Raw genomic sequence first — 230,686 nt, forward strand, 5'->3', positions numbered from 1 at the left:
GAAAGTGATTCCGATGCGTGGCGGCACAGATGGCGCGGCGCTGTCGGCGAAAGGATTGTTGACGCCAAACTTCTTTACTGGCGCGCATAACTTCCATTCGCGCTTTGAGTTCTTACCGGTGCCTTCATTTATGAAGTCATATCAGGTTGCCGAAGCGTTGTGTTATTTGGCGGCAAAGTGAGATAAAAAAAGGCCGTCATGAATGACGACCTTACACAATCCAACGTTGGGTCGCCATTGATGGCGACCTTTTGGTTTTATTTATTCGCGGTTACGTCGATGCCTGGGAAGAACTTGGCGGCCAGCTTGGTCACCGTGCCATCGTTTTGCACTTTGGTGATTGCCGCGTCCAACTCGCCTTTCAGCTTGTCATCACCTTTACGCAGACCAAAGCCGATGCCGGTACCCAGAATGGTATCGTCTTCAACGGGCTTGCCGACAAAAGTGAAACCTTTACCTTGTGGCTTCTCAAGGAAACCAGATTGGCCAGCCGCTGACATCACCAAGGTGCCGTCCAGACGACCGGCCACCATGTCGTTATAAACCTGGTTTTGATCCTGGTAAGAGGTCACGGTAACGCCCTGCGCTTCCCAATGTTTCTTAGCGTAGGTTTCCTGAATCGAACCCTGCAACACACCGATGTTTTTGCCTTTCAGCGATTCAGCGGTCGGCAGCAGCTTCTCACCTTCTTTGACGATCAGCATGGTCGGAATACGGTAAATCGGTTTGGTGAAGTCGATGCTTTTAGCACGCGCTTCGGTGATGTTCATCGCCGAGTTGATGGCATCAAATTTTTTCGCCTGCAGTGCCGGGATCAGCGCATCAAAACTGCTTTCCACCCACTTACAATCAAACTTGCCCACCTGGCAAATTGCTTTACCCAGTTCGATATCAAAACCTTCCAGTTCGCCCTGCGCGTTGCGGCTTTCAAACGGCGGATACTGCGATTCCAGACCATAACGTAAGGTTTCCTGCGCCAGCGCGTGCGCCGAGGTCAGCATGCCGAGAGCCACAAACAGTGCGTTCAACTTTTTCATTATATTTACCCCTAAGTTACCCTTTGACCCGGCAGAGCGCTTCTGCACCGGCCTGAAGTGTTGCGTCGTCTTTTGCGAATGACAGGCGAATCAATTTATTGTCAGTGCCGTCCATATAAAACGCCGACAACGGAATGGTAGCCACACCGTGATCGACGATGAGACGTTTTACCATTTCGCTATCACTTTCGTCACTGAAATGTCCGTAGCTGGCCAACATAAAGAAGGAACCGGCACTCGGCAGCAGCTTAAACGGCGAATCTTGCATCAACGCCAGCAGCCGATCGCGCTTTTCCTGATAGAACGGCGACAGTTGCAGATAGTTTTGCGGGTTTTGCAGGTATTGGGCGAATCCGACCTGCATTGGCGTATCGGCGGCGTACATCATGAATTGATGCACTTTGACGATCTCATCCATCAATGCGGCCGGCGCCAGCGCATAACCGACGCGCCAGCCGGTAACGTGAAAGGTTTTACCGAACGAGGAAACCACCACGCTGCGTTGCGCCAGTTCCGGATGTGTCGCCATGCCGCAATGTTTGCGACCATCAAACAGAATGTGTTCGTACACTTCATCCGACAGCACTACGATATCGGTATTGCGTGTCAGCGCGGCTAACTGCTCGAGATCGGCAGCAGAAAGCACCTGAGCGCTGGGGTTATGCGGCGTGTTGATGATGATCATGCGGGTGCGCGGCGTAATGGTCGCGCGCAGTTCATCCCAATCGATGGCAAAATCCGGCACCTGTAATTTCAAACCGATTGGCGTCGCGCCCTGCAAACGCACCACCGGCGCGTAGCTGTCAAAAGCCGGTTCGAAGAAAATCACTTCGTCGCCCGGATGCACCAGCGCGGAAATGGTCATGTAAATGCCCTGGCTGGCGCTGCCGGTAATCAGCACTTCGCTGCCCGCGTCATATTGCTGTCCATACAAGCTATAGACTTTTTCCGCCAGCGCTTCGCGCAACGCCGGTAAGCCGGTCATCGAGGCGTATTGGTTATGACCTTCACGCATCGCTTTGCTGACCAGTTCAACCAGATGCGGATCGCACGGGAAGTTGGGCGCACCCTGCGACAAGTTGATGGCTTTATGTTGCGCCGACAGTTGGCCGATGACGCTAAAGATCGTCGTGCCGACATCGGGCTGTTTTGAAGAGATGTTAACACTGCTATTCAAGGTCATCGTTGCCTCGTGCGGTTGCATAACCACGTAATGAAATTAGATTTCTATTCAACGGTGTGTTGCTTGAGTCGACAAGCGAATTGTTGTCATAATAGCCATGATATAAAATCATAGCTTGAGGTTGTTATGTCCCGCTCTGCTCTGCCGCTGAATGCCATCCACGCGTTTCTGGTCACTGCGCGTCATCTCAATCTCACGCGCGCCGCCAGCGAGTTGTGCATCACGCAAGGCGCGGTGAGCCGTAAAATTGCCACGCTGGAAAGCTGGCTGGGATTCGCGCTGTTTGTCCGCCATGCGCGCGGTCTGCATCTCACGGAACAAGGCGCCGCGCTGTTGCCGGAGTTACAACAGGGTTTTAATTTGCTGGTCAACGCCACCGAGAAAGCCAGTCGCAGTAACGCTTCGATTCGTTTGAAAGCGCCAACCTGCGCGATGCGCTGGCTGGTACCGCGTTTGGTCGCATTGGAACAACAGCGGCCAGAGATTCACGTGGCGCTGACCACCACGCTGGATCATGGCTCGCAGCTGGAGAATTTCGATGCGGCGATTGTGTTTGGTGCGTCACCTGCGGGTTCGCTCTGCCTGTTCGAGGAGCGCTTAACGCCGGTAATGGCCAGCAGCGTCGTGCCGCCAAGCCATATCGACGAATTAGCAAAATTCACCTTCCTGCATCCGACACCAGACACACGTGATTGGCAGTTATGGTTAGCGCAGCAAGCCGCTACGCTGCCAATGGCGCGCAATCAACATTTTGCCACCATGGATCTCGCCATTAGCGCGGCAATTCAGGGATTTGGCGTGACGGTGGCGGATGTCACCCTGGTGCAAAATGATTTGGCAAACGGTCGCTTGATTGCGCCGTTTAACGCGGATGTGGCAACCGGCGCAACCTACAGCTTGTTACGCCGCGATGAGAAGGATGCGCCACCGTTCCTGCCAGAGCTGGTGGCGTGGTTATCACAAGCTTAGAAAGAAACCCAATCGTCAGCGCTGGCGGCTTTCGGCTGACTCACGGCGGCAACGCTCGACAGTTGCGGACGGCGCAACACCGCAGTTGGCGCAGCGACTTTGCTCACTGGGGCACTATCCGATAAGCGGAATTTAGCCACCGACGCTTGCAGCTCTTGCGTTTGACGCTCCAGCGCGCTGGCCGCCGCAGACACTTCCTCAACCAGCGAGGCGTTTTGCTGCGTCACGCTGTCCATTTCAGTGACCGCGGTGCCAACCTGCGAAATGCCTTTGCTCTGTTCTTCCGAAGCGGCTGCGATGTGCTTCATAATTTCATTCACATCCTGCACCGACTTCAGAATATCGTGCATGGTGCTGCCTGCGCTGCTGACCAGTTCCGAGCCTTTTTCCACACGCTGCACCGAGTCTTCGATCAAGCCCGCGATCTCTTTCGCCGCGCCGGCGCTGCGCTGTGCCAGATTGCGCACTTCACTGGCTACCACCGCAAATCCGCGCCCCTGTTCACCGGCGCGCGCGGCTTCAACCGCGGCATTCAGCGCCAGAATATTGGTCTGGAAGGCGATGCTGTTGATCACGCTGGTGATCTCGGCGATCTTTTTCGAACTACCGGAGATCCCTTGCATGGTGGTCACCACTTCACCAACTAAACGCCCGCCTTGCTGCGCGGTGCCGGTCGCCGTTTCGGCGAGTGTGCTGGCCTGACGCGCGTTATCCGCATTGAACTTCACCGTGGCAGTTAACTGCTCCATGCTGGCGGCAGTTTGTTCCAGCGCGGCGGCCTGCTCTTCGGTGCGCGATGAGAGATCGTTATTGCCAGAGGAAATTTCCGCTGCACCGCGATAGATGTTTTCAGTGCCGCTGCGAATCGCGCTGACCGCTTCACGCAGGCTGTCCTGCATGGCGCGTAACAGCGGCACTAATTTACCGACGCAGTTGCGACCAAACTCTTCCACCGGTTGACTAAGATCACCCTGCGCAATGACAGAGAAATGATTGCGAATGCGTTCCAGCGGCTTCACCAGCAATGCCACCAGATAACGATCGGTAAACAGCAGAATGAACAGCCCGGTTATTACCGCCGCGATGATAATGATCTTGGTGATGCGGGTGAGCTTATCGACGGTGACGCGGGTTTCATCAAGCTTGTCACCGGCGGCTTTATTAAAGGCTTCCGCGCTGGCACCAAAGGCACGACTGAGTGCTGGCGTCACGTTATTGGCCTGCGCGCGAAACGCATCAACCGTGCCTTGTTGCGCCAGCGCCACTTGCGGCGCGATGCCTTCATCCAACAATTTTTGCCAGTTGGCAATCACGCTATTTACGGTGGCCTCGTCCATCGGACCTGGCGCCATCGCTTTAAATTGTTCCAGCTGTTGTTTCATGCTGTCCAGCGCTTGCTGCGCCGGCGTAAACGCATCGGCGCTCACCGCAGCCCCGGCCGCACGCCCTTCCATTACCCGTGACAGGCGCGTTACCACACGAAAATATTGATCGTTCCCTTTGCTTAATACGGTCATCTGATTGACCAATTGACGGTCAATCTCGTTGCCCTCGCCGAGGGCGTTCAGTGAATGGACGCTAAACAAGCCAACGGCACACCACAGCAGGCAAAACAGCCCAAGAATGGTGAGCATAACGGCGCGGATGGTGAAATTTTTTAAGATACCCATACATAATCCCTTGGTGGAAACGCTAAGGAGGCCCGATAAAATCGGGCATATTGCGTTTATCGGCATCGCAAAGGGAAAATGTAACGCTTTAGTAAGCTAAAAAATTGCTCGCTGCGGGTAATGTCACAAAAATGCTATGAAAGGAAATCAGTAAGATAGGCGCAAATTTGGCTTAAAAAATCATTTGCGCAGTTACACCATTAGCAGGCTCATTAAAGTTTGACGTGGCTGCGCATCATTAAACGGAACAAACGTAACCGGCCACGCATAAAACGCGCCTTGACCACCGCATGCGGCTTGCCTTGATCTCCCAGTGCCAAAGTTACATCTTCACCGGGCCGCCAAACTGGCCAATCAACCTCGCCGGGCAAATGGGCGCTAAATTCGCTGGCTTCCCGCGCGAACGTCACCCAATAAGCGCTGACTTGCGAGGCAAACGCCTGATCTTTTTCACTGTAGACGCGACCGGAAGGCATCAATACATCGAGTGTATTGAACACATACGGGATTTCATTGCCATGCCAGGTGCCGTGCGGATAGAGATCGCGCGCATTTTCCGAGACGTAATCAAACCAGTAGCGCCAGGTCGACATGCCGATATTGTGCTGCGCTTGCGCAATCATTAGCGGTAACACGGTAAAGGCCATATCGCGAGCCACTGCGCGCCCCAACAAGGCGTCATCGTGCAGATCGTAAAGCCATTTCATTAAGCGATAACTGAAGCGATTTTTGCTGCGCATCTGCTTTAATACCGCGGTGGCATCCACGCCAAAGAAATCCAGCACGCTGGCTTCGTCGCTGTTGCTACCGATCAACAAGGGAACGCGATGCTGTTTACCGCTGAGAAAGGTATTTAGCATCGGTTTGGGCAGCACGGCATCGCCGCTGATTGGCACCGGCCCGAGAAATAGTGAGCGATCCAATGACCAAAACTGATCGGCGGGCAGTTCACGCAGTTGCTCGGCGCTGGCCTCTGGCGGCAGATCAAAATGTGCCGCAACCTGCAAACCAATTTGCTGCGCCTTTTTCTGTGGCACATCCGGCAGGCTGTAAGCACTTTGCACAATGCCTTTGTGGAACAGCCCTTCAGCCAGCGGGGAACAGCATAGCGATAACACGCTACGCGCGCCGGAAGATTCGCCAAACAAGGTGACGTTATGACGATCGCCGCCAAACGCTGGAATGTTGCGTTGTATCCACTGCAACGCGGCAATTTGATCGAGAAGCGCAAAGTTATTGATCACGCCGCCAGCAGGATATTGCGCATCCAGTGTGGGATGAGCGAAGAAACCGAAATGACCCAAACGATAATTGATGCTGACCACTACCACACCTTGTGCCGCCAGCGCTTTGCCGCGATAAGGATCAAGATGGCTGGCGCCGATGGTAAAACCGCCGCCATGAATCCACACCATTACCGGTAAAGGGCGCGAAGGTTCAACATCGGGTGTCCAGATATTGAGATACAGACAATCTTCGCTGAAATTGCCAGGATCGCCACCGCCCGCAGCCACGCAATACTCGCGGTTCTGCCAGCTTGCTGCGCCCCATTCTGTGGCGTCGCGCACCGTTTGCCACGGTTCTACCGGCTGCGGCGGTCGCCAGCGCAACGCGCCAACGGGTGCGGCGGCGAAAGGTATTCCCTTGAAGACAAAAAGATCTTCATCCATCAGGCCTCTGAGTTCACCCTCTGCGGTCATGATCCTCAGACGTCGTTCGTTTTTCATCTCGGGTTCCCTGATAATGCATCGTTCCATTATTTGCAGGCCTTGCGTGAATGTCCATGTTCCGAAAGCATTTGCAGATTAAGCCGAAAGGTGACGCGATTCTTTGAACAACTCAATCAAATATTTTGGTTAACCCTAACAAAGCCATTTGTTTTAAGGTTACACGTTAACCTGGCGCGACGGAGAAACGCGATGTTTGGTGGAATAAACCAGATGTTCAACCGCATGTGTGACCATCCTGACTTCGGCAAACTGCTGTTACGTCTCACGTTTGGCGGATTACTGCTGTTTCACGGTGAGTTCAAAGTCATTCACGGCGTCGGCTGGATTGCACAAATGCTGACCGTCAAAGGCATGCCAGGTTTCATCGCTTACGGTGCTTACATCGGGGAAATAGTGGCACCCATAATGGTGATTATCGGATTAATGACCCGCCCTGCGGCGTTTATTATTGCGGTGAACATGGTTGTCGCGACACTGCTGGTAAAAATGGGCGCTGTATGGCATCGCACTGATGTCGGTGCCTGGTCGCTGGAAACAGAGGCACTTTACCTGCTTGGCGCGCTCGTCATTATGTTTTTAGGTGCCGGGAAGTACACGCTGGTGCGTGATTCGCGCTTGCAATAATAACAAGTAAAACGGGCGGCCAACCGGCCGCCCTTACGCTTGCACTCCACAACGCTGCAAACTGCGCTGCTGCATCTGCTGATACAACGCCATTTCATCCTGCACTTTGGTTCCTAACGCCTGCTCAAAGTCACTGCGGCTGGCATTACCGGCACTGCGCGCTTGCGCCACATCGCCTAAATTCGACTGGAAAATCCCCGCCGCGCTGACCGGCAAGAAATCCTCATAAACAATCGGTTCTGCGGCTAAACGCCCTTCTGCCAGCAACTGCGCCACAGTTTCACCGGCGCGTGGCGGCGAGTGGATGCCCTGCTCGGTTAAACGATAGCGGAACCACGCCAATTGCTGCTCGCGTAATGTCTCTTCATCATCAGGAAAGTCACGAAACACCGCGCTGAGATGCTGCTGATGATGTTGGTTATCGCTGCCGGTGCCAGCTTCTGCCAGCAGACGATCGTAGAGTTGCCGCCCTTTTGGCGTCAGTGCCGCGCCGCGCTGTTCGATTTCACCAAAGCGCGCAGTATGCGTTCCCGGCGCGCCATCATTGAAATGCACCGCTTCTTCCAGCGCTTTGAAACTGGTTTGACGTAACAGAATCGGCACCTGACGCTGTGGCGGACCTTCAATTAAGGTTTTAGGATCGATGCCACGCGACGGCATTAGCGCTTGCACGCGATCAATATCCAGCGTGCGCGGCGTTAAATGGTTGATGTGACAGCCACGGAAACACACTACGTCAGCAATCAGTCGATGTTGCTGGCTCAACGCACGATAAGTGGCGCTGTCGACCGTGGTATGCGCATGCCAGCGGAACGTTTCCAGCGCTTCCTGGACAAAACGCGCGGCATCTGCGGCGTTCAATCCGCCTTGCTGCTGATGTTGGGCAATCAACGTGCGGCAGCCCGGCGTGAAAATATCGCGCGCCGCAAGAATAGCCGCTGCTTTAGCGCGCAATGCCTCATCCTCGATCAATTCCAGGCGCAGTAAGGAAGTGAATACGCGGAAAGGATTGTGGCGCAGCGCGCGGTCGCTGATCGGGCGAAACGCCGTGGAATGCACCGGCACGCCAGCTTGCGACAAATCGTAATAGCCAACCGCCTCCATGCCCATCACCGCGAACATCTGGCGCAAGGTGCTGAGTTCTTCTGCGGTTCCCACGCGAATGGCACCGTGACGCTCAACGCTAAGGCGACTCAGTTCATCGGCGGCGGAAAGGCGATTTTTTAACGCCGGATTGGCTTCCAACGTGCGATCATTAACGGCGGTGACCAACTGCGTCAGCGTGCCGTATTGCGGCACTTCTTGCTGATACATTGCTGACATGGCTTGAGAAAACAGCGTGCGAATGGCATCGCTGCTGAGGAAGTTTGGCATCATCATCACCTTGAGCTAAAGGGTTGTTGCTAATGTAGATCAACCCTTTAACCTTAGGTGAGAATTTCATGGAACTGTGATCGTCTTGTCACTCAGCGCGGTTTGTCTGGTCACCAAAGCGGCATTTTAGTACCAGCATCAGGGTGGTGAGCACCGCCGGGATCGCCAATAACAAGAAGATTTGGCTAAAGGACCAACCCAGCGTTAATAGTTCAGCGCCAACAAATGCGCTGAGAATCGCCCCGACGCGACCCACACCATGCATCCAGCTCGATCCTGTGGCACGCGCATGGGTGGGATAATAGCTGGCGGAAAGTGCATTCATGCCGGTATTGGCACCGTTAAAGCAGAAGCCGCTGAAGAAGGCGATGGCACTCATTAATCCGACCTGCGCCGGTGAAAAGCCCAACGCCACAATGGCAATGCCGCCGCAGAAATAGATCACCGCCAGCGCCAGATTGGCATTGATGCGGTCCATCAACCAACCAGCAAACAGTGAACCGATGGTGCCGCCCGCCTGATACATGGCGGTGACAATCGCCGCTTCCGTCACTGACATGCCCAACGTGCTGATCAACGATGGCATCCAGCTGCCAATCAAATAGACCAGGAACAGCCCCATAAAGTAGCCGCCCCACAACATCAAACTGCCGAACAAGTAGCGACGCGACACCACCGTGGCCACCGAGCCTTTGCGTGCCGTGGGCAACTCAGTGCTTTGATAGTGGCTGTCGGGCTGAACTGCGCCAGGCAGCATACGTTCGAGGATGGCGTGGATACGGGCAGCTGGCGCCCGACGGCTAATCAGAAATCGGACCGATTCCGGTAAACCACGCACCAGAAATGGCAGCACGATCAGTGGCAATACGCCGCCCATCAGCATAACTGAATGCCAGTCATAGCGCGGCAGCAGCCAGGATGCGGCAAATCCGCCGGATGCGGCACCAAAGGTGAATCCGCAAAACACCACGGTGATAATGAATGAGCGGCGACGCTCGGGTGCATATTCCGCCACCAACGTACCGACATTGGGCATCGCTGCGCCGAGCCCCAAACCGGTGAGGAAACGGAACAGCATCATCTGCTCAATGTTTTGCGCCATCGCCGTCGCTAAGGTCCAAAGGCCAAAGAACAGCACGCTGGTGAGGATCATCACGCGGCGGCCGTAACGATCGGCCAGCGGTCCGGCAACCATCGCGCCTAACGCTAAGCCAATCAACGCCGCGCTGATCACCATGCCAAGTTGATGATTGGTGACGCCCCAACTGGCTTTAAGCGTTGGCGCGATAAAGCCCATTAGCGCGATGTCCATGCCGTCCAGCGCGACCACCACGAAGCACAGCGCAATTAAGCGCTTTTGCCAGCCACTTAGCGCGCTCTTATTGATGAGCTGGCGAACATCTACTGCTTCAACGCTGGTCACGTAACGACTCCTGCACTTTTATCCGTTTAGGGCATCAGTTTTAGTAAAAAAAACGGCGCTTATCATAGCCCATCATTAACAATAACTGGCAGAATTTTTGAGTGTAATTGAGAATTATTCAACTTTTTTCGCCGTTAAGCGTTTGATTATGCGAGGCATGGCGGGAGCGAAGAATGTGACATATTTTTTAAGATCAGAAAATACAACAGGTTAATCTTGCTCCACGCATTGCAGCGATTTTGTTAATATAATTTTGCAGGCAAGTTAACATAATTTCAGTTTACCCATTGCCGCCTTGTAACAGAACTCTTTATGTTGAGCGTATGGACAAAAATATCCTTTTCAATCAGCGCATTCGCTTGCGCCATTTACACACCTTTGTTGCGGTTGCGCAGCAAGGCACGCTGGGCCGCGCGGCAGAAACGTTGAATCTGAGCCAACCCGCCCTGTCAAAAACGCTCAACGAACTGGAAGAATTAGCCGGCGCACGACTGTTTGAACGCGGCCGCTTGGGTGCGCAACTCACGACGCTGGGTGAACAGTTTCTGATTCATGCGGTGAAAGTGCTGGATGCACTCAATCATGCGGGACAGAGTTTCAATTCGCCGCAGCCGGGACGTCCGGTGGTAATTCGCCTCGGTGCACTCACCACCGCCGCGATGGGCATGTTGCCACAAATTCTTGATCGTTTTCATGAGCAGCAACCGAATACCACGGTTCAGGTCGCCACTTTACACAACAACGTGCTGTTAGCGGGCTTGCGCGCCGGCGAGTTTGATGTCGGGATTGGGCGCATGGCTGACAGTGAAATGATGGCCGGATTGACCTATGAATTGCTGTTCCTCGAGTCTTTGAAACTGGTGGTGCGCCCCGATCATCCGCTGTTAAGTGACAACGTCATGCTTTCACGCGCAATGCAGTGGCCGGTGGTGATTTCACCGGAAGGCACTGCCCCGCGCCGCATTGCTCAACATATGCTGAATGAGCAAGGTTGTACTTTGCCAGCGAACTGCGTCGAAACCTCGTCGACTTCGCTGGCGCGTCAGTTAGCGCTGCGTTATGACTACGTTTGGTTTGTTCCTTCTGGCGCAATAAAGGAAGATTTAAATCACGATGCGTTATGCGCCTTGCCGATCACCTCGCCGGGACCGGGCGAACCCGTCGGCATTATTACTCGCAGCGGCAGTCCACTTAGCCTAAGCGCCGAAGTGTTGATTGCCACCATTCGCAAGTTCCACAGTTAACGACTGCGTTTTGCGTGACGCTCGCGATTATCCAGGCGGGCTTTATCCGTTTTGCGCAATCCCACATACAATGCGCCCGCTCCGCCATGTTGCGGCTGCGCGCTGCAATAGGTTTGTACGTCGTCAAATTCCTTTAACCAACGCGCGACGTAACTGCGCACGATGTTGGCATGCGACTCATCATCACGGCCTTTACCGTGAATAATTAGTAGATTTCTCAGACCTTGCTTACGCGCTTGTAGCATAAAACTGAACAAGGATTGGCGGCAGGTTTCCACCGGTTGGCGCAGCAAATTGAGGCTGGCATCCAGCGGATATTTGCCGTGGCGCAGCTTATCCAGCACGCCTTGCTGTATCCCTTCCACTTTATATTCCAGCGGCGTGTTCAGTGGAATGATGTCGAGATAACCGCGCGTGAGGAAATTTTCCTGCTCCTCGCTTTCTTGCTCTATGCGCGGCGCTTTAGGTGAAGGAGCGCGCAACCATTGGGTGTTGGCGCAATTTTTTAACGGTGTCACATCACCCATGGCGTCGCGGAAAAGGTCTTCATCATCAAGGTTCATGGTGTTTCCTCTCGCCTGGTGTTTTGCAATGCGTCCATTTCGACGCCAAAGCAAAAGAGTAGCAAAGGATTTTATGCAAAACATCTGTCACTTTTTGCGCTGCAACAAGCTGACTTTAACTGTAAAGCTGGCAACAAAACGTTCCAGATCAATTATTGCCTAGCCTAAAGCTCAAGACAAAGCCTGAAATACCTGACATTAATGGGGGATTAAAGACTTTTACTGCTCGGATGAGTTCCCTTCGCCGGGAAAAATGTTAAAATTGACCGCAGTCAATAATCATCGAGCGAAACTATATGATCCCGGAAAAACGCAGCATACGACGTATTCAGTCTGGCGGTTGTGCCATCCATTGCCAGGATTGCAGCATCAGCCAATTGTGTATTCCTTTCACGCTGAACGAGCACGAACTGGATCAGCTGGATAATATTATCGAACGCAAAAAGCCGATTCAAAAAGGCCAAACGCTGTTCAAAGCCGGTGATGAACTGAAATCCCTCTACGCTATCCGCTCCGGCACCATCAAAAGCTACACCATCACCGAACAAGGCGACGAGCAAATTACTGGCTTCCATTTGGCCGGTGATTTGGTCGGTTTTGACGCCATTGTTGGCGCTAAGCATCCGAGTTTTGCACAAGCGTTAGAAACCGCCATGGTATGCGAAATTCCTTTCGAAACTCTCGACGATCTTTCCGGCAAAATGCCTGCGCTGCGTCAGCAGATGATGCGTTTGATGAGCGGTGAAATCAAAGGCGATCAGGATATGATCCTGTTGCTGTCGAAGAAGAATGCCGAAGAGCGTCTGGCGGCGTTTGTCTGGAACCTGTCGCGCCGTTTCGGTCAGCGTGGTTTCTCACAGCGCGAATTCCGTCTGACCATGACGCGTGGTGACATTGGTAACTATCTGGGACTAACCGTAGAAACTATCAGTCGCCTGCTCGGTCGCTTCCAGAAAAGTGGCATGCTGGCGGTGAAAGGCAAATATATCACCATCGAGAACCACGCGCTGCTGGCAGAATTAGCCGGTCAGACTGAACAAGCCGCGTGATTCCGGGCCGGGTCAGTAAAAGTTATTTTATTGATCCGGCAACAACTTTTCCGCTTCTGCCCCACGCAAACTTAGGCTATCTTTAATCCAACTTGCTTTGGTTTTAGGAGATCGGCTTATGTCCCGCTACCAAAATATTCTGGTCGCTATTGATGCTCAACAAGATGACCAGCCCGCGTTACGTCGTGCGGTTTATCTCAACCAACGTATCGGCGGAAAAATCAAAGCTTTCCTGCCTATCTACGATTTCTCTTACGAAATGACCACCTTGCTGTCGCCAGATGAGCGTTCCAACATGCGCAAGGGCGTAATAAGCCAGCGCACTGAATGGATCCGCCAGCAGGCCCATGCATATCTTGAGGCTGGCGTTGAAATTGAGATCAAGGTGGTTTGGCATAATCGCCCTTACGAAGCCATCATCCAGGAAATTCAAACGCATCAGCATGATTTAGTGCTGAAAATGGCGCATCAACACGATCGTCTGGAAGCGGTTATTTTTACCCCAACCGATTGGCATCTGCTGCGTAAATGCCCTTGCCCGGTGTGGATGGTGAAAGATCAAGCATGGCCGGAAGGTGGCAAAGCGGTGGTTGCAGTAAACTTGGCAAGTGAAGAGCCGCACCATGATGAGCTGAATCAGAAACTGATTCGTGAAACTACGCTGCTGGCCGAAATGGTCAATCATACCGAAGTGCATTTAGTCGGCGCGTATCCGATCACACCCATCAATATCGCCATCGAATTACCGGACTTTGATCCCAGCGTTTATAACGACGCCATTCGCGGCCAGCATTTGGTGGCGATGAAAGCGCTGCGTCAGAAATTCTCAATTAGCGAAGAATTCACCCATGTGGCGAAAGGATTGCCTGAAGAAGTGATTCCCGATATCGCCTCACATCTGGACGCCGGGATTGTGGTGTTGGGCACCATCGGACGCACCGGATTGTCCGCCGCCTTCCTCGGCAATACCGCTGAGCAAGTCATCGATCATTTACGTTGCGATTTACTGGCGATTAAGCCGGATGATTTCAAATCGCCGATTGATTATGACGACGAAGAAGATGAAGACGATTAATTAAAAAAGGCGGCCCACCTTGGCCGCCTTGATTTTATAAGGGCGGTGAATAACTTCACCGCCCTGCTTCTTTTATTACAGCGCGCGCAGAATACCTTCCACACTCGCCTTCGCATCACCAAACAGCATTTGTGTGTTGTCTTTAAAGAACAGCGGATTTTGCACGCCAGCATAGCCGGTGCTCATCGAGCGTTTAAACACAATCACGTTCTGCGCTTTCCACACTTCCAATACCGGCATGCCGGCGATTGGACTGCGTGGATCTTCCAGCGCCGCTGGGTTAACGGTGTCGTTGGCGCCGATAACCAAAACGGTATCGGTATCGCTGAAGTCATCGTTGATTTCGTCCATCTCCAGCACCACGTCGTACGGCACTTTGGCTTCCGCCAGCAGTACGTTCATGTGGCCCGGCAAACGACCCGCGACGGGGTGAATACCAAAGCGTACTTTGATACCGCGCGCACGCAATTTCTCGGTGATTTCCGCCACCGGATACTGCGCTTGTGCCACCGCCATGCCGTATCCCGGCGTGATCACCACTGACGAAGACGCTTTCAGCATTTCTGCAGTCTCTTCTGCGGTGATTTCACGGTGTTCGCCGACTTCTTCGCTTTCGCCACCGACACTTACGTCGGTACCGAAACCACCGGCAATCACGCTGATGAATGAGCGGTTCATCGCTTTACACATGATGTACGACAGAATCGCACCAGATGAACCCACCAACGCACCGGTCACGATCAGCAAGTCGTTGCTCAGCATGAAACCCGCCGCCGCCGCTGCCCAACCGGAGTAGGAGTTCAGCATCGAGACCACAACCGGCATATCCGCACCACCGATCGATGCCACCAGATGCCAGCCAAACACCAAGGCGATGATGGTCATTAACAGCAGTGCGAACACCTGCGCGCCGGTGCTGTCGGTCTGCACAAACCACAACATCAGCAGGAACGAAACCACTAACGCAGCCAGATTCATCTTGTGACGATGCGGCAACATCAGCGCAGAGGAAGAGATTTTCCCGCGCAGTTTGCCAAACGCCACCAATGAACCGGTGAAGGTAACCGCACCGATAAAGATGCCGAGGAACACTTCGGTCAGATGGATGTTTTCCATTACCGGAGCGAGGCCCGGCGCGTGATCGATGTAGCTGTTAAAGCCCACCAGCACCGCCGCCAAACCAACAAAGCTATGCAAAATGGCCACCAGCTCCGGCATTTCAGTCATTTCGACTTTCTTCGCCAGACGCAGGCCAATCGCGCCACCAATCACCATCGCCACGATAATCCAGGCAACATTGCCGGTATTCGGGCCAAAAATGGTGGCGAGCAGCGCGATTGCCATGCCGCTCATACCAAAAATATTACCTTGCTTAGAGGTCTCGTGTTTCGAGAGACCGGCAAGGCTGCAAATAAACAGAATCGCGGCAACAATATATGCTGCAGTAACTAATCCGCCAGACATGTTGCTACCCCTTAATTCTTACGAAACATTTTCAGCATGCGCTGGGTGACGGTGAAACCACCGAAAATATTGATGCTGGCGATCAGTACGGCAATAAATGACAGGATGGTTACCCAACCGCCGTGACCCATTTGCAACACTGCACCCACCACGATAATGCCGGAAATGGCGTTGGTTACCGCCATCAAAGGCGTATGCAACGCGTGACTGACGTTCCACACCACGTAATAACCAACCACGCAAGAAAGTGCGAAGACGGTGAAGTGAGAGAGGAAATCAGGCGGCGCGACGTTCGCCAGGCAAGCAAACAGCACCACCGCCAGCGCCAACAACAGATATTTGCGCCACGGTGAAACCGGTTTAGCTTCAGCTTTCGGCAGCGGTTGTGCCGCCGGTTGGGCTTTTGGTGCAGCGGAAACCTGAATTGGTGGTGCTGGCCAGGTGACTTCGCCGTCACGAATCACGGTCACGCCACGAACCACCACGTCTTCGAAATCAACGGTGATTTCGCCGTTTTTCTCTTTGCACAGCAGTTTCAGCAGGTTAACCAGGTTGGTGCCGTAAAGCTGTGATGATTGGGTTGGCAAGCGGCTTGGTAGATCGGTGTAACCAATGATCTTCACGCCATTGCTGGTCAACGTGACCTGATCGGCAACGGTTAATTCACAGTTACCGCCGGTTTGCGCTGCCAAATCGACAATCACGCTACCCGGTTTCATGCTGGCAACCATTTCCGCGGTGATCAATTTCGGCGCAGGACGGCCCGGAATCAGCGCGGTGGTAACAATGATATCGACTTCTTTGGCTTGCGCGGCAAACAGCTCCATCTCCGCCTTAATAAAGGCTTCAGACATCACTTTGGCGTAGCCATCGCCGCTGCCCGCTTCTTCTTCGAAGTCCAGTTCAAGGAACTCGGCGCCCATGCTTTGCACTTGTTCTTTCACTTCTGGACGCGTATCGAATGCACGCACGATGGCACCGAGGCTACCTGCGGCACCAATCGCCGCCAGACCAGCCACGCCCGCACCAATAATCATCACTTTGGCCGGTGGAACCTTACCCGCCGCGGTGATTTGGCCGGTGAAGAAGCGGCCAAATTCATGGGCTGCTTCAACGATGGCGCGATAACCGGCGATATTCGCCATCGAGCTCAACGCATCCAGCGCCTGCGCACGAGAAATACGCGGCACCGAATCCATCGCCATCACCGTCACGTTACGTGCAGCGAGCTTTTCCAACAGCGCCGGATTCTGTGCTGGCCAGATGAAGCTCACTAGCGTGCTACCGGCGCGCGTCAGTTCGATCTCTTGATCGTCTGGCGCATTCACTTTTAATACGATGTCGGACTGCCACACATCGGCGGCATTGGTGATAGTGGCACCGGCGGCGATAAAGCTTTCATCGTCAAAACTGGCGCGCAGCCCTGCGCTCTGTTCAACGGTTACGCTGAATCCCAGCTTGATCAGTTGCTCAACGGTCTTCGGCGTGGCGGCCACGCGCGACTCATTGGCTAACCATTCTTTGGGTATCCCAATTAACATACTGTTTCCTTTCAACAATTAAAGGATGAGGTTCTGTGAATGGCAAAAGCTCAAAAGCCGAAACAGTGTTTCAGCTTTTTATGAGCAAAATGCGCAATGTAACAAAGTCTTTATAACCTACTGAAAATATGAATGGTGATCCACAGCGATAACGCGTACTTATGACATTCACACAAATATTCAGACGCAAAGATTGAATGCCGCCGTTTGCCACTGCATTTGGCACATATTGAAATATATTCTGCTGCGCAAAATCGTGTCATGTCGAATTAAGTGTTTTTAAAAACCTTTATTTAACAATGCATTAACTGTTATGGCACTAAGTGTTACCAGAATTAGTGGTTAGTTGTGCAAAAAAAAGCCATAGCAGAAGCGAATGACAGGCCGATGAATATCAGGATGAGATTGTCAATCTCATACGCTTAAATTGGCTGAGACAGGCCGATTATTACATGCAATAATCAGCGGCTAATCTGTTATACATCAAGAGTCCAGCACGTTTTCGTACTCATTTTGCGTAAGGCGAAGGATCATTTTTATGAAGCTGAAGAACACTATTCTGGCGTCCACCTTGTTATCACTGCTGGCAGCAAATGCGTTCGCTGCTAAAGAGTTAACGCCAGATCAAGCGGCCGCGTTGAAACCATTCGAACGTATTAATATCAGCGGTCGTTTCAATGCCATTGGCGATGCTACTGACGCCATCTCTAAAGAAGCCGATGCCAAAGGCGCTGACTCTTTCTATGTTCAGGGCATTAACGACACTAACGGTAATGGCGGCAACTGGCGCGTAACGGCCGATCTGTACAAAGCCGACGCCCCAAAAGCCGATGACTCCACCAAATATCGTACCTTCTCTGGCGTGAAAGAGCTGCCAAAAGCGGAAGCTTATCGCCTGGAGCCATTTGATACCGTTTCTGTCAGCGGTTTCTTCTCAAGCCAACCTGATGTCAATGACGCGATTGCTAAAGCCGCCAAAGGCAAAGGCGCAGCGTCCTTCTTTATTGTGCGCCAGGTAGATGCTAACAACGGCGGCAACCAGTACGTTACCGCTTACGTTTACAAGGCAGATGCGCCAGAGCGTAAAGTGCAGAACACCTCTGACTCGATCCCAGCAGATTCAGAAGCCGGTAAAGCTGCGCTGGCTGCTGGTGGCGCTGCCGCGGCGAAAGTGGCAATTCCAGGCGTGGCTTCTTCAGATACGCCAAGCCGTAGCGTGGGTCGTTTCTTTGAAACGCAGAGCTCAACCGGTCAGCGTTATACTGTGACGACTTCTGACGGTCGTAGCGTGCAGGAAGTGAATGCGATCACTGCTGCACAGATGCAGCCGTTCGATACCATCACCTTCTCCGATCACTTCGGCACACCAACTGAAGTATCTGAAGCGGTAGGTAAACGTGCCGTTGAGAAAGGTGCGAAGTACTATCACATCACGCGTCAATGGCAGAACCAGAGCGGCGGCAACCTGACCGTTACTGCGGACCTGTTTAAGTAATCCAGTCATGGGCGGCATTCGCCGCCTTCTCATTTGCATAATATCTACTCATATCTGCATTTTCTTGCATTGCCTTCCCGTATTACACTCCGTAAAATCTGCCGCCTGTTTTTAGGGGATTCCGTTTCCGGGCGCGCGCTTTTTCGAGTAACCCGCCAGCGGAATCGCCACCAACCAGCATACTCTGCTGCTTAGGATGGGCGTTTTGGATAAAAAATTAGGTCTTAGTGCGCTCACCGCGTTAGTGCTCAGCTCAATGCTGGGCGCAGGCGTGTTTAGCTTGCCGCAAAACATGGCGGCAGTAGCAGGTCCAGCGGCCTTATTGATTGGCTGGCTGATCACCGGTGTGGGCATCATTTTCCTCTCATTGGCAATGTTATTACTCACGCGACTCAAACCCGAATTGGATGGTGGCATCTTCACCTATGCACGCGCCGGATTTGGTGAATTGATGGGCTTCTGCTCCGCGTGGGGATATTGGTTGTGCGCGGTGATCGCCAACGTTTCCTATTTGGTGATTGTGTTCTCAGCGCTCAGTTTCTTTACTGATACGCCCGATCGCGTGGTGTTTGGTGCTGGTAATACCTGGCAAGCGATGCTTGGTGCGTCGGTGCTGTTGTGGCTGGTGCACTGTTTAGTGCTGCGTGGCGTGCAAACTGCCGCCAGCATCAATTTACTCGCCACCTTGGGTAAGCTGGTGCCGCTGCTGTTATTTGTGGTGTTGGCACTGCTGGCATTCAATTACGATCGTTTCCATTTTGATTTCAGTGGCATTGCCCTCGGCAAACCGCTGTGGGAACAAGTTAAGCAGACCATGTTGATTACCTTATGGGTGTTTATTGGCGTGGAAGGTGCGGTGGTGGTTTCTGCCCGTGCGCGCAATAAAAAAGATGTTGGACGCGCCACCTTAATGGCGGTGCTGGCGGCATTGCTGGTCTATTTGCTGGTTACGCTCTTGTCGTTGGGTGTGATCCCGCGGGCGGAACTGGCGCAGATGCGCAATCCTTCAATGGCTGGTTTGATGAAGCATCTGCTGGGACATTGGGGCGATGCGGTGATCGCAGTGGGATTAGTGATTTCAGTGTGCGGCGCATACCTCAGCTGGACAATTATGGCCGCTGAAGTGCCGTTTCTGGCGGCGCAGCAAGGTGCGTTCCCGCGCAGTATTGCACGTCAAAATCGCCATAATTCTCCAGCGGCTTCGCTGTGGCTGACCAACGGTAGCGTGCAGGTTTGTTTGATCTTGATTGCTGTTACCGGCGCGGATTACAACACGCTGTTGACCATCGCCTCAGAAATGATTTTAGTGCCCTATCTGCTGGTGGGCTTGTACCTGATTAAAGTGGTGCGCGGGCAAAACAATCCATTGGCAATGTTTATTGGTCTCGGTGCCAGCGCTTACGGCATTTGGTTGCTGTACGCTTCAGGTCCGTTGCATTTGCTGCTTTCAGTGGTGTTGTACGCGCCGGGATTGCTGCTATTTCTGTATGCGCGACGCGGCGGCCGTGGAGACAAGATATTGTCACAGCTGGAACGCATCGCGATTGTACTGTTGATTACCGCGTCACTGCCCGCGCTGTGGCAGCTGACGAATTAATGCGGTTGGATAGGAATGGATACGCACAGCAGGTCGTCCTGCTGTGTCAGATTCAGCGGCTTGCGGTATTCATGGTGAATAGCGTCAAGCTGCTCGGCTGACAATGGATATGGCAGTTGAATATCAAAGCGGCTGATGTGCTGCTGTTCGGCAAGCGTGATCAAGCGCGCAATGTTAATTTCGTCGCTGACCTGAGTAGAAATGATTTGTAATGCTAAATCTTTAAGGTGATCGTCGCTGGCTTGCAGATTATGCGCGGATTTACGCGTTACCATGCCGAAAATGGGCATCACGCCGTAAATGGCATCGACAAAACTCCAGCGTTTTTTGCAGGAAGCGGAGAGAAAATCACTGTAATTGAAGCAGATGCGATCACTGTATCCGGCTGAAGCCAGCTCTTTATCAGACACCCTCGCACTCCTCCTGTTTTTCGTTATGGTTCCGAACCTTGCGCTACAACGCGCCGGTAATAATGGCACATTTCACCGTAAACATACTAGCAACGCAGGGATATTTCGTGCGGTAGCGTAGAGCTCAGGACCAGGAAAAGCTATGCTGCTGTGATTCTCAACCGTCATAGCGAATTATGAACAAAATCGTTTATGTGGAAGATGAGCCAGAAGTTGGCGAATTGATCGCCGCTTATCTGGGTCGCCACGATATTGAAGTCATTGTAGAAACGCGCGGTGACCGCGCCGAAGCCACCATTGCTGCCCACGATCCCGATTTGGTGATGCTGGATATCATGTTGCCCGGCAAAGATGGCATGACATTGTGCCGCGATCTGCGGGCCAGTTGGCAAGGTCCGATTGTGCTGTTGACCTCGCTCGACAGCGACATGAACCATATCTTGTCGCTGGAAATGGGCGCTAGCGATTACATCCTCAAAACCACGCCACCGGCCGTATTGCTGGCGCGTCTGCGTCTGCATCTGCGCCAGGCGCATGTGGGTCAGCCGGAAGTGGCACCCGCGATTCAGAGTTCACAGCGCGTGCTGCGTTTTGGTTCGTTGACCATCGACTCACTCAATCGTCAGGTGACGCTGTTTGAGGAGAACATTGTGCTGTCGACCGCGGATTTCGATCTGCTGTGGGAGTTGGCAAACCATGCCGGACAGATCCTCAATCGCGATGCGCTGCTGAAAACGCTGCGCGGCGTGAGTTACGACGGCATGGATCGCAGCATCGATGTGGCCATTTCTCGCCTACGTAAGAAGTTGTACGACAGCGCCACCGAGCCGTTCCGCATCAAAACCATTCGTAACAAAGGCTATCTGTTCGCACCGCAGGCTTGGGATACCCGCTCCGCATGAGAAAGCTCTTTATTCAGTTCTATTTGCTGCTGTTCGTCTGTTTTCTGGTGATGACGCTGCTGGTTGGCCTGGTGTATAAATTCACCGCTGAACGCGCCGGTCGCCAATCGATGAACGATTTGATGGCCAGCTCGCTGTTTTTAATGCGCAGCGAACTGCGTGAGATCCCGCCGCGCGACTGGAGCAAAACCATTCGCAGCCTCGACCTCGATTTGTCCTTTGATCTGAATATTGAACCAATGAGCAAATTCCAGTTGGGCGATGCAGATATGAAGCGCCTGCGTGCCGGCGAAATCGTGGCGATTGACGATCAATACACCTTTTTACAGCACATCCCGCGCAGCCACTATGTGCTCTCCGTTGGCCCGATTCCCTACCTTTTCTACCTGCATCAGATGCGCATTCTGGATATCGCACTGTTAGCGTTTATTGGCATGTCGCTGGCGTTGCCGGTGTTTATCTGGCTGCGGCCACACTGGCAAGAGATGCAACGGCTGGAAAAAGCCGCACAGCGTTTTGGCCGTGGTGAACTGGATGTGCGCACCCATTTTGAAAGCACCTCCAGCTTGCACAGCTTAGGCGTGGCGTTTAACCAAATGGCCGATAACATCAATACGCTGGTTGAGAGCAAGAAGCAGTTGATTGATGGCATCGCCCATGAACTGCGCACACCGTTGGTGCGGCTACGTTATCGATTAGAAATGAGCGATAACCTTACCGAAGCCGAATCGGCAGCGCTAAATCGCGACGTGGGCCAATTAGAGAGTTTGATTGAGGAGCTGCTGACTTACGCGCGCCTTGATCGCCCGCGCGTCGATCTCAATCTGCAATCGTTCGATCTCGCCCAATGGCTGCGTGTGCACATTGAAGACGTGCAAACCATGAATCCTCAAACGCACATCGCGCTGGATATTCCGCAGTTGGAGAATGTTGGCAGCGCAGATACCCGTTTGATGGAGCGCGTGCTGGATAATTTGGTCAACAACGCGTTGCGCTATGCCGATCAGCGGTTACGCGTCAGTTTGTGGTTTGACGGCCCGCTCGGCTGCTTGCAGGTGGAAGACGACGGCCCAGGCATTCCGCTGGAAGAACGCGCGCGCGTCTTCGAACCTTTTGTCCGCCTTGATCCAAGCCGCGACCGTGCCACCGGCGGCTGCGGTTTAGGCCTGGCGATAGTGCACTCAATTGCGTTGGCGATGCAGGGAAATGTCTCGATTGAGAGCAGCCCGTTAGGCGGCGCCAGCGTTCGCTTTTGCTGGCCGGTTGATCTACCCTTGCGGGACACTGCGCCACGCTTACTGTCATAAGGAGCTTTTTACGTGACTTCAGCTTATCAAGAACTTAGCCGCACTTTTCAGCGCCTCTCCCGCTTTGGTCATTTAGGCGCGATTGCCGGTGTGGATATGCAAACCACCATGCCACCTGGCGGCAGCCAGGCACGCGGCGAAGCGATGGCCGAACTGAGCGTGTTCATGCACGAATTGTTGACCGATAAACGCCTCGGCGGATTGTTCGACGCAGCGCAGCAGGAATCGCTGAATGATGTTGAACAGGTCAATCTCAGCGAGATGCAGCGCGCCTGGCAGCAAGCCACGCTGCTACCTGCTTCGCTGGTGGAAGCAAAATCGCTGGCCGGCTCTCGCTGCGAACACGCCTGGCGCCAACAGCGTCCGGCAAATGACTGGGCTGGCTTCTCAGCCAATCTGAAAGAAGTGGTCAAGCTGAGCCGGGAAGAAGCGCAACTGCGTGCCGATGCGTTGGGCGTTTCTCGTTACGATGCACTGTTGGATGTGTTCGAGCCGGGTATGACCAGCGCCCAATTGGATCAAACCTTTGGTGATTTGAAAAGCTGGTTGCCTGATCTGTTACAAAAAGCGGTTAAGAAGCAGCAGCAAGCGCCGATCGCCGCGCCGGTAGGTCCGTTTGCCATCGAATCCCAGCGTCAGTTGGGCCTCAGCGTAATGAAAACGCTCGGCTTCGATTTTAATCATGGCCGATTGGATGTGAGTGCACATCCCTTCTGCGGCGGCGTGCCAGAAGATGTGCGCATCACCACGCGTTACAACGAAAATGACTTTCTTAGCGCCATGATGGGCGTGATTCATGAAACCGGTCATGCGCGTTACGAGCAAAATCTGCCAAAACAGTGGCGTGGACAACCGGTAGCACTGGCGCGTTCCACCGCTATCCATGAATCGCAAAGCCTGTTTATGGAGATGCAGTTAGGCCGCAGCAACGCTTTCCTTCAGCATATCCATCCACAAGTGGTGGCGTTGATGGGCGATCAACCGGCGTTGGAATTGAATAATTTTATCCGCCAGACGCAGCGCGTGAAACCCGGCTTTATTCGGGTGGATGCCGATGAGTTGAGTTATCCAGCGCACGTGATTTTACGTTACGAGATTGAGCGCGCGTTGATTGAAGGAGAGATTGAAGTCGATGACATCCCGGCGTTATGGGATGAGAAGATGCAACAATCGCTGGGCATTGATACGCGCGGTAATTATCGCGACGGTTGTATGCAGGATATTCACTGGACCGACGGCGCATTTGGCTATTTCCCAACCTACACACTGGGCGCAATGTACGCGGCACAGCTGTTCCAGGCGGTGAAGCGCGCCATTCCGCAAGTAGATAGCCTGATTCAAAACGGTGAATTGCAGCCGGTGTTTGATTGGTTACAGCAGAACATTTGGCAGCATGGCAGCCGTTTCCCAACACAGCAACTGTTGATCAATGCCACTGGCGAAGCGCTGAATCCAGGCTATTTCCGCCAACACCTTGAACAACGCTATCTGTCTGAGTAAACTGCGCGGCGGTCAAGTTGGCCGCCCTTTTCACTTCCTTAACTCCCCTTTGTACAATCCGTTACACGCCGATACCAATGCCTCACGGAAAGCCTCAATTGTTTTTCATATAGTGTTTTCACCGGCCCCGCAGTGGGCTACACATGAAAAAATAGTTCGAGGATTTTGCAATGAAAAAATTATTTGCACTGGTGATCGCCGCTGCTATGGGTATGTCTTCTGTTGCTTTCGCTGCTGAAACGACTGCTGCTCCAGCTGCTGCTGCAACCACAACTGCTGCGCCAGTTAAACACAAAATGGCTCATCATAAGAAACCTGCTGCTCAAAAAGCGCAGGCTGCTAAGAAACACAAAAAAGTAGAGAAGAAAGCGCCAGCTGCACAGAAAGCTCAGGCAGCTAAAAAGCACCACAAAAAAGCAACCAAGCCAGCTGCACAGAAAGCCCAGGCGGCTAAAAAGCACCACAAAAAAGCAACCAAGCCAGCTGCACAGAAAGCTCAGGCTGCTAAAAAGCACCACAAAAAAGTAACCAAGCCAGCTGCACAGAAAGCTCAGGCTGCTAAAAAGCACCACAAAAAAGTAACCAAACCAGCTGCACAGAAAGCTCAGGCTGCTAAAAAGCATCACAAAGTGAAAAAAGCAGCTAAATAAGTCTGACCTGCTGAGTCAACACCGCATTAATGATTGAAAACACCCGGTTATGCCGGGTGTTTATTTACTGGAGTAGCGAAAAATGGTGCGTCGCTATCGCTTCGAAATTATTCTGATTGTGATGATCATCTGTGGCATTGTTGCAGCCAGCTTCTTTATTTAATCGTTGTAGCGTGCTGATTACTCCAATATTTCTCCCTTTTTAACCGCTCTCCGACTATAGTTATCGCTCAAGCGTGATGACAACAACTTCTACTTATTCTCGCCATTGAGAGATCTATGCGCCTGGCTACCCTGTTACTTGTTGGTCTTTTCAGTTTTAACCACATAGCACATGCCGATGATGAAGATGGGCCAAGCCCGGAAGACATCAAAACGCTGTTTTTTGGCAAGGATCATCGTCAAGCGATTAGCGACGTTAGCGCTGCGCCCTGGGATGCGATTGGTCAGCTTGAGACCGAAAGCGGTAATCTGTGCACTGCCACCCTGATTTCTGCTCATCTGGCGCTCACCGCTGGTCATTGCCTGTTGGCTCCACCCGGCAAATTCGATAAGCCGGTGGCGCTGCGTTTTATGGCGGGCAAGAAAGGCTGGCGTTACGAAATTCATGATATCGATGCGCGCGTTGAGCCGTCGTTAGCTCGCCGTTTGCAGGCGGATGGCGAAGGATGGATCGTGCCACCGGGTGCGGCTCCGTACGATTATGGTTTGGTGATTTTGCACAACCCGCCGTCTGGCATTGTGCCGATCCCGTTGTTTGAGGGATCGCGTGGCGATTTGACCGCGGCGTTAAAAACTACCCAACGTAAAGTGACGCAAGCCGGTTATCCTGCCGATCATCTGGATACGTTGTATTCGCACAGCGATTGTTTAGTTACCGGTTGGGCGCAGCGTGCAGTGTTATCGCATCAATGCGATACCTTGCCGGGCGACAGCGGTTCGCCGCTGCTATTGAAGAATGGCGATGATTGGCAGTTGATTGCGGTGCAGAGTTCAGCGCCCGCACCTGCCGATCGTTATCGCGCAGACAATCGCGCCATTGCGGTGCCGTCGTTTAAAGATAAGCTGGAAGAGTTGGCACAGTAATGTGCGGTTGTATTTACGTGCGTTTCAGTCGAAAAAGGCGGGCGTTACGTAAAGACGGCGTGAATACATCCCTGTAGCCTCGACCGCCGCATCCCTGCGGCGGACGCTTTACTCCACTGCCCGCCTTTTCTCCTTAATGTCAGCTTGTGCGGTTTGCGGTTAACCAATCTGCTCCATCGCCTGCAAAATACGTTTATCCGAGATCGGATATGGCGTGCCGAGTTGCTGTGCGAAATAACTGATGCGCAGCTCCTCAAGCATCCAGCGAATCGCCTGCACTTCGGCATCATCCTGACGCTGCGGCGGCAATTTATTGCGCCATGCTTGCCAGGCTTGCTCAACAGCCTGCACTTTCAGCATCCGCGCACGATCGCTGTGCGGATCAACCGGCAACTTCTCTAAACGACGTTCAATGCCCTGCAAATAACGCAAGGTATCGCCCAAGCGTGACCAACCATTGCCGGTGACAAAACCACGGTACACCAAACCGTTCATCTGCGCTTTGATATCACCCAATGCCAGCGCCAGTGACATATCAACGCGTCCCTTGAGGAACTTGTTGATATTGAACACGCAAGTCAGAATCTGCTCGACCTGCTTGGCGATGGTCACCACCGTTTCGTTGAGATCGGCACGCACTTTGTCGCGCAACTGTTCGAAGTTCTCTTGCTGCCACGCCGGACCGCCCGCATCCGCCATCAGCTTATCCACACCGCAGGCGATGCAGTCATCAATCAGTTCCAGCACTTTGCCGTATGGATTGAAGTACAAACCGAGTTTGGCCTTGTTCGGCAGCTTTTCATGCAGATACTTGGTCGGCGACGGAATGTTCAGCAACAGCAAGCGACGCTGACCGCGCCACATCATTTTCTGCTGCTCGACTTCACTATCGAACAAACGGATTGCCACGCTGTCTTTTTCATCGACCAACGCAGGCCAGGCTTTTACCTGATAGCTGCCGCGCTTCTGCTCGTAGCTTTGCGGCAAATCGCCAAAGCTCCAAATGTGCAAGCCGCTCTGCTCTATGCCATCGTCCGCGACTTTCGACAGCGTTTCCTGAACTTTTCCTTTCAGCGCTAGCTTGAGTTGATGCAGGTTTTTGCCTTCCTGTAATTTACGATTGTGCTCATCCACAATGCGGAAAGTCATTTTCAGATGATCGGGCACCTGATCCCACTGCCATGCTTCGCGGTCAATGGTGACGCCGGTCATGCGGCGAAACTCGCGCTCCAGCGCATCCAGCAACGGTTGCTCCATTGCCGTCACACGTCCGAGAAACGCTTCGGCATAGTTCGGTGCAGGCACTAAATTGCGGCGCACCGGTTTCGGCAAAGATTTGATTAAGGCGATAACCAATTCGCGACGCACGCCAGGAATCTGCCATTCAAAACCGGTGTCATCGATTTGATTCAGCAGCGGCAGCGGAATGTGCACCGTTACGCCATCAGCATCCGCACCCGGTTCAAACTGATAACTCAATTTGAGCTTGAGATTGCCCTGATGCCAGAAATTCGGGTAATCCAGTTGGCTGACTTTGTCCGCGCCATCCTTAATCAGCATCTGCTTATCAAAACTCAGCAGATCAGGATTCTCTTTGCTGGCCTGTTTCCACCACGTATCAAAATGGCGCGCAGAAACCACTTCGCTACCAATGCGGCGATCGTAAAAGGCAAACAGCGTTTCGTCATCAACCAAAATGTCGCGACGACGCGATTTGTGTTCCAGATCTTCGATTTCGTTACGCAATTTCAGGTTGTTGTGGAAAAATGCGTGACGCGTCTGCCAATCACCTTCCACTAAAGCATGGCGGATAAACAACTCGCGGCTCAGTTGTGGGTCGATGCGGCTGTAATTGACCTTACGCGCCTGCACAATCGGCAAGCCATACAGTGTGACTTTTTCCATTGCCATCACCGCGCCCTGGCCTTTTTCCCAGTGCGGTTCACTGTAGCTGCGCTTAATCAGATGCTGTGCCAACGGCTCAATCCATTCGGGATCGATACGCGCCGCCACACGGCCCCACAAACGGCTGGTTTCGACTAATTCTGCCACCATGGTCCACTTCGGCGGCTTTTTGAACAAACCCGAACCTGGGAAGATCGAGAAACGGGCGTTACGCGCGCCGGTGAACTCCTGCTTCTCGGTATCTTTTTGTCCGATGTGCGATAACAAACCGGTGAGCAAGGCGCAATGAACTTCGCGGTACGGTGCGGGTTCGCTGTTGACTGCCATGCCTTGTTCGCGCACCACTTGTCGCAATTGGGTGTAAATATCCTGCCATTCACGCACACGCAAATAGTTAAGAAAATCGGTTTTACACTGGCGACGGAAGTGATTGCTGGATAACGCTTTTTGCTGCTCTTGCAGATAGTTCCACAAATTCACAAAGGCGTTGAAATCCGACTCTTTATCCTCAAAACGGCGATGTTTTTCATCGGACGCCTGCTTTTTATCAGATGGACGTTCGCGCGGGTCCTGAATCGACAGCGCGGCGGTGATGATCATCGCTTCACGCACGCAGCCAAATTTTTGCGCTTCCAGCACCATGCGTGCCAGGCGTGGATCAACCGGCAACTGCGCCAGTTGTCGCCCCGCTGGCGTCAGTTTGTATTTCTCGTCGTCACTCAGCGTGATCGCGCCCAACTCTTCCAGCAGGCGCACACCATCCTGAATGTTGCGTTTATCTGGCGCTTCAACGAACGGGAACGCCGCGATATCGCCCAATCCCAGCGCCGTCATTTGCAAAATAACTGAGGCCAGATTGGTACGCAGAATTTCGGGGTCGGTGAACTCTGGGCGGCTGAGGAAATCCTCTTCCGCATACAAACGAATACAGATACCTTCCGATACACGTCCGCAACGGCCTTTACGCTGATTCGCCGACGCTTGCGAAATCGGCTCAATCGGCAAGCGCTGCACTTTGGTGCGGAAGCTGTAGCGGCTAATACGCGCGGTGCCGGGATCGATCACATATTTGATGCCGGGCACGGTTAACGAGGTTTCTGCCACGTTGGTTGCCAGCACGATGCGGCGGCCGCTGTGCGACTGAAACACGCGGTTTTGCTCGGCATTCGACAAACGCGCGTACAGCGGCAAGATCTCGGTATGCGGCAAATCGCGCTTAGTCAGTGCATCAGCGGTATCGCGAATTTCACGCTCGCCGCTCATGAAGATCAGAATGTCGCCGCGACTTTCCTGGCCCAGTTCATCCACTGCATCAAAAATCGCCTGTAACTGGTCGCGATCGGTATCATCGGCATCTTCCACCATTGGGCGATAACGCACTTCAACCGGATAGGTGCGGCCAGAAACTTCAATCACCGGCGCATTGTGGAAATGGCGTGAGAAGCGCTGCGGATCGATGGTCGCCGAGGTGATGATCACTTTCAAATCGGGACGACGCGGCAACAGCTCGCGCAGATAACCGAGCAGGAAATCGATGTTTAAGCTGCGTTCGTGCGCTTCATCAATAATGATGGTGTCGTATTGCAGCAACTGACGATCTTGCTGGATTTCCGCCAGCAAAATCCCGTCGGTCATCAACTTAACTTGCGTAGTTTCACTGACCTGATCGTTAAAGCGCACCTTGTAACCAATGGTGCCGCCCAGCGAGGTTTCCAGCTCATCGGCAATGCGGTTCGCCACGGTACGCGCCGCCAGACGACGCGGCTGAGTGTGACCAATCAGCCCTTTTACTCCACGGCCCAACGCAAGGCAGATTTTCGGCAATTGGGTGGTTTTACCGGAGCCGGTTTCACCCGCCACAATCACCACCTGATGCTTACTGATCGCGTCGGCGATGTCCTGCTGCTTTTGGCTAACCGGCAAGTTATCCGGGAAAGTGATGCGCGGTGTCGCCGCCGTACGCTGGGCAATGCGTTGCTCGGCAGCAACGAAATCCTTTTCCAGTTCAGCCGCAATGCCCTGCTGCGCCGCAGGATTTTTCACCTTCGCCGCACCGTGCAAGCGACGTTGCAGGCGTTGACGATCGCGCAGCATCAGCGTATCGAGCCGCGTCCAAAGGGAGGCTAAAGGAGAAGTGTCGGATGATGACATAGCGATGAGTTACCTGTTGTAGCAGCGACCGATGATTTCCCGGCGGATTCAAGCAATTAATGGTCGGCATCATAGCACATTTTGGAACACCTGCCTGAGCGGGACGTGCGAGCTTATTCAATTATTTCGAACATAGATCTCGAAATATTGCGCTTTTACCTCGCGGGCTAACTCCGTACAGTGTAAAGCATTGAGCGGTAAGCCAACCGCGTAACGCACAGGAAAATACCATGAGCAAAGTTTTAGTTCTGAAATCAAGCATCCTCGCTGGTTACTCTCAGTCAAACCAACTGGCTGACTTTTACGCTGATGAAGCTCGCGCCAAAGGTAACAGCGTTACCGTGCGTGATTTAGCGGCACAGCCAATCCCAGTATTGGATGGTGAGTTGGTTGGCGCACTGCGTCCTTCTGACGCGCCACTGTCTCCACGTCAGCAAGAAGCGTTGGCGCTGTCTGACGAGCTGATTGCTGAACTGCAAGCACATGACACCGTTGTTATCGCTGCCCCGATGTACAACTTCAACATCCCAACCCAGTTGAAAAACTACTTCGACCTGATTGCGCGTGCTGGCGTGACCTTCCGTTACACCGAAGCAGGCCCAGAAGGTCTGGTAACCGGTAAACGCGCAGTGATCCTGTCAAGCCGCGGCGGCATCCATAAAGACACCGCCAGCGATCTGCTGACCCCTTACGTGAAACTGTTCCTCGGCTTTATCGGGATCACTGACGTGAACTTCGTCTTCGCGGAAGGTATTGCTTATGGTCCAGAAGTTGCGACTAAAGCGGCTAACGATGCAAAAGACGCGATCAAACAGATCGTTGCTGCTTAAGTTTAAGAACGTGATAAATGCCCGATAATAAAGGGCATGATGCCAACATTGCCGAGCCTGAGTGCTCGGCTTTTTTGTGCATAAAAACAACCTAGTCACCATAAATGGCGCCCCTACAATTACTTTTGCAACCATTGCCCGTTTATGCCGCGCACGTATTCGCCGCTTCCCGCGCGATTAACCAGTTTTTCTCCGGCGATACGCGCTACCTCGCTGGCACTGAGATTGTTTTGCTGCGCCACGCGTTGATATTGCTGCATGCGGCCTTCGTTGATGCGCTTAACCAGCGCTAACGTTTCTTCGTCCTGCTGGCGTGCCGCGACATAACCACTCAACGTTTCGCCCACGCGGCCTTGTTGGCGCGCTTCATCCAATGTTAGCGCCCATGCTGAAGGCACCAGCAGTAGCGCCAAAATCAAGGCGATCCCTTTGCGTTTCATCATGCTTCTCCTCAAAACAGACCGCTTTGGTTTTTCAGCAATGCTTCAACATCTTTGTCCACCTTGATGTGAATCTCATGCTCGATTTTCACATTCATATTGATGGTAATCGGCTCTTTCGGTGCCGCAACTTCAATGCGCGGCACGCAGCCAATCAATGGCAGTCCGGCTGCCAGCACCAGTAATGCCCTGAGGCTCATGGTTGAGGATCCTTTTTCGAAGGTAAGGTGGCATTTTGCTCCACCCAGGATTGCAAATTATCGCCAAAGCGCAAGCTGCGCCAAAGCTGGAACAGGTTTTCTTGATGACGGTAATTGAGATTGACCGATTGGCGGCGATTGCTGAATTGGCTGGTGCCTTTAACTTCCGATTGCATGGTCAGATTGCCGAAGTTATCCAGATCGATAGTCGCCCATGAACGCGAAATCTCCATGTAGCGCAGCCAATCCATCGCGGCGCCAGCCGCAAAGTTATTACTGACAATTGCATCCGCCATGTCTTTATCCATGCGGAAAGTCAGCGGCCCGCTGTTGGCGATCCAGCCCTTTTCAATTAGCCATTGTGGGTTATTCACCCACAATGGCAACTCGCCGTTCACTTTGCCCGACATAGCAAACTGCTTGGGTTTGATCGCGGTAACCAATTTGCTGAGATTGATCTCCTTCAGCGAGACGCGCGCCGGTTGATGCTGCGGCATGCGCAATTCCGGCATGCTGACGTGGCCGCCAAGCAAATCGAGATTGACGTTGCTGAGCGTCAACGGTTGGTGCTCTTGCCACGGATAATGCCCCTGCAAATCGGCGGTGATGTTTTGCAGCGAGAACTGGTTTTTCACTTCGGCAATGCGCAGTGAAACCGGCCCGCGTCGTCCTAATTGCCATTGTTGATTTTTCAAGCGGAACGGCAATGAGAAGTCGATACCGTTGATTTCGCTGTCAGGCATCCACACGCTGCCATTTTTAACTGTCCAGTGCCCGCCAGCTTCAAACCCTTGATCGCTGGCCGCCGAGAACGCCACCTGCGCACGCAATTCGCCAGACTGAATGCGCATTTTCAAATCGCTGCTGAGTAGCGGCTGGAACACCGTTAAGGATTGCGCAGGCCACCAGGCTTCGCCGCGCAGACGTTCGCCATCCCAGCGTCCATGGACGCGCACCGGGCCGATATCTTCCGCGATTAACTGTCCGCGCCAGATGAAGCGGCTGGGATCGCTGCCTTTGGCTTCAAAACTCAGTTCAGACGGCGGCAACCATCCGCCATAACTGAATTGGGTCTGTCCCGATTTGAGCGTGAAACCACCGTTAAACGCTGGATGCAGCGGATCGCGCTGCCAACGCACCGGCGCGGTGAGCGTCAAACGCGGTTTATCGACTTGCACCATGCCGTACGCCAGCTGATCGAAGCCGGTATTCAGTGTGTCGAGGCTTATCAGCGTGTCTTGCCAACTGCCATTGCCCTTCACGTCCCATTTCGCGGTCAGCGGCGCTATCGCGCCGTCGCCCCAATACCGCCAGTTCCAGCGTCCGCTATCTGGCCAGAAATCCGTCGCACGTCCATCAAGATGCAACGTGAAATGGCCAAAGCTGGGATCGTGCGCTTTCAGTATCGCCTGCAAGCGTCCGTTAATGCCGCGTGATGCCAACGTCACGCCCGCCAGCGGCCAACGCGCTTCATCCACTTCCAGCGTGGAGAGTAAACGTCCACGCAACCGCAGTAGCGCGCCTTGTTTGAGGGTTAATTGGGGATCGGTCAATACGCCATGCAGCAAACCCGGCATGCTGCCGTAAAGTTGCAGATCGGCGAATTTGCTTTCGCCGGTCAACTGGATCGGCAACGCACTATCCACCATGCTGAGTTTGCCGGGTCCGACACTTAACACCAAATTGCCTTTGCCGCCGCGCCCTTGCGTCAGCAAATTAAATCGTCCGCTGACTTCGGTGTTTTCCAATCCTTGCTGCCAGTTATTGAGCGTTAATGCTAAACCACCAGAAAGTGGCTGATCGGCTTGTGGCCAGCGCCATTGGCCTTGCGTGATGCGAATTTGCTGCTCGTCCACTTGCCACGGTAACTGCAATAACGGCCGATCGTCACCCTGTTGATTGATAACCAACGTGCCTTGTTGCTGCTGCCAGTTCAGCGTCAAGGCCAGCGGCTGTGGCCATTGCAGCACATTAACATCCGCGTTGAGTTCACCCGCCACCGGTAAACCATTGGCAAAGGTTGGCAAGGTGACATCGCCATGCAGATTAAGCGGTTTTGGCAATAAAGGATGATTGAGTTGCAGTTGCGCGATATGCAGTTGTTGTCCCTGCAAACGGGCATCAACATTGAGGTTATCGCCTTGATAATGCAGTTGCTGGGCATCTTTATCTAAGCTGAGATCAAAACGTCCTGCATATTGCTGCCACGGCAGAATCGTGATTTTTTGCAGATGGATATCGGCGCCTGGCAGCATCTGTTGCCACTCCGCCAGACTGCGTGGCGCATCGTTAGATGTGGATTGCGGCAGTGATTGCAGGCAGTCGCTATTGAGTTGCACTTCATTTGCACTCAGTTGCCAGCGTTTTTGCTGCCATCCCAAAGACGCATCCCTGACCTTCGCTAACTCACAATCGCCAGCCAGATAACGCACTTCAGGAAAATGCAGCGCGCCCTGCTGCCAGCGCGGCGCGCCATTCAGTTCAATGCGGGTATTTTCCGGCAGCCAAATGCCAGCCAGACGCGGTAACCATTGCGTTAGCGTCAGCAGCAATCCCAGCAACAGTAATATCAGCGCCAAAAGCGCAGCAAGTGTTCGACGAAGTCCACGCGTCATGGCAATTAACGTTCCTGTTCTTTACACAATCCTGACGAGGCCGCAAATGATGGCATGTTACGCCCAGTAAATGAAGGTGTTAGCTTCTTAGTCTGGCTGAAGAACAGCAAATTGCTGCGGAAAACGTTATCCTGTGATGATACCGACGTTGCATTTTTCAGGAGCGAAACAATGAAAGTTGCGGTTTATAGCACCAAGCATTACGACCAGAAATACCTCGAACACGTCAATAACAGCTACGGATTTGAGCTGCAATTCTTTGACTTCCTGTTAAGCCCCGCCACGGCAAAAAATGCCGCGGATTGTGATGCAGTGTGCATCTTCGTCAATGATGATGGCAGCAAAGAGGTGCTGGAAGAGTTGGCCGCATTGGGTGTAAAACACATCGCTTTGCGCTGTGCGGGTTTCAATAACGTCGACCTCAAAGCCGCAGCGGATTTAGGTTTAGATGTGGTGCGCGTACCGGCGTACTCACCTGAAGCGGTGGCAGAGCATGCGGTTGGCTTGATGATGACTCTCAACCGTCGTATTCATCGCGCGTATCAGCGCACGCGTGACGCCAATTTCTCGCTGGATGGTTTAACTGGCTTCAACATGCATAACAAAACCGCGGGCGTGGTCGGCACCGGCAAAATCGGCGTGGCGGCGATGCGTATCCTGAAAGGTTTTGGCATGCGCTTGTTGGCCTTCGATCCTTACCCCAGCGCTGCGGCGCTGGAATTAGGCGCGGAGTACGTCGATCTCAAAACGCTGTTCGCCGAATCGGATGTGATTACGCTGCACTGCCCGCTGACGCCGGAAAATCATCACCTATTGAATGCACAGGCATTTAGCCAAATGAAAGATGGCGTGATGATCATCAACACCAGCCGCGGTGGATTGATTGACTCGCAGGCGGCGATTGATGCGCTCAAGCAGCAGAAAATCGGTTCATTAGGCATGGATGTGTATGAGAATGAACGCGATTTATTCTTTGAAGATAAATCAAATGATGTGATTCAGGATGATGTGTTCCGCCGTTTGTCGGCCTGCCACAACGTACTTTTCACCGGTCATCAGGCATTTTTGACGGCCGAAGCGTTAACCGCAATATCCGAAACCACGTTGAGCAATTTGCAACTGCTGGAGCGCGGTGAGAGCTGCCCGAATCAGGTTACGGCCTAAGTGCCTTGCGCCTGCATTAGCGGGCGCAATTGCCACCCATCAACGCTTGCTCATCACAACGACGACCGTTCGCCAACTGACACATGCCAATGCGTGAGCCGTCTAACTGACGCGAAAACGCCAGCGATCCCCCGGCATTACTACAATTAACTTCAGCCATTGATGACATCACCACGCGCGGTTGCACGTGTGCAGCAGTCGCTTGTTGTGGCGGTTCATTATCACTATTGCTGCTACAGGCAGAAAGTAACAGTGTGGCGCCGGCTAGCAGGAAAAATGCAGCTTTCATCGGTTAGGCTCCGGGGAGTGAGCGAAAAAGTCGCACCAGAATATGTCAGGTGCGGCGAGGGATCGATAGGCGACACAGCTTTTTACAAAATTTAATTTCAATGTTTGCAAGCAGATTTATCCTGATTGAGACATTTCCGCCCTTCTCTGCAAGCGGCGAGTTGATTTATCAATGACTAAGGAGGGAAACATGTTGACGGATATGCTAATTCGTATCGCGCTGGCTGGTATTCTTGGCGGACTGATTGGCCTTGAGCGGCAAATGCGCGCCAAAGAGGCGGGATTGCGCACGCACATCTTGGTCGGTATCGGCAGCGCGATGTTTATGTTGGTGTCGAAATACGGTTTTGCCGACATGTTGGTGAGCGATCATGTGGCGCTCGATCCCAGCCGTATCGCCGCGCAAGTGGTCAGCGGCATGGGCTTTCTCGGCGCGGGTACCATCATTATCCAGAAACAAGTGGTGAAAGGTCTCACCACCGCCGCCGGTTTATGGGTGACGGCGGCGATTGGTTTGGTGATTGGTAGCGGCATGTATGAAATTGGCATTTACGGCACGATTTTGGCGTTAGTGGTGCTGGAAACTTTCCGCCGCATCAGCCATTGGCTGATTGGCCGCCATCACACGCTATTGGTGCACCTCAAACCGAAAAGCGTGCCGCTGGTGCTATTAGTGTTGCAACAAGAGAATCTGCGCTATGGTCATATCTCCGTGGTTAACCGTGATGAAGAGAATGGTATGTGTGAACTGAGCGTTGAGGTGACATTGTCACGACGTCAACCGATGCATACTATCTACGATAAAGTGATGGAAATCAAAGGCGTTCAATCGTTAGAGATGATGTAAAAAGCGGCAATGTTAGATGTCTGTGCGCTGGCTCCCCGCGAGCACACAGATGAAAAAGTCGTTGGCGGGCGCTTTGCTAGACTGAATTGATTACCCCCGTAAATTTACGGGTTTCTCAGCGTAGCAAAGGACGACTTATGATTACCGTCGACGGTAACGGTGCTGTGGCTTCAGTCGCGTTCCGCACCAGTGAAGTGATTGCCATTTACCCCATCACGCCCAGTTCCACCATGGCCGAGCTAGCCGATAGCTGGTCTGGCGAAGGCCGCCGCAACATCTGGGGCGATGTGCCGCGCGTGGTGGAAATGCAATCCGAGGGCGGTGCGATTGCCACCGTACACGGTGCACTGCAAACCGGATCGCTCTCCACCACCTTTACCTCTTCGCAGGGATTGCTGTTGATGATCCCAACGTTGTACAAACTGGCCGGTCAACTGACGCCATTTGTGCTGCATGTTGCCGCGCGCACCGTTGCCACCCACGCGCTGTCGATTTTTGGCGATCATTCCGATGTCATGGCAGTACGGCAAACCGGCTGCGCTCAGTTGTGTGCCTCCAGCGTGCAAGAGGCGCAGGATTTTGCCCTGATTTCTCAAATCGCCTCGCTCAACAGCCGCGTGCCGTTTATCCACTTCTTCGATGGTTTCCGCACCTCGCATGAAATTAACAAAATTGTGCCGATCAGCGATGAAACCCTACAGGCGCTGATGCCCGCCGACGCGATTGCTGCGCACCGTTCCCGCGCGTTAACGCCAGATCGCCCCACGATTCGTGGCACATCCGCCAATCCCGATACCTATTTCCAGTCACGTGAAGCCACCAATCGCTGGTATGACGCCTGTACTCAGCACGTTGAAGATGCGATGGCGGCATTTGCGGAAAACACCGGTCGCCAGTATCAGCCGTTTGATTACTACGGCCATCCGCAAGCCGATCGCGTGATCATCATGATGGGTTCGGGCTGCGGCACCGCCGAAGAAGCGATTGATGAAATGCTGCAACGCGGAGAGAAAGTTGGCTTGGTAAAAGTGCGCTTGTACCGACCGTTTTCAGCGGCGCATTTGCTGAAGATGATTCCGACAAGCGTGCAACGCGTCGCGGTATTGGATCGCACCAAAGAACCGGGCGCGCTAGGCGAACCGCTGTTCCTGGATGTCATGACCGCGCTGGCGGAAGCGTACAGCCGTGGCGAACGTGCCACGCTGCCAAAGGTGATTGGTGGCCGTTACGGTTTATCATCGAAAGAGTTTGCGCCAGATGCGGTGCTGGCGGTATTTCGTGCCTTGCAACGCGATCAGCCACCGGCGCGTTTTACCGTGGGGATTTACGACGATGTCACCCATCTTTCGCTGCCGATGGAAGCCAACATCGTGCCGAACCGCGCACGACTGGAAGCGCTGTTTTACGGTTTAGGCAGCGATGGCAGCGTAAGCGCCACTAAAAACAATATCAAAATCATCGGTAACGCCACGCCGTGGCAGGTGCAGGGCTATTTTGTTTACGACTCGAAAAAGGCCGGCGGTTTAACCGTTTCCCATCTGCGCGTCAGCGAGCATCCAATCCAATCGGCTTATTTGATTCAACAGGCCGATTTTATTGGCTGCCATCAACTGCAATTCATCGACAAATATTCGATGCTTGACCAGCTCAAACCAGGCGGAATTTTTCTCCTCAATACGCCTTACAATGCTGATGAAGTTTGGCCGCGTTTGCCGCAGGAAGTGCAGAGCCAACTCAATGACAAACAAGCCAACTTTTATGTGATCAACGCGGCGCGCATTGCACGTGAATGCCAGTTGGGCGCGCGCATCAATACCGTAATGCAGATGGCGTTTTTCCAATTAACGCAGATTTTGCCGGGCGACAGTGCGTTGAGTGAACTGCAAAATGCCATTGCGCGCAGCTACAGCAGCAAAGGTGAAGAGTTGGTGCAGCGCAACTGGCAAGCGCTGGCGATGGCGCAACAAGCTTTACAAGCGGTGCCGCTGCAAGCCGTTAATAGCAATAGTCCGCATCGTCCGCCGGTGGTATCCGATAGCGCGCCGGATTTTGTCAAAACTGTTACCGCCGCGATGTTGGCAGGATTGGGCGATAAACTGCCGGTTTCAGCGTTGCCGCCGGATGGCACCTGGCCGGTCGGCACCACGCAGTGGGAAAAACGCAACATCGCGGAAGCGGTGCCAATCTGGCAACCTGATTTGTGTACCCAGTGCAACCATTGCGTTGCTGCCTGCCCGCATTCGGCGATTCGCGCCAAAGTTGTGGCACCTGAAGCACTTGCTGATGCGCCATCCACATTGGCGTCGCTGGATGTGAAATCACGCGATATGCGCGGACAAAAATACGTGTTGCAGGTCGCGCCGGAAGATTGCACCGGCTGTAACTTGTGTGTCGAAGTGTGCCCGGCCAGCGATCGTCAGCATCCGGAAATCAAAGCGATCAACATGAAATCGCGGCTGGAACATGTCGAAACCGAAAAGGCCAATTACGATGCCTTCCTTGCGCTGCCAGAAATCAGCGCCGAGCAACTGGAGCGCATTGATATCCGCACCTCGCAGCTCATCACGCCACTGTTTGAATACTCTGGCGCTTGTTCGGGTTGCGGTGAAACGCCTTACATTAAATTGTTAACGCAGTTGTACGGCGATCGCTTGTTAATCGCCAACGCCACTGGCTGTTCGTCGATTTATGGCGGCAACTTGCCTTCTACGCCGTACACCACCAACGCCGACGGGCACGGTCCAGCGTGGGCCAATTCGCTGTTTGAGGATAATGCCGAATTCGGCTTAGGCTTCCGCTTGAGCGTGGATCAGCAGAAACAGCATGCGCTGCGACTGTTGGAGCAGTGTGCGCCGCTGTTGCCAATCGAGTTGGTGGATGCTCTCAAAAGTGACAATGTCACCATATCGCAACGCCGTGAACAAATCGAACAGCTACGCGCCCTGCTTGCTGGCTTATCGCAGCCTGAAGCGACGGCGTTAAACAGCGCGGCGGATGCGCTGGTGGAGAAATCCGTGTGGTTAATTGGCGGCGATGGCTGGGCCTACGATATTGGCTACGGCGGCCTCGACCATGTGATGAGTTTGAGCGAAAACGTCAACGTGCTGGTGCTTGATACGCAATGCTATTCGAATACCGGTGGTCAGGCATCGAAAGCTACGCCGCTTGGTGCGGTGACCAAGTTTGGTGAGCAAGGCAAACGGAAGGCGCGTAAGGATCTCGGCATGTCGACCATGCTGTACGGCCACGTCTATGTGGCGCAGATATCGCTTGGCGCGCAACTCAATCAAACCGTCAAAGCTATTCAGGAAGCCGAAGCCTGGCCGGGCCCGTCGCTAATCATCGCGTACAGCCCGTGCGAAGAACATGGTTACGATTTGGCGTACAGCCATGAGCAGATGCGCTTGCTGACCACCAGCGGATTCTGGCCTTTGTATCGCTTTGATCCGCAGCGCGCAGAGCAAGGCAAAGCCGCGCTGGCGCTGGATTCGCGCCCGCCAACTTCTGAATTGGAACAAGCTTTGATGAATGAGCAACGTTTCCGCCAATTGCAAACACAGCGACCAGAGGAAGCATCACAGTTATGGCGCGATGCTACAGAAGCCGCCAATGAGCGCTATCAGCGACTGGCGGAAATGGCAGGTAAAGCCGAGAAAAGTGAGTAGATGAAAAAACCCGGCGCAATTGGCCGGGTTTTTTGTGATTTAGCAGGGTTTGAGTTGCACAATCGCCATTTCAACTGCGCGATTTGGCGCTCCGGTTAACTCCCGATAGCGCAGCTGCAAATTTCGCAGCTCGCTGGCCACCACTTCTTTTTCTGTTGCCGCGCCACGTTGCGCCAGCTCCAGATAACATTGCCCAACTAGCCGGCACGCCTCTTCAAAAACCATGTCGTATGTTTGCATTTGCCACTCCTCACCTTAAGAAAGTAAAAAAAGCACTTCCGCCATCCTGTCAGGGCCGTGTGAGGAAAATATTTGCGCAGATCAATAAATGTTCGAATTGTTCTGGCAAAGCGTGCGCTTTTGTATCAGGCACATTGAAATATCATCAGAAAAGAGAGCACTTCAGGCTAGCATTCGTGCCCGCAATCCGTACCATACGCAGTCATGTTAAAAAGGTTTATTGCCGCTGAACCTCGCTTCAGCCGCTAACGACCTTTGTCTTCACTCTCAAGTGTGAAAATAATGTCAGAAAATCAAGAAGTAACCAAAAAAGAGCAGTACAACCTTAACAAACTTCAGAAGCGTTTGCGCCGTAACGTGGGTGAAGCCATTGCTGACTTCAACATGATTGAAGAAGGCGATCGCATCATGGTGTGTTTGTCGGGCGGTAAAGACAGCTACACCATGCTGGAAATCTTGCGTAATTTGCAGCAGAGCGCGCCGGTGAATTTCTCGCTGGTGGCGGTGAATCTCGACCAGAAACAGCCCGGCTTCCCTGAACATATTTTGCCCGCTTATCTGGACGAATTAGGCGTCGAATACAAAATCGTTAACGAAGACACCTATTCCATCGTTAAAGATAAAATCCCGGAAGGCAAAACCACTTGCTCGCTGTGCTCACGTCTGCGTCGCGGCATTCTGTATCGCACGGCGACCGAATTGGGCTGTACCAAAATCGCGTTAGGTCACCATCGTGACGACATTTTGCAGACGATGTTCCTGAACATGTTCTACGGCGGCAAGATGAAAGGCATGCCACCAAAACTGATGAGTGACGATGGCAAACATATCGTGATTCGTCCGCTGGCCTATTGCCGCGAAAAAGACATTATCCGTTTCTCGGAAGCGCGCCAATTCCCGATCATCCCATGTAACCTGTGCGGTTCGCAGCCTAACCTTCAGCGTCAGGTCGTAGCCGATATGCTGCGCGATTGGGATAAACGTTATCCAGGCCGTATCGAAACCATGTTTACTGCGATGCAAAACGTGGTGCCATCACACATGGCCGACATCAATTTGTTTGATTTCAAAGGCATTAAACACGGCGATGACGTGGTTGATGGCGGTGATTTGGCATTTGATCGTGAAAGCTTGCCGGTAAAACCAGCGAGTTGGCAGCCAGAAGACGAAGATGCGCCGGATCTCAGCGTGCGTCTGGATGTGCTTGAAATTAAATAACTCGATTCAATAGTAAAAAGGCGCGTCGCTTCGGCTACGCGCCTTTTTTATTAACGGTGTGGCGGCGGATCGATAATCGGCGGAAATTCGGGATCATACGGCGGATCAGGATCGGGAATCGGTTGAGGATGTGGAATCGGTTCGGGAATTGGCGGTGGATCGGTAGGAATCGGTTCGCTGGCAATTGTGTCTCGCATGCCCTTTCTCCTTTCGCTGAATGTCCTTTAAGCATAGGAAAGGTTAAGCGACCAAGCCAAGCGGGCAAAAAAAAGCCGGCGGATAGGCCGGCGTCGTACGAATCAAATGTGCTATGCAGTAATTCTAAAAAAGGAAGTAAGACAATATGGAGCGCAACGCCCATCGCTTGACGTTGCATTCACCTGCGGGAAAGAGTTTGCCCCTATTGCCCAATGTGGTTATTGATATCGATCAGGTTTACTCCGCTTTTCTGCCTTACAACCATTTCCGACGTTTCAGCCACACCGCGACGCCGCCCACCATCAATACTAACAGCACGCAAAATGCAGTGAAGCCCAACGGCCAACTGCCGCCGGGAATTCCACCAAGGTTAACGCCGAACAAGCCGGTTAGAAATGTCGCAGGCAAGAAAATCATCGCCATCAATGACATGGTATACGTGCGGCGGTTCATTGATTCAGCAAGAATGGATGCCACTTCATCCGCCAGAATCGAGGTACGTGCCACGCCAGCGTTAAGATCATCCAGCCCGCGCCCCAGTCGATCGGCCACTTCCTGCATGCGACGGCGATCGTCATCATCCATCCACGCCATTTTCTCGATTGCCAGGCGCGCGTACACATCGCGCTGCGGCGCCATGTAGCGGCGCATCACAATCAGCTGTTTACGCAGCAGCGCCAAATCACCGCGCGCTGGCACTTCCTGGTTCATCAAGGCATCTTCCAGCTCAATAATTTTATCGTGCATCTCTTCGATAAATTCACTGGCGTGATCGGTCAACGCATCGCACACATCCACCAGCCAACTGCCGCCATCCACCGGCCCATTACCGTTTTGCAAATCGGTGAGCACTTCATCTACCGCGTACACTTTGCGGCGGCGCGTGGTGACAATCAGCTTATCGTTAATGAACACGCGCATCGCCACCAATTGATCCGGGCGCGAATCGGCATTGTGGTTCACGCTGCGCAGCACAATCATGAAGCCGTCACCGAGTTTGGTGACGCGCGGACGCATGCTGTCGCCTGCTAATGCATCACGTACCGAATCGGGGATCAGCGGCGTTTTTTGCAACCAATCGGCACTTTGTCGTTGGGTGTAATTGAGATGCAGCCAGCAAGGACGCTCGCAGTTGATCACATCTTTATCTTCGATGGGGATCATGCCACCTGCGCCATCTAGCTGACAGGAAACAATGGCATCGGATACTTGTAGCGCTTTTCCTTCAATGACGTTCACGTACTCGCCTCGCTATTAAAATCAATACGATACAGTTTAGCGTGGCGTCGACCAGTTGCAATCTTCGGGCTGTGAGCAAAAGTGACAGGCGATCGTTATGATCGCCTGATTTTGATGGTGGGATTAGTGCTTCTCAATCCACAGTTCGCGGCTGTACGCCACATCTTCGGGATTGGTGATTGGATAGCCTTTCACCCACGGCTTAATCAAACGTCCGTTGGTATATTGGTAGATTGGCGCGATTGGTGCCTGGTCGGCAATGATCTGCTCGGCCTTGTTGTAATCGGCATTGCGTGCCGCCGCGTCAGTTTCCGTGCTGGCTTTCACTAACGCCGCATCATAATCGGCATTTTTGAAGCGCGCGATGTTGGCGGAGTGACTGGATGTCAGCAAGCTGAGGAAGGTGGAAGGTTCGTTATAATCGCCCACCCATGAAGCGCGGATCACATCGAAATTGCCGCTGTTACGGCTGTCGATATAGGTTTTCCACTCCTGGTTTTGCAGCGTCACATCCACACCCAAATTCTTTTTCCACATCGATGCCACGGCAATGGCGATCTTCTGGTGACTTTCTGACGTGTTGTACAGCAACGTCAGATGCAACGGTTTTTCCGGGCCGTAACCCGCTGCAGCCAGCAAGGCTTTCGCCTGCGCATTCAACTCTTGTTGGCTCTGCTGCTGCAAATAACTTTGATGCGGTGTAAAACCGGCGGTGACATCGGGCGTAAAGTGCCAGGCTGGCTTCTCGCCGGTGCCTAATACTTTCTCCGCGATAATGCGGCGGTCAATGCTCCACGACAGCGCTTTGCGCACCCGCGCATCTGCGGTTGGCCCTTTGACAGTATTAAACGCGTAATAATAAGTGCCCAGTTGATCCGGCGTGTAAACCTGGCCCGGCAACTCTTTCTTCAGCAACGTGTACATGTTCTTCGGGAAAGATTCGGTGATATCAATATCATTGGCGCGATAACGTTTGGTTGCACTCGACTCTTCGTTGATCGGGATAAAGGTCACTTTGGTCAGCACCGAATCTTTGTCGTCCCAATAATGCTTATTACGCACCAGCACGATTTTCTCGTTAACCACACGATCTTGCAGTTGATAAGCGCCGTTTCCCACTAGCTTGCCCGGCGATGTCCAACTATCGCCCTCTTTTTCAATCACTTTTTGTGAAACTGGGTACATTGCGGCATTCGCGACCATGCTGGGGAACCACGGCACCGGACGTGACAATGTCACCTTAAGTTGAGTGTCATTTACTGCGGTAACACCTAACTTATCGGCGCTCATTTGCCCTTTGGTGATCGCGTCGGCATTTTCGATACCGCTCAGTGCCGCAAACCAGGCAAACGGCGAGCTGTTTTTCGGTTCAACCAAACGCTGCCAGCTGTAGACAAAATCCTGCGCCGTCACCGGCTCGCCATTCGACCAGCGCGCATCTTTGCGTAGGTTAAAAATCCACGTTTTATTGTCGTTACTGCTCCAGTTTTGCGCCACGCCCGGCACGATTTTACCGTGCGTATCCTGATTGGTCAGGCCTTCAAACAGATCGCGCATCACCTGAATTTCCGGCAGGCCAACCGCCTTCATCGGATCAAGCGAGGCCGGCTCATCTTTAATATGGCGAACGATTTCCTGGGTGCTGGCCAACTGCGCGCCTGCGGGCACATTGGCGGCGAATGCGGGTGAGACAGCGCTGGTTACGATTAAGGCGGCCAGCGTCATTCGGAACGTTATTTTCATCACCACTCCTTTACGCGAAAAAATGGCGACAACCAAAGGTTTGTGTCGCCAGCAACTTTTGGCACTTTATCGCAAATTGCTGATTGGTATATAGCTATTTCCCCGTACGCTGTTTACCGTTATGTTGAGGCTGGATTCCCGGTCACATTTTTAAATTTGCGCGCCAGCGGTTTTGGCGCTGTTGGAAGCATGTCAATGAGGAACGTTATGTCGTCATACCATCCGCGTCCGCTGCGCGGCAAGCTGGACGCTGTCTGGCAACAGTACGGACAATCGGTGTTGGGCGCACCGCTGCTGTGGTTTCCTGCGCCAGCCGCAGATGCCGAAAGTGGATTGATTATTGCCGGTACGCACGGCGACGAAAATGCCGCGATTGCCACGTTATCTGGCGCGATGCGCACCTTGCCGGAAGCGTTGCGTCGTCATCACGTGATTCTGGCGGTGAATCCCGATGGCTGTCAGTTGGGATTGCGCGCCAATGCTAACGGCGTTGATCTTAACCGCAACTTCCCGGCTGCCAACTGGCAAAGCGGTGACACGGTTTATCGCTGGAACAGTGAAGCCGATGAACGTGATGTGGTGCTTTCCACCGGCACTGCACCGTCGTCCGAGCCAGAAACGTCCGCACTTTGCCATCTGATTCATCAGATTAAACCGCACTGGGTGGTTTCGTGGCATGAACCACTGGCCTGCATTGACGATCCCCACCATAGCGATTTAGCTCAATGGCTGGCGCAGCAAACCGCGCTGCCGATAGTAAGCAGCGTCGGTTATGCCACGCCGGGATCGTTTGGCAGTTGGTGCGACGATCTCGGCCTGTTATGCATTACTGCCGAGATGCCGCCAATTTCGGTGGACGAAGCCACCGAAGTCTATCTGGAGGCGATGATTAACCTGCTGCGTTGGCAGCCAGCGGCTTAAGTACGCCGTGAGAAAAATGCAGCGACGGTTCAACATCGGCAGCCAGCCAGGTTGGACCGTCGAGATCGGCGAATGTCGCCAGCGGCGTGAGCGGCAAGGCGGCGCGAATCGCCCTTGAAGTGCACAGCATGCAGCCGAGCATAATCGCGAAACCTTGCTGCTGCGCCGCCTGCGCTAGCGCCAGCGCTTCAGTTAGTCCACCGGTTTTATCCAGCTTGATATTCACCATTTCATAGCGCCCTTTGAGCTGCGCCAGATTCTCACGCGTGTGGCAACTTTCATCCGCGCAAATCGGCAGTGGATGGATGAAGTTACCCAACGCTTCATCGTGCGCGGCCGGCAACGGCTGTTCGAGCATGGCAACGTTTAAATCCGCCAGCAACTGGCAGCGCGCCGCCAAACCTTCGGCATGCCAGGATTCGTTGGCATCGACAATCAAAGTGGCATCCGGCACGGCGCTGCGAATGGCCACCAAACGTTCGCTGATCAGATGATCGTCCATTTTGATTTTCAACAACCGCGCACCATGTTGCCACAAGGCTTGTGCACTGCTGGCCATCGCTTCTGGCGTATCAATGCTCACGGTATGCGCGGTGATGATTTCGTCAGCCAGCGATACGTCACACAGTTGCGCCAGGCTGTGGTTTTGCTGCTGGCGTTCCAGATCCCATAATGCGCAATCGAGCGCGTTGCGTGCTGCGCCAGCAGGCAGCGCTTGCTGCAAGGCTTCACGCGACATTCCGGCTTGCAGCGCACTAAGCTGCGAGCCAATTTGCTTCAATACCGAGGCTTCACTTTCACCGTAACGTGCGTAAGGCGTCCCTTCACCAACCCCTTTAAAGCCGTCTTGCTCAATTTCGACCACCACAACGTGCGCTTCGGTGCGACTGCCACGTGAAATGACGAATGGCGAATGCAGCGGCCAGGCTTCCGGATAACTCTTCACTGTTCTCATTATTTCTCCTTAAATCCGCAGCTTAATTGCGAGCCGGCTCGATTAACGCCAGGAATTGCGCTCGTAAACCCTTAAAAATTATGTCATAAACAAACGCTATATCTTTCATAGTCAGATATTCATCGTTAAAAAAGGAAATCGCATGTCTCAGAATGTTCACTTTCAAGGCAATCCGGTGCCAGTTGCAGGCCAGTTCCCACAAGTTGGCGCGCAGGCAAAGCCATTCAACCTGGTTGCTAAAGACCTCAGTGACGTATCCCTTTCCAAGTATGCAGGCAAACGCAAAGTTCTGAACATTTTCCCAAGCATTGATACCGGCGTTTGTGCCGCTTCAGTACGCAAATTTAACGAACGTTCAGGTGAAGCGGACAACACCGTAGTGCTGTGCATTTCTGCTGACCTGCCGTTTGCTCAGTCTCGCTTCTGCGGTGCCGAGAACGTCAGCAACGTTGTTACGCTGTCTGCATTACGTGGTGCTGAGTTCAAAGAAGATTACGGTGTGGCGATTGCCGATGGCCCACTGAAAGGCCTGACCGCGCGTGCCGTGGTGGTGCTGGATGAAAACGATAAAGTGATTTACAGCGAATTGGTGAACGAAATCACCGAAGAGCCAAACTACGATGCGGCGCTGGCTGCACTGAAATAAGTTTGCACCAATAAAAACGCCGCCTGAATGGGCGGCGTTTTTATTGTCGGATAACTGCTAACAGCAGGTTATTCGCTCTCTCCGCGCTTCTGCCCCAAGCCATACTCGCGCAACTTATTGGCAATCGCGGTATGCGATACACCAAGACGTTTCGCCAGCTTGCGCGTGCTGGGATAAGAAAGGTACAAACGCGTCAACACCGAACGTTCAAAGCGGCTGGTGATGTCATCCAGCGAACCTTCCATCGCCTCTTCGCCTAATGACACGTCCAGCGCCTGTTCTGGCAACACGATATCCTGCGGCCCCAGTTCATAACCTTCCAACTGCGTTAGCGCGCGATACAAAGCATTCTTCAGCTGACGCACATTGCCCGGCCAATTGTAGCGCGTCAGGAACGGCGTTAACTGTGGCGACAAACGTGGGCGCGGCAAACCTTGTTCATCAGCGAAACGTGCCACAAACATTTCAGTCAGCGGCAGGATATCCAGCGGACGTTCGCGCAGCGGCGGAAGATTCAACGTCAAAACGTTCAGGCGATAAAACAGGTCTTCACGGAATTCGCCGCGCTGCACCAGCTCAATCAGGTTCTTCTGCGTGGCACAAATCACGCGAACATCAACGTGCACTTCATGCTCTTCGCCAACGCGGCGGAAAGTGCCGTCATTGAGGAAGCGCAGCAGCTTGGTTTGCATGCGTGGCGACATCTCACCAATTTCATCCAGCAGCACCGAACCGCCGTTGGCCTGCTCGAAGAAGCCTTTTTTGCCTTCCAGCGCGTTGGGATAAGCGCCCGCCGCGTGCCCAAACAGTTCGCTTTCGGCCACATCGTCCGGCAACGAGGCGCAGTTTAAGGCGAGGAACGGTTTCTTGCCGCGCGCGCTACGCAGATGGCAGGCACGTGCCAGCATATCTTTGCCAGTGCCGGTATCGCCGACAATTAACAGCGGCGCATCATGCATCGCCAATTTGCGTGCCTGATCAATCACCTGGCGCATTTTTGGTGTCACCGCAACGATATGATCAAACTCAGATTCATCGGTAACAGTCAAATTTTGCAGCTGGCGGCCCATGCGTGCGGTGGATTTCAGGGTAATCATCGCGCCCACCGGCAGATCGCTCTGGCCTTCTTCTGACAGATAAATCGGTCGCGCTTCCATCAGGAAATCACGTCCCTGAATCACCACGTGTTGCGCCTGCGCATCAACGCGTTCGTTCTCCAGCCAACGCTGGAAATTGAAGCCGGTGATTAAGGTGCCGACGTTTTGATTGCGCAGCTTTTGTTCATCGAGCGTAAACAGGTTTTGTGCTGCCGGATTCGACAACTCCACTTTACCTTTCAAATCGATGGACAATACCGGTTCCGGCATCGCCACCAGCAACGCACTTAATGCACGATGTTCGCGTTCAGAAGGCATAAAAGAAACGGTGCGCACATCCGTCACGCCCGGTGTACGGCGGATTTCAGCCATCAGATTGCTGAATGGCTCAAATTCCAACGCAGTAAAATTGAGGTAAATGCGGCCAAGCGGCGCAATTTCGATGCCGCGCAAGTCGATGCTGCGGGCAACCAGCAGGTCGAGCAACTCGCGCGCCAGACCGATTCGGTCCTGGCAGAAAACTTCCAAACGCATTGCGATGAGCCTTAGTCAGGTTTTGATTTTAGTGATAATACGCTAACTTGCAGCGCCTCAGAAGAGGCGTGTCATGAAAAGTTGACAGCCCGAGGCAGGTGACGTGAAGAAGTGTAACGGAGAGAAGGATAAAAATCTCGTCGAATATCAGAAGTAAAAAAGATAATTTCACCTTTCACGCCATAAGCAGCGTGAAAGGCAATCAAACATTGATTATTTAGCAGCCTGCCCTGCTTTATCCCCATTTTTTGTCAGGGATTCTTTAAGCTGGCCAATTAACTCGCGGCGGAAGTCACCCAAACGCGGTTTATCGTCTTCCAGCCATGGCAGCGGGCGGCAAAGTTCCATCGCTTTGATGCCGAGACGCGCGGTGAGTAAACCGGCACCAATCCCTTGCGCCGCACGGGTTGAGAGACGCGCAGCGAGATCCTGTGACATCCAATCCATGCCCACTTCGCGCACCAATTCCGACGCGCCGGCAAACGCCATATTCAACAGCACCAAGCGGAATAAACGGATGCGGCTGAAATAGCCCAATTCAATACCGTAAATCGCCGCAATACGATTCACTAAACGTAGGTTGCGCCAGGCGATAAATGCCATATCCACCAATGCCAACGGGCTAACGGCAATCATCAAGGTGGATTCAGCCGCGTGACGACTAATTTCACGGCGCGCCTGACGATCCAGCACCGGCTGCACCAATTGCGCATACAGCGTGACGATCTCGCGGTCGTTGTGGGTTTCGTGCAGCGCAGCGTGCCAGCGTTGCAGCGCCGGATGCGCTTGATCCAATTGCGCCTGCTGCGCCAGTTTTTCGCAAAACGCCCGACCTTTACTCACGCCGTGGCTGTGCAGCAATTCGCGGCCGATATCACGCTCCTCAGCGCGCTGACGCAGACGATACAAACGACGCCATTCGCCGATTAACGCGCCAGCGCCAGCCGCTACAATTAAGGTGCCTGCCGCGCCGGTGCCAAGCGTAAACCAATCGCGCACCAGCCACGCGTCATGCAGCGTTTGTACGCCCTGCGCCACCACGCTGATGCCGAAAATACCCAGACCTACGCCGACCATTTTACGCCACAGGCTGCGTTTGGGACGCAGCGCGGCTTCAACCACCTTCTCGCCTTCACCTTCTTCTAGCGGCTCCACTTCTGCGGTTGCCAGAAATGCCTGTTGCGATTCCGCGCTAAAAGTTTGCGCTGCACGCAGCGGTTTTTCCGTGTCCACCGTCAGCGGACGGGCGAAATCAATGCGTCCTTTTAAAGGTGTTTCGTCGCTCATCGCAATTTATCTCCCAAAAGAAACTCCAGCGCAGCATCCATGCGAATGTGCGGCAGCGGGCGATCCACATCCAACTGCTGCGGCCGGAACTGTTCAAACTGAAATCCCTGCTGCTGCCAGAAAGTGTGACCTGGCAAGCGTGGCGGTACTTCGCCGGGATAAAATGTCAGCGGTTCGTCATCGGCCAAACGGTGCCCACGCAACGCGGGCAACTTCTCGCCACGATGATCGACCAGGCCACTTTCAGTCGCCTGCACTGACGCCAAACCCAGACAATCCATATTAATGCCTTCGAACGCCGCGTTTTGCCACGCGTCCTGCACTAATTGCTGCAACAGCGACACCATGTTGGCGTGCTGATCGGATGTCACGTGATCGGCTTTGGTGGCGGCAAACAGCAGCTTATCGATGACCGGTGAAAACAAGCGGCGAAACAGCGTCCGTTGGCCGTAATGGAAACTCTGCATCAATTGTGTCAACGCCAGACGCATATCGTTGAAGGCTTGCGGCCCGCTATTCAACGGTTGCAGGCAATCAACCAGCACAATTTGCCGATCAAAGCGCAGGAAGTGATTTTTATAGAAACCTTTCACCACATGCTGGCAGTAATAGTTGAAGCGTTGTTGCAACATGGCGAAGTTGCTGCCCGAAGGCGCTTGCGCCAGTTTGCTGACCTGCATTTCATCGACTTGCGGCCACGGGAAGAATTGCAGCGCCGGCGCGCCGGCCATGTCGCCGGGTAACACAAAGCGGCCCGGCTGGATGAAGTGCAGGCCTTCGGCTTTACATTGATGCAGATATTCGGTCCAGGCCGCAGCAATCGCGGCTAACCGGTTCTCATCAGCAGGGGCAAAAGGATCGAGGTCGGTGCACAGGCTGCGCCATTTTTCTGACCAGGCGGCGCGATCGCCTTGCAGCAAACCGACCATTTGCCGCGACCAGCTCAGGTAATCCTGCGCCAGCATCGGTAAATCCAGTAACCATTCGCCAGGATAATCGACGATTTCGAGGTACAGCGTGGCGGTATCTTTGAAGTGACGTAGCAAGGATTCATCGGGACGATAGCGCAGCGCGAGGCGCATTTCGCTCACGCCACGGGTTGGCGTCGGCCACATCGGTGGCGTGCCGTATAATTGCGCTAAACCTTCATCATAGGTAAAGCGCGGCGTACCAAGTTCGCGTTGCGGCACACGTTTGACGCCCAACAGACGTTCTTCGCGCACCACGGAAAACAGCGGCAAACGGGCGCCGCTGTGAACATTCATAAGCTGGTTAACCAGCGAGGTGATAAATGCGGTTTTTCCGCTGCGGCTTAAGCCGGTCACCGCCAGGCGCAGATGGCGGTCAACACCGCGGTTCATCAGCGCCATCAATTCATTTTGCAGTCTTTTCATCGTTCTCCCTGATGAAGCGTGCCGATAAGCGTTTGAACGCTTTGCTCAACAACGGTTCCAGGGCGGCCGCCAGCAACAGGCGCAACGGACGGCGCGCCACTGATTTCACGGCCCAACCAGCAATACCGCCGGGCCCGTAAGTTACTGCACTTATGATGATAAATTTCCCTGCCGACATCAACGCAGGTGTCGCGCGACGGCGCAGAGCAGTAAAACGTTGAGTTTGCATGGAACCTCTCACCTTAATGTTATGAGAACCGGGCCTAAAGACCCGGATTGGAATTTATATCTGGCGGAAGCGGCTACGCACGCTGAAGGTTTCTGAGGTAACGTAACGTTCAACCTCACGCACCTTGCGTTCATCGCTGTGCAACGTGCTTTCCAGTTCATCCAGCAGTTCACGGGCGCTCGGCGTGCGTTCAGTTGACGCATCGGCAGGTTTCTCATCCAGCACAAAGCCTAAAATGAAATAGGCCACGATGGTGAACATGAACAAGCCCATGAACAGCGATAACACCACAATCACGCGCAGTAAACGTACCGGAATGTCGAGATATTCCGCCAATCCAGCGCAAACACCGCGCACTTTGCCCTGCTCGGGAATGCGCCACAATTTACGTCCGTTCATCATGGCTGCCTCCAGTTTGGATGTTCCGCATCCAAAATCGCTTCTAACGCTTCAACGCGTTCACGCATGCGACGCGCATCCTGGGTGATTTGCTGCAAACGCTGCAAATCGCTGGAAGATAAATCGGTGCCATTACGTTTGTTACTGTAATGCAGCCATAACCAGATCGGCGCGACAAATAGCACGAAGATCGTCAGCGGAATGGCCAGAAATAGTGCGCTCATTGACTCTCCTTAATCATTTACACCAATTTCAGTTTTATTGATCACTCAGGGCGATTCATTTTGGCTTTCAGCGCTGCCAACTGCTGGCTGATTTCATCATCGGCTTTCAGTTCAGCGAATTCCTGATCCAGACCTTTTGGCTTGCCAAAACGCTGGCTTTCCGCTTCTGCTTCCATGTGATCAATGCGACGTTCGAATGATTCGAAACGCGCCATGGCGTCTTCGATTTTGCCGCTGTCGAGCTGACGACGTACATCACGTGAAGAGGATGCCGCCTGATGACGCAGCGTTAACGCCTGCTGACGCGCACGGGTTTCAGTGAGTTTTTTCTCCAGCTCACCAATCTCGCCTTTCATGCGTTCCAGCGTTTCTTCAACTTGTGCCGATTCCTGTTGCAGTGCCGCGATTAAATCGGTCAGCTTCTGCTTTTCGATCAATGCCGCACGCGCTAAATCTTCTTTGCCTTTATTAATGGCAAGTTCGGCTTTTTCCTGCCACTCGGCCTGCTGAATTTCAGCCTGCTCGGTACGACGCAGCAACTGTTTCTTTTCCGCCAGCGCACGGGCAGAAGTTGAACGCACTTCGACTAAGGTGTCTTCCATTTCCTGAATCATCAGGCGTACCAGTTTCTGCGGATCTTCGGCGCGCTCCAGCAGAGAGTTGATGTTAGCGTTCACGATATCGGCGAAACGAGAAAAAATACCCATAATGATGTTCCTCATAATTGTCATGTTGATGCGCCAGGCGCCCTTCACTAATACAATTCGCGTGCCAACTTTTAATTGATTGATTTTAATGAGTTTGTTTATTTTACATCCGTTGAGACATCACTTAAGGTAGTGAAATTGATTAATCAGTGGCGAATTTCATCATGGCAAATGGTAATGACAACCTATTGGGCGAATCGAACAACTTCCTCGAGGTGCTGGAGCAAGTTTCCCGTTTAGCGCCGCTGGAAAAGCCGGTGTTAGTGATTGGTGAACGCGGCACCGGTAAAGAGTTGATCGCCAGCCGCCTGCATTACCTATCCAACCGTTGGGAAGGCCCGTTCGTTTCGCTTAACTGCGCAGCGTTAAATGAGAACCTGCTGGATTCCGAGTTGTTCGGTCACGAAGCCGGCGCCTTTACCGGCGCGCAAAAACGCCATTTAGGACGCTTTGAGCGTGCTGATGCGGGCACGCTATTTCTCGATGAACTCGCCACTGCGCCAATGCTGGTGCAGGAAAAGCTGTTACGCGTGATTGAATATGGTCAGTTGGAGCGCGTTGGCGGCAATCAATCGTTGCAGGTCAATGTGCGCCTGGTGTGCGCCACCAATGAAGATTTACCCGCGCTGGCCGCCGCCGGAAAATTCCGCGCCGACCTGCTGGATCGCCTTGCTTTCGATGTGGTGCAACTGCCGCCGCTGCGCGAACGTCGCAGTGATATTTTGGTGATGGCTAACCACTTTGCCATTCAAATGTGCCGTGAACTTGGTTTGCCGCTGTTCACCGGCTTTAGCGAACGGGCGCGGTTGACGTTACTGAATCACAGCTGGCCCGGCAATGTGCGTGAATTAAAAAATGTGGTTGAGCGTTCGGTGTATCGCCATCACAGCGTTGAAGATGAGTTGGATAACATCATCATCAACCCGTTTGCCCCGCGCACGCCGCCTGCCGCTACTCTCATCGAATCGCATGACAGTTCGTTGCCTTCCCTGCCGCTGGATCTCCGCCAATGGCAAAACCAGCAGGAACGCGAGTTAGTTGAAGCGAGTTTGCAGCAAGCCAAATACAACCAGCGCCGCGCCGCCGATTTACTGCGCGTAACCTATCATCAGTTGCGCGCCATGATGAAGAAGCACGGCATCCAGGCACGCGACGAGATTTAACCAGGTCACCATAAATGGCGAACTTACGATTCCAAACGCAGTAGCAGTGCAAACCAAGACGAAAAAAAGCCCGCAATATAATTGCGGGCAACTAATACTGGAAGCAATGTGAGCAATGTCGTGCTCTTCTTCGGTAGAGCCACCGTCGAAGCGCAGAATAATAATAATCATTCTTATTATCATCTGTAAAGACCTAATTGAGAATTTTTCTCATTTCCACACAGACATTGTGATTACCTCATCGCCAGTTTGATGAAAAACCCAGCAGAACTGTCGCGAATTTGGGGAGTCGGTGACGTTTGCGATACACTCTCGCTATTGCCTCAGAATCGTTGAGTTCTATGCCAAAATTATTCCCTTCTCTACTGCTGGGTCTCAGCATGATGAGTGCGTCAGCGTGGGCCGCGCCAACGGATAACATCCGTAACAGCGGCTTCGTCTATTGTGTCAACGGCACCGTGAATACCTTCAACCCGCAAATGGTCAGCAGCGGCCTGGTGGTCGATACGCTGGCGGCGCAGCTTTACGATCGCTTGCTGGACGTTGATCCTTACACCTATCGCCTAATTCCCGACCTCGCCCAGAGTTGGGAAGTGCGTGATAACGGCGCCACCTACCGTTTTCACCTGCGTAAAGACGTCTCGTTCCAGCACACCAACTGGTTTAAACCGACGCGCAAGATGAATGCCGATGATGTGGTGTTCAGCTTTGAACGCATGTTCGATCGCAAGCATCCGTGGCACAACGTTAACGGTGGCAGCTACCCTTATTTCGACAGCCTGCAATTTGCCGATTCGGTGCAGAGTGTGAAAAAGCTCGATAACGATACGGTCGAAATCCGCCTGAATAGCCCGGATGCCTCATTCCTCTGGCACATTGCCACCCATTACGCGCCCATCTTGTCGCAAGAATATGCCAACAATCTCAGTGCCAAAGGCCAACAGGAACAATTGGATCGCGATCCGGTAGGAACCGGCCCGTTCCAGCTCAGCGAATACCGCACCGGACAATATTTGCGGCTGGCGCGCAATCCACAATATTGGAAAGGCGTGCCGCGTTTGCAGCAAGTGGTGATCGATCTTGGCGTCGGCGGCACCGGACGTTTATCCAAGCTACTAACCGGTGAATGCGATGTGCTGGCGTATCCTGCCGCCAGTCAGCTCAGCATTTTACGCGACGATCCGCGCCTGCGCATGACGTTGCGCCCCGGCATGAACATCGCCTATCTGGCGTTCAATACGCGCAAGCCGCCGCTCGATCGTCCCGAAGTGCGCCACGCGCTGGCGCTGGCGATCAATAACGAACGTTTAATGGAATCGATCTATTACGGCACCGCAGAAACCGCCGCGTCGATTCTGCCGCGCGCTTCCTGGGCTTATGACAATGACGCGCGCGTCACCGAATACAATCCGGCCAAAGCACGTGAAGAGTTAAAGGCGCTGGGATTGGAAAACCTGCATCTGCGTTTGGTGGTGCCCTCTTCATCGCAGTCATGGAATCCTAGCCCGCTGAAAACTGCGGAACTGCTGCAAGCCGATTTAGCGCAGATTGGCGTGCGTGTGACCATTGCACCGGTTGAAGGCCGCTTTCAGGAAGCCCAATTGATGGAGATGACTCACGATCTCACCTTGACCGGTTGGGCGACCGACAGTAACGATCCCGACAGCTTCTTCCGTCCGCTGCTGAGTTGCGCGGCAATTCGTTCACAGACCAACTATGCGCACTGGTGTTCACCGGCGTTTGATGAAGCCTTGCAGCACGCGCTGTTGTCGCAGCAGCTGTCGGCGCGCATTGATAGCTACGATCAAGCGCAGCAGATTTTATCGCAGGAGTTGCCGGTGCTACCGCTGGCGTCGTCGCTGCGTCTGCAAGCCTATCGCCATGACATCAAAGGCTTAGTGCTCAGTCCATTTGGTAACGCCTCGTTTGCTGGCGTTTACCGTGATGAGAGCAGTGAGGAGTAAGCATGATTATCTATATTTTGCGTCGTCTGGTGCTGCTGCTAATCACCCTGTTTTTTCTCTCGCTGGTGAGTTTCAGCCTGAGCTACTTCACACCGAACGCGCCGCTCGAAGGTGCGTCGCTGTTCGATGCGTGGTGGTTCTGGTTTAAAGGATTGTTGCAATTTGATTTCGGCGTTTCCAGCACCAACGGACAGTCGATCAACCTTCAGCTGCGTGAGGTGTTCCCCGCCACACTGGAACTGTGCGTGATGGCGTTTATTCTGGCACTGTTGGTTGGCATTCCGCTGGGCATTTGTGCCGGCGTGATGCGCAAAAAATGGCAGGATAAAGCCATCAGCGCCTTGGCGTTGCTGGGTTTCTCCATGCCGGTATTCTGGCTGGCGCTGCTGTTCACCCTATTCTTCTCGTTAACGTTAGGTTGGTTGCCGGTTTCCGGGCGCTTCGACCTGCTTTATCCGGTGCAGAATGTCACGGGTTTTGCGTTGATCGATGCATGGCTCAGCCATTCGCCGTGGCGCCATGAAATGATGATCAGCGCGTTGACGCACATGATTCTGCCGGTTGTGGTGCTGGCAGTGGCGCCAACCACGGAAATGATCCGCTTGCTACGCAGCAGCACCAGCGAAGTGATGGACAAGAACTACGTTAAAGCCGCCGCCACGCGCGGATTGTCGCGTTTTACCGTGATTCGCCGCCATGTGCTGCACAACGCGCTGCCGCCGGTGATTCCACGTCTGGGACTGCAATTCTCCACCATGTTGACCTTAGCGATGATCACCGAAGTGGTGTTTAACTGGCCGGGCCTGGGACGCTGGCTGATTAACGCCATTCGTCAACAGGATTACGCGGCGATTTCTGCCGGTGTCATGGTGGTTGGCGGCTTGGTGATTTTGGTGAGCGTATTATCCGACATTCTGGGTGCCGCACTTAATCCATTGAAACATAAGGAATGGTATGCCCTACGATAATGTCTATGACGAGAAGCGGCTGCCGAGCACGCTGCGTCGTAGCTGGCAGCGCTTATATCGCGACACCAGCGGCATGGTCGGCCTGTATGGCTTTGGCATCTTGCTATTCCTGTGCCTGTTCGGCGGTTTATTGTCGCCGTACGGCATCGATCAGCAATTCCTCGGTTATCAACTGCTGCCGCCGTCGTGGTCGCGCTACGGCGATGTTTCCTTCTTCCTTGGCACCGACGATCTTGGCCGCGATGTCCTGAGCCGCTTGCTGAGCGGCGTGGCGCCGACGGTTGGTTCGGCGATTCTGGTGACGGTGCTGGCGTCTATTTGCGCGTTGGTGTTAGGTATCTTCGCGGGCATTACGCACGGCGTACGTTCGGCGGTGATGAATCACATCCTGGACACGCTGTTATCGATTCCGTCGCTGTTGCTGGCGATTATCGTGGTGGCGTTTCTAGGCCCGCGCCTCGAACACGCCATGCTGGCGGTGTTTCTTGCCTTGATTCCGCGCCTGGTGCGCGAGATCTATACTGCTGTACATGATGAGATGGAAAAAGAGTATGTGGTGGCGCTGCGTCTTGATGGCGCGCGTAACCTGAATATTCTGTGGAACGCGGTGCTACCGAATGTGCTGCCGCTGCTGGTGAGCGAATTTACCCGTTCGTTGTCGATGGCGATTCTGGATATCGCCGCGCTCGGTTTTCTCGATCTTGGCGCGCAGCTGCCCTCGCCTGAATGGGGTGCGATGCTTGGCGACGCGCTGGAGCTGATTTACGTTGCACCGTGGACGGTAATGCTGCCCGGCGTGGCGCTGATGGTCAGCGTATTGATCGTTAACCTGCTGGGCGACGGTATCCGTCGCGCGGTAGAAGCGGGAGTTGAATAATGCCGCTCTTAGATATCCGTAATCTGACCATCGAATTTATGACGTCTGAAGGTCCGGTCAAAGCGGTCGATCGTATCAACCTGACGCTCACCGAAGGCGAAGTGCGCGGCTTGGTTGGTGAATCTGGTTCGGGTAAAAGTTTGATTGCCAAAGCGATTTGCGGCGTGACCAAAGATAACTGGCGCGTTACCGCCGATCGCATGGTGTTCGATGATATTGATCTGCTGCGCTTATCACCGCGCGAACGGCGGCGCATCGTCGGCCACAACGTGTCGATGATTTTCCAGGAACCGCAATCCTGCCTTGATCCGTCTGAAAGTATTGGTCGCCAATTGATGCAGGCGATTCCTCGCTGGACTAACAAAGGACGTTGGTATCGGCGTTTGTGGTTCTGGCGTAAACAACGGGCGATTGAATTGCTGCACCGCGTTGGTATCAAAGATCACAAAGACATTATGCGCAGCTTCCCCTATGAGCTAACCGACGGCGAATGCCAGAAAGTGATGATCGCCATTGCGCTGGCAAATCAACCGCGTTTGCTGATTGCCGATGAGCCGACCAACGCCATGGAGCCGACCACCCAAGCGCAGATTTTCCGCTTGCTGAGCCGCCTGAATCAGAACAACAACACCACCATTTTGCTGATTAGCCACGATCTGCGCACCATGAGCCAGTGGGCCGATCGCATCAACGTGATGTATTGCGGACAAACGGTGGAAAGCGCGCAGAGCGAAGATTTGATGGACACGCCGCATCATCCTTATACCCAAGCGCTGATCCGTGCGATGCCTGATTTCGGTAGCGCGTTGCCGCACAAAAGCCGCCTGAATACGCTGTCGGGCGCGATTCCATCGCTGGAACATCTGCCGATTGGCTGCCGCCTTGGCCCACGTTGCCCGTATGCGCAGCGCAAATGTATTGAAACGCCGCGTTTGACGGGCAACAAAGCACATCTGTTTGCCTGCCACTTCCCGCTAAACATGGAGAGCCAATAACCATGGAAACACTGTTGGAAGTGCGCAACCTGAGCAAAACCTATCGCTATCGCACTGGCCTGTTCCGTCGTCAGCACGTCGAAGCGGTAAAAGGTGTCAGCTTTACCCTGCGTGAGAAGCAAACGCTGGCGGTAATTGGCGAAAACGGGTCAGGCAAATCAACGCTAGCGAAGATGCTCAGCGGCATGATTGCACCCAGCGCAGGTGAAATGTTGATTGACGATCATCCGCTGGAATATGGCGATTACGGTTATCGCAGCCAGCGCATTCGCATGATTTTTCAGGATCCATCGACCTCACTCAATCCGCGTCAGCGCATTAGCCAGATTCTCGATTTCCCGCTGCGCCTGAATACTGAACTCGACGATGAAGCACGCGAAAAGCGCATTATCGCCACGCTGCGCCAGGTGGGATTGCTGCGCGATCACGCGGGTTACTATCCGCACATGCTGGCACCGGGTCAGAAACAGCGTTTGGCGCTGGCGCGTGCGTTGATCCTGCAACCAAAAGTGATTGTCGCCGATGAAGCCCTCGCCTCGCTGGATATGACCATGCGTTCGCAGTTGGTGAACCTAATGCTGGAACTGCAAGAGAAGCACGGTATCGCCTATATTTATGTCACGCAGCATCTCGGCATGATGAAGCACATCAGCGATCAGGTGCTGGTGATGCATCAAGGTGAAGTGGTTGAGCGCGGCGGCACCGCCGATGTACTGGCCTCGCCGCTGCACGACCTGACCAAACGCCTGATTAGCAGCCACTTTGGCGAAGCCTTGACCGCCGAAGCCTGGCGACGTGAGCGTTAAAGGCGCACAGATTTACCGCATTTATAGAGACGTGCTAGACTTCGCACGTTAAATAACGTCGGTCGCCTACTTTTTAATCTTCGCGGCCGCCAACAACAATGACCAAAAGGATTACAGCTATGGGTTTTCTTTCCGGTAAGCGCATTCTGATTACTGGCGTTGCCAGTAAACTCTCAATCGCCTACGGTATTGCGCAGGCGATGCACAAACAGGGCGCAGAACTGGCTTTCACCTACCAGAACGACAAACTGAAAAGTCGTGTGGAAGAGTTTGCTAAAGATCTGGGTTCAGACATTGTTCTGCCTTGCGATGTGGCTGAAGACGAGAGCATCACTGCGCTGTTCACCGAACTGGCAAAAACCTGGCCGAAATTTGACGGTTTCGTTCACTCAATCGGTTTCGCGCCTGGCGATCAGCTGGATGGCGACTACGTGAACGCCGTTACCCGCGAAGGCTTCAAAATCGCTCACGACATCAGCGCTTACAGCTTTGTGGCGATGGCGAAAGAGTGCCGTGCGATGCTGAACCCGAACTCCGCCCTGCTGACTCTGTCTTACCTGGGTGCAGAGCGCGCGATCCCGAACTACAACGTGATGGGTCTGGCTAAAGCGTCTCTGGAAGCAAACGTACGCTACATGGCGAACGCGATGGGTCCAGAAGGTACGCGTGTTAACGCCGTGTCTGCGGGTCCAATCCGTACGCTGGCGGCTTCAGGTATCAAAGATTTCCGTAAGATGCTGGCACACTGCGAAGCGGTTACCCCGATTCGTCGTACCGTGACCATCGAAGACGTGGGCAACTCAGCTGCGTTCCTGTGTTCTGACCTCGCAGGTGGTATCACCGGTGAAGTGGTTCACGTTGATGGCGGCTTCAGCATTGCCGCAATGAACGAGCTGGAACTGAAATAAGTTTTATAGGGTCGCCATTTATGGTGGCCCGCTTTTAAAAACCCCCGCCTTATACTCGTAAGCTATTAATTATTCCCCATCATTCTTTTGCCGTGGACCGCCGTTCAGCGACGATAAGCTAGCCCTTTGTTGTCTGCCTGCTTTTCAGATTCGCACGCTGTACAGCAAGTCCGTTTTTAGCGAAAGGAATGACCATGGAACAACGCCGTTCTCCCGGCCATGACCACTGGTTTTATGAAAGCCAGACTCGCCCGAATAACACCGCCACCGCGCCATTAGTCCCGGAAGCCGCCCATATCGAAGATCGTTTTTTGCTGGGTTTACAGCAAGAAGCCAGCGCGCTCCAGCCGCTGCTATCGCGTTTTCAGCCGGCTTTGTTGGCCGCGCGCGATCTCAGCCAGATTCTGTTCCCGGATGCGCTGACCACCAGCTTGACGCACACCTTAACGCTTTACGATCGTCTCAGCACCGCGCTGACAGTGGCGCAAGTCGCGGGCGTTCAACGCTTGTGTAATCACTACTCAGCACGACTCAATCCGCTGCCCGGCCCCGACTCTTCGCGTGAAAGCAATAATCGCCTGACGCAAATCACCCAATATGCGCGGCAATTAGCCATGCAGCCGGAATTGATTACGGCGCACAGCATCAGCGCGTTGGATGCGGTGGGATTGACTGAACCGGATATCGTCACACTTAACCAATTGATTGGCTTTGTCAGTTATCAATCGCGCGTGGTGGCGTCATTGCAAGCGATGATGGGCGTGCCGGTGCGTTGGATCCCCGGCGTTACCCCGCCGCCCGATGCCAGCGCCGCACTGTTCGCCAACAACGACGCATGGCAACCCGCGTTGAAGCCGGTGGAACTTCGCTATGCCAGCGCCGAACAGCTAGCAGCGGTAACGTTTTGCCAGGGCATCGACGGTTTGGATGAGGCGATTTGGTTGCTGGTGCACGACGCACCGGCGCTGTATGGCTTCACCACCTTGAAGCAACGCTTGAACGAGCATTTTGCCGAAGATGAGGTCTTGGCCCAGGCTGCCAGCGCACGCGCATTGGGTTGTCGCCGCCAATTTGCACAACTTGCAGGACCATGGCGCGAAGCGTTATTACAGAACGTAAACAGCGCGAGCGAAACGTCCTCGGTGATTGCATTGAGCTTGCAGTTAACCCGCCAACCCGATCGCTTCAGCGCCGCCCATTTACAGCCGCTGTTGAATGCCGGTTGGGGCAGCGAACGTCTGTTTACGCTGCTGCAAGCGGTGGCGTTCGCCAACTGGCAAGATCGCCTGCTAATGGCATTGGGCGAAACGCGTTAATCGGGCAGATGCCGACGCGCTTCATCAAAGAAATGCTGAGCCAGCGGCGATGCTCTGCCCGGCTCGGCAATCACTAACGCGGCTTGTCGCCCCATCGGCGCAATATCAATCGGTCGCTGCGCCAGATTCTGCAACAACTCCGGCAACAAATGCCCGCGCGGCGACACCATAACACCCAATCCGACCTGCGCACTTTGCAGCAGCTGCATAATCGAGGCGCTTTCGACGATCACGCGCGGCACCACGCCGGTTTCACGCAGTTGACCATCCAGATAGCGGCGGAAATAGCGTGTGGGCTCAGCCAGGCACAGCGGTTGTGCGGCAAGCGTATTGAGAGAAAGCGTTTCCTGATCCAGCAAAGCCGGGAAATGTGCTGGATTAAAGATCGCCTCGACGCCGGGATCTTTAAGCAACGCAGTTTGGAAATGGAGTTCGCGTAATGACGTCAACTCAAAGAAACCAATGCCGCCATCAACGGTATGACTGTTCAGCGCTTCCAACAGTTGATCGGCGCTCATCGCCGAAACGCGATAGTCAAGCTGCGGATAACGCGCTTGCACCGCTTTCAATAGCGCCGGCAGCGCTACGCTGCATTGCGGCATCACGCCAAGTCGCAAGGTGCCATTGACGCCATGCTTGAGTGATTCCACTTCCAGCTTCAATCCCTGATACACCGAGACAATCTCACGCGCCCACGTCAATACACGCTCGCCTTCTGGCGTGAAACCGTCAAAGTTGTTGCTGCGATTAATCAGCGACAGCCCCAATTCACGCTCAAGATTTTTCAGGCGCATTGACAGCGTCGGCTGGCTGACAAAACTGGCCTCGGCGGCGCGGCCAAAATGGCTTTCGCGTTCAAGATTGACCAGATAAATTAACTGTTTGATGTCCATGGAAATCAGAATTGGCTGGAAAAACGCAGTGTAGCATGTCGCGCCGCGGCACGGTGTTACGCCATGCCTAACGCGCTCTTCACTTGATGAGAAATTTTCTCGACCTGCGGGCCGTAAATCACCTGCACATCGTGCTCACTGACCCGATTAATGCCGTTTGCGCCAGTGGTTAACAAGGTTTGATCGACCACTTCATTCATCGCTTTGACGCGCACGCGTAGTCGCGTGAAGCAGCAATCGACATCTTCGATATTGGCTTCACCGCCAAGGCCGCTGATGATCACTTTGGTGCGCTCATCCGCCGTCACTTGCTCAGGTTTATGTTCGTCATCGGATTCGCGGCCCGGTGTTTCTACCCGCATGCGTGTAATCACCCAACGGAAGCCGTAGTAATAAACCGGCACATAAATCACGCCCAGCGCAATCGTCCACCACCAATGGGTTTTGCTGCCGCCAAGAATACCGAACACCACCAAATCGATTGCGCCGCCCTGCACGTTACCGATCATCAGATGCAGCATCGACATCAACATAAATAACAAGCCGGTCAATAGCGCATGCAGGATGTACAACACCGGCGAAACGAAGATGAAGCAGAACTCCAACGGTTCGGTGATGCCGGTGGTGAACGAGGTCAACGCGCCCGCCAGCACCAGCGCTTTTACCCGCTGTTTATGCTCGGGTCGCGCGGTGTGATAGATCGCCAGCGCCGCCGCCGGTAAACCAAACATCATCACCGGGATTTTACCTTGCGCCAGGAACTGCGTGGCACCGCGTACTGTGTCATCGGGGATAGCGCCAGGATGCGTCAGCGATGTGTTGAAGATATTCAGCGCACCGACAATGCTTTGCCCGTCGACCGTTGCCATGCCGCCAATCGGCGTGAAGCGCACCGTTTCGTTGAGGATGTGGTGCAAACCGGTGGGAATCAGCAGGCGTTCACTGGTGCCGAGCAAAAACGCGCCGTATTGGCCACTTTTGCCAATCATTAAACCGACCCACGCAATCCCTTCCCCAATGGTTGGCCAAATCAAGGCCAGCAACACGCCGACCAACGGCAGCAGCACCACGGTGACAATCGGCACAAAACGCCGTCCGCCAAAGAAGCTGATCGCCGTGGGCAACTGTTGGGTATAAAAACGATTATGCAGTAGCACGGTGACAAGCCCAGCAATCACCCCGCCGAGCACGCTCATGTTGTAGGTAAAGATGCCCAGCATGTCGATGTATTCCGCCGAGGTCATCATCGCCGCAGTTTGGTCCATGCCGGCTTTCTGCAACGCTTCCGGCGTGGTGGTAGCAGCGGTTAAGCCTTTCGATGCCAACGTGGTGCTGATCCCGACGTTCATCGCGATATAGCCAATCACCGCAGCAAACGCGGCGGTAGGTTTCTCGGCTTTCGCCAGGCCAATGGCGCTGGCAACGGCAAAGAACAGCGGCAGATTGGCAAACAGCGCACCAGCGACTTTACGAATAAACCCAATGATCAGTTGCGGTACTTGCATGTTGGCGAAGGCATCGCCGGTAATCGCGGGATTTTGCATTGCCGCGGCTAGCCCAAGAAAGATGCCTGCCGCAGCGATAACCGAAATCGGCATCATCAAAGCTTTGCCGAATGCGTGAATTTGGCTTGCCAGATTCTTCATGCTGCGTGCCCTTTTCATGATGGAAAGAGCAATTATTAGCCAGTTATCCATTTGGCACGTAATCACTACGCCAGCGCAGCCGGGAAAGTTTGACTTAGGTCACGAATTTACGCCTTTACGCGATAAACGCCGCCTATCGCACCATTAAACCAATCAATTAGACAACTTTTAAGCTGAGTCGCACACTTCCCGCTAACAGAAGACATATTTTGATAACAATTCATAAACAAATAAGCCTGCGACCATGAAATTTAAACGTAAGATTCAACCCTATCGCGCTGCTGCGGGCGGCTGGGGTTCTTTGGAAGCCACCACCCGTTTCGTCCTTGATAGCAAAGCCGCACTGAAAAATATGCGCAACTTAATGCGCATGAACAAAGCGCGCGGCTTTGACTGCCCAGGTTGCGCCTGGGGCGATGACAATAAAAGCACCTTCAGCTTCTGTGAAAACGGCGCTAAAGCGGTGACGTGGGAAGCCACGCGTCGTGTGGTTGAGCCCGCATTTTTTGCCCAGCACAGCGTGAGCACTCTTTACCAGCAAAGTGACTACTTCCTCGAGTACCAGGGCCGCTTAACCCATCCGATGCGCTATAACAGCGCTACCGATCACTACGAACCGATTAGTTGGGACGACGCCTTTGCGCTGATCGCCCGCCATTTACAGGCGATGGATCATCCTAATCAAATGGAGTTGTATACCTCCGGTCGCGCCAGCAACGAAGCTTCGTGGTTGTATCAACTGTTTGGTCGCGTGATGGGCACCAACAACTTCCCGGATTGCTCCAACATGTGTCATGAAGCCAGCGGCACCGGCCTGAAGCGCAGCATTGGCGTGGGTAAAGGCACTATCCGTTTGGACGATTTCGACCACGCTGATGCGATTTTCGTCTTCGGTCAGAATCCGGGTACCAACCATCCACGCATGCTTCACAGCCTGCGTCACGCCGCCGATCACGGTGCGAAGATCGTCACCTTCAATACCTTGCGTGAACGTGGGCTTGAGCGTTTTGCCGATCCGCAGAAGCCGCTGGAAGTGGTGACCTCAATGGCAGGCACCATTAGCTCGGCCTATTACCAGCCGAATCTCGGCGGCGACATGGCGGCGATTCGCGGCATGGTGAAAACCCTGTTGGAAGTGCAGCGTGAACGTTTGGCTGCCGGTGAAAAAGGCATCTTCGATCAGGCATTTATTGATGCCAATACCCACGGATTAGCAGCCTATCTCGACGCGGTAGATAACACGCGCTGGGACGATATCGTACGTCAATCGGGGCTGAGTGAAGCGCAAATCCGTGAAGCGGCGGTGATTTATCAAAGCGCTGAGCGCGTGATCATCACCTGGGCAATGGGCATTACTCAGCACAAGCATTCGGTTGATACCGTGCGCGAAATTACCAATCTGCAATTGCTGTTTGGTCAGCTCGGCAAGAAAGGTGCCGGTTTGTGTCCTGTGCGCGGCCACAGCAACGTGCAGGGCAACCGCACTATGGGCATTGATGAGAAGCCGAATAAGCCGTTCCTCGATGCACTTGGCGCTCATTTCGATTTTGAGCCACCACGCGAACACGGTCATAACACCGTTGAAGCGCTGAATGCGATGCTGCGTGATGAAGTTAAAGTGCTGATCGCGCTCGGCGGCAATCTGGCTGCGGCGGCGCCAGATTCACCGGTGACTGAAGAAGCGTTGCAGCATTGCGGTTTGACCGTGCACATCAGCACCAAGCTCAATCGCAGCCACTTGGTGCCGGGCCACGAAGGTTTGATTCTGCCAACCTTGGGCCGCACCGAACGCGATCGCCAGGCGAGTGGAAATCAGTTCATCACGGTTGAAGACTCATTCAGCATGGTGCACGCCTCAGAAGGCGTGGGCATTCCGTTGGCCGAAACGCAGCGTTCAGAAACCGCGATTGTCGCCGGAATTGCACACGCGACACTGGGCAGCGATAAAATCGACTGGCTGGCGATGGCAGGCAATTACGATCTGATTCGCGATCACATCGCCGCCACCATTCCCGGCTTTGCTGATTTCAATAACAAATGCGATCTGCCGGGCGGCTTCTACCTTGGCAGCGCGGCCGCGGAATTGCGCTTCAATACGCCAAGCAAGTTAGCCGAGTTCAGTGCAGCAGCCTTGCCGACTTCGCTGTTCCCACAGTTAGGCGACGTCGCGGTGCCGTTTACCCTGCAAACATTGCGTTCGCACGATCAATACAACACCACGATTTACGGTCTCGATGACCGTTATCGCGGCGTGTATGGTCAGCGCGAAGTGGTGTTTATTCATCCGGACGATATGGCATCACTCGGCTTCAGCGAAGGGCAATTGGTGGATATCGAAACATTGTGGAATGACGGCTTAATCCGTCGCGTCAGTGGTTTTAAACTGGTGCCGTACAACATTCCGCGTGGCAACCTCGCCGCCTATTATCCGGAAACCAACCCGCTGGTGCCGCTTTCCAGCTTTGGCGACGGCAGCGGCACGCCAACCTCGAAATCGGTGCCGGTGAAGTTGGCATTGACGGCCGCCGTTCCGTCTCAACGCATCGCCTAATCGACGCGTTATCAGAAGGTAAAAAGCCGCGTAAAGCGGCTTTTTCGCCTGTTTTGGCCTTGCCGCGCGCACCCGATTCGCGTAAAACTGTCAGCCGCTCTTAGGCCACGAAACTATATAAATTATGTTCCAGGATAATCCGCTGCTCGCGCAGCTTAAAGAGAAGCTTCACGCCCAGACCCCGCGCGTTGAAGGTGTTGTTAAAGGCACGGAAAAAGGCTTTGGCTTCCTTGAAGTTGATGCTCAAAAAAGCTACTTCATTCCGCCACCACAAATGAAGAAAGTGATGCACGGCGACCGCATTTCTGCCGTGATCCACACCGATAAAGACCGCGAGAGTGCCGAGCCGGAAACCCTTATTGAGCCGTTCCTCAGCCGCTTTGTTGGCCGCGTGCAGAAGAAAGACGATCGTCTGTCAATTGTGCCCGATCATCCGTTGCTGAAAGACGCGATTCAATGCCGTGCAGAACGCGGCGTAACCCACGATTTCCAAACCGGCGATTGGGCCGTAGCAGAAATGCGCCGCCATCCGTTGAAAGGCGATCGCGGTTTTTATGCTGAACTTACCGAATTTATTGTCACGGCGGACGATCACCTCGCGCCGTGGTGGGTCACGTTGTCACGCCACAACCTGGAACGTCAGGCGCCGGATGTCGGCTTTGGTGAGATGCTGGACGAAAATCTGACGCGTGAAGATCTGACCGCGTTGAATTTCGTCACCATCGACAGCGCCAGCACCCAGGATATGGATGATGCGTTGTATGTGGAAGAGACCGCCGACGGCAATCTGTCACTGATCATCGCCATCGCCGATCCTACCGCTTACGTGGCAGAAGGCAGCGAACTCGACACCCTGGCGTCCAAACGTGCTTTCACCAACTATCTGCCAGGCTTCAACATTCCAATGTTGCCGCGCGAGCTTTCCGACAATGTGTGTTCACTGCGTCCGAACGAACGCCGCCCTGCGCTGGCGTGCCGCGTGACCGTGTTGAAAGATGGCAGCCTCGAAAATGCGCAGTTCTTTGCCGCGTGGATCGAGTCGAAAGCCAAGCTGGTATATGACGAAGTGTCAGATTGGCTGGAAAACACCGGCAGCTGGCAGCCTGAAAACGACGAAATCGCCCAGCAAATACGTCTGCTGAATCAGTTGTGCCTGGCGCGCAGCGAATGGCGTCAAACCCATGCGCTGGTATTTAAAGATCGTCCGGATTACCGCTTTGTGTTGGGCGAGAAAGGCGAAGTGCTGGATATCATTTCCGAGCCGCGCCGCATCGCCAATCGTATCGTGGAAGAAGCGATGATTCTGGCTAACGTCTGCGCTGCCAACGTGCTGCAAGAGAAGCTGGGCTTTGGTATCTACAACCTGCACACCGGTTTTGATCTGGCGAATGCTGAGCAAGCGGCTGGCGTGCTGGCCGGTCACGGCATTACCGTTGATCCGCAGGCGATTACTACGCTGGAAGGTTTCCGTCAGTTGCGTCGTGAACTCGATGCGCAACCAACGCAATATCTCGACAGCCGCATTCGTCGCTTCCAGTCATTTGCCGAAGTGGGCACAGAACCAGGTCCGCACTTTGGTCTCGGCCTCGAAGCGTACGCCACCTGGACTTCGCCAATTCGTAAGTTCGGCGACATGATCAACCATCGTCTGCTGAAAGCGATTGTGCGTGGCGACAGCATTGCGCGTCCGCAGGACGAGTTGACGACCATCATGAGTGAACGTCGTCGCCTCAACCGCATGGCGGAACGTGATGTTGGTGATTGGCTGTACGCGCGCTTCCTCGCGCCATCTGCGGGTACCGATCGCAAGTTTAGCGCGGAGATTATTGATGTTTCGCGTGGCGGTATGCGCGTGCGCTTGCAGGAAAATGGCGCCGTTGCCTTTATCCCTGCCCCGTTCATTCACGCTGTACGTGATGAGCTGGTGTGCTCGCAAGAGAGCGGCACCGTGCAGATTAAAGGTGAAGTGGCTTACCGCGTGACCGACATTATTGATGTGACCATCGCCGAAGTGCGCATGGAAACACGCAGCGTGGTAGCGCGTCCCGCCGCCTGAGCATGAAATCCTGCGGGATAACAGCCGTTATCCCGCATTTCTCCCCCGCCGTTTTAGCAAATGTTAAATTTGCCTTCTGCTTCACACTTCTAACTCGATCACCTTCCGTTAACAATTCATTACATTACTTTTAACTTGTTGTATCCGATCGCTTGTTTTCCCGGTCCCTACAAGGAGTTAACTCATGAACAACGTCAGAACCGGCGCCATCTGGTTAGCAGTGGCGTTAATTGGCGCGGGCGCATTTGCCATGTTGGCGCTCAGTCGTGGCGAACACGTCAACGCCGTCTGGCTGGTGATTGCCTCTGTGGCTTGCTACAGCATCGCTTATCGTTTCTACAGCCTGTTTATTTCTAAACGCATTTTCGAATTAGACGATCGTCGCCGCACGCCAGCCGAACGCTTAAGTGACGGGCTGGATTATGTGCCCACCAATAAATGGGTGCTATTTGGTCACCACTTTGCCGCGATTGCCGGTGCGGGTCCGCTGGTTGGCCCGATCCTTGCGGCGCAGATGGGCTTTTTGCCCGGCACCATTTGGATTCTGGTCGGCGTGATGTTTGCTGGCGCGGTGCAAGATTTCCTGATCCTGTTTATTTCTACCCGCCGCGATGGTCGTTCGCTGGGTGAAATGGCGCGTCAGGAGCTGGGATCGTTCGCCGGCGTGGTTACCATGCTGGGCGCGCTTGGCGTGATGATTATCATCCTCTCAGCGCTGGCGTTGGTGGTGGTTAAAGCGCTCGCCAACAGTCCGTGGGGCTTGTTCACTATCGCTGCCACCATTCCCATTGCGCTGTTTATGGGCGTGTATATGCGCTTCCTGCGTCCGGGAAAAATCGCTGAAGTGTCGATTATTGGCTTTGTGCTGATGATGGCCGCGATCATCTACGGCGGCGACGTGGCAGCCGATCCCTATTGGGGCCCGCTGTTCACCCTAAAAGGCACCGAGCTGACATGGGTATTAGTGATTTATGGCTTTGTCGCCTCTTCACTGCCGGTGTGGCTGCTGCTGGCGCCACGTGATTATCTTTCCACCTTCCTGAAAATCGGCGTCATCATTGGTTTGGCGATCGGCATTCTGTTTGCCATGCCTGAACTGAAGATGCCTGCGGTGACAAAGTTCATCGACGGAACCGGCCCAGTATTCTCTGGCGCACTGTTCCCGTTCCTGTTTATCACCATTGCCTGCGGGGCGATTTCAGGCTTCCACGCGCTGGTTTCCAGCGGCACCACGCCGAAACTGGTGGAGCGTGAGAGCCATATTCGCTTTATCGGCTATGGCGCAATGTTGATGGAATCTTTCGTCGCCATCATGGCGTTGATTTGCGCCTCGGTACTCGATCCAGGCGTTTACTTTGCGATGAATTCACCAGCCGCGCTGATCGGTACCACGGTGGAAAGCGCCTCACAAGTGATCAACGGTTGGGGCTTTGTGGTGACGCCTGAGATGCTGAGTGGCATTGCGCGTGATGTCGGCGAGAGCACCATTCTGTCGCGGGCCGGTGGCGCACCAACCTTCGCCGTTGGCATGGCGCACATCATCACCGAAGTGTTTAATAGCCGGGTGATGATGGCGTTCTGGTATCACTTCGCCATTCTGTTCGAAGCGCTGTTTATTCTTACCGCCGTGGATGCCGGTACCCGCGCCTGTCGTTTTATGGTGCAGGATCTGGTCGGCACCGTGGTGCCTTCAATGGCGAATAACCGCTCATGGTTGGGCAATATGGCGGGGACCACGGTCGCCGTCGCCGGTTGGGGATTCTTCGTCTATCAAGGCGTGGTTGATCCGCTGGGCGGTATTAACACGCTGTGGCCGCTGTTTGGTATCGGCAACCAGATGTTGGCGTCAATGGCATTGATTCTGGGTACCGTGGTGCTGTTCAAGATGAAAAAACAGCGTTACGCATGGGTGACGATTTTACCAACGGCCTGGTTGTTCATTACCTCGATGACCGCCGGTTGGCAGAAGATTTTCCATGAGAAGCCGTCGATTGGCTTCCTCGCCCAAGCCAATAAGTTCCGCAAAGGCATTGATGACGGCATGATCATCGCACCGGCGAAAACCGTGGCGGATATGCAAACCATCGTGTTTAGCAATCAAATTAACGCGGCCCTGTGCGCCTTCTTTATGCTGGTGGCCGTAACCATGCTGGTTGCCGCCTTCTTTGTGATTCGTCGTGCGCTCAACAGCCATGTCCCCACCACACACGAATCCGAGATATCACTGCGTAAAGAGGTGCGAAATGTCTAAGTCCATTTTCCACTGGAGAAAACCGGCTGGCGCGTGGCAGATTCAGCTCTGCTTACCGATTGCACCCGCAACGGCTGGGCAAAGTCTTAATCGTTGGCAACGATTGTGGCGCGGTTTACAGCAAAGTTTTCGCTTAATGGTTGGCGTGCACGACTATCAAACTTATCTGAAGCATATGCGTGATCACCATCCAAACATCGTGCCAATGGATGAGCGCGCTTTTCATCGACATTGCCTCGATGCGCGTTTTCCCAGCCAGCCAGGCAAACTTGGAAAGTGCCCCTGCTAAAATTCTCCCGCCCCGTTTATCGGGGCTTTTTCGTGCCATTCTTTAATAAAAACAAAAATATATTTGGTTTGCATCTTGTGCTGGCTCAAGAGGTTGAATACTGTTGCTAAAATAATGAGATACCGCCCGCTGAGCATTCCCCCGGAGGAAGTTTCCATGACCGATGAACAAGGGCAAACACTGTTGTACACGTTGTTTGGCACAACTAGCCCTCATTGGCGTTTAACTTCAGATAGTGATGCTCTGCATTTTGCCGAAGACGAAAACGCGAACACCAATATGGCGATCCCGTTGACGCCCGCGCAGGCCAGTTTATTGCGCGCCATGACGGTTATCACTTCGAGCATCAACCTCACGCTGTCACTGCATGGCGAGCCAGTACCGATGCATTTTGTCGGTCGTAAAGTCAATCAATCCACCTGGGCAGGCACGTCCTCGGCCTGGGGCGATACTTCGGCTGTCGCGCGCGATTTAACGCTGGGTTTATCTTTCGCTGAACAAGTGGTTTCTGAAGCCAATTCAGTGATCGTCATCCTTGATCAACGCGGTAATATCCAACGATTCAATCGCTTAAGCGAAGAGTATACCGGTCTGAAAGAGCAGGAAGTGATTGGCCGGAACGTGTTTCAGCTTTTTATGACCAAGCAGGAAGCGCAAGCCTCACGCCGCAACATCTCAGGATTTTTCCGCGAAGGCAGTTCTTATGAAGTTGAGCGCTGGGTTAAAACCCGCAAAGGTCAGCGACTGTTTCTGTTTCGTAATAAGTTTGTGCACAGCGGTAGCGGGAAAAATGAAATTTTCCTCATCTGTTCTGGAACGGACATCACAGAAGAGCGTCGGGCTCAGGAACGTCTCCGCGTCTTAGCCAATACCGATACCGTGACCGGTTTACCCAATCGCAATGCCATTCATCAGCAGATTAGTCTGGCACTGGAGTTGGCGAATGGCAGTCAAACCGGCGTGGTTTATCTCGATTTAGACAATTTTAAGAAGGTCAACGACGCTTACGGCCACATGTTCGGCGATCAGCTGCTGCAAGCGGTGTCGCTGGCGATCCTGAGCTGTCTTGGCAAAGACCAAACGCTGGCGCGACTTGGCGGCGATGAATTTGTGGTGCTGGCGGAACACACCAGCCAGGCCGCGCTGGAAGCCATGGCGTCACGTATTCTCGAGCGTCTGCGTCAGCCGTTCCGCATTGGTTTGATTGAGGTCTACAGCGGCTGCTCGATTGGTATCGCCCTCGCCCCGCTGCACGGTGAAGATCGCGAAAGCCTGATCCGTAATGCCGATACCGCGATGTATCACGCCAAAGAGAATGGTCGCGGCAAATTCTGCGTGTTCGCTAACGAGATGAATCAGCGCGTGTTTGAGTATTTATGGCTCGACACCAACCTGCGTAAAGCGCTCGAACTCGAACATCTGGTGGTGCATTATCAGCCCAAACTCAATGCCGAAGGTGAAGTGCTGAGTGCCGAAGCGTTGGTGCGCTGGAACTCACCGGAGCGTGGCTTGGTGCCGCCGGGTGATTTTATTTCTTATGCTGAAGAGTCGGGGTTGATCGTGCCGCTGGGTCGTTGGGTGATGCTCAATGTGCTGCAACAAATTATTAAATGGCGGCGCGAAGGCATTTACCTGCGCGTGGCAGTGAATGTCTCAGCGAAACAACTGATCGACCAAAGTATTTATACCGATTTAAAACATGCGTTAAGTGAAGCGGGCCTCACTGATTGTCCGATTGATATCGAACTGACGGAAAGTTGCCTGATCGAGAATGAAGCGGGTGCATTAAGGCTGATGAAGCAGTTTCAAGAGTTGGGCGCGCAAGTGCATCTCGATGATTTTGGTACCGGCTACTCTTCGCTTTCCCAGTTGGCGCGCGTCCCTATCGACGCCATTAAACTGGATCAGAGTTTTGTGCGTAATATCAATAAGCAACCTGTTGCGCAGTCGCTGGTCCGTGCGATTGTCGCGGTTGCCAAAGCCCTTAAGTTGCAGGTGATCGCCGAGGGCATTGAAACCAAAGCTGAAGAGAAGTTTGTTATGGCCAACGGTGTCGATGGGCGTCAAGGTTATCTTTATGCAAAACCAATGCCCGCAGAAGAGCTCGGGCATTGGCTGGCTAAGCATCCTGCCCGCGTCTAACGCTGGTTACAACTACCCGGCTTTGCGCAAGGAGGCGCTATGACGGTTTTGCAGTTGCACCAGACGTTCCATGTAAGCAATGTCTTTCGGTTCCAGCGTGAAGGCGTAATCCACCCAATCTTCCGTGATGTCCATCAACTCAGCACGCGACAGTTGCAGCACGCGTTGGCGCGCTTTCAGCATGGCGCGCACGCCGTTTAACTTCGGACGTAAGGTATCGATAAAGGTACGCGTGGTGCGATATCCATCACCTGGCTGGAACACTTTGTCGACCAAACCACGCGTTTCATACCACTCCGCACTGTGTGATTCGCCTTCAATAATCAGCTCTTCGGCCAGCTTCATGCCGGACCGACGCGCCACCAATGAATAACCGCCCATGCCGGGGAACAAGTTAAAGGCAATTTCGGGGAATCCCATGCGTGCGCTGTTCTGTGCGAGAATGAAGTGATGCGCCAGCGCCGCTTCAAAGCCGCCGCCCAACGCACTGCCCTCAATCATCGCTAACGTCACCGCGCCAGTATCAAACCCGCGCGCCGCAGAGTGGATGCAATCGACACAAGCACGCGCATAAGCGCGCAACGCCTCACGACGGTTGTTACGAATGCATTCGACAAAGAAACGCAAATCGCCGCCTGCGTTGAACATCTGCGGCACTAACGATCCCGTCACCCAGAAATCAATTTGCAGACCGGAACGCTGCGCTGAATAGCTCAGATTCATGATCTCCTCAATTAATTCGTGGTTGAAACTCGGGCGCGGTTGCGCACGCAGCATCATCCACATGGTGTGGCGGCCCTCTTCGTAATAAGCGGCGAGCTGGGTGGTTTGTCCAACTTCGGTGAACAGTCTGCATGTTGGTTGGTTAATTACTGTCATTGTCTCATCCTCTGTTTATGTTTATGTCGTGCGTTGAACGCAACATCAGCGTAATCCAGAGTGAGGCCAGACCAAATGAGAGATTGATTTATAAAGCAAAATCCAGAGATATCCCCGACACAAGGCCGGGGAAGCATTAGCAGGTTTACTTAATAGCGGCGCGTTGACCTACAGCAACATGAGATCGCTTAACACGTTTTGAATACATGGTGGTGATGTTACTTTTGCCCGTACCAGGCATTTTTTCCGTGCTTGCGCAGATAGTGTAGATCCAACAGCGTTTGCGAAATTGGCGGCAATTCCTGGCGCAGTTGTTCGCTGTGCAGCGCCATGTACGCCACTTCCTCTAATACCACAGCGCTATGAACGGCGGCCTCGGCATCTTTTCCCCACGCAAATGGACCGTGCGAGTTGACCAATGCCGCCGGGATCGCCATCGGTGAAATACTGCGTTGCGCAAAGGTTTCGATAATCACTTGCCCGGTGTTCCACTCGTAATCCTGCTCGATCTCTTCCCGCTGCATGGCCCGTGTGCACGGAATGGTGCCGTAAAAATCATCTGCGTGCGTGGTGCCTAAAGCCTGGATTTCGCGCCCCGCTTGCGCCCAAATGGTGGCATGGCGTGAATGGGTATGCACGATGCCGCCAACCTGAGGCCAAGCCTGATAGAGCGCGCGATGCGTGGCCGTATCCGATGACGGACGCATCTGACCTTCGATGACTTCACCGCTTTCCAAAGCCACCACCACCATATCGTCACGTTGCATATGCTGGTACTTCACGCCCGATGGCTTAATAACCACCAAACCTTGTTCACGATCGATAGCACTGACATTGCCCCAGGTAAAGGTAACCAGGTTATAACGCGGCAGATCGAGATTGGCTTCTAATACCTGCTGCTTTAACGCTTCCAGCATGATTTTTCTCCAGCAAACTGTGATAGCTGAATTGTGCGGAGCAGGCGCTAAAAGCGTTATGGAGTGATTGGCTGTAAAGGCTGCGGAAAGTGGCTAAGGCTGAGAATTTGTGGGTTTTGTACGGCTGGAGCAAAGAAACAAGATGTGGATTGCAGACTCGCAGTTTAGGACCGTTTTACCCTGACGAGGTGAGCGTAACATCTATACTTATAAGGTTACCTCTGTGTTAACAATCAAGGAGAAGTCAATGACGACAACAATGAAACGTATAACGGCTGCACTCTTGGCTACCACTTTAGTTGTGGCTTTGAGTGGCTGCTCGAATTGGTCGAAACGCGACCGCAATACGGCAATTGGTGCCGGTGCCGGTGCTATCGGTGGTTCAATTCTGACAAACGGTAGCGGATTAGGTACGGTAGGCGGCGCAGCCGTCGGCGGCATTATCGGCCATCAGGTCAGCAAATAAAAAAAATAATACAGGCTACGCAGCGCATCTACATAACATCGGGCCACGTCATGTGGCCCGAATTTTTAGCCGCCAGCCAGCTTAACCTTCATGCCTTTGACTTCGAGCAGCGTTTTGATCAGATCGCGCTTGTCGCCCTGAATCTCAATCACGCCCTCTTTCACTGAACCGCCACAACCGCATTTTTTCTTCAATTCTGCGGCCAGTTTATCCAGTTCATTATCATCAAGGTCGATACCCGTAATCAGGCAGACGCCTTTGCCTTTGCGGCCGCTGGTCTGGCGCTGAATGCGCACAATGCCATCGCCTTTTGGTCGTGGCGCTTTCTCTTCTTCTGTAATGATGCGACCCGTTTCGGTCGAATACACCAGACGGTTGTCCTGAGCCATTAAGCCTCCTGTAAACTTTGCAGGATTTGTTGCAACGTCGCTGCGGGATCGGCGGATTGCGTGATCGGACGCCCGATCACCATATAATCAACGCCTGCAAGTTTTGCTTGCTGCGGTGTCATGATGCGGCGCTGATCGCCGGCATCGCTGCCTGCCGGACGGATACCCGGCGTAACCAGAGCGAAGTCCTGACCAATCACTTGCTTGAAGTGCGTTGCTTCTTGTGCCGAACAGACCACACCATTCAGACCACATTCATAGGTTAAGCGCGCAAGACGTTCTGCCTGCTGAGCCGGGGACAGCGTAATGCCTAAACCTTTGAGATCGTCTTCGTCCATGCTGGTCAGCACGGTCACCGCAATCAGCAACGGTGCATCTTTACCGAACGGCACTAACGCTTCTCGCGCTGCGTTCATCATGCGCGCCCCGCCGCTGGCATGCACGTTTACCATCCATATACCCAGATCAGCCGCTGCTGCCACGGCATGTGCAGTGGTATTGGGAATGTCGTGGAATTTGAGGTCGAGGAACACGTCGAAACCGCGATCCTGCAATGTCTTCACCACACTTGGGCCAAACAGCGTGAACATCTCTTTGCCCACTTTCAGGCGGCACTGGCTGGGATCAATGCGATCAACGAATTGCAGCGCGCTATTGAGATCATGATAGTCGAGTGCCACCAGAATAGGTGAAGTGGTTACAGGCATAACGTTTCCTCTGTGACTGGCACCCGCAGGCGCGATGGACAAACGGCAAGCATTCTACCTGCGCCGGCCAGCAACGACAATCGAAGTCCGGCCCTCAATTGCCTGTTTGACTGCTGGCTGCACGATGCTGAGGTTTTGATGACGTATAAACTTAATAGTATGTTGTAACTAATTAGTGCTATAAAGCAAAAATAAATCGGCCGTTGGTTATTGGCCGTCGAGTCCACGAATCGGTTTGACTGAAGACCAGGCTCGGCAAGATGGGCAATGCCAGTAAAGCGCATGTGCAGTGAAGCCACATTTCTGGCAGCGATAACGCGGTTTGGTACGAATCTGCTCGCCAACCATGTCACGCAACACCATCAAACTCTCTTTCGCGCGACCATCTTCCGCTTCGTGTAAGTGGAAATCCATCAAACGATGGAACACACGCATGGTGGGATGGCGTTGCAGTTGGCGATTGATGTACAGCTGCGCCGCTTCTGGCCCCTGCTGCTGTTCGAGGATATCGGAAAGATACAGTTCGGCCGCAGCACCGGTATTTTCATCAACGCAGCGCTGTAAGAATTGCGCCCAATTTTCAGGTTGGTTCAACCGTTGATAACAGGTTTCCAGCATCGGCAAGGTTTCACTTACCAGCTCCTTATCCTGCTCAAGCACGCGTTGTAGCCGGTTAGCCGCTTTGGCGTACTCGCCCTGCTCCATAAAAATGCGGCCCATCATGATCGAAACGCGTGCACTCTGCTGATCGGCAGATTCGCCTTTCTTCAATAGATTCATCGCGCGATCAAGATCGTCGCTGCTTAAGGCTTGTAACGCTAACTCGCAGTAGAAATGGGCAATTTCTCCCTTCTGCTTGTCTTTGCCGAGCTTAACCAACTTTTCAGCCACTTCGATGGCTTTTTGCCAATCGCTGGTCGCCTGATGAATCAGCAACAGTTGTTGCAGCGCACTGATGCGGAAATCTGTTTCATCGACCAGCTGACCGAACATGTCTTCTGCGCGATCGTATAAACCGGCAGCCATGTAATCACGGCCCAATTGCTGCACCGCCAGCAAACGCTGCTCGTAACTGAGCGAGGCGCTTTCCATCAAAGATTGGTGAATGCGAATAGCACGATCAACCTCGCCACGCGAACGGAACAGGTTGCCAAGCGTGAGGTGTGCTTCAACCGTGCCGCTGTCCTCTTTCAACATGTCGAGAAAGAGTTCAACCGCTTTGTCTTGCTGGTTTGATAGCAAGAAGTTAACGCCGGTTACATACTCGCGCGACAGGCGATTCGCTTCTTGTTGTTTGTCCTGATGGGCGCTACGACGGCCCATGTACCAGCCATACGCCGCAGCGACAGGAAGAAGCAGAAACAGCAGTTCAAGCATCGAAAGTTAATCCCGACGACTAACAGTAGTTGAAGTCGTTACCGCAGTTGATTGCTCATTTTGCGCCTGCATACGTTTAAGTTTTCGCTGCGCATTGGCTAGCGAAACACGTAAGCGCAACCAGAACAGGCCGCAAATCGCCCATCCCAGCAAGAATCCAGCACCAAACAGGCTTGCCAGCAATGTTGAAATCCGGAATTCGCCCTGCGCGAGCAGATAGTTAAAAGTGATCATTTGGTCATTATGCGCTCCGAGCGTGACGGAGATGATAAAAATGACCAAAACCACGAGAAAAATAAGCAAATATTTCACAATGCGTCCTGTCGAAAGGTTATCCAATAGAAGTATGCCAAAAAAGCGCCGTCGATGCTGCTTACCGCCGCATCAGTTAGCGCATTTTTCTGTATGTGCAATCAATCATATGGGGACAAATAGCCGAATTACAATCCATCATCACGTTGCGCAATCTCTTGATGCTCTTCCGGCGGAACCGTTAATGGACCGCAAAACCGCTGTGCCAGCAAGGTTGCAACGGTCACCAGCAGCCAGGAAATCAACGTTGCCACCACCAGATCGCGCGGCCAGTGCATGCCCAAAACAAGACGACTGCCCATAACTGCCGTCGCCCAAACGAATAATATTACTACTGTGGCGATATGACGTCGCGGCCAGAGCAATCCCATCGCCAATAGCGCCCAACTGGCGGCGAACATGGTGTGTCCAGAGGGAAAGGCGAATCCGGTTTCGAAAGCCCAATGTTTTTTTAACCACATCGGCAATTGAGTATCGTTCGCCAGCAAAGTTGAAACCATTTCGCTGCGCTGTTGGCGATGCAATTGATAAAACTCATCACCGTTAATGCCATGACTTTTTTCCAGCCAAATGACATAAGGTCGCGGTTCCTGCACATATTCTTTGATTGAGGTTTTGGTGTACTGACCAGCGAGGATTGCGCCGTTCATTATCAGCAGCAGCAAAATGGCAGGTTTAAGCCGAAAGCGTAAACACCACAACACCCAAACGCTAAGAATGATACTGGTGAGAATACCCCACGGGCTGGTGACGGTTTCCGTCATCCAAAACAGTACCCGCAGCACAGTTCCACTTTCGCCTGGCTGCCATTGCCAACCCGATAGCCAAACGCCCACCGGCATTAACAACAATAAAAACGCGCCAAAGGTGGTGCGTTGAATGATTTTTAGCATGCGCTTCCTTTTAGATCCGCCTTTACGCGCGGCTCTTGCATAACTTTAGCTGAAAAAAGAATAACATACCCATTGCGGCTTGGATAATTGTGCTTTATCACTACAATCACTCTGACCGATTAACGGCGCGAGTTCGGGTTGTGGCACAATAGCGTAAGTTTCATCGGGCCACGTGGGCCCGTGCGTTATCATGATGATAGCGCATCCTCTGAAGGTTCTGGAGAGTCACATGCAGCTTAAACGGGTAGCAGAAGCCAAACTGCCCACGCCATGGGGAGATTTCCTGATGGTTGGTTTTGAAGAACTGGCAACCGGCCACGACCATGTCGCGCTGGTTTATGGTGATATTAGCGATCACAATCCGGTGCTGGCGCGCGTCCATTCCGAATGTCTAACGGGCGATGCCCTGTTCAGCTTGCGCTGCGACTGTGGTTTTCAATTGGAAGCAGCGTTAACCGCCATCGCTGAAGAAGGACGCGGCATCCTGATGTACCATCGTCAGGAAGGTCGCAACATTGGATTGCTGAATAAAATCCGCGCGTATGCTTTGCAAGATAAAGGCTACGACACGGTTGAAGCAAACCATCAGCTGGGTTTTGCCGCAGATGAACGTGATTTCACCTTGTGTGCGGATATGTTCAAACTGTTGGGCGTCAATGAAGTGCGCTTGCTGACGAACAATCCACGCAAAGTTGAGATCCTTAGCGAGGCGGGCATCAATATCGTCGAGCGTGTACCTTTGGTTGTCGGGCGTAACCCGAAAAACGCGCATTATCTCGATACCAAAGCTGAGAAAATGGGACATTTGTTACCCAAATCGTAAGCATAAAAAAGCCGGGAAATCCCGGCTTTTTATTTTAGTTCAGCATGTTGCGTATCACATAATGCAAAATACCGTCGTTCTGATAGTACGTCAGTTCGTTACCGGTATCGATACGGCAACGCGTTTCCAACGTCTCTTTACTGCCATCTGCGCGAGTCAGCGTCACAGGAACGGTGCAGCCCGGTTTGAGCTGTGACAAATTCGCCACATCAATAGTCTCTTCACCGGTCAGTTGCAGCGTTTTACGCGTGACGCCAGCCGGGAATTCAAGCGGTAAGATCCCCATGCCAATCAGATTCGAACGGTGAATACGCTCGAAGGATTCGGAGATCACCACCCGTACGCCTTGCAGTCTTGGGCCTTTGGCCGCCCAATCACGACTCGAACCCGATCCGTACTCTTTACCGGCAATCACTGCCAGTGGCACGCCATCTTGCTGATACTTCATCGCCGCATCGTAAATCGCTAACTGCTCGTTGCTTGGGAAGTGTTTGGTGTAACCGCCCTCCACGCCCGGCACCATTTCATTGCGAATGCGAATGTTAGCGAAGGTGCCGCGCATCATCACTTCATGATTACCACGACGTGAACCGTATGAGTTGAAATCGGTACGCTCAACGCCGTGCGACAGCAAATAGCGTCCTGCTGGACTTTCAGCTTTGATGCTGCCCGCGGGAGAAATGTGGTCAGTAGTGACGGAATCGCCCAACATGGCCAGAATGCGCGCGCCTTTGATGTCTTGCACTGGCTTAGGGGCTTTTTCCATATCATCGAAGAACGGCGACAGGCGAATGTAGGTGGAATCACCATCCCAATCGTAGGTTGCGGCTTCACTGACCTTGATTTGTTGCCATTCCGGCGTGCCGTCAAAGACTTCAGCATATTCCTTATGGAACATATCGCTGGTGACTTTTTGCACCGCTTCGGCGATTTCTTCCGGCGATGGCCAGATATCTTTCAGGAACACATCTTTGCCTTGGCGATCCTGTCCGATCGGCTCACTCTGCAAGTTGATCTTCATGTTGCCGGATAAAGCATAAGCAACCACCAACGGCGGCGAGGCTAACCAGTTGGTTTTAATCAACGGATGAATACGGCCTTCAAAATTACGGTTGCCAGAAAGCACAGCGGCTACCGTGAGGTCGCCTTCTTTGATCGCGCTTTCGATTTCGTCCGGCAATGGGCCGGAGTTACCAATGCACGTTGTGCAACCGTAGCCCACCAGGTTGAAGCCTAACTCATCCAAATACGGCGTTAATTGCGCAACGGCCAGATAATCGGAAACTACTTTTGAGCCGGGCGCCAACGAGGCTTTCACCCAAGGTTTGCGCTGCAAGCCACGTTCGACCGCTTTCTTCGCCAGCAAGCCCGCGGCCATCAATACGCTGGGATTCGAGGTGTTGGTACAAGAGGTAATTGCAGAGATCACTACCGCACCATCATCAAGTTGATAGGTGTCGCCGGTTTGGCTGTCGCGATAACTGACAGTTTTATGCGGTTTCTGCGCCTGGTTCACTTCCAACTCGTTGCTGGCATTGAAGGCGGTTGGCACATTATGCAATGAGACGCGATCTTGCGGACGTTTTGGCCCGGCAAGGCTGGATTCTACATCACCCATATCCAGCGCTAGTGAACTGGTGAACACCGGTTCGTCACCGGCATTGCGCCACATGCCCTGTTGTTTGGCGTAGGCCTCTACCAGTTCAACTTGTTCGGCTTCACGGCCGGTCAACGTCATATAGCTCAGCGTGACTTCATCAATCGGGAAGAAGCCGCAAGTCGCGCCGTATTCTGGGGCCATGTTGGCAATGGTCGCGCGGTCGGCGAGCGGCAAATCGGCCAAGCCATCGCCATAGAACTCAACGAACTTACCGACCACACCGTGTTTGCGTAGCATCTGCGTCACCGTTAACACTAAATCGGTGGCTGTGATGCCGGGGCGCAGTTTACCGGTGAGTTTAAATCCAACCACATCAGGGATCAGCATCGAAACCGGCTGGCCCAACATCGCCGCTTCCGCTTCAATGCCGCCAACGCCCCAACCTAATACGCCCAGCGCATTAATCATGGTGGTGTGCGAATCGGTGCCGACTAACGTATCGGGGTAGGCAAACTCATCGCCATTTTGGGTTTCGTGCCAAACCGATTTACCCAAATATTCAAGATTGACCTGATGACAAATGCCGGTGCCGGGCGGCACCACGCGGAAGCGGTTAAAGGCTTTCTGCCCCCAACGCAAGAAAACATAACGTTCGTGGTTGCGTTCCATTTCTAGACGCACGTTTTCATCAAATGCCTGCTCATCGCCAAAACGATCGACGGTAACTGAATGGTCAATAACCAAGTCGACGGGTGATAACGGGTTAACTTTGGCGACATTGCCGCCTAAACGTTTTACCGCTTCGCGCATCGCGGCTAAATCTACCACTGCCGGCACACCGGTAAAATCCTGCATTAATACACGCGCTGGGCGATAGGCGATTTCACGATCTGCATGCGCATCTTTCTGCCACGCCACCAGCGCCTCAATATCTTCAAGCGTGACAGAATCACCATCTTGCCAGCGCAATAGGTTCTCAAGCAGGACTTTCATTGATTTCGGCAAGCGATCAATATTGCCCAGTTGCTGGGCTGCTTTCGGCAGGCTGTAGTAATGATATTTTTTTGCCCGAACATCCAGCGTGTCCTGACTCTGCTCGCGTAACGTTAACGACATAGCGCCTCCATGTAAGGTGATCTCTTTTAAACCTCAGTGACTGCAAGGTTTAACTAAAGATAGACCACATTTTCGTTAACGTTTTGATAACAACACGAAATGACACATTAAAATACAATGAAAAATGCCCCGACATTTGTCAGGGCATCAATATAAATAAGGTGAATTTGCGTTATAGCTTTACATCATTGCCCAAAATGCCGCAGCCCAAAAAGCCAGCGAAAAGGTATATACGCTAAACCAAGATAAAGTGGTGGTATTGATGTTCATGATTCACTCCCTCCCGGATGCCGGGCAAAAAAATTCCACCGTCGTCAGCGTTGTACTGATGACACCGTTTTTTTAATGCTGAGTGTTAAAGGACGGGCTTTTAACTTGCCCACCGGATAATCCGGTAAAATGAGGGACTTAAAATAGCTATATATAGAAACAGAACGCAGGCTGCGTTATTTCGACTTCGGATCCATGAATGATTCGATAAAGTTGCGTTGATTCTCACTCAGTTCCCACGAAGTAGGAATTGTGACTTGTTGTTCAGTCACCGCAACGTCTTTCGGTTTGCACGCAGGCGTTTGCGACTGACGCGCTGAAACCGGATGTTTACGGCTGAGTGTATTTGCCCACATGGCTTAACCCCACATACGCCAAATCATTAATGCCACCACTACCCAGAACAGTGCTGAAGCAGCGAAGACGGTCAACCAAGCTTTGCGACGGGTGTTGCCAGTACGCTCAACTTTGGTGCTTTTAGTCCGGAAATCCGGCTGTACAGTTATTCTCGTGTTCATAGTTTTTGATAATCACTCTCAATAAAACGATTGATGACAACGATTAAGATTTAGGACGAATCCTAAACTTGTTAAGTCCGAAAATCCAGTTATTTTTATTGAGCACAACGATTAACGCTATTTATCAAAACGCCAGAAATTGATGAGATAAATTTAATTGCCATGATAACTATTAATTAAATAGTTACATTGTAAATTTGGGTTAATCACAAATTAGATCCAATCTAAATTTGAGTTTAATTTTTTAACCCAGTTAAAAAGGCTTTCTCCATCAACTCTTAACTGGAGTATGGGAATATTCCTGGCGAGCTGCAAAGTCACATCGTAAAAATTGTGTACTGATTCGCATTTAAGAACTAACAATGAAAAAACATGTGACCCATGTTTCATTTACACAAAAATAATGAAATTTTTTGAGATACGCGTGGCGCTAAGCGCTATGAGATTCCAGAGGTGCCCACTGGACACCTTGGCAAAATAATGAGTTAGGAAATTATTTGAAGGGTAATTTGATATCACGGAACATCGCTTCAATGTCTTCATTGGAGCGCAATGCGACCGCCGCATCCACCACATCACGTGTGAGATGGGGCGCGAAACGTTGAATAAAATCATACATATAGCTACGTAAGAAGGTGCTGCGCCTAAAGCCAATCTTGGTCGTACTATTCGTAAAGATCTCTGATGCTTCAATCCGCACTAAATCAGGGTCAGCGATTGGATCCACCGCCATGCTGGCAATCACGCCTACGCCTAATCCTAGACGCACATAAGTCTTGATGACATCGGCATCCGTGGCGGTAAATACGATGCGCGGCGTTAATCCTGCGCGGTTAAATGCGGTATCAAGCTCAGAGCGCCCGGTGAAACCGAAGGTGTATGTCACTAAGGGAAAATCTGCCAGCTCTTCAATCGTCACATTCGATTTGCCCGCCAACGGATGGTCTGGCGTAACCACAATCGCACGATTCCAGTGGTAGCACGGCAGCATGATAAGATCGTCATAAAGATGCAGCGCTTCGGTCGCAATCGCGAAATCCGCATTGCCTTTCGAAACCGCCTCAGCGATTTGCGTCGGCGAGCCTTGATGCATATGCAATGAAACTCGCGGATAACGTTCGATAAAACCTTTAATCACACCTGGCAGCGCGTAGCGCGCTTGTGTGTGCGTGGTGGCGACATACAGCGAACCTTTATCTGGCCAGGTGTGTTCACCAGCAACAGATTTAATTGCATCCACTTTTGATAACACTTCACGCGCAATACGGATGATCTCTTCGCCTGCTGGCGTCACTTGCGTGAGATGTTTACCGCTGCGGGCAAAGATTTGCACGCCGAGCTCGTCTTCCAACATACGCACCTGCTTACTGATGCCAGGCTGCGAGGTATATAAACCTTCCGCAGTGGAAGAAACATTAAGGTTGTGATTGACCACTTCAACGATGTAACGCAACTGCTGCAATTTCATAGTTATATCTTCCTGGTAGCGTCAGAGGTGCATTCCCAGCAGGCGTGTTTCCGCCTTGATTGCGGCAAATGAGGGAAAGCAAGTGAGCGAAACGAAAAGAATCTATAACTACTATATCAGTTAAGGGAAGAATGTAGAACGATTAGCTATAAGGAAAGGAGAAAGGCCAGCAGACGCTGGCCTTTGGGAATTACTTCTTCGCTTCCTGCCATTTGCCGTCAATGTAGAACATCGACCAGCCAGTAGCTTTGCCATCTTTTTCCGAAGACACATATTGCTGTTTGGTCTTACGGCTGAAGCGCACCATGGTTTTATTCCCTTCCGGGTCTTGAGCCGGCGCTTCCGACAAATATTTCAACTTCTCTGGCAGACGATCGGCAAAGCGTTGCAACTCTTCCACCAGCGGAGCGCGCGTTTCACGCGATTTCGGGAAGGTATTCGCTGCAAGGAACACGCCAGCCGCGCCGTCACGCAACACAAAGTAAGCATCTGATTTTTCACATGGCAATTCTGGCAGCGGCACCGGATCTTCTTTCGGCGGCGCAACATCGCCATTACGCAAAATTTTACGGGTATTTTTGCACTCGTCATTGGTACACGCCATGTACTTGCCGAAACGTCCCATTTTCAGGTGCATTTCAGAACCACACTTCTCGCATTCAACGATTGGGCCGTCATAGCCTTTGATACGGAATTCGCCCTGCTCGATTTCGTAGCCGTCGCACTCTGGGTTGTTACCACAAACGTGCAGCTTGCGCTGATTATCGATCAGATAACTATCCATCGCAGTGCCACACTTCTGGCAACGACGACGCGCACGCAACGCATTGGTCTCAGCATCATCGCCTTCCAATACGTTCAGCACTTCGTTTTCCGGAATCAGGTTGATGGTCTGCTTGCAACGCTCTTTTGGCGGCAACGCGTAACCAGAACAACCGAGGAATACGCCGGTGCTGGCGGTACGAATACCCATCGGACGACTACAGGTTGGGCAATCGATCGAGGTTAGCACCATCTGATTCGGCTGCATGCCGCCCTCTTCCGGATCTTTCTCAGCGTGGTCTAACTGCTGACTGAAATCACTGAAGAAGGAGTCGAGCACCGCTTTCCATTCGGCTTCGTTATTCGCTACCTGATCGAGGCTATTTTCCATGCGCGCGGTGAAGTCATAGTTCATCAGCTCACGGAAATTCGATTCCAGACGATCGGTAACGATTTCACCCATTTTCTCAGCGTAGAAACGGCGGTTTTCGACACGCACATAACCACGATCCTGAATGGTAGAAATAATCGACGCGTAGGTTGATGGACGACCAATACCGCGTTTTTCAAGTTCACGCACCAACGACGCTTCGCTGAAACGCGCTGGCGGCTTGGTGAAGTGCTGGCTTGGCATCAACTCTTTCAAGTCGAGAACATCACCAACATCTACCGGCGGCAGCGTCAGATCTTCATCATTTTTACGCAGTGCAGGCATCACACGCGTCCAACCATCAAAACGAAGCGTACGGCCTTTGGCTTTAAGTTTGAATTCAGCTGCGCCAACGGTCAGCGTGGTGGAATCGTATTGTGCTGGCACCATTTGGCAAGCCACAAACTGGCGCCAAATCAGCTGATACAGCTTCTGCGCATCCGCTTCCATATCCTTTAATTGCTCAGCCACCACATTCACATCAGAAGGACGAATCGCTTCGTGCGCTTCCTGTGAGTTTTCTTTGCTGGCATACGTGTTTGGTGCGTCTGGCAGATATTTTTTGCCAAAGCTGCTCTCAACATAACCACGCGCCATCGCCACAGCATCCTGGCTCAGGTTGGTGGAGTCGGTACGCATATAAGTGATGTGACCGGCTTCATACAGACGCTGCGCCATCATCATGGTTTTCTTAACACCGAAACCAAGACGTGTGCTTGCTGCCTGTTGCAAGGTTGAGGTAATAAACGGTGCGGAAGGCTTGCTGCTGGTCGGTTTGTCTTCACGATCCAGCACTTCATAGCGAGCTTTCTGCAGAATGGCGACCGCCGCGTGAGTTTGCTCACCGTTAACCGGGCGGAACGCTTTATCATTCTGATGCGTGACTTGCATCGCTAAGTCAGCGCCCTTCGGCGTCGCGAAATCGGCATCGATTTCCCAATACTCTTCGGGCACGAAAGCTTTGATTTCGTGTTCGCGCTCAACCACTAAACGCACCGCCACCGACTGAACACGTCCGGCAGACAGACCACGGGCAATTTTCTTCCACAGCAGCGGAGAAACCATGTAACCGACCACGCGGTCCATGAAGCGACGCGCTTGCTGCGCATTAACACGTTCGATATTTAGCTCGCCCGGCTTTTCAAACGCCTGACGAATCGCATTCTTGGTGATTTCGTTAAACACCACGCGGCTAAAGCGTTTGTCATCACCGCCGATCACTTCCCGCAGGTGCCAGGCAATGGCTTCCCCTTCGCGGTCAAGGTCGGTTGCGAGATAGATGTGGTCAGCATCGGCAGCGAGGTTTTTCAGCTCAGCGACAACTTTTTCTTTGCCCGGCAGAATTTGATAATCCGCTTCCCAGCCATGCCAGGGATCCACACCCATGCGGCTGACTAATGCGGCTTTCTCATCTTTCTTAACCTTTTTGCCAGTTTTCGGCTTTTCCCCTTCGGCACTTTTACGGGCAGTTGAACCGCTGGTCGGCAAATCACGGATATGACCGACGCTGGATTTCACCACGTAATCATTACCGAGGTATTTATTGATTGTTTTGGCCTTTGCCGGGGACTCAACGATTACGAGTGCTTTACCCATATGTACCTTTACCTAAATGAAACGTCCTGATAAACGGGAGAGAATTGGAGGTCCCAAAACCCAATGGGTTTAATATTGCTGCCGGCATTTCGCATTTCAAGGCAGCAGGGATAATCTCAGGTCAGATTGCGTCGACTTCTGCAACTTTATGATTAGGAGCGAGTTTTCCATCTGACAGTATCACACATCCGGGTGTGATCTCCCTGAAAGCTGAATCGCCCACACTCTACCTGATAAAATCCGTTACGCAACTTAATTAGCATTCTGCCTAATTTTGCGCCAGTTTTATGACGCAATGCTGATTTGCTGAACGCGCTTACTGGCAAGTAATATAGAAGGAGAAAAATGGCTGTCAAAAAAGAGGTGAAAAATGTCATTGTCAAAGGAATCTATTTCACGCCAGGCGTTACTGGAAATAGCCAATCAGATAATCACGCAACACGACGATTATTTTGTCGGATTAGAAGCGAATGATGTGATTCAGCAAGGTGAGGTTTTGGTGTTTCGTGGTCCCTATTTCCTCGATGATCAAGGTTTACCGACCAGCAAAACCACTACCGTGTTTAACGTGTTTAAACACCTCGCGGTTGAACTCTCCGCTCAATATCATCTGGCATAAAAAAGCCCGGCAATTGCCGGGCTCGGTTACAACAGCGGCTTCTCGCCGCGTTGCCACATTTTCAGAATCAGCCGCTCAGCCGCCACACTGGCGCTGTTAGTAAAGCGATCCATCATTTTACGTTTACGTGCGTAATGGACGCCGAGCACGGTAAAGCGATCCATATGCTTGATGATTAACGCATCACTGGTGCCGATCTCGTCAATCAAACCTAAATCCAACGCCTGACGTCCATACCAATGCTCACCAGTCGCCACTTTGCTCAGATCAAGCGACGGACGCATCTGCTGAACAAAATCTTTGAAAAGCTGATGTGTTTCGTTGAGATCTTCCTGAAACTTCTCACGACCTTCATCAGTGTTTTCGCCAAACAGCGTCAATGTGCGTTTGTATTGACCCGCCGTGTGCAGCTCAACATCAATATCGTTACGCTTCAGCAAGCGGTTGAAGTTAGGAATCTGCGCGACCACGCCGATCGAACCAATAATAGAAAACGGCGCAGCAACGATGCGATCCGCCACGCAGGCCATCATGTAACCGCCGCTGGCTGCCACTTTATCGACTACCGCGGTCAATTGCAGACCCGCATCGCGCAGGCGTTGCAATTGTGACGCGGCCAGACCGTAACCGTGCACCACGCCACCCGGACTTTCCAGTCGTAGCAGCACTTCATCACCCGGCACCGCCACCGCCAGCACTGCGGAAATCTCTTCGCGCAATGAAGTCACTTCACTGGCATCCATACTGCCCTTAAATTCCAGCACATACAGCGTCGGTTTAACCGCTTCGCTCACGCCCGCTTTGGCATTGCGTTTATCGATTTTGGCTTTTTGTTTCTCTTCTTTTTTATGCTGTTTGAGCCAGACCTTTTGCGCCTGCGGCTTCATCTTGGCGAGCTGCAAATCTTCCTTCATCTCACGATAATCATCATCAAGATGCGTTAAGCGCAGCTGGCCACCGCTATGACGTTTGCGCATCGCGGCGTTGAGCACAATCAATACAATCGCTGCGATCGCCACCACCACGGTAACGGCTTTCGCGAGAAATAATCCGTAACTGGAGAAAAAATCCATTCTGCCGCCTTATTAAACAGTGAATTACAACCGGCCTAAGTTTACCTGCTTTGTCCGCTGTCGTCGCCTGAAATGCCCGCAAGCGGCACAGAATGCGAGGCCGGATGATTGCACCTGGCGGCGATTTAAGGCATAAAGCCCAAAACCTTCTGACCCACGCAAAGGACATCGCTGTGCATTATCAACCGAAAAGCGATCTACTGGAAAATCGCATCATTCTTGTCACTGGCGCTTCAGACGGCATTGGCCGTGAAGCCGCATTGACCTATGCGCGCTATGGCGCCCGCGTTATTTTACTCGGCCGTAACGCCACCACATTGCAACAAACCGAGCACGCCATTAATCAATTGAATAAACAACCGGCCTCTTCGCTGCTGTTGGATCTGGCCGAAGCCACGCCGGAAAGTTGCCAACAGCTGGCGGATCAGGTTGTCGCGTTGGTGCCGCGTCTGGATGGCGTATTACATAACGCCGGCATTCTCGGTGAAATCGTGCCGCTGGAAGAGCTCGATCCTCAAATCTGGCGTGATGTGATGCAGATTAACCTCGATGCCACTTTCTATTTAACTCAGGCATTGCTGCCGCTGCTGCTGAAATCTGACGCGGGTTCGCTGGTCTTTACCACCTCCAGCGTTGGCCGCACCGGACGTGCAGGCTGGGGTGCCTATGCGGTATCGAAGTTTGCCACTGAAGGCATGATGCAGGTGTTAGCCGATGAATATAAAAATCGCCATCTGCGTGTGAACTGCATTAATCCAGGCGGCACACGCACCAAAATGCGCGCCAGCGCCTTCCCGGAAGAAGATGCGAATTTGCTCAAAACGCCCGCTGATTTGATGCCGCTCTACCTTTATTTAATGGGTGATGATAGCCGCCGCAAAACTGGCACCAGCTTTGATGCCCAACCGGGTCGTAAAGCGGGACCGGCGACAGCATGAGCGATCGTCATCAACAACGACAACAGCGCCTGAAAGAACAGGTCGATGCGCGCATCGCCGCCGCTACCGAAACGCGGGGCATTTTGCTGGTGTTCACCGGCAACGGCAAAGGCAAAACGACTGCTGCTTTTGGCACTGCGCTCCGCGCTTGCGGACACGGCAAAAAAGTCGCGGCTGTACAGTTCATTAAAGGCGAATGGCCGAACGGCGAACGCAATTTACTGGAACAACACGGCGTTGAATTTCAGGTGATGTCCACCGGATTTACGTGGGATACACAAAACCGCGAAACCGATACCGCCGCTTGCCAAATAGTGTGGCAGCAAGCGCTGCGCATGCTGGCGGATAACAGTATCGATTTGGTGATCCTGGATGAGATTACTTACATGGTGAGTATGGATTATCTGGATTTGGCTGAATTGGCGCAGGCTTTGCAGCAACGACCGGCGCAGCAAACTGTCATTATTACCGGTCGCGGTTGTCATCGAACCTTACTGGATATGGCGGATACCGTGACGGAAATGCGTCCGGTTAAGCATGCGTTTGATGCTGGCATTCAAGCTCAACAAGGGATTGATTGGTAGAACGCTGACGCCGCGAAGTGCGGCGTCAGTATTGGCATCACGAACCGCGTTTGCTGCTGTTGCGACGCGGGCTATTGCTGGTCACGCCATGACGCTTAACCGCACGACGGATTTGATTGGCTTTAGTACGACGGCGATCTTTCTCGACGGCGACTTTCGTTACCGTCTCTTCCGGCATGCTGACCAACGTGCGCAGGTAGTTTACTGCGGGTAATTCCATCTCCATCCAGCCGCCGCGTGGCAGACCTTTTGGCAGTTGAATATCACCATAACGCACACGCATTAAACGGCTAACCTGCACGCCCACTGCTTCCCACAGACGACGCACTTCGCGGTTACGTCCTTCGGTCAAGGTGACGTTGTACCACTGGTTTATGCCTTCGCCACCGGCAAACTTGATGGTTTTGAATGACGCAGGGCCATCTTCCAACTGTACGCCTTTGCTGAGTTGACGGATTTTATCGTCGTCCACTTCACCAAACACGCGAACCGCATATTCGCGTTCAACTTCACGGCTTGGGTGCATTAAACGATTTGCCAACTCGCCATCGGTGGTGAACAACATCAAACCGCAGGTATTAACATCCAAACGGCCAACGGCAATCCAGCGTGAACCACGCAGGCGCGGCAAGCGGTCAAACACCGTTGGACGCCCTTCCGGATCGTTACGGGTGCACAGTTCGCCTTCTGGTTTGTAGTAAGCCAATACGCGACACACTTCTGTCGCTGATTCAGCGATCGAAACCAGATGACCATCAATACGGATTTTCAGGGATTTGTCACTTTCAACGCGATCGCCCAGCGTCGCCAGTTTGCCGTCAACGCTGACACGTCCGGCCGAAATCATAGTTTCGATTTCGCGACGCGAACCGTGACCGGCGCGCGCTAATACTTTCTGTAATTTTTCGCTCATGGAGCCTCATTGTCGCCTTCCCAGGCGTCGTGGTAATGAAGGGGCGCGATACAGGGATTACCAACTCCCATATCAGAATCTGTTACCGTTGTGCATCGCTCATGCCATCACAGACGGCCCGCGATTTTACACTAATGCAAGTTTTGTTAACACCTTTTCCTTTACTGCCGATAATAGAGGGCCTGCTGAAAAGCGACCGTTTAGGGCCGGTAACCTAAACATTCATATTGCTGATGTTTTGCCTACAAACGCTTGCCGTACTCATCTGCCAAGTGACTGAATTGAAATTGTTTGCCGACATCACGATTCACCTGCAAACTCATCCCACTTTAACGCCCTAACACATTAGCGCACCTCACAACTTTGCGGGCAGCAGAGCTGGTTGAACTTAAGGATAATCCCAAACATTAAATCTAAACATAAACAACAAAACAGCATAAAACTCCAATCAACCGAGTTAAATAAGCCTCATCACGCCAACAAATTTAAATTAATAGCTTATTGGCGCTACAGGTTGGATTAAGTCTGTATTTTTGTATTTTTTGATTAATATTAAATATGATGAATTGTTCTGATGAAAAAACCGTGTAAAATTTAAGCCTGAAATCCAGTGAGACGCCATAATAACATAGCTTTAATTTACCATTTATATTCGTTCTCATAACAAGCCATTAACGATCACTGTGCAATTTCACTGATAATATAAACCGGCGCGCACGGGATATGATGCGTTTATTCATTTACGGAATGAATTTAATTCGCATGTCGAAAGTCTTCACCAGGGATTTTACTGACATGCTTTAATGAAGATCACTAAATATGAAAACCACTCTGCTTTGGCCTGCGCTTGCGGCGCTGGCACTGAGCGGTTGTTCTGTGGGCCACACTGAGTACAGTCGTACTGCGATGCAACACGTTGATATGAGCGTGACAGGCATCCCGACGGTGCTGGGTTTAGGTATCCTCGGCACAACCATTCCGCTTACGCCTGAATATAGCCTGACGGCGGCACACGTTGCGAAAACGGCAGTGCAGCGTGTGAAGGCTTATCACCCTTATTGCGACGTCGCCATTATCTACCACAAAAATAGCCCGGAAACCTTGGCTAAATTCCGCAGTGGCGCAGTAGGCGAGCCCATTAAAATGTACGGTTACAGCTTTATTTCCGCTATGCCCGTTGAATCCAGCGGCGTTAATTTAGCGCGTACTGCAATCACCAATAAATGGAATAAAAAACCGTGCATGGCGATGGCATCAAATGCTGGCGTAGTGCAGGGAATGTCCGGTGGCGCGGTATATAATGCTGACCAAACTATTGGTGGTGTGATTGTCGGTTACAGCCATGAAATAGAAAACGTGCGCAGCAAGAAGATCATCTTAAAAGATGTCTCGCTGTATATTCCGTACGGTGATTTCAAAAAATGGCTGGAAGCAAATATTGGTCAGGCGCCAGACGCAACGCCTAACCATGTTTGATCACTGGAAAGGACGCGTATCACCCACGCCTTCACGCACCACTAATGGCGCATCGCTGGTGAGATCGATCACAGTGGTTGGCTGCTGACCTAGCGTGCCGCCATCGATGATCAGATCCACCAGCTTGCCAATGCTGTGTTGAATTTCTTCCGGATCGGATTCGGTAAAGTCGTTGCCCGGCAGCATCAATGAGGTCGACATCATCGGCTCATTCAGACGCTCAAGTATCGCCAGCGCCACCGGATTGGACGGCACACGCAAACCAATAGTTTTACGTTTGTCATTCATCAAACGACGCGGCACTTCCTTGGTCGCTTTAAGAATGAAGGTGTAGTTGCCCGGCGTATTGTTTTTCAGGATACGAAATGCCGAGTTATCCACCTGCGCATAGGTCGAGAGTTCTGACAAATCGCGGCACATCAAAGTGAAGTTATGATTGCCATCTAATTGACGGATGCGGCAGATGCGCTCCATGGCATTCTTCTCTTCCAATCGACAGCCCAGCGCATAACCGGAATCGGTTGGATAAACAATCACGCTGCCTTTATTCAGATAATCAACGGCTTGATTAACTAAACGCGGCTGCGGATTCTCAGGATGAATGTGAAAATATTGACTCATAAAAACCTCATATCACTTGTCTGCAACAGCAACGCTGGGTGCCAGCGCAGGAAAGCGTTCCCAAATGGGTTCAACGCCGCCCGGCAGCCATAATTTGCGTCCCAGCTCTATCCACGGACAAGGTTGGTGGAAATCAGATCCTTGCGACCCCGCCAGTTGGTTATCACGTGCGTAGGTTGCCAATTGGGTACGTTCGTTGGGCGCTTGTTGACACTGCGCCACTTCCATCGCGTCACCGCCCGCTTCAGCAAAATGCGCAATCAGTCGCTTGAGCCATTTCGCCGACAAACCATAACGGCCCGGATGCGCTAATACCGCATAGCCGCCAGAATGATGAATGGCATCAATGGCTTGTTTAATTGTACACCATTGCGGCGGCACATAGCCGGTTTTCCCCCGCGCCAGATAATTCTTGAATACCTGCGCCAAATTATCGGCTTTGCCAATCTCCACCAGATAACGTGCAAAATGTCCGCGAGTGATCATGCCGCCTTGCGCTAGACGCTGCGCGCCCGCTAGTGCATCCGGCACGCGAGCTCGCTCCAGACGCTCTGCAATCTGATGTGCACGATCAAGACGACACTGATATTGCTGCGCGAGGAACGCGATTAAGCTGGGATGCTGGCAATCCACATTTAGCCCCACAATATGGATTTCGTGATTTTCCCACAGCGTTGACGCTTCTAAACCCGCCAGCACGTGAATCGGCAAATCCTGCGCGACCACGGCGGCCTGCGCTTCTGCCACACCCGCAACCGTGTCGTGATCGGTAATGGCCAGCACGCCAACTTTCATTTCTACCGCGCGCTGCACCAACGCGGTTGGCGTCAACAAACCGTCAGAAGCCAACGTATGACTGTGTAAATCGTAAAGGGGAAAACGAGCAATGTCCGACAAGATAACTCCAGCAACTGCATAAACCGGCAGGCATGATAACGATTTTGTCCCTGGCTGAAAAAGGGTATTGACTTTTTTCGCCCGAACCAGTTAACTAGTACACAAGTTCACACGTAACGGGTATTTAATCATGGCTATTTTGGGTACGCATTTAAATGGTTGGTGGCGCGATGATCCCTTGAACGGGCGACGTCGTCGTGCACAATTTGCGTAACCGCTGTGCAGATACCTAAGCCCGCCACCGAGCGGGCTTTTTTTTTGAGCGAAATTCAGAGAATTTATAATGGCTAATGCGAAACCTACATTGAAGTTGATTACCGGTACCGCGCCCTACCGCGAAGATCCGGCCGCAGTGTTTCATCAAATTTGCGGCGCACGTCCAGCAACCTTGCTGCTCGAATCCGCCGATATCGATAGCAAAAAAAACCTCAAAAGCCTGTTAATCGTGGATAGCGCACTGCGCATCAGCGCGCTAGGCAACGTTGTCACCATCAACGCACTCTCCGAAAATGGCCGCGCTTTGTTGCCATTATTGGATGAAGCGCTGCCAACTGATGTGCGCATTGAAGTGCGTCCCGATGGTCGTGAGTTGCATTTCACCCCAACACACGATTTACAGGATGAAGATTCACGCTTGAAAGCGCTGTCTGTGTTTGATGCGCTGCGCCTGATTCCACAGCTGGTCAATAGCCCAGAAGAAGAACGCGAAGCGATGCTGCTCGGTGGTCTGTTCGCCTACGATTTGGTCGCCGGTTTCGAAGATTTACCGCAGCTGCGTAACGAACAGCGTTGCCCGGATTACTGCTTCTATCTGGCTGAAACGTTACTGGTGATCGACCATCAGCAACGCAGCGCACGCCTGCAAGCCAGCTTGTTCACGCCGTCCACCAGCGAGTTCCAGCGCCTGCAAGGCCGCATTGAACAGTTGCGCGGTCAAATGGCGCAAGCTGCACCAGCCTTACCCGTGCAGCGCGTTGAACATATGACGCTGAGCACCAGCCAAAGCGATGAGGAGTATTGCAACGTAGTGCGTGAGATGCAGGAAGCGATTCGCGTCGGTGAAATCTTCCAGGTAGTGCCATCACGCCGTTTCTCGCTGCCGTGCCCTTCTCCACTGGCCGCTTACGACACGCTGAAGCATAGCAATCCAAGTCCTTATATGTTCTTCATGCAGGATCAGGAATTTGCGCTGTTTGGTGCTTCGCCAGAAAGCTCACTGAAATATGATGCTACCTCGCGCCAGATTGAGATCTACCCGATTGCTGGCACCCGTCCGCGTGGACGTCATGCAGATGGATCGCTGGATCGCGATCTCGACAGCCGCATCGAACTGGAAATGCGTACCGATCATAAAGAGATGGCCGAACATTTGATGTTAGTGGATTTGGCGCGTAACGATTTGGCGCGCATCTGTGTTCCTGGCAGCCGCTACGTTGCCGATCTGACCAAAGTCGATCGTTACTCGTTCGTCATGCATCTGGTTTCACGCGTGGTTGGTTCGCTGCGTGAAGATCTTGATGTGCTGCACGCCTATCGCGCCTGCATGAACATGGGCACATTGAGCGGCGCGCCAAAAGTCCGCGCCATGCAACTGATTGCCGAGAAAGAAGGCACTCGTCGCGGCAGCTACGGCGGTGCCGTCGGCTACTTCACCGCCAGCGGCGACCTGGACACCTGCATTGTGATCCGTTCCGCCTATGTTGAAGACGGTGTAGCCACCGTACAAGCCGGTGCCGGTGTGGTACTGGATTCCCAACCTCAGGCAGAAGCGGACGAAAGCCGCAACAAAGCGCGCGCGGTTTTACGTGCCATCGCAACAGCCCATCATTGCAAGGAGATTTTCTGATGGCCGATATCCTGCTGCTCGATAACATCGACTCCTTTACTTACAACCTCGTTGATCAGCTGCGTACCTTTGGCCACAACGTGGTGATTTACCGCAACAATGTGCCAGCGGACGTACTGATTGAACGCCTGCAACAGATGGAAAATCCGATTCTGATGCTGTCTCCAGGTCCAGGCGCGCCGAAAGATGCCGGTTGCATGCCGGTATTATTGCAAACCTTGCGCGGACGTCTGCCGATTATCGGTATTTGCCTCGGACATCAGGCGATTGTGGAAGCTTACGGCGGCCATGTTGGTCAAGCCGGTGAAATCCTGCACGGCAAAGCCTCTTCTATTACCCACGATGGCGAAGGCATGTTTGCTGGACTCAGCAACCCGCTGCCAGTAGCGCGCTATCACTCATTAGTCGGTAGCAATACGCCAGCCGAATTAACGGTTAACGCCAGCTACAACGGTATGGTGATGGCAGTGCGCCACGATGCCGACCGCGTTTGTGGCTTCCAGTTCCACCCCGAATCGATTCTCACCACCCAAGGCGCGCGCTTGTTAGAGCAGACGTTGGCCTGGGCTTTGGCGAAATAATAGGGAGATTATGATGCAAGCTATTTTGGAAAAACTTTATCAATCGCAAACGCTGAGCCAGAGCGAAAGCCACCAGCTGTTTAGCGCGATTATTACCGGCCAGTTAGAGCCAACGCAGTTAGCCGCCGCGCTGATTGCCATGAAAGTACGCGGCGAGCGCCCGGAAGAGATCGCCGGTGCCGCTTCGGCGCTGCTGGAAGATGCTAAACCGTTCCCGCGTCCTGATTATACGTTTGCCGATATTGTGGGTACCGGCGGCGATGGCAGCAACAGCATTAATATCTCGACTGCCAGCGCGTTTGTGGCAGCAACCTGCGGCTTGAAAGTCGCCAAACATGGCAACCGTAGCGTTTCCAGCAAATCCGGTTCTTCCGATCTGCTGGCGGCATTCGGTATCAATCTGGATATGCCGGCAGAACATGCGCGCAAGGCACTGGACGATCTCAACGTCTGCTTCCTGTTTGCACCGCAATATCACAGCGGATTCCGTCACGCGATGCCAGTACGCCAGCAGTTGAAAACGCGCACACTTTTTAACGTGCTTGGCCCGTTGATTAATCCGGCGCGCCCTCCTTTAGCAGTGATTGGCGTTTACAGTCCAGAACTGGTGTTACCGATTGCGCAAACGCTGAAAGTGCTGGGTTATCAGCGTGCGGCTGTGGTGCATGGCGGCGGGATGGATGAAGTGGCGCTGCACAGTCCAACGCAAGTGGCTGAACTGCGTGACGGTGAAATTACCGGCTACCAATTGACCCCAGAAGATTTCGGTTTTGGCTTCCACGATAAAGAAGCGTTAGCCGGCGGTACGCCGGAAGAAAACCGTGACATTTTGACCCGTTTACTCCAGGGTAAAGGCCAGCCCGCCCATGAGCAGGCCGTTGCGGTGAATGTCGCAATGTTGCTGAAAGTATTCGGAAATGAAGATTTGCGCGACAACGCACAGCGCGCCATTGCTGCCATTCGCAGCGGTCAGGCTTATGAGCGTGTTGTCGCTCTGGCAGCGAGAGGATGAGATGAGTATTAAGGGCACTGTTTTAGAAAAAATCGTACAAGACAAAGCGGTTTGGGTTGAAGCGCGCAAAGCACAGCAGCCGCTGGCGACCTTTCAAAACGAGTTGCAGCCTGCAGCACGCCACTTTTATGATGCGCTGCGCGGCTCCCGCACCGTGTTCATCCTGGAATGTAAAAAGGCTTCACCTTCTAAAGGGCTGATCCGCGAAGATTTCGATCCTGCCACCATCGCGGGCGTATATCGCCACCACGCTTCAGCGGTGTCGGTGTTGACCGACGAGAAATATTTCCAGGGTGATTTTGCGTTTCTGCCGATTGTCAGCGCGGCGATTACTCAGCCGGTGCTGTGCAAAGACTTTATCATCGATCCTTACCAGATTTACCTGGCGCGTCACTATCAGGCAGATGCCATCTTACTGATGCTGTCTGTGCTGGACGATGAACAATATCGCCAACTCGCCGCCGTAGCACACAGCCTGAAAATGGGCGTGCTGACCGAAGTGAGTAATGAAGAAGAACTCGAGCGCGCGATTGCTTTGGAAGCCAAAGTGGTCGGCATCAACAATCGCGACCTTCGCGACTTGTCAATCGACCTGAACCGTACGCGCCAACTGGCACCACGTCTGGGACATGGCGTCACGGTGATCAGCGAATCCGGTATTCATAATTACGCACAAGTGCGTGAGTTAAGCCATTTCGCTAACGGTTTCCTGATTGGTTCTGCGTTGATGGAAGAAGCCGATCTCAGCGCTAGCGTGCGTCGTGTACTGTTGGGCGATAACAAGGTTTGTGGCTTGACTCGTGCTGAAGATGCGCGTGTGGCTTACGAAGCAGGCGCGATTTATGGCGGAGTGATTTTCGCCGATGGCTCACCCCGTAAAGTATCGACTGAACAAGCACAAAGCGTGATTGCCGCCGCCCCGCTGAAATATGTTGGCGTGTTCCGTAACAACTCTCTTAGTGACATTGTCACGCAAGCAGCAGCGCTGAAACTTTCCGCGGTGCAGTTACATGGTGATGAAGATCAAGCCTTCGTCGCAGAGCTGCGCAGCGCCTTGCCTGAAGAGGTAAAAATTTGGAAGGCGCTGAGCATCAGCAGCAACCTTCCAGCCCGCGATTGGCCGCATGTTGATCGTTATGTTTTTGATAACGGCCAGGGCGGCACCGGCCAACGTTTTGATTGGTCACTGCTGCAAGGTCAGGAACTGAGCAACGTGTTGCTGGCAGGTGGCTTGAGCGCAGATAACTGCGTCGAAGCCGCGCAGCTGGGTTGTGCCGGACTCGACTTCAACTCCGGCGTAGAGTCTGCCCCCGGCATTAAAGATGCCAGCAAAGTAGCGGCGGTATTCCGCACGCTGCGCGCTTATTAATTTCGCTTGCCCGCCTGCGTGCGGGCCGAAGAAGGAAGATGAGAAAATGACCACGTTATTGAATCCCTATTTTGGCGAGTTTGGCGGTCAATATGTACCACAAATCCTGATGCCAGCGCTGCGCCAGTTAGAAAGCGCCTTCGTTGAAGCACAACGCGATCCTGAATTTCAGGCTGAATTTACCGATTTGCTGAAAAACTACGCCGGACGTCCAACCGCGTTGACGCTGTGCCAAAACCTCACCAAAGGCACCAAAACTCGCCTATATCTGAAGCGTGAAGATTTGCTGCACGGCGGCGCGCACAAAACTAACCAGGTGCTCGGCCAGGCTTTGCTGGCAAAGCGTATGGGTAAGAATGAAATTATCGCCGAAACCGGTGCGGGACAGCACGGCGTAGCCTCCGCTCTGGCGTGCGCACTGCTCGGCATGAAATGCCGCATTTATATGGGCGCGAAAGATGTGGAACGCCAATCGCCAAACGTGTTCCGTATGCGTTTGATGGGCGCAGAAGTGATCCCGGTGCACAGCGGTTCCGCCACGCTGAAAGATGCGTGTAATGAAGCGCTGCGCGACTGGTCTGGCAGCTACGAGACCGCGCACTATATGCTCGGCACCGCAGCCGGCCCGCATCCGTTCCCGACTATCGTACGTGAATTCCAGCGCATGATTGGTGAAGAGACTAAAGCCCAGATTCTGGAGCGTGAAGGTCGCCTGCCCGATGCAGTATTGGCTTGCGTTGGCGGCGGTTCGAACGCGATCGGTATGTTTGCTGACTTCATCGATGAAACCAGCGTGGGTCTGATTGGTGTAGAGCCAGCGGGTCACGGTATCGAAAGCGGTGAACATGGCGCGCCACTAAAACACGGTCGCGTTGGCATCTACTTCGGTATGAAAGCGCCGATGATGCAAACCGGAGAAGGTCAGATTGAAGAGTCCTACTCTATTTCTGCTGGACTCGATTTCCCTTCCGTCGGCCCTCAGCATGCGCATTTGAACAGCATTGGCCGTGCAGAATATGTGTCGATTACCGATGATGAAGCGCTCGACGCCTTTAAAGAACTTTGCCGTTCAGAAGGTATCATCCCTGCGCTGGAATCATCCCATGCGCTGGCACACGCGTTGAAAATGATCCGCGAGAATCCAGATAAAGAGCAACTGCTGGTGGTCAATCTTTCGGGTCGCGGCGACAAAGACATTTTCACTGTTCACGATATTTTGAAAGCCAAGGGAGAGATCTGATGGAACGTTATAATCAGCTGTTTCAACGTCTGTCGGCGCAAAAAGAAGGCGCATTTGTCCCCTTCGTGACGCTCGGCGATCCCTCTCCTGAGCTGTCGCTAAAAATTATCGACACGCTGGTGGAAGGCGGTGCAGATGCCTTAGAACTCGGCATCCCGTTTTCCGATCCGCTGGCTGATGGCCCAACGATTCAAGGCGCCACGCTGCGTGCGTTTGCTGCCGGGACTACAGTTGCGCAATGCTTCGAAATTCTGGCAACCGTGCGCCAGAAATATCCTGACCTGCCAATTGGTTTGCTGATGTACGCCAACCTGGTGTTCAGCAAAGGCATCGATAACTTTTACGCGCAGTGCGAAAAAGTGGGCGTGGATTCAGTGCTGGTTGCTGATGTCCCGGTCGAAGAGTCAGCGCCATTCCGTCAGGCGGCAATGCGTCATAACGTGGCGCCGATCTTTATCTGCCCGCCAAATGCGGATGATAACCTGCTGCGCGAAATCGCTTCACACGGCCGTGGCTACACTTATTTGCTGTCGCGCGCTGGCGTAACCGGTTCTGAAAATCGCGCCAGCCAGCCTTTGCATCACCTGATCAACAAGCTACGTGAATTCAATGCCGCACCTCCGTTGCAAGGCTTTGGTATTTCCGAGCCAGGCCAAGTGAAGGATGCGATTTCCGCTGGTGCCGCCGGAGCGATTTCGGGTTCGGCGATTGTGAAAATTATTGAGCGTAACCAGAACGATCCGGCCACGCTGCTGAGCGAGCTAAAAGCCTTCGTCAGCAATCTGAAAGCGGCAACCCGCTAATACCAAAAGACCTTATCTGCATGTGCGGATAAGGTCTTTCTCTTCCCTATTCCAATCTGAACGTCTGCTGTTCCCCTGATCCGTCTGCATACGCCAGTTTCATGGTGAGCTTGTCATTGCTGATGCGCCAGGTCAGCACTTCATCATCCGGCCCGTCACGCCAGCGACCAGCACTGTCTGGATTATCCGACATCCAAATCACCCGATTGTCCTGTAAGCGACAACGAATTGCCCAGCGCGATTGATCCGACGGCCGCAGGTAATGCACCCAGGCAACGCCCTGCTCATCAACTTTATCTAATTGCATGATCTTAAAATTGCGACCAAAACTGATTGCCGCCGCAGCTTTGCAAAGCGTGCCTAAGTGCGGATTAATTATTGATTCCGCCTGCGCACTCGGCAAAGGAAGCGTTTGTGTCGCAAATAACTGGAGATACGACAAATAGCCAACCGTGGCGATGACTAAAATGGCACGTTTTTTCATTATTTATGTTCCCTGCAATATCTATGCTTAGGCACAGACCGGCGTGTTTTATGGTGTAGAAGTCATTTTTTGCCCTGCGCCATCAGCTTAGCGGGATAAGGAAAAACGCAATTGGATCAATAAGTGGTAAAAGTCCCCTTATTCCTATTTTTTTGCACTGGATGATTTGCCGATTTTGCTAAGCCAGACCACAATTAATAGCGCCGCCATGAAGCGGCGAAACTTTATTTAAGACAGGGAGATAACCAATGAAATTGTTCAAAGTCGTTGCAGGATTTTTGATGGCTGCGGTGGTCGCGTTAACGCTTAGCGCTTGTGCACCGACATCAACTCAGGAAGGAACCGGCGGTTACATCGACGATACTGTCGTGACCACCAAAGTGAAGGCGCAGCTGTTGCATGATGAATCGCTGAAATCGACTGAAATCAATGTCGAAACCTTCAAAGGTAAAGTTCAGCTGAGTGGTTTTGTTAGCTCACCACAAATGGCTAATCGCGCGGTTGAAGTCACCCGCAGCGTGGCTGGCGTGAAATCTGTTGTGAACAACATGCAGATCAAATAACACAACGGGCGACCATCTGGTCGCCCGCTTCATTTCTGCTGGCGGATTAGAAACGATAACCCGCGCCGAAGAAGAACACCCACGGATCGATACGCGTGTTGATGTTTTGCTGCTCACCACCCGCTTTAAATTTCACGGTGGTATCAATGTCCATGTACCACAGCGATGCGTTCAGCATCCAGTCGCGGTTGATTTGATAATCCAGACCTACCTGACCCGCCATGCCCCACGAATCTTTAACGCTCAGATCGGTTAAGCCCGCATCCTGTCCAGTTTGGTTGAATTTGGCATCATAGAAAGTGGTGTAGTTGATGCCGACGCCGACATACGGACGTACCTTGCTTTTGCTGTCGAAGAAGTAGTATTGCGCCATCAAAGTTGGCGGTAACTGACGCACCGTTGCCAGATTGCCGGTTGCACCCAGGCCAACTTTGTGACGGAACGGCGTGGCAGCTAACAACTCAACACCGATATTGTCGGTGGCCATGTAGGTAAAGGTTAAACCCAGTTGCGTGTCGTTACTGACACTGAAGCCGCCCATACCCAGCACATTGTCAGAGCCTTCGGTTGGACGTACGGTGGCGCTGCCCGCGCGCATGAAGAAATCACCCGCTTCGTGGGCCAACGCCAATTGTGGGATCGCCAACGCGATGAGCAGTGCGCATTTTGCCAGTTTCATAATCACTCCTTTGCCGAAAATAGGGTCTCAATGTGGATTGCGGCACAATATCTAACCCTTTTTCAGTAAAAGATCATCTGCATCAATTCAAATTAATCACTTAAAAAACAATGAATTGATTCAGATCAATTTTGGCTTTGCGCGTTGTCTTAAAAGTCCACTTGCCAAAGTTTTTCGCCGTGATTATTTTATTTTTCCCCAATGTGATTTTGGTTCGATGTCTTAGGAGTGGCGGGCAATCAGATGAGCGATTCACTTAATCCTTGCATGACCTGCGGCGCATGCTGCGCTAACTTCCGCGTTTCTTTTTACTGGGCCGAAGCCGAAGATGGCGGCGGTGCCGTGCCCGTTGAATTAACCGAGCAATTAGGCTTGCTGATGCGCAATATGCGCGGCACCAACCAGCGCCAGCCGCACTGTATCGCGCTGCAAGGTGAAGTTGGCGGCTGCGTTTCCTGCGGCATTTATCAGCAACGGCCCTCGCCGTGTCGCGAATTCTCTATGTCTGGTGAAAACGGCGTGCATAACGAAGCCTGCGATCGCGCGCGTGCACGCTACGGTCTTCCTGCGCTTTTTCACCCTTCTTTACCTTCCATGACAGAAAGTTATTGCAATGCGGGTGCCAGCACGCCAGTAGAACATGTACAATCGCCGGGTTAATTAACCCGGTTCTTTCAAGGAGTTTACATGTCTATCACGGCAAGCTCGTTATACCGTGACACAGGAAATTTTTTACGTCATCAGCTGGTGACTATTTTGCTGATGGCGTTGCTGACCTCGTTCATTACTGTGATCGTCGGCCATGCTTTAACCCCCGGTGAAGACCAGTTATCACTGTTGAGCCAGTCAGATGACAGCGCATCCTCGCTGTTTGAACTGGTACAGAACATGTCGCCAGAGCAACAACGCATTCTGCTGCGCGCTTCTGCGGCGGGTACCTTCGCAGCCTTAATTGGCAATACGCTGCTGCTGGGCGGCATGCTGTGCCTGATCCCGATGGTATCGGGCGGCCAACGCGTCAGTGCCTTACGCGCTATTGGTGCTTCTGCGCCGTTGCTGCCGAAACTGCTGCTGCAAACCTTTTTGATCACCTTGCTGGTGCAATTAGGCTTTATGGTTTTGATGGTACCGGGTGTGTTGCTGGCGATCGTATTTTCTTTAGCGCCGGTGATTTTGGCCAATGAAAAACTCGGCGTGATCGGCGCCATGCGTGCCAGTATGCGTCTTGCCTGGAAGAATATTAAGGTAATTGCACCCGCGATTTTGCTGTGGCTGTTAGCGAAGATCGTATTGATGTTCTTCTTCTCGTCTTTAACCGTGCTGCCAGCGAATATTGCTTCCGTGGTGTTAAATGCGCTGGGCAACCTGGTCTCCGCTATTCTGGTTATTTATTTGTACCGGCTGTATATGCTGTTACGTTAATCGTTATGGCGCTTTACGCGGCGCCTTAACTGAATGCTCCTGCCCTAATTGGAAACGCTATGAAGCAGTTACTCGATTTTCTTCCCCTGGTGGTTTTCTTCATCTTCTACAAGCTATACGACATCTTTGTCGCTTCTGGCGCCTTGATTGTGGCGACAGGCTTGGCGTTAGTCGTCAGCTGGGTGCTGTACCGCAAGCTGGAAAAGATGACCATTTTCACCTTCGTGTTGGTTGCCGTGTTTGGCACCTTAACGTTGGTTTTCCACAATGATGAATTTATCAAATGGAAGGTAACGGTGATCTATTCGTTGTTTGCTCTGGCGCTGCTTTACAGCCAATGGTTTATGAAACAGCCACTGATTCAAACCATGTTGGGTAAAGAGCTGCAACTGCCTTCGGGCGTGTGGCGCAATCTCAACATCGCTTGGGCGATTTTCTTCCTCGCCTGCGGCTTAGCGAATATTTATGTTGCGTTTTGGTTATCACAGGAATTTTGGGTTAACTTTAAAGTGTTCGGTCTGACCGGCCTGACCCTACTGTTTACCCTGTTGAGCGGCGTGTATATCTGGCGACAGATGCCGCAACAAGAACAAAAATAATGTCTCTTCGCCCGGCAACGTCGGGCTTCTCTTCACCTGCAGAAGAACTGAGCAATGGACGAAAAACATAAGTCGCCGCAAGGCGAAATGGTATTGCGAACCCTGGCGATGCCAGCGGATACCAATGCCAACGGTGATATCTTTGGTGGTTGGTTGATGTCGCAGATGGACATGGGCGGCGCAATCAAAGCTAAAGAGATCGCTGAAGGTCGTGTCGTGACCGTGCGCGTTGACGGCATGACGTTCCTCAAACCGGTAGCGGTTGGTGATGTGGTGAGCTGTTATGCACGCTGCATTCGCACCGGCAACAGTTCGATGACCATTAACGTTGAAGTGTGGATCAAGAAAGTCTCGTCCGAACCCATCGGTCAAACTTACTGCGCTACCGAAGCGGTGTTCGTCTATGTCGCCGTCGACAACAGCGGACAATCGCGTCCGTTGCCCGCAGGCAGAAGTAATTTGAGCGATTTATAGAGATAAAAAAAGCGGTCAAATGACCGCTTTTTCTTTGCCGATTAACCGTACTTATTCGATATTCGCGCCGCCATTAATGCGGAACACGATATTCATGGTCAACCCTTTCCCTGGACGCCCTGGCTGATAGCGCCATTTCTTCATCGCCAGCTTCACGTCACGTTCAAACATGTTGGCTGGCTTGGCTGACAGAATTTCAATGTTATCGACGCGTCCATCGCTATCGACATCAAATTTAACCCGCACATTCCCCTCTACACGCAACGCTAAGGCGCGCGTTGGATAGCCTGGCTTACTGACGCTCATCGCTTTTGGGCCATCGGAGACGGTTGGCGTTGGCGCAGGATTGGTTTTCGGCGCAGTGGTAGGGCGCGATTGCGTGGTCGGCGCATCTTGCTTAAACGGATTTTCCTGCGGCTTCACTTCCTGACGCGGCTTAGGCTCCGGCTTTTTCTCCACCTTTGGCTTCGGCTTAGGTTTCGGTTTGGGCTTAGGTTCCGGCGTGGGGATCGGCACTGGCTCGGCTTTTGGCGGCTCTGGTGCGACTTCTGGTTCCGGTTCAGGTTGTGGAGGCGGCGGCGTGACTTGCGCCGGAGCCGGTTCCGGCTGCACTTCCGGTGCCACCATCGAAACACTGATTGGCTGCGAGGCTTTGGGAACTTCAATCACCTGATGAAACGATGCATAGAGGATGCCAGCGATCAACGAACCGTGAAGTACCACGGATAAAATTACAGCAATGGGGGTACGTGTAGGTAAAGGCGTAGTCAACGTGGTCATATCATTCATGTTCATTGAGTGAAGCGCAGATTTTAAATGCAAATAGCAATCAGTTTCAATAAGCGATGTGTAAGCCACCGCAGAAATGGCCTTTTTTAGCGCTAATTGCGCCGAATGACAGCGGAATTATCTTTCGTTTGCACTCTGATTAACGATCACTTAACGTGTCACGCAATTTCGGCAAGTCTAACGGGAGTATCCCATCGTGCTTTACGTCATTTATGCGGAAGATACCGCTGATTCACTGGAAAAACGCAACTCGGTACGTCCCGCGCATCTTGCTCGTTTGCAGCTATTGCAAGATGAAGGTCGACTGATTGCAGCAGGTCCGTTGCCGGCTGTTGATAGTAACGATCCTGGCCCAGCAGGTTTTACCGGTTCGGTGATCATCGCCGAATTCTCTTCATTAGAAGTGGCAGAATCCTGGGCCAAGGATGATCCTTATATTGCCGCTGGCGTGTATGAAAAAGTGGCGGTGAAGCCGTTTAAACGCGTTTTCTAATCTATGTGGCAATCAGTTTTACTGCTGGTGGCGGTTCTCGCCCTCATTGGCAGAGCACTTTGGGTTTGGCGTCAGCAAGGCTGGCGCAACGCTCGCCAGCAAATTGTCATGATGATTGTGCTGGCGGCGGCATTACAGTTAGTAAATGTCGTATTGGTGTTACGCGGCCATTAAACGCCGCGTAGTCCGATTAGAAAGTTTGCGCGATAAACAGAATGGAACGACGATGCTGCTGCGCCACCTGATGACGAATAGTGTGGATGCGTTTATAGCGACGCGACTGCCCTTCCAGCCAACGAGCGCGACGACGATGTACCTGACGTAACATTCTCCAGCGCGACACTTCATTTTTGCTTCGTCTCATCACATCCTCTCAGACCGGCTAAACTCGGCAGGCATTATAAAGATCTGTTGCGAAATGCCAAATCGAAAGCTTCATCGAACTGTCATCGACGATTAAAGGTTTCACTCCCTGAGATCAGCACGTAAACTTTGCTCAACAAAGCGCGAACAGGATGTCCACTTAATGACCACATTTTATACCCTTATCAGTTGGTTGCTGTTGTTTGGTTACTGGCTGCTGATTGCCGGTGTCACGCTACGCATTCTGATGAAACGTCGCGCGGTCACCTCAGCAATGGCCTGGCTGTTAATCATCTACATACTGCCGCTGGTGGGTATAATCGCCTATCTCTCCTTTGGTGAGCTGCATTTAGGTAAACGTCGTGCTGAGCGCGCCCGTACCATGTGGCCTTCTACCGCGAAATGGCTTAATGACCTCAAACAATGCCGCCACATCTTTGCCAGCGAACACAGCGATGTTGCGCAATCTTTGTTTGATCTGTGCCGTCATCGCCAGGGTGTGGCGGGAGTAAAAGGCAACCAGCTGCAATTACTCACCAGCGCCGATGATGTGATGCACGCACTGATTCGCGATATTCAACTCGCCCGTCACAACATCGAAATGGTGTTCTACATCTGGCAACCAGGTGGATTGGCCGATGAAGTCGCCGAATCATTGATGGCGGCTTCGCGGCGTGGCGTGCACTGCCGCTTGATGCTGGACTCTGCCGGCAGCGTGGCCTTCTTCCGCAGCCCGTGGGCCAACATGATGCGCAATGCGGGCATCGATGTGGTTGAAGCATTACAGGTGAGCTTGTTGCGTGTGTTCTTACGTCGTATGGACTTGCGCCAGCATCGCAAAGTGGTGCTGATTGATAACTACATCGCCTACACCGGCAGCATGAATTTGGTTGATCCACGCTTCTTCAAACAAGATGCAGGCGTAGGACAATGGGTTGACCTGATGGCGCGTATGGAAGGCCCGGTGGCGACCACCATGGGCATTGTTTATGCCTGCGACTGGGAAATTGAAACCGGCAAACGCATTCTGCCACCCGCACCGGATGGCAATGTGATGCCGTTCGAACAGGAAAGCGGACATACCATTCAGGTGATCGCCTCTGGCCCCGGTTTCCCGGAAGATATGATTCACCAGGCGCTGCTGACAGCGGTCTATTCGGCGCGCGAGCAGTTGATCATGACCACGCCCTATTTTGTTCCCAGTGATGACCTGCTGCATGCCATTTGCACCGCCGCGTTGCGTGGCGTTGAAGTGAGCATCATTGTGCCGCGTCATAATGATTCGTTGCTGGTGGGCTGGGCCAGCCGCGCCTTCTTTACTGAATTGCTGGAAGCGGGCGTGAAGATTTATCAGTTCGAAGATGGCTTGCTTCACACTAAAAGCGTGTTGGTTGACGGACAATTAAGTTTAGTCGGCACCGTCAACCTGGATATGCGCAGCTTGTGGCTTAATTTTGAGATCACATTAGTGGTGGATGATGACGGTTTCGGCAGCGATCTCGCCACCGTACAAGATGACTACATTGCCCGTTCACGCTTGCTGGACGGTGCGCGCTGGGCCAAACGTGCCTGGTGGCAACGTATCGTTGAACGACTGTTTTACTTCTTTAGTCCTTTACTGTAAAACGAGCGAAAATATTACCGCCTCAGGGCAAGCAGGAATGACCATGGATTTAAATAATCGCCTTACTGAAGATGAAACGCTGGAACAGGCTTACGATATTTTTCTCGAGCTGGCCGGTGACAACCTCGACCCCGCTGACATCATTCTCTTCAACCTGCAATTTGAAGAGCGTGGTGGCGCAGAACTGTTCGATCCTTCAGAAGATTGGCAGGAGCATGTGGATTTCGATCTTAACCCTGACTTCTTCGCCGAAGTAGTGATTGGATTGGGTGAAGCTGACGGTGAGCCGATTACCGATGTGTTTGCACGCGTACTGCTATGCCGTGAGAAAGATCATAAACTCTGCCATATCCTGTGGCGCGAGTAAGCGACTGAACGATGTAAAAACGCCGGGCAATTGCCCGGCGTTTTCGTTTTGAGCGGATGGCTCGTTATAACGGATCCACTTTCAAACAAGAAACCGCATGGCGGAAGCTGCCTTCCAGTAACGGGCGCGTCTTCGCACATTCAGGTCCAGCTATCGGGCAACGCGTACGGAACACACATCCCGATGGCGGATTAATCGGTGACGGCAATTCCCCTTCCAGCAACTGAATCTGCTTATTCTTCTCCAGATCCGGATCGGGAATCGGTACCGCAGACATCAGCGCGCGCGTATACGGATGCTGCGGATTGTTATACACCGCATCATAAGTCCCCAACTCAACTGCATGGCCGAGATACATCACCAGCACGCGATCGGAGATGTGTTTTACCACTGCCAAATCGTGCGCGATGAAGATCAGCGACAAGCCCATTTCCCGCTGCAATTTCTGCAACAGGTTAACCACCTGCGCCTGAATAGACACATCAAGCGCCGATACGGGTTCATCGCAAATGATCAATTTCGGTTCAAGGATCAAGGCGCGAGCAATGCCGATACGCTGACATTGCCCGCCAGAGAACTCATGCGGATAACGGTTGATGAGGTTAGGCAGCAAGCCCACCTTCATCATCATGGTTTTCACCTTGTCTTTTACTTCCTCGCGCGGCATCTTCGGATAGTAGGTGCGCAGCGGTTCAGCAATGATATCGCCAATCGTCATGCGCGGATTGAGCGATGCCAACGGATCCTGGAAGATCATTTGGATATCACTGCGCGCCTGACGCCACTCTTCCTGGCTTTGACCCAGCAAATCACGCCCTAACCATGCGACACGTCCTTCGGTGGCTTTAACCAGCCCGATGATGGCACGCGCTAACGTCGATTTACCGCAGCCCGATTCTCCGACCACGCCCAACGTTTCACCTTCGTACAGGCGCAGGCTGACACCATCCACCGCTTTCAGCGTGTGCGGCGGCTGCCAGAACCACTGTTTGCCATCTTTAATCTCGAAATGCACCTTGAGATCGGCGATTTCCAGCAAGACTTTTTTCTCTTCAATAACGGTGCTCATACTAATTCCTCCACCGGCTTGAAGCAGGCACGCAACCGACCTTCGGCAAAAGGCTCAAGCGGCGGCGCTTTGGCGCAAATGTCCATCGCGTAGGCGCAACGCGGCTGGAACGGACAACCCTGCGGCAAGCGCAACAGGTTCGGCGGGTTGCCTGGGATAGTGGTGAGTGATTCCCCTTCTGCATCCAGGCGCGGCACCGCACTGAGCAGGCCAATTGAATACGGATGTGCAGGATGGTAGAACACATCACGCGCGCGACCATACTCCATGGTGCGACCGGCATACATCACCAACACTTTGTCGCAAATCCCCGCCACCACGCCAAGGTCATGGGTGATCATCACAATTGCCGTATTGAACTCACGCTTCAGTTCGTTCAGCAATGTCATGATCTGTGCCTGCACCGTCACATCCAGTGCGGTGGTAGGTTCATCCGCAATCAGCAGTTTTGGTCTGCACAACAGCGCCATGGCGATCATCACACGCTGACGCATACCGCCGGAGAACTCGTGCGGGAACATCTTCATGCGCTTGCGTGCTTCCGGCATTTTTACCGCGTCCAGCATACGCACCGACTCTTCAAACGCCTGCGCGCTGTTCATGCCTTTGTGCAGTTTAAGCACTTCCATCAACTGCTCACCGACGCGCATGTAAGGATTGAGCGACGTCATCGGATCCTGAAAAATCATCGCAATCTGCTCTGCGCGCAGCTTGTTTAGCTTGTTCTCAGGCAAATTAAGAATCTCTTCGCCATTAAACTTTGCTGAACCGCCAATACGGCCATTCTTCGCCAGCAGGCCCATCAAGGCAAATGCGGTTTGTGATTTACCCGAGCCGGATTCACCGACGATTCCCAGCGTTTCACCGGCATGCAGTGAAAAGTTGAGGTCGTTCACAGCAGTGACATCACCGTCATGAGTGCTAAAGGTAACGCGCAGATCTTTTACGTCCAGCAGCAGGTTACTGTTTCCCGCACGCGCAGCCATTGCTGGCTGAAATTCATGTATGGTCATCGGGAAACTCCTTAACGATCTTTCGGGTCGAGGGCATCACGCAAGCCATCGCCGATAAAGTTAAAACAGAACAGTGTCACCACGAGGAAACCGGCTGGGAACATCAGCAGCCACGGCGACACTTCCATCGAGTTAGCACCATCACTCAGCAACGCGCCCCAACTACTTAGCGGTTCTTGAGTGCCCAGACCAAGGAAACTGAGGAAGGATTCGAACAGAATCATGCTCGGCACCAGCAGCGAGGCGTATACCACCACCACACCGAGCACGTTCGGCACGATATGGCGCAGTACGATGTTAAAGGTGCTCACACCGCCAACCTGCGCCGCTTCAATGAACTCTTTACGTTTCAGCCCTAGCGTCTGTCCGCGTACGATACGCGCCATATCCAGCCAGGACACCATGCCAATCGCGACAAAGATCAGCAGGATATTACGACCAAAAAAGGTCACCAGCAGGATGACGAAGAACATGAACGGGAAGGAGTTGAGGATTTCCAGAATACGCATCATGACTGAGTCAATCTTGCCACCAAGATAACCGGCCAATGAGCCATACAACGTGCCCACCAGCACGGCAATAAGTGCTGAAGCAATTCCGACCATCAACGAGATACGACCGCCGATGGCTACACGCACCAGCAGATCGCGTCCCGATGAATCGGTACCAAACCAGTGTCCAGAAACGGTATCCGGCGCGGCAGACATCATTGCCCAATCGGTATCGTCGTATTTGAACTGTGACAACATCGGTGCGAACACCACGAACACGGTGATCACCAGCAACACCAGCAAGCTGATGAAGGCGGCACGGTTATGAATAAAGCGGCGACGCGCATCCTGCCACAGGCTGCGCCCTTCGACTTCCAGTTTTTCACTGAAGGCATCCAGAGCTTCGCTGTTTTTCTTACTTAACATCATGGGCGAGCTCCACAATCAGTAACGGATTTTCGGATCGATAACGGCGTACAGCACGTCAACGATGGCGTTAAACAGAATGGTCAGCACGCCAACCAGAATGGTCAGACTCATTACCAGCGAATAGTCACGGTTTAAGGCACCGTTAACGAATAACTGACCAATACCCGGCAAACCATAGATCGATTCAATTACCATTGAGCCGGTGATGATGCCGACAAACGCGGGTCCCATATAGGAAAGTACCGGCAACATCGCTGGTTTCAGCGCGTGGCGCAGCACGATACGACGCAGCGGTAAGCCTTTAGCACGTGCGGTGCGGATGAAGTTGGAGTGCATCACTTCGATCATTGAACCGCGGGTAATACGTGCGATGCTGGCGATGTAGGCTAAGGACAGCGCCACCATCGGCAACAGCATGTAATTCCATTGTCCGCCGTTCCAGCCGCCGCCCGGCAGCCAACGTAAAGTAATCGCAAATACCAGCACCAGTAACGGTGCCACGACAAAGCTGGGGATCACCACGCCGGTCATCGCGACCCCCATCACGGCATAATCCCACAAACTGTTTTGCTTCAAGGCGGCAATCACACCGGCGGTGACGCCCAACACCACTGCCAGGAAAAAGGCAGCCAAGCCGAGTTTGGCAGACACTGGGAATGCGTGACCCACCAGATAATTCACTGAGTAATCTTTGTATTTAAACGATGGGCCAAAATCACCATGCGCCAACTGCACCAGATAGCTCAGATATTGTTTACCAATCGGATCGTTGAGGTGGTATTTCGCTTCGATATTGGCCATCACCTCAGGCGACAGCACACGTTCGCCGGTGAAAGGACTGCCGGGTGCCAGTCGCATCATGAAGAATGAGATGGTGATGAGGATAAATAACGTCGGGATGGCTTCTAAAAGCCGACGCAGAATGAATTTTAACATTGCCGTACCTACCAGGCTGTTGCTTCACAAAGTAAAAAGGCGGTGCCGCAGCACCGCCACTGTCGATAGCCTGAGTGCTATTAATGTTTAATGATATACAGATTTTTATCGACGGTTTTATCCAGCGGATCGTTACCGGTGTAACCGCCGACGTATGGTTTCACCAGACGCGCGTTCACATAGTAATAAACCGGCACGATGGTGCTGTCTTTATCCAGGATCTGCTCAGCTTTCTGATAATCCGCTACGCGTGCTTTATCGTCTGCGGCTTTAACGGCATCGTGAATCACTTTATCGAAGTCTGCGCTCTTGTAGTGCGAGGTGTTACTGCTGCTGTCAGACAACATGATATTCAGGAACGACGTTGGTTCGTTGTAGTCCGCGCACCATGCGGCGCGTGACACGTCAAAGTTGCCCTGATGGCGAGTATCCAGGAAGGTTTTCCACTCCTGGTTTTCCAGCTTGATGTTCACACCAATGTTTTTCTTCCAGATCGAAGAGGCGGCGATGGCCAATTTCTTGTGCAGATCGGAAGTGTTGTACAGCAGGTTGAAAGTCAGCGGCTTATCTGCGGTATAACCGGCTTCCGCCAGCAGTTTTTTCGCTTCTTCGTTACGCTTGTTCTGATCCCATTTGAACCAATCCGGCGGCAACAATTCCATGCCATCGGTGGCTGGCGGTGTGAAGCTGTAAGCCGGTTGCTGACCTTGCGCCAGAACCTTGTTCACCATGATGTCGCGATCCAGACCGAGTTTCAGCGCGGTACGGACGCGTGGATCGGTGAATGGCGCTTTCTGGTTGTTGATTTCGTAGTAGTAGGTGCAGAGGTATGGCTTAACCATCAGCTCTTTGCCGTTATCACGCTGTAATTTTTTAAACAGCTCTATTGGCATGTTGTTGTAGGTGATATCGCTGCCATTTTCTGAGAAGTAACGATTCACGTCGCTGACTTCTGAGTTGATTGGCAGGAAGGTCACTTTGTTCAGCACGGTGTGCTCGTTATCCCAATATTCTGGGTTACGCACTAAGGTAACGCGCTCGTTAATCACGTGTGATTCGAGCTTGAATGCGCCGTTCCCAACCCAGTTCTGCGGCTGCGTCCACTGATCGCCAAATTTATCGATCGCCGGTTTGTATACCGGCGACATCACTGAGTTGATCAGCAATTTGTAGAAATACGGAACAGGCTCGCTCAGCGTCACTTCCAACGTGTGATCGTCGATGGCTTTTACGCCCAGCTCGGAAGTTGGTTTTTTGCCTGCGATGATGTCATCAACATTGACGATATGGCCGTATTGCGGATAGCTGGCGTAAGGTGATGCCGTTTTCGGATCCACCAAACGCTGCCAGCTGTAGACGAAATCTTGTGCGGTTACCGGCTCGCCGTTAGACCATTTGGCATTTTTACGCAGGTGGAAAGTCCAGACTTTGAAATCTTTGTTTTCCCAGCTTTCCGCCACACCCGGGACCGGTTTGCCATCGCTGTCGCTGGTGATCAAACCTTCATACAGATCACGCGCGATGTTGTCTTCAGGAACACCTTCAATTTTATGTGGGTCCAGCGACTGAACTTCGTCGCCGTTACCGCGCACCAACTCCTGTTTTGCTGCCAATTCAACGCCTGCTGGTACCGTTGCGGCCAGCGCGGCATTCCCTGCCAGCGCGCCGATTGCTGCTAATACGCCCGCAGCAATCAGGCTTTTTTTCGTGATGTTGTTCATTATTACGCTCCAGTTTTATTATCTTTACCAGGTCGATTGCTCGCCTGGCGTACCCTGTTGCCAGGTGATCTCTGCCTGTCTGAACAGAGACCCTCATCACCCTTCAGGGTTTACCACGGTAATGTGCCGCCCGACTGTAGCGCCGGATCACCACATTACTCAATGTTTCTTTATGTAATAGTATTGCAATCCCAGCATATCTTGCGGGTCTTTACCGGTAAAACCGCCCACCCAAGGTTTGACCAGCCGAACGCTAACCCGGTAATACACCGGGATAATTGCCGAATCTTTATCAAGTTGCGCTTCAGCTTGCTGATAAAGGGAAGCGCGCTGCGCCTCATCCGCTACATTCAACGTTTTCTGCATGAGCTGATCGAAAGCTGGGCTTTGATAAAATGCGGTGTTGGTGGAAGAACCGCTCAATAACATATTCAGGAAAGTCGATGGCTCGTTATAGTCGGCGCACCACGTTGCTCGAACTACGTCGTATTGCGCTTGATGACGCGTTTCCAGCAACGTTTTCCACTCCTGATTTTGCAGTGTCACCACCGCACCAAGATTCTTTTGCCACATCGACGCCGCGGCAATCGCCTGCCGTTTGTTCTGTTCCGAAGTGTTATACAGCAGAGTGAAACGCAGTGGGTTTTGTTGATTAAAACCGGCCTCAACCAGCAGCTGTTTAGCGCTCGCATTGCGTTCGGCTTGTGTTTGTTGCGACCAGGCTGGCGGAGAGAGTGTGATACCGTGGATAAACGGCGGCGTTAAACCATACGCAGGTATTTGCCCCTGCCCCATGATTTTTTGCGCAATGATATCGCGATCAAGCGTTAGCTTCAGTGCCGTGCGCACACGAACATCGGTAAACGGTGCTTTTTTGTTATTGATTTCATAGTAGAAAGTACATAACAGCGGGCTGACTTTCACTTCATCGCCAAGATCCTGTTGTAACTTTTTAAACATCTCCGGCGGTACAGCGCTGTTGGTCATATCAGTGCCGCCGCTGCGATAACGGTTAACGTCGCTATTTTCCGATGAGAGCGGTAAAAACACGCCCTCTTCAATAACGGTATGCGCATTGTCCCAATAATTAGGATTACGCTTCAGCACAAGCTTTTCGTTCACCACCCATTCAGACAAGGTATACGCACCATTGCCCACATAATGTTGTGGTTGCGTCCATTGCTCGCCCCATTGCTCAATCGCCGGGCGATAAACTGGTTTCATGGCACTGTGTGCCAGCATCGCAACAAAATAGGGAACAGGCTCAGAGAGAGTGACTTGCAGGTGACGATCGTCGAGCGCTTTAACGCCGAGTTGATTGAGAGTTGCTTTGCCCGACATCACCGCATCAATATTGGCAACATGAGCCGCCTGCAAATAACTGGCGTAAGGTGAGGCGGTTTTTGGATTAGCCAGGCGTTGCCAACTGTAGACAAAATCATTCGCGGTAACGGGCTTGCCGTTGCTCCAGCGCGCATTATCGCGCAGGGTGAAGGTCCAAATGCGGCTCTCCTCACTCTGCCACTTCTCTGCAACACCCGGCACTACTTGACCGTTATTGTCGGTTTCAACCAGCCCTTCAAGCAGATTACGCATGACATTTGATTCTGGAACACCTTCGGCTTTGTGCGGATCTAACGTGGCCACTTCACTACCGTTATTTATCACAATGCGTTGTGCATCTGATAATGGCGTACCTGCTGGAACTTGCGCTGCCTGGCTTTGAGCCAACATTCCCGTGAGGCATAAAGCCAGCGCTGAACATGCCGTTATTTTCGCTACCATGCATTTCATCAACAAATATCAACCTTAATCATAAGCCCGATAGCCTGTAAGCAAGAAGCGTACACATTTGTCACTATCAGTTAAAAAATTTGCGATGTGCCGAAAATTATCAGAACAAATGCCCGCACGCCAAAGCTAAACTACAAAAATGTTAGCGGATTCTCTTTTATCACGTTCGCCTGAACAGGAAAAGTGTTAATTATCAATGTGAATTATCTCGTAATATATTGATTAAATTGACATTTTACCAGTATTTGTCGATGTTTTAGCCTTAATCTTTTAAAACTCATAACATTTACTCATTAAGCTATAAAGAAATGCCTACACCGCATTATTCGTTATTAAATACGATACTAAGCGTTCTGTAATGCTAACTAATAAAAATTATGCAGAGCAATTAACTGTGACTATCATCACAATCTTCTGTGAAATTGATACTGAGTGAAATTAGGTAAGTAGTAAAAGTGATGGTTGAAGAAGTGAGTTAAGCAGCATGAATTAAAGCATCATATCGGTGCAATAAAAAACCATATTGCACCAATTTGGTTCACAACATTAAGTCGCGTGGAAAAATAACCGGCATTTAATTCAATAAACCAGGGAAAATTGATTTCATCCCAGTAACGATAAATTCGATGCCTAATGCCATCAACAATAAGCCCATAATTCGGGTAATAACGTTGATGCCAGTTTGGCCCAACACGCGAACCATTAACGGTGCAGCACGGAACAGCAGCCAACAACAAAACGCAAAAATGGCAATCGCAAGACTAAAACCAAGCAGATTTTGCCAACTATGATAGCGGGTGCTCCACACAATGGTGGAACTGATGGCACCCGGTCCCGCCATCAGCGGCAAAGCTAACGGCACCACGCCAATACTTTCTCGGATCGCGCTTTCTGATTTCTCCTGCTTATTCTGCTTATCTTCACCCAGCTTCCCACTGATCATCGACATGGCAATAGTCACCACCAGAATGCCGCCGGCAATCCGGAATGAATCGATTGAGATACCAAACACGTGCAGAATGCCATCACCCAAAAATAAGGATGTCCAGAGAATAATCGCAACGGCCAGATTCGCCGTCAGGTTGGTTTTGTTGCGCTCAACCACACCCTGGTAACTGGTCATGCTGATAAATACAGGGATGATGCCTACCGGATTAACCAGAGCAAATAGACCGACAAAAAATTTAATGTAGCCGGAAAGGTCAAGTAATACAGGATTCAAAATGGGCTCCGGGAAGGTTCAGGATAAAATCGCGCTTAATGTAGTGCATAAGCCGGGCATAAAACCAGAGGGTTGCGCAGAAATTTATGCTACTAAAAACAATAATAACCAGTTCATTCAACTACTGTTAATTCCCCGTTATCGCGATGAAGCTGAAGCGTGCTGATTGCGTGGCACACCTTGCTAACTTTACTTGCAAAAGTTGGTGCTGAATGGTGTCAGCTTGGATTTAAATTGATCTGCATCAAAATTCACCTACCCCATCAGGGGTAATCTTACCGCATCGAAACCACTTCTGAGCATTAAGCATCTTGACCAGGAAACCCTTTTAGTAAGCAAACGCAAATCATGGCTAACCTGACCAATATATAAGCATAGCGCGACTATACTTCTGGACTCAGGCTTGTTTACTAAAAGAGTTTAACTTCCTTCAGGAGAGCACTATGGCCGTTACTAATGTTGCCGAACTAAATGCACTGGTTGAACGTGTTAAAAAGGCACAGCGTGAGTACGCTAATTTTAGTCAGGAACAAGTTGATGCTATTTTCCGCGCTGCCGCCCTCGCCGCTGCAGACGCCCGTATTCCACTCGCCAAAATGGCTGTCGCAGAATCCGGTATGGGTATTGTTGAAGACAAAGTGATCAAAAACCACTTCGCCTCTGAATACATTTACAACGCCTATAAAGATGAAAAAACCTGCGGTATTCTCGCGACCGACGACACTTTCGGTACCATCACCATCGCTGAGCCGATTGGCCTGATTTGCGGTATCGTTCCAACCACCAACCCAACTTCAACTGCAATCTTTAAAGCGTTAATCAGCCTGAAAACGCGTAACGGCATCATCTTCTCTCCACATCCACGCGCCAAAGATGCAACCAATAAAGCGGCTGATATCGTACTGCAAGCCGCCATTGCTGCAGGTGCACCGAAAGATATTATCGGCTGGATTGATGTCCCTTCTGTTGAGCTGTCAAACCAATTGATGCATCACCCAGATATCAACTTGATCCTTGCAACCGGCGGACCAGGCATGGTGAAAGCAGCATACAGCTCTGGTAAACCAGCGATTGGTGTGGGTGCAGGCAACACCCCAGTGGTTATCGATGAAACCGCTGATATTAAACGTGCAGTCGCTTCCATCCTGATGTCAAAAACCTTCGATAACGGCGTAATTTGTGCTTCAGAGCAATCCGTAATAGTTGTGGATTCAGCTTACGACGCGGTGCGCGAACGCTTCGCCAGCCACGGCGGCTACATGCTGCAAGGCAAAGAGCTCAAAGCTATTCAGGATATCATCTTAAAAAATGGTGCTCTGAACGCGGCAATCGTCGGACAACCCGCAACCAAAATTGCTGAGCTGGCGGGAATCAGCGTGCCAGCCACCACCAAGATTTTGATTGGTGAAGTGAAGTTGGTTGATGAATCAGAACCGTTTGCCCATGAGAAATTGTCTCCAACTTTAGCCATGTATCGTGCGAAGGATTACCACGACGCAGTAGATAAAGCGGAGAAACTGGTGACGATGGGCGGTATCGGCCATACCTCTTGCCTCTACACCGATCAGGACAACCAAATTGAGCGCGTGCATTACTTTGGCGACAAGATGAAGACCGCGCGTATCCTGATCAACACCCCTGCTTCACAAGGTGGTATCGGCGACCTGTATAACTTCAAGCTGGCTCCGTCTCTGACGCTGGGCTGTGGTTCATGGGGTGGTAACTCCATTTCTGAAAACGTGGGACCTAAACATCTCATCAACAAGAAAACCGTGGCCAAGCGAGCTGAAAATATGTTGTGGCATAAACTTCCGAAGTCTATTTACTTCCGCCGTGGCTCACTACCAATCGCGCTGGAAGAAGTGGCAACTGACGGTGCAAAACGCGCCTTCATCGTGACTGACCGCTTCCTGTTTAACAACGGTTATGCCGACCAGGTAACTCGCGTACTCAAATCGCACGGTATCGAAACTGAGGTGTTCTTTGAAGTTGAAGCCGACCCAACGCTCAGCATCGTGCGTAAAGGTGCAGAGCAGATGAACAGCTTCAAACCTGACGTAATCATCGCTCTTGGCGGTGGTTCACCGATGGATGCAGCGAAAATCATGTGGGTAATGTATGAACATCCGGAAACGCATTTCGAAGAGTTGGCCCTGCGCTTCATGGATATTCGTAAACGTATCTACAAATTCCCGAAAATGGGTGTGAAGGCGCGCATGGTTGCCATCACCACCACTTCCGGTACTGGTTCTGAAGTTACGCCGTTTGCCGTGGTAACCGATGACGCAACCGGTCAAAAATATCCATTGGCGGATTACGCGCTCACTCCAGATATGGCGATTGTTGATGCTAACCTGGTGATGGATATGCCACGTTCACTGTGTGCATTTGGTGGCCTGGATGCAGTAACCCACTCACTTGAAGCTTACGTTTCAGTATTAGCGAACGAGTATTCTGATGGTCAGGCACTGCAAGCACTGAAACTGCTGAAAGAGAACCTGCCGGCGAGCTATCGTGATGGCGCTAAGAATCCTGTAGCCCGCGAACGTGTTCACAATGCTGCAACCATCGCAGGTATCGCGTTTGCAAACGCCTTCTTGGGTGTTTGCCACTCAATGGCGCACAAACTGGGATCTGAGTTCCACATTCCACACGGTTTAGCTAATGCCCTGCTGATTTCGAACGTTATCCGTTATAACGCGAATGATAACCCAACTAAGCAGACGGCTTTCAGCCAGTACGATCGCCCACAGGCACGTCGTCGTTACGCTGAGATTGCCGACCATTTGGGTCTGTCAGCTGCTGGTGACCGTACAGCTCAGAAAATTGAGAAATTGCTGGCATGGTTGGAAGAGATGAAAACCCAACTGGGGATCCCAACCTCAATCCGTGAAGCTGGCGTACAGGAAGCTGATTTCCTCGCTAAAGTCGACAAATTGGCTGAGGATGCATTTGATGACCAATGTACTGGCGCCAACCCACGTTATCCGCTGATTGCTGAACTGAAACAAATTATGCTGGATACCTTCTACGGCCGTGAATTCTCAGAGTCGCTTGATGAGAAAGTTGTGGAGAGTAAAGCTGAGCTGAAAGTTGAGAAAAAAGCGAAAAAAGTTTAAATAACGCTAATGAAAAAACCCGCTTCGGCGGGTTTTTTCATGCGGCTAGAGAGCTAGACCTGAGGAGGCTGTGATCCATATATCGCTTTCAACGAACCTTCGTCTATCGCTTGTTTATAATGTTTGCGACACACCGAAATATAACGTTCGTTTCCGCCAATAACCACTTGTTCACCTTCACTGAAGGGCTTGCCGCTCGCATCCAGTCGCAAAACCATGCTCGCTTTGCGTCCACAATGGCAGATGGTTTTAAGTTCAACCAGCTTGTCAGCCCAAGCCAGCAAATATTGACTGCCAACAAATAGCTCACCACGAAAATCGGTACGTAAGCCATAACAGAGAACCGGAATATCAAGATTATCGACGACATCCGATAACGCTTTAACCTGTTCACGCGTCAAGAACTGGCTTTCGTCGACGAGTACACAATGCACCGGTTGTTTAGCATGTTCATCGGCGATTTCCTGATCTAATTGCGTTTCAGCGTTATATAAAAATGCAGGAGACGAAAGGCCAATTCTCGAACTGACTTTGCCAGCACCAAAGCGATCATCAATTTCGGCGGTGTACACCAACGAACGCATGCCACGTTCATGATAGTTATAGGAAGACTGAAGCAAAGCTGTTGATTTACCCGCATTCATTGCTGAGTAATAAAAATAAAGTTGAGCCATAAGCAAAATCTCATCGCAGCCTAAATCTGATGCGCCGCAGTTTATCACAAACCTTTATAACTGTAGTGATGCATTGTTTTTATCGAATGCCCAAATTAACTTCACCTGCAAGCGTCAAATCTCCAGCAGATGCCAAAGGCAGCACGTTTTGATAAAGCCGAGCTAATGGCTAAACTTTATTCATTACTATTCCAGAAGAAGCGTAAGGGTTGGTGTTGAACTTTACGGCCTGAGGCTCGGGTTAACTAAAAAAGATTACCGATTCAATAATTATATTTACCCTTCAGTTATAAAAGTTAGCCATTTTTTTATTTTACGTTTTGCTTTTAAATCTGGCTATTGCAGTTATTTTTTTGCACCACTATTATGAGTCGGCAGAACAACTCCATTTAATATATTTTGAGATTAGGACAATGAGCGAAGCACTTAAAATTCTTAATAATATCCGTACATTGCGCGCACAGGCTCGGGAATGCTCTCTGGAAACGTTAGAAGAGATGCTGGAAAAACTCGAAGTTGTGGTGAATGAGCGTCGTGAAGAAGACACTCATGTGCAAGCGGAAAACGCGGAGCGTACCCGTAAACTGGAGCAGTATCGCGAGATGCTGATTGCCGACGGCATCGATCCTAATGAGTTATTACAAGCGCTTTCTGAAACCAAAGCACCGGGAAAGGCTAAGCGTGCTGCACGTCCTGCTAAATATTCTTATGTTGACGAAAACGGTGAAAACCGTACGTGGACGGGCCAGGGTCGCACACCAGCAATGATTAAAAAAGCAATTGAAGAACAAGGTAAACAGCTGGACGATTTCTTATTGTAATCGTTTCGGTGCTTCGAATTGTGGTGAGTTAAAACTCATTCACTTTTGACCAGGTAAGAAAAAAGGAAGCATCTCGCTTCCTTTTTTTATGCACGTTTATTGTTGGTAGAAATGACGATACCAATCAACAAACTGTTGTACGCCCTGCTCTACTCCGGTTTGCGGACGGAAATTAATCGCATCATAGAGCGGTTGGGTATCTGCGCTGGTTCCTAACACGTCGCCGGGTTGCATTGGCAACATATTTTTCTTTGCCTCAATACCCAACGCCTTTTCAAGTGATTCAATATACGTCATCAAACTCGTCGGCTGGCTATTGCCAATATTATAAACTTTATAAGGCGCAGAACTGCTGGCGGGTGAACCGGTTTCCACCGTCCACTTATCATCTGGTTGCGGAATAACATCCTGCAAACGGACGATGGCTTCAGCAATATCATCAATATAGGTAAAATCGCGCGTCATTTGACCATTGTTGTAAACATCAATCGATTCACCGGCCAACATCGCACGGGTAAATTTAAACAGCGCCATATCCGGGCGGCCCCAAGGACCATACACGGTGAAAAAGCGTAATCCCGTTGTGGGTAATTGGTACAAATGGGAGTAACTGTGCGACATCAATTCGTTAGCTTTTTTGGTCGCCGCATAGAGAGATACCGGATGATCAACGGAATCGTCCGTTGAGAAAGGCATTTTACTATTCAATCCATAGACGGAACTGGATGAAGCATATAAGAGGTGGCCAATTTTATGATGACGACAACCCTCAAGAATATTGAGATGTCCGATCAAGTTGGCTTCCGCATAAGCATGCGGGTTAGCGATGGAATAACGTACACCTGCTTGTGCGCCTAAATGAATAACGCGCTCAAATGCATGTTCGGAGAATAAAGAAGAAATGGCCTGGCGATCCGCCAGGTCCATTTTTACGAAAATAAAATCAGGATGTTGCGTAATCTGATCTAAGCGAGCTTGTTTAAGGCTGACATCATAATAGTCATTCAGATTGTCGATACCTACAACCTGGTGACCGGCCGCCAGCAAGCGCTGACTTACGTGAAAACCAATAAAACCTGCCGCGCCTGTGACCAGAAACTTCATACATCCCTCATTATTCTACGATTTGAATTGACGCTCCGCGGCCGATTGCATAATACGTAAAGCCGCGTTTGCTGATACGCTCTGGATCATACAGGTTACGACCATCAAAAATCACGGGTTGTTTTAACGCGGATTTGATGACATCGAAATCTGGCGCACGGAAGTTTTGCCATTCAGTACAGATGACTAAGCCATCTGCGCCTTGCAGCGCCGCTTCTTTGGTACCCATCAACTTCAAATCGTCGCGATGGCCGTAAACTCGCTGTGCTTCATCCATTGCTTCTGGATCAAATGCCTGCACTGTCGCACCGGCTTCCCACAAGGTTTCCATCAGCACACGACTTGATGCTTCGCGCATATCGTCAGTGTTTGGTTTAAACGCCAGTCCCCAGAGAGCAAACGTTTTGCCGCGCAGGTCGTCGCCAAAATGGCGCTTGATAAAGCTTGGCAACTTGTTCTTCTGTGAATCGTTGACATCTTCTACCGCTTGCAGCAGACGCGGTGTGTAACCGATTGACTCAGCAGTACGAATCAGTGCCTGCACGTCTTTCGGGAAACATGAACCACCGTAACCACAACCTGGATAGATGAAGTGATAACCGATACGGGAATCTGAACCAATCCCCTGGCGCACTTTCTCAACGTCGGCTCCCAAACGTTCTGCCAGGTTGGAAATTTCGTTCATAAAGCTGATTTTGGTGGCCAGCATGCAGTTAGCGGCATACTTAGTCAGCTCAGCGCTGCGAATATCCATCAAAATCATGCGATCATGATTACGGTTAAACGGCTCATAAAGTTCACGAAGCAGCTCAACAACGTCTTCATTATCGGTACCAATAACGATGCGCTCCGGACGCATACAGTCACTAACCGCAGCACCTTCTTTCAGGAATTCCGGATTTGAAACTACATCAAAAGCGATGTTTACATCGCGCTTTTGCAGAGTTTCAGTCATTACCGCACGAACGCGATCTGCAGTACCCACCGGTACCGTAGATTTGTCGATAACAACTTTATGATCGCTCATGTGCTGCGCAATGGTACGCGCAACGGCAGTCACATATTTCAGGTCGGCAGAACCGTCTTCATCGGGTGGTGTACCCACAGCGATGAACTGCATTACGCCATGATTTACGCCTTCTTCCGCATTGGTGCTGAACTTGAGACGACCCGACTCATAATTTGACATTACCAGTGGAGTCAGGCCCGGTTCAAAAATCGGAATGTGGCCTTTCTTTAAGTTTTCGACTTTCTTTTCGTCGACATCAATACAGAGAACGTCATGTCCGACTTCGGCCAACACCGCAGCCTGAACCAGACCGACATAGCCGATACCAAATACAGTGACTTTCATTGAATTATCCCGTGTTTATTGAGTTACTTTTTGTTGCCTACCGCGCCTTCGAGCCATTGGGTGAAATCTTTACCCAATACTGGATGGCGAACGCCGTACTCAACAAATGCTTGCATGTAACCCAGTTTGTTACCGCAGTCGTGGCTAACACCGGTCAGGTGATAAGCTTCAACGGTTTCTTTTTCCATCAGCATAGCAATGGAGTCAGTCAACTGAACTTCGCCGCCTGCGCCCGGAGGGGTTTTCGCCAGCAGTGGCCAGATTTCTGCAGACAGCACGTAACGACCCACTACCGCCAGGTTTGAAGGTGCTTCAGCAGCTTTTGGTTTCTCAACCACACCGACCATTGGCGCGCTTTCACGCGGACCAATATCTGCGCCCTGGCAGTCAACCACACCGTAAGCAGTCACGTCAGCAACTGGCTCAACCATGATCTGGCTACGGCCGCTCTCTTCATAGCGCGCCAGCATTTCTGCCAGGTTTTCTGTTGCTGGATTAGATTCATATTCGTCGATGATTACGTCTGGCAGGATTACGGCAAATGGCTCATCACCGATTAGAGGATGTGCGCACATTACCGCGTGGCCCAAACCTTTCGCGATACCCTGACGAACCTGCATGATAGTTACGTGTGGCGGGCAGATAGATTGGATTTCATCCAGCAGCTGACGCTTAACACGTTTTTCCAGCATAGATTCCAGCTCAAAACTGGTATCAAAGTGGTTTTCGATGGCGTTTTTAGAAGAGTGGGTAACCAGTACAATTTCGTTAATGCCTGCAGCAATACACTCATTCACGACATACTGGATCAACGGCTTATCGACCAGCGGTAACATCTCTTTTGGAATAGCTTTAGTCGCAGGCAGCATACGCGTACCAAGACCTGCAACAGGGATTACCGCTTTTTTTACTTTAGTCTTATAGGCAGACATCTAAATACCTCTCTTAATAGGCCGTTCAAGTTAATACTTGATATGTCGGTTTAAAAACGAAATGAGTATACCAGTTACTATCAGACGGATTTATCCTGGATGGAGTTAATCCGCGGAATTTAAGACTATTACCCAAGTGTAAAGCTTAGCTTTGGCCCTGTCTTCAACCCGCGAAAAATTTAAATCTGATGGGTCATTCTTCAGCTGAAAGCATCAGACGAAGCCTGCCGCCGGCACCCCAAATATGGCACTGCCAGGCATCGGCACGTTGGCTGATTTGATTGAGATGCGTGCTGCCCATAGTACCAAGCGGCACGCCATTACTGAGTTGAATCTGATGGGTATTAATGTGCAACGTCGCGTTGAGACCGGCGGAAACCAGGATCAGGTTTTTTAATTGCCGATGGTAGTAACCGACCAACAGCGGAAATTGTCCGCTGAGGTTGGCCTGGCGCAGCAACATGTTGACCTGCCGTAACAGCCCGTTGAGTTCGGGCAATCGCTGCTTTTGACCGGAGAGTTGCTCCTGAAGCAAACCGTTAAATAACGCGCGTAATAGCAGTGCAGCAAGCACACCATTATCCCCCGCGCGAGTGACGTCCAGGCAGTAGAAAGCCAAATCATTTTCAGAGAGAGCGGCAATATCCAGCACCAGCCCCGGCTGCTCAGCCATCGTCAACTGGCGATAATTGATGCGACAATTGGCAATCGTCTGCTGAACCGGCGGTTGTAATTGTTTGAGTAGCTTGGAAGCCGCCAAAGGATCGCTGACTAACGCATCCCAATCCTGAAAAAGCTGTTCATCTTCCTCCACTTTAGACGTGAACATAGAGGGATAAAGGCATTCAAATACTGCTTCACGAAAGCGCTCGAGATTTTTTAGCGGCTTGAGCAGAACATCCTGCACGCCGAGGCGTAAAACATGGGCAATGTCCGCCATGTTTTGCGTGGCTGAGATAATTAAGATCGGCACATTATTACCGCGACTGCGGATGCGCTCTACAAAGGGGATGCCGCCCATGCGGGGCATTTCGAGATCGCAAATCACCAGATCCACAGACTGCGCGGACAACAACGTTAAACCATCCAGACCATCGCCAGCCTCTAGCGTGCTGGCACCTAAATGCGTCAGTAAGTTGTCGATCAATGAACGGAAAACGACCTCATCTTCGACAATGAGTATCTTTTTGCCGATTAGCGGTTTTTCCATTCTCTCCCCCTGCGTACCAGATATTTCAATAGTGGTTCATAAAATGCAGTTGTGCCTTTCAGAATTGACTGAAGTAACAACATCGGTGAATGAACAACCTGACTATCTGCCACGGACCAGCGGTAATAGTTCATCCATTTTTTTTTCAACAGCGGCTTTACCTGCCGCGATGGCTTCTTCTGCACGATGAAAGTCCAAAGTAGAAATTTGCGGACAAAACGGCTGGATAAGCACATCCGGCGGATCGCCTGCCATGCGATTTCGTTTTAGGCGATTTTCCAAAACCTGGATCGATGTCGACATGATCTCCATCGCACCTGGCGTTTGATTAGCGCGGCGCTGCGTCATGCCGATGAGGCGTTGGCGCAATTTTTTACCCCAGCTCAACGCTTCTGCCGCTGCCGCTTCTTCACCACTTTGTGGTGTTACTGACAGCAGATCTTGCTGCATCAAATGCGCATCGTGCTGCAAATCAACGGCAATGACGATATCTGCACCCAAGGCTCGCGTTAACGAAATCGGCACCGGATTAACCACTGCGCCATCCACCAGCCAATAACCGTTGTAAGCAATGGGTGGTAACAAGCCTGGCATACTACAAGAAGCACGCACTGCCTGATGCAAATCACCTTCGGTTAACCACACTTCTCGTCCGGTGCTCAAATTGGTTGCCACCACACCGAACGGTTTTTTGCAGTCATCAATCAGCTCATTGGGAATCAGCTCGCGGATATGGCTAAACACGCGATCTCCTCGCAGCAATCCGCCGCGTTGCCAGGAGAGATCCATCAAGCGGATGACATCCCAATAACGGAACGCGCTGACCCACTTCTCCATCACGCCGAGCCGGCCATTAACGTAGGCTGAGCCGACCAGCGCGCCTACAGAGCAGCCAGCAACCACGTCGATTTCAATGCCAGCCCGTTCCAGTGCATTGATCACACCAATGTGCGACCAGCCTTTAGCGGCACCAGAACCCAATGCCAGCCCAATCTTTACTTTTCTCATCTCACCTCGTGATGGGTTTGGTACATAGCATCACGCCTGACAGTCGGCTAACATAGCGCACGCTTTAATTTACTTTAATCACTTCCAGGAGATGACGTGTCTGAAAAGTGCCCTTGCTGCAGCGGAAAGGAGTATAGCCTATGTTGCCAACCCTACCTGGATGGCCAGGCGATCCCCGCCAGCGCTGAACAATTAATGCGTTCACGCTATAGCGCTTATGTCATGAAGAATGCGGCGTGGTTGGCTGAAACCTGGCACCCCAGTAAACGCGTGGCCAATCTTGAAACGTTATTATCCGAAAGTTTTTCCGGCACTGAATGGCTTGGCCTGAATGTAACTCGTTGTAATCATGGAAGCCATGAGAATGAAGCGTTTGTAACGTTTTTTGCGCGATACCTCGAAAAAGGCCAGACTTCAGCGATCTATGAATGTTCGCGCTTTCTTCGCGAGGATCAACGCTGGTACTATGTTGACGGAACAACGCCTGAGTTGGGACGTAACGATCGCTGTCCTTGTGGCTCCGATAAAAAATACAAAAAATGTTGTGGCTAATCTGGACAGATGCACAACGGCTTTACCATTCATCGCTTTGACAGGACTCTGATCGAGATGCAAGCGCAAACCATCCAACGAAAAGTATTACGTACCATTTGCCCTGATGCGAAAGGCCTCATCGCTAAAATCACCAATATTTGCTACAAGCACGAACTCAACATTGTGCAAAACAATGAGTTTGTTGATCACCGTACTGGGCGCTTTTTCATGCGTACCGAGTTAGAGGGTATTTTTAACGACAATACCTTGCTCGCTGATTTAGATGGTGCATTGCCAGCCGGTTCCGTACGTGAGTTGCAGAGCGCAGGCCGTCGCCGTGTAGTGATTCTGGTGACTAAAGAGGCGCATTGCCTGGGCGACTTGCTGATGAAAAGCGCGTTTGGTGGTCTCGATATGGAGATTGCAGCGGTGATTGGTAACCATGAAACGTTGCGATCGCTGGTAGAGCGTTTTGATATTCCGTTTGTGTTGGTGAGCCATGAAGGCCACACGCGTGAAGAGCATGACAACCGTATGGCGGATGAAATTGACCGCTATCAGCCTGATTACGTTGTTCTGGCGAAATACATGCGCGTGCTGACGCCGGCATTTGTGCAGCGTTACCCAAATCAGATCATCAACATCCACCACTCTTTCTTACCCGCCTTTATCGGTGCGCGCCCGTATCATCAAGCTTATGAACGCGGCGTAAAAATCATCGGTGCGACCGCGCACTACGTGAATGACAACCTCGATGAAGGCCCAATCATCATGCAGGACGTTATCAACGTCGATCACAGTTACACCGCTGAAGAGATGATGCGTGCAGGACGTGACGTAGAGAAAAACGTTTTGAGCCGCGCATTATACAAAGTGTTAGGCCAGCGCGTGTTCGTTTACGGCAACCGCACGATTATTCTTTAATCACTTCGGCGCTGAATTGCACAACTCTTCAGCGCCACGCCTAAAAAGTGGGCGAACGATTTTTATTTTACCTGACAGCGCTTTACAGGCCAGGCGCATTTGGTATGATGCGCCCCGCTTTAAGACGCAATGATTCAGGCCAGTGGTGGGATTCCCGAGCGGCCAAAGGGAGCAGACTGTAAATCTGCCGTCACAGACTTCGAAGGTTCGAATCCTTCTCCCACCACCATCTGAATCGTCTGTTTTTAAAGTCACATTGCAAAATATCCCCGGTGGGATTCCCGAGCGGCCAAAGGGAGCAGACTGTAAATCTGCCGTCACAGACTTCGAAGGTTCGAATCCTTCTCCCACCACCATCCTCGCGATGTTCCTGTTTATTCCACTCGCTTTAATCGTTGTTTCCTCCCGATTCACACCATGACTTTTACAGCAAAACTCGTTACCATCCTGCCAACCTTTTGCGGATAAAAATGGCAGCGAAATGAAATTTGTCTCTTTCAACATCAATGGTTTGCGTGCGCGCCCACACCAACTTGAAGCGCTGGTTGAACAGCATCAACCGGATGTTATTGGCTTGCAAGAAACCAAAGTACATGACGACATGTTCCCGCTCGAAGATGTCAGCAAGCTGGGTTATCACGTGTTTTATCATGGACAAAAAGGTCATTACGGCGTTGCACTGTTGACCAAAGCTGAACCCATTAAAGTGAGCCGAGGTTTTCCGGGCGATGACGAGGATTCTCAACGCCGCTTGATCATGGCGGAAATTCCCAGCCCGATTGGCGCTATCACGGTAATCAATGGCTATTTCCCGCAAGGAGAAAGCCGCGACCATCCCACCAAGTTCCCGGCTAAAGAAAAGTTCTATCGCGATTTGCAGGACTATCTTGAGCAACAACTCGCTGTCGATAAGCCAGTGTTGATCATGGGTGACATGAACATCAGCAGCACTGATTTCGACATCGGCATTGGTGAAGATAATCGCAAGCGCTGGCTGCGCACCGGCAAATGTTCGTTCCTGCCTGAAGAGCGTGAATGGATGGACCGCCTATTGCAGTGGGGATTGGTAGATACGTGGCGTGCTAAATATCCTGAGACTAACGATCGTTTCTCTTGGTTTGATTACCGCTCGAAAGGTTTTGATGATAACCGCGGTCTGCGCATCGATCTGTTGCTGGCCAGTCAGCCTTTGGCCTCGCGCTGTATTGATAGTGGCATCGACTACGACATTCGTAGCATGGAGAAACCGTCAGATCACGCGCCGGTTTGGTCAACTTTCCAGTTTTAATGAAGCTGCGTGGCGTGTTAACGCCACGCATTTTTATTTGATGATTTTCCAGATCAGCGGATTCGTTCCTAACACTTTGTCATCACGCCCACACTGCAACAGCACACCTTCAGCCTTAACCACTGCGCCTTCTGAGTAGCTGCGATTTTCATAAGTGCAGCACTGCATGCAATTGCTTTGTTGATTGTTTTGTCCTTGCGTCCACACTTCAGGTGGCATATCCACCACCACGTCTGTATTGCCACCGCGATTGTTTTCCGGTTGGCGATTTGCCAGCGCGGAAGTACTGCACAACAGCAGTATGCTTAACAACATCATGGTATTACGCATCACTCTGTCTCCTTGGTTTTGCGTCGAGCCGATTTCGGTTTTGCTTTCTTTTTAGAGGCTGGCGCAGCTAAGCCGCGAAACGCATGCAACGATGGGCGCTGCCGCGCTTCACCAATCAGACCAATTAAGGTGCTGACTAACGGTTGCATAAACTCATCATAACGGCAGGATTTTTCGCTAATGCGCGTTAGCGTTGATTCCCAATGCGCCGTCATATCGGGGCGCGCCGCCATTTCCGGCAGCGCATGGATCAGCGCCCTGCCCGCCTCTGTTGAGTGAATATAGCGACCTTTCTTCACCAGGAATGTACGACGGAACAATAATTCAATAATGCCTGCTCGCGTCGCCTCCGTACCTAATCCATCGGTTGCACGCAGAACTTTCTTTAATTCTTTATCCTGCACGAAGCGCGCAATGCCAGTCATGGCAGAAAGTAATGTGGCATCGGTAAATGGACGCGGCGGCTGCGTTTGCTTAGCCAACACTTCGCCGCGCTCACACAGCAGCTCATCCCCTTTGCTCACCACCGGCAGCGGCGTGCCGTCATTATCTTCATCGCGCTCTTTACTGCCGAGTAATGCGCGCCAGCCCGCTTCCGCAAGAAAACGTGCCTTGGCGATGAATTTGCCCCCGCCGATTTCAAGATCGATGACACATTTGCGGAATATCGCATCCGGGCAGAATTGCATCAGATATTGCCGCGCGATCAGTTCATAGATCTTAGCCTCATTATCGCTAAGGCTGACCTTGCTGGCGCGCGCCGTGGGAATAATCGCGTGGTGCGCGTCAACTTTTTTGTCGTCCCAGCAGCGGTTTTTTTGATCGGGATTGAAATCATCGGGCGGCGTCAGATTCGGTTGATGTGCCTGAATCGCGTTTAAAACCGCATGCCGACCCGCAAAATGCTCATCGGGCAGATAACGGCTATCCGAGCGCGGATAGGTGATCAGTTTATGGGTTTCGTACAGCCGCTGACAGCAATCCAGCACGTTCTGCGCGCTGAGCCCAAAGCGTTTACCGGCTTCAATTTGCAGTGCAGAGAGTGAAAACGGCAGTGGCGCCGTATCGGACTCACGCTTGTCGTTATAACCGGTAACCAACGCCGGTTTGCCATTGATACGCTCAAGCACATGATCGGCCAGCGGACGATGCAGTAAGCGACCTTCTTCATCCTGCCACGGCTCGCACGCATCGCTTGGTAACCAGCTGGCGACAAAGCGCTCCTCTTTTGGCGTGACAATATGTGCTTTGACTTCAAAATAGTCTTTAGGAATGAAGTTCTCGATCTCTTCATCACGCCGTACGACTAAGCCAAGTACCGGCGTTTGCACACGCCCAACCGACAGCACGCCATCGTAGCCGGCGTTGCGTCCTAGCAAGGTAAAGGCGCGCGTCATATTAATACCGTACAGCCAATCGGCGCGCGCGCGCGCCAGCGCGGAAACGCACAACGGGATGAACTCACGGTTTTCACGCAAACGTCCGACTGCGCGCTCGACAGCGGAGGGATTGAGATCGTTAATCAGGCAGCGCTGAACGGTTTTTCTTTTCTCTGGCGCCAGTTGTAGATAATCGAGGACTTCATCCACCAGCAATTGGCCTTCACGATCGGGGTCGCCCGCGTGTACCACCATGCTGGCTTGTTGCAGCAATCCTTCGATGACTTTCAATTGCTTGGCGACGGAAGGACGCGGCTGCAAACGCCACTTTTCAGGAATAATTGGCAAATCGGCCAGATTCCAGCGCGCATAGCGGCTGTCGTAACTGTCAGGCTGCGCCTGTTCAAGTAAGTGCCCAACACACCAGGTCACAACCTGGTCATTGCCGCAGGCGATATAACCGTCACCACGTCGGTGCGGTTTCGGTAACACATCAGCAATCGCACGCGCTAAGCTGGGTTTTTCGGCAATAAACAAACGCATGGATGGCGTCGTTCCTTAACGTCAGGTGACTACAGTAATCAGGGGAAGATCGGATTCGGCGTTAAATAATTCGCCAATTGCTGTGGCTTGTACGCCGGCTTGCATCGCGCAACGTTGAAATTCTTCTATCGCACCGGGTTGAACCGCAACCAACAGGCCACCGGACGTTTGCGGATCGCACAACAGTGCGCGAGTGGCATCATCCAACGGCGAAATATGTTCACCATAACTGGCAAAATTACGGCTGGTGCCGCCCGGCACCGCGCCTGCCGCGATATAGTCGTCCACACCTGCGAGGCGCGGCACCTGAGCGGCAATCACTTCAGCACGCAATCCTGAACCGAGGCAGATTTCACTCAAATGTCCGAGCAAACCGAAACCGGTTACATCGGTCATGGCGCTTACACCGTTCAGTTTGGCAAATTCTGCGCCCGCCTGGTTCAGTTGGCACATCACATCTGCCGCCAGCGACTGATGTTCTTGCCGCAATAGCCCTTTTTTCTCCGCCGTGGTGAGAATGCCAATGCCCAGCGGTTTGGTGAGAAAAAGTTGGCACCCAGCCTGAGCGGCGCTGTTTTTCTTCACGCGCGCCACATCCACAATGCCAGTGACTGCCAGGCCAAAAATGGGTTCTGGAGCATCAATCGAATGACCGCCAGCCAGCGCGATGCCTGCGGCCTGACAAGCTGCGCGGCCACCTTCAACCACTTGCTGCGCCACTTCCGGGCTCAGCACATTCACCGGCCAACCTAAGATCGCGATCGCCATGATCGGTTTCCCGCCCATGGCATAAATATCACTGATGGCATTGGTCGCGGCGATGCGGCCAAAGGTAAAAGGATCATCAACGATCGGCATGAAGAAATCTGTCGTGCTGACTACCGCGGTGCCGTTGCCGAGATCATAGACTGCGGCATCGTCACGCGTTTCATTGCCCACCAGCAGTTGCGGATCGTGAAACGGCGTTAATTCGCTACGCAGAATGGTTTCCAACACCTGCGGCGAAATTTTGCAGCCGCAACCAGCACCGTGGCTGTATTGCGTCAAACGAAGAGGTTCATTCATGGCGACTTCCTTATGCGCTGATCAGAAGGCGCTATGTTAGCCTGGCTGACAGTTGGTGGTAAGTGTTGCACGACCTAACCTCGATCTTTCGCACAGGCTATGTGCAATCTCTGCAACGACGCATAACCTGCCGCAAAAGCTCACCGCTGTCTGTCAGAAATAACTGACAAACTCAGCAGTGTCCGGTGCAACCACGGTGGTATTGGCTTTCAATTGCGGTGTGCCGAGATAAAGGAAGCCGACAATCGCATCCTGCTCACGACAGCCAAAAGCATCTCGAACTAACGCATGATCGGTCCACGGGCCGCTTCGCCAGATGCCATTGAATCCTTGCGCCACGGCGGCCATCTGCATCGCCATCACTGCGCAACCGGCTGAAACCAGTTGTTCCCAATGCGGCACTTTGGCGTTTTCTTCGCAATGCGCGACGACGGTGATGATCATCGGCGCGCGAAATGGCGCGGATGTGGCTTTGTCGATGGCTTTTTCATCAAGTTGGCTTTCACGCGCGGCTTGCTCAAGTAACTGGCTGAAACGTTCGCGTCCTTCATTCTCAACAATCACGAAACGCCACGGCTGCATCGTGCCGTGATCCGGCGCGCGCATGCCAGCATGCAATATATTTTGCAGAGCTTCAGCTGCGGGCGCCGGATCGGCCAAACGTGAAGCTGAACGACGATTAACCAATAAGTCCAATGCATCCATTATTCTTCTCCCATGAATAAAAAAGCGTGGGCTAATCCTGGCACAGCGGGATCTTTTGTAACAGTCTGGCGCGATTTCCTGCTGACATTTCGCACGCCGCTCTTTAGGATGAACCCGACATCGGGGCAGACCACGTGCTGGCTGCCCTGCTACGTGAATATGGAGAGTTTATGCGCACATTGTGGCGAATTATTTCCGGTCTGTTCCGCTGGAGCTGGCGGGTACTGAATTTTATTCGGGAATTTATTCTTAATTTATTTCTTATTGTCTTGATCCTCGCAGGCGTTGGGATTTGGCTGCAAGTGTCCAGTTCCAACAGCAGTGAGCCGGTGCAGCAAGGTGCCTTGAAAATCGATCTCAGCGGCGTGTTGGTTGATAAACCTTCAGTTAGCAATCGTCTCAGCCGCATCAGTCGTCAGCTATTGGGCTCAAGCAGCGATCGTTTACAGGAAAATTCATTATTTGATGTAGTTGATGCGATTCGTCAGGCAAAAACTGACAAAAACATCACCGGCATTGTACTGCAATTGCGTGATTTTGCTGGCGGCGATCAGCCTTCACTGCAATATGTCGGCAAAGCACTGCGTGAATTCCGCGATGCGGGCAAACCGATTTACGCGATTGGCGACAGCTACAGCCAAGCGCAGTACTACATCGCCAGCTATGCCAACAAGGTCTACCTGTCGCCACAAGGCACTGTCGACCTACACGGCTTCGCCACCAACGGCCTTTACTACAAATCCCTGCTGGATAAGCTCAAAGTCAACTCGCACGTCTTCCGTGTTGGTACTTATAAATCCGCGGTTGAGCCGTTCCTGCGTGATGATATGTCGCCAGAAGCACGCGATGCCGATAGTCGTTGGGTTGGACAGCTTTGGCAGAACTACCTGAGCACGGTTGCAGCCAATCGTCAGATCACCGCCGATCAACTGTTCCCTGGCGCGGCTGGTGTGATCAGCGGATTGCAGGCCGTTGACGGCGATACCGCCAAATACGCGCTGAATAATAAATTGGTGGATGTGCTGGATACCCGCGCCGCAGCCGATCAGGAATTGGTGAAAACCTTTGGCTGGGATAAAGCGAATAACGATTATCGTAACGTCAGCATTTACGATTACACCGTTAAGCAGCCGCCGCAAAGTCAGGACGGTAACATCGCGGTGATCCTCGCCAGCGGTGCGATTATGGATGGTGAAGAGAGCGCCGGAAATGTCGGCGGCGATACCACTGCCGCGCAGATTCGTGATGCGCGCCTCGATCCTAAAATCAAAGCCATTGTACTGCGCGTGAACAGCCCAGGCGGCAGCGTGACAGCTTCGGAAGCGATTCGCGAGGAACTGGCGGCGGCGCATGATGCGGGCAAACCGGTGGTGGTTTCCATGGGCGGAATGACAGCATCCGGCGGTTACTGGATTTCAACGCCAGCCGACTACATTGTTGCCGCTCCAAGCACCTTGACCGGTTCCATCGGTATCTTTGGCGTGATTAACACGGTCGAAAATAGCCTGAGCAGCATTGGTGTGCACACCGATGGCGTCGCCACCTCGCCATTGGCGGATGTGGCGACCACCAAAGCTTTACCAACTGAAGTGCAACAATTAATGCAGATGACCATCGAAAATGGCTATCGCAACTTTGTTGGCTTGGTTGCAGCCTCGCGCCATAAAACGCCTGAGCAAATCAATGCCATCGCGCAAGGTCACGTTTGGACCGGCAGCGATGCGAAAGCCAACGGTTTGGTCGATGCGTTGGGTGACTTTGACGATGCGGTGGCGAAAGCCGCAGAATTGGCGAAAGTCGATAAGCCGCAACTGAGTTGGTATCAAGATGATCCAGGCGTGATTGATTTGTTGCTGAACCAGATGAACGCATCAGCGCAAGCGGTATTGCCCGCAGCACTGAAAGTTTGGTTGCCAGCGCCAATGTTGGATGTCATGAGCGCAGTTAAACAGCAACCTGGACTGCTCAATAACCTTAACGATCCGCAAAACCGCTACGCTTTCTGCCTCAACTGCGGCAACGTACGCTAATCTTTACAGCCCGGCCGCTGGTCGGGCTGCTTTTCGTTCGCAATCCACTTATACTGCGCGTTTTAAGGCAAGTCTGAGTTTCTCCATGCAAAAGAAAAATATCTATGTAGCCTACACAGGCGGCACCATCGGGATGCAGCGCTCGTCGCAGGGCTACATTCCGGTTTCTGGTCATTTACAGCAGCAGCTGGCGAACATGCCAGAATTCCATCGGCCTGAAATGCCCGCTTTTACTATTCACGAATATCAGCCGCTAATGGATTCTTCGGATATGACGCCGCAGGATTGGCAATCGATTGCGAATGATATCCAGCAGAACTATCACCTGTACGACGGCTTTGTCATTCTGCACGGCACCGACACCATGGCGTTCACCGCGTCAGCGCTGTCATTCATGCTGGAAAATCTTGCCAAACCGGTGATTGTCACCGGCTCACAAATTCCATTGGCGGAATTGCGCTCCGATGGCCAACAGAATCTGTTGAACTCGCTGTATGTCGCGGCGAATTATCCGATTAACGAAGTGGCACTGTTCTTTAACAACACGCTATTCCGCGGCAACCGCACCACCAAAGCGCATGCCGATGGCTTCAATGCTTTCGCTTCGCCGAACTTGTCTCCACTGCTGGAAGCCGGCATTCATATTCGTCGCCTGAATACGCCGCCTGCACCGCAAGGCCAAGGTGAACTGATTGTGCATCCAATTACCCCGCAGCCGATTGGTGTGGTGACCATTTATCCAGGCATTTCCGCCGACGTGGTACGCAACTTCCTGCGTCAACCGGTGAAAGCCCTGATTCTGCGTTCATATGGTGTGGGTAACGCGCCGCAAAATGCTGAATTTCTGGCCGAACTACACGACGCCAGCGAGCGCGGCATCGTGGTAGTGAATCTGACGCAATGCATGTCAGGCAAAGTGAATATGGGTGGCTACGCCACCGGTAATGCGCTGGAACACGCTGGCGTGGTCAGCGGTTTTGACCTGACGGTTGAGGCGACGTTAACAAAACTCCACTTTTTGTTGAGCCAGAACCTCACCAGCGCCGAAATTCGTGCCAAAATGCAGCAGAATTTACGCGGCGAACTGACTGAAGATTGATACGGAGCGAAAGTAATGAAGCGGGCATTGATAATTATCGATATTCAGAACGATTTTTGCCCCGGCGGCCCAATGGCGGTGCGTGATGGTGACCAAACGGTCGCGGTAGCAAATCGTTATGCGCGTGCGTTCCGCGACCGGGGTGAATGTGTGGTGGCCTTGCAAGATTGGCATCCCGCCAACCACGGCAGCTTTGCTTCAATCTCTGGCGAACCGGTGTATACGCTGGGCGAGCTCAACGGCTTGGCGCAAATCTGGTGGCCTGATCATGGCATTGAAAACTCTTTGGGCGCGGATTTCCATCCCGACCTCGATCGCAGCTTGATTGACGCCGTGTTCCACAAGGGCGGCGATGCAGAGGTTGATAGCTACAGCGCGTTCTTTGACAACGGTCATCGCCGTAAGACTGAACTCGATAGCTGGCTGCGTGAGCGCGGCATCAGCGATTTAGTGATGTTAGGGATTGCCACCGATTACTGCGTTAAATACAGCGTACTGGATGCGCTGGAATTGGGTTACAACGTTGAGGTAGTTAAAGAAGGCTGCCGCGGCGTGAATCTCAATCCCGATGACAGTGAAACGGCGTTCAAGCAGATGGCTGCGCAAGGTGCGGTATTAATCTGAAAAAAGGCTGGTGAGAACCAGCCTTTTTACTGCTCAATGCAAGTTAATCCGCGTGACATCCGGCTCGATACCGAACTCTTCTTTGAGTTGTTTCTTCGATTTAGTCACCATATCGCCACCTTTGCCGATGGACATATGTTGCGGATCGTCGTTGTGACGCGCTTGCCACAGCATCACCAGTTGCAGGCAATTGTCCTTTTGCTCTTGCGTTAGCGCGACGCCATCTGGCCATTTTCCGATTTCAACCGCCGTCGCTAACCGCTCGTACACTTCTGGCGTCATCGCTGCTAGCATCGCTTCCAATTCTTGTTTCATGCTCAACCCTCTTGCTGGTTGCCCTGCTCGTCAGTGAAATTCAACGAGGCTGAGTTCACGCAATAACGTTCACCGCTGGGCTGCGGGCCATCCGGGAACACATGCCCCAAATGCGCATCACAATTACCGCAACGAATTTCAACACGATGCATGCCATGCGAATCATCTTCCAGATAGCGAATCGCTTCGTCATTGAAAGGTTGATAGAAGCTTGGCCAGCCGCAGCCGGAATCGTATTTGGTTTCGGAGAGGAACAGCGGAGAATTGCAAACCAGGCAGTGATAAATCCCATCCTGCTTGTTATGCAGTAAAGCGCCAGAAAACGGAGGTTCCGTTCCACGATGCTGAGTTACATAGCGCTGCATTTCGGAAAGCTGCGCAATTTTTGCCTCGGGTGCGGTGTCTTTAGCCATTTTGAGTTCCGGAGTGTCATTCTGAAAAAATCGACTAGTATTCTAACAAACGATCAACATTTATCGGGTCTTTTTTCGTGCTAACGCTTTCGGCTGATCATCCACAGCGCGATTTTGTGACGTTGATCACCCTTTGCAAATCTCATCCCTTTTTAGCCCGCATTCGGCGTAACATAGGCGCGCAATAAGGGTGCTGCGCAAGCGGTTGCGCAACGAATTATTCCTGGTGTTGGAATTGACCTGTCGCAACAATTGACACGATTCCGCTTGACGCCTGGTAAGGTTTTTGTAATTTTACAGCCAACCTTTTATTCACTAACAAATAGCTGGTGGAATATATGACTATCAAAGTAGGTATCAACGGTTTTGGCCGTATCGGTCGCATCGTTTTCCGTGCTGCACAGCAGCGTTCTGACATCGAAATCGTCGCGATCAACGATCTGCTCGACGCCGATTACATGGCTTACATGCTGAAGTATGACTCTACTCACGGTCGCTTTGACGGCACTGTAGAAGTTAAAGACGGTGCACTGATTGTTAACGGTAAGAAAATCCGTGTTACCGCTGAGAAAGACCCGGCTAACCTGAAGTGGGACGAAGTGGGTGTTGACGTTGTTGCTGAAGCAACCGGTATCTTCCTGACCGACGAAACTGCACGTAAACACATCACCGCTGGCGCGAAGAAAGTGGTTCTGACTGGTCCATCTAAAGATGCGACCCCAATGTTTGTTCGTGGTGCAAACTTCGACAAATATGAAGGCCAGGACATCGTTTCTAACGCGTCTTGCACCACTAACTGCTTGGCACCGCTGGCTAAAGTTATCAACGACAACTTCGGTATCGTTGAAGGCCTGATGACCACCGTTCACGCAACTACCGCTACGCAGAAAACTGTTGATGGCCCGTCTCACAAAGACTGGCGCGGCGGTCGTGGCGCAGCTCAGAACATCATCCCATCTTCTACCGGCGCAGCGAAAGCTGTAGGCGTGGTTCTGCCAGAGCTGAACGGTAAACTGACTGGTATGGCGTTCCGCGTGCCAACTCCAAACGTTTCTGTTGTTGACCTGACTGTACGTCTGGAAAAACCAGCCACTTACAAAGAAATTTGTGCAGTGATCAAAGCTGAGTCAGAAGGCAAAATGAAAGGCGTTCTGGGTTACATCGAAGACGACGTGGTTTCTACCGATTTCAATGGCGAAACCCTGACTTCAGTATTCGATGCTAAAGCCGGTATCGCCCTGAACGACAACTTTGTGAAACTGGTTTCCTGGTACGATAACGAAACAGGTTACTCACACAAGGTTCTGGACCTGATTGCACTGGTTGCTTCTAAGTAAGCTAACCTGTGAACAGACAAGGGGTGACTTCGGTCGCCCCTTTTTTTTCGACTGGATGATGAGAAGGTCTGACAATGCAAGATACGCTCTATACTCTGCCGGTAGTAAACCAAATCACCCCGTATTTGTCACAGCGCCAATTGGGCGATTTACCGATTGTGGTGATCAGCCATCCTAAGGTGCGCGCGGCGATTGCGCTGCAAGGCGCACATTTGCTGTCCTGGCAACCCAGCGGACAGCAGCCAGTTATCTGGCTCAGTGAGAAAACGCCATTTACTTCAGGTAAAGCGATTCGTGGCGGCGTGCCGATTTGCTGGCCGTGGTTTGGCCCTGCTGGCGAGCCTGCTCATGGTTTTGCTCGCAATTTGCCATGGACGTTATCCGCGCATGATGAAAATGAAGATGCGGTAATGCTGACTTTCACGTTAGAAAGCAACGCACAAACTAAGAAGCTCTGGCCACACGATTTCACCCTGCTCGCCCGTTTCCGCATCGCCGAGCATTGTGAGATTGAATTAGAAGCTTATGGTGATTATGAAGCTACCGCCGCATTGCACACCTACTTCCAGATCGCGGATATCGCGCAAGTTGAAGTGAGCGGATTGGGTAATAGCTACATCGATAAGGTCAATAATAACGAAATTGGTACGTCTTCTGACGGCAAGCAAATTTACCCGAACCGTGTCGATCGTGTGCATACCGCAGCGGATGATTGCAGCGTGATTCATGATAAAGCGGGGAAACGTCAAATCGAGGTTTACCACCATTATCAAAGTGACGTTGTCACGTGGAACCCAGGTCCAGAATTATCATGCAGCATGGCGGATATGGCCAACGAAGGTTACAAAACCATGGTTTGCGTGGAAACCGCGCGTATTAGCAAGCCGCTGAAAAGTGCCGGCGAATCCCCAGCACGTTTGGGAACCACACTACGCGTCGTCAATAAGTGATATTACAGCGACGCTGCGGCGTCGCTAAACCACATCCAGCGCCGTTTTGTGCTGCGCTGCAGGAAATGCACGATCAATGATGGCGAGTTCATGATCTGCGAGTTGGATGTTCAATGCCGCGGCATTTTGTTGTACATGCGCGATGCTGCTTGCTTTCGGAATAGCCAACACACCTTGTTGTCGAATCGCCCAAGCCAGCATTAACTGCGCCACGTTAATGCCCTTCTGTTGTGCAATCTGCTGCAAATTTGCGTCTTTAAAAAGCGACTGACGCAGGCGTCCAGCTTGCGCTAACGGGCAATACGCCATGATTGGTGTTGCGCGTTGCTGGCATTCAGGCAGCAGATCATATTCAATCCCGCGCGAAGCCAAATGGTAAAGCACTTGATTGGCTAAACACGCGTTACCACCCGGTTCATTCCACAATTCCAGCATATCGTCGCGATCAAAATTGGATACGCCCCAATAGCGGATTTTGCCTTGCTGCTGCAAAGACTCCATGGCGCGAATCGTCTCTTCCAACGGCACATTACCGCGCCAGTGCAACAAATAGAGATCGAGATAATCGGTTTGCAGACGACGTAAACTGCGTTCACACGCTTCAACTGCGTCAATTTCACCGGCGTTCCACGGATAAACTTTCGACACTAGCCAGGCTTGATCGCGGCGTCCGCGTAGCGCTTCACCAACGATCTGTTCAGCGCCACCTTCAGCGTACATTTCGGCCGTATCAATCACTTTTAATCCAAGATCCAATCCCGCCTGTAATGCCGTCACTTCCTGATTACGCAGAGCAGCATTTTCGCCCATGTACCAGGTGCCCTGACCGATTGCCGGTAATGCGTCTTCACCATGAAATGTAATGGTCTTCATCACTCCTCCTTCCGCTTCATTATGGGGCGCGCTATTGGTGCAATGTAATAAAAACGCCTCATTGCGAGGCGTTGAATTTCATTATTAGAAGGTGTAACTGACACCGGTCCATAATGTGAACTGGCCGCTTTTGTCGACCATCGGACTGTCTTTGATCTCGCTGGCGAACTGAGTGTAACGACCCGAAAGGCTGGCATTCCAGCTATCACTGATTTGGTAACTGGCGTTCATCTCAACATACGGTGACCAGCTATCATCAGGATGATACTCGGCTATGCCGGTACGCGCGCTTTCATGGGAAGAAACGCCGTAGTAATAGCGGTTTTGATTGGCGCTGTTCCACAATGCGCCGATGCCTGGCGTTAAGCTGAAGGCACCGAAATCAAAGCGATACAAATAAGTGATGTCCCACAACATGCCGTTGCTGTTATTCAATACGTCACCGAGCAGCGCAGTGCGCACAATGCCCCAATCAGCAACATGGCGGTAGTTGGCGCCGGCCATCAGCGTCATACGGCGCTTATCCAACCCTTTCATGTCGCCCAAATCATTGTCTTTAGGATCGTACTGCTGTGGCGATCCCAGTACCGTCAGCGACAGCTGATTCTGCGGATCTTTCCACAGGTAATAGCCGCCCTGTAGGCTGCGGAACCAGAAGTTTTCGCCTTCATAATTAATGACAGGAACCGGAATGTAACGGTCCTGTCCACCACGATAAGGTGACTCTGCATAAATGACCGATGCACCGAGAGATAAGGGTTCTGCATGAGTGCCGAACGCCGCAAAATAACAAGGAATAGCCAGAGCAAGCGCTTTAAGTTTGAATTGGTTCACAATTTAATCAGTCCATTAATATAACAATCACACGCAGAGTCTAACCAAATTTTAGCCATCGGTTAACGTTTAATGATGCTGTTCTTACTGGCCGGCGGAATTATCTGAGGCGACGTAAAGGCCGCTATGCTTAGGTTTAATGCCTCCGTGCTTATGAGACTTTGTTATTGATATATCGCTAAATAAGGAGAAAAGTGGCTGCAGATTTTCTGAATGCCTTCTACAGTTAAATGTAAGACGAGACTTTTTGTACGAGCAGAGTAACCATAGGAATTGTGTATCCCGATAAAAAAACGTCAGGTTGGCATAAGGGTTGCTGTACTCAATAAAGAATATCTTCCGGGAGCTGCTAGACCTTTTTATTACGCTCCTTTACCTGTGCTAAAAACGAAAGGACGGGCATCGCTATGAACATATTCGATCACTATCGTCAGCGTTATGAAGCTGCCAAGGACGAAGAATTCTCACTACAGGAATTCCTCGCCATCTGTAAACAGGATCGCAGTGCATATGCCAACGCTGCCGAACGACTATTAATGGCTATCGGTGAGCCGGTGATGGTTGACACTGCGCAAGAGCCACGCCTTTCCCGCATCTTTTCCAACCGCGTCATGGGACGCTATCCTGCCTTCGAAGAGTTTTACGGTATGGAAGAAGCGATTGAGCAAATCGTTTCCTACCTGAAACACGCCGCGCAGGGTCTGGAAGAGAAGAAACAGATTCTTTATTTACTGGGTCCTGTCGGTGGCGGTAAATCCTCGCTGGCCGAACGGCTGAAAGCGTTGATGCAGCGCGTGCCGATCTATGTGTTGAGCGCTGACGGCGAACGCAGCCCGGTAAACGATCATCCTCTCTGCCTGTTCAACCCGCAGGAAGACGCCAATATTCTCGAAAAAGAGTATGGCGTGCCGCGGCGTTATCTTGGCACCATCATGTCGCCGTGGGCGGCAAAACGCCTGCATGAATTTGGCGGCGACATCACTCGCTTTAAAGTGGTGAAAGTCTGGCCATCAATCCTGGAACAGGTGGCGATTGCCAAAACCGAACCGGGCGATGAGAACAACCAGGATATCTCCGCGCTGGTAGGTAAAGTGGACATCCGTAAACTGGAAAATCACGCGCAGAACGATCCTGATGCGTACGGTTATTCCGGTGCTTTGTGCCGTGCCAACCAAGGTGTGATGGAATTCGTTGAGATGTTTAAAGCACCGATCAAAGTGCTGCATCCATTGCTGACCGCTACGCAGGAAGGTAACTATAACGGTACTGAAGGGATCTCCGCCCTGCCGTTCAACGGCATTATTCTGGCGCACTCGAATGAATCAGAATGGGTGACTTTCCGTAACAACAAGAACAATGAGGCGTTCCTTGACCGTGTTTACATCGTCAAAGTGCCGTATTGCTTACGCGTTTCGGAAGAAATCAAGATCTACAACAAATTGCTGGATCACAGTGAATTGACCACAGCGCCTTGCGCGCCGGGTACATTGGAAACGCTGGCACGCTTCTCCATCCTGTCGCGTTTGAAAGAGCCAGAAAACTCCAGCATCTACTCCAAAATGCGCGTCTATGATGGCGAGAGCTTGAAGGATACCGATCCGAAGGCGAAATCCTGGCAGGAATATCACGACTATGCTGGCGTGGATGAAGGGATGAACGGCCTTTCAACTCGCTTCGCCTTTAAGATCTTGTCACGCGTGTTCAACTTCGACCATGCCGAAGTGGCAGCTAACCCAGTACATCTATTCTACGTGTTGGAGCAGCAGATCGAGCGCGAACAATTCCCGCAAGATTTGGCCGAGAAGTATCTGGAGCACTTGAAAGGTTATCTGATTCCGAAATATGCGGAGTTCATCGGCAAAGAGATTCAAACCGCTTACCTGGAGTCCTACTCCGAATACGGCCAGAACATCTTTGATCGCTATGTAACTTACGCTGATTTCTGGATTCAGGATCAGGAGTATCGAGATCCGGATACTGGTCAGTTGTTTGACCGTGAATCACTGAATGCCGAGTTGGAGAAAATCGAGAAACCGGCCGGGATCAGTAACCCGAAAGATTTCCGTAACGAGATCGTCAACTTTGTGCTGCGTGCACGCGCGCAAAATAGCGGTCGTAATCCGAACTGGACCAGTTACGAAAAACTGCGCACGGTTATTGAGAAGAAAATGTTCTCAAACACCGAAGAGTTGCTGCCGGTGATTTCGTTCAATACCAAGACTTCAACGGACGAGCAGAAAAAACACGATGATTTTGTCGATCGCATGATGGAAAAAGGCTATACCCGCAAGCAAGTTCGTTTGCTGTGCGAATGGTATCTTCGCGTGCGTAAATCGTCATAATCGACGCCTGTAAGCGACGCAGCGTTTCGGCGCTGCAACAGGAGGCCGGGGTTCCCGGCCTAAGCTTGCAATGCAGTTTGGGGGATATTTATGGCCTATTTTATCGATCGGCGTCTGAACGGTAAGAATAAAAGCGCCGTCAACCGGCAGCGCTTTCTGCGCCGTTATAAGGCGCAAATTAAGCAATCGATCTCCGAGGCCATCAATAAGCGTTCGGTGACCGATGTCGAGAGCGGCGAATCGGTCTCGATTCCAATTGACGATATTAACGAGCCAAGTTTCCATCAGGGCCGTGGCGGCAGTCGCCATCGCGTTCATCCCGGAAACGATCACTTTGTGCAAAACGACCGCATTGAGCGACCGCAAGGTGGCGGCGGTGGTGGAGGCAGCGGCCAGGGCAACGCCAGTCAAGATGGCGAAGGCCAGGATGAATTCGTCTTCAATATTTCAAAAGATGAATATCTCGATTTACTGTTCGAGGATTTAGCGCTGCCGAATCTGCGCAAGAATCAGCATCGTCAGTTGAATGAGTATAAAACGCACCGTGCCGGTTTCACTTCAAATGGTGTGCCTGCCAATATCAGCGTGGTGCGCTCATTGCAAAACTCGCTGGCACGCCGCACGGCGATGACAGCGGGCAAACGTCGCATGTTGCATGAACTCGAAGCCACCTTAACTGAGGTGGAGAACAGCGAACCGGCACAATTGCTGGAAGAGGAGCGTTTGCGCAAAGAGATTGCTGAACTGCGTGCGCGCATCGAACGTGTGCCATTTATCGACACATTCGATTTACGCTACAAAAACTTTGAAAAACGTCCAGAGCCGTCCAGCCAGGCGGTGATGTTCTGTTTAATGGACGTGTCGGGTTCGATGGACCAGGCGACCAAAGATATGGCCAAGCGTTTTTATATCTTGCTGTACCTGTTCCTGAGCCGCACCTACAAGAACGTCGATGTGGTCTATATTCGCCACCATACGCAGGCGAAAGAGGTGGATGAACAAGAGTTCTTCTACTCGCAGGAAACCGGCGGCACCATCGTTTCCAGTGCGCTCAAGTTAATGGATGAAGTGGTTAAAGAGCGCTATGACCCAGCGCAATGGAATATTTACGCGGCGCAAGCCTCGGATGGCGACAACTGGGCTGATGATTCACCGTTATGCCACGAGATTTTAGCCAAACATATCTTGCCGGTTGTGCGTTATTACAGCTACATCGAAATCACGCGCCGCGCGCACCAGACCTTGTGGCGCGAGTATGAACACCTGCAGGCAATGTTTGATAACTTCGCGATCCAACACATTCGCGAGCCAGAAGACATCTATCCGGTATTTAGGGAGCTTTTCCACAAACAAGCTGCCGAAGCCTAAGTTGTAAAGCCGGTCAATGACCGGCTTTTTCTTTTCCGCACCGCCACTGATTCCCCCGCAAAAACCTGTTGTTTTTTCATACAAAATTAACCTTATATGGGATGCTGCCCCATAGAATGAAAAAATGTGCAATTAAGCGCTGACAAGTTATTGATAAGGCATTATCTTTCCATCTTGTCTGTGTGAATTCCCCGCAGTTTGTCTTTTTAGTCCCCGCCGCAGGAGAACGCCGTTGAATACCAGCATGATTTACAGTGTGTTTATTATTGGTTCAGTGCTGGTTGCAGCAAGTATTTTGCTCAGTTCCTTTTCATCACGTTTGGGCATTCCAATTCTGGTGATCTTTTTGGCCTTAGGCATGTTGGCCGGAATTGACGGCATTGGCGGTATCGCCTTCGACAATTATCCGGTTGCCTATCTGGTCTCTAACCTTGCCTTAGCCATTATTTTGCTGGATGGCGGCATGCGCACTAAAGCCACCTCGTTAAAGGTGGCACTTGGGCCAGCGCTATCGCTCGCCACCGTCGGGGTAATGATCACGGCAGGTTTGACCGGCGTGGCGGCGGCATGGTTGTTTAAGCTCGATCTGATGCAGGGTTTTCTGATTGGCGCGATTATCGGTTCAACCGATGCCGCCGCCGTGTTTTCGCTGTTAGGTGATAAGGGCCTCAACGAACGTGTGAGTTCAACGCTGGAAATTGAGTCAGGCAGCAATGATCCGATGGCGGTGTTTCTGACCATCACGCTGATCGACATGATTCAGCAAGGTCAATCCGGCCTGAGCTGGATGTTCGTGGTGCATCTGGTGCAGCAATTCGGTCTCGGCATCGTGCTGGGTCTCGGCGGCGGCTGGGCATTGCAGCAACTGATAAACCGTATCAATCTGGCGCAAGGTTTGTATCCGCTGCTGGCAGTGAGCGGTGGCATCATCGTGTTTGCGTTGACCACGGTGATGGAAGGCAGCGGCATTCTGGCGGTATATCTGTGTGGTTTCTTGCTGGGCAACAGTCCAATCCGTAACCGCCACGGCATTTTGCAAACCTTCGACGGCATGGCATGGCTCAGTCAGATCGGCATGTTTATCGTGCTGGGTCTGTTGGTCACACCATCTGATTTATGGCACATCGCGGTGCCAGCGATGATTCTTTCGTTGTGGCTGATTCTGGTGGCGCGCCCGCTTTCGATTTTGGTGGGTTTGCTGCCCTTCAAAGGCTTTACCGGCCGCGAACGCATTTTCATCAGTTGGGTAGGTTTACGCGGCGCGGTGCCGATTATTCTTGCCGTGTTCCCGATGATGGCCGGGCTGGAAAACGCCAAACTCTACTTCAACATCGCCTTCTTCGTGGTGCTGGTGTCATTAATGCTGCAAGGCACTTCGCTGGGCTATGCCGCCAAACGCGCCAAAGTGGTGGTACCGCCAACGGCATCGCCGATCAGTCGGGTTGGTCTAGATATTCATCCGGAGAATCCGTGGGAACAATTCATCTACCAGTTAGGTGCGGATAAATGGTGCGTCGGCGCGGCGCTACGTGATTTGCAGATGCCGCGTGAGACGCGCATCGCTGCCCTGTTCCGCGATAACGTGCTGATGCATCCCAACGGCAATACGCGCCTGAAAGAAGGTGATGTGCTGTGTGTCATTGGGCGTGAACGTGATTTACCGGCATTGGGCAAAATGTTCAGCCAATCACCACCTGTCGCGCTTGATCAGCGTTTCTTCGGTGACTTTATCCTTGATGCCGAAGCGCGCTTAAAAGATGTGGCGCAGATTTACGGCCTGGAATTAGATGAAAAAACCAACGATCAACAATCGCTGGGGCAATTAGTCATGAGCTTACTGGGCGGCACGCCGGTGGTCGGCGATCAGGTGGAATGGAACCAGTTAACCTGGACCGTAGCCGAAAAAGAGGACAACCAAATCGTCAAAGTCGGCGTGCGCGTGATGGAAGAGAAGGAATAATCCGAGTCTGAAACACTCGTAAACTGCGTGTCAGCGACTATGCTGAACTATTCAACCCAGTTAATACGGGAGAAAGTAATGGGACACGTGGTGAAGATTGGGCGTTACGAAATTGTGGATGCAGAGTTCAATACCGACAAGCTGGATACCGTCAGTATTCCCTGCCACACCAATCCCGGCCTGAGTCATCAACTCGACGGCTGGGATGTGGAAACAAGTGTACCTGCATGGATTGATGACGAAGCCGTTGATTTGCAGATCGGACATTATGACAAGCAGCATGATCTGTGGGTGCTAAAAAAACCGGCTTAGGAAACATTCACCGCCATTACCTCTCATGGCGGTGATTCCGAAAAGTTGTCTTAAAATGAAGCGTTATATTCGCAGTGAATTAACTTTTAACCTTATTATTCAATTCACTAGCGTATTATTTCATTAGTCATTTATTTCCTTTTCAGACTATTTCCATATTAACTCTGTCAAATAACTCCTGCATACTCTTAAACGTTGCTGCAGCTTTTCGTGACGTGCATCACGTCTCAAACGGTCCTTTCCATGCAGCGCTTATGGCAGCATTGACTCATATCTCGCTGAAAATATTCTTCTTTATCCATTTCAGCAGACCACTCCTGAGCGCGTACTTGATTCTGGTCAGGCCATCTTTTACTTAAGAAAAGAGAGCAGGTTTTATGGCAAGCACTTTGATAATGAATGATGCAACCCGCTCATGGAGCGGACTGCGCAAAAACCTCATCGCAAAAGTCGCACTTAGTTTCTCGGATTTAATCGCATTAAATTTGGCATTGTTTTTATCTGCCGCTACCGTTCAAGGTATTTGGGGCGAATTGGATACCTTTATTCCGCCTCAGCAGATTGAATACCGCTTTATTGCACAATTGGGTTTATCCGTGCTTTGTACCGCGTGGTTTTGGGTACGCATGCGTCACTACACTTACCGCAAACCGTTCTGGTTTGAGTTGAAAGAAGTTATCAAAACCCTGTTTGTTTTCTCACTGCTGGATTTGGCGCTGATTGCCTTCTCCAAGTGGGATTTCTCGCGCATGATTTGGGTGTTTAGCTGGACTTACGCCCTGCTGCTGCTGCCGCTGATGCGTGCGGTAGTCAAACGCGCGATTAACCGTGCAGGCCAATGGCAGAAGGAAACCATCATTATCGGTTCCGGTAAAAATGCCATGGAAGCTTATGCGGCGCTGCAAAGTGAGGAGATCCTTGGCTACAACGTGCAAGCATTTATCTCACTGGATGATGAGCAGCAGCCGGAAAAACGTAACGGTGTACCGGTGATTACCTGGAAAGATATCAATTGGCAAACCATGGATCGTGACAACACCCAATTTATCGTCGCCACGGAATTTGAGCAGCAAGTGGTGCGCGATAAATGGTTGAAGTTCCTGTCTAAAATGAAGTGCCGCTCCATTTCGGTGATCCCAACGCTACGCGGTGTGCCGCTGTACGGCACCGATATGTCCTTCATCTTCAGCCATGAAGTGATGATTCTGCGCGTGAGCAACAATTTGGCAAAACGCTCTTCCCGCTTCCTGAAACGCACCTTCGATATCGTGGTGGCTTCACTGCTGCTGCTGTTCCTCGGGCCGGTATTTGGTTTGCTGTGCGCGATGGTGAAACGTGATGGTGGCAATGCGATTTATGGTCATGAACGTGTTGGACAAGATGGCAAGAAATTCAAATGCCTGAAGTTCCGTTCTATGGTCACCAACTCGCAGGAAGTGTTGCAAAACCTGCTCGCCACCAGCGAAGAAGCGCGTGCTGAATGGGATCGTGATTTCAAACTGAAAAACGATCCGCGTGTGACGAAGATTGGTGGTTTCCTGCGTAAAACCAGCCTCGATGAATTGCCGCAGTTGTGGAACGTGATTCGCGGTGAAATGAGCCTGGTTGGCCCGCGCCCAGTGATTGAAGCTGAACTGGAACGTTATGCCGGTGATGTCGATTACTACCTGATGGCTAAACCCGGTATGACCGGTTTGTGGCAGGTTAGTGGCCGTAACGACATCGATTACGACACCCGCGTGTACTTCGATTCTTGGTATGTGAAGAACTGGGCGTTGTGGACCGATATCGCCATCCTGTTCAAAACCGCTGGCGTAGTGGTCCGTCGCGACGGCGCTTACTAATACCCTCGACGCGATGCCTGTGCCGGCTGGCAGGCATCGCCTTTTTCTTTCTTCCTTTCTCTATTCGGCTTTCTTTTTTCCGGCAATGTCATTACCCTTCCCGCTTGTTTAACTGGTCGTTTCGGTTCGTAATGCAAAAATTTACTCTAATACTTCTTAGCCTGGTGCTACTGGCACCGCTGGGCATTGATCTCTACCTTCCTACATTGCCGCAGATCGCCGAAGGTCTTAACAGCCCGGTGAGTTTAATTCAGCTAACCATTCCACTGTTTTTATTGGTGATGGGCATTGGTCAACTGGTGACCGGTCCGTTGGTGGACAACTTCGGTCGTAAGCCGATCGCGCTGATTGGTTTGGCGCTGTATATCATTGGCAGCGCGATTGCCGCTACCGCGACGCTTTGGCCGGTGTTTTTCCTCGCGCGTATCATTCAAGGCTGCGCAGTATGTTGTAGTGCGGTGGTGGCATTTAGCGGCGTGCGCGATCGTCTCAGCGGCGAAGATGCAGCGCGTGCGTACGGTTTCCTTAATGGCGCACTGAATATCGTGCCTGCGCTCGCCCCTTTGCTGGGTGGCATTCTGGCTGAAGCCTTCGGCTGGCGCATGCCATTCTGGTTCCTGTGCGGCTATGCCGTGGTGATTGGCTTGATTGTGGTGTTGTGGCTACCAGAAACGCGCCCCGCGGATACGTTGCGAGTAAAAGGCTTACCGATTGCGCAATATGCCGCAATTGCCCGTGAACCGCGTTTCCTCGCCTTCGCTTTTGCCAATGCTGGCGCGCTGGGCATGGTGCTGACCTACGTTTCCTTAGCGCCACACGTGTTGATGACCGAAGGCGGTTTGACGCCGCTGCAATTCTCCTTCGCCTTCGGCGCCAATGGCTTCTGGATCATGCTGGTCAGCGCTGTAGTGAATAAAACTATCCGCAAAGCCGGACGTCCGTTTTGTCTGGCGATGGGCTTCGCCTTGATGCTAGCCGGTGCAATTTTGTTAGTGATTGGCACCACGCTGTTTCCCGCCGCATGGCAAAACCATTGGGCGCTGTACATGATTCCGGTGGCCGTTTCAGTCGCCGGCTTGGCGTTTACCATCGGCCCGGCCACCAGCTATGCACTGGAACCTTATCAGCAGCAAGCGGGCGTGGCGGCGGCATTGCAAGGCTTTATTCAGATGGCGTGCGGTGCCGGCGGCAGCATGGCGATTGTGGCATTGCCAGTGGCAGAAAAATCGTCACTGGCATTGATGATGTTGGTGGGTGCAGCGCTGGCGCTGACGGCCTGGCGCTGCAGTAAGAACATGCATGGTCGCGTGACCGCGCTTAAATAACCTCAACCGGAACGCGTGGCGCGAGCGCGCACATCAGCTCGTAGCCCACGGTTCCGGCGGCTTTCGCCACTTCATCGATCTTCACCTGATTACCCCAAAGTTCCACTTTTGAGCCAATCCCGGCCTGCGGGCAAGGTTCTAAATCGATCATCATCATATCCATTGAGATGGCGCCCAACGTTTGCGTACGCACGCCATCGACAGACACGGGCGTACCGGTTGGCGCGTGGCGCGGGTAACCATCAGCATAACCACAAGCCACAATGCCAATGCGTTGCGCGCCGCTGGCGTGATAGCGATAGCCGTAACCGACGCCGTCGCCCGCATTGAGTTGCTGCACGCCAATGATCTCACTACTCAACGTCATCACCGGCTGCAAGCCGGTGCTGGCGATATCTTGCCAATCCCCGCTTGGCGATGCGCCATAAAGGATGATTCCAGGACGCACCCAATCATAATGCGCTTCTGGATGCCACAGCGTCGCCGCCGAGTTGGACAACGAGCGTGGGCAATTCAGCCCTTCCGCTGCCAGCTCCACGCGTTTAAGCGGCTCAACCAAACCTTGTGGATTTTCTGCATCGGCAAAGTGCGCCATCAAGGTCATTTCGCCGACATTCGGCAAAGCGCGCAGTTTTTGCCACGCCGCGTGCGCCAGTTCAGGACGGAAACCGAGTCGATTCATGCCGCTGTTGATTTTGAGATAGACATCAATTGGCGCAGATAACTGTGCTTTCGCCAGCGCCTGAATCTGCCAGTTGCTGTGCACGCTGGTGGTCAATCGATAGCGATCAATCAACGTTAAATCTTCCGCATGGAAGAAACCTTCCAGCAGCAGGATCGGTTTTTTCCATCCCTGCTCGCGTAACAAAATCGCCTCTTCCATATTCAGCAGCGCAAAACCATCGGTTTCTGCCAGGCTTTGCCAGACGCGAGCCACACCGTGACCATAGGCATTGGCTTTCACTACCGACCAGACATGAGATTGCGGTGCCGCCTGGCGCACCACCGCCAGATTATGACGCAGCGCCTGTTGATTGATGGTGGCACCGGTTGGACGTGACATGCTGTTACTCTCCCTGAAACTTCAACGCGCTGCGTTTGCGTTACGCAGTGGCGACGGATGTGGCTCAAAACCTGGCAAATAGCGCAACACGGACAAATCATCTGCGGCGATAGCCGGTTTCTGACCGGAAATAATATCGGCCAAAAGCTGACCGGAACCACAAGCCATCGTCCATCCCAGCGTACCGTGTCCGGTATTGAGATAGAGATTAGACAGCGGTGTGCGGCCAACAATCGGCGTGCCGTCTGGCGTCATCGGACGTAATCCGGTCCAAAACGTGGCTTGTTTGATATATCCGCCTTCAGGATAGAGATCGCCGACCACCATCTCCAGCGTTTCACGTCGCGCGGGTAACAGTTTGGTGTTAAATCCAACAATTTCTGCCATGCCACCGACGCGGATACGATCATCAAAGCGCGTTACCGCAACTTTGTAGGTTTCATCAAGGATGGTGGAAACCGGAGCCGCCTCGGCATTTTTGATTGGGATGGTTAGCGAATAGCCTTTCAGCGGATAAACCGGGATCGACACAATATCTTTCAGCAACGCCGTCGAATAAGAACCAAACGCCACCACGTAAGCATCGGCTTTGATCACTTCATCACCGCATTTCACGCCATAAATCCGATTGCCTTCACGCAGCAACTGATCGACCGAAGTGTTGTAGCGGAAGGTCACGCCTGCCGCTGCCGCCATCTCGGCCAGGCGTTGGGTGAAGAGTTGGCAATCACCAGTTTCATCATTGGGCAAACGCAATCCACCGGTAAGCTTATGCGCGGTCGCCGCCAACGCCGGTTCAACGCTTTTTAACTGATGTGCCTCAAGCAGTTCGTATGGCACGCCCGCATCGCGCAATACCGCAATGTCTTTACTGGCGCTTTCGAATTGCTGTTGGGTGCGGAACAATTGCAGAGTGCCGCCCTGGCGGCCTTCATAGGCAATACCGGTGCTGGCGCGCAACGTTTTCAGGCAATCACGGCTGTATTCCGCGATGCGCACCATGCGGCTTTTATTCTCTTGATAGTGCTGCATGTCACAGTTGCGCAGCATGCTCCACATCCATTCCAGTTGGAACTTACTGCCATCTAAACGCACCGCCAGCGGCGCATGGCGCTGAAACATCCATTTGACGGCTTTAAGCGGCACGCCTGGCGCGGCCCACGGTGCCGCATAACCGGGGGAAATTTGCCCAGCATTACCTGCGCTGGTTTCCAACGCGGCAGCGGGTTGGCGATCAATTACGGTGACTTCATGTCCTGCCTGTGCCAAATACCAGGCGCTGGCAACGCCAACCACACCACTACCAAGAATCACTACGCGCATAAGCCCCTCGTCGCAGCAAAAGAATAATTAACTAATAACCCATCCCAAAGCAGCATAACTTCACCGCCAATCAAATCTTACATTCGACCGACATATTTCACATGTTTTTCACTTAACTGCACACTGAAATCATGCAGCGGGTCAAAAATCAGGATTTTTTATGCCTTAAAGCCATTAACCAGCAAATTATTATGCGTTAGGCAGTGCTTTTGTCTTTTTTCAGGAGAAAGCGCCGCAGTCATACATTAGGCTTATAAACAGAGTTTTATTCTGATAATTAATTAAATACCAACACTTGTCATTAGCCAGCGCTTAACTGGCGCATTTCGAATGATTTTCTGCCAAAAGAATTCAATTGAGATCCGGTTTCGGATAAGCGACAGTGGACTATCATTGAAGTGTTCGCTCAGTTTTATTGGGCCATCTTGCTCAGGATGAGGCCTTAAACGATCGTGACAGGATAATACCTGCCGCTTGCAAAACAGAGGTGCGCTATGACGACAATCTTTGACGAGCCAACCCGCAACAGCAAACGACTCAGCGATGGTCCCGACTGGACATTCGAATTACTCGATGTGTACCTAGCGGAAATAGACCGGGTAGCCAAAAGCTACGGGCTGGATACCTATCCGCACCAAATCGAAGTGATCACCTCCGAACAGATGATGGATGCTTATTCAAGCGTCGGCATGCCCATTAACTACGCGCATTGGTCGTTCGGTAAGAAATTCATTGAAACCGAGCAGCGTTATAAGCACGGTCAGCAAGGTTTGGCGTACGAAATCGTCATTAACTCCAATCCGTGTATCTGATGGAAGAGAACACCATGACCATGCAGGCGCTGGTGATGGCGCATGCATGTTATGGGCACAACTCTTTCTTTAAAAATAACTACTTGTTCCGCAGCTGGACGGATGCCAGTTCAATTGTCGATTACCTGCTGTTTGCACGTAATTACATCACTAAATGCGAAGAGCGTTACGGCGTGGAAGAGGTCGAACGGCTGCTGGATTCCTGCCATGCGCTGATGAATTACGGCGTTGATCGCTATAAACGCCCGCAGAAGATTTCGTTGCAGGAAGAGAAAGCTCGCCAGCAAAGCCGCGAAGAGTATCTGCAAAGCCAGGTGAATACGCTGTGGCGCACCTTGCCGCGTAAAGAGAAGGAGTCAGTGCATATTGAAGCATCGCGCTACCCTTCTGAGCCGCAAGAGAACTTACTCTACTTCATGGAAAAAAATGCGCCGTTGCTAGAATCATGGCAACGCGAAGTGCTGCGCATTGTGCGTAAAGTCAGCCAGTACTTTTATCCGCAGAAACAAACCCAGGTGATGAACGAAGGCTGGGCAACCTTCTGGCACTACACCATCCTCAATCATCTGTATGACGAAGGCAAAGTGTCGGAACGCTTTATGATGGAGTTCCTGCACAGCCACACCAACGTGGTGTATCAGCCGCCATATAACAGCCAGTGGTACAACGGCATTAACCCGTATGCGCTCGGCTTTGCGATGTTCCAGGACATCAAACGCATCTGCCAATCGCCAACTGAAGAAGATCGCTATTGGTTCCCGGATATCGCCGGTTCCGATTGGCTGAAAACCATGCATTTCGCCATGCGTGAGTTTAAAGATGAAAGCTTTATCAGCCAGTTCCTGTCGCCGAAAGTGATGCGCGATTTCCGTCTGTTTACGGTAATGGATGACGATCGCAATAACTTCCTCGAAATTGCGGCGATTCATGATGAAGCGGGTTATCGCGCCATTCGTCAACAGCTTTCAGCACAATATAACCTGAGCAATCTTGAGCCGAATATTCAGGTTTATAACGTTGATTTACGCGGCGATCGCTCTTTGACACTGCGTTATGTACCACAACAACGTGCGCCGCTCGACAAGAGCCGCAAAGAAGTGCTGAAACATGTGCATCGCTTGTGGGGATTTGATGTGATTCTGGAACAACAGAATGAAGACGGCAGCGTGGAGCTGTTGGATCGTTCGCCCGCGCGAAGCCCAAGTTTATGAGGCAAAAAAAACCGGACTGCGAAGTCCGGTTTTTCATTTAGCGCTTGCTGGCTAAATCATCTGGCATGCTTTTCTGCATCTTGTGCCAAATCTCGCCGCTGCGACGTCCGTATGCACGCACGCTATCGACAATCTGCTCCTGCGATGGATTTGCCACGCACAAATCAGCTAATTGCTGATAGAAGTTACGCGCCAGTTCGCGCGCTTCCAGATTGGAGAAATAGTGACGGCCGACACGAATATACAACCCTTTCAGGCCGTTCAGAATCAAGCCATAAATCGGGTTACCTGAGGCGAATGCCAGGCCGCGGAATACGCGATAATCCAGCTCGGTATAGGCTTCCGCTTTATCTTCCTCGCTCAGCGCATTCTCCAGCACTTCACGTGCTTTATCCGGATGATGACGTAACGCACGACTGATAAAGATCGAGGCGATATTGGTGCGCACTGACAGCAGGTTATCAATCAACTGCGGCACGCTGTCGTGATCGAGTCGCGCCAGTGTTTCGAGAATGTTGAGACCGGAAGTTTCCCAGAAATCATTCACACGCGTCGGCTTACCATGTTGAATGGTCAGCCAGCCATCACGCGCTAAGCGTTGCAACACTTCACGCAAGGTGGTGCGCGTCACACCAATCAGTTCAGAAAGCTCACGTTCGGCAGGTAGAATGGATCCCGGCGGAAAACGACTGTTCCAGATGCTTTCAATAATATACTCTTCAGCAAATCCCGCGGGGCTCTGCGCCTTAATCACCATAGCATTTATTTCTCGTTGCTTTCTTTATCGTAATGCGACTCATCATACCAGAGCGGCTATAGCGGAAATAGCCTGCCAACCGATTAAAAGCGCGCGCTGGCGCAAAATTCAGCAGTGAATTCTGGTTAAAGTCAGGGGAAAGCATACGATTGCGCTGCGCTTACCAATACAGATGCAAATCACCCGAATTCGCCTCTTTTTTGCCTGCAACCCGACTTAAGTCATTTTTGTACATGATTTTTTCCCGCTGCCTGGCTGGCACGGTTGCGCTTTTGGTTTACACTGCGAAACATTAACGGTTACTGGAAAAGCAATATGTTGCGATATTTGAATCAATGCTCGCGTGGACGCGGCGCCTGGGCGTTACTGGCCTTGACGGCACTGGCTTTTGAATTAACTGCTTTATATTTTCAACACGTAATGGGGCTCAAACCCTGCGTAATGTGTATTTATGAACGTTGTGCCCTGTTTGGCGTGATGGGCGCGGGCATTGTCGGTGCGATTGCGCCAAAAACACCGCTGCGTTGGGCTGCTATTTTGATCTGGCTTTATAGCGCGATTGAAGGTGTGCGTCTTTCCTACGATCACACCATGATTCAGTTGCACCCCAATCCATTTGTTACCTGTGATTTTGCGGCGCGCTTCCCAAGCTGGTTGCCGCTGGACAAATGGTTGCCATCGGTATTCGTCGCCAGCGGTGACTGCGCTGAGCGTAGCTGGACGTTCCTGACGTGGAGCATGCCGCAGTGGATGATCGTGATTTTTGCGGCATATCTGTTAGTGGCGGTTTTGGTGCTGATTGCCCAGCCTTTCAAGCCTAAACGCCGCGATCTGTTCGGCCGTTAAGCGCAAACAAAACAGGCAGCCTTGGCTGCCTGTTGCATGATTAACCGTTGCGATCCGGTCGATCAATAATATGCTCTTCCCAATCGCGCACTTCACTCTCTCGCACCGCAATAAAACGCACCGAAATACGCTGTGCATGCATCGCCTTTTTCGAACCTGCAATCAAAGGATGCCAGGCCGGCAAGGTTTTGCCTTCGCCCAACACGCGATAGGCGCAGGTGCGTGGCAACCATTCAAAGCTGGTGAGATTCTCGCGCGTTAGCTTGATGCAATCTTCTTCTAACTCAAAACGGCGCTCGTAGTTACGGCACTGGCAGGTTTTGATGTTCAGTTGATTGCAGGCAACGTTGGTGAAGTAGATCTCATCCGTGTCCGCATCCTGCAACTTATTCAGGCAACATTGGCCGCAGCCGTCGCACAGGGATTCCCACTCTGCGTCGCTCATTTGGTCAAGGCGTTTCGTCTGCCAGAAAGGTTGTTCAGTCATGATTGCGGTCCGGGTTGATATTAAGACCGCACCTTATAAAGGTTCAGGTGCGGTGATGCAAGTTTTACAGTACGCGAGTGGTGATACCGTGACCTGCTAACGACACTTCCAGCTTATCGCCGGAACGCATCGGGCCAACACCTTCTGGCGTGCCAGTCAGGATCACGTCACCCGCGCGCAGGGTGAAATATTGGCTCATATAAGCGATTAGCGGCAGAATTTTGTGGATCATATCGGCCGTGGTGCCATGCTGACGTACTTCGCCGTTCACCACCAGCTTCAGCTCGGTGTTTTGTGGATCGCCACTGAACTCCGCCGCAGGGATAAAGCCTGATAGCGGGCAAGAATTATCGAACCCTTTCGATTTTTCCCACGGCTGACCGGCTTTCTTCAAACCGGCCTGCACATCACGCAGCGTCAAATCCAGCGCAATACCATATCCGGCGATCGCTTTGGCCACATGTTCTTCGCTCGCCTGCTTGAGTGTTGAGCCAATCAGCACCGCAAGCTCTACTTCGTGGTGCACTTCACCAAAATTGGCCGGGATCGACAGCGGCTGACGCAGATCGCACACCGCGGTTTCCGGTTTGATAAACACCACCGGCTCGGTTGGCGTGGCACTGCCCATTTCCTTTATATGCTTCGCATAGTTGCTGCCGACGCACACCACTTTGCTGATCGGATAATCCAACAAGGCGCCCTGCCAGTTACGATGCTGATACATGCTATTCCCCTGCTTTGGTTGTGTTTGCCGCCAGTATCACTGGCGAATAAGTCTGGTTCACTGCCGGAACGCGGCGAGTTGAGGGAATATATTAGCGGGTTTATCGCGGCTGGCGTGGCGGAAATTGTCAAAAGTCGTTAATCGCTTACAACAAAATCAGCTAACCGGAAGGGAAATTGCCCGTAATAAAGATTTTAAACGGGCAGTTAAATAACGCAAATAACACTGATTATTTCTACAGGATATATTTACAGATGAATCTGAATTAACTTTTTTTACCCTGATCGAGATGAATGTTGAGCAGACTTTCTACCGGCGGTGGAATTTGCAAATAAAAGCCGTGCTCACTTAAACCTTGCTTCACTTTATTGATATCCGCGTTAGCCAGCTTGTCACGCTTATCCAGCGACAACACCATTGCCAGCTGGGGTTTTCCGAAGCCGCGCAGCAGTTCTTCCGGAACCCGTGAGAAATCGTCTTTTTTTTCAACATACAGATAAGTCTGTTCACGTTGTGGGCTTCTGTAGATCACACAAAACATATTTTTTACTCGAATTAACCGATGGCGTCACTTGCCTGAATATAGCAGTAACTATAACATGCTTGCAGAACTTCGAATATTGACCGATTGATGTTATTGCCGATTTTATCGGCTCACATTTAAAGGTCGTAAAACAGGACTGAGTCAGCACAGATGTCGCAAACGCCAATCGAATTCAAGGGAAGCAGTTTTACCCTATCCGTCGTTCATCTGCATCATTCGCAACCCGAGGTGATTCGTCAGGCGCTACAGGACAAAATCGATCAGGCACCGGCTTTTTTGCACAATGCGCCCGTGGTGCTGAATGTTTCCGCGCTGACCGGCGATATTAACTGGAAACAGATGCAACAAGCGGTGATGGCGACCGGTCTGCGTATCGTGGGTGTGAGCGGTTGCAAAGACGAAGCCCTGAAAAAGATGATTGCCAGAGCCGGTTTGCCGGTGCTTTCCGAAGGGAAAGAGAATCGCAAACCTGCCAGCGCGCCAGCGCCGGTAGTTGAAACCGCGCCAGCTGTTCCGGCCGTGGTTGCCGATGCCGCCAGCAAAACGCGCATCATTAATACGCCGGTGCGTTCAGGCCAACAGATTTATGCGCGCAACGCCGATCTCATCGTCACCAGCAGTGTCAGTGCGGGTGCCGAATTGGTGGCTGACGGCAATATTCACATTTACGGCATGATGCGCGGTCGCGCGTTAGCCGGTGTTGGCGGTCAACGCGACAGCCAAATTTTTTGCACCAACCTCGCCGCAGAGTTGGTTTCAATTGCTGGGGAGTATTGGATGATGGATCAGATCCCAGCGGAATTCTTTGGTAAAGCCGCACGCCTAAGCCTTAAAGAGGGCGAGCTTTCCATTCAGACACTTAATTAAGCCCCTTTTCTTCTGTTAAGGAAATCAACATTTATGGCACGCATTATTGTAGTTACATCGGGTAAAGGGGGCGTTGGCAAGACCACGTCAAGCGCGGCCATCGCCACAGGTTTAGCGCAGAAGGGCAAGAAAACCGTTGTTATCGATTTTGATATCGGTCTGCGTAACCTGGATTTGATCATGGGCTGCGAACGCCGCGTGGTTTACGATTTCGTTAACGTGATTCAAGGCGACGCCACGCTCAATCAGGCGTTGATCCGTGATAAACGTACCGAACAGCTCTACATCCTGCCCGCTTCACAGACGCGTGATAAAGATGCGCTGACGCGTGAAGGCGTGGAGAAAGTGCTGAACGATTTGGCGGCGATGGAGTTCGACTTTATCGTCTGCGATTCACCAGCAGGTATCGAAACTGGTGCGTTGATGGCGTTGTACTTCGCCGATGAAGCGATTATCACCACCAACCCAGAAGTCTCTTCGGTACGTGACTCCGACCGTATTCTCGGCATCATCTCTTCTAAATCACGTCGCGCTGAGAACAGCCAGGATCCGGTAAAAGAGCACTTGTTGCTGACCCGTTATAATCCGGGCCGCGTAACCCGTGGCGACATGCTGAGCATGGAAGATGTGTTGGAAATTCTGCGCATTCCACTGGTCGGTGTGATCCCAGAAGATCAATCTGTGCTGCGCGCCTCTAACCAGGGTGAGCCGGTGATCCTCGACGCAAACTCTGACGCCGGTAAAGCTTACGCTGATACCGTAGATCGCCTGCTTGGCGAAGAACGCCCCTTCCGCTTTATTGAAGAAGAGAAGAAGGGTTTCCTGAAACGCCTGTTCGGGGGATAACCAATGGCATTACTTGATTTCTTTTTATCCCGTAAGAAGAACACAGCCAATATAGCCAAGGAAAGGCTGCAAATTATCGTAGCCGAACGCAGAAGGGGCGACAGTGAGCCCCATTATCTGCCACAGCTGAAGCGCGATATTTTGGAAGTGATCTGCAAATACGTAAAAATTGACCCGGATATGGTGACCGTTCAGCTGGATCAGAAAGGGGACGATATCTCCATCCTGGAACTTAACGTCACCTTGCCGGAGCCGGAAGACGTTCCTAAATGATGACAGCGGTTTCCTGATTCTCCCCTGCGATGTTGCGCAGGGGAAATCTCACCGCTTACAGCGCTTGTAAAATCTCGTCGATACGCGCTTTCAGTAACTCACCACGCCAGCCTGTCAGCAGTTCTGGAGTACGCGAAGCGTTCTTCAATCCCCAGTAAACACTCAGCACCTGATTAATCTGGCGACGCGAGGCCAACAACTCCTGGCTGAAACCGCTCTCTTCACTCACCTGCTGTACCAGCGCCTTGATGGCTTTGAATGCTTGCTTGTAATGCGGATGATCGATCAGATTGGGCAACGGCAGCGGTAATGACGCTTCGTCTTGCGCCTGTGCTTCGGCAACTAACGCCACCATTGCCTTACCGTGGAAACGGATTTCATGACCGTTGAGACCTAAATGATCCAGTTCACCGAGGCTGCCCGGCATAAAGCGCGCGACTTTCCACAAGTTCTCTTCGCGCACCACAAAATTAACCGCCATATCTTTCTGACGTGCGATGTTTAAGCGCCACGCCGCCAAACGCTGCAATGCGGCTAACTGGCGCGGACGCAACTGCCATGCGTTGGTGATATCACGCCAGGCTTCTTCCGGTTGCAGCACATCCAGACGACGCTGACACAGCATATCGCACTCGCTTAACGCCGCCGCCATATTGCCTGCCGCTTCGGTTTGCTCCACCAGCTGATGCGCAATCGGCAGCAAATAGGCCACATCGGCGGCCGCGTATTCACATTGACGTTCAGTTAACGGGCGCGCCAGCCAATCAGTACGAGATTCACTTTTATCCAGCTCGATTTGATTGAAGTGCATCACCATCGAGGCAAAGCCCCAAGAAAGTGCCTGGCCGGAAAATGCCGCCAAAATTTGCGTATCAATCATTGGATCGGGCAAGCATTTGAAGCGATGCAGGAAGACTTCAAGGTCTTCGCCGCCAGCGTGCAGGAATTTCGTGACCTGCTGGTCTTGCAGTAACGCCACGAACGGCGTCCAGTCACTGATATTGAGGGGATCGATCAGGATTAGCTGGTCGCCGTCAAACAGCTGAATCAGTCCGAGCTGCGGATAGTAGGTGCGGGTGCGCACAAATTCGGTATCCAGCGCCACGGCAGCGTGTTGGCGAGCTTTCTCGCACACCACCGCCAGTTGCTCATTTTGGTCGATCAAAGAGTAATTCACGTTGTCTTTCTCGCTGCGGCAAACTCCGCGCAGCGCTCCATGTTAAAAGCAATAAAAACGCCGGACTGTGCCGGCGTTAACCTAAGGAGAATGGCGCGTTACTGCCCTTCTCGCTTCGCCTCATCGCGCAATTCGCGGCGCAAAATCTTGCCCACATTGGTTTTGGGCAGTTCGTCGCGAAACTCAATAATTTTCGGCACTTTGTAGCCGGTGAGCTGGCGACGGCAATGATCCAGCACTTCTTCTTTGGTCAGTGACGGATCTTTCTTCACGATGCAGACTTTCACCGCTTCACCCGACAGATCGCTCGGTACGCCAATCGCCGCGGCTTCACGCACTTTCTCATGCTGCATCAGCACGTCTTCGATCTCGTTAGGATACACGTTAAAGCCCGACACCAAAATCATGTCTTTCTTGCGATCAACGATGCGAATAAAGCCTTCGCTATCAACGGTAACAACATCACCGGTATGCAGCCAGCCATTTTTCAGCACTTCCTCGGTGGAGTCCGGGCGCTGCCAATAACCCACCATCACCTGCGGACCGCGAATGCACAACTCGCCCGGTTCGCCCGGCGCAACATCTTTATCTTCATCGTCAACGATGCGCACATCGGTTGACGGCACCGGCAAGCCAATGCTGCCGGTATGGCAAGTGATGTCATACGGGTTTACCGATACCAGCGGTGAACACTCGGTTAAGCCGTAGCCTTCCAGCAGATAATGTCCGGTAAGCTTTTCCCAGCGCTCGGCAACCGCTTTTTGTACCGCCATGCCGCCACCGGCAGACAGGCGCAGCGTCGAGAAATCCAGCTTGTTGAAATTGGCATCATTAAGCAGCGCATTGAACAACGTGTTCACGCCGGTGATGGCGGTGAACGGGAATTTGCTTAGCTCTTTGACGAAACCAGGGATATCGCGCGGATTGGTGATCAGTAAGTTGGTGCCACCAAGGTCGAGGAACAGCAGCCCGTTAACCGTTAAGGCAAAGATGTGATACAGCGGCAGTGCGGTAACCACCTGTTCCTTGCCAGGACGCAGTAGCTTGCCGTAAGTGGCTTTGGTTTGCTCCAGATTGGCCTGCATATTGCGGTGAGTCAGCATCGCGCCTTTGGCCACACCAGTGGTGCCGCCGGTATATTGCAGGAAGGCCAAGTCGTCATTAGTCACCGTTGGACGTTGATAGGTCATCTGCGCGCCTTGCTGCAAGACGTTGCGGAATGGCACCGCGCCCGGGAGATGGTATTTCGGCACCAACTTTTTCACATATTTGACGACAAAGTTAACCAGCGTGGCTTTCACCGGAGCCAACTGATCGCCCATGCGCGTCAGCATCACGTGTTTGATTGGCGTCTCCGCCACCACTTTTTCCAGCGTATGGGCAAAATTCGAAACGATAACAATGGCGCTGGCGCCGCTATCGTTCAGCTGATGTTTGAGTTCACGCGGCGTATACAGCGGGTTGACGTTAACTACCACCATGCCCGCGCGCAGCACGCCAAACAGCGCGACTGGATATTGCAGCAGATTTGGCATCATCAGCGCCACGCGATCGCCCTGTTTCAGCCCTAAACCTTGTTGCAGCCAGGCGGCGAACGCACGGCTCTGCTTTTCCAGTTGCCGATAGGTCATCGGCTGGCCCATGTTAATAAAGGCCACCTGATCGGCATATTGCTGTGTGGCATGTTCGAAAAGATCGACCAGAGAAGCATAGCGATCGGCGTTAATTTCCGCGGGCACATCTGCCGGATAGCGTTTGAGCCAAACCTTATTCAAAGAATCACCCCGATATTCTTGTTGTGTAGCCATCGCCGCCTCGACAATCAAAGTTGTTAACAATATTTTAACTGATTGTACCAGTTTGCCTGTTTCGGCATTTTCAGGTTGCGAAGCGCATCACTAAATTTCGCGCATCGGTTGCGCGCCCAATAAAAAGGCCCGATCGCGAGCACCGCGATCGGGCCGTAAAATGTCAGTATAAAACGTTATTCGGTGAGGATGGTTTGCACCTGCGCCGGTTGGCCCAGATTCATGCCCCAATACGGATTCGGTCCCCAATAGCCACCACGATGGCGCGTTGGTCCATACCAAATGTAGGGATCGATCGGCTGCGGCGGCGTCATTACTTGTTGCGTCAGATGCCAGCGCTGATAACCACGCACATCCACCACCACAAAGTTGTAGCTGGCTTTACCGATGTCACCTTTTTCGGTGCCTTTGATGCTGCCAAGCACGGTGATGTATTGGTTATTCAAATCAATCGGATCAACAAAGCCGTGGATGTCGGCAAATATACGTCCGACCGAAGCGGAGCCTAAACGCGGACGCGCGCTGTCATCCAGCGGCTGAGTCGCAATCTCGACACGCGTCAGGCCGTTGAGATTAGTGACTTTCACCACTTTGCCGCCAAAACGTGATTCCTGGCCGACATACAGTTGCGGCGCATTCATCACCCGTAATAGATCTTGCTGTGGAAGCTCAGAACTTCCTTTAATTGAATCTGGCACCGAAACACAACCGCTCAACAGCAGTGCGCAGGCTAACAGAGCGCCAGACATCCCTTTACGACTTATTGGCATAGCACTTCTCCTGTTATTTCTCTGATTAGACTGAACTCGCTGAGATAAGTTGCGCGTAGCTTAACGTCCCGGCAACTTTTTCCATGCCACTTCATTACGCAGATAAACCGGCTCGGCATTTTCTACCGCCACCGCTTCGCCGCGTTGCCAGGCGTTGATTGCCAACGGCAACATATCTTGCGCCGCCGGTAATAAAACCTCTGAAGCGATGAGTTGCGCGCCCGGGGAAGTTAACAGATGCGGATATGCCTGCCAGCCGGTGCCAACCGTGGTCCATTCGCCACTGAGTGCCGCAATACGCGCCTGCGCCGCTTCCGGTTTCAGCACCGCTTCGGTTTCCGCGCCATGCCATTCGCCGTTTTCATCACGCTGATATTCAGCCCAATAGAGTTCACCCATGCGCGCATCAATGGCCGCCAGCACCCGCGTAGCGCCGGTTAAGCGCCAGGCACCTTGTGCCATGGTTGCCAGTGATGACACGCCAATCATTGGCAGATTAGCGCCAAGCGCCAGCCCTTGCGCAATGCCAATGCCGATACGCACGCCGGTAAAACTGCCCGGCCCGCGACCAAACGCCAGCGCGTCAAGCGCAGTCAATTCTAACTGCTGCGCCAGCAACAGCTCCTGAACCAGCGGGAGAATGCGTTGGGTGTGATCGCGTGGCGCGATTTCAAAGCGGGCATCAATCTGCTGCAAATTTTGCAGCGCGGCAGAACAGGCTTCTGTCGCCGTGTCCAGGGCTAAAATTCGGACGGACATAACAACCTCAGAGAGTCAAAATGGCGCGCATCTTACCACAGCCTGGCACAAATTAGTGATCCAGCGGCTGACGCACAAACTCGATGGCACGTGCAAGATCGCGGGTACGCGGCGTTGGCGGCAAACTGTTGAGGAACAAGCCGCCATACGGACGTGAAACCAGACGTTGATCGCAAATCACCAACACGCCGCGATCGTCGGTATCACGAATCAAACGGCCCACGCCCTGTTTCAGAGTGATTACCGCATCCGGCAGCTGCACATCGGCAAACGGATCGCCGCCGCGCAGACGACAATCTTCCATGCGCGCTTTAAGTAGCGGATCTTCCGGCGAGGTGAACGGCAGTTTATCGATGATCACCAGTGACAACGCATCGCCACGTACATCAACGCCTTCCCAGAAACTGCTGGTCGCCACCAACAAGGCATTACCGGCTTCGAGGAATTGTTTTAGCAATTGTCCTTTGCTGGTTTCACCTTGCAGCAAGACAGGCAACGTCATCGAGGCACGAAATTCAATCGCTAATTCGCGCATCATTTTGTGCGAGGTGCACAAGAAGAAACAACGCCCTTTGTTGGCATCAATCAACGGCTTCATCATGCGCGCCAGTTGCTTTGCGCCGCCGGGATGATTCGGTTCCGGCATGTTGCGTGGCACGCACAGCAACGCTTGCTGGGTGTAATCGAACGGACTATCGAGGATTAACGTTTTGGCGTTATCAACACCTAAGCGGCTGGAGAAATGGCTCATTTGTTCATTTACGGCCAGCGTCGCCGAGGTGAAAATCCAAGCGGCTTTGCGATTGTCCATTACTTCACGGAAGCGTTCCGCCACCGAAAGCGGCGTCAGCGCGAGGGTGAAATGACGGCTGTTGCATTCATACCAATAGCTGAAGCCGGGCTCATTAATGGCACGCAGTCGTTTTAAGCGCGTGCGATACAATGCCGCGCGTTCAAACGCCGCATCCAGCAAAGCAGAACGGCCTAACGACAGCTTGATGACGTCGTAGCAGAGTTCCAGCGCATCATCCAGCAATGTGAGCATGCGCATGGTGTTGTTATCACTGAGCAAATCACGCAGATTGCCACGAAAACCGGGCTCGCCGAGCGTTAAGCGGAAGTCCTGCGCGCATTGCGCCAGGCGATCGGCGGATTTTTGCAGTTGCTGCACATCGCGGACTTCGGTGCGATAGGCAATGATGATGTCTTTGGCGAGATCCTGCAGCTGACGGCTCGACAGTTGTTGGCCAAAATATTGGCTGGCGATATCGGGTAACTGATGCGCTTCATCGAAGATCATCACATCGGCTTCAGGGATCAGCTCGCCGAAGCCGCCCTCTTTCACCACCAAATCGGCGAGAAACAGATGATGGTTAACCACCACCACATCGGCATCCATGGCTTTTTTACGCGCTTTGACCACGAAGCAATCTTTGTACAACGGACAATCGCTGCCAAGGCAGTTATCGTTGGTGCTGGTGACAAACGGCCAAATCGGGCTGTCTTCCGCCACGCCGCTGCAATTGCTGACGTCACCATCGCTGGTTTCCGATGACCAACCGCGCACGCTGATCAAATCACCCAGCGCTTGCACGTTGAGATCGCCGCCGGTTTGATTTTGCTGCTCAAGACGTTCGAGGCATAAATAGTTGGAGCGCCCTTTCAGCAGCGCGGTTTTGCCACTGAATTTTAATGCGCGGGCAATGGTGGGCAGATCGCGGTTATACAGCTGATCTTGCAAAGCTTTCGATCCAGTCGAGACGATCACTTTCTTTTTGGCGCGCAAGGCTGGCGCCAGATATGCATAGGTTTTACCGGTGCCGGTGCCGGCTTCGACCACCAGCTCGCCACCTTCATTTACCGCTTCGGTTACCGCTTGCGCCATTTCGCGCTGTGCTTCACGCGGTTTAAAGCCCGGAATTGCCTGCGCGAGCGCGCCATCTGCTGCAAAATCGTCTGCCACACTTCCTCACCGAATAGGTAAAAACCACTGTAATTATGTCAGGATTCCACTCAGGCGACCACAACAGATGACATCCGCCCTTGGGATATGGCAGGCTAGCGCAGCAAAATCAAAGGAGAAAAACATGACCATTACGCGTATTGATCCGGAACACCGTATGTCGGAAGCGGTTGTACACAACCAAACCGTGTATTACACCAGCGTGCCGGAAAATCTGGATGACGATGCGGAAGCGCAAACCGCCAACGCGCTGGCGGTGATTGACGCCATTCTGACTCGAGTGGGATCGGATAAAAGCAAGATCCTCGATGCGACCATTTTCCTGGTCGACAAGGCTGATTTCCCGGCAATGAATCGCGCCTGGGATGCGTGGGTGTCACCTGGCAATGCGCCGGTGCGCTGCACCGTGCAGGCCAATTTGATGAATCCAAAGTACAAAGTCGAAATTAAAATTATCGCCGCACTGTAATTCTTATCGGGCGTTATTCGTTGTCGTCTTCTTCATCCTCATCGTCTTCGAACATCGCCCGAACCCGCTCACCTTTATAGGTTTGACGGATTTCCTGCGCCACTTGCGCAATGGCTTGTCCGCTCGACATGCCGCCCGCCATCAATTCCTGGATGCGTTCAACCGCTTGCTGCTGCTGTTCATGAGATAACGCTGGAAGACCTGTAAACATAATTCGCTCCTGGTGCAATGGGGACGCATTATTACCACGTGGAACAAACGGGTGCCAGCAACAAAAAAATATGGCAGGCTAGCGACCTGCTTGCTGAAGTGATTTGTCCCATGATGCTAAAACGCCTCGTTCTGAAGTATACGCCTGAAACGCTGTTACACCTTTTCTCTCCGTTGGCCCAACAACCTTGGGCAATGTTGCTGACCTCGGGCCAGGCCGATCACGCCGATAACCGCTTTGACATAATGACGGCCGATCCACGCGCCACGCTCACCACGCGCGGCGAGAGCACAGAAATTCAATGTGGTGATGAGATCATTTTTTCTTCGGCCGATCCGCTGCTGCTGGTGCAACAGCAATGCGCAGCGCTCGGCGTTGCGCCTGATTTCGATCCTGATTTGCCATTTCAGGGCGGCGCGATTGGGCTGTTCGGCTACGATGTAGGCCGCCGCTTTGAGACATTGCCGCAGCACGCCGAGCAAGATCTCAGCACGCCGGATATGGCAGTGGGTATTTATGATTGGGCGCTGATTGCCGATCATCAGCAGCAAACTTTAACGCTGGTGGCGTTGGATGATGCGGAGCAGCGTTGGCAATGGCTGCAAGTGCAAACTGCGCCGCAAACCGAAGCTTTTGCGCTGACCAGCGAATGGCAATCGAACATGAGCTTCGATTCCTATGCGCAACGCTTCCACGCGGTGCAGGATTACATCCAGGCCGGTGATTGTTATCAGGTGAATTTGGCGCAACGTTTCCAGGCGAGATATCGCGGCGATGAGTGGCAAGCCTTTTTGCGACTCAACCAGACGAATCGCGCGCCGTTCAGCGCTTTTCTACGTTTGCCTAACAGCGCCTTGCTGAGTTTGTCGCCCGAACGTTTTCTGTCATTGAAGCAGCAAGAGATCGAAACGCGGCCAATCAAAGGTACGCTGCCGCGTCTCGACGATGTCGAAGCTGACCGCCTACAAGCGCAAAAACTGGCAAATTCAGAGAAAGATCGCGCTGAGAATCTTATGATCGTCGATCTGCTGCGCAACGATATTGGTCGCGTCGCCGAACCGGGTAGTGTGAGCGTTCCGGAACTGTTTGTCGTGGAGCCGTTTCCGGCAGTACATCACCTGGTCAGTACCGTGCGTGCGCGTTTACCTGAAACATTAACGGCTACCGACCTGTTGCGTGCCTGTTTTCCTGGCGGTTCAATTACCGGTGCGCCTAAGATTCGGGCGATGGAAATTATTGAAGAGTTGGAACCACATCGCCGTAACGCGTGGTGCGGCAGCATCGGTTACCTTAGTTTATGTGGACGCATGGATACCAGTATCACCATTCGCACGCTGATCGCCGAGAATCAGCACCTTTACTGCGCCGCAGGTGGCGGTTTGGTGGCGGATAGCGATCTCAACGCCGAATATCAGGAAACCTTCCACAAGGTCAACCGCATCTTGCCCTGCCTGCGTGATGAGGCGTGACATGAGTTTGACGCTGGAACAATTCCTTAGCCGCTTTGTGTTGCAGCCGCCGCCAACGGCGAGCAAAAGCGTGATCAGCGGACGACGAGCAGCGGTGCTGGTGCCGGTGATTGATGGCGCTGAGCCGGGCCTCTTATTAACACGCCGTTCTTCCCATCTGCGCAAACATGCCGGCCAGGTGGCGTTTCCCGGTGGCATGCAGGATGCCAGCGATGATTCGCTGATTCACACCGCGCTACGTGAAGCGCAGGAAGAGGTCGGCATTCAGCCCGATCAGGTGCAGATTGTCGGCGTGCTGCCGCCAGTCACCAGCAGCACCGGTTTTGCCGTCACGCCTGTGGTCGGCATCATTCCGGAAAATCTCGCTTTGCAGCTTAATCCTGATGAAGTAGAAAGCGCCTTTGCCATGCCGCTGGCGGAAGCATTGCGTCTCAGTCGCTATAGCGATCTCACTTTGCGCCGCGGCCATCGCCAACATCAGGTGTGGCTTTCGTGGTATGAGGATTACTTTATTTGGGGCATGACCGCGGGCATCATCCGCGCACTAGGCCAGCAAATCGCCCTGCCTTAACGCTCCCGTTTCGTTTGCCTCGCCGCGAATATCGATCCACATCACATCCTGAGAAATGGATAACTATTTCTGTGGGTTATAATTAGTTTATTTCATGCGAAAAGCTGCTCATTGTGCAGCATGGGCGATTACTATTAGCCGCATAAACGGCTTGTGCCGTGTAGAATAAGATTTGTGAGGAGTGTCACCGGTGATTAGTGTTTTTGACATGTTTAAAGTGGGCATCGGCCCGTCCAGTTCACATACCGTCGGTCCGATGAAAGCGGGCAAGCAGTTTGTGGATTTGCTGATCGAACAAGGCAAACTGCATGACGTGACGCGCGTGGCGGTCGACGTTTACGGTTCGCTGTCACTCACCGGTAAAGGTCACCATACCGATATCGCGATTATCATGGGCCTGGCCGGATTCGAGCCCGCCACTGTCGATATCGATGGCATTCCTGCTTTTATCAAAGACGTGGAACAGCGCGAACGTTTGCTGTTAGCCAATGGCGCGCATGAAGTCGATTTCCCACGTGAAGGCGGCATGGTGTTCCGCAGTGAAAACCTGTCACTGCATGAAAACGGCATGACGGTGTTCGCCTTCGCCGGTGATTTGCTGATTCTGAGCAAAACCTACTATTCGATTGGCGGCGGTTTTATTGTCGATGAAGAACATTTTGGTCAGCCGGTATTGAACGAAGTATCGGTTCCGTGGCCGTTCCATTCGGCAAAAGAGTTACTGAGTCATTGTCGCGAAAGTGGTTTATCGCTGTCTGGCCTGGTGATGAAAAACGAACTGGCGTTACACAGCCGCGATGAAATTCACGCTTACTTTAGCAATGTGTGGCAAACCATGCAGGCGTGCATCGATCGCGGTCTTAATACCGAAGGCGTGCTGCCTGGCCCATTACGCGTACCACGTCGCGCGGCTTCATTGCGTCGCTTGCTGGTTTCATCCAATAAACACTCTAACGATCCGATGGACGTGATTGATTGGGTCAACATGTTTGCGTTAGCCGTAAACGAAGAGAATGCGGCCGGTGGTCGCGTGGTCACCGCGCCGACCAATGGCGCGTGCGGCATCGTTCCCGCCGTGTTGGCTTATTACGATCACTTTATTGAACCGGTTACGCCCGATATTTTCATCCGCTATTTCCTTGCCTCTGGCGCGATTGGTGTGCTGTACAAAATGAATGCTTCCATCTCCGGCGCTGAAGTGGGTTGCCAGGGCGAAGTCGGCGTGGCCTGTTCGATGGCGGCGGCTGGATTGGCGGAATTGCTCGGCGGCAGCCCGGAACAAGTGTGCGTCGCGGCCGAAATCGGCATGGAACACAACCTGGGATTGACCTGTGATCCCGTGGCCGGTCAGGTTCAGGTGCCGTGCATTGAACGCAACGCGATTGCTTCGGTGAAGGCAATTAACTCCGCGCGTATGGCGCTACGCCGCACCAGCGAACCGCGCGTGTCGCTGGATAAGGTGATCGAAACCATGTACGAAACCGGCAAAGATATGAACGCCAAATACCGTGAAACGTCACGTGGTGGTTTAGCGATTAAAGTCCAGTGCGACTAGCCGCTTCGGTGACGATTAAAGCAACAATCGCACATTTTTATGCATAACTGACTACCTCCGTTTAAGTAAACCAGTTACATTAATTTTCGCGGGCGGCCCTCAGGGGCCGCGCTTTTTTTAGTGCCGTTTTTTTTATTCAGCCGCGCTAAACCTGGCCGCCTCAATGCCGATAACCTACTCGTTAATTTGGCTTCAATCTTTGTTTTACAAGGTGGTTACTGATGCTCATTCCCCAGCAATTCGTGGGTCAATTTCGCCGTAAGCGGTTGCTTATTGCGTTGGTGATCGCCTCGCTGGTGCTAATCCTGACGCTGACTTTTCGTTATATCGAAGAGAAGTCGCGTATTGAGCAGCAGTCACTGAATTTTGCTAGCCGCGCCATCGAACGCTTTGACCGCATGTTCTCGCCGCTGGACGTGTCCGCCAATAACACGCTGGGCTTAGTTGGCGTGCCTTGTGCGCAAGTGCGTTATCCGTTGATTGAGAAGATCGCCTCGCTGCAAACCGTGCGCACCGTTTTTCTGGTGCAAGACGACAAACTTTATTGCTCAAGCATTTTTGGCCCGCAAAACCTCTCCTTCAGCCAAACCTATCCCGAACTGGCGATTAACAATCAGCGTATGATGCTGTCCACCGACAGCGATCTGTTAAAAGGCTCGCCGGTATTGTTGCTGTGGACGCCAAAGTCGCTGGATAACCGCGAAGGTTTGCTGCAAGTCATCAACATTGAATTGATGACCAATTATCTGCTGGAACCGCAGCTACCGTGGGTGGAACGCGCCATCTTCAATGTTGGCGGTCAAAGCCTGGAATATGGCAATCCATTAATAGAACCCACCGAACCTTCTGAAGATGAAGTGGCCTACGATCAGGCTTCATTGCGTTATCCGTTTAGCATCACCGTTTACGGCCCTTCTCCCGCGCGTTTAGCCTTGAACACTTTGCCGTCGCAATTGCCGCTGGCGCTGATGCTCAGTTTATTGATGGGTTATATCGTCTGGCTGGCCACCGCCAACCGCATGAGTTTGAGCTGGCAGATTAGCTATGGCATCACCGCCAACGAATTTATGGTGTATTGCCAGCCGCTGATTAACGCCAAAAGTGGCGAATGTGATGGTATGGAATTGCTGCTGCGTTGGCACAACCAACGCCAAGGTTGGGTTGCGCCAGATGTATTTATTCCGCTGGCAGAACGCCAAAACCTGATCGCGCCTTTAACTCGTTTTGTACTGGCGAAAGTGGTGGATGAGCTGCCAAATCTGCCGCAGTGCCCGTCGTTCCATATAGCGATTAACGTCGCCGCCAGCCACTTCCGCGACCGCGCGATTGTCGAAGATTTGCAAAATATTTGGTGGCCAGCTAACCCGATTCCTAAACTGGTGGTCGAACTTACCGAGCGCGATGCGTTGCCAGTGATCGACCAATCCGTGGTGTCGCAGTTGCATGAGATTGGCGTGCGTTTGGCAATTGATGATTTCGGAACCGGCCACAGTTCGCTGGCCTACCTGAAAGATCTCAAACCTGACGTGCTGAAAATCGATAAGATTTTTACTGCGGCGATTGGCACTGATGCAATCAACGCTACCGTCACCGATATGGTAATTTCACTGGCACAGCGCCTGAATATTTCGCTGGTGGCGGAAGGTGTCGAAACCGCGGAGCAAGCGCATTATCTGCGTGAACGCGGCGTCGATCATTTACAAGGCTACTTCTACGCGCGTCCAATGCCGATTGAAGACTTCCCGCTGTGGCTGGAGCAACATCAGGCGCAGCTTAGCGCTTAGTTTTCCAAATTATTACGTTCAACCGGTCACCCTAAATGGCGATCCTACGGCAACAATCACATATAAAAAAACGGCCATCCCGCAAGGAATGGCCGTTTTTGTTCAACCCATCAAAAATTACTCTTGGTGTTCTTCGTGGTCGAACGGCTTATCTTTAGTGACGCGAACCAGATCGATACGGTAATCCGTGGCTTCAATCACCTGGAAGTGTAGCGGCGGCAGGTCAATCACTTCGCCCGGTAACGGCAACTGCCCTTTCTGCGCAATCAGCAAACCCGCTAACGAAGCATGATCTTCATCCGACTTCACCAGATCATGCTGGTCCAACAGCTGTTGCAGCGAATGCAGATCGGTGCCGCCCTTCACTAACCAACCGTCGCCATCGGCAATGATATCTGGCGTTTCATCTTCGTCCGGGAATTCACCGGCAATCGCTTCCAATACGTCCAGCGGGGTGATTAAACCTTGCACCACGCCAAATTCGTTGGTCACGATGACAAAGCTGCCTTTGGCACGACGCAGCACGCCCAACAGATTGATGGGGTCCAGCGTTTCAGGCACCACAATCGGCGGCGTATTGGCAGCAAACGTCGCCACATCCATACCGTGTTCCAGCGCCACCAGCAGCTCTTTAGCGCGCACCACGCCAATAATTTCATCCAACTCACCGCGACACACCGGGAACAAGCTGTGCGGCGTGTCCAGCAACTGAATGCGGATTTCATCAAGTGGACGCGTGACATCAACCCAGGAAATGTTGCCGCGCGGCGTCATGATGCTGCGGATTGAACGCTGCGATAACGTCAACACACCGTTAATCATGTAACGCTCTTCGTCTTTAAACGCTTCCTGCGGCATCGCTTCAGCCAAGGCAGTTTCTTCCGTAGTCGCCGCTTGCTTGCGCTGACGACCACCCATCAGGCGCAAAATCGCTTCTGCGGTGCGCTCGCGCATCGGGCGATGTTCCTGATGCTTGATAAAGTTACGGCGCGCAATCTGGTTAAACAGTTCGATGATGATCGAGAAACCAATCGCCGCGTACAGGTAACCTTTCGGAATGTGGAAACCAAAGCCTTCGGCCACCAGCGACAAACCAATCATCAGCAAGAAGCTCAGACACAGCACCACCACGGTCGGATGCGCGTTAACAAAGCGCGTCAACGGTTTCGAGGCCAGCAACATCACGCCCATGGCAATCACCACCGCGGTCATCATCACCGGCAAATGGTTCACCATGCCGACAGCAGTAATCACCGCATCAAGCGAGAACACCGCGTCCAGCACCACAATCTGAATCACCACCGCCCAGAAACTGGCGTAACCTTTATTGCCCTGATGTTCCAGCCCACGGTTCTCCAGCCGTTCATGCAGTTCCATGGTTCCCTTAAATAACAGGAACAAACCACCGAACAGCAGAATTAAATCTCGTCCAGAAAAGCTGAAATCGCCTACGCTGAATAGGGGTCGCGTCAGTGTGACGATCCATGAAATCAGCGACAGCAAGCCAAGGCGCATGATCAACGCCAGCGACAGGCCGATTAAACGTGCTTTATCGCGCTGCTTCGGCGGCAATTTGTCGGCGAGAATGGCGATAAATACCAGGTTATCAATGCCGAGAACAATCTCCAGCACGATCAGCGTTAGTAAACCCGCCCAAATTGAGGGGTCGAAGAGAAATTCCATCAAAGACTCCTTACCAGAACAGTGGGCACGCGAAATGTCATCTGCGTTTGAGAGCGAGATGAGTATTCGTTAGCAGGGAATGTAACGCTGAAGAGCGTTGAAGCATGCGCAGAGCAGCGCAAAGAAGATGTTGAGCGACGTCGGTGACGGTCCATAAAGGTGAGCTGAAGCCCGGTACTCCTAAGTAATAAACAGATGGCTAATGTATCAGTTACATCAACAACGTCAAAAAAATTTATTACATTTACAAATATCTACACAAACGGATGAATAACGCGCAAAAGCGTACATTCGCGCCGTTACGCTCTGAATAGCTGACAAACATCACATAAATTATTTTTTCGATCACTAAAATAAATCGCGACCTTATCGCTGTGCAGCAGATAGTTTCGTTTTATTTATTGATGCATTTCTTCATCTCAGAACGAACGAACCACCTAAAACACTAACGGTAATTTTCATTGATTCCCGGCGATGCCGAGAATCTCCCACGCGAACGGAGGTAGCAAGTGACCATTGCTATTGTAATTGGTACACATGGCTGGGCGGCAGAACAGTTGCTTAAAACAGCAGAAATGCTGTTGGGTGAGCAAGAAAATGTCGGATGGATTGATTTCGTTCCCGGCGAAAATGCAGAAACGCTAATCGAAAAGTATCAAGCGCGACTGGCCGATCTCGACACGTCAAAGGGCGTGTTGTTCCTGGTCGACACTTGGGGTGGCAGTCCATTTAATGCGGCAAGCCGTATTGTGGTGGACAAGCAAGGCTACGATGTCATCGCCGGCGTCAACATTCCGATGCTGGTCGAAACCCTGATGGGACGTGATGACGATCCTTCGTTGGAAGAGTTGATACATATCGCGGTGGAAGCCGGTCGCGAAGGCGTTAAAGCCCTCAAAACCGAAACCCCTGCACCCGCCGCTGCGGCTGCTCCCGTTGCTGCGGCAAAAGCCCCTGCCCAACCGCAAAAACCGATGGGACCGGGCGATCACATGAAAATTGGCCTCGCGCGTATTGATGACCGCTTGATTCACGGACAAGTGGCCACGCGCTGGACCAAAGAAACCAACGTCACCCGCATTATTGTCGTCTCTGATGAAGTGGCGAACGATCATGTGCGTAAAACGCTGTTAACGCAGGTTGCACCTCCGGGCGTCACCGCGCACGTGGTGGACGTCGATAAGATGGTTCGCGTATGGAATAACCCAAAATACGGACAGGACAAAGTGATGCTGTTGTTCACCAATCCCACCGATGTGGTGCGAATTGTTGAGCAAGGCGTGGATATCAAGTCCGTCAATATCGGCGGCATGGCATTCCGCCAGGGCAAAACGCAAGTCAACAACGCGGTATCCGTGGATGAGAAAGATATCACCGCCTTCCGCAAACTGAACGAACGCGGTATCGAACTGGAAGTACGTAAAGTGTCCAGCGATCAGCGACTGAAAATGATGGACCTGATCGCCAAGGTCAATCCGTAGTTCGCCCTTTGCCTGCATCCGTGGGCGAATTTTAGAGACCTTGCAGAGGAGAAATGCAATGGAGATAACCACGCTACAAATCATTTTGATATTTATTGTGGCTTGTATTGCCGGGATGGGATCGATCCTTGATGAGTTTCAATTCCACCGTCCGTTGGTGGCTTGTACCTTAATTGGTGCGGTCCTTGGCGACATGAAAACCGGTATCATCATCGGCGGTACGCTGGAGATGATTGCACTGGGCTGGATGAACATCGGTGCGGCGGTTGCACCGGATGCGGCGCTGGCTTCGATTATCTCAACCATTCTGGTTATTGCTGGTGGTCAAAGCGTTGGTGCCGGTATTGCACTGGCGATTCCACTGGCCGCAGCAGGACAGGTTCTGACCATCATCGTGCGTACCATCACCGTGGCCTTCCAGCACGCCGCCGATAAGGCCGCCGAGAAAGGCAACCTGAGCGCGATTAGCTGGATCCACGTTTCGGCGTTGGTCTTGCAGGCGATGCGTATCGCTATCCCGGCGTTGATCGTGGCGATTTCGGTCGGTACCAGCATCGTGCAGGAACTGCTGAGCTCGATTCCAGAAGTGGTCACCAACGGTCTGAACATCGCGGGTGGCATGATCGTGGTAGTCGGTTACGCGATGGTCATCAACATGATGCGCGCAGGCTACCTGATGCCGTTCTTCTACCTTGGCTTCGTTACTGCAGCCTTCACCAACTTCAACCTGGTTGCGCTGGGCGTGATTGGCGTGGTGATGGCGGTGCTGTATATCCAGTTGGCACCGAAATATAACCGCGTTGCAGGTGCTGCAACTGCTGGTCCTGCTAACAATGACCTCGATAACGAACTCGACTAGGAACAGGTGAAATCATGGTTGATACAACTAACACTCCAAAGAAACTCACCCCTGGCGACGTCCGTGGTGTGTTCCTGCGCTCTAACCTGTTTCAGGGTTCGTGGAACTTTGAACGTATGCAGGCGCTGGGTTTTTGCTACTCAATGGTGCCGGTGATTCGTCGCCTGTATCCAGAAAACAACGACGACCGCAAACAGGCAATCAAACGCCATCTGGAGTTCTTCAATACCCATCCTTATGTGGCCGCGCCGGTATTGGGCGTAACCATGGCGATGGAAGAACAACGTGCTAATGGCGCAGCGATTGACGATGCAGCAATCAACGGCATCAAAGTCGGTCTGATGGGCCCGCTGGCTGGTGTCGGTGACCCGATCTTCTGGGGTACGGTTCGTCCGGTATTTGCTGCACTCGGCGCGGGTATCGCGATGAGCGGCAGTTTGCTCGGTCCCTTGCTGTTCTTCATTCTGTTTAACGTGGTGCGTATGCTGACGCGTTATTACGGTGTGGCGTACGGCTACCGTAAAGGTGTCGATATCGTGAGCGATATGGGTGGCGGTTTCCTGCAGAAACTGACGGAGGGCGCGTCGATTCTCGGCCTGTTTGTCATGGGGGCGCTGGTCAATAAGTGGACGCATGTGAATGTGCCGCTGGTGGTATCACGCATAACCGACCAGACCGGCAAAACCACGGTAACTACAGTACAATCGATCCTCGATCAGTTGATGCCAGGTCTGATTCCGCTGTTGCTGACCTTTGGTTGTATGTGGCTGCTGCGTCGCAAAGTTAACGCCTTGTGGATCATCGTTGGCTTCTTCGCCATCGGGATCTTCGGTTACTGGATCGGCTTGCTCGGTCTGTAATCATCACAGCCGGGAGAGATTGTCTCCCGGCTATTTTATTTTGAACGGCATGACCTGAACGTCAACGTTGAGGTCATTTCGGTTGAGGAACAACACCCAATGTCACTGACTGACGCCCTGATCGCCCTGCTGATTGCGGGCTTTGTGCTTTTCGCTATCTATGATGAAGCGATCCTGCCACGCCGCAATGGCCCGACCAAATTGCGTGTTGCTTTACGTCGTCGCCATAAAATCGATAGCGCAATTTTCGTGGTGCTATTGCTGATTCTGCTGTGGAACAACATCGACAATCACGGCACGCAACTCACCACCAACTTACTGTTGGTGGTGTGCTTTATGGCGATATGGATTTTCTGGATCCGCAGCCCGAAGCTGCTGATGAAAGAGAGCGGTTTGTTTTATGGCAGTGTGTGGATCGATTATCGCCGTATTCAGAGCATGAACTTGTCGGAAGACGGCATTCTGGTGATGCAACTTGAACAACGCCGCTTGCTGATTGCGGTTAAACAACTCGACGATCTGGAACGTATTTATAACACGCTGGTAGAAGCGCGTTAGTCGCGTTGCCACAAGGTTAAGGTGAAATCGGCATCGCAGCTAAACTCGCTCGATGCTGCGAGGTTCTGCCACACCTCTTCGCGCGCGCGCCAGGCAAATGGCGTCATCTGAAGTAAACTCACCGCCGCCGCGCCGCTCAATGTCATGCTGTAATGCAGGTTTTGCTGATCGACCTGCTTAAATCCGCCATAAACCTTCTCTTCCGTCGCATGCAGTTGCACTTCGCGATAGATCAGCGCCTTAAACTGCTGCAAATGATGCGCGGCTGGCGTGACCGTCAATAAGAAACCGCCTGGCTTAATGACTCGACTCAGCTCTTCTTCATTACAAGGCGCGTAAATGCGCACCACCGCATCCAATGACGCATCGGCAAACGGTAAACGCTGGCTGGAAGCGACACAGAATTTCACCGCGTGATAGCGTTTCGCCGCCATGCGAATCGCGGCTTTGGCTACATCAAGGCCAAACAGTTGCGCTTGAGGTAATGCCGCTGCCATCGCTGCGGTGTAATAGCCTTCTCCGCAACCGATATCCAGCACCTGCGCAGGTTGTGCGGCTAATTTCTCTGCGAGGATCTGCGCCACGCTGTCGCGCAGCGGCTGATAATGCCCAGCGTCGAGAAAGGCGCGACGCGCTTGCAGCATCTCTGCGCTGTCGCCCGGTTCTTTTGAGCCTTTATGCTGCACCGGCAGCAAATTGACGTACCCTTCTTTCGCCTGATCAAACTGATGTCCCGCATCACAACGGAAGCTGTTGGCCTGCTGCAATAAAGGCTGATGGCAAAGTGGGCAAATCAAAGACATAGATAACTCCGGGTTAGCGATTCGCGGCGCAGTTTACCCTGATCATCCAGCAACAGAAAGTGCAAAGAAAAAGCCCTGCTCGATGAACAGGGCTTTAAGATTCGTTTCAGTGGTGCATGGCACCGAGCCTGAGGGCGAAATCAGATTGGGGTAACGTTGACCGCAGCTGGACCTTTCTGGCCGTCCTGAATTTCGAACTCAACGCTTTGGCCTTCGGCCAGAGTTTTAAAACCATTGCCCTGGATTGCAGAGAAGTGTACGAACACATCTTTGCTACCATCAGCAGGAGTAATAAAACCAAAACCTTTAGACTCGTTGAACCACTTAACCTGACCTTTAATCTTTGCCATTTCGCAAATTTCCTTTCGATGTTTATATTGCCCGGAGGCAGACTTACAGATAAACCAGAGACATTACTGAATGAGGCACTAATTTAAGGTTCGGCAAGGAAGCGGTATTCAACGTCAACGTCTTTACTCGTAACTTCTTTACTGAAGATGCCATACATAAACAGAACTGTACCTCGTTTGACCCACGATTTGTTATCACATATCCGCAAATTAATGGCAAGCCATTTTTAAACGCTGATCGACGTGACGCACATAATTAGCGAATTGACCGTGCCGTTGCTGTTTCAGCATATTGACAGCATCAACCTAAACTGCGCACAAACGCTTATTCATCAGTACAGTTAGCGTCAAACAGCGGGTTCGTCAAGCGCAGCGGCGTCGGGTAATTCTGTACAAATAAAGTGGATAACGCTACGCCAAAAATATTGCACTAATATGGCATCACTAAAATATTCCACTAAAAAGTTAGCCAGTTACCCAACAACCGCGCCTGTACAGATATTGTACAAATAGTTTTCTGCGGTATAAGTTATTAATTGTTTTGCACCAAAATCAGGAAAGGACAATTATATTCGCCCCATATAAAAGCATTATCAATTGCTGGCATTTATCTCAATTTTAACTATCTACTCAACAATTAAATGTTAAAAAGAACATCTCAAGGCTTGATTTAACAAACGCGCACTAGGATTAATCTTAGATGATATTCATTTGAAACGTTTCGCTGCTATTAACGTAGATGATCGTGCCTAACCCACGACAACATATTGCGGATACTGCGCACCATTTCAGTGCGCAGTGGATAACGAAGAACCATCGCGATAAGCGTTTTGCTGTGTACTTAGCGCTCGGGGATCATCCGGATAAAATCGCGTTTCCCTTCTGTTTCTTCCTCTGCTGCGGGTTTTGCGCTGACAGGTTGTGCATCAACTAATCGACGTAATAGCACATTCTGTTTCTTCTGCTCTTCTACTAATGCTTCCAATAAACGGATCTGTTCACTGGCGCGTACGCTAGCCCGGTTAACGAAGAACCAGGCAATAAAGGCCACAATAATGATGATGGCCAGGACGCCATAACCAAACAGCGGACTGGTGTTTGCGGCTAACTCGTTCATAACTGCCTCTGTAGTCAAAAAACAAACCTCTACTCCGCCGCCGATTCTACTCGTTGCTGGCACAAAAGATAATGGGTGGCGGCTAAAAGCAGATTATCCCGCAAAGATCCTCTCTTTCAGTTATCTCTGATCGATCCGCTGGCGAAAGCGCGGCATGCTGATAAAGTAGAGCCGGCAGCAACTTCGGAACAGCTGCGTTTTGTATCACAAGGAGAAAAGATGAAATTACTCGTTAGAACGATTATGGTGCTGGCACTGATTTGGCTAGCAATGCTATTGACTGGTTATGGCGTGCTGACTTGCAGCAACAAGAATGCGGCTGGCTTAGGGCTGCAATGTAGCTACCTCACCGCGCGCGGCATGATTACAGCACAGTATCTGCACACAGACAGCGGCATCGTCGGCGTAACGGATTGTCCGTTGCTGAAGAAGAGTGGTGAAGTGGTCGATAACTGATCATCCGGCGGGCTGGTAACAGCCCGCTCTTTCACTCAGAAAGGATAGTCGTGGTAGCCCATCTGTTCGGACAGATTGCGCGCCGCACGATGCAACATCGCGACATATTCGTTTTTCGCTTCTTCAGAAAAACGGATGGTTGGGAACGAGATACTTAACCCGGCAATCACCACACCAAAGCGATCAAAAACCGGCACCGCGATGCAGCGTAAGCCCTCTTCCTGCTCCTCATTATCTTCGCCAAAACCTTGCGCCTTCACCTGATCCAACACCTCAAGCAACGCTTCCACCGTGACAATGGTCTTGGCCGTGCTGCGCCTGAACGCCACTTCGCGCAGAATATCTTGTACTTCCGCACGATCGCGCCATGCCAGCAGCACTTTACCGATTGCCGTCGTGTGCAGCGGATTGCGGCGGCCGATACGTGAGTACATGCGCAGGTTATACAGTGAATCAATTTTGTGGATGTAGACGATGCTGTCTTCTTCCAACGCGCCCAAATGGATAGTTTCTTTGGTGAGACGTGACAGCTCGCGCATTTCGATATCGGCACTGCGAATCAAATCCACGTTCTGCAACGCTTTTGCGCCCAGCTCAAACAGTTTCAGCGTCAGTGAATATTTCTCACTTTCCCCTTCCTGCGCCACATACCCCAAGGTTTTCATGGTCTGGAGAAAGCGATAAACGGTGCTTTTCGACATCAGCACCCGTTGTGATAACTCAGTAATACCGTGATCGCGCTCTTCGCCCAACGCTTGCAAAATGCCAAACACTTTCATCACCGATGAAACCGAGTCGGGCTGTTTATCATTATCGCTGCTCGCCATGGCGCGTATCCTTTTTTGACAGTGTTTCAAAAAAAACGGAACAGAAACGCCAGTATATGCGTTTCACAGTAAATGCGGCAATCACTGACACGGCATGACACATTCGCACGTAATTTTATGTCAATGAATGCGGTGCTTTTCGCCAGCGAATTGATTAGCATGATGATATTCACTTCCTTCACTTATTCTACTTATGCCCGCAACTGCTCCTCAGGATGGATTACCCGTTCCACAACGTTATGGCGCGATTTTAACTATCGCGCTCGGCATCATGATGGCGGTGCTGGATGGCGCGATTGCCAACGTGGCGCTACCCACTATCGCCCGTGAACTCAATGCCAGCCCGGCAGAATCAATTTGGATCGTTAACGCTTACCAAATTGCCATCGTCATCTCACTGCTTTCGCTGTCATTTCTGGGCGATATGCTCGGTTATCGCCGTGTGTATCAAGTGGGCCTCGGCTTATTTATCGCCACATCCCTATTCTGCGCGCTCTCCTCATCGCTCAATATGCTGACCTTCGCGCGCGTGCTGCAAGGCTTTGGTGGCGCAGCGCTGATGAGCGTCAACACCGCACTGATACGCATCATCTATCCGCAGCGCTTTTTGGGGCGTGGTATGGCGATCAACTCGCTGATCGTTGCGGTTTCCAGTGCGGCCGGACCAACGGTTGCTGCGGCCATCTTGTCGATCGCCAGTTGGAAGTGGTTGTTCCTGATCAACGTGCCACTGGGCATTGTGGCGCTGTGGCTGGCGTTACGTTTCCTGCCTGACAACACGCAAAAAGCTAAGCAGCAGAAATTTGATGTGCCCAGCGCCATCATGAATGCGCTATTTTTTGGTTTGCTGATTTCGGCGTTAAGCGGATTTTCACAAGGACAAAATGGCTGGCTGATTACTGGCGAGTTGGTTGCGTTATTACTGGTTGGCGTGGTGTTTGTGCGCCGTCAATTGGCGATGCCAGTGCCACTGTTGCCGGTGGATTTGCTACGTATCCCGATCTTTTCATTATCCATTGGTACCTCCATTTGTTCATTCTGTGCGCAAATGCTGGCGATGGTGGCATTGCCATTTTTCCTGCAAAACGTGCTAGGACGCGATGAAGTTGCCACCGGTTTGCTGTTAACGCCATGGCCGTTGGCAACGATGGTGATGGCGCCAATTGCCGGACGACTGATTGAGAAATTCCACGCTGGATTATTAGGCGGATTGGGATTGGCGATGTTTGCTGCGGGGCTGTTTTTGCTGGCCTTGTTGCCAAGCCAACCAACCGATGCCGACATTATCTGGCGTATGATGCTGTGCGGCGCTGGATTTGGCCTGTTCCAGTCACCCAATAATCACACCATCATCACCGCCGCACCACGCAATCGCAGCGGCGGTGCCAGCGGCATGTTGGGCACCGCGCGTCTGGTTGGACAAAGCAGCGGTGCTGCGCTGGTCGCGCTGATGTTTAACCTGTTTAACGACAGCGGCACGCACGCATCGTTGTTGCTGGCCGGCAGCTTTGCCAGTGTTGCCGCCATCGTCAGTATGGCGCGTATGACGCAGTCGCGAGAAACCGCCGAATCGTAGAAACAGCAAGGGCGCCAATCGGCGCCCTTTTCATTTCAAACACGGTAACTATTTGATGTATTCACCGCTGCGCAACGCTTCGATACGTTTATCCAGCGGCGGATGCGACATGAATAACTCGCTCAACGATTTGTTTTTACCGTTGATGCAGAACGCCATCATGCTGCTTGGCTCCTGCGGTTCGTAGCTGGTTTTCAAACGCTGCAAGGCAGCAATCATCTTCTCGCGGCCCACCAGTTTCGCGGAACCGGCATCGGCGTGGAATTCACGGTGACGTGAGAACCACATGGTGATCATGCTGGCGAGGAAGCCAAACAGCAGTTCCAGCACCATCGACACCGCGAAATAGACCATTGGATTGCCATTGCTGCTCTCGTCGCCATCGCGGTTGCCGGACAAAAAGCCCGAAGCAATCTGCGCCAAAATACGCGAAATAAAGATAACAAAGGTGTTCACCACGCCCTGAATCAACGTCATGGTGATCATATCACCGTTTGCGATGTGCGCGATTTCGTGCGCCAGCACCGCTTCCGCTTCATCGCGGCTCATGTTTTGCAATAAACCGGTCGACACTGCAACCAGCGATGCATCACGACGTGCCCCCGTCGCAAAGGCGTTAATGTCTGGCGCGTGGTAAATCGCCACCTGCGGCATCGCAATGCCGGCCTGTTGAGCCTGGCGGCCGACGGTTTCCATCAGCCAGCGTTCCGTTTCGTTACGGGGTTGTTCAATCACTTCACCGCCAACGGATCGCAATGCCATCCATTTGGACATCAGCAGTGAAACAAACGCACCGCCAAAGCCAAACAGACCTGCCATAATCATCAGACCTTGAACACTGCTTGACTGAATTCCTGTCAGACTCAGAATCAGTCCGAATACCAACATCACCGCCAAGTTGGTGAGCAGGAAAAGAGCAATACGCATCATAAAAGTTAATCTTCCTCAGTTGTTCTCGCGCTCATGCGCGGATATCTATCCTAGGGTCATTGCTGCGCTTTTCAAGCAACCTTAATCTTTAAGTGCCTAAAAAGACATAACTTTACATTAGAGCTGGAAGCCGGCTATTGGCCGCATTAACGCATCTGAACAATGATTTTAGCCTAAAAAAAAGCACCGCTTAAGCGGTGCTGTTTCATAAGCCGAGGGCTATTTCGCCGCTTCGGCAGCAGGCTGGGTTTTCTCCAACTGCGCCATGTCGTTAGCGATTTTCACCGTTTCATCCAGATACGGATCAGGCTCTTTATAGTCTTTCGGCAGATCGTCCAGGCTCTTCAGCGGCGCTTTGCCTTCCGTTTGATAACGCGCGTTGATACGCTCCAGACGCAGTGCATCATCTTCATGATTCTCTTTCTCACGTTGCGCAAGATTGAGCGAAACGATATTGCGTTTGTCTTTCATCGCGTCGAAGCGCGCAATATCTTTCATGATGTACTGGAATTCACGATCTTTCGCGATACGATCGGCATGTTCTTTGGTCAGCTGCGGCACCATCGGCGCGATATCACCGGTTTTGGTGTAGCTTGCCGCGTTCACGCTGTCCCACGGCAATGCATTGTCCTCGAATTTCTCGCCAGTTTCTGCCGCTTCCACGCCGGTTGGCATCAGCAGATCAGGCGTTACGCCTTTACGCTGAGTACTGCCGCCGTTGATACGGTAGAACTTCTGAATGGTGTATTGCACTGAACCCAGCGCAGGCCATTCTGGACGCAGCATCTGATCGTAGATGCGATTCAGAGAACGGTACTGCTGCACCGTGCCTTTACCGAAGGTCGGCTCACCGACAATCAGCGCACGACCATAATCCTGCATCGCCGCCGCGAAGATTTCAGACGCTGAAGCACTGAAACGATCGACTAACACCACCAGCGGACCTTTGTAATAAACAATGCCATCGTTATCGCTGTCTTGACGCACGCGACCATTGTTATCACGCACCTGCACCACTGGACCGCTTGGGATAAACAGACCAGACAGCGAAACCGCTTCGGTCAATGCGCCGCCGCCGTTGGTACGCAGATCGATCACAATGCTGTCGACGTTTTGCTTTTGCAGTTTCTGCAACTGCACTTTGACATCGTCAGTTAGGCCAACGTAGAAGCCAGGAATATCCAGTACGCCGACTTTCTCTTTGCCGACGTTATGCACGGTGCCTTTTACCGCACGATCTTCCAGACGGATCTTCTCGCGCGTTAAGGTGACGGTGCGGGTTTTGGTGCCCTTGCCAGCTGGCAGGATTTCCAGGCGCACTTTGCTGCCTTTCGGTCCTTTGATTTTCGACACCACATCATCCAAACGCCAGCCGATCACATCTTCCATCGGCTTGCCTGGCTGACCGACACCAACAATGCGATCGCCGACGCTGATCATTTTGCTCTTGCCCGCCGGACCACCTGCGACCATCGAGTTGATCACCGTGTAGTCGTCGTCCATTTGCAGCACGGCGCCGATACCTTCCAGCGACAGGCTCATTTCGGTGTTGAATTGTTCGGTGTTGCGCGGTGAAAGATAGTTAGTGTGCGGATCGATTTCGTGCGCGAACGCGGTCATCGCCAGCTGGAACACATCTTCACTGTTGCTTTGCGCTAAACGACGGATAGCAAAGTTGTAACGCTTGGTCAGCGTTTCACGGATCTCTTTGTCATCTTTACCGGCCAATTTCAGGCTCAGTTCGTCATATTTAACTTTGGCATCCCACAGCGCATTGAGCTCATCAACGCTCTTCGGCCATGGCGATTTTGCCCGGTCAATGTCAATGGTGTCATTGCCGGTGAAATTCATTGGGCGGTTCAGCACACTCAGCGCGTATTGATAGCGCTCAAAGCGGCGTTTCTGCGCCAGGTTGTAGAGATCGTAAAATACATCCAACTTACCGCTGCGGAATTCGTCACCAACGGTGGTTTTCTTGTCGGCATATTGCGCGACATCAGAAGCCAACAGCACGTTGTGGCTGTAATCGAGCAGATTCAGGTAGCGATCAAAAATTTTTGCTGAAAAGTCCTGATTCAAATCGAATTGGCGGTAATGAGAGCGGGTAAAACGCGAGGTGACGCGTTCACTAACGGTAGGATGTTGCGGGTCTTCGTGTAGCTGGGGAATCTGATCAGCGCGGGTAATATTGTCTGCGCTAAAGGTGGGACCTGCTAAAAGCAGGCCCGCGATCATACTGATCTTTAAAATATTGTTCATGCCAGGGTCAGCCTCCGTTTCAGAACTGCAAATGTTCTGCGCGCACAATCATTGCCATGCCGGAAGCGAGCTGAACCCGAACGCCATCTTTAGTAATTTCAAGAATGGTAGCGTCCATTGCACCTTTACCTGCAGTCACTTTAATGTTCTGGCCGGGTTGCAACGTTGAGGTGTCAGTAACAGGTTTAGCTCGCGGCGGTTGCGGTGCGGTACGCTCAGCAGCGGCGGCACGCGGTGCCTGCTGTGGACGTGGCTTACGCGGCGCATCGCCGTTCGCAGCAGGTTTGCGTGGAGCAGGCTTGCGTGGACGACGTTCAGCGGTCTCTTCACCGGCTTCGCGCTTCTTCGCTTTTTGCTGATCACGCTGCGCCTGAACGCGAGCTTTAGCTTCTTCCAGTTGCTTGCGCGCATGTTCTACGTGTTGCTCATCCAGCACGCCACAGGCATTGCCGTCGAGATCAACACGGATGGCACCTGCTTTGATGCCATAAAGATAACGCCAGCTAGAGGTATATAGACGTAAGGCAGAACGCAGTTGCGTCTTGCTCAGGCTTAATTCGCCTTGAACACGCTCGACCAGATCTTGAAAAATGCCGATTTTGAGCGGACGCGCCTCGCCTTCGGCGCTAAAGCATTGCGGAAAACGCTCCGCCAAAAAGGCGATGACTTCTTTACTGCTATTCAACTTAGGTTGATTTTCCATGAAATTTCCTGATTACAACGGATTTGCCGACCAGAGCAGGCATGAACAGGCGACATTATAATGACAACATCGCCAAATGCTATGTGATCCAGTCGATTAGCTGTGCGTCAGCTGAATAAATTTTACGATGTCGCTGCCCGCCAGCACTTCACAAAGCCCGTCGGTAAGGGCCACCAGCCCCGCTTCATCCTCGCTGTCGAAGCGAGAATAAACCGTACTATCAATATCTAAAACGCCCACCAGGGTGCCGTTCACTTTCAGAGGAATCACGATTTCGGCATTGCTCGCCGCATCACAGGCGATGTGGCCGGGGAACGCATGCACGTCCTCAACCAACTGCACTTTATCCTCAGCAACCGCTGTACCGCACACGCCTTTGCCCACCGGAATGCGTACACAGGCGATTTTGCCCTGGAACGGACCTAACACCAGTGTGTTTGGCTCAGTTAGCAAATAGAATCCTGCCCAATTCACGCCTTCCAGGCGTTCAAATAACAGCGCGCTGCAATTGCCGAGCGCTGCCAGGAACGAGGTTTCACCCGCCAACAACGCGCGGATATCACGATTTAAATCCTCGTAAAAAGCTTTTTTGTTCATTGTTCAACCATAACTCATCACTGTGGTGACCTTAATGTCACTCAGTTGTTAAAATAAGCACTAATAATCCAGGCGCATCAGGTGAATCATTCTGTTAGTTACTATAACCTTAGCAGTCGGTGGATAAGAGTTTTCTTGTACCACTGAATGTTGCAGGCAGATTGGCTCTGCTCAACATGCCGGTAACCGTAACGAACGATGGGCACTTGCGTCACCTATGAAAATTCACGCTATCAGCCAGACGTTGCCCCACGCACGTTATCAGCGTTGTCCGCAATGCGATACCCTTTTTTCCTTACCGGATGTGAAATCGCATCAGACAGCTTATTGCCCACGCTGTCATGCGCAAATCCAGAGCGGACGTGACTGGTCAATGACGCGTCTCACCGTGATGGCGGTGGTGATGATGGTCTTAATGCCCTTCGCCTTCAGCCTGCCATTGGTGGATATTCGCCTGCTTGGCATGCGCATCAACGCCAGCTTGCTTGAAGGCGTGATCCAGATGGCACAGCAAGGTAATACGTTAACCGCTTCGATGGTGGCGTTCTGCACCATCGGTGCGCCGGTAACTTTGGTGGCTGGCATTGTCTATTTATGGGTTGGCAACGCGCTCGGCATGAATCTGCGTCCAGTATTGCTGATGCTGGAGAAGCTTAAAGAGTGGGTGATGCTGGATATCTATCTGGTCGGCGTAGCGGTGGCATCAATAAAGGTGCAGGATTACGCCGCGCTGGAAGTGGGTTACGGATTGGTGGCGTATATCGCCTTAACGGTATTGAGCCTGTTAACGCTCATCCACCTCAATGTCGAGCAGTTGTGGGAACACTATTATCCGCAAGCGATGCCCACCTCGCCGCCAGAAGAGTGGCAAGTGTGCCTTAACTGTCACCAAACCGGCGTCGCCGATGAACGCGGTCGCTGCACGCGCTGCCATACGCCGCTCGATTTTCGCCGTCGCCACAGCTTACAAAAATCCTGGGCCGCTTTAATCGCCTCGATTGTCTTGTTGATTCCCGCCAACCTGATGCCGATCTCTATCGTTTACGTCAATGGCGCGCGCCGCGAAGATACCATTTTCTCCGGCATTTTAGGGCTGGCATCGGGCAATGTTCCGGTTGCAGCCGTGGTGTTTATCGCCAGTATTCTGGTGCCGTTTACCAAAGTGTTAGTGATGCTGACGTTGTTAATCAGCATTCATTTCAAATGCGAACAGGGTTTAAAAACCCGCATTCGCCTGCTGCGCGCCGTTACCTGGGTGGGCCGCTGGTCGATGTTGGATCTGTTTGTGATTGCGTTAACCATGTCGCTGGTCAATCGTGACCAGCTGCTGGCTTTTACTATGGGACCGGCCGCCTTCTACTTTGGCTCTGCCGTGATCCTGACCATTATGGCTGTTGAGTGGCTTGACAGCCGCCTGATCTGGGATGCACATGCAACAGGAAACGCCGACTACACCGACTAGCGCGAATCTGCGCGGCAAGCGCAAGATTTCGCCCTTTTGGTTATTGCCCATCATCGCCCTGCTGATCGCTTGCTGGCTGTTATGGACCAATTACCAGGAGCGCGGTACGACGATCACCATTAACTTCCAAACGGCAGACGGTATTGTGCCGGGCCGCACGCCAATTCGTTATCAGGGCGTGGAAGTCGGCACGGTGCAAGGTATCGTGCTGAGCGATGATTATCGCAGCATCCAGATCAAAGCCAGTATCAAGAGCGATATGCGCGATGCGCTGCGCGAAGACACGCAGTTTTGGCTGGTGACGCCTAAAGCCTCGCTGGCGGGTGTTTCCGGGCTGGATGCGCTGGTCGGCGGTAACTATATCGGCATGATGCCAGGCAAAGGCAAGGAGCAGGATCACTTCACGGCGCTGGATGCGCAGCCGAAATATCGCGTGAATACTGGCGAATTGCTGATCCATCTGCGCGCACCGGACCTCGGTTCGTTGAATACCGGTTCGCTGGTCTATTACCGCAAAATCCCGGTTGGCCGCGTGTATGATTACAGCCTGAACAACAGTACCGATGGCGTCACCATTGATGTGCTGATTGAACGTCGCTTCATCAATTTGGTGAAAAAGCAGAGCCGCTTCTGGAATGTTTCCGGTGTGGATGCCGATGTCAGCCTGAGCGGGGCTAAAGTGAAGCTGGAAAGCCTGGCGGCGCTGGTGAATGGTGCGATTGCCTTTGATTCGCCCAACGATGGCGAGCAAGCGCAGGTGGATGCCAATTATCAACTTTATCCTGATTTAGCGCACAGCCAGCGAGGTGTGCAGATCCTACTCGATTTACCGAGTGGCGATAACCTGAAAGCCAATAGCACGCCGTTGATGTATCAAGGTTTGGAAGTAGGCACCTTAACCAAATTGAATTTGCAGGATGGCGGTAAAGTCACCGGCGAATTGACCGTCGATCCTTCTGTGACCGGTTTGATGCGCAGCGGCACGCGTATTGAGATGCGCACACCGAAAATCAGTCTGACCGACACCAATCTGAGTAGCCTGTTAACAGGCAACACCTTCGAATTGGTGCCCGGCGAAGGTGAACCGCAAGATCACTTTAATGTGTTGCCAGCCAGCGAGACGCTGCTGCAAAAACCTGACGTACTGACCGTTAAACTCAGCGCACCGGAAACTTACGGGATTGATGCTGGCCAACCGGTAATGCTGTACGGCATGAAGATTGGTCAGGTGATTTCACGCACGCTGGATGAAGACGGCATCAGTTTTGTGGTGGCGATTAATCCGGAACAACGCAAATTGGTGCACGCCGACAGCAAATTTGTGGTCAACAGTCGTCTTGACGTGAAGTTTGGCCTTGATGGCATGCAGGTGCTCGGTGCCAGCGCGCGTGAATGGGTTGATGGTGGCATTCGCCTGATTCCGGGCGCGAAAGGCAATCCGTCGACACGCTATCCTTTATATGCCGATGCTGAACGCGCTGAAGAAGGCATCGTTGGGCAACAACCGCCAACCACGCTGAAACTCACGGCGACCAGTTTGCCAGATGTGCAGGCCGGCTCGGTGCTGCTGTATCGCAAATTCCAGGTCGGCGAAGTGGTTGACGTGGTGCCACGCGCCGATGCGTTCGAAATCTCCATCCATGTTCAGCCGCAATATCGCAAACTGCTGACCAGCGAAAGCGTGTTCTGGGCTGAAGGCGGCGCGAAAGTACAACTCAACGGCAGCGGCTTAACCGTGCAGGCGTCGCCGCTGAATCGTGCGTTAAAAGGTGCCATCAGCTTTGATAATCTGACCGGCGCGCAAGCAGCGAAAGGCGTTAAACGCGTGCTCTATCCTTCGGAAACCGCCGCCCGCGCGGTGGGCAGCCAGATTACGTTGCACACCTACGATGCCAGCAAATTGTCGGCTGGCATGCCAATTCGCTATCTCGGCATCAATATTGGTCAGGTTGAATCGCTGGCACTGAGCAGCGATAACAATCAGGTGGTGGCGAAAGCAGTGCTGTATCCAGAATATGTGCAAGACTTCGCACGCATCGGCAGTCGCTTCTCGGTAGTTTCGCCAGAAATTTCTCCGGCGGGCGTCAACCATCTGGAAACGCTGTTGCAGCCTTACGTTAACGTCGATCCGGGCAAAGGTCCGCTCGCTCGCACCTTTGAGCTGCAAGAGAGCACCATCACCGATTCACGTTACCTGAACGGTTTGACCATTTATGTTGATGCGACCGAAGCCGGTTCGCTGTCGGTGGGCACGCCAGTGCTGTTCCGCGGCGTTGAAGTCGGCACCGTGACGGGAACGTCGCTGGGTAACATGGCCGATCGGGTACAAATCGCGCTGCGCATCAGCAAAAAATATCAGCATCTGGTACGCAACAACTCGGTGTTCTGGCTGGCTTCTGGCTACAACTTCGATTTTGGCCTAATTGGCGGCGTGCTGAAAACTGGCACCTTCCAGCAGTTCATTCGCGGTGGCGTACAGTTTGCCACACCACCAACGGTGCCATTAGCGCCACAAGCCGGTGCCAACAAGCACTTCTTGTTGCAGGATGAAGCGCCGAAAGAGTGGCGCAGTTGGGGCACAGCAATTCCGGACCCTAATCAACCGTAAGCAAATCGGGCAGCCTGGCTGCCCGATTCTTTTTCGCGTGTTACACTTCGCGCCTATTTAGTTTCCCCGGAAGATGCCCGTGTCCGATCGCTTTCCCGAAGATTTCCTCGCGCTGATGCGCGCCAGCCTCACTGACGACGCTGAACTGCAACGTTTCCTCGCTATCAGCCAACAACCGCTGCGACGCAGCCTGCGCGTCAATACCTTAAAGATCAGCGTGGACGATTTCCTTGCACGCACCGCCGATTACGGTTGGCGTTTGACGCCGGTTCCGTGGTGCGCCGAAGGTTTCTGGATTGAGCGTGACGATGAATCACTGCCGTTGGGCAGCGTGGCGGAACATCTCAGCGGTTTGTTCTACATTCAGGAAGCCAGTTCGATGTTGCCGGTTACCGCGCTGTTTGACGCTGCGCCGGATGCACGCCAGGTGATGGATGTTGCGGCTGCGCCAGGTTCGAAAACCACGCAAATGGCGGCATTAATGCGCAATCAAGGCGCAATCCTCGCCAACGAATATTCAGCCAGCCGCGTCAAAGTGTTGCATGCCAACATCAGCCGCTGCGGCGTCAGCAACGTAGCGTTGACCCACTTTGATGGCCGCGTATTTGGTGCCGCGTTACCTGAACGTTTCGACGCGATTCTGTTGGATGCGCCTTGCTCCGGCGAAGGCGTGGTGCGCAAAGATGCCGATGCGCTACGCAACTGGACGCTGGCCAGCACCGAAGCGATTGCGGAAACGCAGCGCGATCTCATCGACAGCGCCTTCCATGCATTGCAGCCCGGCGGCACGCTGATTTACTCCACGTGCACGCTGAATCAAATCGAGAATCAGCAGGTGATTCATTGGTTGCAGCAGCGTTATCCCGACGCGGTGGAAATCGTGCCGCTGAATGATCTGTTTGCGGGCGCGGATCAGGCATTAACACCAGAAGGCTTCTTGCACGTCTTCCCACAAATCTTCGACAGCGAAGGCTTCTTCGTGGCACGGTTACGCAAAACCGCCAGCATTCCGGCGCTACCGCAACCGACCTACAAAGTGGGCAAACTGCCCTTCTCACCGTTGAGCCGTAAGTTGAGCGCCGAAGTCCAGCAGGCGGCAGCCAAAGTCGGTTTGCACTGGGATGAGAATCATACTTTGTGGCAGCGCGACAAAGAGCTGTGGCTGTTTCCCGCCGCACTGGAAAGCTGGCTCGGCAAAGTGCGTTTCTCACGCATCGGCCTGAAATTAGCGGAAACCTTCCCGAAAGGTTATCGCTGGCAGCATGAAGCGGTAGTAGCACTGTCGCAGCCAGGCAGCGAGCTGGATTTCGAACTGACTGATGAACAAGCCGAAAGCTGGTATCGCGGCCAGGATATTCATCCGGAAACCTTGCCACAGCGCGATGAAGTGATCGTTACCTACCAGCAGCAACCGTTAGGTCTTGCCAAGAAAGTCGGCAATCGCATTAAGAACAGCTATCCGCGTGAGTTAGTGCGCGATGGCCGTTTGTTCCGCTAGCGATTACTGCAACTGCACCAGCGTCAGACGATTACCAAACACCGCGCCAGTATCAATGTAATGTTGGTTCGCCACATTAAGCGGTTGTTCTAATGGCGTATGGCCGAAGTAGAACGCGTTGGCACCATCAATGTGGTTAGAATTGCCACGTTGATGGCGTCCCAGGCGTTCGCGGCTCCACACCACTTGTTGCCAATCCACATCTTGTCCCAATGCGTAATGGCTGGACGGATAATCCGCATGCGCTATCACCACCACGCGATCGCCCAAATCCACATGCAAGATTAGCGGCAACTCAGCGCAACGTTTTAGCGCATGGCGGGCGGCAATCAATGACGCGCCTTTCAACTGCCAGAACCAATCGCCGCCGTTCATCATCCACAAGGTTTGGTCGCGTCCTTCTAGCGCCGCCAGCGCCATTTGTTCATGATTGCCGCGTACGCCACGGAACCACGGCTCTTGCAGCAATTGTAAACAGCCGGGACTGTCCGGCCCGCGATCGATTAAATCGCCGACCGACAGCAAGAGATCCTGCTGCTTATCGAAGTTGCGCTTTAACAATTGCGCATCCAGTTGAGCGCGGCAACCGTGTAAATCGCCGACCACCCAAATGTTTCGCCACGTTTTAGCACTTACCGTTTGGTAAAACATGTAATCTTCCCCGGTTGACTGGAAGTTTAAACAACCCAGCATAAAGTATAGCCGGGTCAGGTTTAGCCAGCGGAGGGAACAGCATGAGCGGCCGTAAACAGTTTATTGGTGTATTAATCGTTATTTTCATCGGCAGCCTCTTGCTACTCGAATCACTCGCTCGCTTAGTGCATCTGTTATTTGTGGGATAATTACCCGACTTTACATTCCTCACTAAAGGCCTACACTCCTTTGCGCATCATATAAAGGAGACGATATGAGCCAGAACATTTACGACAACCCTACATTTTTCGCCGGTTACGCCACGCTGCCACGTTCAGTGCAAGGATTGGATGGCGCGCCAGAATGGCCCGCGCTGCGTGCGTTACTGCCTGACCTCAAAGATAAGCGCATCCTTGATTTGGGCTGCGGCTACGGTTGGTTTTGCCGCTATGCGCAGCAACAAGGTGCGAAGGACGTTTTAGGGCTGGATGTGTCAGAGAAAATGCTGGCACAAGCCACAGCGATGACCCAGGGAAACGGCATTCGCTATCAGCGCGCTGATTTGGAAACGCTGCAACTCAGCGAATCTTTCGATCTCGCCTACAGTTCGCTGGCGCTGCATTATCTCAGCGAGATCGACACGCTATTCGCCACGCTGTTTAAGGCATTGACGCCCGGCGGCGCGTTGGTCTTTTCCTGCGAGCACCCGATTTACACCGCGCCGAAGCAGCAACAATGGATTGTTGACGATCAGCAACAGCGCAGTTGGCCGGTGAACCAATATCAGTTAGAAGGCGAACGTATCAGTAATTGGTTTGCAGATGGCGTGAAGAAACAGCATCGCAAACTGGCGACATGGATTAATGCATTGATTGATGCTGGATTTGCCCTTGAGCATCTGGATGAATGGGGACCAACCGCCGAACAAGTCGCGCAGAATGCCGGTTTGGCAGAGGAATGCGATCGTCCGATGATGTTTTTACTGGCGGCGCGTAAGTCTGGAAAAAGCGAATAAAAAAGTGACTCAACGTTGCTCATTTTTGCCACACATCATGTGTGGCAAACACCGGTGTTTTCCACTAACGCGTGATCAGGAATATCGCCAACAAGAAGAAAGCTAATAATCCCGCAAACGTCATGAATCCCAGATGCGGCGTTTTTGCCCTGCCCACCACCACACCAATAAAGACACAAAGCAGAGTTAAGGTGCCAATCATTACCCAGAGGAGATATTGTGTATTTGCCATGAAGGATCCTTATTAACCGGCAGTAAAATAGAAGCGCCGACCTTATACCATTTTTCACCCACGCTGGCTGCTATTAAATGGCCAACCTTTCTACTGGCTATAACCCGTTAATTACACCGCGTTATGATTGCATCGTACCGCTTGTAGCTTTTGTAATTGCGTTAAACGCGCCAACGCTTTGTCGCTGGCACTGGCTTTCGCAATGCCATTGCCGATACCGAAATCCCCAACAAATCCCAACACAGTTAGCGCATCAAACTCTCCGGTTTTAGCAATCTGCTGCTGGACACTCTGCGTTTTGGCGACTTCCTGATTCAGCGTGGCGCAATCATAGCTGGCCGCCTCCTGATCGCTGACCTTGGCGGATTGCGGGTATTGTTTCAACGCACAGCCGCTAAGCAGCAAAGTAACAATCAGAGCAAAGCTTTTATACATGCGGAAATCTCTGGTTTTGGTTGGTGCGGATTATCACGTTAAGAAGAAAATGTAGCAGGTAATGTCGCGTTCGATCAGCAGAATAGCGCGGAAGAATCGAGGCAATTTTCAGATAAAAAAAAGCACTGCCGAAGCAGTGCTAGTAATGCTACATCAAGCGATGGCTTGATAATCCCTAATAATCATCAGGGGCGTAAATCAACCTGATTATGCTGTTTTCAACACAATCATTGATGATTTACAAAATATGCATTTCGCGCCATGTGGATTCATTTTAGTGATATCGAACACTGAAGTGCGATATTGCGAACCATGGCAATGCGGACATCTGAAACTTTTAAACAATATTACAAACCTACAACGTTAGTCGCTGATGGGCCTTTAGGACCATCTTCAACTGAAAACTCAACACGCTGACCTTCATCCAGTGAGCGATAATCAGTGCCCTGGATAGCAGAGAAATGGACGAAAACGTCCTTGCTGCCATTTTCAGGAGAAATAAAGCCGAAGCCTTTTTCTGAGTTGAACCATTTTACCGTTCCAAGAATTTTATTAGACATAATTTTTACCTTTTAAATGAGCCTATTGGCGTTAAGGGCCGAGTTGCAGATACGAATCAGAACTTAGGATAAGACTCAAAGAGAAAGGGCTTGAAGCGGCACTTGCTGGGATGAGAAATACAATGGGAACTAACCTTCTAACTGTCTGCTATTCAGACCGACGCAGCATTAACGCATTAATCCTCACCACAAGCAAGCTAAAATATTTTTTATTTCCAATAGGTGAAAGGATTTTTTAGTGAATTGAAAGGAAACGATATTATCAGAACAGCTTCATTTTGGGCGGAAATAAGGTTTTATTGATCATACAGATAAAAAAAGACCCAATACGATTCCTGTATCGGGTCCAGGGAAATGGCTCTTTGAGAGCCGTGCGCTAAAAGTTGGCATTTTTTGCAGGCGAGGACGCCTTGCCATTTAAAGGTAGACCAAGGGTGATTAATTTCCAGCCAACTGTCACAAACGGGATGAAAAGCGTTCAACTCTGTGATCGCGCTGACACTACGTGAGAGCAAGCGCAGCGACAAAAATGTGCGCTACGCCTGATAAATGAAGGGATTACTTATCGCACAGCTGCTGCGCACGATCAATGATCGGTTGCAGGCTCATTTTCTGGCCTGGATGGGCTTTATCTTCAGCCACGATGGTGTCGATGGATTGCAATGTGCCCTGCCCGGCGGTATTGCGCGCCAGCGCTTTGTCGTTGAGCGGATATTGCAGCAAGGTGCTTGGGTTAATGGCAAACAACGCGCCATCTTTTTCACAAGTTAGCATCACCTCTTCACGGGTGAACGGCCACTTGTCTTTACCAATCTCAAAACGGCTGACGGTAATAATCTGCGCGGCCATCGCCTGGCTGCACAGCGCCATCAATACGCAAGCTGGAATCAGTTTCTTCAGCAAAATATCGACCTCATTTCATCTTCTTTAATGACACATTCAAGCCGGTGCCAGCGTGGCAAACACGCTCACCAACCCAATAACCCCAATCGCCAGCAACAGCTCAAGCTGCGTCAGGCGAATAAATAGTCGCGGTGCCACATCCGCCGCGCGGTGAAAACGCGGCACCAGCAGATAACGATTGATCACTGCGAGCATCATCATCAGCAGCACCAGCAGCACTTTCGCCAGCAGCAGTTCGCTCCACAGTGTGATTTGCCAATTCAGCGGCGTCCCGGCAATCAACAGGCTATTAATAATGCCGGTTAACAACGCCAGCGCCACGGCCAGATGACCATAGCGCGAGAAGCGCATCATGCAACGAATCGCATCAATGCGAAATTCACTCTGCCGCGCTTCGCGCATCAATACCAACAGTGGCAACAAACCGCCGGCCCAAAATGCGGCTGAAATCAGATGCAGCGCGTGATTCGCTTGTTGCAGCACGCCGGGCCAACCTTCGCGCATCGCGGCATGGCCCACGCCAGCTAAAGCGATCAATTGCAAAACGCCACTGAACAGCAATGCGTTTTGACGCAGCGAACCGTGCAGCAGGAGCGCCATGACGCTCAATGCAGCCCAACCTATTTCCCAGCGCCACACTTGGCCGAAACGCGTGCCGAGCACCGCACGCCAGATCTCCACGTCGCTGACATTGCGCCAATCACCACTCATCAAGCCGGTTTGCGTCGCCAGCATCAATACTGCGCTGATGAAACTGATGATCGCGCATATGATCAACATCCGCGCCAGGCGCTGCGCCAACACCGGACGATAGCGGCGAGGCGCCAGCAGCGCAGTGTAAAAAGCGCTGCCAGTCAGAAGCAAAACGGCCATGAAATGAATCGCCCGCAAGGCAATCCACACGCTACTTAAACTCATTTGATGGTGAAGGAGTAGCTGCCTTTGGTTTTATGTCCATCAACTGACAATACATGCCAGTTGACCTGATATTGGCCTGATTGCAGCGGCGGATCGAATTGTACTACCAACCTATTGTGTTGGTTCTCCGCCAGCTTGGCTTTGCCGGCCGCAACCGGCTGATGCTGCGCATTCAGTATTTCAACGCCACTGAATGCCGGTTCAACATCTTCAGTGAAAGTCAGCGATGCATTATGCAGGAAGCTATCCACCACCATTTTATCGGCAGGAACCGCAGTTTTCAGATGGGCATGCGCCAGTGCAAACTGGCTGAAGGTCAGCGCAGAGAACGCCAACAGCAACGCTACGCCACGGCTAAACGCAGTTTTGTTCATCACTTCTTTCCTATTACATGCGGCAAAGCTCCGCAAACGTGGCAGCAGGATACGCCGCCGATCCGCAGGTGTCGAGACTTGCGGTGCGATCCAATTCCCTTGATCCTCGAGGCTGAAACCATTACTTTTGCCCCTGATTATCAGGAGAAAAACATGAGTCAAAACCTTGCCCTGCTGTCGCAGGAAGAGAAAGACAAAGTGAATGTCGAGCTGGCTGCGGCTGGCGTGGCGTTTAAAGAGCGCTACAACATGCCGGTGGTTGCTGAAATGGTGGAGCGCGAGCAACCTGAAGCACTGCGCGATTGGTTCCGCCAGCGCTTGATGCAATATCGCCAGGCATCGCTTAGCCTGTCGCGCCTGCCCTACGAACCTAAGCAGAAGTAATTTATGTTACGTGTTATTGATACCGAAACCTGCGGCCTGCAAGGCGGCGTGGTGGAAGTGGCATCGGTGGATGTCATTGATGGTCAAATCGTTAATCCAATGAGTGATTTGATTTGTCCCGATCGCCCAATTAGTCGCCAGGCGATGGCGGTACATCGCATTACTGAAGCGATGGTCGCGGATAAGCCGACCATCGAGGAAGCGATTGGCCGCTATCACGGCAGCCCGCATTACGTGGCGCACAACGCCAGTTTTGATCGCCGTATGTTGCCCACCATGCCAGGCGAATGGATCTGCACCATGACACTGGCGCGACAACTTTGGCCCGGCATCAAATACGGCAACCAGGCGTTGCGCCATAGTTTGAAGTTGGATGTCACGCCGCCCGCCGATCTGCACGCACACCGCGCGCTTTACGACTGTTACGTCACCGCCGCGCTGCTGATCCGCATTATGGAAACCTCAGGGTGGAATGCCGAGCAGATGGCGAGTTTATGTCAACCTGCGCCCGTCAGCGGCGATGTGTTCCCATTTGGCAAATATCGCGGCCAAAGCATTGGCAGCATCGCGCGCAAAGATCCCGGCTATCTGCGTTGGGTGCTGGAGAATGTGCGCGATTTGCGCCCACCGTTACGGCAGGCGCTGCGCAAGTACGTGAAGGACGATCAATAATCGACGCGGTCTGGCAAGCTGCCCTGCGCCAGACCAATCAAGAAGGTGAACTCCTGCGCCACCCCTTCATAGGCTTTAAAGCGCCCCGATTTGCCGCCGTGCCCCGAATCCATCTCCGTGCATAACAGCAATAACGTATCGTTGGTTTTTAGCTCACGCAGTTTCGCTACCCACTTCGCCGGCTCCCAATATTGCACCTGAGAATCATGCAAGCCGGTGGTAACCAGCAGGTGCGGATAGGCTTTGGCCTCGATGTTGTCATACGGACTGTATTGGCGAATCAGGTGATAAAACTCGGCCTGTTCAGGATTGCCCCACTCATCGTATTCGCCGGTGGTAAGCGGAATAGTGGGATCTAGCATGGTGGTCACCACATCAACGAATGGCACCTGTGCCACCACGCCGTGGAACAGTTCTGGCGCCATATTTAGCACGCCGCCCATCAACAAGCCGCCCGCGCTGCCGCCCATCGCATACAGTTGCTGTGGATTGCCGTAGCCTTTCGCCACCAAGGCTTTGGTGACATCAATAAAATCAGTGAAGCTGTTGATTTTATTCTTCAGGCGACCATCGTCATACCATTGCTGGCCCAGCTCACCGCCACCGCGTACGTGAATGATCGCGTAGACAAAGCCACGTTCCAGCAAACTGATACGGCTGGTGCCAAAGCTGGCATCCATGCTGCTGCCGTAAGCGCCGTAGCCGTAAACCAGCAGCGGATTGTTGCCGCGTTGGAAATGTTTGCGATGATAGACCAGCGACACCGGCACTTCGGTGCCATCGCGCACCGGGATCCACAGATGCTCGCTTTTATAATCATCGGAATTGAAACCCGGCACTGGCGTCTGTTTCAACACCCGACGCTCGCCGGTTTCCATGTTCAGTTCGAACAGCGTGGTCGGCGTGGTCATTGAAGAGTAACCGTAACGCAGCGTGTCACTTTCTGGCGAAGGATTGTAAGCCAGCCACGTCACGTATGCCGGATCATCAAAGGCGATGCCGACACTTTCACCGCTTTCCCAGTTAATCTGCCGCAAGGTGTTAACGCCGCGTTGACGTTCTTCCACCACCAGCCAATGTCGGAACAGTTGAAAATCTTCCAGCACTACGTTGTCACGTGCTGGAATGAGCGCCTGCCAGCGCGATTCCGCCAACCATGCGCTGCGGTACAAGCCGAAATTTTTGCCATCGCGATTTGAGCGAATAAAGAACTGATGATTGTAATGATCGATGCTGTATTCGTGGTCGCGGCGGCGCGGGCAAAAGGTTTGCGGTTGCGCATCGGGATATTCAGCATCAATCAGCAGAATTTCACTGGTGGTGGTGCTGTACAGCGCGATCAGGATGAAATGTTCGGAGGTGGTTTTATGCACGCTGAGATGAAACGTGTCATCTTTCTCCTCATACACCAGTTGATCATCAGACTGCGGATGCCCCAATTCATGTCGCCATACCTGGTACGCTAGCAGCGTTTTGGGATGTTTGCGCACGTAATAGAGCGTGCGGGAATCGTTGGCCCACGCCACGCTGGAAGAGACATTACTTAATACTTCCGGATACCAACTGCCGCTTTCAAGATTGCGGAAACGAATGCCGTATTGACGACGTGACAGGAAATCTTCCGCCAGCGCCATCACTTGATTATCTGGCGTGATGGCCAGCGCGCCCATGGTGTAGAAATCGCTGTGCGCCGCACGTTGATTGCCATCCAGCAACAGTTGCCACGGCTCATCCGCAGGCGCATCAATCGGCTGGCGGAAATAGGCTGGATATTCATTGCCCACTTCATAACGGCTTTGATAGCGATAACCGTTTTTCACATACGGCACCGAGTGATCCTGTTGCGGGATGCGATCAACAATCTCTTTCAACACCCGATCGTGCAACGCGTTCTGCGAGGCCATCATCGCTTTGCCGTAATCGTTCTCCGCGTGCAGATGCGCCAGCACCTCCGGATTTTCTCGATCGTCGTCACGTAGCCAGTGATAGTTATCGGTGCGTGTTTCACCGTGCAGAGACATTTCGTAGGGGATTTTTTTCGCTTGGGGTTGATTCATCGCGGCTCTTCTTCCTGAAAGACAACATGCTGCAAGCGTGGCACCGATCGCGCGCGATGCCAAGCGACAAGCGCACGCGAAGTGTAAGTGAGGTTTGTTATGCGTTTATTGGCCGTTCTCGCGCACCGTTTTGGCGGTTTGTTGTAACAGCAAAAAAGCCTGATAGCGTTTGCGATGCAGCGCCTGCTGTGATGCGCTGGGTTGATAAGTCTGCTCAGCCTCGGTCATGGCGCGCATGGCGTGAATCAATGAACGGAACTGCCCACTCGCCACCGCCGCTAGCATGGCTGAGCCCAGCAATACGGGCTCCGCAGATTGCGTAGAGATAACCGAACAATCGCAGCTGTCGGCCATTAATTGGCGCACCAGCGGATGCTGCCCTGCACCGCCGCTGATCACAATGCTGCGCGTGTGAATGCCATTTTGCCGTTGCGCATCAATGATCTGGCGCAGGCCGTATCCCAGGCTACAAATCCCAGCGATGTATTGGCTGATCAAGCTATCCACATCGCGCTCCATGCCCAAGCCATAAATCAGCGCGCGCGCATGCGGATCGGCGTTGGGCGCACGATTGCCGTTAAATTCCGGCACAATGTGCAACTCGGTTGCCAGTTGCACCGTTGCGGATGGGTTTTCAATCCGCTGCAAAGCCAGGCTTGCCAAATACACCGGCAGCGGTAGCTTTGCCTGTTGTGCCAGCGATTGCGCTTCGGCCGCCGCGGGATGCAATTCCAGCAGGCGATCAATCGCTGCACCTGCCGCGCTTTGCCCGCCTTCGCTTAGCCAGAAGTCTGGCACCATCGCCGAAAAATACGGTCCCCACACGCCCGGCACAAAAGCCGCATTGCGCGTGGATGTCATGGTGCATGACGAAGTGCCGAAGACATAAGCCAGCTGCCCTTCAGGTGATGCTTCAACACCCAGCGTACCGATGCCACCCGCGTGCGCATCGATCATACCAATCGCCACTGGCGTGCCCGGCAACAATCCCATTTCTTTGGCGGCTTGCGCATTTAGCCCGTTGGCACACGCTGTGCCCGGCGCAGCAATATGCTGCCCAATACGGCTATAAGTTTCTTCAGGAAATTCTGCTAATCCCACCGCGTGAAAGTAATCGTCATCCCAGCGATTTTCATGCGCCAGATAGTTCCACTTACAGGTCACGGTACAGAGCGAACGGGTTAAATCACTAGTTGAACGCCAGGTTAGATAATCCGCCAAATCAAAAAACTGCCACGCGCGTTGGAACGTCTCAGGATTGTGCTGCTTTAACCACAGCAGCTTTGGCACTTCCATCTCTGGCGAGATGCGCTCGCCGACATAGCGCAACACCGCATGTTGCGTCGCAGTGATCGCATCAGCCTGTGCAATGGCGCGGTGATCCATCCACATAATGATATTGCGCTCAACATCACCCTGCGCGCTAACCGGCAGCGGCCCGCCCTGTTTATCAATCACCACCAATGAACAGGTGGCATCGTAGCCAATGCCGCCAATCTGAGCGGGATTAATCGCCGATTGTTGCATGACCGCGCGCACGCAATGGCACACTGCGCGCCAGATATCGTTGCTTGATTGCTCCACCCGATGCCCATCGGCATGAAACACCGCAATCGGATGCTTAGCCGAGGCGATTAACTCGCCGTTTACGTCAAAAATCCCAGCACGCGCGCTGGCTGAACCGACATCAATACCGATGAAATAGTGACTGGTCATCTCTTCCCTTCCGTTATGGCGCATTCGCAATTGTCAGCAAGAATTAGCAGATTGCACATCAAGATGCCAGGCAAGCGGCGGGAGTTGTGAGCGATGCCGAATGAGCCGAATAATCGGCTGAAAACGTGAGTACGCAAACGTTTTCGTATATACTGCGCGCGCATTTTGACTGCTAAGGTGAAATTATGACAACTCTCGGAACCGCGCTGCGCCCTGCTGCCACGCGTGTCATGCTGTTAGGTTCAGGCGAACTCGGCAAAGAAGTGGCGCTAGAGTGCCAACGTCTCGGTGTGGAAGTGATCGCGGTGGATCGTTATGCCGATGCACCAGCAATGCATGTGGCGCATCGTAGCCATGTGATTAACATGCTGGATGGCGATGCGCTGGCCGCGTTGATTGCGCTGGAAAAGCCACACTTCGTGGTACCCGAAATTGAAGCTATCGCCACTGAAAAGCTGCTGGAATTAGAAGCACAAGGCCAGAAAGTGGTGCCTACCGCGCGTGCGGCCCGCTTGACCATGAATCGCGAAGGCATTCGCCGTCTGGCGGCGGAAGAGTTGTCCTTACCTACCTCAACGTATCAGTTTGCCGACAGCCAGGAGAATTTCATCGCGGCTGCGCACGAAATTGGTTTCCCATGCATCGTGAAACCGGTGATGAGTTCATCTGGCAAGGGCCAGAGCTTCATTCGCGAAGCCAGCCAACTGGATAAAGCCTGGGATTACGCGCAGCAAGGCGGTCGTGCTGGCGCGGGCCGCGTGATCGTTGAAGGCGTGGTGAAATTTGATTTCGAAATCACTTTGCTGACCATCAGCGCCGTTGACGGCATTCACTTCTGCGCACCGATTGGACATCGCCAGGAAGAGGGTGATTATCGTGAATCCTGGCAGCCGCAACAGATGAGCGATCTGGCTCTACAGCGTGCGCAAGACATCGCCGCCAACGTGGTGAAAGCATTGGGCGGTTACGGTTTGTTTGGCGTTGAGCTGTTCGTGTGTGGTGATGACGTGGTGTTTAGCGAAGTGTCCCCGCGTCCGCACGATACCGGCATGGTCACGCTGATTTCTCAGGATCTTTCTGAGTTCGCACTGCATGTGCGCGCCTTCCTCGGCTTACCGATTGGCGGTATTCGTCAATATGGTCCTGCTGCATCGGCGGTGATTCTGCCAGAACTGAACAGCAACAACGTGCAATTTGTTAATATCGAAGCCGCGCTGGGTGCAGGTTTGCAGTTGCGTCTGTTTGGTAAACCGGAAATTGCTGGGCAGCGCCGTTTAGGCGTGGCATTGGCGACGGGTGAAAATACCGATGAAGCGATTGCGCGCGCTGTAGCCAGTGCGGCAGCGGTGAAAGTTACAGGTTAGTCAATATGGGTGGCCCGTAATTGGGCCGCCACATCGTTTATTTAGCGCCTTCAACCGCTTCACGCGCCAGACGTGTAATACGATCCCAGTCGCCGCTTTCCAGCGCATCGTTCGGCACCAGCCACGATCCACCGATACACAGCACACTTTTCAGCGCCAGATAATCTCGATAATTAGCCGGAGAAATGCCGCCGGTCGGGCAGAAACGCACTTGGGGGAACGGTCCGCCAATCGCCGACAGCGCTTTCACACCGCCGTTAGCTTCCGCCGGGAAGAACTTAAACTCGCGCAGACCGTAATCCATTCCGAGCATCAGCTCTGAAACCGTGCTAATGCCAGGAATCAACGGTACCGGACCTTCTACCGCCGCTTTCAGCAGTGGCTCGGTTAAGCCCGGGCTAATGACAAATTGCGCGCCCGCATCGGTGACTTCTTTCAATTGCTGGGTGTTAATCACCGTACCTGCGCCGACAATCGCTTCAGGCACTTCTTTGATCATCGCGCGCAGCGCATCCATAGCGACAGGAGTACGCAGCGTCACTTCCAGCACGCGCACGCCGCCAGCAACCAACGCTTTCGCCATCGGCACTGCATGTTCCAGCTTATTAACTACGATAACCGGCACAACCGGGCCAGTTGTCAGGATCTGTTCAGCACTCGTTTTCCAGTTCTTCATCACGTTTCCTTAAGAGCATCAGCACGGCGTATGACCACGCTGTCGATAATTGGGACCTACCATACAAGATTGGCTGGAGCGGCGTCCATTGGATATCAATTTTTTTTGAAACTCGAGTTCATTTTTAAGAAAAATGAATTATGGGCAAAAAAAAAGCCCGCACATTCGGCGGGCTCTACATAAGTTAATTATTCGAACTCGTTCCAGGAACGACCATCACGCGTGATCATTGCCACCGAAGCCACTGGGCCCCAGGTGCCCGCCTGATACGGTTTCGGCGCTTCTGCATCGGCATTCCACGCATCAATAATCGAATCGACCCAACCCCAAGCCGCTTCAACTTCATCACGACGCACGAACAGCGCCTGAATACCGCGCATGGTTTCCAGCAACAGACGCTCATAAGCATCGGCCAAATGCGACTGGTTGAAGGTTTCGGAGTAGCTCAGATCCAGTTTGGTGGTCTGCAACTTATGCTTGTGATCGAGTCCCGGCACTTTATTCAGGATTTCGATATCCACGCCTTCGTCCGGTTGCAGACGAATGGTTAGCTTGTTCTGCGGCAGTTCAGCGTAGGAATCTTTGAACAGGTTCATTTCTGGGTTCTTAAAGTAAACCACCACTTCAGAACATTTGGTCGGCAAACGCTTACCGGTACGCAGGTAGAACGGCACGCCAGCCCAACGCCAGTTATCGATATCGACACGGATCGCCACGAAGCTCTCGGTCGCGCTCTGCTTGTTCGCGCCCTCTTCTTCCAGATAACCCGGCACTTTTTTGCCCTGCACAAAGCCCGCGGTGTATTGACCACGCACGGTTTTATCGCGCACGTTGGTTTGATCGATACGGCGCAGTGAACGCAGCACTTTCACCTTCTCGTCACGAATCGCATCGGCGCTGAGATCGGACGGCGGCGACATGGCAATCATGGTGAGGATTTGCAACAGATGGTTCTGAATCATATCGCGCATCTGGCCAGCTTTATCGAAGTAACCCCAACGCCCTTCGATACCGACTTCTTCCGCCACGGTGATCTGCACGTGGTCGATGGTGCGGTTGTCCCAATTGTTGACGAAGATTGAGTTGGCGAAGCGCAGCGCCAGCAGGTTCAATACTGTCTCTTTGCCGAGATAGTGGTCGATACGGAAAACCTGGCTCTCTTCGAAATATTTGCCGACGCTGTCATTGATCTCTTGCGAGGTTTCTAATGAGGTGCCGAGCGGTTTTTCCATCACTACGCGAGCAGGTTTGGCGTTCAGTTTGGCGGCGCCTAAGCCATCACAAATCGCGCCAAAGGTGCTAGGCGGCATTGCGAAGTAGTTAATGGTGACGCGGTTTTTCTGGTCAAGCATCTTGCCCAGTTTGGTGAAATGCGAGGTGTCATTTACGTCGAGGTTGCAGAAGTCGAGGCGGCTACTGAGGGTGTCCCACAGCGCTTCATCAATCTTCTCTTTCATGAAGGTTTCCAGCGCTTCACGAACCACTTTGGTGTACGCGGCTTTGTCCCAATCCGCGCGACCGACGCCAATAATGCGCGTGGTTTCATGAATCTGACCGGCTTTTTCCAGCTGATACAGTGATGGCAACAGTTTACGGCGCGCAAGATCGCCTTTGGCACCGAAAATCACCAGATCGCATGCCTGGGCTGTTTGTGTAACCGCCATTTTCCTCTCCTCGTTGCAGGATATACCCGGCTTAACATTCATTTCTCGCCGGGTCCTTATTGTAATTTTCTTACAGCACAATGTACGTTTTTCGCTGGTTCAGGACAACCCGAACGCGCGGTTTGCTGGCGTTAACTGTGAACGTAATAAAGGTGTTACGTGTGTTGTCGTGTGCGTTTTATCCAGATTTTCTGTTTCGATTATTGTCGAGACAAAACACGTCAGCGATCAAAGTATCGCAAAAAATTCGCGTTTACATTTGTCCTCCGCTGCGTGCGCGCCGGTATTACACGGTATATTCTTGAGAATTGGCAGCGATTTCACCTCGGGGTGAGCGCAGAAAAGTGATTAACGGTCATTAGGTTAAACCATGCTGGAACAGATTCAGAGGCAGTTGGATTCACTGAGTAAATCAGAACGCAAAGTGGCAGAGCAAATTCTGGCTGATCCACAACAAGCGATGCACTCGAGCATTGCAACGCTGGCGCGTGCCGCTGATGTGAGCGAACCCACCGTTAATCGCTTCTGCCATCGCATGGGTTCGCGCGGCTTCCCCGACTTCAAACTGCAACTCGCACAAAGCCTGGTGAAAGCACCGAGCTGGGTAAGCCGCGATGTGGAAGAAAATGACAGTGTCGAAAGTTATAGCCATAAAATATTCGACTCCGCCTTGGCAGGTTTAAGCCGCGTCAGCCAGCAGCTCGATTTAGCCGTGATTCAGCAAGCGGTAGAAGCGCTGACGCAAGCGCATAAAATCGCCTTTTTTGGCTTAGGTGCCTCCGCTGTGGTGGCGCACGATGCCACCAATAAATTTCTGCGCTTTAATCTGCCGGTCATCTGGTCGGAAGATATTGTGATCCAGCGCATGAGTTGCATAAATAGTGGCCCAAATGATGTGTTTGTTCTTATCTCGCATACAGGTCGCACCAAAAATATGATAGAACTTGCTCGCCTGGCGCGTGTAAACGCTTCCACAGTGCTGGCAATCACGTCTCCGGGTTCACCGCTGGCGGCAGAAGCGACGCTGGCTTTAACGCTGGACGTCCCTGAAGATACCGATATCTACCTGCCGATGGTGTCCCGCCTGGCCCAACTGACCATGATAGATGTGCTGGCGACGGGTTTTTCCCTTGAGCGCGGCAGCGCTTTTCGTGAAAATTTGCAGCGAGTGAAAGAAGCACTGAAAGATTCGCGCCTGGAAAAAGCAGATGCAGGAAAATAATTAACATCACATTCACAATGTGAGTCGAATCACAGCCCATCAATCTATAGAATAGATGAACACAACGTGTCACTTGAGAGCGGCACGCTACTTTGCCAACGGAGTCCTTCATGTCTAGACGTCTCAGAAGAACCAAGATCGTTACTACCCTCGGTCCAGCTACCGATCGTGACAATAACCTCGAAAAAATCATCGCGGCGGGTGCTAACGTTGTTCGACTCAATTTCTCTCACGGCACACCAGAAGATCACCAACAGCGTGCCAACAAAGTACGTGAGATTGCAGCCAAACTTGGCCGCCACGTTGCCATTCTCGGCGACTTGCAGGGTCCTAAAATCCGCGTATCGACCTTCAAAGAAGGCAAAGTATTCCTGAACGTCGGCGACCGCTTCCTGCTGGATGCCGATTTGAGCAAAGGCGAAGGCGACAAAGAAAAAGTCGGCATCGACTACAAAGGCCTGCCAGAAGACGTGGTGCCAGGCGATATCCTGCTGCTGGATGATGGCCGCGTACAGCTGAAAGTGTTGGAAGTTCAGGGCGTAAAAGTGTTCACCGAAGTCACCGTCGGCGGCCCGCTCTCCAACAATAAAGGCATCAACAAACTCGGCGGCGGCTTGTCTGCGGACGCGCTGACAGAGAAAGATAAAGTCGATATCATCACCGCTGCCAAAATTGGCGTGGATTACCTGGCCGTTTCTTTCCCGCGTAACGGTGAAGACATGAACTACGCACGTCGTCTGGCGCGCGATGCCGGTTGCGATGCCAAACTGGTGGCCAAAGTAGAACGTGCTGAAGCCGTCGCGTCACAAGAAGCCATGGATGACATCATCCTCGCTTCTGACGTAGTAATGGTGGCGCGTGGCGATCTCGGCGTGGAAATTGGCGATCCAGAATTGGTCGGCATCCAGAAAGCGTTGATCCGCCGTGCACGTCAGTTGAACCGCACCATCATTACTGCAACGCAGATGATGGAATCGATGATCACCAATCCAATGCCAACCCGCGCCGAAGTCATGGACGTGGCGAACGCCGTACTGGATGGGACGGATGCGGTCATGCTGTCAGCAGAAACCGCGGCGGGCCAATATCCAGCAGAAACCGTTTCTGCGATGGCGAAAGTGTGTATCGGCGCGGAAAAAATCCCCAGCGTAAACGTGTCTAAGCATCGCCTTGACGTGCAGTTCGATAACGTTGAAGAAGCGATTGCCATGTCAGCGATGTATGCCGCCAACCATCTACAAGGCGTTTCGGCAATTATCACCATGACCGAATCGGGCCGTACCGCGCTGATGACTTCTCGTATCACGTCCGGTTTGCCGATCTTCGCAATGTCACGTCACGAACGTACGCTAAACCTCACCGCGCTGTATCGCGGTGTGACGCCGGTGTTCTTCGACAGCAACAATGATGGTGTTGCCGCCGCGCATGATGCAGTCAATCTGCTGCGCGACAAAGGTTTCCTCGTCTCTGGCGATCTGGTGATTGTTACCCAGGGCGACGTGATGGCGACCACCGGCACCACTAATACCAGCCGTGTTCTGCGCGTAGATTAATACGCCTTTTTGACAGCGGCTGTAACAACATGGACAAACGCGACTGCCTGGCAGTCGCGTTTTTATTTTTTTGACAAGGAGGCCAGATGGCCCGCTATCAACCTATAACCCAACTCTCTGGGCGCGTGCTGCTGTTCCCGCTCGCACTGGTGCTGTTTGAGTTCGCCACCTATATCGCCCATGACATGATCCAGCCCGGCATGCTGCTGGTCACCTCTGAGTTCAGTGTTGGCCCGGAATGGGTTTCAACTTCGCTTACCGCCTATTTGATGGGCGGTGTGGTGCTGCAATGGCTGCTGGGGCCGCTATCGGATAAATATGGTCGCCGCCCGGTGTTGCTGTTTGGCATCCTGTTTTTTGCAGCGGCCTGCATCCTGACTACCTGGGTCAGCAATATTGAAGAGTTCGTCGCACTGCGATTCGTACAAGGCATCAGCTTGTGCTTTATCGGGGCTGTCAGCTATGCGGCCGTGCAGGAAGCGTTTGATGAAGCGCTGGCAGTGCGCATGATGGCGCTGATGGCCAATGTCGCGTTGCTGGCACCGTTGGCCGGTCCGCTGGCCGGCGCAGCGTGGCTGACCGTGGGCGAATGGCGCAGCATGTTCTGGCTGTTTGCGATTTGCAGTGTGATTGCTTTTGCGCTGTTGTGGCGAGTGATGCCTGAAACCGCAGGCGATCGTAGCCACTCCATCGCCTTGCCGACGCTGGCACGCGGCTACGGCCGTTTGTTCCGCGATCGTCAGGTGATGTACGGATCGTTTGCCATTGGATTGGTGTTTATCCCGATTCTGACGTGGGTGGCGCTGTCGCCAGTAATTTTGATGCACGATGAAGGCTTATCACGCATGCAGTATGCGTTACTGCAACTGCCAGTATTTCTGGCGATGATTGCCGGTAACATCACGCTGGGTAAACTGGCAGGCCGCGTACCGATTGAACAACCGGTGAAATTCGCCGCCTGGCCGATTTTAATTGGCTTGAGCATCGCGTTGCTGGCAAACCTGCTCAATAGCCATACTTATCTGTTGCTGACTGCCGGTTTGAGTTTGTATGCATTTGGTGCGGGGATGGTGAATGCTGGGCTGTATCGTTTGACGCTTTACTCCAGTAATGAAGGCAAAGGCAGCGTGGCGGCGATGCTCGGCATGATCAGTATTCTGACCTTGGCAATTGGCATCGAACTGGCTAAAAGCGGCTATTTCAGCGGCGGCACACCGTGGTTTAGCGGCATCAACTTTACCGCGGGCGTGTTGTGGTTTGGTCTGGTGACGTTATTCCTGCGCGAACGCAAGCGTCGTAGTCACGTGGAAGCAATTGAATGACAAAGGGGCCAAACGGCCCCTTTTTTACTTCTTGCGTGGATAAAGTTCTTTGCGCGCATACGGCTCGATATCGCCGTCCTTGCGGGTTTTCAGCAGTTTCAAAATCCACGTGTACTGTTCAGGATGTGGACGGACAAACACTTCCACTTCTTCATTCATACGACGCGCCAGCGTGTTGTCATCAGCATCCAACAGATCATCCATTGGCGGACGTACATAGATTTCCAGCCGATGCGTTTCGCTGTTATACACCGGGAACAACGGCACCACGCGCGCACGACACACTTTCATCAAGCGACCGACCGCCGGCAAGGTAGCTTTGTAAGTCGCAAAGAAATCAACGAATTCGCTGTGCTCTGGGCCGTGATCCTGATCCGGCAGGTAGTAACCGTAATAACCTTGACGCACCGAGGCGATAAACGGTTTGATGCCGTCATTACGCGCATGCATGCGGCCACCGAAACGGCGTCGAACAGTATTCCAAAGGTAATCCATCAACGGATCGCTTTGATTGTGGAACATGGCTGCCATCATCTGCCCTTCTGATGCCAACAGCATCGCCGGGATATCGACACCCCAACCGTGTGGCACGAGGAAAATGACGTTTTCTTTTTTCGCCTGTAACTGCTCGATAATCTCGCGGCCATGCCAGTCGACGCGTTTTCTCACGTGGGCCGGATTACGTAATCCCAGCTCGACCATCATCGCCATCGCTTGCGGCGCAGTAGCAAACATACGAGCAGCAATCTCTTCGCGCTGCGCTTCACTCAGTTCAGGCAGGCAATAATAGAGATTGATCAACGCACGACGGCGTGCACTTTTTGCCAGCTTACCGGCGAACTTACCCAATCCGCCCAAAATCGGATCCCGTACTTTGGCAGGAAGCAATGCCATGCCAGCCAGCGCACCAACCGCCAACCAGCTGCCCCAGTATTTCGGCTTCAAAAAAGATCGTTGAAAAACGGGAATAAACTCACTGTTATTTTTTTTTCGGGTTTCCATGCACTCGCCTCTGTCAATGACCGGACAATAATAGTGACGATGGCTAATTTTGCAATCTTCATGCGCCAGATAGCAAAAAACCGACGAAGAATCCGTCGGTTTTATCGTGTTGCCCGCAATAATGCGTTATTTCAGCGTCAGCTGAGGCTGCCAGGTTTTCACCTGCGCCATGTAGGTGCTGCGATCTTTGCCGGTCAATCCTTCCATACGCGGCAGCTTGGCCGTTAACGGATTGACCGCCTGATTGTTAATCCACACTTCATAATGCAGATGCGGCCCGGTGGAACGTCCGGTGTTGCCTGACAGCGCAATACGATCGCCACGTTTTACTTTCTGTCCTGGTTTGACCAGCGCTTTGCTTAAGTGCATGTAGCGCGTCATATATTGGCGACCGTGACGAATGGCAACGTAATTACCCGCTGCCCCGCCGTTCTTCGCCATCACTACTTCACCATCGCCCACCGCTAATACTGGCGTGCCGATTGGCAGTGCAAAATCGACACCTTTATGCGGTGCGATGCGGCCAGTTACCGGATTGAGGCGACGCGGATTGAAGTTGGATGAAACGCGATACTGCTTCACCGTTGGGAAGCGCATAAAACCACGCGCCAGACCGGAACCGTTGCGGTCGTAGAATTTGCCGTCTTCCGCGCGGAAAGCATAATAATCTTTACCGCCAGTGCGCAGACGCACGCCCAACAATTGGCTTTGCGCACTTTTGCCATTCAGCATTTCACGTGACATCAGCACGCTGAAATCATCGCCGGCACGCAGCTTGCGGAAATCCATCTGCCACTGCATCGCTTTGATCACGTTGCTGGTTTCTGCGCTGCTCAAACCGGCACGTTGTGCGCTGGCGGCAAAGCTGCCACGTACTTCACCTTTCAGGACATTGTTTTGCCATTCACCTTTTTGCAGCTCTTGCTGCATCTTAAAGCTGCCATTTTCGGCGCGCTGATAAGTTCGGGTTTCACGACGATCCATTTCCCAAGTGAACGTTTGCAACTGACCATCGGCATCCAACGTCCAACTGAGCTGCTGACCCACACGCATGTTGCGCAGATCTTTATCGCTGCTCACCAGCGCATTGATATCGCCTAATTCAATACCGTACTGGTTCAACGCGCTGCTTAAGGTGTCGCCAGACGAAACGGTGTACTCGTGTACGTTAGGATTATCCGGCACATCTTTGTCGATATCATCCGCAGGAATGTCTTCCTCCGGCTCTTCGGTGGTTTGGTCGATCGGCTCACTGGCCTCTGGCAGCAATGTGCGCAGCTCGTCTTTATCCAACGCAATGGTTTTTACGATGGGAGCGACATCATGGGGATGATAAACGTACGGCCGCCATACAGCGACGGCCAACGTAACAACAGTTAATGAACCCAGCATAACGCGGTGGGGGCGCGGCAAATTATTAAATGCGAGGGCGACAGAGCGGGCTATCTGCTGCACTTTTACCTATTCCTCATGCTCCATTCAGGCAGCTCGCATACTGGCTCGACAGCTGTGAAAGGAATTTCACATAGCTGTCTTTGGATAAGCTGATATCCATGCCCAACGGATCAAGTGTGCCTTTACGCACGGAGGTTCCACGGGACACAGCATCGATGACGGCTGGTCTGAATTGTGGCTCAGCGAAAACGCATACGGCTTTCTGCTCAACCAACTGTGTTCGTATTTGATGTAAACGCTGGGCGCCCGGTTGGATCTCAGGATTGACGGTAAAATGACCTAAAGGTGACAAACCGTAATGTTTTTCAAAGTAGCTGTAAGCATCGTGAAAAACGAAATAACCCTTATTCCGCACCGGCGCGAGCTGCGCGCCAATGTGTTTGTCTGCATCGGCTAATTCTGCCTTAAATTGCTGCAGATTAGCGTCAAGTTTGGCTTTGCTTTGCGGCATAAGTTCCAATAATTTTCCATGGATTGCAACCGCAGATTGCCTTGCCATCTCTGGAGACATCCACAGGTGCATATTAAACTCGCCGTGATGATGATGAGTATCAGACGGGTCTTGATGATCAGAATTTTCTGAGTCGAGGCCATGAGTGTGACCCTGCTCATCTTCTTCATCATCATCATGGCCGCTTATCAATAGTGGTTTAATGCCCGGTAAGGCCGCAATTTCGAGGTTTTTAGTGGCGGGTAACTCTGCCGCTGACTTGGTTAAAAACGCTTCCATCTCTGGACCGACCCATACCACTAAGTCTGCGTTTTTTATACGTTTTACATCGGATGGGCGTAATGCATAATCGTGTTCTGAAGCGCCGTCTGGCAGCAAAACTTCAACCGGCGTAACACCATCTGCAATCGCGGCTGCGATAAATCCTAGAGGTTTGATTGAAGCCACTACGGCTGAATGGGCAGGTAACGCGCTGGCAGCCGCAATTGTCGCCGCAGTAAGCGTAAAAATAAGACGTTTTTTATTGTGTAACATAATACTTCATTCCATCGTGACCAGGTGATGGAATGTGATATTATAACATTCGAAATTCAATGCAACCCGTAAATATGATGCCGCCACTTGTCACACTCGAAAACATCTCTGTGAAGTTCTCCCAGCGTCCAGTGCTTGCCAACATTAGCCTGACGCTCGAACCGGGGAAAATTCTCACCCTACTCGGCCCAAACGGCGCGGGTAAATCTACGTTGGTTCGTGCCGTGCTTGGATTGCTCAAGCCAACCAGCGGCAGCGTCAAGCGTGCCGCTAATTTGCGTATTGGTTATGTACCGCAAAAGCTGCATATCGATCCGACTTTACCCATCACCGTTGAACGCTTTATGCGCCTTTCGCGCGGCACCAAACGCGACGGCATTTTGCCCGCGCTAAAACGCGTGCAGGCCGGACATCTGCTTAATGCCCCGTTGCAAAAGCTATCGGGCGGCGAAACGCAACGGGTGTTATTGGCGCGCGCGCTGCTCAACGAGCCGCAGCTGTTAGTGCTGGATGAACCTACGCAAGGCGTTGATGTTAACGGCCAGGTCGCGCTGTATGATTTGATCGACCAACTGCGCCGCGAACTCAATTGCGGTGTGCTAATGGTGTCCCATGACCTGCATTTGGTGATGGCAAAAACCGACGAAGTGCTATGTCTCAACCACCATATTTGCTGTTCCGGCACACCCGAAGCGGTGTCTCAACATCCCGAGTTTATTGCGATGTTTGGCCCACGGGGCGCGCAACAATTGGCGATTTACCGTCATCATCATAATCACCGTCACGATTTACAGGGACGTATCGTTCTGCGCAAAGGAAATGGCCCGTCATGATTGAATTGTTATTACCCGGCTGGCTCGGCGGTGTTCTGCTGGCTTTAGCTGCGGGTCCGCTTGGCTCGTTTGTGGTCTGGCGCCGCATGTCTTACTTTGGCGATACCCTCGCCCACGCGTCGTTGCTCGGCGTGGCATTTGGTTTGCTACTCAACGTAAATCCTTATTACGCCGTGATTCTGGTGACGGTTTGTCTGGCGTTGGGATTGGTATGGCTGGAACGTCGCCCTCATTTGGCTATCGATACGCTTCTCGGCATCATGGCGCACAGCGCGCTTTCATTGGGCTTGGTGGTTGTCAGTCTGATGCAAAACGTACGCGTGGATTTGATGGCTTATCTGTTTGGCGATCTTTTGGCCGTCACGCCAGATGACTTATGGATGATGGGCGGCGGCGTCGCGATTGTGCTGGCAGTGATGGCGTGGCAGTGGAATTCATTATTGTCGATGACTATCAGCCCGGAACTGGCGCAGGTTGATGGCGTTAACATCCAACGCACGCGTTTGATGCTGATGCTGGTGACGGCGTTAACTATTGGTGTGGCAATGAAGTTTGTCGGTGCACTGATCATTACCTCACTGCTGATCATTCCTGCTGCCACCGCGCGTCGCTTCTCACGTTCGCCGGAACAAATGGCCGGTTTTGCGGTGATGGTCGGGGTGATTGCGGTAACCGGCGGACTGGCTTTCTCGGCCACTTACGATACGCCCGCAGGTCCTTCAGTGGTGTTGTGTGCCGCCGTGCTGTTCATCATCAGCATGACAAAAAAACCGGCGGCTTAGATCCGGTTACTCTTCGCGTTCGCGAGTAATACCGAAATGCTTATACGCATGCTGCGTCGCCATACGGCCGCGCGGCGTGCGTTGAATGAATCCTTGCTGAATCAGGAAGGGTTCAATCACATCCTCGATGGTTTCGCGCTCTTCACCAATCGCTGCCGCAAGGTTATCTAAACCAACCGGTCCACCAGAGAACTTATCAATAATCGCCAGCAACAGTTTGCGGTCCATATAATCAAAGCCTTGATTATCGACGTTGAGCATATCCAGCGCGCTGGCTGACACTTCACCACTCAGGTTGCCGTTGGCGCGCACTTCGGCAAAGTCACGTACGCGACGCAGCAGGCGGTTAGCGATACGCGGTGTACCGCGCGCACGTCGGGCAATTTCCAACGCGCCCTCTTCGCTCAGCGCCAGGCCCAAACAAGCGGCGCTGCGCCCCACGATGTGCTGCAAATCCGGCACATTGTAGAACTCCAGACGTTGCACAATGCCGAAACGGTCGCGCAACGGTGACGTTAAAGAACCGGCGCGCGTAGTGGCACCAATCAAGGTAAACGGTGGCAGGTCAAGCTTGATTGAGCGGGCCGCCGGGCCTTCACCAATCATGATATCCAGCTGATAATCTTCCATCGCCGGATACAGTACTTCTTCGACCACCGGCGACAAACGGTGGATTTCATCAATGAACAACACGTCATGCGGTTCGAGGTTGGTGAGCATGGCCGCCAAATCGCCGGCTTTTTCCAAAACCGGACCCGAGGTAGTGCGCAAATTGACGCCCATTTCGTTGGCTACGATGTTGGCGAGCGTGGTTTTACCCAATCCCGGCGGGCCGAAGATCAACAGATGATCGAGCGCATCGCCACGCAGTTTCGCGGCCTGGATAAAAATCTCCATCTGCTCGCGCACTTGCGGCTGGCCAACATATTCAGCCAACAGCTTGGGACGAATGGCCCGGTCGAGCGTTTCTTCTTCATTAAAGGAACTGCCCGACACCAGGCGATCGGCTTCAATCATGCTTTACCTCAAATAGCTGCGCGCAAGGCTTCACGAATCAGGGTTTCGCAATCCGCATCTGGTTTACCGACTTTGCTGATCATACGGCTGGCTTCCTGTGGCTTATAACCCAAGGCTACCAAGGCTGATACCGCTTCGGCTTCGGCATCGTTGCTCTCCTGCGCTTCTGAAGGTGTGGTCAACGTAAAGGTTGAATCACCACCAAACAGATCGCCGTGCATGCCAATAAAGCGGTCTTTCATTTCGACGATCAAACGCTCGGCGGTTTTTTTACCCACGCCAGGCAGTTTAATCAGGGATGCAATCTCTTGTCGTTCCACTGCGGTAACAAACTGCTGAGCCGACATGCCCGAAAGAATCGCCAGCGCCAGTTTTGGCCCAACGCCATTCACTTTTACCAGCTCACGGAACAGCGTACGTTCCTGCTTGTTATTGAAACCAAACAGCAACTGCGCATCTTCACGCACTACAAACTGCGTAAAGATAATCGCTTCCTGATTGATCTCCGGCAGCTCATAAAAGCAGGTCATTGGCATGTGCACTTCATAACCGACACCGTGCGCCTCAATCAACACCAGCGGCGGCTGTTTTTCCAGAATGTTGCCTCGTAAACGACCAATCACCTGAGCTATTCCTTAATCTGTAAGTAAGCCTGTTTATATAACACAAAAAAGGCTGGATGCATATCCAGCCTTATAGATGCTCGTTTTATCCCGATCGCATCCGCCCGCGCGTCATCACTAATTTAGTGTCGCTCATACGCGCCGCATTTTGGCTCATATGGCAATGCGTAATGGCGATGGCCAGTGCATCGGCTGCATCGGCTTGCGGATTGGCCGCCAGTTTCAGCAAGGTGCGCACCATATGCTGCACCTGGCTTTTCTCTGCGCCGCCAGTACCGGTAACGGTTTGCTTCACCTGCCGTGCCGCGTATTCAAAAACCGGCAAATCATGATTCACTGCTGCGACAATCGCTGCACCGCGTGCCTGGCCCAGCTTTAACGCTGAGTCGGCATTCTTCGCCATAAACACTTGTTCGATGGCGAAATAGTCGGGCGAGAATTGGGTAATGATTTCGCTGACGCCCGCATAAATCAGCTTGAGGCGCGACGGCAGATCGGTGACGCTGGTGCGGATACAGCCACTGCCCAAATAGCTCAGCTGGCGGCCGGTTTGGCGGATGACACCGTAACCGGTGACGCGCGAGCCGGGATCGATCCCGAGAATTATCGCCACAGCGCGTCTCCGGTGAGTGGGTTATTAAGCAACGCCATTACAGCGTTTCTGCGATCTCATCAGAGATTTCACCGTTATGGTAAACTTCCTGCACATCGTCGCAATCTTCCAGCATGTCGATCAAACGCAGCAGTTTAGGTGCAGTTTCCGCATCCATTTCCGCTTTGGTTGATGGAATCATCGAGACTTCAGCCGTGTCCGCTTTCAGGCCGCCAGCTTCCAGTGCATCACGCACCGCACCCAACTCTTCCCATGCGGTGAACACGTCAATCGCGCCATCGTCATAGGCAACCACATCTTCAGCACCGGCTTCCAGCGCCGCTTCCATCACTGCATCTTCATCCATGCCTGGCGCAAAAGAGATCACCCCTTTTTTGCTGAACAGGTAAGAAACTGAGCCATCGGTACCCAGGTTGCCGCCGGTTTTGGTGAAAGCATGACGCACTTCGCCAACGGTACGGTTACGGTTATCACTCAGGCACTCAATCATTACCGCTGAACCGCCAGGACCGTAACCTTCATAAATGATGGTTTCCATGTTGGAATCATCTTCACCGCCCACACCACGCGCGATGGCACGGTTCATGGTGTCACGCGTCATGTTGTTGGACAGCGCTTTGTCCATCGCCGCGCGCAGACGTGGGTTAGAGCCCGCATCGCCGCCGCCCAATTTCGCTGCGGTAACCAGCTCGCGGATGATTTTGGTGAAGATTTTACCGCGTTTCGCATCCTGAGCAGCCTTGCGGTGCTTGGTGTTTGCCCATTTACTGTGTCCAGCCATCTTGCATGTTCTCCGATCTTTTATTTCGCACGAGCTATCTTACTTGCGATCTCGGCTCCCGGCAGTGCGCGCAATCCTCACGTACAAAAGTACGCTCCGGTTGCTGTGCGCTGGCGGTAACCGACCTCGCTGCGCCGATTACGCTCGACTGTTCAATACTGTTAGGTGATAGCTCACCAGATTCATAAAAAACTAGCTCATCTTCCGCGGGAAAAACGCGCGGCGACGAGCATTCAGATAAATTCTTCAATTGCCTGGCGGTTACTCCAGGACTTGGTGAGGGCTGCGGCAGCGGCGGGTTCGAGCCAGCGTGCGGCGAGATGTTCGCTGAGCAACAACTCGCGTTCGGCGGGCAACGCTAATCGGAACCAATGTTCGCGATTGTGCGTGGTGCCGGGTGCATAGCGATGGCGATAGTGCGGGAAGATTTCAAACTCAATGTGTTTATGGCAATCATCCAGCACTAACTTTTCATCCGCGATGTTGATAGCCAGCTCTTCTGACACTTCACGCTCAGCCGCCTGGCGCGGGGTTTCGCCCGCTTCCAGGCTGCCCGTCACTGACTGCCAAAAGCTATTATCATCACGTCGCTGCAGCATTAACACCCGGCCAGTATCTCGCGCAAAAATCACCACCAGCACTGATACCGGATGTTTATAGCCCATTATTTATTCTCTAACTTGTCTTTCTTCGGTGCGACCAAAATGCCCAGATCCAGCAGTGCCGCTGGGTTGGCTTCGCTTGGTGCTTCGGTCATCAGACACGCTGCTGCAGTGGTTTTCGGGAACGCGATCACATCACGGATGTTATCGGTGCCGGTCAACAGCATGGTCAAACGATCCAGACCAAACGCCAGGCCCGCGTGCGGCGGCGTACCGTATTTCAGCGCATCCAGCAGGAAGCCAAACTTCAAACGCTGCTCTTCTTCAGTGATACCGAGAATGCTGAACACGGTTTGCTGCATTTTGCCGCTGTGGATACGCACAGAACCGCCACCGACTTCGTAGCCGTTAATCACCATATCGTAAGCATTCGCTACCGCTTGCACCGGATCTTTTGCCAGTTCTTCCGCGCTCATCTCTTTCGGCGAGGTGAACGGATGGTGCATCGCGGCCAGACCGCCCTCTTCATCTTCTTCGAACATCGGGAAGTCGATAACCCACAACGGTGCCCACGCTTTGTCATCGGTGATTTGCAGATCGCGGCCGACTTTCAAGCGCAGCGCGCCCAGCGCATCCGCCACCACTTTGGCACGGTCGGCACCGAAGAAGATCAGGTCGCCATCTTGCGCTGAGGTACGGTTCAGAATCGCTTCAACAATTTCCGGCGTCAGGAACTTAGCGACCGGACTTTGCACACCTTCAAAACCTTTGGCGCGTTCGTTGATCTTCATCCACGCCAAACCTTTCGCGCCGTAGATTTCAACAAACTTACCGTATTCATCGATTTGCTTACGTGTTAATGCCGCACCACCTGGCACACGCAGCGCTGCGACGCGGCCTTTGGCATCGTTAGCCGGACCAGCAAAGACCTGGAATTCCACGTTCTTCAGCAGATCGGCAACGTCCACCAGCTCCATTGGGTTACGTAAGTCTGGCTTATCGGAACCGTAACGGTTCATCGCTTCCGCAAAGGTCATCTGCGGGAAGTCACCGAGGTCCACGCCTTTAATATCAATCCACAGTTCGCGAATCAGACGTTCCATCTTTTCACGCACCTGCTCGGCCGTCATGAACGAAGTTTCGACGTCGATCTGGGTGAATTCTGGCTGACGATCGGCACGTAAGTCTTCGTCACGGAAGCACTTAACGATCTGATAGTAGCGATCAAAGCCGGACATCATCAGCAACTGCTTGAACAGCTGTGGTGACTGCGGCAGAGCGTAGAATTTGCCTTTATGTACGCGGCTTGGCACCAAATAGTCACGCGCACCTTCCGGCGTGGCTTTGGTCAGCATCGGCGTTTCGATGTCGAGGAAGCCTTGGTCATCCATAAAGCGGCGCACAAAGCTGGTAATTTTAGCGCGTGTCTTCAAACGCTGTGCCATTTCCGGACGACGCAGGTCGAGATAGCGATAGGTCAAACGCGCCTCTTCGCTGTTGATCTGGTTGGAGTCCAGCGGCAACGGTTCCGCGCGATTGATGATGTTCAGTTCATGGGCGAATACTTCGACTTCACCAGTCGCCATATCGCTGTTTTTATTTTTTTCGTCACGCGCACGCACGGTACCGGTGATCTGGATGCAGAATTCGTTACGCAGTTCAGATGCCAGCTGGAAAGCGTCCTGACGATCGGCATCGAAGAACACCTGGGCGATACCTTCACGGTCGCGCATATCGATAAAAATCAGGCTACCCAGATCGCGACGGCGATTAACCCAGCCGCAGAGAGTGACTTGCTGACCCACATGAGACAGATTGAGCTGTCCGCAATATTCTGTACGCATAACGTATCCTTTTAACTTCGCCGCTGCTGCCAGACAACATCAGGCCGCGTAACCTTATGAGATGCTGCCGCAAAAAAGGCGGCTATTATAATGGAAAAACCCAGGCAGGATAAGTGGAGCCAGATCAAAGCGGGCAATTCATTACGCTTTATCGCGCTGTTTTTCCTGCCGACATCAAAACAGGTTACATTAAGCCGCACTTTCCCGCCCCTAAAGGATTCAGGAGTTCGCGTTTGACACTTCGTATTGGATTACCGCAATGGCAGCACGCGCAGTGGAAACAGTTTGGCCTGGAAACCCTGGCCGATTACGCGCAACTGTTTGGTTGTGTAGAAGGCAACACCACGCTGTATGCGTTGCCCAAGCCGGAAGTGGTGCTGCGCTGGCGCGATATGACGCACGATGATTTCCGCTTCTGCTTTAAATTTCCCGACAGCATCAGTCACAAATCGGCGCTGCGCGATTGTGATGAACTGCTGAGCGAGTTTTTCCGCCTGCTCGATCCGCTGAGTCAGCGCATCGGTCAGTATTGGTTGCAACTGCCCGCCGCGTTTTCTCCGGCACAGCTCGGCGATTTGTGGTCTTTCCTTGATGGTTTGCCGCGTAATTTTCGCTATGGCGTTGAAGTGCGTCATCAGGCATTTTTCGCTAAAGGTGAAGCCGAACGCGCATTGAATCGGGGTTTGCTGGATCGCGGCGTGAATCGCGTGATTTTGGATAGCCGCCCGGTACATGCCTCCACCTCGCAAACTGCCGCCGCTGTGGATGCCCGATCCAAAAAGCCACGCGTGCCGCCGCATGCGGTGCGCACTAGCACGCAGCCGATGGTGCGTTTTATCGGCAGCGACAGCGTTGCGGAGAGCGTGCCGCTGTTTCAGCCATGGATCAGTAAAATTGCTGAGTGGCAAAGAGACAGCGATCCGATGCTGTTTATTCATACGCCGGATATGGGCGAAGTGTTTCCGCTAATCCAGGCGCTGTGGCCGCAATTGCAGCAGTTAGAACCCACATTGCGCGATTTGCCCGACTGGCCGCAACAAACGAGTTTGTTCTAAACGCAAAGCGGATGCACCTTGGGTCGGTTTCTGCCAAAATAGCGCCCTTTCCGTTTTCTCTCCGGACCTATCATTATGTCTGATCGCGATACGCTATTTTCCGCGCCCATTGATAAATTGGGCGACTGGACCTTTGACGAGCGCGTGGCTGAAGTCTTCCCCGATATGATTCAGCGCTCGGTGCCGGGCTATTCCAACATCATTTCGATGATTGGCATGCTGGCAGAACGTTTTGTCCAGCCTAACAGCCAGGTTTACGATCTCGGCTGCTCGCTGGGTGCCGCCACGCTTTCGGTGCGTCGCAACATTCATGTGCCAGGTTGTCAGATCATTGCCGTGGATAACTCTCCGGCGATGGTTGAACGCTGCCGCCGCCACATCGACGCGTTCCGTGCCGATACGCCGGTGCAGGTCATCGAAGCGGATATTCAGAATATCCACATCGAGAATGCCTCGTTGGTGGTACTGAACTTTACCCTGCAATTCCTTGAGCCACCGGCACGTCTTGAACTGTTGAAAAAGATTGTTCAGGGCTTGAATCCAGGCGGCGCGCTGGTGTTATCCGAGAAGTTCAGCTTTGAAGATGCCGATGTCGGTGAATTGCTGTTTAACATGCATCACGATTTCAAGCGTGCCAACGGTTACAGCGAACTGGAGATCAGCCAGAAACGCAGCATGCTGGAAAACGTGATGTTGACCGATAGCGTGGAAGCGCATAAAGCGCGCCTGAAAACCGCCGGTTTTGCCCATGCGGAGTTGTGGTTCCAGTGCTTTAACTTTGGTTCTTTGGTTGCTTTGAAATGATTGATTTTGGCCTGTTTTACCAGCAAATCGCCACCGGGCCGCTTGCCCGCTGGTTGGAAGTATTACCCGCGCAAGTCGCCGAATGGCAACGTGAAAACCTGCACGGCAAGTTTCGTGATTGGGAAAAGTCGGTGGATTATCTGCCGTTGCTCGAACCACAACAACTCGATCTGATTAACAGCGTCAGCGCGCAACGCGACGATCTCACCGATCGCCAACGCCTTGGCATTGAAAACCTACTGCGTAATTTGATGCCGTGGCGCAAAGGCCCGTATTCGCTGTACGGCACGGAAATCGATACCGAATGGCGTTCCGACTGGAAGTGGGATCGCGTATTGCCGCACATCTCGCCATTGCAGCATCGCACGGTGCTGGATGTTGGCTGCGGCAGTGGCTATCACATGTGGCGCATGATTGGCGCAGGTGCGAAATTAGTGGTCGGCATCGATCCAATGCAGTTGTTCTTGTGCCAATTCGAAGCAGTGCGCAAATTGTTAGGTGACGATCGCCGGGCACATTTGCTGCCGTTGGGCATCGAGCAACTTCCTGCGTTGCAAGCGTTTGATACGGTGTTCTCGATGGGCGTGCTGTATCACCGCCGTTCGCCGCTTGATCATCTGATGCAGTTGAAAAATCAGTTAGTTAGCGACGGCGAATTGGTGCTGGAAACGCTGGTAATTGAAGGTGACGAGAACGCGGTGCTGGTGCCGGGTGAACGCTATGCGCAGATGCGCAACGTGTACTTTATTCCGTCTGCGGCGGCGCTGAAAAGCTGGCTGGAAAAGTGCGGCTTTGTCGATGTGCGCATCGCCGATTACGCGGTGACATCGGTTGAAGAACAACGTCGTACCAGCTGGATGACCAGCGAATCGTTGGCTGAGTTTTTGGATCCCAACGACAGCAGCAAAACCGTTGAGGGTTATCCTGCGCCATTGCGTGCCGTGTTAGTCGCTCGCAAACCGTAAAATTCTCCGCCGTGTCGGAACCCACCGCGCGGCGTCATTGCATCTCTCCCGCCCCTTTAAGATTTTTGTTACCTCCCGTCAGCAACTGATAATAATTCTCAACTTGCCAGTAATGGTTAAATCTTCGTCACCGTTCTGTGCCACTTTACCTGCAGCGGCTTTTTTCACATCAAGGAGTTGTTGTTATGAGTAAATTCATTTTTTCTTCTCCACGTAAATATGTTCAGGGCGCCGGTGTGCTGGATGAGTTGGGAACTTATGTCGCCGAGCTCGGCCAGCATGCGTTTTTAGTAGCCGACGAAATTGTCTGGAAACTGGTGGGTGAACGCACGCAAAAAACTTTGAAATCGGCCGGGATTGAATTTCACTGGCAGCAGTTTAATGGCGAAGCATCAGGCAATGAGATCAACCGCTTAACCCAACTGGCTAAATCCCAAGGCAGCAATGTGGTGGTAGGTTTGGGCGGCGGTAAAACGCTGGATACGGTGAAAGCCATCGCGGATGAATTAAAACAACCGGTGGCAATCGTACCTACCGTCGCTTCTACCGATGCACCGTGCAGCGCGCTGTCAGTGATCTATTCAGACAGCGGCGTGTTCGAAAGCTACCGCTTTTACAGCAAGAATCCGGATTTAGTGTTGGTGGATACCGCCGTGTGCGCCAGCGCGCCTGCACGTCTGTTCGCATCGGGCATCGCCGATGGCCTGGCGACCTGGGTTGAGGCACAAGCGGTGCTGCGTTCCCATGCTAAATCGATGGTGAATGGCGATCCGACCATTGCTGGCACCGCGATTGCGCGTGCTTGTGAAGAGACGCTGCTCACCTGGGGTTTCAGTGCTTACACCGCCGTGAGCGAGAAACGCGTGACGCCTGCAGTTGAAGCGGTCGTGGAGGCAAATACTTTGCTTTCTGGATTGGGCTTTGAAAACGCTGGTTTGGCGGGTGCGCATGCCATTCATAACGGCTTTACCGCGATTGATGGCGATATTCATCATCTGACGCACGGCGAGAAAGTGGCGTATGGCACGCTGACACAAATGGTGCTGGAACAGCGTCCGGATGAAGAGATCGCGCGTTATATTCGTTTCTATCGCGCCATCAAGATGCCGACCACCTTGAAAGAGCTGCATCTGGAGAACGAGAGCTGGGAGAATTTGGTGCGAGTTGGCGCGCTGGCGAACAGTGAAGGCGATACGCTGAAAAACCTCAACCCAAATCTGTCACCAGAAGATATCGCAAACGCGATTGTGGCGGTTGATGCCTTCAGTAAAACGGTGAAATAAGCGGTTAGCGCCGCAAACTTTTCCGGTGCGCGGCGCGAAACAATGCTCAGTTATCCGCATCCGCCAACGGCGATTTGTCCCAATACTGATATTTGTAGGCTGAGCTGAGATGGCGTTCGATGGTGCCTTTGGCAAACACTTCGGTCTCGTGCAGATAACTCAACGTGCAGTTACCGACTTCATCCCATAACTGGCATTCATCCACCGAGCGCAAGGTACTTACCGGTGTGGTTGAGGTGCCATTAAGACGCATTTCCCGCCATTGGTTGTCATAGCTATAAGTATCTTTGCTGCGCGCACTGCTGGCTGCCGTCACCAATCCTTGTGCATTCCAACGCCAGCTGTTTTCGCCATTGCTGGCGCTATCGCTGCCGCGCGCCACGCTTTTCTCAAGCCTAAACTGTTTGTTGTAGCGATAAGTGGTATCAGTAAATCCCTCTTTACCCATGCTGGTGAATTTGTCAGTTGAGCTGACAATGTTGCCATGCTGACCGATTTGCCAGCTGATAGTGCCCTGGCGGTTATCCACCACTTCCTCTTGCCCGGCTTTGATCACCTTAACCATGTAGGCATATTCCGCCACCCAACCGCGCTGCACGCGCGCGATGTGCTGTTCCATCGACAGCAACACATTGCCTTCGTTTTTGTCATAGGAAATGTCGGCGACCATTAAATCGCCACACTGATCGAATTGCCCCAACACGCGTTTTTGTGAATTGACATCTTTGCCAAACTCACCCGCCACCACCTGACGCACCGCGCCTTTGGCATCACCACCCAGCATGATCCAGTTATTGCTGCTGGTGATATTTTTACTCATCGGCGGACATGCAGTACTCACCGCCAGCGCACTGCCGCAGCCAGCCAAACACAGCACTAAAACAGCACAAGGAGTGGATTTCATGAGGGTTATCCGCGCTAAGTCATCAAGTAATCAAAGCATCTTTTTTTAGAACGCGCTATCTAGCAAAAATTGTATCCCCAAAATAGTTCGGATTTTAGCAAGGCGGCAAGTGCGCGAGTCCCCGAGAGCTTACATAAGTAAGTGACCTGGGCGAGTACATGCAGCCAACGCAACTGTAGTTTGAATTATGAAGGGGATAGATAAAAAGAACCCCAGCAACAATGACTGGGGCTTGGTACTTGCAAACATCACGTCATTTAAGATTGGCGTGCTGCGCGGCAAAACTGGTGAGAACTCAGGCGACGCGGACGGCGCTCATTTGCGTCATGCTTTTCATCGCTTCGACCACATCGCCATCAACGCAATAGCGACTGAATTCATCGGTTTCCGCTTCGGAGCACATTGAAACACCGGCTTTACGGTAGCGCATCGGCGAAGCGACTAAGCGGCTGGCGGAGCTGTGTACTTCCTGCAATCCACTGTCGATAAACTTCTGGATATTGCTTAAACGCACGCCCGCACCGGCCATAATAATCGGACCCGTGCTGTGTTCATTTAGTTCCCGCAACAATGCAATTCCTGCTTCGGCACTTTGTTGCTGTCCGGAAGTCAGAATGCGCGCGATGCCTAAATCAGCCAGCACTTCCAACGAACGTTTGGGGCTGTGGCACAAATCGAAAGCACGATGGAAAGTGACGTCCATGCCAGCGCACAGCGCCATAATCTGCTGCATACGCGCCACATCGACATGCGCATCTTCGTCCAGCATGCCAATCACCAGGCCGGGAAAACCAAGTTCGCGCATCAGCGCAACGTCGGATTTCATCGTCTCGAACTCGTGCGCGGTGTAACAAAAATCGCCGCCACGTGGGCGAACGATTGGATGTACCGGTATTGAAATTTCACGGCGCGCGGCTTCCAGCACGCCAGCTGAAGGCGTCAACCCACCTTCGCGCGGTGCACTGCACAGCTCCACGCGATCGGCACCGGACAGCTGCGCAGTCATTGCACAGTCGATGCCGTAG

The 230,686-nt window shown here is 52.4% G+C and carries 215 protein-coding genes, 2 tRNA genes, 2 pseudogenes and 1 other annotated feature (2 of these 220 cut by a window edge); of the genes and pseudogenes, 104 read left to right on the top strand and 115 right to left on the bottom strand.

The features are described from left to right. Positions 1 to 181, top strand: the end of a protein-coding gene (gene pepT, locus ACPUC7_RS00275; protein WP_494921345.1) for a peptidase T. 1,046 nt of this gene lie to the left of the window's left edge; only the last 181 of its 1,227 coding nucleotides appear in the window; its start codon lies off the left edge, out of view; it ends in the stop codon at positions 179 to 181. 76 nt (positions 182 to 257) lie between these two features. Here the strand turns inward: pepT and ACPUC7_RS00280 are convergent, their stop codons facing one another. Together ACPUC7_RS00280 and ACPUC7_RS00285 are read right to left on the bottom strand one after the other, a co-directional pair. Then, a complete protein-coding gene (locus ACPUC7_RS00280) occupies positions 258 to 1,037 on the bottom strand; it encodes a transporter substrate-binding domain-containing protein (protein ID WP_494921346.1) in 780 nt (259 codons plus the stop codon). 16 nt (positions 1,038 to 1,053) lie between these two features. Next, positions 1,054 to 2,220, bottom strand: coding sequence for a methionine aminotransferase (locus ACPUC7_RS00285; protein WP_494921347.1), 1,167 nt, complete (start codon positions 2,218 to 2,220; stop codon positions 1,054 to 1,056). A 126-nt stretch (positions 2,221 to 2,346) separates the two neighbouring features. Between ACPUC7_RS00285 and ACPUC7_RS00290 the strand changes: the two genes are divergently transcribed. After that, positions 2,347 to 3,189, top strand: coding sequence for a LysR substrate-binding domain-containing protein (locus ACPUC7_RS00290; protein ID WP_494921348.1), 843 nt, complete (start codon positions 2,347 to 2,349; stop codon positions 3,187 to 3,189). On the opposite strand, the gene ACPUC7_RS00295 is transcribed toward ACPUC7_RS00290, so the two are convergent. Next, positions 3,186 to 4,859 (bottom strand): methyl-accepting chemotaxis protein, encoded by a 1,674-nt coding sequence (locus ACPUC7_RS00295; protein WP_494921349.1) that lies wholly within the window; start codon positions 4,857 to 4,859, stop codon positions 3,186 to 3,188. The genes ACPUC7_RS00290 and ACPUC7_RS00295 overlap by 4 nt on opposite strands. 212 nt (positions 4,860 to 5,071) lie before the next feature. Next, positions 5,072 to 6,586, bottom strand: a complete 1,515-nt coding sequence (locus tag ACPUC7_RS00300) for a carboxylesterase/lipase family protein (RefSeq protein ID WP_494921350.1) — start codon at positions 6,584 to 6,586, stop codon at positions 5,072 to 5,074. 192 nt (positions 6,587 to 6,778) lie between these two features. Between ACPUC7_RS00300 and ACPUC7_RS00305 the strand changes: the two genes are divergently transcribed. Further along, positions 6,779 to 7,213 carry a DoxX family protein gene (locus tag ACPUC7_RS00305; RefSeq protein ID WP_343551951.1) on the top strand — a complete coding sequence of 145 codons (435 nt, stop codon included), beginning with the start codon at positions 6,779 to 6,781 and terminating at the stop codon, positions 7,211 to 7,213. 33 nt (positions 7,214 to 7,246) lie between these two features. Here the strand turns inward: ACPUC7_RS00305 and hglS are convergent, their stop codons facing one another. Further along, on the bottom strand, positions 7,247 to 8,587 hold the full coding sequence (gene hglS / locus ACPUC7_RS00310; protein WP_494921926.1) for a 2-oxoadipate dioxygenase/decarboxylase HglS: 1,341 nt from the start codon (positions 8,585 to 8,587) through the stop codon (positions 7,247 to 7,249). An 88-nt stretch (positions 8,588 to 8,675) separates the two neighbouring features. Further along, positions 8,676 to 10,010, bottom strand: a complete 1,335-nt coding sequence (locus tag ACPUC7_RS00315) for an MFS transporter (RefSeq protein WP_343551949.1) — start codon at positions 10,008 to 10,010, stop codon at positions 8,676 to 8,678. Positions 10,011 to 10,333: 323 nt separating this feature from the next. Between ACPUC7_RS00315 and ACPUC7_RS00320 the strand changes: the two genes are divergently transcribed. Beyond that, entirely contained in the window at positions 10,334 to 11,254 is a 921-nt protein-coding gene (locus ACPUC7_RS00320) for a LysR substrate-binding domain-containing protein (RefSeq protein WP_494921351.1), read from the top strand. Here ACPUC7_RS00320 and smrA read toward each other — a convergent pair. Beyond that, positions 11,251 to 11,817 carry a DNA endonuclease SmrA gene (gene smrA, locus ACPUC7_RS00325; protein ID WP_343551947.1) on the bottom strand — a complete coding sequence of 189 codons (567 nt, stop codon included), beginning with the start codon at positions 11,815 to 11,817 and terminating at the stop codon, positions 11,251 to 11,253. The genes ACPUC7_RS00320 and smrA overlap by 4 nt on opposite strands. A gap of 296 nt (positions 11,818 to 12,113) precedes the next feature. Here smrA and fnr point away from each other — a divergent pair, with 296 nt between their 5' ends. Further along, positions 12,114 to 12,866, top strand: coding sequence for a fumarate/nitrate reduction transcriptional regulator Fnr (gene fnr, locus ACPUC7_RS00330; RefSeq protein WP_097097399.1), 753 nt, complete (start codon positions 12,114 to 12,116; stop codon positions 12,864 to 12,866). A gap of 118 nt (positions 12,867 to 12,984) precedes the next feature. Then, positions 12,985 to 13,941, top strand: a complete 957-nt coding sequence (gene uspE, locus ACPUC7_RS00335) for a universal stress protein UspE (protein WP_343551945.1) — start codon at positions 12,985 to 12,987, stop codon at positions 13,939 to 13,941. A 75-nt stretch (positions 13,942 to 14,016) separates the two neighbouring features. Here uspE and pntB read toward each other — a convergent pair whose 3' ends face one another. Further along, complete coding sequence (gene pntB / locus ACPUC7_RS00340) at positions 14,017 to 15,405, bottom strand: Re/Si-specific NAD(P)(+) transhydrogenase subunit beta (protein ID WP_494921352.1); 1,389 nt, start codon at positions 15,403 to 15,405, stop codon at positions 14,017 to 14,019. 11 nt (positions 15,406 to 15,416) lie between these two features. After that, positions 15,417 to 16,946, bottom strand: coding sequence for a Re/Si-specific NAD(P)(+) transhydrogenase subunit alpha (gene pntA / locus ACPUC7_RS00345; protein WP_494921353.1), 1,530 nt, complete (start codon positions 16,944 to 16,946; stop codon positions 15,417 to 15,419). Between the two features lie 538 nt (positions 16,947 to 17,484). On the opposite strand from pntA, the gene ydgH reads away from it, so the two are divergent. Beyond that, positions 17,485 to 18,441: a DUF1471 family protein YdgH gene (gene ydgH / locus ACPUC7_RS00350; protein ID WP_343551941.1), complete on the top strand. Its 957-nt coding sequence runs from the start codon at positions 17,485 to 17,487 to the stop codon at positions 18,439 to 18,441. A gap of 205 nt (positions 18,442 to 18,646) precedes the next feature. After that, positions 18,647 to 20,038 carry an amino acid permease gene (locus tag ACPUC7_RS00355; RefSeq protein WP_494921354.1) on the top strand — a complete coding sequence of 464 codons (1,392 nt, stop codon included), beginning with the start codon at positions 18,647 to 18,649 and terminating at the stop codon, positions 20,036 to 20,038. Here the strand turns inward: ACPUC7_RS00355 and ACPUC7_RS00360 are convergent. Further along, positions 20,035 to 20,448, bottom strand: a complete 414-nt coding sequence (locus ACPUC7_RS00360) for a hypothetical protein (protein WP_494921355.1) — start codon at positions 20,446 to 20,448, stop codon at positions 20,035 to 20,037. The genes ACPUC7_RS00355 and ACPUC7_RS00360 overlap by 4 nt on opposite strands. 176 nt (positions 20,449 to 20,624) lie before the next feature. Here ACPUC7_RS00360 and rstA point away from each other — a divergent pair, with 176 nt between their 5' ends. The 6 genes from rstA (at position 20,625) to ACPUC7_RS00390 (ending at position 25,893) form a co-directional block, all read left to right on the top strand. Continuing rightward, positions 20,625 to 21,350, top strand: coding sequence for a two-component system response regulator RstA (gene rstA / locus ACPUC7_RS00365; RefSeq protein WP_494921356.1), 726 nt, complete (start codon positions 20,625 to 20,627; stop codon positions 21,348 to 21,350). Then, positions 21,347 to 22,657: a two-component system sensor histidine kinase RstB gene (gene rstB, locus ACPUC7_RS00370; RefSeq protein WP_343551937.1), complete on the top strand. Its 1,311-nt coding sequence runs from the start codon at positions 21,347 to 21,349 to the stop codon at positions 22,655 to 22,657. The genes rstA and rstB overlap by 4 nt, the downstream gene beginning before the upstream one ends. Before the next feature lie 12 nt (positions 22,658 to 22,669). Then, positions 22,670 to 24,157: a carboxypeptidase M32 gene (locus ACPUC7_RS00375; RefSeq protein ID WP_494921357.1), complete on the top strand. Its 1,488-nt coding sequence runs from the start codon at positions 22,670 to 22,672 to the stop codon at positions 24,155 to 24,157. Positions 24,158 to 24,327: 170 nt separating this feature from the next. Further along, positions 24,328 to 24,807: an acid resistance repetitive basic protein Asr gene (gene asr / locus ACPUC7_RS00380; protein ID WP_494921358.1), complete on the top strand. Its 480-nt coding sequence runs from the start codon at positions 24,328 to 24,330 to the stop codon at positions 24,805 to 24,807. Positions 24,808 to 24,889: 82 nt separating this feature from the next. Further along, the gene (ydgU, locus tag ACPUC7_RS00385; RefSeq protein ID WP_494921927.1) at positions 24,890 to 24,970 is read left to right on the top strand and encodes a small membrane protein YdgU; all 81 of its coding nucleotides are present in this window, start codon (positions 24,890 to 24,892) and stop codon (positions 24,968 to 24,970) included. 116 nt (positions 24,971 to 25,086) lie between these two features. Next, positions 25,087 to 25,893, top strand: coding sequence for a trypsin-like serine peptidase (locus tag ACPUC7_RS00390; protein ID WP_494921359.1), 807 nt, complete (start codon positions 25,087 to 25,089; stop codon positions 25,891 to 25,893). A 159-nt stretch (positions 25,894 to 26,052) separates the two neighbouring features. On the opposite strand, the gene hrpA is transcribed toward ACPUC7_RS00390, so the two are convergent. Then, entirely contained in the window at positions 26,053 to 29,949 is a 3,897-nt protein-coding gene (gene hrpA, locus ACPUC7_RS00395; protein WP_494921360.1) for an ATP-dependent RNA helicase HrpA, read from the bottom strand. A 230-nt stretch (positions 29,950 to 30,179) separates the two neighbouring features. Between hrpA and azoR the strand changes: the two genes are divergently transcribed. Beyond that, the gene (gene azoR / locus ACPUC7_RS00400) at positions 30,180 to 30,779 is read left to right on the top strand and encodes an FMN-dependent NADH-azoreductase (RefSeq protein ID WP_343551932.1); all 600 of its coding nucleotides are present in this window, start codon (positions 30,180 to 30,182) and stop codon (positions 30,777 to 30,779) included. Between the two features lie 119 nt (positions 30,780 to 30,898). Here azoR and ACPUC7_RS00405 read toward each other — a convergent pair whose 3' ends face one another. From ACPUC7_RS00405 to ACPUC7_RS00415, 3 genes are read right to left on the bottom strand one after another with little or no spacing between them, the layout of a single operon-like run. Further along, the gene (locus tag ACPUC7_RS00405) at positions 30,899 to 31,219 is read right to left on the bottom strand and encodes a YdbL family probable chaperone protein (protein WP_494921928.1); all 321 of its coding nucleotides are present in this window, start codon (positions 31,217 to 31,219) and stop codon (positions 30,899 to 30,901) included. A gap of 11 nt (positions 31,220 to 31,230) precedes the next feature. Next, positions 31,231 to 31,419 carry a YnbE family lipoprotein gene (locus tag ACPUC7_RS00410; protein ID WP_013509194.1) on the bottom strand — a complete coding sequence of 63 codons (189 nt, stop codon included), beginning with the start codon at positions 31,417 to 31,419 and terminating at the stop codon, positions 31,231 to 31,233. Next, positions 31,416 to 34,034 carry a YdbH family protein gene (locus tag ACPUC7_RS00415; RefSeq protein ID WP_494921361.1) on the bottom strand — a complete coding sequence of 873 codons (2,619 nt, stop codon included), beginning with the start codon at positions 34,032 to 34,034 and terminating at the stop codon, positions 31,416 to 31,418. The genes ACPUC7_RS00410 and ACPUC7_RS00415 overlap by 4 nt, the downstream gene beginning before the upstream one ends. A gap of 171 nt (positions 34,035 to 34,205) precedes the next feature. Between ACPUC7_RS00415 and ACPUC7_RS00420 the strand changes: the two genes are divergently transcribed. Next, positions 34,206 to 35,198, top strand: coding sequence for a 2-hydroxyacid dehydrogenase (locus tag ACPUC7_RS00420; protein ID WP_494921362.1), 993 nt, complete (start codon positions 34,206 to 34,208; stop codon positions 35,196 to 35,198). A 16-nt stretch (positions 35,199 to 35,214) separates the two neighbouring features. On the opposite strand, the gene ACPUC7_RS00425 is transcribed toward ACPUC7_RS00420, so the two are convergent. Then, positions 35,215 to 35,487 carry a putative hemolysin gene (locus tag ACPUC7_RS00425; RefSeq protein ID WP_343551928.1) on the bottom strand — a complete coding sequence of 91 codons (273 nt, stop codon included), beginning with the start codon at positions 35,485 to 35,487 and terminating at the stop codon, positions 35,215 to 35,217. A gap of 189 nt (positions 35,488 to 35,676) precedes the next feature. On the opposite strand from ACPUC7_RS00425, the gene ACPUC7_RS00430 reads away from it, so the two are divergent. Beyond that, the gene (locus tag ACPUC7_RS00430) at positions 35,677 to 36,333 is read left to right on the top strand and encodes an MgtC/SapB family protein (protein WP_343551927.1); all 657 of its coding nucleotides are present in this window, start codon (positions 35,677 to 35,679) and stop codon (positions 36,331 to 36,333) included. 137 nt (positions 36,334 to 36,470) lie between these two features. After that, entirely contained in the window at positions 36,471 to 39,998 is a 3,528-nt protein-coding gene (nifJ, locus tag ACPUC7_RS00435; RefSeq protein WP_494921363.1) for a pyruvate:ferredoxin (flavodoxin) oxidoreductase, read from the top strand. Between the two features lie 39 nt (positions 39,999 to 40,037). Here the strand turns inward: nifJ and ACPUC7_RS00440 are convergent, their stop codons facing one another. Further along, on the bottom strand, positions 40,038 to 40,238 hold the full coding sequence (locus tag ACPUC7_RS00440) for a DUF2767 family protein (protein ID WP_343551925.1): 201 nt from the start codon (positions 40,236 to 40,238) through the stop codon (positions 40,038 to 40,040). A gap of 282 nt (positions 40,239 to 40,520) precedes the next feature. On the opposite strand from ACPUC7_RS00440, the gene ttcA reads away from it, so the two are divergent. Then, positions 40,521 to 41,456 carry a tRNA 2-thiocytidine(32) synthetase TtcA gene (gene ttcA, locus ACPUC7_RS00445; RefSeq protein ID WP_494921364.1) on the top strand — a complete coding sequence of 312 codons (936 nt, stop codon included), beginning with the start codon at positions 40,521 to 40,523 and terminating at the stop codon, positions 41,454 to 41,456. Between the two features lie 50 nt (positions 41,457 to 41,506). Here the strand turns inward: ttcA and ACPUC7_RS00450 are convergent, their stop codons facing one another. The 3 genes from ACPUC7_RS00450 to ACPUC7_RS00460 form a co-directional block, all read right to left on the bottom strand. Next, positions 41,507 to 41,653 carry a hypothetical protein gene (locus ACPUC7_RS00450; RefSeq protein ID WP_343551923.1) on the bottom strand — a complete coding sequence of 49 codons (147 nt, stop codon included), beginning with the start codon at positions 41,651 to 41,653 and terminating at the stop codon, positions 41,507 to 41,509. A 256-nt stretch (positions 41,654 to 41,909) separates the two neighbouring features. Further along, on the bottom strand, positions 41,910 to 42,893 hold the full coding sequence (zntB, locus tag ACPUC7_RS00455; protein WP_494921365.1) for a zinc transporter ZntB: 984 nt from the start codon (positions 42,891 to 42,893) through the stop codon (positions 41,910 to 41,912). Between the two features lie 123 nt (positions 42,894 to 43,016). After that, a complete protein-coding gene (locus tag ACPUC7_RS00460; RefSeq protein WP_494921366.1) occupies positions 43,017 to 44,636 on the bottom strand; it encodes a peptide ABC transporter substrate-binding protein in 1,620 nt (539 codons plus the stop codon). A gap of 207 nt (positions 44,637 to 44,843) precedes the next feature. Here ACPUC7_RS00460 and mpaA point away from each other — a divergent pair, with 207 nt between their 5' ends. After that, on the top strand, positions 44,844 to 45,557 hold the full coding sequence (gene mpaA / locus ACPUC7_RS00465; protein WP_494921367.1) for a murein tripeptide amidase MpaA: 714 nt from the start codon (positions 44,844 to 44,846) through the stop codon (positions 45,555 to 45,557). On the opposite strand, the gene ycjG is transcribed toward mpaA, so the two are convergent. Next, a complete protein-coding gene (ycjG, locus tag ACPUC7_RS00470; protein WP_494921368.1) occupies positions 45,526 to 46,512 on the bottom strand; it encodes an L-Ala-D/L-Glu epimerase in 987 nt (328 codons plus the stop codon). The two genes, mpaA and ycjG, sit on opposite strands and share 32 nt — an antisense overlap. A gap of 142 nt (positions 46,513 to 46,654) precedes the next feature. Here ycjG and tpx point away from each other — a divergent pair, with 142 nt between their 5' ends. Beyond that, positions 46,655 to 47,158, top strand: a complete 504-nt coding sequence (gene tpx / locus ACPUC7_RS00475) for a thiol peroxidase (protein ID WP_494921369.1) — start codon at positions 46,655 to 46,657, stop codon at positions 47,156 to 47,158. A 68-nt stretch (positions 47,159 to 47,226) separates the two neighbouring features. On the opposite strand, the gene tyrR is transcribed toward tpx, so the two are convergent. From tyrR to pspA, 7 genes are all read right to left on the bottom strand, one after another. Next, the gene (gene tyrR, locus ACPUC7_RS00480) at positions 47,227 to 48,789 is read right to left on the bottom strand and encodes a transcriptional regulator TyrR (RefSeq protein WP_494921370.1); all 1,563 of its coding nucleotides are present in this window, start codon (positions 48,787 to 48,789) and stop codon (positions 47,227 to 47,229) included. A 213-nt stretch (positions 48,790 to 49,002) separates the two neighbouring features. Then, the gene (locus tag ACPUC7_RS00485) at positions 49,003 to 50,076 is read right to left on the bottom strand and encodes a YcjF family protein (RefSeq protein ID WP_494921371.1); all 1,074 of its coding nucleotides are present in this window, start codon (positions 50,074 to 50,076) and stop codon (positions 49,003 to 49,005) included. After that, positions 50,073 to 51,470, bottom strand: coding sequence for a YcjX family GTP-binding protein (locus tag ACPUC7_RS00490; RefSeq protein ID WP_494921372.1), 1,398 nt, complete (start codon positions 51,468 to 51,470; stop codon positions 50,073 to 50,075). Before ACPUC7_RS00490 ends, ACPUC7_RS00485 begins: the two co-directional genes overlap by 4 nt. Next, positions 51,451 to 51,699 (bottom strand): phage shock protein PspD, encoded by a 249-nt coding sequence (gene pspD / locus ACPUC7_RS00495; protein WP_007888070.1) that lies wholly within the window; start codon positions 51,697 to 51,699, stop codon positions 51,451 to 51,453. The genes ACPUC7_RS00490 and pspD overlap by 20 nt, the downstream gene beginning before the upstream one ends. Before the next feature lie 54 nt (positions 51,700 to 51,753). Further along, positions 51,754 to 52,101 carry an envelope stress response membrane protein PspC gene (pspC, locus tag ACPUC7_RS00500; RefSeq protein ID WP_343551913.1) on the bottom strand — a complete coding sequence of 116 codons (348 nt, stop codon included), beginning with the start codon at positions 52,099 to 52,101 and terminating at the stop codon, positions 51,754 to 51,756. Then, positions 52,098 to 52,322 (bottom strand): envelope stress response membrane protein PspB, encoded by a 225-nt coding sequence (gene pspB, locus ACPUC7_RS00505; RefSeq protein WP_343551912.1) that lies wholly within the window; start codon positions 52,320 to 52,322, stop codon positions 52,098 to 52,100. The genes pspC and pspB overlap by 4 nt, the downstream gene beginning before the upstream one ends. Before the next feature lie 41 nt (positions 52,323 to 52,363). Continuing rightward, the gene (gene pspA, locus ACPUC7_RS00510) at positions 52,364 to 53,029 is read right to left on the bottom strand and encodes a phage shock protein PspA (protein ID WP_343551911.1); all 666 of its coding nucleotides are present in this window, start codon (positions 53,027 to 53,029) and stop codon (positions 52,364 to 52,366) included. Between the two features lie 164 nt (positions 53,030 to 53,193). Here pspA and pspF point away from each other — a divergent pair, with 164 nt between their 5' ends. The 8 genes from pspF to ACPUC7_RS00550 all read left to right on the top strand — a co-directional run bounded on the left by pspF (position 53,194) and on the right by ACPUC7_RS00550 (position 62,026). Continuing rightward, positions 53,194 to 54,192: a phage shock protein operon transcriptional activator gene (gene pspF, locus ACPUC7_RS00515; protein WP_494921373.1), complete on the top strand. Its 999-nt coding sequence runs from the start codon at positions 53,194 to 53,196 to the stop codon at positions 54,190 to 54,192. A gap of 341 nt (positions 54,193 to 54,533) precedes the next feature. After that, positions 54,534 to 56,156 (top strand): ABC transporter substrate-binding protein SapA, encoded by a 1,623-nt coding sequence (gene sapA / locus ACPUC7_RS00520; protein ID WP_494921374.1) that lies wholly within the window; start codon positions 54,534 to 54,536, stop codon positions 56,154 to 56,156. Between the two features lie 2 nt (positions 56,157 to 56,158). Then, the gene (gene sapB, locus ACPUC7_RS00525) at positions 56,159 to 57,124 is read left to right on the top strand and encodes a putrescine export ABC transporter permease SapB (protein WP_343551908.1); all 966 of its coding nucleotides are present in this window, start codon (positions 56,159 to 56,161) and stop codon (positions 57,122 to 57,124) included. Beyond that, positions 57,111 to 58,001 carry a putrescine export ABC transporter permease SapC gene (sapC, locus tag ACPUC7_RS00530; RefSeq protein WP_343551907.1) on the top strand — a complete coding sequence of 297 codons (891 nt, stop codon included), beginning with the start codon at positions 57,111 to 57,113 and terminating at the stop codon, positions 57,999 to 58,001. The genes sapB and sapC overlap by 14 nt, the downstream gene beginning before the upstream one ends. Further along, a complete protein-coding gene (gene sapD, locus ACPUC7_RS00535; protein ID WP_494921375.1) occupies positions 58,001 to 58,996 on the top strand; it encodes a putrescine export ABC transporter ATP-binding protein SapD in 996 nt (331 codons plus the stop codon). Before sapC ends, sapD begins: the two co-directional genes overlap by 1 nt. A gap of 2 nt (positions 58,997 to 58,998) precedes the next feature. Then, positions 58,999 to 59,802, top strand: a complete 804-nt coding sequence (gene sapF / locus ACPUC7_RS00540; RefSeq protein ID WP_343551905.1) for a putrescine export ABC transporter ATP-binding protein SapF — start codon at positions 58,999 to 59,001, stop codon at positions 59,800 to 59,802. A gap of 119 nt (positions 59,803 to 59,921) precedes the next feature. After that, on the top strand, positions 59,922 to 60,710 hold the full coding sequence (gene fabI, locus ACPUC7_RS00545; RefSeq protein ID WP_007892455.1) for an enoyl-ACP reductase FabI: 789 nt from the start codon (positions 59,922 to 59,924) through the stop codon (positions 60,708 to 60,710). Positions 60,711 to 60,904: 194 nt separating this feature from the next. Further along, positions 60,905 to 62,026 carry a CMD domain-containing protein gene (locus ACPUC7_RS00550; protein WP_494921376.1) on the top strand — a complete coding sequence of 374 codons (1,122 nt, stop codon included), beginning with the start codon at positions 60,905 to 60,907 and terminating at the stop codon, positions 62,024 to 62,026. Here ACPUC7_RS00550 and ACPUC7_RS00555 read toward each other — a convergent pair. Both ACPUC7_RS00555 and ACPUC7_RS00560 read right to left on the bottom strand, forming a co-directional pair. Next, positions 62,023 to 62,919 (bottom strand): LysR family transcriptional regulator, encoded by an 897-nt coding sequence (locus ACPUC7_RS00555; protein ID WP_494921377.1) that lies wholly within the window; start codon positions 62,917 to 62,919, stop codon positions 62,023 to 62,025. The genes ACPUC7_RS00550 and ACPUC7_RS00555 overlap by 4 nt on opposite strands. Before the next feature lie 56 nt (positions 62,920 to 62,975). Beyond that, a complete protein-coding gene (locus tag ACPUC7_RS00560) occupies positions 62,976 to 64,565 on the bottom strand; it encodes a PTS transporter subunit EIIC (RefSeq protein WP_494921378.1) in 1,590 nt (529 codons plus the stop codon). A 244-nt stretch (positions 64,566 to 64,809) separates the two neighbouring features. Here ACPUC7_RS00560 and ACPUC7_RS00565 point away from each other — a divergent pair, with 244 nt between their 5' ends. From ACPUC7_RS00565 to pdeR, 5 genes are all read left to right on the top strand, one after another. Then, on the top strand, positions 64,810 to 67,116 hold the full coding sequence (locus ACPUC7_RS00565) for an FdhF/YdeP family oxidoreductase (RefSeq protein ID WP_494921379.1): 2,307 nt from the start codon (positions 64,810 to 64,812) through the stop codon (positions 67,114 to 67,116). 124 nt (positions 67,117 to 67,240) lie between these two features. After that, the gene (locus ACPUC7_RS00570) at positions 67,241 to 69,172 is read left to right on the top strand and encodes an exoribonuclease II (protein WP_494921380.1); all 1,932 of its coding nucleotides are present in this window, start codon (positions 67,241 to 67,243) and stop codon (positions 69,170 to 69,172) included. A 184-nt stretch (positions 69,173 to 69,356) separates the two neighbouring features. Continuing rightward, on the top strand, positions 69,357 to 71,423 hold the full coding sequence (locus ACPUC7_RS00575; protein WP_494921381.1) for a carbon starvation CstA family protein: 2,067 nt from the start codon (positions 69,357 to 69,359) through the stop codon (positions 71,421 to 71,423). Then, complete coding sequence (locus ACPUC7_RS00580) at positions 71,416 to 71,712, top strand: YbdD/YjiX family protein (protein WP_494921382.1); 297 nt, start codon at positions 71,416 to 71,418, stop codon at positions 71,710 to 71,712. Before ACPUC7_RS00575 ends, ACPUC7_RS00580 begins: the two co-directional genes overlap by 8 nt. A 156-nt stretch (positions 71,713 to 71,868) precedes the next feature. After that, complete coding sequence (gene pdeR, locus ACPUC7_RS00585) at positions 71,869 to 73,854, top strand: cyclic di-GMP phosphodiesterase (protein WP_343553560.1); 1,986 nt, start codon at positions 71,869 to 71,871, stop codon at positions 73,852 to 73,854. A 12-nt stretch (positions 73,855 to 73,866) separates the two neighbouring features. Here pdeR and ACPUC7_RS00590 read toward each other — a convergent pair whose 3' ends face one another. Next, positions 73,867 to 74,733 carry a crotonase/enoyl-CoA hydratase family protein gene (locus tag ACPUC7_RS00590; RefSeq protein WP_343553559.1) on the bottom strand — a complete coding sequence of 289 codons (867 nt, stop codon included), beginning with the start codon at positions 74,731 to 74,733 and terminating at the stop codon, positions 73,867 to 73,869. Positions 74,734 to 74,951: 218 nt separating this feature from the next. Beyond that, the gene (gene araD / locus ACPUC7_RS00595; protein WP_494921383.1) at positions 74,952 to 75,650 is read right to left on the bottom strand and encodes an L-ribulose-5-phosphate 4-epimerase; all 699 of its coding nucleotides are present in this window, start codon (positions 75,648 to 75,650) and stop codon (positions 74,952 to 74,954) included. A gap of 247 nt (positions 75,651 to 75,897) precedes the next feature. Here araD and osmB point away from each other — a divergent pair, with 247 nt between their 5' ends. Beyond that, a complete protein-coding gene (osmB, locus tag ACPUC7_RS00600; protein WP_494921384.1) occupies positions 75,898 to 76,116 on the top strand; it encodes an osmotically-inducible lipoprotein OsmB in 219 nt (72 codons plus the stop codon). Positions 76,117 to 76,181: 65 nt separating this feature from the next. Here osmB and yciH read toward each other — a convergent pair whose 3' ends face one another. The 5 genes from yciH to pgpB all read right to left on the bottom strand — a co-directional run bounded on the left by yciH (position 76,182) and on the right by pgpB (position 79,794). Then, on the bottom strand, positions 76,182 to 76,505 hold the full coding sequence (gene yciH / locus ACPUC7_RS00605; protein WP_494921385.1) for a stress response translation initiation inhibitor YciH: 324 nt from the start codon (positions 76,503 to 76,505) through the stop codon (positions 76,182 to 76,184). Then, entirely contained in the window at positions 76,505 to 77,212 is a 708-nt protein-coding gene (pyrF, locus tag ACPUC7_RS00610; RefSeq protein WP_494921386.1) for an orotidine-5'-phosphate decarboxylase, read from the bottom strand. The genes yciH and pyrF overlap by 1 nt, the downstream gene beginning before the upstream one ends. A 207-nt stretch (positions 77,213 to 77,419) precedes the next feature. Continuing rightward, the gene (gene lapB / locus ACPUC7_RS00615; protein ID WP_494921387.1) at positions 77,420 to 78,589 is read right to left on the bottom strand and encodes a lipopolysaccharide assembly protein LapB; all 1,170 of its coding nucleotides are present in this window, start codon (positions 78,587 to 78,589) and stop codon (positions 77,420 to 77,422) included. Positions 78,590 to 78,595: 6 nt separating this feature from the next. Continuing rightward, the gene (locus ACPUC7_RS00620) at positions 78,596 to 78,901 is read right to left on the bottom strand and encodes a LapA family protein (RefSeq protein WP_494921388.1); all 306 of its coding nucleotides are present in this window, start codon (positions 78,899 to 78,901) and stop codon (positions 78,596 to 78,598) included. A gap of 128 nt (positions 78,902 to 79,029) precedes the next feature. Continuing rightward, a complete protein-coding gene (gene pgpB / locus ACPUC7_RS00625; protein WP_494921389.1) occupies positions 79,030 to 79,794 on the bottom strand; it encodes a phosphatidylglycerophosphatase B in 765 nt (254 codons plus the stop codon). 229 nt (positions 79,795 to 80,023) lie between these two features. Here pgpB and ribA point away from each other — a divergent pair, with 229 nt between their 5' ends. Then, on the top strand, positions 80,024 to 80,617 hold the full coding sequence (ribA, locus tag ACPUC7_RS00630) for a GTP cyclohydrolase II (protein WP_097097212.1): 594 nt from the start codon (positions 80,024 to 80,026) through the stop codon (positions 80,615 to 80,617). Positions 80,618 to 80,651: 34 nt separating this feature from the next. Here the strand turns inward: ribA and acnA are convergent, their stop codons facing one another. The 5 genes from acnA to topA form a co-directional block, all read right to left on the bottom strand. Next, positions 80,652 to 83,333, bottom strand: a complete 2,682-nt coding sequence (gene acnA / locus ACPUC7_RS00635; RefSeq protein ID WP_494921390.1) for an aconitate hydratase AcnA — start codon at positions 83,331 to 83,333, stop codon at positions 80,652 to 80,654. A gap of 446 nt (positions 83,334 to 83,779) precedes the next feature. Continuing rightward, positions 83,780 to 83,959, bottom strand: a complete 180-nt coding sequence (locus tag ACPUC7_RS00640; RefSeq protein WP_343553549.1) for a YciX family protein — start codon at positions 83,957 to 83,959, stop codon at positions 83,780 to 83,782. A 3-nt stretch (positions 83,960 to 83,962) separates the two neighbouring features. Next, positions 83,963 to 84,121, bottom strand: a complete 159-nt coding sequence (locus ACPUC7_RS00645; RefSeq protein ID WP_343553548.1) for a YmiA family putative membrane protein — start codon at positions 84,119 to 84,121, stop codon at positions 83,963 to 83,965. 493 nt (positions 84,122 to 84,614) lie between these two features. Then, positions 84,615 to 85,589 (bottom strand): HTH-type transcriptional regulator CysB, encoded by a 975-nt coding sequence (gene cysB, locus ACPUC7_RS00650; RefSeq protein WP_007892425.1) that lies wholly within the window; start codon positions 85,587 to 85,589, stop codon positions 84,615 to 84,617. A gap of 190 nt (positions 85,590 to 85,779) precedes the next feature. After that, a complete protein-coding gene (gene topA, locus ACPUC7_RS00655; protein WP_494921391.1) occupies positions 85,780 to 88,377 on the bottom strand; it encodes a type I DNA topoisomerase in 2,598 nt (865 codons plus the stop codon). A gap of 370 nt (positions 88,378 to 88,747) precedes the next feature. Between topA and ACPUC7_RS00660 the strand changes: the two genes are divergently transcribed. After that, on the top strand, positions 88,748 to 88,996 hold the full coding sequence (locus tag ACPUC7_RS00660) for a DUF2498 family protein (protein WP_494921392.1): 249 nt from the start codon (positions 88,748 to 88,750) through the stop codon (positions 88,994 to 88,996). Between the two features lie 26 nt (positions 88,997 to 89,022). On the opposite strand, the gene sohB is transcribed toward ACPUC7_RS00660, so the two are convergent. After that, entirely contained in the window at positions 89,023 to 90,069 is a 1,047-nt protein-coding gene (gene sohB / locus ACPUC7_RS00665) for a protease SohB (RefSeq protein ID WP_343553545.1), read from the bottom strand. 173 nt (positions 90,070 to 90,242) lie between these two features. Between sohB and ACPUC7_RS00670 the strand changes: the two genes are divergently transcribed. Further along, positions 90,243 to 91,007 (top strand): YciK family oxidoreductase, encoded by a 765-nt coding sequence (locus tag ACPUC7_RS00670; protein WP_494921393.1) that lies wholly within the window; start codon positions 90,243 to 90,245, stop codon positions 91,005 to 91,007. Continuing rightward, on the top strand, positions 91,004 to 91,591 hold the full coding sequence (gene cobO / locus ACPUC7_RS00675) for a cob(I)yrinic acid a,c-diamide adenosyltransferase (RefSeq protein ID WP_494921394.1): 588 nt from the start codon (positions 91,004 to 91,006) through the stop codon (positions 91,589 to 91,591). The genes ACPUC7_RS00670 and cobO overlap by 4 nt, the downstream gene beginning before the upstream one ends. Positions 91,592 to 91,628: 37 nt before the next feature. Here the strand turns inward: cobO and rluB are convergent, their stop codons facing one another. Beyond that, positions 91,629 to 92,504: a 23S rRNA pseudouridine(2605) synthase RluB gene (rluB, locus tag ACPUC7_RS00680; RefSeq protein WP_343553542.1), complete on the bottom strand. Its 876-nt coding sequence runs from the start codon at positions 92,502 to 92,504 to the stop codon at positions 91,629 to 91,631. Between the two features lie 819 nt (positions 92,505 to 93,323). Between rluB and ACPUC7_RS00685 the strand changes: the two genes are divergently transcribed. Continuing rightward, entirely contained in the window at positions 93,324 to 93,980 is a 657-nt protein-coding gene (locus ACPUC7_RS00685; protein WP_494921395.1) for a serine protease, read from the top strand. Here the strand turns inward: ACPUC7_RS00685 and ACPUC7_RS00690 are convergent, their stop codons facing one another. Together ACPUC7_RS00690 and rnm are read right to left on the bottom strand one after the other, a co-directional pair. Then, positions 93,981 to 94,601, bottom strand: coding sequence for an L-threonylcarbamoyladenylate synthase (locus ACPUC7_RS00690; protein ID WP_343553540.1), 621 nt, complete (start codon positions 94,599 to 94,601; stop codon positions 93,981 to 93,983). A 12-nt stretch (positions 94,602 to 94,613) separates the two neighbouring features. Beyond that, positions 94,614 to 95,498, bottom strand: a complete 885-nt coding sequence (rnm, locus tag ACPUC7_RS00695) for an RNase RNM (RefSeq protein WP_494921396.1) — start codon at positions 95,496 to 95,498, stop codon at positions 94,614 to 94,616. 154 nt (positions 95,499 to 95,652) lie between these two features. Continuing rightward, positions 95,653 to 95,757 (top strand) — a sequence feature (Trp leader region). A 24-nt stretch (positions 95,758 to 95,781) separates the two neighbouring features. On the opposite strand from rnm, the gene ACPUC7_RS00700 reads away from it, so the two are divergent. The 5 genes and pseudogenes from ACPUC7_RS00700 to trpA all read left to right on the top strand — a co-directional run bounded on the left by ACPUC7_RS00700 (position 95,782) and on the right by trpA (position 102,349). After that, positions 95,782 to 97,344 (top strand): anthranilate synthase component 1, encoded by a 1,563-nt coding sequence (locus ACPUC7_RS00700; RefSeq protein WP_494921397.1) that lies wholly within the window; start codon positions 95,782 to 95,784, stop codon positions 97,342 to 97,344. Then, positions 97,344 to 98,937: pseudogene (trpD, locus tag ACPUC7_RS00705) on the top strand (bifunctional anthranilate synthase glutamate amidotransferase component TrpG/anthranilate phosphoribosyltransferase TrpD). The gene ACPUC7_RS00700 and the pseudogene trpD overlap by 1 nt, the downstream one beginning before the upstream one ends. A 1-nt stretch (position 98,938) precedes the next feature. Continuing rightward, positions 98,939 to 100,306: a bifunctional indole-3-glycerol-phosphate synthase TrpC/phosphoribosylanthranilate isomerase TrpF gene (trpCF, locus tag ACPUC7_RS00710; RefSeq protein WP_494921398.1), complete on the top strand. Its 1,368-nt coding sequence runs from the start codon at positions 98,939 to 98,941 to the stop codon at positions 100,304 to 100,306. A gap of 46 nt (positions 100,307 to 100,352) precedes the next feature. Beyond that, positions 100,353 to 101,546: a tryptophan synthase subunit beta gene (gene trpB / locus ACPUC7_RS00715; protein ID WP_494921399.1), complete on the top strand. Its 1,194-nt coding sequence runs from the start codon at positions 100,353 to 100,355 to the stop codon at positions 101,544 to 101,546. After that, on the top strand, positions 101,546 to 102,349 hold the full coding sequence (gene trpA, locus ACPUC7_RS00720; RefSeq protein ID WP_343553535.1) for a tryptophan synthase subunit alpha: 804 nt from the start codon (positions 101,546 to 101,548) through the stop codon (positions 102,347 to 102,349). The genes trpB and trpA overlap by 1 nt, the downstream gene beginning before the upstream one ends. Positions 102,350 to 102,395: 46 nt before the next feature. On the opposite strand, the gene ACPUC7_RS00725 is transcribed toward trpA, so the two are convergent. Next, complete coding sequence (locus ACPUC7_RS00725; RefSeq protein ID WP_494921400.1) at positions 102,396 to 102,833, bottom strand: hypothetical protein; 438 nt, start codon at positions 102,831 to 102,833, stop codon at positions 102,396 to 102,398. 248 nt (positions 102,834 to 103,081) lie between these two features. Between ACPUC7_RS00725 and ACPUC7_RS00730 the strand changes: the two genes are divergently transcribed. After that, positions 103,082 to 103,396 (top strand): BON domain-containing protein, encoded by a 315-nt coding sequence (locus ACPUC7_RS00730; RefSeq protein WP_343553533.1) that lies wholly within the window; start codon positions 103,082 to 103,084, stop codon positions 103,394 to 103,396. A gap of 46 nt (positions 103,397 to 103,442) precedes the next feature. Here the strand turns inward: ACPUC7_RS00730 and ompW are convergent, their stop codons facing one another. Next, positions 103,443 to 104,075: an outer membrane protein OmpW gene (gene ompW, locus ACPUC7_RS00735; protein ID WP_494921401.1), complete on the bottom strand. Its 633-nt coding sequence runs from the start codon at positions 104,073 to 104,075 to the stop codon at positions 103,443 to 103,445. Positions 104,076 to 104,318: 243 nt separating this feature from the next. On the opposite strand from ompW, the gene ACPUC7_RS00740 reads away from it, so the two are divergent. Genes ACPUC7_RS00740 through yciA form a run of 4 tightly spaced genes read left to right on the top strand, consistent with a single transcriptional unit; the run spans position 104,319 to position 106,570 of the window. Continuing rightward, on the top strand, positions 104,319 to 104,735 hold the full coding sequence (locus tag ACPUC7_RS00740) for a YkgJ family cysteine cluster protein (protein ID WP_494921402.1): 417 nt from the start codon (positions 104,319 to 104,321) through the stop codon (positions 104,733 to 104,735). Between the two features lie 27 nt (positions 104,736 to 104,762). Further along, entirely contained in the window at positions 104,763 to 105,497 is a 735-nt protein-coding gene (locus tag ACPUC7_RS00745; protein ID WP_343553530.1) for a YciC family protein, read from the top strand. A gap of 59 nt (positions 105,498 to 105,556) precedes the next feature. Further along, positions 105,557 to 106,096, top strand: a complete 540-nt coding sequence (locus tag ACPUC7_RS00750) for a septation protein A (RefSeq protein WP_343553529.1) — start codon at positions 105,557 to 105,559, stop codon at positions 106,094 to 106,096. Between the two features lie 54 nt (positions 106,097 to 106,150). Beyond that, entirely contained in the window at positions 106,151 to 106,570 is a 420-nt protein-coding gene (gene yciA, locus ACPUC7_RS00755) for an acyl-CoA thioester hydrolase YciA (RefSeq protein ID WP_343553528.1), read from the top strand. 51 nt (positions 106,571 to 106,621) lie between these two features. Here yciA and tonB read toward each other — a convergent pair whose 3' ends face one another. Beyond that, the gene (gene tonB / locus ACPUC7_RS00760; protein WP_343553527.1) at positions 106,622 to 107,350 is read right to left on the bottom strand and encodes a TonB system transport protein TonB; all 729 of its coding nucleotides are present in this window, start codon (positions 107,348 to 107,350) and stop codon (positions 106,622 to 106,624) included. A gap of 205 nt (positions 107,351 to 107,555) precedes the next feature. Here tonB and ACPUC7_RS00765 point away from each other — a divergent pair, with 205 nt between their 5' ends. Together ACPUC7_RS00765 and ACPUC7_RS00770 are read left to right on the top strand one after the other, a co-directional pair. Further along, on the top strand, positions 107,556 to 107,852 hold the full coding sequence (locus ACPUC7_RS00765; RefSeq protein WP_343552748.1) for a YciI family protein: 297 nt from the start codon (positions 107,556 to 107,558) through the stop codon (positions 107,850 to 107,852). Positions 107,853 to 107,855: 3 nt separating this feature from the next. Continuing rightward, a complete protein-coding gene (locus ACPUC7_RS00770; RefSeq protein ID WP_343552747.1) occupies positions 107,856 to 108,026 on the top strand; it encodes a hypothetical protein in 171 nt (56 codons plus the stop codon). A gap of 16 nt (positions 108,027 to 108,042) precedes the next feature. Here the strand turns inward: ACPUC7_RS00770 and ACPUC7_RS00775 are convergent, their stop codons facing one another. Further along, positions 108,043 to 108,216 carry a YciY family protein gene (locus ACPUC7_RS00775; RefSeq protein WP_494921403.1) on the bottom strand — a complete coding sequence of 58 codons (174 nt, stop codon included), beginning with the start codon at positions 108,214 to 108,216 and terminating at the stop codon, positions 108,043 to 108,045. Positions 108,217 to 108,378: 162 nt separating this feature from the next. On the opposite strand from ACPUC7_RS00775, the gene cls reads away from it, so the two are divergent. Both cls and ACPUC7_RS00785 read left to right on the top strand, forming a co-directional pair. Beyond that, entirely contained in the window at positions 108,379 to 109,839 is a 1,461-nt protein-coding gene (gene cls / locus ACPUC7_RS00780) for a cardiolipin synthase (protein WP_494921404.1), read from the top strand. A 37-nt stretch (positions 109,840 to 109,876) separates the two neighbouring features. Beyond that, positions 109,877 to 110,206, top strand: a complete 330-nt coding sequence (locus ACPUC7_RS00785; protein ID WP_196250121.1) for an HI1450 family dsDNA-mimic protein — start codon at positions 109,877 to 109,879, stop codon at positions 110,204 to 110,206. Positions 110,207 to 110,270: 64 nt separating this feature from the next. Here ACPUC7_RS00785 and oppF read toward each other — a convergent pair whose 3' ends face one another. The 7 genes from oppF to ACPUC7_RS00820 form a co-directional block, all read right to left on the bottom strand. Continuing rightward, entirely contained in the window at positions 110,271 to 111,275 is a 1,005-nt protein-coding gene (gene oppF / locus ACPUC7_RS00790) for a murein tripeptide/oligopeptide ABC transporter ATP binding protein OppF (protein ID WP_494921405.1), read from the bottom strand. Next, entirely contained in the window at positions 111,272 to 112,288 is a 1,017-nt protein-coding gene (locus ACPUC7_RS00795) for an ABC transporter ATP-binding protein (RefSeq protein WP_494921406.1), read from the bottom strand. Before ACPUC7_RS00795 ends, oppF begins: the two co-directional genes overlap by 4 nt. 11 nt (positions 112,289 to 112,299) lie before the next feature. Then, positions 112,300 to 113,208 (bottom strand): oligopeptide ABC transporter permease OppC, encoded by a 909-nt coding sequence (oppC, locus tag ACPUC7_RS00800; RefSeq protein ID WP_494921407.1) that lies wholly within the window; start codon positions 113,206 to 113,208, stop codon positions 112,300 to 112,302. A gap of 15 nt (positions 113,209 to 113,223) precedes the next feature. Continuing rightward, positions 113,224 to 114,144: an oligopeptide ABC transporter permease OppB gene (gene oppB, locus ACPUC7_RS00805; RefSeq protein ID WP_007892378.1), complete on the bottom strand. Its 921-nt coding sequence runs from the start codon at positions 114,142 to 114,144 to the stop codon at positions 113,224 to 113,226. Between the two features lie 80 nt (positions 114,145 to 114,224). Then, the gene (gene oppA / locus ACPUC7_RS00810; protein WP_494921408.1) at positions 114,225 to 115,865 is read right to left on the bottom strand and encodes an oligopeptide ABC transporter substrate-binding protein OppA; all 1,641 of its coding nucleotides are present in this window, start codon (positions 115,863 to 115,865) and stop codon (positions 114,225 to 114,227) included. Between the two features lie 159 nt (positions 115,866 to 116,024). Next, positions 116,025 to 117,659: an ABC transporter substrate-binding protein gene (locus ACPUC7_RS00815; RefSeq protein ID WP_494921409.1), complete on the bottom strand. Its 1,635-nt coding sequence runs from the start codon at positions 117,657 to 117,659 to the stop codon at positions 116,025 to 116,027. A 574-nt stretch (positions 117,660 to 118,233) separates the two neighbouring features. After that, a complete protein-coding gene (locus ACPUC7_RS00820) occupies positions 118,234 to 118,881 on the bottom strand; it encodes a YchE family NAAT transporter (RefSeq protein ID WP_494921410.1) in 648 nt (215 codons plus the stop codon). A gap of 443 nt (positions 118,882 to 119,324) precedes the next feature. Here ACPUC7_RS00820 and adhE point away from each other — a divergent pair, with 443 nt between their 5' ends. Then, positions 119,325 to 122,000, top strand: coding sequence for a bifunctional acetaldehyde-CoA/alcohol dehydrogenase (adhE, locus tag ACPUC7_RS00825; RefSeq protein WP_343552738.1), 2,676 nt, complete (start codon positions 119,325 to 119,327; stop codon positions 121,998 to 122,000). Between the two features lie 53 nt (positions 122,001 to 122,053). Here the strand turns inward: adhE and tdk are convergent, their stop codons facing one another. After that, positions 122,054 to 122,674 carry a thymidine kinase gene (gene tdk, locus ACPUC7_RS00830; RefSeq protein WP_494921411.1) on the bottom strand — a complete coding sequence of 207 codons (621 nt, stop codon included), beginning with the start codon at positions 122,672 to 122,674 and terminating at the stop codon, positions 122,054 to 122,056. A gap of 413 nt (positions 122,675 to 123,087) precedes the next feature. Here tdk and hns point away from each other — a divergent pair, with 413 nt between their 5' ends. After that, the gene (gene hns / locus ACPUC7_RS00835) at positions 123,088 to 123,495 is read left to right on the top strand and encodes a histone-like nucleoid-structuring protein H-NS (protein ID WP_494921412.1); all 408 of its coding nucleotides are present in this window, start codon (positions 123,088 to 123,090) and stop codon (positions 123,493 to 123,495) included. Between the two features lie 96 nt (positions 123,496 to 123,591). On the opposite strand, the gene ACPUC7_RS00840 is transcribed toward hns, so the two are convergent. From ACPUC7_RS00840 to rssA, 5 genes are all read right to left on the bottom strand, one after another. After that, positions 123,592 to 124,599: an NAD-dependent epimerase gene (locus ACPUC7_RS00840; protein ID WP_494921413.1), complete on the bottom strand. Its 1,008-nt coding sequence runs from the start codon at positions 124,597 to 124,599 to the stop codon at positions 123,592 to 123,594. A 10-nt stretch (positions 124,600 to 124,609) separates the two neighbouring features. Further along, positions 124,610 to 125,953, bottom strand: a complete 1,344-nt coding sequence (locus ACPUC7_RS00845) for a UDP-glucose dehydrogenase family protein (protein ID WP_343552734.1) — start codon at positions 125,951 to 125,953, stop codon at positions 124,610 to 124,612. Between the two features lie 23 nt (positions 125,954 to 125,976). After that, positions 125,977 to 126,885, bottom strand: a complete 909-nt coding sequence (gene galU, locus ACPUC7_RS00850) for a UTP--glucose-1-phosphate uridylyltransferase GalU (RefSeq protein ID WP_343552733.1) — start codon at positions 126,883 to 126,885, stop codon at positions 125,977 to 125,979. A 193-nt stretch (positions 126,886 to 127,078) separates the two neighbouring features. Continuing rightward, positions 127,079 to 128,095, bottom strand: coding sequence for a two-component system response regulator RssB (rssB, locus tag ACPUC7_RS00855; RefSeq protein WP_494921414.1), 1,017 nt, complete (start codon positions 128,093 to 128,095; stop codon positions 127,079 to 127,081). Between the two features lie 102 nt (positions 128,096 to 128,197). Continuing rightward, positions 128,198 to 129,103 (bottom strand): patatin-like phospholipase RssA, encoded by a 906-nt coding sequence (gene rssA / locus ACPUC7_RS00860; protein ID WP_343552731.1) that lies wholly within the window; start codon positions 129,101 to 129,103, stop codon positions 128,198 to 128,200. A gap of 96 nt (positions 129,104 to 129,199) precedes the next feature. Between rssA and ACPUC7_RS00865 the strand changes: the two genes are divergently transcribed. The 5 genes from ACPUC7_RS00865 (at position 129,200) to xthA (ending at position 131,849) form a co-directional block, all read left to right on the top strand. After that, positions 129,200 to 129,655 (top strand): YchJ family protein, encoded by a 456-nt coding sequence (locus tag ACPUC7_RS00865; protein WP_494921415.1) that lies wholly within the window; start codon positions 129,200 to 129,202, stop codon positions 129,653 to 129,655. 57 nt (positions 129,656 to 129,712) lie between these two features. Then, positions 129,713 to 130,561 (top strand): formyltetrahydrofolate deformylase, encoded by an 849-nt coding sequence (gene purU / locus ACPUC7_RS00870; RefSeq protein ID WP_343552729.1) that lies wholly within the window; start codon positions 129,713 to 129,715, stop codon positions 130,559 to 130,561. 144 nt (positions 130,562 to 130,705) lie between these two features. Next, positions 130,706 to 130,790: transfer RNA gene (locus ACPUC7_RS00875), tRNA-Tyr, on the top strand. 42 nt (positions 130,791 to 130,832) lie between these two features. Then, positions 130,833 to 130,917: transfer RNA gene (locus tag ACPUC7_RS00880), tRNA-Tyr, on the top strand. Positions 130,918 to 131,042: 125 nt separating this feature from the next. Beyond that, the gene (gene xthA, locus ACPUC7_RS00885) at positions 131,043 to 131,849 is read left to right on the top strand and encodes an exodeoxyribonuclease III (protein WP_494921416.1); all 807 of its coding nucleotides are present in this window, start codon (positions 131,043 to 131,045) and stop codon (positions 131,847 to 131,849) included. A 33-nt stretch (positions 131,850 to 131,882) separates the two neighbouring features. On the opposite strand, the gene ACPUC7_RS00890 is transcribed toward xthA, so the two are convergent. From ACPUC7_RS00890 to ACPUC7_RS00905, 4 genes are all read right to left on the bottom strand, one after another. Further along, the gene (locus ACPUC7_RS00890; RefSeq protein WP_343552727.1) at positions 131,883 to 132,179 is read right to left on the bottom strand and encodes a YnjH family protein; all 297 of its coding nucleotides are present in this window, start codon (positions 132,177 to 132,179) and stop codon (positions 131,883 to 131,885) included. Further along, entirely contained in the window at positions 132,179 to 134,101 is a 1,923-nt protein-coding gene (locus ACPUC7_RS00895) for a DNA topoisomerase III (protein ID WP_494921417.1), read from the bottom strand. Before ACPUC7_RS00895 ends, ACPUC7_RS00890 begins: the two co-directional genes overlap by 1 nt. Before the next feature lie 21 nt (positions 134,102 to 134,122). Then, positions 134,123 to 135,166: a selenide, water dikinase SelD gene (gene selD / locus ACPUC7_RS00900; protein ID WP_494921418.1), complete on the bottom strand. Its 1,044-nt coding sequence runs from the start codon at positions 135,164 to 135,166 to the stop codon at positions 134,123 to 134,125. Between the two features lie 153 nt (positions 135,167 to 135,319). After that, on the bottom strand, positions 135,320 to 135,871 hold the full coding sequence (locus tag ACPUC7_RS00905; protein WP_494921419.1) for an NAD(P)H nitroreductase: 552 nt from the start codon (positions 135,869 to 135,871) through the stop codon (positions 135,320 to 135,322). Positions 135,872 to 136,041: 170 nt separating this feature from the next. On the opposite strand from ACPUC7_RS00905, the gene sppA reads away from it, so the two are divergent. From sppA to pncA, 3 genes are all read left to right on the top strand, one after another. Next, the gene (gene sppA, locus ACPUC7_RS00910; RefSeq protein ID WP_494921420.1) at positions 136,042 to 137,901 is read left to right on the top strand and encodes a signal peptide peptidase SppA; all 1,860 of its coding nucleotides are present in this window, start codon (positions 136,042 to 136,044) and stop codon (positions 137,899 to 137,901) included. A gap of 85 nt (positions 137,902 to 137,986) precedes the next feature. Beyond that, complete coding sequence (gene ansA / locus ACPUC7_RS00915) at positions 137,987 to 139,000, top strand: asparaginase (RefSeq protein WP_494921421.1); 1,014 nt, start codon at positions 137,987 to 137,989, stop codon at positions 138,998 to 139,000. A 15-nt stretch (positions 139,001 to 139,015) separates the two neighbouring features. Further along, positions 139,016 to 139,624: a bifunctional nicotinamidase/pyrazinamidase gene (pncA, locus tag ACPUC7_RS00920; protein ID WP_494921422.1), complete on the top strand. Its 609-nt coding sequence runs from the start codon at positions 139,016 to 139,018 to the stop codon at positions 139,622 to 139,624. A 33-nt stretch (positions 139,625 to 139,657) separates the two neighbouring features. Here pncA and ACPUC7_RS00925 read toward each other — a convergent pair whose 3' ends face one another. Together ACPUC7_RS00925 and msrB are read right to left on the bottom strand one after the other, a co-directional pair. Continuing rightward, positions 139,658 to 139,939: a YeaC family protein gene (locus tag ACPUC7_RS00925; protein WP_343552720.1), complete on the bottom strand. Its 282-nt coding sequence runs from the start codon at positions 139,937 to 139,939 to the stop codon at positions 139,658 to 139,660. Positions 139,940 to 139,941: 2 nt separating this feature from the next. Then, on the bottom strand, positions 139,942 to 140,352 hold the full coding sequence (msrB, locus tag ACPUC7_RS00930) for a peptide-methionine (R)-S-oxide reductase MsrB (RefSeq protein ID WP_494921423.1): 411 nt from the start codon (positions 140,350 to 140,352) through the stop codon (positions 139,942 to 139,944). 338 nt (positions 140,353 to 140,690) lie between these two features. On the opposite strand from msrB, the gene gapA reads away from it, so the two are divergent. Both gapA and ACPUC7_RS00940 read left to right on the top strand, forming a co-directional pair. Next, positions 140,691 to 141,689 carry a glyceraldehyde-3-phosphate dehydrogenase gene (gene gapA, locus ACPUC7_RS00935; RefSeq protein ID WP_343552718.1) on the top strand — a complete coding sequence of 333 codons (999 nt, stop codon included), beginning with the start codon at positions 140,691 to 140,693 and terminating at the stop codon, positions 141,687 to 141,689. Between the two features lie 74 nt (positions 141,690 to 141,763). Further along, positions 141,764 to 142,639, top strand: coding sequence for a D-hexose-6-phosphate mutarotase (locus tag ACPUC7_RS00940; RefSeq protein ID WP_494921424.1), 876 nt, complete (start codon positions 141,764 to 141,766; stop codon positions 142,637 to 142,639). 24 nt (positions 142,640 to 142,663) lie between these two features. On the opposite strand, the gene ACPUC7_RS00945 is transcribed toward ACPUC7_RS00940, so the two are convergent. Next, positions 142,664 to 143,515: an aldo/keto reductase gene (locus ACPUC7_RS00945; RefSeq protein WP_494921425.1), complete on the bottom strand. Its 852-nt coding sequence runs from the start codon at positions 143,513 to 143,515 to the stop codon at positions 142,664 to 142,666. A gap of 81 nt (positions 143,516 to 143,596) precedes the next feature. After that, on the bottom strand, positions 143,597 to 144,346 hold the full coding sequence (locus ACPUC7_RS00950) for a MipA/OmpV family protein (protein WP_494921426.1): 750 nt from the start codon (positions 144,344 to 144,346) through the stop codon (positions 143,597 to 143,599). Positions 144,347 to 144,753: 407 nt separating this feature from the next. Here ACPUC7_RS00950 and yeaG point away from each other — a divergent pair, with 407 nt between their 5' ends. From yeaG to ACPUC7_RS00980, 6 genes are all read left to right on the top strand, one after another. Beyond that, the gene (gene yeaG, locus ACPUC7_RS00955) at positions 144,754 to 146,688 is read left to right on the top strand and encodes a protein kinase YeaG (RefSeq protein ID WP_343552714.1); all 1,935 of its coding nucleotides are present in this window, start codon (positions 144,754 to 144,756) and stop codon (positions 146,686 to 146,688) included. A 90-nt stretch (positions 146,689 to 146,778) separates the two neighbouring features. After that, positions 146,779 to 148,056: a YeaH/YhbH family protein gene (locus ACPUC7_RS00960; RefSeq protein WP_494921427.1), complete on the top strand. Its 1,278-nt coding sequence runs from the start codon at positions 146,779 to 146,781 to the stop codon at positions 148,054 to 148,056. Positions 148,057 to 148,288: 232 nt separating this feature from the next. After that, complete coding sequence (locus tag ACPUC7_RS00965; RefSeq protein ID WP_343552712.1) at positions 148,289 to 150,016, top strand: potassium/proton antiporter; 1,728 nt, start codon at positions 148,289 to 148,291, stop codon at positions 150,014 to 150,016. A gap of 78 nt (positions 150,017 to 150,094) precedes the next feature. After that, entirely contained in the window at positions 150,095 to 150,328 is a 234-nt protein-coding gene (locus ACPUC7_RS00970) for a DUF1480 family protein (protein WP_343552711.1), read from the top strand. Between the two features lie 377 nt (positions 150,329 to 150,705). After that, positions 150,706 to 152,172, top strand: a complete 1,467-nt coding sequence (gene wbaP / locus ACPUC7_RS00975) for an undecaprenyl-phosphate galactose phosphotransferase WbaP (RefSeq protein ID WP_494921428.1) — start codon at positions 150,706 to 150,708, stop codon at positions 152,170 to 152,172. Positions 152,173 to 152,303: 131 nt separating this feature from the next. After that, positions 152,304 to 153,497, top strand: a complete 1,194-nt coding sequence (locus tag ACPUC7_RS00980) for a multidrug effflux MFS transporter (RefSeq protein WP_494921429.1) — start codon at positions 152,304 to 152,306, stop codon at positions 153,495 to 153,497. Here ACPUC7_RS00980 and dadX read toward each other — a convergent pair. After that, positions 153,490 to 154,560, bottom strand: a complete 1,071-nt coding sequence (gene dadX / locus ACPUC7_RS00985; RefSeq protein WP_343552708.1) for a catabolic alanine racemase DadX — start codon at positions 154,558 to 154,560, stop codon at positions 153,490 to 153,492. The genes ACPUC7_RS00980 and dadX overlap by 8 nt on opposite strands. Before the next feature lie 21 nt (positions 154,561 to 154,581). After that, on the bottom strand, positions 154,582 to 155,883 hold the full coding sequence (locus tag ACPUC7_RS00990) for a D-amino acid dehydrogenase (protein ID WP_494921430.1): 1,302 nt from the start codon (positions 155,881 to 155,883) through the stop codon (positions 154,582 to 154,584). Between the two features lie 494 nt (positions 155,884 to 156,377). On the opposite strand from ACPUC7_RS00990, the pseudogene ACPUC7_RS00995 reads away from it, so the two are divergent. Continuing rightward, positions 156,378 to 157,906, top strand: a pseudogene (locus tag ACPUC7_RS00995) (SpoVR family protein). A gap of 37 nt (positions 157,907 to 157,943) precedes the next feature. On the opposite strand, the gene fadR reads toward ACPUC7_RS00995, so the two are convergent. After that, the gene (gene fadR, locus ACPUC7_RS01000) at positions 157,944 to 158,663 is read right to left on the bottom strand and encodes a fatty acid metabolism transcriptional regulator FadR (RefSeq protein ID WP_343552705.1); all 720 of its coding nucleotides are present in this window, start codon (positions 158,661 to 158,663) and stop codon (positions 157,944 to 157,946) included. Between the two features lie 315 nt (positions 158,664 to 158,978). On the opposite strand from fadR, the gene dsbB reads away from it, so the two are divergent. Continuing rightward, on the top strand, positions 158,979 to 159,509 hold the full coding sequence (gene dsbB / locus ACPUC7_RS01005) for a disulfide bond formation protein DsbB (protein WP_343552704.1): 531 nt from the start codon (positions 158,979 to 158,981) through the stop codon (positions 159,507 to 159,509). A 40-nt stretch (positions 159,510 to 159,549) separates the two neighbouring features. On the opposite strand, the gene ycgN is transcribed toward dsbB, so the two are convergent. From ycgN to ACPUC7_RS01020, 3 genes are all read right to left on the bottom strand, one after another. Further along, the gene (gene ycgN, locus ACPUC7_RS01010) at positions 159,550 to 159,996 is read right to left on the bottom strand and encodes a cysteine cluster protein YcgN (RefSeq protein ID WP_343552703.1); all 447 of its coding nucleotides are present in this window, start codon (positions 159,994 to 159,996) and stop codon (positions 159,550 to 159,552) included. A 64-nt stretch (positions 159,997 to 160,060) separates the two neighbouring features. Then, complete coding sequence (locus tag ACPUC7_RS01015; protein WP_494921431.1) at positions 160,061 to 160,720, bottom strand: fumarylacetoacetate hydrolase family protein; 660 nt, start codon at positions 160,718 to 160,720, stop codon at positions 160,061 to 160,063. Positions 160,721 to 160,985: 265 nt separating this feature from the next. Then, entirely contained in the window at positions 160,986 to 161,261 is a 276-nt protein-coding gene (locus ACPUC7_RS01020) for a YcgL domain-containing protein (protein ID WP_343552701.1), read from the bottom strand. A 153-nt stretch (positions 161,262 to 161,414) separates the two neighbouring features. On the opposite strand from ACPUC7_RS01020, the gene minC reads away from it, so the two are divergent. Genes minC through minE form a run of 3 tightly spaced genes read left to right on the top strand, consistent with a single transcriptional unit; the run spans position 161,415 to position 163,250 of the window. After that, a complete protein-coding gene (minC, locus tag ACPUC7_RS01025) occupies positions 161,415 to 162,131 on the top strand; it encodes a septum site-determining protein MinC (RefSeq protein WP_494921432.1) in 717 nt (238 codons plus the stop codon). Between the two features lie 33 nt (positions 162,132 to 162,164). Beyond that, a complete protein-coding gene (gene minD, locus ACPUC7_RS01030; protein WP_034828743.1) occupies positions 162,165 to 162,977 on the top strand; it encodes a septum site-determining protein MinD in 813 nt (270 codons plus the stop codon). Between the two features lie 3 nt (positions 162,978 to 162,980). Beyond that, the gene (minE, locus tag ACPUC7_RS01035; protein WP_007889661.1) at positions 162,981 to 163,250 is read left to right on the top strand and encodes a cell division topological specificity factor MinE; all 270 of its coding nucleotides are present in this window, start codon (positions 162,981 to 162,983) and stop codon (positions 163,248 to 163,250) included. A gap of 55 nt (positions 163,251 to 163,305) precedes the next feature. On the opposite strand, the gene rnd is transcribed toward minE, so the two are convergent. The 5 genes from rnd to yoaA form a co-directional block, all read right to left on the bottom strand. Beyond that, positions 163,306 to 164,427, bottom strand: a complete 1,122-nt coding sequence (gene rnd, locus ACPUC7_RS01040) for a ribonuclease D (protein WP_494921433.1) — start codon at positions 164,425 to 164,427, stop codon at positions 163,306 to 163,308. A gap of 98 nt (positions 164,428 to 164,525) precedes the next feature. Next, entirely contained in the window at positions 164,526 to 166,202 is a 1,677-nt protein-coding gene (fadD, locus tag ACPUC7_RS01045; protein ID WP_494921434.1) for a long-chain-fatty-acid--CoA ligase FadD, read from the bottom strand. A gap of 209 nt (positions 166,203 to 166,411) precedes the next feature. Next, positions 166,412 to 167,005, bottom strand: a complete 594-nt coding sequence (locus tag ACPUC7_RS01050) for a Slp family lipoprotein (protein ID WP_494921435.1) — start codon at positions 167,003 to 167,005, stop codon at positions 166,412 to 166,414. Between the two features lie 60 nt (positions 167,006 to 167,065). Continuing rightward, on the bottom strand, positions 167,066 to 167,764 hold the full coding sequence (gene tsaB, locus ACPUC7_RS01055) for a tRNA (adenosine(37)-N6)-threonylcarbamoyltransferase complex dimerization subunit type 1 TsaB (protein WP_494921436.1): 699 nt from the start codon (positions 167,762 to 167,764) through the stop codon (positions 167,066 to 167,068). 52 nt (positions 167,765 to 167,816) lie between these two features. Next, a complete protein-coding gene (yoaA, locus tag ACPUC7_RS01060; protein ID WP_494921437.1) occupies positions 167,817 to 169,727 on the bottom strand; it encodes a DNA repair helicase YoaA in 1,911 nt (636 codons plus the stop codon). A 124-nt stretch (positions 169,728 to 169,851) separates the two neighbouring features. Here yoaA and ACPUC7_RS01065 point away from each other — a divergent pair, with 124 nt between their 5' ends. Continuing rightward, positions 169,852 to 170,196, top strand: a complete 345-nt coding sequence (locus tag ACPUC7_RS01065; RefSeq protein WP_494921438.1) for a RidA family protein — start codon at positions 169,852 to 169,854, stop codon at positions 170,194 to 170,196. A 13-nt stretch (positions 170,197 to 170,209) separates the two neighbouring features. Here the strand turns inward: ACPUC7_RS01065 and ACPUC7_RS01070 are convergent, their stop codons facing one another. After that, positions 170,210 to 170,407 (bottom strand): YoaH family protein, encoded by a 198-nt coding sequence (locus ACPUC7_RS01070; protein ID WP_343552693.1) that lies wholly within the window; start codon positions 170,405 to 170,407, stop codon positions 170,210 to 170,212. Between the two features lie 110 nt (positions 170,408 to 170,517). Between ACPUC7_RS01070 and pabB the strand changes: the two genes are divergently transcribed. From pabB to ACPUC7_RS01090, 4 genes are all read left to right on the top strand, one after another. Next, entirely contained in the window at positions 170,518 to 171,876 is a 1,359-nt protein-coding gene (gene pabB / locus ACPUC7_RS01075; protein ID WP_494921439.1) for an aminodeoxychorismate synthase component 1, read from the top strand. 1 nt (position 171,877) lies between these two features. Further along, on the top strand, positions 171,878 to 172,447 hold the full coding sequence (locus ACPUC7_RS01080) for a CoA pyrophosphatase (protein WP_494921440.1): 570 nt from the start codon (positions 171,878 to 171,880) through the stop codon (positions 172,445 to 172,447). A 190-nt stretch (positions 172,448 to 172,637) separates the two neighbouring features. Continuing rightward, the gene (locus ACPUC7_RS01085; RefSeq protein WP_494921441.1) at positions 172,638 to 174,002 is read left to right on the top strand and encodes an L-serine ammonia-lyase; all 1,365 of its coding nucleotides are present in this window, start codon (positions 172,638 to 172,640) and stop codon (positions 174,000 to 174,002) included. Positions 174,003 to 174,223: 221 nt separating this feature from the next. Beyond that, positions 174,224 to 175,786, top strand: coding sequence for an EAL domain-containing protein (locus tag ACPUC7_RS01090; protein WP_494921442.1), 1,563 nt, complete (start codon positions 174,224 to 174,226; stop codon positions 175,784 to 175,786). A gap of 117 nt (positions 175,787 to 175,903) precedes the next feature. Here the strand turns inward: ACPUC7_RS01090 and ACPUC7_RS01095 are convergent, their stop codons facing one another. Further along, positions 175,904 to 177,469, bottom strand: a complete 1,566-nt coding sequence (locus ACPUC7_RS01095) for a TerC family protein (protein WP_494921443.1) — start codon at positions 177,467 to 177,469, stop codon at positions 175,904 to 175,906. A 509-nt stretch (positions 177,470 to 177,978) separates the two neighbouring features. On the opposite strand from ACPUC7_RS01095, the gene manX reads away from it, so the two are divergent. The 4 genes from manX to ACPUC7_RS01115 all read left to right on the top strand — a co-directional run bounded on the left by manX (position 177,979) and on the right by ACPUC7_RS01115 (position 181,227). Then, entirely contained in the window at positions 177,979 to 178,950 is a 972-nt protein-coding gene (gene manX, locus ACPUC7_RS01100; RefSeq protein ID WP_494921444.1) for a PTS mannose transporter subunit IIAB, read from the top strand. A 58-nt stretch (positions 178,951 to 179,008) separates the two neighbouring features. Next, a complete protein-coding gene (locus ACPUC7_RS01105) occupies positions 179,009 to 179,809 on the top strand; it encodes a PTS mannose/fructose/sorbose transporter subunit IIC (RefSeq protein ID WP_343552686.1) in 801 nt (266 codons plus the stop codon). A 14-nt stretch (positions 179,810 to 179,823) separates the two neighbouring features. After that, positions 179,824 to 180,669, top strand: coding sequence for a PTS mannose transporter subunit IID (locus tag ACPUC7_RS01110; protein ID WP_097097131.1), 846 nt, complete (start codon positions 179,824 to 179,826; stop codon positions 180,667 to 180,669). 99 nt (positions 180,670 to 180,768) lie between these two features. Further along, entirely contained in the window at positions 180,769 to 181,227 is a 459-nt protein-coding gene (locus tag ACPUC7_RS01115) for a DUF986 family protein (RefSeq protein ID WP_494921445.1), read from the top strand. Here the strand turns inward: ACPUC7_RS01115 and rlmA are convergent. The 4 genes from rlmA to ACPUC7_RS01135 form a co-directional block, all read right to left on the bottom strand. Beyond that, entirely contained in the window at positions 181,224 to 182,030 is an 807-nt protein-coding gene (gene rlmA, locus ACPUC7_RS01120; protein WP_494921446.1) for a 23S rRNA (guanine(745)-N(1))-methyltransferase, read from the bottom strand. The genes ACPUC7_RS01115 and rlmA overlap by 4 nt on opposite strands. Positions 182,031 to 182,170: 140 nt before the next feature. Continuing rightward, a complete protein-coding gene (gene cspE / locus ACPUC7_RS01125; protein WP_008110414.1) occupies positions 182,171 to 182,380 on the bottom strand; it encodes a transcription antiterminator/RNA stability regulator CspE in 210 nt (69 codons plus the stop codon). A gap of 83 nt (positions 182,381 to 182,463) precedes the next feature. After that, positions 182,464 to 182,538 (bottom strand): DUF2627 domain-containing protein, encoded by a 75-nt coding sequence (locus tag ACPUC7_RS01130; RefSeq protein WP_110866451.1) that lies wholly within the window; start codon positions 182,536 to 182,538, stop codon positions 182,464 to 182,466. Positions 182,539 to 183,221: 683 nt separating this feature from the next. Further along, a complete protein-coding gene (locus ACPUC7_RS01135) occupies positions 183,222 to 183,497 on the bottom strand; it encodes a YebO family protein (RefSeq protein WP_343552683.1) in 276 nt (91 codons plus the stop codon). A 219-nt stretch (positions 183,498 to 183,716) separates the two neighbouring features. On the opposite strand from ACPUC7_RS01135, the gene ACPUC7_RS01140 reads away from it, so the two are divergent. Next, positions 183,717 to 183,953, top strand: coding sequence for a YobH family protein (locus tag ACPUC7_RS01140; protein ID WP_494921447.1), 237 nt, complete (start codon positions 183,717 to 183,719; stop codon positions 183,951 to 183,953). A gap of 35 nt (positions 183,954 to 183,988) precedes the next feature. Here ACPUC7_RS01140 and kdgR read toward each other — a convergent pair whose 3' ends face one another. Then, entirely contained in the window at positions 183,989 to 184,780 is a 792-nt protein-coding gene (kdgR, locus tag ACPUC7_RS01145; RefSeq protein WP_494921448.1) for a DNA-binding transcriptional regulator KdgR, read from the bottom strand. Positions 184,781 to 184,973: 193 nt separating this feature from the next. Between kdgR and ACPUC7_RS01150 the strand changes: the two genes are divergently transcribed. Beyond that, a complete protein-coding gene (locus tag ACPUC7_RS01150) occupies positions 184,974 to 186,356 on the top strand; it encodes an MFS transporter (protein WP_494921449.1) in 1,383 nt (460 codons plus the stop codon). A gap of 48 nt (positions 186,357 to 186,404) precedes the next feature. Here the strand turns inward: ACPUC7_RS01150 and htpX are convergent, their stop codons facing one another. The 4 genes from htpX to ACPUC7_RS01170 form a co-directional block, all read right to left on the bottom strand. Beyond that, entirely contained in the window at positions 186,405 to 187,286 is an 882-nt protein-coding gene (gene htpX / locus ACPUC7_RS01155) for a protease HtpX (RefSeq protein WP_494921450.1), read from the bottom strand. A gap of 219 nt (positions 187,287 to 187,505) precedes the next feature. Then, positions 187,506 to 189,545: a carboxy terminal-processing peptidase gene (gene prc / locus ACPUC7_RS01160; protein ID WP_494921451.1), complete on the bottom strand. Its 2,040-nt coding sequence runs from the start codon at positions 189,543 to 189,545 to the stop codon at positions 187,506 to 187,508. Positions 189,546 to 189,564: 19 nt separating this feature from the next. After that, positions 189,565 to 190,248 (bottom strand): RNA chaperone ProQ, encoded by a 684-nt coding sequence (gene proQ, locus ACPUC7_RS01165; RefSeq protein ID WP_343552677.1) that lies wholly within the window; start codon positions 190,246 to 190,248, stop codon positions 189,565 to 189,567. Positions 190,249 to 190,344: 96 nt separating this feature from the next. Beyond that, a complete protein-coding gene (locus ACPUC7_RS01170) occupies positions 190,345 to 190,845 on the bottom strand; it encodes a GAF domain-containing protein (protein WP_008110428.1) in 501 nt (166 codons plus the stop codon). A 217-nt stretch (positions 190,846 to 191,062) separates the two neighbouring features. On the opposite strand from ACPUC7_RS01170, the gene yebS reads away from it, so the two are divergent. The 3 genes from yebS to rsmF all read left to right on the top strand — a co-directional run bounded on the left by yebS (position 191,063) and on the right by rsmF (position 196,413). Further along, positions 191,063 to 192,307, top strand: coding sequence for a membrane integrity lipid transport subunit YebS (gene yebS / locus ACPUC7_RS01175; protein ID WP_494921452.1), 1,245 nt, complete (start codon positions 191,063 to 191,065; stop codon positions 192,305 to 192,307). Further along, positions 192,276 to 194,915 carry a PqiB family protein gene (locus ACPUC7_RS01180; protein ID WP_494921453.1) on the top strand — a complete coding sequence of 880 codons (2,640 nt, stop codon included), beginning with the start codon at positions 192,276 to 192,278 and terminating at the stop codon, positions 194,913 to 194,915. The genes yebS and ACPUC7_RS01180 overlap by 32 nt, the downstream gene beginning before the upstream one ends. Before the next feature lie 73 nt (positions 194,916 to 194,988). Next, a complete protein-coding gene (gene rsmF / locus ACPUC7_RS01185) occupies positions 194,989 to 196,413 on the top strand; it encodes a 16S rRNA (cytosine(1407)-C(5))-methyltransferase RsmF (protein ID WP_494921454.1) in 1,425 nt (474 codons plus the stop codon). Positions 196,414 to 196,416: 3 nt separating this feature from the next. Here rsmF and ACPUC7_RS01190 read toward each other — a convergent pair whose 3' ends face one another. After that, complete coding sequence (locus ACPUC7_RS01190) at positions 196,417 to 197,064, bottom strand: metallophosphoesterase (RefSeq protein WP_494921455.1); 648 nt, start codon at positions 197,062 to 197,064, stop codon at positions 196,417 to 196,419. A gap of 256 nt (positions 197,065 to 197,320) precedes the next feature. On the opposite strand from ACPUC7_RS01190, the gene ACPUC7_RS01195 reads away from it, so the two are divergent. After that, positions 197,321 to 198,061 (top strand): class I SAM-dependent methyltransferase, encoded by a 741-nt coding sequence (locus tag ACPUC7_RS01195; RefSeq protein WP_494921456.1) that lies wholly within the window; start codon positions 197,321 to 197,323, stop codon positions 198,059 to 198,061. 64 nt (positions 198,062 to 198,125) lie between these two features. On the opposite strand, the gene ACPUC7_RS01200 is transcribed toward ACPUC7_RS01195, so the two are convergent. The 7 genes from ACPUC7_RS01200 to copC form a co-directional block, all read right to left on the bottom strand. Continuing rightward, positions 198,126 to 198,293, bottom strand: coding sequence for a hypothetical protein (locus ACPUC7_RS01200; protein WP_494921457.1), 168 nt, complete (start codon positions 198,291 to 198,293; stop codon positions 198,126 to 198,128). A 111-nt stretch (positions 198,294 to 198,404) separates the two neighbouring features. Continuing rightward, positions 198,405 to 198,728, bottom strand: a complete 324-nt coding sequence (locus ACPUC7_RS01205; protein ID WP_494921458.1) for a hypothetical protein — start codon at positions 198,726 to 198,728, stop codon at positions 198,405 to 198,407. A 207-nt stretch (positions 198,729 to 198,935) separates the two neighbouring features. Beyond that, positions 198,936 to 199,076 (bottom strand): cold shock small protein YmcF, encoded by a 141-nt coding sequence (gene ymcF / locus ACPUC7_RS01210; protein WP_494921929.1) that lies wholly within the window; start codon positions 199,074 to 199,076, stop codon positions 198,936 to 198,938. Continuing rightward, positions 199,076 to 199,288 carry a transcription antiterminator/RNA stability regulator CspE gene (cspE, locus tag ACPUC7_RS01215; RefSeq protein ID WP_494921459.1) on the bottom strand — a complete coding sequence of 71 codons (213 nt, stop codon included), beginning with the start codon at positions 199,286 to 199,288 and terminating at the stop codon, positions 199,076 to 199,078. Before cspE (ACPUC7_RS01215) ends, ymcF begins: the two co-directional genes overlap by 1 nt. Positions 199,289 to 199,846: 558 nt before the next feature. Beyond that, positions 199,847 to 200,194, bottom strand: coding sequence for a YebY family protein (locus ACPUC7_RS01220; protein WP_494921930.1), 348 nt, complete (start codon positions 200,192 to 200,194; stop codon positions 199,847 to 199,849). Positions 200,195 to 200,227: 33 nt separating this feature from the next. Then, positions 200,228 to 201,109: a copper homeostasis membrane protein CopD gene (gene copD / locus ACPUC7_RS01225; protein ID WP_494921460.1), complete on the bottom strand. Its 882-nt coding sequence runs from the start codon at positions 201,107 to 201,109 to the stop codon at positions 200,228 to 200,230. Next, complete coding sequence (copC, locus tag ACPUC7_RS01230; RefSeq protein ID WP_494921461.1) at positions 201,106 to 201,483, bottom strand: copper homeostasis periplasmic binding protein CopC; 378 nt, start codon at positions 201,481 to 201,483, stop codon at positions 201,106 to 201,108. The genes copD and copC overlap by 4 nt, the downstream gene beginning before the upstream one ends. A 153-nt stretch (positions 201,484 to 201,636) precedes the next feature. Here copC and ACPUC7_RS01235 point away from each other — a divergent pair, with 153 nt between their 5' ends. Together ACPUC7_RS01235 and exoX are read left to right on the top strand one after the other, a co-directional pair. Beyond that, on the top strand, positions 201,637 to 201,867 hold the full coding sequence (locus ACPUC7_RS01235) for a DNA polymerase III subunit theta (RefSeq protein WP_343552640.1): 231 nt from the start codon (positions 201,637 to 201,639) through the stop codon (positions 201,865 to 201,867). A gap of 3 nt (positions 201,868 to 201,870) precedes the next feature. Continuing rightward, positions 201,871 to 202,539, top strand: a complete 669-nt coding sequence (gene exoX, locus ACPUC7_RS01240) for an exodeoxyribonuclease X (protein WP_494921462.1) — start codon at positions 201,871 to 201,873, stop codon at positions 202,537 to 202,539. Here exoX and ACPUC7_RS01245 read toward each other — a convergent pair. Beyond that, entirely contained in the window at positions 202,533 to 204,596 is a 2,064-nt protein-coding gene (locus ACPUC7_RS01245) for a prolyl oligopeptidase family serine peptidase (RefSeq protein WP_494921463.1), read from the bottom strand. The genes exoX and ACPUC7_RS01245 overlap by 7 nt on opposite strands. A 105-nt stretch (positions 204,597 to 204,701) precedes the next feature. Next, positions 204,702 to 206,312, bottom strand: coding sequence for an FGGY-family carbohydrate kinase (locus ACPUC7_RS01250; protein WP_494921464.1), 1,611 nt, complete (start codon positions 206,310 to 206,312; stop codon positions 204,702 to 204,704). 185 nt (positions 206,313 to 206,497) lie between these two features. Here ACPUC7_RS01250 and purT point away from each other — a divergent pair, with 185 nt between their 5' ends. After that, positions 206,498 to 207,676 carry a formate-dependent phosphoribosylglycinamide formyltransferase gene (purT, locus tag ACPUC7_RS01255; protein WP_494921465.1) on the top strand — a complete coding sequence of 393 codons (1,179 nt, stop codon included), beginning with the start codon at positions 206,498 to 206,500 and terminating at the stop codon, positions 207,674 to 207,676. Positions 207,677 to 207,713: 37 nt separating this feature from the next. On the opposite strand, the gene ACPUC7_RS01260 is transcribed toward purT, so the two are convergent. Together ACPUC7_RS01260 and zwf are read right to left on the bottom strand one after the other, a co-directional pair. Beyond that, entirely contained in the window at positions 207,714 to 208,352 is a 639-nt protein-coding gene (locus tag ACPUC7_RS01260) for a bifunctional 4-hydroxy-2-oxoglutarate aldolase/2-dehydro-3-deoxy-phosphogluconate aldolase (protein ID WP_343552635.1), read from the bottom strand. A gap of 188 nt (positions 208,353 to 208,540) precedes the next feature. Next, positions 208,541 to 210,016, bottom strand: a complete 1,476-nt coding sequence (gene zwf, locus ACPUC7_RS01265; protein WP_343552634.1) for a glucose-6-phosphate dehydrogenase — start codon at positions 210,014 to 210,016, stop codon at positions 208,541 to 208,543. 370 nt (positions 210,017 to 210,386) lie between these two features. Between zwf and ACPUC7_RS01270 the strand changes: the two genes are divergently transcribed. From ACPUC7_RS01270 to ACPUC7_RS01280, 3 genes are all read left to right on the top strand, one after another. Then, the gene (locus ACPUC7_RS01270) at positions 210,387 to 211,238 is read left to right on the top strand and encodes a MurR/RpiR family transcriptional regulator (RefSeq protein WP_494921466.1); all 852 of its coding nucleotides are present in this window, start codon (positions 210,387 to 210,389) and stop codon (positions 211,236 to 211,238) included. Positions 211,239 to 211,348: 110 nt separating this feature from the next. Further along, positions 211,349 to 212,791 carry a pyruvate kinase gene (pyk, locus tag ACPUC7_RS01275; protein WP_343552632.1) on the top strand — a complete coding sequence of 481 codons (1,443 nt, stop codon included), beginning with the start codon at positions 211,349 to 211,351 and terminating at the stop codon, positions 212,789 to 212,791. A gap of 86 nt (positions 212,792 to 212,877) precedes the next feature. Beyond that, positions 212,878 to 214,113 carry an MFS transporter gene (locus ACPUC7_RS01280; protein WP_494921467.1) on the top strand — a complete coding sequence of 412 codons (1,236 nt, stop codon included), beginning with the start codon at positions 212,878 to 212,880 and terminating at the stop codon, positions 214,111 to 214,113. A 24-nt stretch (positions 214,114 to 214,137) separates the two neighbouring features. On the opposite strand, the gene lpxM is transcribed toward ACPUC7_RS01280, so the two are convergent. The 3 genes from lpxM to znuA all read right to left on the bottom strand — a co-directional run bounded on the left by lpxM (position 214,138) and on the right by znuA (position 217,555). After that, positions 214,138 to 215,115 carry a lauroyl-Kdo(2)-lipid IV(A) myristoyltransferase gene (gene lpxM, locus ACPUC7_RS01285; protein ID WP_494921468.1) on the bottom strand — a complete coding sequence of 326 codons (978 nt, stop codon included), beginning with the start codon at positions 215,113 to 215,115 and terminating at the stop codon, positions 214,138 to 214,140. Between the two features lie 126 nt (positions 215,116 to 215,241). Then, complete coding sequence (gene mepM, locus ACPUC7_RS01290; protein ID WP_494921469.1) at positions 215,242 to 216,570, bottom strand: murein DD-endopeptidase MepM; 1,329 nt, start codon at positions 216,568 to 216,570, stop codon at positions 215,242 to 215,244. Positions 216,571 to 216,583: 13 nt separating this feature from the next. After that, on the bottom strand, positions 216,584 to 217,555 hold the full coding sequence (gene znuA, locus ACPUC7_RS01295; RefSeq protein ID WP_343552628.1) for a zinc ABC transporter substrate-binding protein ZnuA: 972 nt from the start codon (positions 217,553 to 217,555) through the stop codon (positions 216,584 to 216,586). 77 nt (positions 217,556 to 217,632) lie between these two features. Between znuA and znuC the strand changes: the two genes are divergently transcribed. Both znuC and znuB read left to right on the top strand, forming a co-directional pair. Next, positions 217,633 to 218,388, top strand: coding sequence for a zinc ABC transporter ATP-binding protein ZnuC (znuC, locus tag ACPUC7_RS01300; protein WP_494921931.1), 756 nt, complete (start codon positions 217,633 to 217,635; stop codon positions 218,386 to 218,388). After that, positions 218,385 to 219,170, top strand: coding sequence for a zinc ABC transporter permease subunit ZnuB (gene znuB / locus ACPUC7_RS01305; RefSeq protein ID WP_343552627.1), 786 nt, complete (start codon positions 218,385 to 218,387; stop codon positions 219,168 to 219,170). Before znuC ends, znuB begins: the two co-directional genes overlap by 4 nt. Before the next feature lie 6 nt (positions 219,171 to 219,176). Here the strand turns inward: znuB and ruvB are convergent, their stop codons facing one another. The 6 genes from ruvB to aspS form a co-directional block, all read right to left on the bottom strand. Then, entirely contained in the window at positions 219,177 to 220,187 is a 1,011-nt protein-coding gene (gene ruvB, locus ACPUC7_RS01310; protein WP_494921470.1) for a Holliday junction branch migration DNA helicase RuvB, read from the bottom strand. 8 nt (positions 220,188 to 220,195) lie between these two features. Beyond that, positions 220,196 to 220,810 carry a Holliday junction branch migration protein RuvA gene (gene ruvA, locus ACPUC7_RS01315; RefSeq protein ID WP_343552625.1) on the bottom strand — a complete coding sequence of 205 codons (615 nt, stop codon included), beginning with the start codon at positions 220,808 to 220,810 and terminating at the stop codon, positions 220,196 to 220,198. 85 nt (positions 220,811 to 220,895) lie between these two features. Further along, positions 220,896 to 221,423, bottom strand: a complete 528-nt coding sequence (ruvC, locus tag ACPUC7_RS01320) for a crossover junction endodeoxyribonuclease RuvC (protein ID WP_494921471.1) — start codon at positions 221,421 to 221,423, stop codon at positions 220,896 to 220,898. Between the two features lie 37 nt (positions 221,424 to 221,460). Further along, complete coding sequence (locus tag ACPUC7_RS01325) at positions 221,461 to 222,204, bottom strand: YebC/PmpR family DNA-binding transcriptional regulator (RefSeq protein WP_494921472.1); 744 nt, start codon at positions 222,202 to 222,204, stop codon at positions 221,461 to 221,463. Between the two features lie 233 nt (positions 222,205 to 222,437). Beyond that, the gene (nudB, locus tag ACPUC7_RS01330) at positions 222,438 to 222,869 is read right to left on the bottom strand and encodes a dihydroneopterin triphosphate diphosphatase (RefSeq protein ID WP_494921473.1); all 432 of its coding nucleotides are present in this window, start codon (positions 222,867 to 222,869) and stop codon (positions 222,438 to 222,440) included. Beyond that, on the bottom strand, positions 222,869 to 224,650 hold the full coding sequence (aspS, locus tag ACPUC7_RS01335) for an aspartate--tRNA ligase (RefSeq protein WP_494921474.1): 1,782 nt from the start codon (positions 224,648 to 224,650) through the stop codon (positions 222,869 to 222,871). Before aspS ends, nudB begins: the two co-directional genes overlap by 1 nt. Positions 224,651 to 224,883: 233 nt before the next feature. Between aspS and ACPUC7_RS01340 the strand changes: the two genes are divergently transcribed. From ACPUC7_RS01340 to ACPUC7_RS01355, 4 genes are all read left to right on the top strand, one after another. Continuing rightward, positions 224,884 to 225,705, top strand: a complete 822-nt coding sequence (locus ACPUC7_RS01340) for a DUF72 domain-containing protein (RefSeq protein WP_494921475.1) — start codon at positions 224,884 to 224,886, stop codon at positions 225,703 to 225,705. A 75-nt stretch (positions 225,706 to 225,780) separates the two neighbouring features. Continuing rightward, a complete protein-coding gene (cmoA, locus tag ACPUC7_RS01345) occupies positions 225,781 to 226,509 on the top strand; it encodes a carboxy-S-adenosyl-L-methionine synthase CmoA (RefSeq protein WP_343552619.1) in 729 nt (242 codons plus the stop codon). Beyond that, positions 226,506 to 227,474 (top strand): tRNA 5-methoxyuridine(34)/uridine 5-oxyacetic acid(34) synthase CmoB, encoded by a 969-nt coding sequence (gene cmoB, locus ACPUC7_RS01350; protein ID WP_494921476.1) that lies wholly within the window; start codon positions 226,506 to 226,508, stop codon positions 227,472 to 227,474. Before cmoA ends, cmoB begins: the two co-directional genes overlap by 4 nt. 185 nt (positions 227,475 to 227,659) lie before the next feature. Continuing rightward, complete coding sequence (locus ACPUC7_RS01355; protein ID WP_494921477.1) at positions 227,660 to 228,757, top strand: glycerol dehydrogenase; 1,098 nt, start codon at positions 227,660 to 227,662, stop codon at positions 228,755 to 228,757. Positions 228,758 to 228,803: 46 nt separating this feature from the next. Here the strand turns inward: ACPUC7_RS01355 and ACPUC7_RS01360 are convergent, their stop codons facing one another. Further along, positions 228,804 to 229,661, bottom strand: coding sequence for a hypothetical protein (locus ACPUC7_RS01360; RefSeq protein ID WP_494921478.1), 858 nt, complete (start codon positions 229,659 to 229,661; stop codon positions 228,804 to 228,806). Between the two features lie 295 nt (positions 229,662 to 229,956). Continuing rightward, positions 229,957 to 230,686, bottom strand: the 3' portion of a protein-coding gene (gene cutC, locus ACPUC7_RS01365) for a copper homeostasis protein CutC (RefSeq protein ID WP_494921479.1). It continues 23 nt past the right edge of the window; the window shows 730 of its 753 coding nt (coding positions 24-753); its start codon lies beyond the right edge, outside the window; its stop codon occupies positions 229,957 to 229,959.

It is taken from the genome of Pantoea sp. CFCC18179, assembly GCF_059412405.1.

What these genes read in the sequence shown, in the direction of transcription:
- ansA (WP_494921421.1), top strand. Translation starts at nt 137,987, where the DNA reads ATGCAAAAGAAAAATATCTATGTAGCCTACACAGGCGGCACCATCGGG.
- ycjG (WP_494921368.1), bottom strand. Translation starts at nt 46,512, where the DNA reads ATGAGAACAGTGAAGAGTTATCCGGAAGCCTGGCCGCTGCATTCGCCA.
- aspS (WP_494921474.1), bottom strand. Translation starts at nt 224,650, where the DNA reads ATGCGTACAGAATATTGCGGACAGCTCAATCTGTCTCATGTGGGTCAG.
- asr (WP_494921358.1), top strand. Translation starts at nt 24,328, where the DNA reads ATGAAAAAATTATTTGCACTGGTGATCGCCGCTGCTATGGGTATGTCT.
- ACPUC7_RS01015 (WP_494921431.1), bottom strand. Translation starts at nt 160,720, where the DNA reads ATGTATCAGCATCGTAACTGGCAGGGCGCCTTGTTGGATTATCCGATC.
- rlmA (WP_494921446.1), bottom strand. Translation starts at nt 182,030, where the DNA reads ATGTCTTTGATTTGCCCACTTTGCCATCAGCCTTTATTGCAGCAGGCC.
- ydgH (WP_343551941.1), top strand. Translation starts at nt 17,485, where the DNA reads ATGAAGCTGAAGAACACTATTCTGGCGTCCACCTTGTTATCACTGCTG.
- ACPUC7_RS01115 (WP_494921445.1), top strand. Translation starts at nt 180,769, where the DNA reads ATGTCACTGACTGACGCCCTGATCGCCCTGCTGATTGCGGGCTTTGTG.
- fabI (WP_007892455.1), top strand. Translation starts at nt 59,922, where the DNA reads ATGGGTTTTCTTTCCGGTAAGCGCATTCTGATTACTGGCGTTGCCAGT.
- pspA (WP_343551911.1), bottom strand. Translation starts at nt 53,029, where the DNA reads ATGGGTATTTTTTCTCGTTTCGCCGATATCGTGAACGCTAACATCAAC.
- ACPUC7_RS01190 (WP_494921455.1), bottom strand. Translation starts at nt 197,064, where the DNA reads ATGTTTTACCAAACGGTAAGTGCTAAAACGTGGCGAAACATTTGGGTG.
- prc (WP_494921451.1), bottom strand. Translation starts at nt 189,545, where the DNA reads ATGAACAATATTTTAAAGATCAGTATGATCGCGGGCCTGCTTTTAGCA.
- ACPUC7_RS00970 (WP_343552711.1), top strand. Translation starts at nt 150,095, where the DNA reads ATGGGACACGTGGTGAAGATTGGGCGTTACGAAATTGTGGATGCAGAG.
- purT (WP_494921465.1), top strand. Translation starts at nt 206,498, where the DNA reads ATGACAACTCTCGGAACCGCGCTGCGCCCTGCTGCCACGCGTGTCATG.
- gapA (WP_343552718.1), top strand. Translation starts at nt 140,691, where the DNA reads ATGACTATCAAAGTAGGTATCAACGGTTTTGGCCGTATCGGTCGCATC.
- topA (WP_494921391.1), bottom strand. Translation starts at nt 88,377, where the DNA reads ATGGGTAAAGCACTCGTAATCGTTGAGTCCCCGGCAAAGGCCAAAACA.
- galU (WP_343552733.1), bottom strand. Translation starts at nt 126,885, where the DNA reads ATGTCTGCCTATAAGACTAAAGTAAAAAAAGCGGTAATCCCTGTTGCA.
- rssA (WP_343552731.1), bottom strand. Translation starts at nt 129,103, where the DNA reads ATGAGAAAAGTAAAGATTGGGCTGGCATTGGGTTCTGGTGCCGCTAAA.
- trpB (WP_494921399.1), top strand. Translation starts at nt 100,353, where the DNA reads ATGACCACGTTATTGAATCCCTATTTTGGCGAGTTTGGCGGTCAATAT.
- mpaA (WP_494921367.1), top strand. Translation starts at nt 44,844, where the DNA reads ATGTCGTCATACCATCCGCGTCCGCTGCGCGGCAAGCTGGACGCTGTC.
- ACPUC7_RS00925 (WP_343552720.1), bottom strand. Translation starts at nt 139,939, where the DNA reads ATGAAACAAGAATTGGAAGCGATGCTAGCAGCGATGACGCCAGAAGTG.
- minD (WP_034828743.1), top strand. Translation starts at nt 162,165, where the DNA reads ATGGCACGCATTATTGTAGTTACATCGGGTAAAGGGGGCGTTGGCAAG.
- cspE (WP_008110414.1), bottom strand. Translation starts at nt 182,380, where the DNA reads ATGGCAAAGATTAAAGGTCAGGTTAAGTGGTTCAACGAGTCTAAAGGT.
- sohB (WP_343553545.1), bottom strand. Translation starts at nt 90,069, where the DNA reads ATGGATTTTTTCTCCAGTTACGGATTATTTCTCGCGAAAGCCGTTACC.
- ACPUC7_RS01355 (WP_494921477.1), top strand. Translation starts at nt 227,660, where the DNA reads ATGAGTAAATTCATTTTTTCTTCTCCACGTAAATATGTTCAGGGCGCC.
- ACPUC7_RS00565 (WP_494921379.1), top strand. Translation starts at nt 64,810, where the DNA reads ATGAAATTTAAACGTAAGATTCAACCCTATCGCGCTGCTGCGGGCGGC.
- oppB (WP_007892378.1), bottom strand. Translation starts at nt 114,144, where the DNA reads ATGTTAAAATTCATTCTGCGTCGGCTTTTAGAAGCCATCCCGACGTTA.
- ACPUC7_RS01205 (WP_494921458.1), bottom strand. Translation starts at nt 198,728, where the DNA reads ATGTATAAAAGCTTTGCTCTGATTGTTACTTTGCTGCTTAGCGGCTGT.
- ACPUC7_RS01095 (WP_494921443.1), bottom strand. Translation starts at nt 177,469, where the DNA reads ATGGAATTTCTCTTCGACCCCTCAATTTGGGCGGGTTTACTAACGCTG.
- ACPUC7_RS01170 (WP_008110428.1), bottom strand. Translation starts at nt 190,845, where the DNA reads ATGAACAAAAAAGCTTTTTACGAGGATTTAAATCGTGATATCCGCGCG.
- oppC (WP_494921407.1), bottom strand. Translation starts at nt 113,208, where the DNA reads ATGATGTTAAGTAAGAAAAACAGCGAAGCTCTGGATGCCTTCAGTGAA.
- tpx (WP_494921369.1), top strand. Translation starts at nt 46,655, where the DNA reads ATGTCTCAGAATGTTCACTTTCAAGGCAATCCGGTGCCAGTTGCAGGC.
- ACPUC7_RS00390 (WP_494921359.1), top strand. Translation starts at nt 25,087, where the DNA reads ATGCGCCTGGCTACCCTGTTACTTGTTGGTCTTTTCAGTTTTAACCAC.
- ACPUC7_RS01360 (WP_494921478.1), bottom strand. Translation starts at nt 229,661, where the DNA reads ATGAAATCCACTCCTTGTGCTGTTTTAGTGCTGTGTTTGGCTGGCTGC.
- tdk (WP_494921411.1), bottom strand. Translation starts at nt 122,674, where the DNA reads ATGGCTCAACTTTATTTTTATTACTCAGCAATGAATGCGGGTAAATCA.
- ACPUC7_RS00845 (WP_343552734.1), bottom strand. Translation starts at nt 125,953, where the DNA reads ATGAAAGTCACTGTATTTGGTATCGGCTATGTCGGTCTGGTTCAGGCT.
- ACPUC7_RS00555 (WP_494921377.1), bottom strand. Translation starts at nt 62,919, where the DNA reads ATGGACATCAAACAGTTAATTTATCTGGTCAATCTTGAACGCGAAAGC.
- pgpB (WP_494921389.1), bottom strand. Translation starts at nt 79,794, where the DNA reads ATGCTAAAAATCATTCAACGCACCACCTTTGGCGCGTTTTTATTGTTG.
- ACPUC7_RS00905 (WP_494921419.1), bottom strand. Translation starts at nt 135,871, where the DNA reads ATGGATGCATTGGACTTATTGGTTAATCGTCGTTCAGCTTCACGTTTG.
- adhE (WP_343552738.1), top strand. Translation starts at nt 119,325, where the DNA reads ATGGCCGTTACTAATGTTGCCGAACTAAATGCACTGGTTGAACGTGTT.
- sapC (WP_343551907.1), top strand. Translation starts at nt 57,111, where the DNA reads ATGCCCTACGATAATGTCTATGACGAGAAGCGGCTGCCGAGCACGCTG.
- ACPUC7_RS01080 (WP_494921440.1), top strand. Translation starts at nt 171,878, where the DNA reads ATGAGTTTGACGCTGGAACAATTCCTTAGCCGCTTTGTGTTGCAGCCG.
- ACPUC7_RS00940 (WP_494921424.1), top strand. Translation starts at nt 141,764, where the DNA reads ATGCAAGATACGCTCTATACTCTGCCGGTAGTAAACCAAATCACCCCG.
- lapB (WP_494921387.1), bottom strand. Translation starts at nt 78,589, where the DNA reads ATGCTTGAACTGCTGTTTCTGCTTCTTCCTGTCGCTGCGGCGTATGGC.
- xthA (WP_494921416.1), top strand. Translation starts at nt 131,043, where the DNA reads ATGAAATTTGTCTCTTTCAACATCAATGGTTTGCGTGCGCGCCCACAC.
- fnr (WP_097097399.1), top strand. Translation starts at nt 12,114, where the DNA reads ATGATCCCGGAAAAACGCAGCATACGACGTATTCAGTCTGGCGGTTGT.
- trpCF (WP_494921398.1), top strand. Translation starts at nt 98,939, where the DNA reads ATGAGTATTAAGGGCACTGTTTTAGAAAAAATCGTACAAGACAAAGCG.
- rssB (WP_494921414.1), bottom strand. Translation starts at nt 128,095, where the DNA reads ATGGAAAAACCGCTAATCGGCAAAAAGATACTCATTGTCGAAGATGAG.
- cmoB (WP_494921476.1), top strand. Translation starts at nt 226,506, where the DNA reads ATGATTGATTTTGGCCTGTTTTACCAGCAAATCGCCACCGGGCCGCTT.
- cmoA (WP_343552619.1), top strand. Translation starts at nt 225,781, where the DNA reads ATGTCTGATCGCGATACGCTATTTTCCGCGCCCATTGATAAATTGGGC.
- purU (WP_343552729.1), top strand. Translation starts at nt 129,713, where the DNA reads ATGCAAGCGCAAACCATCCAACGAAAAGTATTACGTACCATTTGCCCT.
- yciH (WP_494921385.1), bottom strand. Translation starts at nt 76,505, where the DNA reads ATGGCTCAGGACAACCGTCTGGTGTATTCGACCGAAACGGGTCGCATC.
- exoX (WP_494921462.1), top strand. Translation starts at nt 201,871, where the DNA reads ATGTTACGTGTTATTGATACCGAAACCTGCGGCCTGCAAGGCGGCGTG.
- ACPUC7_RS01135 (WP_343552683.1), bottom strand. Translation starts at nt 183,497, where the DNA reads ATGAACGAGTTAGCCGCAAACACCAGTCCGCTGTTTGGTTATGGCGTC.
- pyrF (WP_494921386.1), bottom strand. Translation starts at nt 77,212, where the DNA reads ATGCCTGTAACCACTTCACCTATTCTGGTGGCACTCGACTATCATGAT.
- kdgR (WP_494921448.1), bottom strand. Translation starts at nt 184,780, where the DNA reads ATGGCGAGCAGCGATAATGATAAACAGCCCGACTCGGTTTCATCGGTG.
- rsmF (WP_494921454.1), top strand. Translation starts at nt 194,989, where the DNA reads ATGCCCGTGTCCGATCGCTTTCCCGAAGATTTCCTCGCGCTGATGCGC.
- ACPUC7_RS00485 (WP_494921371.1), bottom strand. Translation starts at nt 50,076, where the DNA reads ATGAGCGACGAAACACCTTTAAAAGGACGCATTGATTTCGCCCGTCCG.
- ACPUC7_RS00285 (WP_494921347.1), bottom strand. Translation starts at nt 2,220, where the DNA reads ATGACCTTGAATAGCAGTGTTAACATCTCTTCAAAACAGCCCGATGTC.
- ACPUC7_RS00750 (WP_343553529.1), top strand. Translation starts at nt 105,557, where the DNA reads ATGAAGCAGTTACTCGATTTTCTTCCCCTGGTGGTTTTCTTCATCTTC.
- ACPUC7_RS00305 (WP_343551951.1), top strand. Translation starts at nt 6,779, where the DNA reads ATGTTTGGTGGAATAAACCAGATGTTCAACCGCATGTGTGACCATCCT.
- ACPUC7_RS00425 (WP_343551928.1), bottom strand. Translation starts at nt 35,487, where the DNA reads ATGAAAGCTGCATTTTTCCTGCTAGCCGGCGCCACACTGTTACTTTCT.
- pspF (WP_494921373.1), top strand. Translation starts at nt 53,194, where the DNA reads ATGGCAAATGGTAATGACAACCTATTGGGCGAATCGAACAACTTCCTC.
- yeaG (WP_343552714.1), top strand. Translation starts at nt 144,754, where the DNA reads ATGAACATATTCGATCACTATCGTCAGCGTTATGAAGCTGCCAAGGAC.
- cobO (WP_494921394.1), top strand. Translation starts at nt 91,004, where the DNA reads ATGAGCGATCGTCATCAACAACGACAACAGCGCCTGAAAGAACAGGTC.
- ACPUC7_RS00405 (WP_494921928.1), bottom strand. Translation starts at nt 31,219, where the DNA reads ATGAAACGCAAAGGGATCGCCTTGATTTTGGCGCTACTGCTGGTGCCT.
- znuC (WP_494921931.1), top strand. Translation starts at nt 217,633, where the DNA reads ATGCCGCCACTTGTCACACTCGAAAACATCTCTGTGAAGTTCTCCCAG.
- ACPUC7_RS01050 (WP_494921435.1), bottom strand. Translation starts at nt 167,005, where the DNA reads ATGCCAATAAGTCGTAAAGGGATGTCTGGCGCTCTGTTAGCCTGCGCA.
- rluB (WP_343553542.1), bottom strand. Translation starts at nt 92,504, where the DNA reads ATGAGCGAAAAATTACAGAAAGTATTAGCGCGCGCCGGTCACGGTTCG.
- pspB (WP_343551912.1), bottom strand. Translation starts at nt 52,322, where the DNA reads ATGAGCGCACTATTTCTGGCCATTCCGCTGACGATCTTCGTGCTATTT.
- sppA (WP_494921420.1), top strand. Translation starts at nt 136,042, where the DNA reads ATGCGCACATTGTGGCGAATTATTTCCGGTCTGTTCCGCTGGAGCTGG.
- ACPUC7_RS01090 (WP_494921442.1), top strand. Translation starts at nt 174,224, where the DNA reads ATGCTCATTCCCCAGCAATTCGTGGGTCAATTTCGCCGTAAGCGGTTG.
- cls (WP_494921404.1), top strand. Translation starts at nt 108,379, where the DNA reads ATGACCACATTTTATACCCTTATCAGTTGGTTGCTGTTGTTTGGTTAC.
- znuA (WP_343552628.1), bottom strand. Translation starts at nt 217,555, where the DNA reads ATGTTACACAATAAAAAACGTCTTATTTTTACGCTTACTGCGGCGACA.
- ACPUC7_RS01250 (WP_494921464.1), bottom strand. Translation starts at nt 206,312, where the DNA reads ATGACCAGTCACTATTTCATCGGTATTGATGTCGGTTCAGCCAGCGCG.
- ACPUC7_RS00730 (WP_343553533.1), top strand. Translation starts at nt 103,082, where the DNA reads ATGAAATTGTTCAAAGTCGTTGCAGGATTTTTGATGGCTGCGGTGGTC.
- ACPUC7_RS00420 (WP_494921362.1), top strand. Translation starts at nt 34,206, where the DNA reads ATGAAAGTTGCGGTTTATAGCACCAAGCATTACGACCAGAAATACCTC.
- ACPUC7_RS00775 (WP_494921403.1), bottom strand. Translation starts at nt 108,216, where the DNA reads ATGAGACGAAGCAAAAATGAAGTGTCGCGCTGGAGAATGTTACGTCAG.
- dsbB (WP_343552704.1), top strand. Translation starts at nt 158,979, where the DNA reads ATGTTGCGATATTTGAATCAATGCTCGCGTGGACGCGGCGCCTGGGCG.
- araD (WP_494921383.1), bottom strand. Translation starts at nt 75,650, where the DNA reads ATGCTGGAAGCGTTAAAGCAGCAGGTATTAGAAGCCAATCTCGATCTG.
- ACPUC7_RS00690 (WP_343553540.1), bottom strand. Translation starts at nt 94,601, where the DNA reads ATGAGTCAATATTTTCACATTCATCCTGAGAATCCGCAGCCGCGTTTA.
- ACPUC7_RS00745 (WP_343553530.1), top strand. Translation starts at nt 104,763, where the DNA reads ATGTCTATCACGGCAAGCTCGTTATACCGTGACACAGGAAATTTTTTA.
- trpA (WP_343553535.1), top strand. Translation starts at nt 101,546, where the DNA reads ATGGAACGTTATAATCAGCTGTTTCAACGTCTGTCGGCGCAAAAAGAA.
- ACPUC7_RS00785 (WP_196250121.1), top strand. Translation starts at nt 109,877, where the DNA reads ATGACCATGGATTTAAATAATCGCCTTACTGAAGATGAAACGCTGGAA.
- wbaP (WP_494921428.1), top strand. Translation starts at nt 150,706, where the DNA reads ATGGCAAGCACTTTGATAATGAATGATGCAACCCGCTCATGGAGCGGA.
- ACPUC7_RS01180 (WP_494921453.1), top strand. Translation starts at nt 192,276, where the DNA reads ATGCAACAGGAAACGCCGACTACACCGACTAGCGCGAATCTGCGCGGC.
- nudB (WP_494921473.1), bottom strand. Translation starts at nt 222,869, where the DNA reads ATGGGCTATAAACATCCGGTATCAGTGCTGGTGGTGATTTTTGCGCGA.
- ACPUC7_RS00415 (WP_494921361.1), bottom strand. Translation starts at nt 34,034, where the DNA reads ATGACGCGTGGACTTCGTCGAACACTTGCTGCGCTTTTGGCGCTGATA.
- ACPUC7_RS00450 (WP_343551923.1), bottom strand. Translation starts at nt 41,653, where the DNA reads ATGCGAGACACAATTGCCAGCGAACCGATTCCTACCGATCCACCGCCA.
- smrA (WP_343551947.1), bottom strand. Translation starts at nt 11,817, where the DNA reads ATGAACCTTGATGATGAAGACCTTTTCCGCGACGCCATGGGTGATGTG.
- selD (WP_494921418.1), bottom strand. Translation starts at nt 135,166, where the DNA reads ATGAATGAACCTCTTCGTTTGACGCAATACAGCCACGGTGCTGGTTGC.
- ACPUC7_RS00840 (WP_494921413.1), bottom strand. Translation starts at nt 124,599, where the DNA reads ATGAAGTTTCTGGTCACAGGCGCGGCAGGTTTTATTGGTTTTCACGTA.
- ACPUC7_RS00980 (WP_494921429.1), top strand. Translation starts at nt 152,304, where the DNA reads ATGCAAAAATTTACTCTAATACTTCTTAGCCTGGTGCTACTGGCACCG.
- sapB (WP_343551908.1), top strand. Translation starts at nt 56,159, where the DNA reads ATGATTATCTATATTTTGCGTCGTCTGGTGCTGCTGCTAATCACCCTG.
- ACPUC7_RS00815 (WP_494921409.1), bottom strand. Translation starts at nt 117,659, where the DNA reads ATGAAATGCATGGTAGCGAAAATAACGGCATGTTCAGCGCTGGCTTTA.
- osmB (WP_494921384.1), top strand. Translation starts at nt 75,898, where the DNA reads ATGACGACAACAATGAAACGTATAACGGCTGCACTCTTGGCTACCACT.
- ACPUC7_RS00550 (WP_494921376.1), top strand. Translation starts at nt 60,905, where the DNA reads ATGGAACAACGCCGTTCTCCCGGCCATGACCACTGGTTTTATGAAAGC.
- ACPUC7_RS01150 (WP_494921449.1), top strand. Translation starts at nt 184,974, where the DNA reads ATGCCCGCAACTGCTCCTCAGGATGGATTACCCGTTCCACAACGTTAT.
- ACPUC7_RS01235 (WP_343552640.1), top strand. Translation starts at nt 201,637, where the DNA reads ATGAGTCAAAACCTTGCCCTGCTGTCGCAGGAAGAGAAAGACAAAGTG.
- tonB (WP_343553527.1), bottom strand. Translation starts at nt 107,350, where the DNA reads ATGACCACGTTGACTACGCCTTTACCTACACGTACCCCCATTGCTGTA.
- tsaB (WP_494921436.1), bottom strand. Translation starts at nt 167,764, where the DNA reads ATGTCCGTCCGAATTTTAGCCCTGGACACGGCGACAGAAGCCTGTTCT.
- ACPUC7_RS00590 (WP_343553559.1), bottom strand. Translation starts at nt 74,733, where the DNA reads ATGACAGTAATTAACCAACCAACATGCAGACTGTTCACCGAAGTTGGA.
- ACPUC7_RS01070 (WP_343552693.1), bottom strand. Translation starts at nt 170,407, where the DNA reads ATGTTTACAGGTCTTCCAGCGTTATCTCATGAACAGCAGCAGCAAGCG.
- ACPUC7_RS00740 (WP_494921402.1), top strand. Translation starts at nt 104,319, where the DNA reads ATGAGCGATTCACTTAATCCTTGCATGACCTGCGGCGCATGCTGCGCT.
- ACPUC7_RS00990 (WP_494921430.1), bottom strand. Translation starts at nt 155,883, where the DNA reads ATGCGCGTAGTGATTCTTGGTAGTGGTGTGGTTGGCGTTGCCAGCGCC.
- dadX (WP_343552708.1), bottom strand. Translation starts at nt 154,560, where the DNA reads ATGTCACGTCCAACCGGTGCCACCATCAATCAACAGGCGCTGCGTCAT.
- pntB (WP_494921352.1), bottom strand. Translation starts at nt 15,405, where the DNA reads ATGTCTGGCGGATTAGTTACTGCAGCATATATTGTTGCCGCGATTCTG.
- znuB (WP_343552627.1), top strand. Translation starts at nt 218,385, where the DNA reads ATGATTGAATTGTTATTACCCGGCTGGCTCGGCGGTGTTCTGCTGGCT.
- oppF (WP_494921405.1), bottom strand. Translation starts at nt 111,275, where the DNA reads ATGAGCACCGTTATTGAAGAGAAAAAAGTCTTGCTGGAAATCGCCGAT.
- ACPUC7_RS01020 (WP_343552701.1), bottom strand. Translation starts at nt 161,261, where the DNA reads ATGTTTTGTGTGATCTACAGAAGCCCACAACGTGAACAGACTTATCTG.
- ACPUC7_RS00685 (WP_494921395.1), top strand. Translation starts at nt 93,324, where the DNA reads ATGAAAACCACTCTGCTTTGGCCTGCGCTTGCGGCGCTGGCACTGAGC.
- ACPUC7_RS00960 (WP_494921427.1), top strand. Translation starts at nt 146,779, where the DNA reads ATGGCCTATTTTATCGATCGGCGTCTGAACGGTAAGAATAAAAGCGCC.
- minC (WP_494921432.1), top strand. Translation starts at nt 161,415, where the DNA reads ATGTCGCAAACGCCAATCGAATTCAAGGGAAGCAGTTTTACCCTATCC.
- ACPUC7_RS01195 (WP_494921456.1), top strand. Translation starts at nt 197,321, where the DNA reads ATGAGCCAGAACATTTACGACAACCCTACATTTTTCGCCGGTTACGCC.
- proQ (WP_343552677.1), bottom strand. Translation starts at nt 190,248, where the DNA reads ATGGAAAATCAACCTAAGTTGAATAGCAGTAAAGAAGTCATCGCCTTT.
- copD (WP_494921460.1), bottom strand. Translation starts at nt 201,109, where the DNA reads ATGAGTTTAAGTAGCGTGTGGATTGCCTTGCGGGCGATTCATTTCATG.
- pabB (WP_494921439.1), top strand. Translation starts at nt 170,518, where the DNA reads ATGATGCTAAAACGCCTCGTTCTGAAGTATACGCCTGAAACGCTGTTA.
- ACPUC7_RS00560 (WP_494921378.1), bottom strand. Translation starts at nt 64,565, where the DNA reads ATGAAGAATCTGGCAAGCCAAATTCACGCATTCGGCAAAGCTTTGATG.
- rstB (WP_343551937.1), top strand. Translation starts at nt 21,347, where the DNA reads ATGAGAAAGCTCTTTATTCAGTTCTATTTGCTGCTGTTCGTCTGTTTT.
- tyrR (WP_494921370.1), bottom strand. Translation starts at nt 48,789, where the DNA reads ATGCGTTTGGAAGTTTTCTGCCAGGACCGAATCGGTCTGGCGCGCGAG.
- oppA (WP_494921408.1), bottom strand. Translation starts at nt 115,865, where the DNA reads ATGAACAACATCACGAAAAAAAGCCTGATTGCTGCGGGCGTATTAGCA.
- ACPUC7_RS00460 (WP_494921366.1), bottom strand. Translation starts at nt 44,636, where the DNA reads ATGAAAATAACGTTCCGAATGACGCTGGCCGCCTTAATCGTAACCAGC.
- rstA (WP_494921356.1), top strand. Translation starts at nt 20,625, where the DNA reads ATGAACAAAATCGTTTATGTGGAAGATGAGCCAGAAGTTGGCGAATTG.
- ycgN (WP_343552703.1), bottom strand. Translation starts at nt 159,996, where the DNA reads ATGACTGAACAACCTTTCTGGCAGACGAAACGCCTTGACCAAATGAGC.
- ACPUC7_RS00320 (WP_494921351.1), top strand. Translation starts at nt 10,334, where the DNA reads ATGGACAAAAATATCCTTTTCAATCAGCGCATTCGCTTGCGCCATTTA.
- ydgU (WP_494921927.1), top strand. Translation starts at nt 24,890, where the DNA reads ATGGTGCGTCGCTATCGCTTCGAAATTATTCTGATTGTGATGATCATC.
- fadR (WP_343552705.1), bottom strand. Translation starts at nt 158,663, where the DNA reads ATGGTGATTAAGGCGCAGAGCCCCGCGGGATTTGCTGAAGAGTATATT.
- ACPUC7_RS00280 (WP_494921346.1), bottom strand. Translation starts at nt 1,037, where the DNA reads ATGAAAAAGTTGAACGCACTGTTTGTGGCTCTCGGCATGCTGACCTCG.
- yciA (WP_343553528.1), top strand. Translation starts at nt 106,151, where the DNA reads ATGGACGAAAAACATAAGTCGCCGCAAGGCGAAATGGTATTGCGAACC.
- sapF (WP_343551905.1), top strand. Translation starts at nt 58,999, where the DNA reads ATGGAAACACTGTTGGAAGTGCGCAACCTGAGCAAAACCTATCGCTAT.
- ACPUC7_RS00645 (WP_343553548.1), bottom strand. Translation starts at nt 84,121, where the DNA reads ATGAACACGAGAATAACTGTACAGCCGGATTTCCGGACTAAAAGCACC.
- ACPUC7_RS01260 (WP_343552635.1), bottom strand. Translation starts at nt 208,352, where the DNA reads ATGAAGAACTGGAAAACGAGTGCTGAACAGATCCTGACAACTGGCCCG.
- cysB (WP_007892425.1), bottom strand. Translation starts at nt 85,589, where the DNA reads ATGAAATTGCAGCAGTTGCGTTACATCGTTGAAGTGGTCAATCACAAC.
- pyk (WP_343552632.1), top strand. Translation starts at nt 211,349, where the DNA reads ATGTCTAGACGTCTCAGAAGAACCAAGATCGTTACTACCCTCGGTCCA.
- pncA (WP_494921422.1), top strand. Translation starts at nt 139,016, where the DNA reads ATGAAGCGGGCATTGATAATTATCGATATTCAGAACGATTTTTGCCCC.
- pspD (WP_007888070.1), bottom strand. Translation starts at nt 51,699, where the DNA reads ATGCAAACTCAACGTTTTACTGCTCTGCGCCGTCGCGCGACACCTGCG.
- ACPUC7_RS01280 (WP_494921467.1), top strand. Translation starts at nt 212,878, where the DNA reads ATGGCCCGCTATCAACCTATAACCCAACTCTCTGGGCGCGTGCTGCTG.
- ACPUC7_RS00290 (WP_494921348.1), top strand. Translation starts at nt 2,347, where the DNA reads ATGTCCCGCTCTGCTCTGCCGCTGAATGCCATCCACGCGTTTCTGGTC.
- ACPUC7_RS01065 (WP_494921438.1), top strand. Translation starts at nt 169,852, where the DNA reads ATGACCATTACGCGTATTGATCCGGAACACCGTATGTCGGAAGCGGTT.
- ribA (WP_097097212.1), top strand. Translation starts at nt 80,024, where the DNA reads ATGCAGCTTAAACGGGTAGCAGAAGCCAAACTGCCCACGCCATGGGGA.
- ACPUC7_RS00725 (WP_494921400.1), bottom strand. Translation starts at nt 102,833, where the DNA reads ATGAAAAAACGTGCCATTTTAGTCATCGCCACGGTTGGCTATTTGTCG.
- ACPUC7_RS00660 (WP_494921392.1), top strand. Translation starts at nt 88,748, where the DNA reads ATGTCATTGTCAAAGGAATCTATTTCACGCCAGGCGTTACTGGAAATA.
- pdeR (WP_343553560.1), top strand. Translation starts at nt 71,869, where the DNA reads ATGACCGATGAACAAGGGCAAACACTGTTGTACACGTTGTTTGGCACA.
- acnA (WP_494921390.1), bottom strand. Translation starts at nt 83,333, where the DNA reads ATGTCGTTAACGTTACGCGAGCAGAGTCAGGACACGCTGGATGTTCGG.
- ACPUC7_RS00440 (WP_343551925.1), bottom strand. Translation starts at nt 40,238, where the DNA reads ATGCAAACATACGACATGGTTTTTGAAGAGGCGTGCCGGCTAGTTGGG.
- pspC (WP_343551913.1), bottom strand. Translation starts at nt 52,101, where the DNA reads ATGATGAACGGACGTAAATTGTGGCGCATTCCCGAGCAGGGCAAAGTG.
- pntA (WP_494921353.1), bottom strand. Translation starts at nt 16,946, where the DNA reads ATGTTAATTGGGATACCCAAAGAATGGTTAGCCAATGAGTCGCGCGTG.
- ACPUC7_RS00895 (WP_494921417.1), bottom strand. Translation starts at nt 134,101, where the DNA reads ATGCGTTTGTTTATTGCCGAAAAACCCAGCTTAGCGCGTGCGATTGCT.
- ruvB (WP_494921470.1), bottom strand. Translation starts at nt 220,187, where the DNA reads ATGATTGAAGCCGATCGCCTGGTGTCGGGCAGTTCCTTTAATGAAGAA.
- sapA (WP_494921374.1), top strand. Translation starts at nt 54,534, where the DNA reads ATGCCAAAATTATTCCCTTCTCTACTGCTGGGTCTCAGCATGATGAGT.
- cspE (WP_494921459.1), bottom strand. Translation starts at nt 199,288, where the DNA reads ATGTCTAATAAAATTCTTGGAACGGTAAAATGGTTCAACTCAGAAAAA.
- ACPUC7_RS00300 (WP_494921350.1), bottom strand. Translation starts at nt 6,586, where the DNA reads ATGAAAAACGAACGACGTCTGAGGATCATGACCGCAGAGGGTGAACTC.
- htpX (WP_494921450.1), bottom strand. Translation starts at nt 187,286, where the DNA reads ATGATGCGTATTGCTCTTTTCCTGCTCACCAACTTGGCGGTGATGTTG.
- uspE (WP_343551945.1), top strand. Translation starts at nt 12,985, where the DNA reads ATGTCCCGCTACCAAAATATTCTGGTCGCTATTGATGCTCAACAAGAT.
- ACPUC7_RS01110 (WP_097097131.1), top strand. Translation starts at nt 179,824, where the DNA reads ATGGTTGATACAACTAACACTCCAAAGAAACTCACCCCTGGCGACGTC.
- ACPUC7_RS00890 (WP_343552727.1), bottom strand. Translation starts at nt 132,179, where the DNA reads ATGCGTAATACCATGATGTTGTTAAGCATACTGCTGTTGTGCAGTACT.
- hns (WP_494921412.1), top strand. Translation starts at nt 123,088, where the DNA reads ATGAGCGAAGCACTTAAAATTCTTAATAATATCCGTACATTGCGCGCA.
- minE (WP_007889661.1), top strand. Translation starts at nt 162,981, where the DNA reads ATGGCATTACTTGATTTCTTTTTATCCCGTAAGAAGAACACAGCCAAT.
- ACPUC7_RS00295 (WP_494921349.1), bottom strand. Translation starts at nt 4,859, where the DNA reads ATGGGTATCTTAAAAAATTTCACCATCCGCGCCGTTATGCTCACCATT.
- ACPUC7_RS00490 (WP_494921372.1), bottom strand. Translation starts at nt 51,470, where the DNA reads ATGAAAAGACTGCAAAATGAATTGATGGCGCTGATGAACCGCGGTGTT.
- hglS (WP_494921926.1), bottom strand. Translation starts at nt 8,587, where the DNA reads ATGCCAAACTTCCTCAGCAGCGATGCCATTCGCACGCTGTTTTCTCAA.
- copC (WP_494921461.1), bottom strand. Translation starts at nt 201,483, where the DNA reads ATGAACAAAACTGCGTTTAGCCGTGGCGTAGCGTTGCTGTTGGCGTTC.
- ACPUC7_RS00570 (WP_494921380.1), top strand. Translation starts at nt 67,241, where the DNA reads ATGTTCCAGGATAATCCGCTGCTCGCGCAGCTTAAAGAGAAGCTTCAC.
- sapD (WP_494921375.1), top strand. Translation starts at nt 58,001, where the DNA reads ATGCCGCTCTTAGATATCCGTAATCTGACCATCGAATTTATGACGTCT.
- yebS (WP_494921452.1), top strand. Translation starts at nt 191,063, where the DNA reads ATGAAAATTCACGCTATCAGCCAGACGTTGCCCCACGCACGTTATCAG.
- ACPUC7_RS00430 (WP_343551927.1), top strand. Translation starts at nt 35,677, where the DNA reads ATGTTGACGGATATGCTAATTCGTATCGCGCTGGCTGGTATTCTTGGC.
- ACPUC7_RS00410 (WP_013509194.1), bottom strand. Translation starts at nt 31,419, where the DNA reads ATGAGCCTCAGGGCATTACTGGTGCTGGCAGCCGGACTGCCATTGATT.
- ttcA (WP_494921364.1), top strand. Translation starts at nt 40,521, where the DNA reads ATGTCAGAAAATCAAGAAGTAACCAAAAAAGAGCAGTACAACCTTAAC.
- ACPUC7_RS00700 (WP_494921397.1), top strand. Translation starts at nt 95,782, where the DNA reads ATGGCTAATGCGAAACCTACATTGAAGTTGATTACCGGTACCGCGCCC.
- ACPUC7_RS00580 (WP_494921382.1), top strand. Translation starts at nt 71,416, where the DNA reads ATGTCTAAGTCCATTTTCCACTGGAGAAAACCGGCTGGCGCGTGGCAG.
- ACPUC7_RS00640 (WP_343553549.1), bottom strand. Translation starts at nt 83,959, where the DNA reads ATGTGGGCAAATACACTCAGCCGTAAACATCCGGTTTCAGCGCGTCAG.
- ACPUC7_RS01105 (WP_343552686.1), top strand. Translation starts at nt 179,009, where the DNA reads ATGGAGATAACCACGCTACAAATCATTTTGATATTTATTGTGGCTTGT.
- nifJ (WP_494921363.1), top strand. Translation starts at nt 36,471, where the DNA reads ATGATTACCGTCGACGGTAACGGTGCTGTGGCTTCAGTCGCGTTCCGC.
- ompW (WP_494921401.1), bottom strand. Translation starts at nt 104,075, where the DNA reads ATGAAACTGGCAAAATGCGCACTGCTCATCGCGTTGGCGATCCCACAA.
- azoR (WP_343551932.1), top strand. Translation starts at nt 30,180, where the DNA reads ATGAGCAAAGTTTTAGTTCTGAAATCAAGCATCCTCGCTGGTTACTCT.
- ACPUC7_RS01325 (WP_494921472.1), bottom strand. Translation starts at nt 222,204, where the DNA reads ATGGCTGGACACAGTAAATGGGCAAACACCAAGCACCGCAAGGCTGCT.
- zwf (WP_343552634.1), bottom strand. Translation starts at nt 210,016, where the DNA reads ATGGCGGTTACACAAACAGCCCAGGCATGCGATCTGGTGATTTTCGGT.
- hrpA (WP_494921360.1), bottom strand. Translation starts at nt 29,949, where the DNA reads ATGTCATCATCCGACACTTCTCCTTTAGCCTCCCTTTGGACGCGGCTC.
- ACPUC7_RS00770 (WP_343552747.1), top strand. Translation starts at nt 107,856, where the DNA reads ATGTGGCAATCAGTTTTACTGCTGGTGGCGGTTCTCGCCCTCATTGGC.
- lpxM (WP_494921468.1), bottom strand. Translation starts at nt 215,115, where the DNA reads ATGGAAACCCGAAAAAAAAATAACAGTGAGTTTATTCCCGTTTTTCAA.
- ACPUC7_RS01200 (WP_494921457.1), bottom strand. Translation starts at nt 198,293, where the DNA reads ATGGCAAATACACAATATCTCCTCTGGGTAATGATTGGCACCTTAACT.
- ACPUC7_RS01245 (WP_494921463.1), bottom strand. Translation starts at nt 204,596, where the DNA reads ATGAATCAACCCCAAGCGAAAAAAATCCCCTACGAAATGTCTCTGCAC.
- ACPUC7_RS00575 (WP_494921381.1), top strand. Translation starts at nt 69,357, where the DNA reads ATGAACAACGTCAGAACCGGCGCCATCTGGTTAGCAGTGGCGTTAATT.
- ACPUC7_RS01140 (WP_494921447.1), top strand. Translation starts at nt 183,717, where the DNA reads ATGAAATTACTCGTTAGAACGATTATGGTGCTGGCACTGATTTGGCTA.
- msrB (WP_494921423.1), bottom strand. Translation starts at nt 140,352, where the DNA reads ATGGCTAAAGACACCGCACCCGAGGCAAAAATTGCGCAGCTTTCCGAA.
- ACPUC7_RS00795 (WP_494921406.1), bottom strand. Translation starts at nt 112,288, where the DNA reads ATGACCATACATGAATTTCAGCCAGCAATGGCTGCGCGTGCGGGAAAC.
- ACPUC7_RS01270 (WP_494921466.1), top strand. Translation starts at nt 210,387, where the DNA reads ATGCTGGAACAGATTCAGAGGCAGTTGGATTCACTGAGTAAATCAGAA.